General features: G+C 69.8%; 199 protein-coding genes, 4 tRNA genes and 1 pseudogene (1 of these 204 only partly in view). 46 read left to right on the top strand and 158 right to left on the bottom strand.

What is annotated here, in order from left to right; genetic code table 11:
- The 3 genes from KBX21_RS04100 to KBX21_RS04090 form a co-directional block, all read left to right on the top strand.
- A partial coding sequence (locus tag KBX21_RS04100; RefSeq protein ID WP_210841014.1) for a YwqJ-related putative deaminase occupies nucleotides 1–2714 on the top strand: 2714 nt, incomplete at its 5' end.
- Between the two features lie 9 nt (nucleotides 2715–2723).
- Nucleotides 2724–3131 (top strand): toxin-antitoxin system YwqK family antitoxin, encoded by a 408-nt coding sequence (locus KBX21_RS04095; protein ID WP_110049780.1) that lies wholly within the window; start codon nucleotides 2724–2726, stop codon nucleotides 3129–3131.
- 32 nt (nucleotides 3132–3163) lie between these two features.
- The gene (locus KBX21_RS04090) at nucleotides 3164–3577 is read left to right on the top strand and encodes a hypothetical protein (protein WP_210841013.1); all 414 of its coding nucleotides are present in this window, start codon (nucleotides 3164–3166) and stop codon (nucleotides 3575–3577) included.
- Between the two features lie 131 nt (nucleotides 3578–3708).
- Here the strand turns inward: KBX21_RS04090 and KBX21_RS04085 are convergent, their stop codons facing one another.
- Both KBX21_RS04085 and KBX21_RS04080 read right to left on the bottom strand, forming a co-directional pair.
- Nucleotides 3709–4362: a response regulator transcription factor gene (locus tag KBX21_RS04085; RefSeq protein ID WP_210841012.1), complete on the bottom strand. Its 654-nt coding sequence runs from the start codon at nucleotides 4360–4362 to the stop codon at nucleotides 3709–3711.
- Complete coding sequence (locus KBX21_RS04080; protein ID WP_247665138.1) at nucleotides 4359–5615, bottom strand: sensor histidine kinase; 1257 nt, start codon at nucleotides 5613–5615, stop codon at nucleotides 4359–4361. Before KBX21_RS04080 ends, KBX21_RS04085 begins: the two co-directional genes overlap by 4 nt.
- A 137-nt stretch (nucleotides 5616–5752) precedes the next feature.
- Between KBX21_RS04080 and KBX21_RS04075 the strand changes: the two genes are divergently transcribed.
- Nucleotides 5753–6937: a DUF418 domain-containing protein gene (locus tag KBX21_RS04075; protein WP_247665137.1), complete on the top strand. Its 1185-nt coding sequence runs from the start codon at nucleotides 5753–5755 to the stop codon at nucleotides 6935–6937.
- 383 nt (nucleotides 6938–7320) lie between these two features.
- On the opposite strand, the gene KBX21_RS04070 is transcribed toward KBX21_RS04075, so the two are convergent.
- Nucleotides 7321–8043, bottom strand: coding sequence for a response regulator transcription factor (locus KBX21_RS04070; RefSeq protein ID WP_049579944.1), 723 nt, complete (start codon nucleotides 8041–8043; stop codon nucleotides 7321–7323).
- Nucleotides 8044–8277: 234 nt separating this feature from the next.
- Nucleotides 8278–8766, bottom strand: coding sequence for a flavodoxin family protein (locus tag KBX21_RS04065; RefSeq protein ID WP_049579982.1), 489 nt, complete (start codon nucleotides 8764–8766; stop codon nucleotides 8278–8280).
- A 167-nt stretch (nucleotides 8767–8933) separates the two neighbouring features.
- Here KBX21_RS04065 and KBX21_RS04060 point away from each other — a divergent pair, with 167 nt between their 5' ends.
- The 7 genes from KBX21_RS04060 (at nucleotide 8934) to KBX21_RS04030 (ending at nucleotide 19473) form a co-directional block, all read left to right on the top strand.
- Nucleotides 8934–9839, top strand: coding sequence for a DUF4352 domain-containing protein (locus KBX21_RS04060; protein ID WP_247665136.1), 906 nt, complete (start codon nucleotides 8934–8936; stop codon nucleotides 9837–9839).
- 378 nt (nucleotides 9840–10217) lie between these two features.
- Nucleotides 10218–11060 carry a nitrilase-related carbon-nitrogen hydrolase gene (locus KBX21_RS04055; RefSeq protein ID WP_049569062.1) on the top strand — a complete coding sequence of 281 codons (843 nt, stop codon included), beginning with the start codon at nucleotides 10218–10220 and terminating at the stop codon, nucleotides 11058–11060.
- A gap of 4 nt (nucleotides 11061–11064) precedes the next feature.
- Nucleotides 11065–12471, top strand: a complete 1407-nt coding sequence (gene hydA / locus KBX21_RS04050; protein ID WP_210841011.1) for a dihydropyrimidinase — start codon at nucleotides 11065–11067, stop codon at nucleotides 12469–12471.
- A 10-nt stretch (nucleotides 12472–12481) separates the two neighbouring features.
- The gene (locus KBX21_RS04045) at nucleotides 12482–13507 is read left to right on the top strand and encodes a TIGR03842 family LLM class F420-dependent oxidoreductase (protein WP_210841010.1); all 1026 of its coding nucleotides are present in this window, start codon (nucleotides 12482–12484) and stop codon (nucleotides 13505–13507) included.
- 273 nt (nucleotides 13508–13780) lie between these two features.
- Nucleotides 13781–15280: an NCS1 family nucleobase:cation symporter-1 gene (locus KBX21_RS04040; RefSeq protein WP_234003858.1), complete on the top strand. Its 1500-nt coding sequence runs from the start codon at nucleotides 13781–13783 to the stop codon at nucleotides 15278–15280.
- A gap of 717 nt (nucleotides 15281–15997) precedes the next feature.
- On the top strand, nucleotides 15998–17461 hold the full coding sequence (locus KBX21_RS04035; RefSeq protein ID WP_210841009.1) for a bifunctional cytidylyltransferase/SDR family oxidoreductase: 1464 nt from the start codon (nucleotides 15998–16000) through the stop codon (nucleotides 17459–17461).
- On the top strand, nucleotides 17458–19473 hold the full coding sequence (locus KBX21_RS04030) for a glycerophosphotransferase (RefSeq protein WP_210841008.1): 2016 nt from the start codon (nucleotides 17458–17460) through the stop codon (nucleotides 19471–19473). The genes KBX21_RS04035 and KBX21_RS04030 overlap by 4 nt, the downstream gene beginning before the upstream one ends.
- Nucleotides 19474–19610: 137 nt before the next feature.
- On the opposite strand, the gene KBX21_RS04025 is transcribed toward KBX21_RS04030, so the two are convergent.
- Complete coding sequence (locus tag KBX21_RS04025) at nucleotides 19611–20078, bottom strand: helix-turn-helix transcriptional regulator (RefSeq protein ID WP_049569078.1); 468 nt, start codon at nucleotides 20076–20078, stop codon at nucleotides 19611–19613.
- 181 nt (nucleotides 20079–20259) lie between these two features.
- On the opposite strand from KBX21_RS04025, the gene KBX21_RS04020 reads away from it, so the two are divergent.
- Nucleotides 20260–21054, top strand: coding sequence for a hypothetical protein (locus KBX21_RS04020; protein WP_210841007.1), 795 nt, complete (start codon nucleotides 20260–20262; stop codon nucleotides 21052–21054).
- Here the strand turns inward: KBX21_RS04020 and KBX21_RS04015 are convergent.
- The 11 genes from KBX21_RS04015 to KBX21_RS26860 all read right to left on the bottom strand — a co-directional run bounded on the left by KBX21_RS04015 (nucleotide 21038) and on the right by KBX21_RS26860 (nucleotide 30828).
- A complete protein-coding gene (locus tag KBX21_RS04015) occupies nucleotides 21038–21250 on the bottom strand; it encodes a hypothetical protein (RefSeq protein WP_210841006.1) in 213 nt (70 codons plus the stop codon). The two genes, KBX21_RS04020 and KBX21_RS04015, sit on opposite strands and share 17 nt — an antisense overlap.
- A gap of 288 nt (nucleotides 21251–21538) precedes the next feature.
- Complete coding sequence (locus KBX21_RS04010) at nucleotides 21539–21853, bottom strand: hypothetical protein (protein ID WP_210841005.1); 315 nt, start codon at nucleotides 21851–21853, stop codon at nucleotides 21539–21541.
- A gap of 38 nt (nucleotides 21854–21891) precedes the next feature.
- The gene (locus tag KBX21_RS04005; protein WP_049569089.1) at nucleotides 21892–22236 is read right to left on the bottom strand and encodes a hypothetical protein; all 345 of its coding nucleotides are present in this window, start codon (nucleotides 22234–22236) and stop codon (nucleotides 21892–21894) included.
- 101 nt (nucleotides 22237–22337) lie between these two features.
- A complete protein-coding gene (locus tag KBX21_RS04000) occupies nucleotides 22338–22976 on the bottom strand; it encodes a hypothetical protein (RefSeq protein WP_210841004.1) in 639 nt (212 codons plus the stop codon).
- A 58-nt stretch (nucleotides 22977–23034) separates the two neighbouring features.
- Nucleotides 23035–23445 (bottom strand): hypothetical protein, encoded by a 411-nt coding sequence (locus tag KBX21_RS03995; RefSeq protein WP_210841003.1) that lies wholly within the window; start codon nucleotides 23443–23445, stop codon nucleotides 23035–23037.
- 38 nt (nucleotides 23446–23483) lie between these two features.
- Nucleotides 23484–25016, bottom strand: coding sequence for a right-handed parallel beta-helix repeat-containing protein (locus tag KBX21_RS03990; protein ID WP_210841002.1), 1533 nt, complete (start codon nucleotides 25014–25016; stop codon nucleotides 23484–23486).
- On the bottom strand, nucleotides 25016–26227 hold the full coding sequence (locus KBX21_RS03985) for a hypothetical protein (protein ID WP_210841001.1): 1212 nt from the start codon (nucleotides 26225–26227) through the stop codon (nucleotides 25016–25018). Before KBX21_RS03985 ends, KBX21_RS03990 begins: the two co-directional genes overlap by 1 nt.
- Before the next feature lies 1 nt (nucleotide 26228).
- Entirely contained in the window at nucleotides 26229–27230 is a 1002-nt protein-coding gene (locus KBX21_RS03980) for a hypothetical protein (RefSeq protein WP_210841000.1), read from the bottom strand.
- A gap of 37 nt (nucleotides 27231–27267) precedes the next feature.
- Entirely contained in the window at nucleotides 27268–28131 is an 864-nt protein-coding gene (locus tag KBX21_RS03975; RefSeq protein WP_210840999.1) for a phage tail domain-containing protein, read from the bottom strand.
- The gene (locus tag KBX21_RS03970) at nucleotides 28131–30197 is read right to left on the bottom strand and encodes a hypothetical protein (RefSeq protein ID WP_210840998.1); all 2067 of its coding nucleotides are present in this window, start codon (nucleotides 30195–30197) and stop codon (nucleotides 28131–28133) included. Before KBX21_RS03970 ends, KBX21_RS03975 begins: the two co-directional genes overlap by 1 nt.
- Nucleotides 30198–30705: 508 nt before the next feature.
- Complete coding sequence (locus KBX21_RS26860) at nucleotides 30706–30828, bottom strand: hypothetical protein (RefSeq protein ID WP_282104498.1); 123 nt, start codon at nucleotides 30826–30828, stop codon at nucleotides 30706–30708.
- A 591-nt stretch (nucleotides 30829–31419) separates the two neighbouring features.
- Here KBX21_RS26860 and KBX21_RS03965 point away from each other — a divergent pair.
- Entirely contained in the window at nucleotides 31420–33555 is a 2136-nt protein-coding gene (locus KBX21_RS03965) for an acyltransferase family protein (RefSeq protein WP_210840997.1), read from the top strand.
- Nucleotides 33556–33558: 3 nt separating this feature from the next.
- On the opposite strand, the gene KBX21_RS03960 is transcribed toward KBX21_RS03965, so the two are convergent.
- The 3 genes from KBX21_RS03960 to KBX21_RS03950 all read right to left on the bottom strand — a co-directional run bounded on the left by KBX21_RS03960 (nucleotide 33559) and on the right by KBX21_RS03950 (nucleotide 36344).
- On the bottom strand, nucleotides 33559–34659 hold the full coding sequence (locus KBX21_RS03960; RefSeq protein ID WP_210840996.1) for a DUF6716 putative glycosyltransferase: 1101 nt from the start codon (nucleotides 34657–34659) through the stop codon (nucleotides 33559–33561).
- A 137-nt stretch (nucleotides 34660–34796) separates the two neighbouring features.
- Nucleotides 34797–35561 carry a crotonase/enoyl-CoA hydratase family protein gene (locus tag KBX21_RS03955; protein WP_049569113.1) on the bottom strand — a complete coding sequence of 255 codons (765 nt, stop codon included), beginning with the start codon at nucleotides 35559–35561 and terminating at the stop codon, nucleotides 34797–34799.
- 9 nt (nucleotides 35562–35570) lie between these two features.
- A complete protein-coding gene (locus KBX21_RS03950; protein WP_210840995.1) occupies nucleotides 35571–36344 on the bottom strand; it encodes an SDR family NAD(P)-dependent oxidoreductase in 774 nt (257 codons plus the stop codon).
- A 262-nt stretch (nucleotides 36345–36606) separates the two neighbouring features.
- On the opposite strand from KBX21_RS03950, the pseudogene KBX21_RS03945 reads away from it, so the two are divergent.
- Nucleotides 36607–37143 (top strand): annotated as a pseudogene (locus tag KBX21_RS03945) (Uma2 family endonuclease).
- Nucleotide 37144: 1 nt separating this feature from the next.
- Here KBX21_RS03945 and KBX21_RS03940 read toward each other — a convergent pair.
- The 4 genes from KBX21_RS03940 to rplM form a co-directional block, all read right to left on the bottom strand.
- Complete coding sequence (locus KBX21_RS03940; protein ID WP_049569119.1) at nucleotides 37145–38173, bottom strand: ROK family glucokinase; 1029 nt, start codon at nucleotides 38171–38173, stop codon at nucleotides 37145–37147.
- Between the two features lie 157 nt (nucleotides 38174–38330).
- On the bottom strand, nucleotides 38331–39668 hold the full coding sequence (glmM, locus tag KBX21_RS03935) for a phosphoglucosamine mutase (RefSeq protein WP_049569122.1): 1338 nt from the start codon (nucleotides 39666–39668) through the stop codon (nucleotides 38331–38333).
- 164 nt (nucleotides 39669–39832) lie between these two features.
- On the bottom strand, nucleotides 39833–40342 hold the full coding sequence (gene rpsI / locus KBX21_RS03930) for a 30S ribosomal protein S9 (protein WP_017542976.1): 510 nt from the start codon (nucleotides 40340–40342) through the stop codon (nucleotides 39833–39835).
- Nucleotides 40343–40379: 37 nt separating this feature from the next.
- Entirely contained in the window at nucleotides 40380–40829 is a 450-nt protein-coding gene (gene rplM / locus KBX21_RS03925) for a 50S ribosomal protein L13 (RefSeq protein WP_210840994.1), read from the bottom strand.
- A 1334-nt stretch (nucleotides 40830–42163) separates the two neighbouring features.
- On the opposite strand from rplM, the gene KBX21_RS03920 reads away from it, so the two are divergent.
- Nucleotides 42164–43180, top strand: coding sequence for a hypothetical protein (locus KBX21_RS03920; protein ID WP_307869144.1), 1017 nt, complete (start codon nucleotides 42164–42166; stop codon nucleotides 43178–43180).
- Between the two features lie 712 nt (nucleotides 43181–43892).
- On the opposite strand, the gene truA is transcribed toward KBX21_RS03920, so the two are convergent.
- The 41 genes from truA to rplJ all read right to left on the bottom strand — a co-directional run bounded on the left by truA (nucleotide 43893) and on the right by rplJ (nucleotide 79637).
- Nucleotides 43893–44738, bottom strand: coding sequence for a tRNA pseudouridine(38-40) synthase TruA (gene truA / locus KBX21_RS03915; protein ID WP_049569129.1), 846 nt, complete (start codon nucleotides 44736–44738; stop codon nucleotides 43893–43895).
- A 162-nt stretch (nucleotides 44739–44900) separates the two neighbouring features.
- Complete coding sequence (rplQ, locus tag KBX21_RS03910; RefSeq protein WP_049569132.1) at nucleotides 44901–45365, bottom strand: 50S ribosomal protein L17; 465 nt, start codon at nucleotides 45363–45365, stop codon at nucleotides 44901–44903.
- A gap of 65 nt (nucleotides 45366–45430) precedes the next feature.
- Nucleotides 45431–46453 carry a DNA-directed RNA polymerase subunit alpha gene (locus tag KBX21_RS03905; protein WP_017542981.1) on the bottom strand — a complete coding sequence of 341 codons (1023 nt, stop codon included), beginning with the start codon at nucleotides 46451–46453 and terminating at the stop codon, nucleotides 45431–45433.
- A 181-nt stretch (nucleotides 46454–46634) separates the two neighbouring features.
- Nucleotides 46635–47039: a 30S ribosomal protein S11 gene (gene rpsK, locus KBX21_RS03900; RefSeq protein WP_017542982.1), complete on the bottom strand. Its 405-nt coding sequence runs from the start codon at nucleotides 47037–47039 to the stop codon at nucleotides 46635–46637.
- A 69-nt stretch (nucleotides 47040–47108) separates the two neighbouring features.
- Nucleotides 47109–47489: a 30S ribosomal protein S13 gene (rpsM, locus tag KBX21_RS03895; RefSeq protein ID WP_017542983.1), complete on the bottom strand. Its 381-nt coding sequence runs from the start codon at nucleotides 47487–47489 to the stop codon at nucleotides 47109–47111.
- A 216-nt stretch (nucleotides 47490–47705) separates the two neighbouring features.
- Nucleotides 47706–47819: a 50S ribosomal protein L36 gene (gene rpmJ, locus KBX21_RS03890; RefSeq protein ID WP_082206327.1), complete on the bottom strand. Its 114-nt coding sequence runs from the start codon at nucleotides 47817–47819 to the stop codon at nucleotides 47706–47708.
- Nucleotides 47820–47873: 54 nt separating this feature from the next.
- Entirely contained in the window at nucleotides 47874–48095 is a 222-nt protein-coding gene (gene infA / locus KBX21_RS03885) for a translation initiation factor IF-1 (protein WP_017578623.1), read from the bottom strand.
- A gap of 285 nt (nucleotides 48096–48380) precedes the next feature.
- The gene (locus tag KBX21_RS03880) at nucleotides 48381–48824 is read right to left on the bottom strand and encodes a DUF1707 domain-containing protein (protein ID WP_049569134.1); all 444 of its coding nucleotides are present in this window, start codon (nucleotides 48822–48824) and stop codon (nucleotides 48381–48383) included.
- A 90-nt stretch (nucleotides 48825–48914) separates the two neighbouring features.
- Nucleotides 48915–49739, bottom strand: a complete 825-nt coding sequence (map, locus tag KBX21_RS03875) for a type I methionyl aminopeptidase (RefSeq protein ID WP_210840993.1) — start codon at nucleotides 49737–49739, stop codon at nucleotides 48915–48917.
- Nucleotides 49739–50398 (bottom strand): adenylate kinase, encoded by a 660-nt coding sequence (locus KBX21_RS03870; protein ID WP_199776493.1) that lies wholly within the window; start codon nucleotides 50396–50398, stop codon nucleotides 49739–49741. The genes map and KBX21_RS03870 overlap by 1 nt, the downstream gene beginning before the upstream one ends.
- The gene (gene secY, locus KBX21_RS03865; RefSeq protein ID WP_049569143.1) at nucleotides 50399–51712 is read right to left on the bottom strand and encodes a preprotein translocase subunit SecY; all 1314 of its coding nucleotides are present in this window, start codon (nucleotides 51710–51712) and stop codon (nucleotides 50399–50401) included. It lies immediately after the preceding gene.
- 281 nt (nucleotides 51713–51993) lie between these two features.
- A complete protein-coding gene (rplO, locus tag KBX21_RS03860) occupies nucleotides 51994–52458 on the bottom strand; it encodes a 50S ribosomal protein L15 (RefSeq protein ID WP_049569146.1) in 465 nt (154 codons plus the stop codon).
- Entirely contained in the window at nucleotides 52455–52640 is a 186-nt protein-coding gene (rpmD, locus tag KBX21_RS03855) for a 50S ribosomal protein L30 (protein ID WP_017542991.1), read from the bottom strand. Before rpmD ends, rplO begins: the two co-directional genes overlap by 4 nt.
- A 2-nt stretch (nucleotides 52641–52642) precedes the next feature.
- Entirely contained in the window at nucleotides 52643–53245 is a 603-nt protein-coding gene (gene rpsE, locus KBX21_RS03850) for a 30S ribosomal protein S5 (RefSeq protein ID WP_017578630.1), read from the bottom strand.
- Nucleotides 53246–53296: 51 nt separating this feature from the next.
- Nucleotides 53297–53677 (bottom strand): 50S ribosomal protein L18, encoded by a 381-nt coding sequence (rplR, locus tag KBX21_RS03845; RefSeq protein WP_017542993.1) that lies wholly within the window; start codon nucleotides 53675–53677, stop codon nucleotides 53297–53299.
- 2 nt (nucleotides 53678–53679) lie between these two features.
- Complete coding sequence (gene rplF, locus KBX21_RS03840) at nucleotides 53680–54216, bottom strand: 50S ribosomal protein L6 (RefSeq protein ID WP_017542994.1); 537 nt, start codon at nucleotides 54214–54216, stop codon at nucleotides 53680–53682.
- A gap of 17 nt (nucleotides 54217–54233) precedes the next feature.
- Nucleotides 54234–54632 (bottom strand): 30S ribosomal protein S8, encoded by a 399-nt coding sequence (gene rpsH, locus KBX21_RS03835; RefSeq protein ID WP_026119486.1) that lies wholly within the window; start codon nucleotides 54630–54632, stop codon nucleotides 54234–54236.
- Between the two features lie 270 nt (nucleotides 54633–54902).
- Nucleotides 54903–55088 (bottom strand): type Z 30S ribosomal protein S14, encoded by a 186-nt coding sequence (locus KBX21_RS03830; protein WP_013156124.1) that lies wholly within the window; start codon nucleotides 55086–55088, stop codon nucleotides 54903–54905.
- Between the two features lie 13 nt (nucleotides 55089–55101).
- Nucleotides 55102–55677 (bottom strand): 50S ribosomal protein L5, encoded by a 576-nt coding sequence (gene rplE, locus KBX21_RS03825; protein ID WP_049569149.1) that lies wholly within the window; start codon nucleotides 55675–55677, stop codon nucleotides 55102–55104.
- A complete protein-coding gene (gene rplX, locus KBX21_RS03820) occupies nucleotides 55677–55982 on the bottom strand; it encodes a 50S ribosomal protein L24 (protein WP_017542997.1) in 306 nt (101 codons plus the stop codon). Before rplX ends, rplE begins: the two co-directional genes overlap by 1 nt.
- Nucleotides 55983–55985: 3 nt before the next feature.
- Complete coding sequence (gene rplN / locus KBX21_RS03815) at nucleotides 55986–56354, bottom strand: 50S ribosomal protein L14 (protein WP_013156121.1); 369 nt, start codon at nucleotides 56352–56354, stop codon at nucleotides 55986–55988.
- A gap of 104 nt (nucleotides 56355–56458) precedes the next feature.
- Nucleotides 56459–56731 carry a 30S ribosomal protein S17 gene (rpsQ, locus tag KBX21_RS03810; protein ID WP_017542998.1) on the bottom strand — a complete coding sequence of 91 codons (273 nt, stop codon included), beginning with the start codon at nucleotides 56729–56731 and terminating at the stop codon, nucleotides 56459–56461.
- On the bottom strand, nucleotides 56728–56982 hold the full coding sequence (gene rpmC / locus KBX21_RS03805; protein ID WP_017542999.1) for a 50S ribosomal protein L29: 255 nt from the start codon (nucleotides 56980–56982) through the stop codon (nucleotides 56728–56730). Before rpmC ends, rpsQ begins: the two co-directional genes overlap by 4 nt.
- The gene (gene rplP / locus KBX21_RS03800; RefSeq protein WP_026128979.1) at nucleotides 56982–57398 is read right to left on the bottom strand and encodes a 50S ribosomal protein L16; all 417 of its coding nucleotides are present in this window, start codon (nucleotides 57396–57398) and stop codon (nucleotides 56982–56984) included. The genes rpmC and rplP overlap by 1 nt, the downstream gene beginning before the upstream one ends.
- Before the next feature lie 3 nt (nucleotides 57399–57401).
- A complete protein-coding gene (gene rpsC, locus KBX21_RS03795; protein WP_049569156.1) occupies nucleotides 57402–58190 on the bottom strand; it encodes a 30S ribosomal protein S3 in 789 nt (262 codons plus the stop codon).
- On the bottom strand, nucleotides 58190–58558 hold the full coding sequence (gene rplV / locus KBX21_RS03790) for a 50S ribosomal protein L22 (RefSeq protein WP_017543002.1): 369 nt from the start codon (nucleotides 58556–58558) through the stop codon (nucleotides 58190–58192). The genes rpsC and rplV overlap by 1 nt, the downstream gene beginning before the upstream one ends.
- A 74-nt stretch (nucleotides 58559–58632) precedes the next feature.
- On the bottom strand, nucleotides 58633–58911 hold the full coding sequence (gene rpsS, locus KBX21_RS03785) for a 30S ribosomal protein S19 (protein ID WP_017543003.1): 279 nt from the start codon (nucleotides 58909–58911) through the stop codon (nucleotides 58633–58635).
- A gap of 12 nt (nucleotides 58912–58923) precedes the next feature.
- Complete coding sequence (rplB, locus tag KBX21_RS03780; protein WP_017543004.1) at nucleotides 58924–59763, bottom strand: 50S ribosomal protein L2; 840 nt, start codon at nucleotides 59761–59763, stop codon at nucleotides 58924–58926.
- Between the two features lie 58 nt (nucleotides 59764–59821).
- The gene (rplW, locus tag KBX21_RS03775; RefSeq protein WP_017543005.1) at nucleotides 59822–60112 is read right to left on the bottom strand and encodes a 50S ribosomal protein L23; all 291 of its coding nucleotides are present in this window, start codon (nucleotides 60110–60112) and stop codon (nucleotides 59822–59824) included.
- Entirely contained in the window at nucleotides 60109–60780 is a 672-nt protein-coding gene (gene rplD / locus KBX21_RS03770) for a 50S ribosomal protein L4 (RefSeq protein WP_049569159.1), read from the bottom strand. Before rplD ends, rplW begins: the two co-directional genes overlap by 4 nt.
- Before the next feature lie 3 nt (nucleotides 60781–60783).
- Nucleotides 60784–61434, bottom strand: a complete 651-nt coding sequence (gene rplC, locus KBX21_RS03765) for a 50S ribosomal protein L3 (RefSeq protein ID WP_017543007.1) — start codon at nucleotides 61432–61434, stop codon at nucleotides 60784–60786.
- Between the two features lie 12 nt (nucleotides 61435–61446).
- A complete protein-coding gene (gene rpsJ, locus KBX21_RS03760) occupies nucleotides 61447–61755 on the bottom strand; it encodes a 30S ribosomal protein S10 (RefSeq protein ID WP_013156110.1) in 309 nt (102 codons plus the stop codon).
- Nucleotides 61756–62012: 257 nt separating this feature from the next.
- The gene (gene tuf, locus KBX21_RS03755) at nucleotides 62013–63206 is read right to left on the bottom strand and encodes an elongation factor Tu (RefSeq protein WP_049569164.1); all 1194 of its coding nucleotides are present in this window, start codon (nucleotides 63204–63206) and stop codon (nucleotides 62013–62015) included.
- 82 nt (nucleotides 63207–63288) lie between these two features.
- A complete protein-coding gene (gene fusA, locus KBX21_RS03750; RefSeq protein ID WP_210840992.1) occupies nucleotides 63289–65400 on the bottom strand; it encodes an elongation factor G in 2112 nt (703 codons plus the stop codon).
- A 45-nt stretch (nucleotides 65401–65445) separates the two neighbouring features.
- Complete coding sequence (gene rpsG / locus KBX21_RS03745) at nucleotides 65446–65916, bottom strand: 30S ribosomal protein S7 (protein ID WP_017543010.1); 471 nt, start codon at nucleotides 65914–65916, stop codon at nucleotides 65446–65448.
- Nucleotides 65917–65918: 2 nt separating this feature from the next.
- The gene (rpsL, locus tag KBX21_RS03740) at nucleotides 65919–66290 is read right to left on the bottom strand and encodes a 30S ribosomal protein S12 (RefSeq protein ID WP_014912437.1); all 372 of its coding nucleotides are present in this window, start codon (nucleotides 66288–66290) and stop codon (nucleotides 65919–65921) included.
- A gap of 462 nt (nucleotides 66291–66752) precedes the next feature.
- Entirely contained in the window at nucleotides 66753–68387 is a 1635-nt protein-coding gene (locus KBX21_RS03735) for a hypothetical protein (protein WP_210840991.1), read from the bottom strand.
- A gap of 2035 nt (nucleotides 68388–70422) precedes the next feature.
- Nucleotides 70423–74301, bottom strand: coding sequence for a DNA-directed RNA polymerase subunit beta' (locus tag KBX21_RS03730; protein ID WP_210840990.1), 3879 nt, complete (start codon nucleotides 74299–74301; stop codon nucleotides 70423–70425).
- Nucleotides 74302–74335: 34 nt separating this feature from the next.
- The gene (rpoB, locus tag KBX21_RS03725) at nucleotides 74336–77803 is read right to left on the bottom strand and encodes a DNA-directed RNA polymerase subunit beta (protein WP_049569180.1); all 3468 of its coding nucleotides are present in this window, start codon (nucleotides 77801–77803) and stop codon (nucleotides 74336–74338) included.
- Nucleotides 77804–78628: 825 nt separating this feature from the next.
- Entirely contained in the window at nucleotides 78629–79012 is a 384-nt protein-coding gene (gene rplL, locus KBX21_RS03720) for a 50S ribosomal protein L7/L12 (protein ID WP_110049738.1), read from the bottom strand.
- Between the two features lie 97 nt (nucleotides 79013–79109).
- Nucleotides 79110–79637, bottom strand: coding sequence for a 50S ribosomal protein L10 (rplJ, locus tag KBX21_RS03715; protein ID WP_049569186.1), 528 nt, complete (start codon nucleotides 79635–79637; stop codon nucleotides 79110–79112).
- A gap of 375 nt (nucleotides 79638–80012) precedes the next feature.
- Between rplJ and KBX21_RS03710 the strand changes: the two genes are divergently transcribed.
- Both KBX21_RS03710 and KBX21_RS03705 read left to right on the top strand, forming a co-directional pair.
- The gene (locus tag KBX21_RS03710) at nucleotides 80013–80771 is read left to right on the top strand and encodes a hypothetical protein (RefSeq protein ID WP_210840989.1); all 759 of its coding nucleotides are present in this window, start codon (nucleotides 80013–80015) and stop codon (nucleotides 80769–80771) included.
- 112 nt (nucleotides 80772–80883) lie between these two features.
- The gene (locus tag KBX21_RS03705; protein ID WP_210840988.1) at nucleotides 80884–81732 is read left to right on the top strand and encodes a hypothetical protein; all 849 of its coding nucleotides are present in this window, start codon (nucleotides 80884–80886) and stop codon (nucleotides 81730–81732) included.
- 107 nt (nucleotides 81733–81839) lie between these two features.
- On the opposite strand, the gene rplA is transcribed toward KBX21_RS03705, so the two are convergent.
- The 5 genes from rplA to KBX21_RS03680 form a co-directional block, all read right to left on the bottom strand.
- Nucleotides 81840–82517: a 50S ribosomal protein L1 gene (rplA, locus tag KBX21_RS03700; protein ID WP_210840987.1), complete on the bottom strand. Its 678-nt coding sequence runs from the start codon at nucleotides 82515–82517 to the stop codon at nucleotides 81840–81842.
- 86 nt (nucleotides 82518–82603) lie between these two features.
- Nucleotides 82604–83032, bottom strand: coding sequence for a 50S ribosomal protein L11 (rplK, locus tag KBX21_RS03695; protein ID WP_049569197.1), 429 nt, complete (start codon nucleotides 83030–83032; stop codon nucleotides 82604–82606).
- A 281-nt stretch (nucleotides 83033–83313) separates the two neighbouring features.
- Entirely contained in the window at nucleotides 83314–84141 is an 828-nt protein-coding gene (nusG, locus tag KBX21_RS03690) for a transcription termination/antitermination protein NusG (protein ID WP_210840986.1), read from the bottom strand.
- A gap of 227 nt (nucleotides 84142–84368) precedes the next feature.
- On the bottom strand, nucleotides 84369–84623 hold the full coding sequence (secE, locus tag KBX21_RS03685) for a preprotein translocase subunit SecE (RefSeq protein ID WP_049569206.1): 255 nt from the start codon (nucleotides 84621–84623) through the stop codon (nucleotides 84369–84371).
- A 102-nt stretch (nucleotides 84624–84725) separates the two neighbouring features.
- Nucleotides 84726–84798: transfer RNA gene (locus tag KBX21_RS03680), tRNA-Trp, on the bottom strand.
- Nucleotides 84799–84977: 179 nt separating this feature from the next.
- Here KBX21_RS03680 and KBX21_RS03675 point away from each other — a divergent pair.
- Together KBX21_RS03675 and KBX21_RS03670 are read left to right on the top strand one after the other, a co-directional pair.
- Complete coding sequence (locus KBX21_RS03675) at nucleotides 84978–86186, top strand: pyridoxal phosphate-dependent aminotransferase (RefSeq protein WP_210840985.1); 1209 nt, start codon at nucleotides 84978–84980, stop codon at nucleotides 86184–86186.
- A gap of 119 nt (nucleotides 86187–86305) precedes the next feature.
- Entirely contained in the window at nucleotides 86306–87355 is a 1050-nt protein-coding gene (locus KBX21_RS03670; RefSeq protein WP_049569215.1) for an adenosine deaminase, read from the top strand.
- 29 nt (nucleotides 87356–87384) lie between these two features.
- On the opposite strand, the gene KBX21_RS03665 is transcribed toward KBX21_RS03670, so the two are convergent.
- The 17 genes from KBX21_RS03665 to KBX21_RS03585 all read right to left on the bottom strand — a co-directional run bounded on the left by KBX21_RS03665 (nucleotide 87385) and on the right by KBX21_RS03585 (nucleotide 103108).
- The gene (locus KBX21_RS03665) at nucleotides 87385–87978 is read right to left on the bottom strand and encodes a TMEM165/GDT1 family protein (RefSeq protein ID WP_049569219.1); all 594 of its coding nucleotides are present in this window, start codon (nucleotides 87976–87978) and stop codon (nucleotides 87385–87387) included.
- 402 nt (nucleotides 87979–88380) lie between these two features.
- Nucleotides 88381–89457, bottom strand: coding sequence for a UDP-N-acetylmuramate dehydrogenase (locus KBX21_RS03660; RefSeq protein ID WP_210840984.1), 1077 nt, complete (start codon nucleotides 89455–89457; stop codon nucleotides 88381–88383).
- A gap of 57 nt (nucleotides 89458–89514) precedes the next feature.
- Entirely contained in the window at nucleotides 89515–89943 is a 429-nt protein-coding gene (locus tag KBX21_RS03655) for a MaoC family dehydratase (RefSeq protein ID WP_017543028.1), read from the bottom strand.
- A 15-nt stretch (nucleotides 89944–89958) separates the two neighbouring features.
- The gene (locus KBX21_RS03650) at nucleotides 89959–90402 is read right to left on the bottom strand and encodes a MaoC family dehydratase N-terminal domain-containing protein (RefSeq protein ID WP_017543029.1); all 444 of its coding nucleotides are present in this window, start codon (nucleotides 90400–90402) and stop codon (nucleotides 89959–89961) included.
- Between the two features lie 158 nt (nucleotides 90403–90560).
- A complete protein-coding gene (gene rpmG / locus KBX21_RS03645) occupies nucleotides 90561–90725 on the bottom strand; it encodes a 50S ribosomal protein L33 (protein ID WP_026117477.1) in 165 nt (54 codons plus the stop codon).
- 101 nt (nucleotides 90726–90826) lie between these two features.
- Nucleotides 90827–90902 (bottom strand) — tRNA-Met (locus KBX21_RS03640).
- A gap of 102 nt (nucleotides 90903–91004) precedes the next feature.
- A tRNA-Thr gene (locus tag KBX21_RS03635) sits at nucleotides 91005–91080 on the bottom strand.
- Nucleotides 91081–91376: 296 nt separating this feature from the next.
- The gene (locus KBX21_RS03630) at nucleotides 91377–93482 is read right to left on the bottom strand and encodes an AAA family ATPase (protein ID WP_210840983.1); all 2106 of its coding nucleotides are present in this window, start codon (nucleotides 93480–93482) and stop codon (nucleotides 91377–91379) included.
- 228 nt (nucleotides 93483–93710) lie between these two features.
- Nucleotides 93711–98405 carry an SbcC/MukB-like Walker B domain-containing protein gene (locus tag KBX21_RS03625; RefSeq protein ID WP_210840982.1) on the bottom strand — a complete coding sequence of 1565 codons (4695 nt, stop codon included), beginning with the start codon at nucleotides 98403–98405 and terminating at the stop codon, nucleotides 93711–93713.
- Complete coding sequence (locus tag KBX21_RS03620) at nucleotides 98359–99735, bottom strand: TIGR02678 family protein (RefSeq protein ID WP_210840981.1); 1377 nt, start codon at nucleotides 99733–99735, stop codon at nucleotides 98359–98361. Before KBX21_RS03620 ends, KBX21_RS03625 begins: the two co-directional genes overlap by 47 nt.
- Nucleotides 99735–100607: a DUF2397 family protein gene (locus KBX21_RS26855; RefSeq protein ID WP_210840980.1), complete on the bottom strand. Its 873-nt coding sequence runs from the start codon at nucleotides 100605–100607 to the stop codon at nucleotides 99735–99737. The genes KBX21_RS03620 and KBX21_RS26855 overlap by 1 nt, the downstream gene beginning before the upstream one ends.
- 175 nt (nucleotides 100608–100782) lie before the next feature.
- The gene (locus tag KBX21_RS03610) at nucleotides 100783–101328 is read right to left on the bottom strand and encodes a hypothetical protein (protein WP_082206588.1); all 546 of its coding nucleotides are present in this window, start codon (nucleotides 101326–101328) and stop codon (nucleotides 100783–100785) included.
- A 139-nt stretch (nucleotides 101329–101467) separates the two neighbouring features.
- Nucleotides 101468–101776, bottom strand: coding sequence for a hypothetical protein (locus KBX21_RS03605; protein WP_049576321.1), 309 nt, complete (start codon nucleotides 101774–101776; stop codon nucleotides 101468–101470).
- A gap of 11 nt (nucleotides 101777–101787) precedes the next feature.
- Complete coding sequence (locus KBX21_RS03600) at nucleotides 101788–102042, bottom strand: hypothetical protein (RefSeq protein ID WP_017543036.1); 255 nt, start codon at nucleotides 102040–102042, stop codon at nucleotides 101788–101790.
- A 12-nt stretch (nucleotides 102043–102054) separates the two neighbouring features.
- Nucleotides 102055–102303 (bottom strand): hypothetical protein, encoded by a 249-nt coding sequence (locus KBX21_RS03595; protein WP_017543037.1) that lies wholly within the window; start codon nucleotides 102301–102303, stop codon nucleotides 102055–102057.
- 56 nt (nucleotides 102304–102359) lie between these two features.
- Nucleotides 102360–102605, bottom strand: coding sequence for a hypothetical protein (locus tag KBX21_RS03590; protein ID WP_017543038.1), 246 nt, complete (start codon nucleotides 102603–102605; stop codon nucleotides 102360–102362).
- Between the two features lie 421 nt (nucleotides 102606–103026).
- Nucleotides 103027–103108: transfer RNA gene (locus tag KBX21_RS03585), tRNA-Tyr, on the bottom strand.
- A gap of 222 nt (nucleotides 103109–103330) precedes the next feature.
- Between KBX21_RS03585 and KBX21_RS03580 the strand changes: the two genes are divergently transcribed.
- Complete coding sequence (locus KBX21_RS03580; protein ID WP_049576317.1) at nucleotides 103331–103828, top strand: YajQ family cyclic di-GMP-binding protein; 498 nt, start codon at nucleotides 103331–103333, stop codon at nucleotides 103826–103828.
- A gap of 59 nt (nucleotides 103829–103887) precedes the next feature.
- On the opposite strand, the gene KBX21_RS03575 is transcribed toward KBX21_RS03580, so the two are convergent.
- Nucleotides 103888–104748, bottom strand: a complete 861-nt coding sequence (locus KBX21_RS03575; RefSeq protein WP_210840979.1) for a M48 family metalloprotease — start codon at nucleotides 104746–104748, stop codon at nucleotides 103888–103890.
- A gap of 494 nt (nucleotides 104749–105242) precedes the next feature.
- Between KBX21_RS03575 and KBX21_RS03570 the strand changes: the two genes are divergently transcribed.
- The 6 genes from KBX21_RS03570 to KBX21_RS03545 all read left to right on the top strand — a co-directional run bounded on the left by KBX21_RS03570 (nucleotide 105243) and on the right by KBX21_RS03545 (nucleotide 110504).
- Nucleotides 105243–107093 carry a 2-oxoacid:acceptor oxidoreductase subunit alpha gene (locus KBX21_RS03570; protein WP_210840978.1) on the top strand — a complete coding sequence of 617 codons (1851 nt, stop codon included), beginning with the start codon at nucleotides 105243–105245 and terminating at the stop codon, nucleotides 107091–107093.
- Entirely contained in the window at nucleotides 107086–108144 is a 1059-nt protein-coding gene (locus tag KBX21_RS03565; protein WP_374225695.1) for a 2-oxoacid:ferredoxin oxidoreductase subunit beta, read from the top strand. The genes KBX21_RS03570 and KBX21_RS03565 overlap by 8 nt, the downstream gene beginning before the upstream one ends.
- A gap of 108 nt (nucleotides 108145–108252) precedes the next feature.
- On the top strand, nucleotides 108253–108915 hold the full coding sequence (locus tag KBX21_RS03560; protein WP_210840976.1) for an NAD(P)-binding oxidoreductase: 663 nt from the start codon (nucleotides 108253–108255) through the stop codon (nucleotides 108913–108915).
- Between the two features lie 226 nt (nucleotides 108916–109141).
- Nucleotides 109142–109669: a hypothetical protein gene (locus tag KBX21_RS26465; protein WP_049576297.1), complete on the top strand. Its 528-nt coding sequence runs from the start codon at nucleotides 109142–109144 to the stop codon at nucleotides 109667–109669.
- 329 nt (nucleotides 109670–109998) lie between these two features.
- A complete protein-coding gene (locus tag KBX21_RS03550; protein ID WP_017543045.1) occupies nucleotides 109999–110211 on the top strand; it encodes a hypothetical protein in 213 nt (70 codons plus the stop codon).
- Between the two features lie 77 nt (nucleotides 110212–110288).
- A complete protein-coding gene (locus KBX21_RS03545) occupies nucleotides 110289–110504 on the top strand; it encodes a hypothetical protein (RefSeq protein ID WP_049576293.1) in 216 nt (71 codons plus the stop codon).
- Nucleotides 110505–110572: 68 nt separating this feature from the next.
- Here the strand turns inward: KBX21_RS03545 and KBX21_RS03540 are convergent, their stop codons facing one another.
- Nucleotides 110573–111109, bottom strand: a complete 537-nt coding sequence (locus tag KBX21_RS03540; RefSeq protein ID WP_049576290.1) for a GNAT family N-acetyltransferase — start codon at nucleotides 111107–111109, stop codon at nucleotides 110573–110575.
- 130 nt (nucleotides 111110–111239) lie between these two features.
- On the opposite strand from KBX21_RS03540, the gene sigJ reads away from it, so the two are divergent.
- Nucleotides 111240–112148, top strand: a complete 909-nt coding sequence (gene sigJ, locus KBX21_RS03535) for an RNA polymerase sigma factor SigJ (RefSeq protein ID WP_210840974.1) — start codon at nucleotides 111240–111242, stop codon at nucleotides 112146–112148.
- Between the two features lie 4 nt (nucleotides 112149–112152).
- Entirely contained in the window at nucleotides 112153–113316 is a 1164-nt protein-coding gene (locus KBX21_RS03530) for an NAD(P)-binding protein (RefSeq protein ID WP_210840973.1), read from the top strand.
- Here KBX21_RS03530 and KBX21_RS03525 read toward each other — a convergent pair.
- The 3 genes from KBX21_RS03525 to KBX21_RS03515 all read right to left on the bottom strand — a co-directional run bounded on the left by KBX21_RS03525 (nucleotide 113297) and on the right by KBX21_RS03515 (nucleotide 116167).
- A complete protein-coding gene (locus KBX21_RS03525) occupies nucleotides 113297–113665 on the bottom strand; it encodes a VOC family protein (RefSeq protein ID WP_049576280.1) in 369 nt (122 codons plus the stop codon). The two genes, KBX21_RS03530 and KBX21_RS03525, sit on opposite strands and share 20 nt — an antisense overlap.
- Before the next feature lie 160 nt (nucleotides 113666–113825).
- A complete protein-coding gene (locus KBX21_RS03520; protein ID WP_049576276.1) occupies nucleotides 113826–114509 on the bottom strand; it encodes a response regulator in 684 nt (227 codons plus the stop codon).
- The gene (locus KBX21_RS03515; protein ID WP_210840972.1) at nucleotides 114506–116167 is read right to left on the bottom strand and encodes a sensor histidine kinase; all 1662 of its coding nucleotides are present in this window, start codon (nucleotides 116165–116167) and stop codon (nucleotides 114506–114508) included. Before KBX21_RS03515 ends, KBX21_RS03520 begins: the two co-directional genes overlap by 4 nt.
- 220 nt (nucleotides 116168–116387) lie before the next feature.
- Between KBX21_RS03515 and KBX21_RS03510 the strand changes: the two genes are divergently transcribed.
- From KBX21_RS03510 to KBX21_RS03495, 4 genes are all read left to right on the top strand, one after another.
- Entirely contained in the window at nucleotides 116388–117380 is a 993-nt protein-coding gene (locus KBX21_RS03510) for a tripartite tricarboxylate transporter substrate binding protein (protein WP_210840971.1), read from the top strand.
- A complete protein-coding gene (locus KBX21_RS03505) occupies nucleotides 117377–118009 on the top strand; it encodes a tripartite tricarboxylate transporter TctB family protein (RefSeq protein ID WP_210840970.1) in 633 nt (210 codons plus the stop codon). Before KBX21_RS03510 ends, KBX21_RS03505 begins: the two co-directional genes overlap by 4 nt.
- On the top strand, nucleotides 118009–119556 hold the full coding sequence (locus KBX21_RS03500) for a tripartite tricarboxylate transporter permease (protein WP_049576266.1): 1548 nt from the start codon (nucleotides 118009–118011) through the stop codon (nucleotides 119554–119556). The genes KBX21_RS03505 and KBX21_RS03500 overlap by 1 nt, the downstream gene beginning before the upstream one ends.
- Nucleotides 119557–119784: 228 nt before the next feature.
- Nucleotides 119785–120333 (top strand): hypothetical protein, encoded by a 549-nt coding sequence (locus KBX21_RS03495; protein WP_049576263.1) that lies wholly within the window; start codon nucleotides 119785–119787, stop codon nucleotides 120331–120333.
- A gap of 37 nt (nucleotides 120334–120370) precedes the next feature.
- On the opposite strand, the gene hppD is transcribed toward KBX21_RS03495, so the two are convergent.
- Nucleotides 120371–121414 carry a 4-hydroxyphenylpyruvate dioxygenase gene (hppD, locus tag KBX21_RS03490; protein WP_210840969.1) on the bottom strand — a complete coding sequence of 348 codons (1044 nt, stop codon included), beginning with the start codon at nucleotides 121412–121414 and terminating at the stop codon, nucleotides 120371–120373.
- 348 nt (nucleotides 121415–121762) lie between these two features.
- Here hppD and lanKC point away from each other — a divergent pair, with 348 nt between their 5' ends.
- Both lanKC and KBX21_RS03480 read left to right on the top strand, forming a co-directional pair.
- The gene (gene lanKC / locus KBX21_RS03485) at nucleotides 121763–124504 is read left to right on the top strand and encodes a class III lanthionine synthetase LanKC (protein ID WP_247665134.1); all 2742 of its coding nucleotides are present in this window, start codon (nucleotides 121763–121765) and stop codon (nucleotides 124502–124504) included.
- A 260-nt stretch (nucleotides 124505–124764) separates the two neighbouring features.
- Nucleotides 124765–126516 (top strand): ABC transporter ATP-binding protein, encoded by a 1752-nt coding sequence (locus tag KBX21_RS03480; RefSeq protein WP_210840967.1) that lies wholly within the window; start codon nucleotides 124765–124767, stop codon nucleotides 126514–126516.
- On the opposite strand, the gene KBX21_RS03475 is transcribed toward KBX21_RS03480, so the two are convergent.
- Nucleotides 126461–127309, bottom strand: a complete 849-nt coding sequence (locus KBX21_RS03475) for a BTAD domain-containing putative transcriptional regulator (protein WP_210840966.1) — start codon at nucleotides 127307–127309, stop codon at nucleotides 126461–126463. The genes KBX21_RS03480 and KBX21_RS03475 overlap by 56 nt on opposite strands.
- A 462-nt stretch (nucleotides 127310–127771) precedes the next feature.
- On the opposite strand from KBX21_RS03475, the gene KBX21_RS27060 reads away from it, so the two are divergent.
- A complete protein-coding gene (locus tag KBX21_RS27060; RefSeq protein WP_374225694.1) occupies nucleotides 127772–130555 on the top strand; it encodes a BREX system ATP-binding domain-containing protein in 2784 nt (927 codons plus the stop codon).
- Between the two features lie 71 nt (nucleotides 130556–130626).
- Here KBX21_RS27060 and KBX21_RS03465 read toward each other — a convergent pair whose 3' ends face one another.
- The 3 genes from KBX21_RS03465 to msrA form a co-directional block, all read right to left on the bottom strand.
- Nucleotides 130627–131646 (bottom strand): acyltransferase, encoded by a 1020-nt coding sequence (locus KBX21_RS03465; RefSeq protein WP_210840964.1) that lies wholly within the window; start codon nucleotides 131644–131646, stop codon nucleotides 130627–130629.
- A 207-nt stretch (nucleotides 131647–131853) separates the two neighbouring features.
- The gene (locus KBX21_RS03460; protein WP_210840963.1) at nucleotides 131854–132639 is read right to left on the bottom strand and encodes a DUF6518 family protein; all 786 of its coding nucleotides are present in this window, start codon (nucleotides 132637–132639) and stop codon (nucleotides 131854–131856) included.
- Between the two features lie 383 nt (nucleotides 132640–133022).
- Nucleotides 133023–133688 carry a peptide-methionine (S)-S-oxide reductase MsrA gene (msrA, locus tag KBX21_RS03455; protein WP_156208108.1) on the bottom strand — a complete coding sequence of 222 codons (666 nt, stop codon included), beginning with the start codon at nucleotides 133686–133688 and terminating at the stop codon, nucleotides 133023–133025.
- Between the two features lie 109 nt (nucleotides 133689–133797).
- On the opposite strand from msrA, the gene rarD reads away from it, so the two are divergent.
- From rarD to KBX21_RS03440, 3 genes are all read left to right on the top strand, one after another.
- Complete coding sequence (gene rarD, locus KBX21_RS03450; protein WP_049574937.1) at nucleotides 133798–134721, top strand: EamA family transporter RarD; 924 nt, start codon at nucleotides 133798–133800, stop codon at nucleotides 134719–134721.
- Nucleotides 134722–134839: 118 nt separating this feature from the next.
- The gene (locus tag KBX21_RS03445; protein WP_210840962.1) at nucleotides 134840–135697 is read left to right on the top strand and encodes a hypothetical protein; all 858 of its coding nucleotides are present in this window, start codon (nucleotides 134840–134842) and stop codon (nucleotides 135695–135697) included.
- A 195-nt stretch (nucleotides 135698–135892) separates the two neighbouring features.
- Nucleotides 135893–137194: a hypothetical protein gene (locus KBX21_RS03440; protein WP_210840961.1), complete on the top strand. Its 1302-nt coding sequence runs from the start codon at nucleotides 135893–135895 to the stop codon at nucleotides 137192–137194.
- A gap of 495 nt (nucleotides 137195–137689) precedes the next feature.
- On the opposite strand, the gene KBX21_RS03435 is transcribed toward KBX21_RS03440, so the two are convergent.
- From KBX21_RS03435 to KBX21_RS03355, 17 genes are all read right to left on the bottom strand, one after another.
- Nucleotides 137690–138694, bottom strand: a complete 1005-nt coding sequence (locus tag KBX21_RS03435) for a polyprenyl synthetase family protein (protein WP_049574949.1) — start codon at nucleotides 138692–138694, stop codon at nucleotides 137690–137692.
- Between the two features lie 140 nt (nucleotides 138695–138834).
- Complete coding sequence (nuoN, locus tag KBX21_RS03430; protein ID WP_049574954.1) at nucleotides 138835–140496, bottom strand: NADH-quinone oxidoreductase subunit NuoN; 1662 nt, start codon at nucleotides 140494–140496, stop codon at nucleotides 138835–138837.
- A complete protein-coding gene (locus KBX21_RS03425) occupies nucleotides 140493–142136 on the bottom strand; it encodes an NADH-quinone oxidoreductase subunit M (protein WP_210840960.1) in 1644 nt (547 codons plus the stop codon). The genes nuoN and KBX21_RS03425 overlap by 4 nt, the downstream gene beginning before the upstream one ends.
- Entirely contained in the window at nucleotides 142137–144083 is a 1947-nt protein-coding gene (gene nuoL / locus KBX21_RS03420) for an NADH-quinone oxidoreductase subunit L (RefSeq protein WP_049574961.1), read from the bottom strand.
- Nucleotides 144084–144097: 14 nt separating this feature from the next.
- Nucleotides 144098–144397 (bottom strand): NADH-quinone oxidoreductase subunit NuoK, encoded by a 300-nt coding sequence (gene nuoK, locus KBX21_RS03415; RefSeq protein ID WP_017543069.1) that lies wholly within the window; start codon nucleotides 144395–144397, stop codon nucleotides 144098–144100.
- The gene (locus KBX21_RS03410; RefSeq protein WP_049574964.1) at nucleotides 144385–145347 is read right to left on the bottom strand and encodes an NADH-quinone oxidoreductase subunit J; all 963 of its coding nucleotides are present in this window, start codon (nucleotides 145345–145347) and stop codon (nucleotides 144385–144387) included. The genes nuoK and KBX21_RS03410 overlap by 13 nt, the downstream gene beginning before the upstream one ends.
- Nucleotides 145344–145892 carry an NADH-quinone oxidoreductase subunit NuoI gene (gene nuoI, locus KBX21_RS03405; RefSeq protein ID WP_049574967.1) on the bottom strand — a complete coding sequence of 183 codons (549 nt, stop codon included), beginning with the start codon at nucleotides 145890–145892 and terminating at the stop codon, nucleotides 145344–145346. Before nuoI ends, KBX21_RS03410 begins: the two co-directional genes overlap by 4 nt.
- A complete protein-coding gene (gene nuoH / locus KBX21_RS03400; RefSeq protein ID WP_049574979.1) occupies nucleotides 145885–147258 on the bottom strand; it encodes an NADH-quinone oxidoreductase subunit NuoH in 1374 nt (457 codons plus the stop codon). Before nuoH ends, nuoI begins: the two co-directional genes overlap by 8 nt.
- Complete coding sequence (locus KBX21_RS03395) at nucleotides 147255–149714, bottom strand: NADH-quinone oxidoreductase subunit G (RefSeq protein WP_210840959.1); 2460 nt, start codon at nucleotides 149712–149714, stop codon at nucleotides 147255–147257. Before KBX21_RS03395 ends, nuoH begins: the two co-directional genes overlap by 4 nt.
- Nucleotides 149711–151033: an NADH-quinone oxidoreductase subunit NuoF gene (gene nuoF, locus KBX21_RS03390; RefSeq protein ID WP_017543074.1), complete on the bottom strand. Its 1323-nt coding sequence runs from the start codon at nucleotides 151031–151033 to the stop codon at nucleotides 149711–149713. Before nuoF ends, KBX21_RS03395 begins: the two co-directional genes overlap by 4 nt.
- Entirely contained in the window at nucleotides 151030–151770 is a 741-nt protein-coding gene (nuoE, locus tag KBX21_RS03385) for an NADH-quinone oxidoreductase subunit NuoE (RefSeq protein WP_017543075.1), read from the bottom strand. Before nuoE ends, nuoF begins: the two co-directional genes overlap by 4 nt.
- Nucleotides 151767–153062 (bottom strand): NADH-quinone oxidoreductase subunit D, encoded by a 1296-nt coding sequence (locus KBX21_RS03380; RefSeq protein WP_049574988.1) that lies wholly within the window; start codon nucleotides 153060–153062, stop codon nucleotides 151767–151769. Before KBX21_RS03380 ends, nuoE begins: the two co-directional genes overlap by 4 nt.
- A 55-nt stretch (nucleotides 153063–153117) precedes the next feature.
- A complete protein-coding gene (locus tag KBX21_RS03375) occupies nucleotides 153118–153858 on the bottom strand; it encodes an NADH-quinone oxidoreductase subunit C (protein WP_049574991.1) in 741 nt (246 codons plus the stop codon).
- 1 nt (nucleotide 153859) lies between these two features.
- A complete protein-coding gene (locus KBX21_RS03370; protein WP_017543078.1) occupies nucleotides 153860–154405 on the bottom strand; it encodes an NADH-quinone oxidoreductase subunit B family protein in 546 nt (181 codons plus the stop codon).
- 64 nt (nucleotides 154406–154469) lie between these two features.
- Nucleotides 154470–154829, bottom strand: a complete 360-nt coding sequence (locus KBX21_RS03365; RefSeq protein ID WP_017543079.1) for an NADH-quinone oxidoreductase subunit A — start codon at nucleotides 154827–154829, stop codon at nucleotides 154470–154472.
- A 158-nt stretch (nucleotides 154830–154987) separates the two neighbouring features.
- A complete protein-coding gene (locus KBX21_RS03360) occupies nucleotides 154988–156292 on the bottom strand; it encodes a geranylgeranyl reductase family protein (RefSeq protein WP_017543080.1) in 1305 nt (434 codons plus the stop codon).
- A 419-nt stretch (nucleotides 156293–156711) separates the two neighbouring features.
- Complete coding sequence (locus KBX21_RS03355) at nucleotides 156712–157422, bottom strand: demethylmenaquinone methyltransferase (protein ID WP_049574996.1); 711 nt, start codon at nucleotides 157420–157422, stop codon at nucleotides 156712–156714.
- Nucleotides 157423–157583: 161 nt separating this feature from the next.
- Between KBX21_RS03355 and KBX21_RS03350 the strand changes: the two genes are divergently transcribed.
- On the top strand, nucleotides 157584–158852 hold the full coding sequence (locus KBX21_RS03350; RefSeq protein WP_049575000.1) for a delta-60 repeat domain-containing protein: 1269 nt from the start codon (nucleotides 157584–157586) through the stop codon (nucleotides 158850–158852).
- A 78-nt stretch (nucleotides 158853–158930) separates the two neighbouring features.
- On the opposite strand, the gene KBX21_RS03345 is transcribed toward KBX21_RS03350, so the two are convergent.
- On the bottom strand, nucleotides 158931–159239 hold the full coding sequence (locus KBX21_RS03345) for a DUF4229 domain-containing protein (protein WP_049575005.1): 309 nt from the start codon (nucleotides 159237–159239) through the stop codon (nucleotides 158931–158933).
- A 406-nt stretch (nucleotides 159240–159645) separates the two neighbouring features.
- On the opposite strand from KBX21_RS03345, the gene KBX21_RS03340 reads away from it, so the two are divergent.
- Nucleotides 159646–159846 (top strand): BldC family transcriptional regulator, encoded by a 201-nt coding sequence (locus KBX21_RS03340; protein WP_026116196.1) that lies wholly within the window; start codon nucleotides 159646–159648, stop codon nucleotides 159844–159846.
- A 115-nt stretch (nucleotides 159847–159961) separates the two neighbouring features.
- A complete protein-coding gene (locus tag KBX21_RS03335) occupies nucleotides 159962–160318 on the top strand; it encodes a PLD nuclease N-terminal domain-containing protein (protein WP_049575009.1) in 357 nt (118 codons plus the stop codon).
- A gap of 120 nt (nucleotides 160319–160438) precedes the next feature.
- Here the strand turns inward: KBX21_RS03335 and ccsB are convergent, their stop codons facing one another.
- From ccsB to KBX21_RS03275, 12 genes are all read right to left on the bottom strand, one after another.
- Nucleotides 160439–161434 (bottom strand): c-type cytochrome biogenesis protein CcsB, encoded by a 996-nt coding sequence (gene ccsB / locus KBX21_RS03330; RefSeq protein ID WP_210840958.1) that lies wholly within the window; start codon nucleotides 161432–161434, stop codon nucleotides 160439–160441.
- Entirely contained in the window at nucleotides 161431–163065 is a 1635-nt protein-coding gene (locus tag KBX21_RS03325) for a cytochrome c biogenesis protein ResB (protein ID WP_210840957.1), read from the bottom strand. Before KBX21_RS03325 ends, ccsB begins: the two co-directional genes overlap by 4 nt.
- A gap of 1 nt (nucleotide 163066) precedes the next feature.
- The gene (locus tag KBX21_RS03320; RefSeq protein WP_210840956.1) at nucleotides 163067–163897 is read right to left on the bottom strand and encodes a cytochrome c biogenesis CcdA family protein; all 831 of its coding nucleotides are present in this window, start codon (nucleotides 163895–163897) and stop codon (nucleotides 163067–163069) included.
- Nucleotides 163897–164649: a TlpA disulfide reductase family protein gene (locus KBX21_RS03315; protein WP_247665133.1), complete on the bottom strand. Its 753-nt coding sequence runs from the start codon at nucleotides 164647–164649 to the stop codon at nucleotides 163897–163899. The genes KBX21_RS03320 and KBX21_RS03315 overlap by 1 nt, the downstream gene beginning before the upstream one ends.
- 280 nt (nucleotides 164650–164929) lie before the next feature.
- Nucleotides 164930–165133, bottom strand: coding sequence for a helix-turn-helix domain-containing protein (locus tag KBX21_RS03310; RefSeq protein ID WP_013155995.1), 204 nt, complete (start codon nucleotides 165131–165133; stop codon nucleotides 164930–164932).
- Nucleotides 165134–165391: 258 nt separating this feature from the next.
- A complete protein-coding gene (locus tag KBX21_RS03305; protein ID WP_049575031.1) occupies nucleotides 165392–166189 on the bottom strand; it encodes a phosphatase in 798 nt (265 codons plus the stop codon).
- 187 nt (nucleotides 166190–166376) lie between these two features.
- Complete coding sequence (locus tag KBX21_RS03300; protein WP_049575035.1) at nucleotides 166377–167537, bottom strand: acetoin utilization protein AcuC; 1161 nt, start codon at nucleotides 167535–167537, stop codon at nucleotides 166377–166379.
- Nucleotides 167538–167763: 226 nt separating this feature from the next.
- Entirely contained in the window at nucleotides 167764–169299 is a 1536-nt protein-coding gene (locus KBX21_RS03295; protein WP_210841030.1) for a DUF1109 domain-containing protein, read from the bottom strand.
- 655 nt (nucleotides 169300–169954) lie between these two features.
- Nucleotides 169955–170749, bottom strand: coding sequence for a pyrroline-5-carboxylate reductase (gene proC / locus KBX21_RS03290; protein WP_210840955.1), 795 nt, complete (start codon nucleotides 170747–170749; stop codon nucleotides 169955–169957).
- 108 nt (nucleotides 170750–170857) lie between these two features.
- Nucleotides 170858–171793 (bottom strand): sugar phosphate isomerase/epimerase, encoded by a 936-nt coding sequence (locus KBX21_RS03285; protein ID WP_049570804.1) that lies wholly within the window; start codon nucleotides 171791–171793, stop codon nucleotides 170858–170860.
- A 184-nt stretch (nucleotides 171794–171977) separates the two neighbouring features.
- Nucleotides 171978–172577, bottom strand: coding sequence for a C40 family peptidase (locus KBX21_RS03280; RefSeq protein ID WP_049570807.1), 600 nt, complete (start codon nucleotides 172575–172577; stop codon nucleotides 171978–171980).
- Nucleotides 172578–172810: 233 nt separating this feature from the next.
- Nucleotides 172811–173749 (bottom strand): SGNH/GDSL hydrolase family protein, encoded by a 939-nt coding sequence (locus tag KBX21_RS03275; RefSeq protein WP_234003896.1) that lies wholly within the window; start codon nucleotides 173747–173749, stop codon nucleotides 172811–172813.
- A 190-nt stretch (nucleotides 173750–173939) separates the two neighbouring features.
- On the opposite strand from KBX21_RS03275, the gene radA reads away from it, so the two are divergent.
- Nucleotides 173940–175328 (top strand): DNA repair protein RadA, encoded by a 1389-nt coding sequence (gene radA / locus KBX21_RS03270; protein WP_082206371.1) that lies wholly within the window; start codon nucleotides 173940–173942, stop codon nucleotides 175326–175328.
- Between the two features lie 9 nt (nucleotides 175329–175337).
- Here radA and KBX21_RS03265 read toward each other — a convergent pair whose 3' ends face one another.
- Together KBX21_RS03265 and KBX21_RS03260 are read right to left on the bottom strand one after the other, a co-directional pair.
- Complete coding sequence (locus tag KBX21_RS03265) at nucleotides 175338–175721, bottom strand: SSI family serine proteinase inhibitor (RefSeq protein ID WP_210841029.1); 384 nt, start codon at nucleotides 175719–175721, stop codon at nucleotides 175338–175340.
- 114 nt (nucleotides 175722–175835) lie between these two features.
- Nucleotides 175836–176525: a hypothetical protein gene (locus tag KBX21_RS03260; RefSeq protein WP_199776540.1), complete on the bottom strand. Its 690-nt coding sequence runs from the start codon at nucleotides 176523–176525 to the stop codon at nucleotides 175836–175838.
- A 144-nt stretch (nucleotides 176526–176669) separates the two neighbouring features.
- Between KBX21_RS03260 and KBX21_RS03255 the strand changes: the two genes are divergently transcribed.
- A complete protein-coding gene (locus KBX21_RS03255; protein ID WP_049570815.1) occupies nucleotides 176670–177545 on the top strand; it encodes an A/G-specific adenine glycosylase in 876 nt (291 codons plus the stop codon).
- Between the two features lie 71 nt (nucleotides 177546–177616).
- On the opposite strand, the gene KBX21_RS27055 is transcribed toward KBX21_RS03255, so the two are convergent.
- The gene (locus tag KBX21_RS27055; protein WP_307869141.1) at nucleotides 177617–178651 is read right to left on the bottom strand and encodes a DUF3105 domain-containing protein; all 1035 of its coding nucleotides are present in this window, start codon (nucleotides 178649–178651) and stop codon (nucleotides 177617–177619) included.
- A 117-nt stretch (nucleotides 178652–178768) separates the two neighbouring features.
- The gene (locus KBX21_RS03245; protein WP_082206372.1) at nucleotides 178769–181273 is read right to left on the bottom strand and encodes an ATP-dependent Clp protease ATP-binding subunit; all 2505 of its coding nucleotides are present in this window, start codon (nucleotides 181271–181273) and stop codon (nucleotides 178769–178771) included.
- Nucleotides 181274–181664: 391 nt separating this feature from the next.
- On the opposite strand from KBX21_RS03245, the gene KBX21_RS26850 reads away from it, so the two are divergent.
- Nucleotides 181665–181799 carry a hypothetical protein gene (locus tag KBX21_RS26850; RefSeq protein ID WP_282104497.1) on the top strand — a complete coding sequence of 45 codons (135 nt, stop codon included), beginning with the start codon at nucleotides 181665–181667 and terminating at the stop codon, nucleotides 181797–181799.
- A 271-nt stretch (nucleotides 181800–182070) separates the two neighbouring features.
- On the opposite strand, the gene KBX21_RS03240 is transcribed toward KBX21_RS26850, so the two are convergent.
- From KBX21_RS03240 to dacB, 24 genes are all read right to left on the bottom strand, one after another.
- Nucleotides 182071–182409: an Lsr2 family protein gene (locus tag KBX21_RS03240; protein WP_017542917.1), complete on the bottom strand. Its 339-nt coding sequence runs from the start codon at nucleotides 182407–182409 to the stop codon at nucleotides 182071–182073.
- Nucleotides 182410–182624: 215 nt separating this feature from the next.
- On the bottom strand, nucleotides 182625–182906 hold the full coding sequence (locus KBX21_RS03235; protein ID WP_049570821.1) for a hypothetical protein: 282 nt from the start codon (nucleotides 182904–182906) through the stop codon (nucleotides 182625–182627).
- Nucleotides 182907–183356: 450 nt separating this feature from the next.
- Complete coding sequence (locus KBX21_RS03230; protein ID WP_049570824.1) at nucleotides 183357–183938, bottom strand: amino-acid N-acetyltransferase; 582 nt, start codon at nucleotides 183936–183938, stop codon at nucleotides 183357–183359.
- Nucleotides 183939–184061: 123 nt separating this feature from the next.
- Nucleotides 184062–184385, bottom strand: coding sequence for a LuxR C-terminal-related transcriptional regulator (locus tag KBX21_RS03225; protein WP_110049656.1), 324 nt, complete (start codon nucleotides 184383–184385; stop codon nucleotides 184062–184064).
- Between the two features lie 728 nt (nucleotides 184386–185113).
- Nucleotides 185114–186613, bottom strand: coding sequence for a bifunctional lysylphosphatidylglycerol synthetase/lysine--tRNA ligase LysX (lysX, locus tag KBX21_RS03220; RefSeq protein WP_049570827.1), 1500 nt, complete (start codon nucleotides 186611–186613; stop codon nucleotides 185114–185116).
- A 107-nt stretch (nucleotides 186614–186720) separates the two neighbouring features.
- Nucleotides 186721–187503: a type III pantothenate kinase gene (locus KBX21_RS03215; RefSeq protein ID WP_049570830.1), complete on the bottom strand. Its 783-nt coding sequence runs from the start codon at nucleotides 187501–187503 to the stop codon at nucleotides 186721–186723.
- A 61-nt stretch (nucleotides 187504–187564) separates the two neighbouring features.
- On the bottom strand, nucleotides 187565–190156 hold the full coding sequence (locus tag KBX21_RS03210; RefSeq protein ID WP_210840954.1) for an L-aspartate oxidase: 2592 nt from the start codon (nucleotides 190154–190156) through the stop codon (nucleotides 187565–187567).
- A 49-nt stretch (nucleotides 190157–190205) separates the two neighbouring features.
- Nucleotides 190206–191087 (bottom strand): pantoate--beta-alanine ligase, encoded by an 882-nt coding sequence (panC, locus tag KBX21_RS03205; RefSeq protein ID WP_210840953.1) that lies wholly within the window; start codon nucleotides 191085–191087, stop codon nucleotides 190206–190208.
- A 172-nt stretch (nucleotides 191088–191259) separates the two neighbouring features.
- Entirely contained in the window at nucleotides 191260–192144 is an 885-nt protein-coding gene (locus KBX21_RS03200) for a Rossmann-like and DUF2520 domain-containing protein (protein WP_049570838.1), read from the bottom strand.
- Between the two features lie 165 nt (nucleotides 192145–192309).
- The gene (locus tag KBX21_RS03195; RefSeq protein WP_049570840.1) at nucleotides 192310–192549 is read right to left on the bottom strand and encodes a hypothetical protein; all 240 of its coding nucleotides are present in this window, start codon (nucleotides 192547–192549) and stop codon (nucleotides 192310–192312) included.
- 460 nt (nucleotides 192550–193009) lie between these two features.
- Nucleotides 193010–193252: a chaplin family protein gene (locus tag KBX21_RS03190; RefSeq protein ID WP_049570847.1), complete on the bottom strand. Its 243-nt coding sequence runs from the start codon at nucleotides 193250–193252 to the stop codon at nucleotides 193010–193012.
- A gap of 243 nt (nucleotides 193253–193495) precedes the next feature.
- Nucleotides 193496–194905, bottom strand: a complete 1410-nt coding sequence (locus KBX21_RS03185) for a PH domain-containing protein (RefSeq protein ID WP_210840952.1) — start codon at nucleotides 194903–194905, stop codon at nucleotides 193496–193498.
- Nucleotides 194906–194986: 81 nt separating this feature from the next.
- Nucleotides 194987–195478 (bottom strand): PH domain-containing protein, encoded by a 492-nt coding sequence (locus tag KBX21_RS03180; protein WP_210841028.1) that lies wholly within the window; start codon nucleotides 195476–195478, stop codon nucleotides 194987–194989.
- A gap of 171 nt (nucleotides 195479–195649) precedes the next feature.
- The gene (locus tag KBX21_RS03175) at nucleotides 195650–196141 is read right to left on the bottom strand and encodes a DUF3180 domain-containing protein (protein WP_049570854.1); all 492 of its coding nucleotides are present in this window, start codon (nucleotides 196139–196141) and stop codon (nucleotides 195650–195652) included.
- Nucleotides 196131–196670, bottom strand: a complete 540-nt coding sequence (folK, locus tag KBX21_RS03170) for a 2-amino-4-hydroxy-6-hydroxymethyldihydropteridine diphosphokinase (protein WP_210841027.1) — start codon at nucleotides 196668–196670, stop codon at nucleotides 196131–196133. The genes KBX21_RS03175 and folK overlap by 11 nt, the downstream gene beginning before the upstream one ends.
- A gap of 8 nt (nucleotides 196671–196678) precedes the next feature.
- On the bottom strand, nucleotides 196679–197050 hold the full coding sequence (gene folB / locus KBX21_RS03165) for a dihydroneopterin aldolase (RefSeq protein ID WP_049570856.1): 372 nt from the start codon (nucleotides 197048–197050) through the stop codon (nucleotides 196679–196681).
- Nucleotides 197050–197496 carry a nuclear transport factor 2 family protein gene (locus KBX21_RS03160; protein WP_049570858.1) on the bottom strand — a complete coding sequence of 149 codons (447 nt, stop codon included), beginning with the start codon at nucleotides 197494–197496 and terminating at the stop codon, nucleotides 197050–197052. The genes folB and KBX21_RS03160 overlap by 1 nt, the downstream gene beginning before the upstream one ends.
- The gene (gene folP / locus KBX21_RS03155) at nucleotides 197493–198398 is read right to left on the bottom strand and encodes a dihydropteroate synthase (RefSeq protein WP_234003898.1); all 906 of its coding nucleotides are present in this window, start codon (nucleotides 198396–198398) and stop codon (nucleotides 197493–197495) included. Before folP ends, KBX21_RS03160 begins: the two co-directional genes overlap by 4 nt.
- 101 nt (nucleotides 198399–198499) lie before the next feature.
- On the bottom strand, nucleotides 198500–199093 hold the full coding sequence (gene folE, locus KBX21_RS03150) for a GTP cyclohydrolase I FolE (protein WP_017542899.1): 594 nt from the start codon (nucleotides 199091–199093) through the stop codon (nucleotides 198500–198502).
- On the bottom strand, nucleotides 199090–201093 hold the full coding sequence (gene ftsH, locus KBX21_RS03145; RefSeq protein WP_049570865.1) for an ATP-dependent zinc metalloprotease FtsH: 2004 nt from the start codon (nucleotides 201091–201093) through the stop codon (nucleotides 199090–199092). Before ftsH ends, folE begins: the two co-directional genes overlap by 4 nt.
- Before the next feature lie 245 nt (nucleotides 201094–201338).
- Complete coding sequence (gene hpt, locus KBX21_RS03140; RefSeq protein WP_199560655.1) at nucleotides 201339–201893, bottom strand: hypoxanthine phosphoribosyltransferase; 555 nt, start codon at nucleotides 201891–201893, stop codon at nucleotides 201339–201341.
- A gap of 109 nt (nucleotides 201894–202002) precedes the next feature.
- Nucleotides 202003–202977 (bottom strand): tRNA lysidine(34) synthetase TilS, encoded by a 975-nt coding sequence (gene tilS, locus KBX21_RS03135; RefSeq protein ID WP_210840951.1) that lies wholly within the window; start codon nucleotides 202975–202977, stop codon nucleotides 202003–202005.
- The gene (locus KBX21_RS03130; RefSeq protein ID WP_049570873.1) at nucleotides 202974–204053 is read right to left on the bottom strand and encodes a zinc-dependent metalloprotease; all 1080 of its coding nucleotides are present in this window, start codon (nucleotides 204051–204053) and stop codon (nucleotides 202974–202976) included. The genes tilS and KBX21_RS03130 overlap by 4 nt, the downstream gene beginning before the upstream one ends.
- A 370-nt stretch (nucleotides 204054–204423) precedes the next feature.
- On the bottom strand, nucleotides 204424–205770 hold the full coding sequence (gene dacB, locus KBX21_RS03125) for a D-alanyl-D-alanine carboxypeptidase/D-alanyl-D-alanine-endopeptidase (protein ID WP_307869140.1): 1347 nt from the start codon (nucleotides 205768–205770) through the stop codon (nucleotides 204424–204426).
- An 83-nt stretch (nucleotides 205771–205853) separates the two neighbouring features.
- On the opposite strand from dacB, the gene KBX21_RS03120 reads away from it, so the two are divergent.
- Nucleotides 205854–206378: an inorganic diphosphatase gene (locus KBX21_RS03120; RefSeq protein WP_017542894.1), complete on the top strand. Its 525-nt coding sequence runs from the start codon at nucleotides 205854–205856 to the stop codon at nucleotides 206376–206378.
- 67 nt (nucleotides 206379–206445) lie between these two features.
- On the opposite strand, the gene KBX21_RS03115 is transcribed toward KBX21_RS03120, so the two are convergent.
- Nucleotides 206446–207039: an RNA polymerase sigma factor gene (locus KBX21_RS03115; protein ID WP_210840949.1), complete on the bottom strand. Its 594-nt coding sequence runs from the start codon at nucleotides 207037–207039 to the stop codon at nucleotides 206446–206448.
- Between the two features lie 125 nt (nucleotides 207040–207164).
- Nucleotides 207165–207416: a hypothetical protein gene (locus KBX21_RS03110; RefSeq protein WP_049570882.1), complete on the bottom strand. Its 252-nt coding sequence runs from the start codon at nucleotides 207414–207416 to the stop codon at nucleotides 207165–207167.
- 551 nt (nucleotides 207417–207967) lie between these two features.
- Here KBX21_RS03110 and KBX21_RS03105 point away from each other — a divergent pair.
- Nucleotides 207968–208528, top strand: a complete 561-nt coding sequence (locus KBX21_RS03105; RefSeq protein ID WP_049570886.1) for a hypothetical protein — start codon at nucleotides 207968–207970, stop codon at nucleotides 208526–208528.
- A gap of 247 nt (nucleotides 208529–208775) precedes the next feature.
- Here the strand turns inward: KBX21_RS03105 and KBX21_RS03100 are convergent, their stop codons facing one another.
- On the bottom strand, nucleotides 208776–209165 hold the full coding sequence (locus KBX21_RS03100) for a hypothetical protein (protein ID WP_199776539.1): 390 nt from the start codon (nucleotides 209163–209165) through the stop codon (nucleotides 208776–208778).
- A gap of 58 nt (nucleotides 209166–209223) precedes the next feature.
- Nucleotides 209224–209301, bottom strand: the 3' portion of a protein-coding gene (locus KBX21_RS03095) for a hypothetical protein (protein ID WP_049570891.1). Its footprint extends 138 nt past the window's final position; the window shows 78 of its 216 coding nt (coding positions 139–216); its start codon lies beyond the right edge, outside the window; the stop codon is at nucleotides 209224–209226.

Here is a 209301-nt window from a genome sequence, read left to right as displayed (position 1 = left end):
CCATCGGCGAGTCCATCAGCCAGACCGGCAACAGCATCACCTCGGCCTGGTCCGGACTGACCACCTGCTATTCCGCGCCCGAAGCCGAAACCCTGCACGCGGTCCTGGACCCCATCGCCCCCGACGGCGAAGAGGTCTCCGGTGGCCTGGCCGACGCCGCCACCGCGCTGGAGACCTTCGCCAGCGAGGTGGAGGGCATCAAGGAACGCTGGTCCACCCTGCGCTCAGAGGCCTACGACCTACGGGCCCGCATCGCCGCCGAAGGCGAGGACTGGCGCAAAGCCGACGGGCGCTGGGACCGCATCGTGGGCAACGACAGTCCCCTGGTGGCCGAGAACCAGGAACTGATCGCCAAGGGCGGGCGGATCATCGATGACTACACCGAGATCGAGAACGCCTGCGCCAACGCCATCAACAAGGAAATCCCCCACCGCACCGGCTTCGAGAAGTATCCCGAGGGTGAGGCCGACCTTGATCCGAACGTGTTCTACCACGGCTTCGAGCAGGACCTGTCCGAGCTGGCCACCGAATGGGGCGTCACCGGGGCCGGGACCGACCACGGGTGGTGGATCGACGCTGGCGCGGCCACATGGGACTTTGGTGTGGGCGCGGTCGAGGGTGTGGGGGCGATGGTGGGGGCCCACTCCTCCCAGGGGTGGTTCCAGCAGTCGTGGGGGGACTCGCTCAAGGAGTATCACTGGGACAACCTGACCTCGGCCGCGTCCTTGGTGGGGTTGTATGACACCGAGACGGGTGAGTTCGGGCGTGCCAGCGCGGACAGTGTCAAGGGTGCGTGGAAGGACCTGGCGCACTCGGTGGTGCCCTGGGAGGAATGGGGCGAGCGGCCCGGGTACGTGATCGGGACCGCGCTGCTCAACATCGGCGCGACCGTGGGCGGTGCGGTGTTGACCGCCACGGGTGTGGGCGCGGTGGTGGGTGTGCCGTTGATGGCCTGGCGCGGCATGGCGATCCTGGACGGCATGGGCGGCTCCAACCGCGGCGGCGGGGTGGATCTGCCGAACCTGCCCGAGGTGCCCACCTACGGCGGTAACGGGGCACCGGTCGTCAATATCGACACCAGCAACATGACCCCGACCCAGGTCGCTCAGGTCACCGCGTCCCTGGACCGGTTGAACACCACCAGCAGCAGCGGTTCCAGCTCCAGCGGTGAGTCCGGTTCCGGTGGTGGTCGGCCTGTCAACGCCCGGCAGCACACCGAGCCCACTGGTGGGGATCTGAACCGGGCTGACCGGGTCTCTCAGAACACCAGCACGCGTGAGGGCGCCTCCGGGGACGGTTCGAGAAAGAACGACACGGAGAAGCCCCCCAACTGGACGAGCGACTCCGGTGACTCGGTCGACATCAAACCGAACCGTTCCGGGTCCGAGCCCGAACCGGCCCTGGTTCCGAGCAGGAACGACGGCGACGTCCTCACCGAGTCGAAGAAGACCCCCACACCTGTCCCGGTCCGAGCCAACGCCACCGACATCGACACCCCCGGCTCCGGTAACCGCTCAGGCAACGAGATCGCCGACAACACCAGAGGCGACCGCAGTGCCGATGTCCAGGACAACAAGAACAGCGTCCAGAACCAGTCCGAAGAGGGTCCTTCTCCCTCTAAGGGCGGCTCAGAGGACAGCAATGACTCCAGATTCCAACGCGACGGAGACGGGGACTCGGCCACAGACAGGAACAGTGATCAGCGAGACCACGATAGGAACGAAGGAGATCACAACGAGTCCACCGGCCACAATGACGATCAAGAACGAGTCACTTACACCACCAAACCCGAAGAAGGAGCATGGTCCAAGGATCTAAAGGAATCCTATTCACTTGACGATGAACGTGTTCGTAGGCTTCCTGAACCTACAACAATCCCCCCGGGGGACCCAAGGCAGATCCCAACCAACCTTTCCCGAGGCGGTATCCTCGAAAGAATCAGCGAAGACAATGGATATAAGATCGAAAGGAGAAACGGACTCATTGAGACCGTAAACGGGAAACCCCTGGAGGATTTCGTTCACCAAAGAACACTGGAGCGCGAAAAAGAGATCAAGCTGTTCACTGACGGGGAGGTCGCAGACAACGACAAGAGGCAGGATAGGAACAAGAAGAAGCGAAGCGAGCTTCTTATTGAAAGGAGCAATCTCAAGGATGGCAGCAAGGCCCCGGGCGACGGGACCGTATCAGTCCAGATCAGCAGGGCAGACTTGGGAGGAGCAAAGGGAGGAGTCTACTCTCTTGTAATGGACCGAAGAACTGGCTTGCTGGCCGAGGGCATGAACGGAAAGGACAAAACTGTTCGACTAGATCCTGAAAACGACCTCCACCCGCATTTGCAGGACAGGCTCGAAAAGATGACTCGAGAGGGAGGCCAGGATTCCGACGGAAATCCAACGGACATGCCACACTGGGACGATCCACTTCGACATGCCGAAGTCAAGGCGCTGAACGAGCTACTTCTAGCTAGAAAGGATGCGAAAATGAGCGACTTTATGCTAGAAAACAGATTCTTCCTGAAGGATGGCCCCAAGCCGGACAAGTCGACCATCGAAAATGAGAGTATCGACGAAAAAAGAACGCGAGAAGAAAACATCGAGAGGAAAAAGAACTCTCCCTGCTGCGCGAACTGCAGCAGGATGACCGACGGGGCGACCAGCCCCAAGTCTGGTAAGCTCTGGTTTATGCCTGGCGACCCGAGGAACAACACTTAGGAGATTTTGTTGCGCCGCGTCAGAGAAGAAGAAGTGGAATATCCTGACGACACTTACACTCTACTGGATGGAGATTTGTTCACCGGCGAGGTAGTCGAATACGAAGACGGGGTAGCCGTCGAGCTCACCACATACCATGAGGGCATAGCAGAAGGCCCCAGGCTCAGCTGGAACGAAGACGGTCAACTGATCTCTCAGGGCTACATGGGAAGGCTCATTGGCGCAGTCGGCCCATGGCACGAGTGGGACCGGGACGGGAACCTGATTCGCGAGATAGTTTTCGACGAAGCAGGAAACATCCGACTCATCCGAGAGTGGGATGCACACGGTAATTTCTCCGGAGAGGAAAAGCGAAAGCCCTACCGAATTCCCCGATCGGTTCGGACGGGCGACCGAGGCCCCCTCCGCTGGAGATAGTTACTCGAATAAACTCACCACGAAGGATAGAAGTGCAGAGAATCGAATCCGGACACCTTCAGTTTTCAGAGGAGAATCCCGGATGCGGCTATCATGACGGAGAGCCGTACAGTGGGCAGGTAGTCAGGGAACTGGAAGACCGACAAGTTGAGCTGACTACCTACGAGGAAGGCTTTGAGAACGGCCAGGTTCTCATTTGGGAGCCGGGAGGAAAACTCGTTTGCCAGGGAATTAGGAGGCACAAGCACGGGCGAGTGGGGTCTTGGCAAGGGTGGGATGAGGAGGGTCGACTACTCTGGGAAAAAATCTACGATGCTCTCGGAAACTTGATCCTCCACCGCGAGCTGGACGGTAGCCTCAACATCGTCAAGCAGGAACGCTTCGAGCCGGTCACTTTTATGGCTGATCCGGAGACTGGCGAGCAACGTCCCGCACCCTGGCTCTGAGACTGCGTAGAGCAGCGACTGGTGCGCGCCTATGATCGGGTGACTGCCACCTGAGGGGATCACCGCGATAAGTGAATCTCTTGGACCCGGATCAGCGGTCGTGGAGTCATGCTCCCCCCACGAAACTGTTCCTAGTCGTCCGCCCAGGTGGTCAGGCCGTGGCGGTACGCGTAGACGGCCGCCTGCACCCGGCTCTCCACCCCCAGTTTGGTGAGGATCCGGGCCACGTGGACCTTGGCCGTGCCGAGGGTGATCCCCAGCTCCCCGGCGATCCGGGCGTTGCTGTGCCCCCTGGCCACCAGCACCAACACCTCCCGCTCACGGGAGGTCAGGTCATCGACCAACCGAGGCGGCGTGCGGGGCGAGGTCCTCGCGAACCGGTCCACCAGCCGCGGCGTGACCTTCGGGTCGATCACCCCCTGCCCGGAGGCCGCGGCTCGCACCGCCTCCACGTACAGCTCCGGGTCACTCTCCTTGAGCAGGAACCCCACCGCCCCCGCCTGGAGCGCCCCGAACAGGTACTCGTCGGTGTCGAAGGTGGTCAGCATGACCGTCGGCGGCGCGGGCGAGAGCCCGGACAGCTCCCGGGCCGCCGAGACACCGTCCGTTCCGGGCATCCGGATGTCGGTGAGCACCACGTCCGGGCCCAGGCGTCGCGCCATGGACACCAGCTCCCGGCCGTTCGCCGCCGCTCCCACCACCTCCACGTCCCTCACCGGACGGAACAGCAGCCGCAGCCCCTCACGTGCGGCTGGCTGGTCGTCGGCGACCAACAGCCGGATCATCCCGTCCCCTCCCCGACCCGGGTCTCCTCCACTGCTCCGGCACCGCCCGACGCGTCCGGCCGCGAACCCCCCACGGGAAGCACGGCCCGCACCCGCCAGCCCCGGCCCGGCCGCCGCCCCGCTTCCAGGACGCCGCCCAGCTCCTCGGCGCGCTGCCGCATCCCCGCCAGGCCGATCCCGCCGTCACCTTCCGCTTCCACCGGCACGCGCCGACCGTCGTCCTCCACCGTGACCGTGAGCGCGTCCGCCGAGCGCGTCAGCCGCACCCGGACCCGTCGCGCCGAAGCATGCCGAAGCACGTTGCCCAAGGACTCCTGGACGATCCGGTACACGTCCGCTCCCACCCTTTCGCTCAGACCGTCCCCGACCCCCACCGGCATCACCAACTCCACCAGCACCCCCGTGCCCTCCAACGCAGCCGTCAGGGACGGAAGGTCCGCGAACCCGGTACCCGGCACCGCCTCGGACAGCCGGTCCTCACGCAACGCGTCCAACAGTTCGCGCACCTCCCGCACCGCGCGTCCGGACAGCTCCGCGACCGACCCGAGCACGGCCTCGGCCTCCGGGTCCCGCCCCTCCAGGGCCTGCCGACCACCGACCGCCAGCAACCGGATGGCACTCAGGTGGTGCCCGGCGATGTCGTGCACCTCGCGGACCAGCCGGTCCCGCTCCCGCAGTCGTTCGCGCTCGAAGGAGTCGCGCACCGCGCGCCGCAACCCCTCGGCGCGGTCGGCCCGCAGCCACCACACGTACCCGGCCAGGACGGGCATGAGGGCGGGCAGCGCCCACAGGGTGAAGTCCAGGCCGTCCCCGATCACGGACGCGGCCGGTGCGGACGGATCCCCCGACCACTCCACCAGGGAGTTGGCGGAGGGGAAGAGAATCACCTGGTAGGCGTACCACCACGCCACCGACACCACGGCGAGCGGTAGCGCCGCGCCCGGGCGCCGATGGGCCGCCGTCACCACGGCGACCACGGCGGCGAGCAGGGAACCGTCGTGGCCCACGGCCGCGTACGAGACGAACACGAGGACCCCGGTGACCACCGCGACGGACACCGGGAACCGTCGTCGCAGCACCAGCGGGGCGCAGGCGAGCAGCACGACCGTGTGGGGGATCCACCCTGTGTCGGCCTCCGGAGGGAGCGGAGGAATCTGGAGCGCCAGCAGCCCCACCAGCAACGCCACCACGGAGTCGCGCACCGGGACGGAAAGCCATCGCCACCGCTGCTGGCGCCCGACTGCTTCGCCCATCCTCGCCGCACTCATCCGTCCATGGTGCGGCACGGCGCGTGGGCCCCGCGTCCGCCGAAAGGCGTACGGGGAAGGGGGACCGGGCCTGTGCCCTTCGGCAGATGCCGTGGCGGTCCCCTCCTCGGCACCATGCGTTCATGGACACCACCAGAACCCCCGGAACCGAGCGAATACCGCTCCTGGACGTGCTGCGCGGGATCGCCATCCTCGGCACACTCAGCATGAACATCTGGCTCTTCGGCCACCCCGGATCGGTTGGCTACGGACCCGTCGCCGAGAGCCTGCGGTCCCTGTTCCTCAGCGGCAAGTTCTTCGCCATGCTCACCCTGCTGTTCGGCGTGGGCCTGGCCATCCAGCACCGGGCAGCGATGGCCCGTGGCCGCACCTGGCCCGGCAAGCAGCCCTGGCGGGCACTCCTCCTGCTGGTGGAGGGAGCCCTGCACGTCGTCCTCCTCTTTGCCTGGGACGTGCTCATGGGCTACGCGGTGACGGCGCTGTTGGTCGTCTACCTTCTGGGCCTGTCCGAGCGGACGCGCACGGTGGTGATGTGGACCGCCCTGGGGGTCCACCTCACCTTCATCGGAGGCGTGACGGTGATCATGAGCCTGGTCTTCTCCATCGAAAGCCATACCCGACTGACCCCGGCACAGGTCGAGTGGGACCAGCTGTACCGGGAGGGCAGCTACTCCGACCAGGTCCTGGATCGCGCGACGAGCTTCCTGTCCACCCGGTTGGAGATGGTCATCGCCTTCCCCATGATGGTGTTTCTCTTTCTGTTGGGGGTGCGCCTGTACCGTGCCGGAGCGTTCGGGGACGACCCGCTCGGCCGGGCCCTGCGGTGGCGGATGGCGGTCTGGGGCCTGGGGCTGGGCCTGCCGCTCAACGCACTGGCCGCCGCCTTCCCCGACGACCTGGGCATGGCCGGGCGCAACGCCTTCGCCTTGGTGCTGATGCTGGGGTACGTGGGCCTGGTGGGAATTCTGATGGACCGGGTGCGGCGCCCCGGGCAGGTGACGGCCTCCCTGACCGCCGTGGGAAGGACGGCGCTCAGCTGCTACATCCTCCAGAACCTGCTGGCCTCGCTGATCTTCTACTCATGGGGGCTCGGCATGGGCCATCTGGCGGACCACGCGGGCTGGATGGTGGCCGCCTGGGCGGTGATCAGCCTGGTGCTGGTGGCGGGTTCGCGCCTGTGGCTGTCCCGGTTCCCACGGGGGCCCATGGAGATGTTCCAGGCCCGGGTCCTGGCCCTGGTCCCCGAGAGGGATCGCGTTCCCGACCCGCCCGAGGTCGAGGAGAGGCACCCGGACCCGCGCGGCTGACATCCGACGAAGCCGCGTCGGAGGCCCGCTCCCCCCGAGGACGGCGCGCCCCAGCCACCGCGCTCTCGCCAGCAGGTCCGTCCGGGCTTCCCTGCCACGTTGGGGGTGGAAGGAGCCGACCCCGCACACCAAGGTCGGCCCACGAACCGCCCGCGCATGGGAGGACGGTCGGAGCAGTCCGGACCGCCGCCACTCACACTCGCCGGTGCTGCCCTTCGGCCCGGGGCGACGCGGCCAGGGGCGGGGCTCGCGAGGCGTCGACCGCGCGGAAGCGCCGTCGCGACCCACCACGGGCGCGGCCGGGCACCACCACAGGACGGCGCGGATAGCCCCGAATCCGAGCCAGGGCCGCGACCGCACCGCACCGAGGCCGTAGGTCGCAACTAGCCCAGGTACTCCGCTCGCACGGCGTAGATGGCGGCCTCCGTGCGGGAGTGCACCTGGAGCTTCTCCAGGATGTTGCGCACGTGGTTCTTCACGGTGTTCTCGGTGATGAACAGGCGCTCACCGATCTCCCGGTTGTTCAGGGAGCGCGCCAGCAGCTTGAGCACCTCGGTCTCACGGGGGGTGAGCTCGGGGAGGGCGGGCGCGGCCTTGGGCGTGCGCTCCTGCTTGGCCAGCCCCGCGAACTCCCCGATGAGCTTGATCGCCATGGCCGGGTTGATGAACGACCGCCCCTCCGCGATGGCGCGGACGGCGCGCGCGATGTCGGTGACGGCGATCTCCTTGAGCAGGTAGCCGGTGGCCCCCGCCTTGAGCGCCTCGAACAGGTCCGCCTCGTCCTCGCTCATGGTGAGCATGACGAACTTGACCTCGGGCACCGCCGCACGGATCCTCGGGCAGGCCTCGATGCCCGTGGAGTTGGGCATCATCACGTCCATCAGCACCACGTCGGGCCGGAGCTCGGTGGCGAGCACGACCGCCTCGTCGCCGTCGGCGGCCTCACTGACCACGTCGATATCGACCTCGTCGTTGAGGACCGAAACCAGGCCCCTCCGGAAGAGCGCGTGGTCGTCCACCACGAGCACCCGGATGGGGGCCGCAGGTGCCGTCACCTCCTCCGAGGCATAGTTGAGCCGAGCGGGTGACAGGGAGTGGGGACTCACCAGAACTCCTATTACGCATAACCGAAATACCGGGTTTCCGGATCGGCTCGCTGACGGCGGTTCCGAGAATCCGGACAAAGGGGGAGTTCACCAGCGAATCCTCCCTCAGCGAGGCTCTCTCCACTGTCCCATAAGTGCTCAGAGAACGGTATGTGCTTGGAATTCTCCGCCGCCTTCCGGCATCAGTGAAGATCGACGACCATCGGTGACGTACGCCCCCTCCCCCCGGTCCCTCTACCCGGCCTCCTCCGCCTCCGCTCCCTCCCCCGCGTGCTCCAGGGCGGCCAGCGCGGTGACCGCCCCCAACTCCCAGCACGCCTCGCGGGCCTCGGAGTCCGGACGCCCCGTGACGGTCACCGGGGGCCGGTGTCGGTGCCATCCCATACCCTTGGCCACCGACTCCACCGAGCGGACCGCTCCGGAGGTGTCGTTGTCACCGTGGACGTACAGTGCGTACGGAAGCCCCTGTGTGTCGACCTGCACGGGGTAGTAGACGGTGTCGAAGAAGTGCTTGAGGGCACCGGACATGTAGCCGATGTTGGCGGGGGTACCGAGTACGACCGCGTCGGCTTCGAGCAGGTCCGCGGCATTCGCGGAGAGTGCCGCCTTGACCTGCACTCGTACGCCTTCGATATCGTCTGTTCGGGCGCCGTCGAGCACCGCGTCCAGCAGTTCCCTCGTGGCGGGTGAGACCGTGTGGTGAACGATGAGCAGTCGTGCCATGCCCCCCACAGTAGGCAGATCCCCCTCGCGTGGCCCGGTCACACGCTCCCGCTCACCGTGAGCTCCGCGCAAGGAAAGCCAAGGACCCCATGAATCAGCCTCCTCCCCACGGGCAGGACCCGAACCAGGTTCCGCCCTACGGAACACCCAGCGGTGGACAGCCGCCCATGGATCCGCACAGTGGCGGCCAGCCCCCGATGGGCCCGCCGCCCGGTGGCATGCCCCACGGCGGAATGCCCCCTGGCGGGATGCCCCACGGCGGGATGCCTCCCGGTGGCGGCCCGCCGCCGATGGGTCCGCCTCCCGGCGGGATGCCCCCCGGTGGTCCGGGCGGCCCCTACGGCGCAGGCCCCTACGGAGGCGACCCCTACGGTGGGGCCCCCGGCCCCGGCTACGGCGGCGACCCGTACGGGGGCCAGTACGCGGGCGGCCAGTACGGCCCGCCCACCCCTCCCCCGTCCAAGGGCGGCGGCCCGTGGCTGTGGATCAGCCTCGGCTGCGGCGGCCTCTTCGTCATCGGCGTGGCCCTGGTCGTGCTCCTCGTCTTCTTCCTCTCCGATGGCGGCGACAGCGGCTCGGGCGAAACCTCGGGCGAGACCAGCGGCAGCTCGGAGTCCGAGGGCTCCAGCGGGTCCGCCGGCAGCACCAGCACCGGCCTCGGCAGCGAGGAGCGCTCCAACCCGGACATGCCGGGGGTCGGTGAGGAGGTCAGCCACAACGGCATGGTCTTCAGCATCGTGGAGATCGAGGTCGGCGCCGAGGTCCCGGGGGACACGCCCTACGGCGAGTACGTCGTGGTGTACGTGCAGGTGAGTCCGGACGGCAACGACGACATCGAGTTCTGGCGCGACGAGCAGCACCTGTACGACTCCAGCGGCACGGCCATCCCGGAGGACTACGTCGCCACGGAGGACTTCGACGACGACTTCCGGATGAACGTCGCCGTCTCCCCGGGTGACTCCGAGACCGTGCCGATCGTCTTCGACGTCGAGGACCCCTCGGACATCTCGCACATGGGCCTGAGCGCCGAGTTCCTGGGCGGCGACGAGGTCGAGGTGGACGTCACCGGCTGACCCGCCCCCGCCGACCGAGGGCGGCCGGGCATCGCGCCCGGTCGCCCTCAGTCATGTGTGCGAAGACATGAAATCACCCGCCGCAGCGCGGTGAAACCTGTCGCTTCCTCTGAATTGATTTCGCCACACAAAGGACATAGGTGAACTGTGGCCACGGGGGTGAATAAGGTTCACCCGTTTCTTTCCAAGTACCTCGGATGTCGGACGTTGACCGGCCATTCTCCTCTTACCTAAGGTGCGACCTCTACAACGCGCCGTCCCACTCGCAGACGGTCTCCCCCGAAAAGCGGGAACCGGTGTGAAAGGGCCGTACGCGGTTGTACCAGGCGTTCTGAGCCGCCCGTGTTCCGGGCGGCGCTCGAAGAGGAGCGAGGGACCATGCCGAACACCGTCCGGGCCGCACTCGTACAGACCGAGTGGACCGGTGACGCCGAATCGATGATGGCCGCCCACGAGAAGTACGCACGGGACGCCGCCGCCCAGGGAGCCGGGGTCATCGGCTTCCAGGAGGTCTTCAACGCCCCCTACTTCTGCCAGGTGCAGGAACCCGAACACCACCGCTGGGCCGAGCCCGTCCCCGACGGGCCCACCGTCACCCGGTTCAGCGCCCTGGCCAGGGAACTGAACATGGTCATGGTGCTGCCGGTCTTCGAGGTCGAGAAGCCCGGCTTCTACTACAACACCGCCGCCGTCATCGACGCGGACGGCACGTACCTCGGCAAGTACCGCAAGCACCACATCCCGCAGGTCAAGGGCTTCTGGGAGAAGTACTACTTCCGCCCCGGCAACCTCGGCTGGCCCGTGTTCGACACGGCGGTCGGCAGGATCGGCGTGTACATCTGCTATGACCGGCACTTCCCCGAGGGGTGGCGCGCGCTCGGCCTGGCCGGGGCCCAGCTGGTCTACAACCCCTCCGCCACCAGCCGGGGCCTGTCCGCCTACCTGTGGAAACTGGAGCAGCCCGCCGCGGCCGTGGCCAACGAGTACTTCGTGGCGGCCATCAACCGGGTCGGGGTCGAGGAGTACGGCGACAACGACTTCTACGGGAGCAGCTACTTCGTGGACCCCCGCGGGCAGTTCGTCGGCGACGTCGCCTCCGACACCGACGCCGAGCTGGTCGTGCGCGACCTCGACCTCGACCTGGTCGACGAGGTACGCCAGCAGTGGGCGTTCTACCGCGACCGCAGGCCCGACGCCTACGGGCCGCTGGTGGAGGGGTAAGGCCATGACCCGAACCCTCATCAGCGGCGGCCTCGTGGTCACCGCCTCCGAGGAAGTGGAGGCGGACGTCCTCGTCGAGGACGGCAAGGTGGCCGCGCTCGCCCTGCGCGGCAGCGACCCGGCCCGCGCCTGGGCGGAGAGCGGCGCCCGGACCATCGACGCCACCGGCCACTACGTCGTCCCGGGCGGCGTGGACGGCCACACCCACATGGAGATGCCCTTCGGCGGCACCCAGTCCGCCGACACCTTCGAGACCGGCACCCGCGCCGCCGCCTGGGGCGGCACCACCACCATCGTCGACTTCGCCATCCAGCGGCCCGGCGAGTCCGTGCGCTCCGGGGTGGACGCGTGGATGGCCAAGGCCGACGGCGCCTGTGCGATCGACTACGCCTTCCACGCGATCCTGTCCGACGTCAACGAGTCCTCCCTCAAGGAGATGGACGTACTCGTCGACGAGGGCATCACCTCGTTCAAGCTGTTCATGGCCTACCCGGGCGTGTTCTACAGCGACGACGGGCAGATCCTGCGGGCCATGCAGCGCGGCGCCGCCAACGGCGCGCTCACCATGATGCACGCGGAGAACGGCATCGCCATCGACGTGCTGGTGGAGCAGGCCCTGGCCGAGGGCAGGACCGACCCCCGGTACCACGGGGAGGTGCGCAGAGCGCTGCTGGAGTCGGAGGCCACCCACCGCGCCATCCAGCTGGCCCGGGTGGCGGGGGCGCCGCTGTACGTCGTGCACGTGTCCGCCACCGAGGCCGTGGCCGAGCTGGCCCGCGCCCGCGACCTCGGCCTCAACGTGTTCGGCGAGACCTGCCCGCAGTACCTGTTCCTGTCCACGGACAACCTCGCCGAGCCCGGGTTCGAGGGCGCCAAGTACGTGTGCTCCACGCCGCTGCGCCCCAGTGAGCACCAGGAGCACCTGTGGCGGGCGCTGCGCACCAACGACCTGTCCGTGGTCTCCACCGACCACTGCCCGTTCTGCTTCGTCGGGCAGAAGGACCTGGGCATGGGCGACTTCTCGAAGATCCCCAACGGCATGCCGGGGGTGGAGCACCGGATGGACCTGCTGCACCAGGCCGTGGTGGAGGGGCACATCAGCCGCCGCCGGTGGATCGAGCTGGCCTGCGCCACCCCGGCGCGCATGTTCGGGATGTACCCGAAGAAGGGCACGGTGGCGCCGGGCGCCGACGCCGACCTGGTGGTCTACGACCCGAACGCGGAGCAGACCCTCTCGGCCGACACCCACCACATGAACGTGGACTACTCCGCCTACGAGGGCAGGCGCGTGACGGGCCGGGCCCGCACCGTGCTCTCACGCGACCGCGTGATCGTGGACGAGGGTTCCTACCTGGGCTCGGCCGGTGACGGCTCCTACGTGCCCCGGTCCACCTGCCAGTACCTGGTCTGAGGAGGCACACATGGACTTCGGAATCGTTCTCCAGACGGACCCGCCCGCCGACCTCCTGGTCGAGCGGATGGTCCGCGCCGAACAACACGGCTTCTCCCACGGGTGGACGTTCGACTCGGTGGTGCTCTGGCAGGAGCCCTTCGTCATCCACAGCCGCGTGCTGGACCGGACGGAGAAGATGGTCCTCGGCCCGATGGTCACCAACCCGAGCACCCGCTCGTGGGAGGTGACGGCCTCGCTGTTCGCCACCCTGAACGACATGTACGGCAACCGGACCGTCTGCGGGATCGGCCGGGGGGACTCGGCGATGCGCGTGGCGGGGCGCAAGCCCGCCACGCTGGCCCTGCTCTCCGACGCGATGCGGGCGATCCGGGACCTCGCCGAGGGCCGGGAGGTACGGGTGGACGGCACGGGGATGCGCATCCCGTGGGTGCGCGAGGGCTCCCTGCCCGTCTGGATGGGCGCCTACGGTCCCAAGGCGCTCGAACTGGCGGGCCGCGAGGCGGACGGCTTCATCCTCCAGCTCGCCGATCCCTACCTCACCGAGTGGATGGTGCGCGCCGTCCGTACCGCCGCCGAGGCCGCGGGACGGGACCCCGGCGACGTGAAGGTGTGCGTGGCCGCGCCCGCCTACGTCACCGACGGCACGACCGAGGGGCTGGCGCACGCCCGCGAACAGTGCCGCTGGTTCGGAGGGATGGTCGGCAACCACGTGGCCGACCTCGTGGCCCGCTACGGCGAGCAGTCCGACATGGTGCCGCAGGAGCTCACCGACTACGTGAAGACCCGGCAGGGCTACGACTACAGCCATCACGGTCGGGTGGACAACCCGGACACCGACTTCGTGCCCGACACCATCGTGGACCGGTTCTGCCTGGTGGGACCGGTGTCCGAGCACGTGGAGAAGCTGGAGCGGCTGCGTGCCCTGGGCGTGGACCAGTTCGCGGTCTACGCCATGCACGACGACGTGGACGGGGTGATCGACACCTACGGCCGGGAGGTCATCCCGGCACTGTCCGGGGAAGTCGTGGCCTGACACCGATCCCCGCCCGCGCGGGCCGTTCCCCCACGGTCCGCGCGGCGTCAGCAAGACACGGATGACGTGCGAAGATATTCGATGGCCTGGATCAGATCCGGATATTTCGGGTGTGCCCCGGGGTCCCGCCACAGGCCGCACACGCTCGGGCCCAGCGCCGCGCCCGCGCACCCGCTCCCCGTCAGCACCACGAAACACAGGTGTCCCGTGTCCCACCCACCGTCCACGCCAGAGTCAACGTCCCAGGTCGTCCACCCCGACGGCCGCGTGTCGATGCCCGAGGGCACCACGCTCCCCGACGGCCCGTTCGTCAACGACGACCTCCAGCCCGTCCCCATGTCCAAGCGGACCTGGGGCACCGGGAGCTTCACCGCCCTGTGGGTGAGCATGTCCGTGAGCATCCCGGCGTGGACGCTGGCCAGCGGGCTGATCGCCGCGGGGATGGACTGGCGCCAGGCCATGGTCACGATCGTCCTGGGCAACCTCGTGGTGCTGCTGCCGATGGTGCTGACCGGCCACGCGGGCGCGAAGTACGGCATCCCCTTCCCGGTGTTCGCGCGGTCCTCCTTCGGGCTGCGCGGCGCGAACCTGCCCGCCCTCCTGCGCGGCGCGGTGGCCTGCGGGTGGTTCGGCATCCAGACGTGGGTCGGCGGTCAGGGCGTGTACGTCCTGGCCGGTCGCCTGTTCGGTGACTCCTGGACCGACGCCGCCGGGTTCGGCGGCTACCCGTGGACGCTGTGGCTGTCCTTCGGCCTGTTCTGGCTGGTGCAGGTCGCCATCATCCTGTGGGGCATGGAGGGCGTGCGCAAGCTCCAGGTGTGGGCGGCGCCGCTGATGGCCGTCGGCGGTGCGGCGCTGCTCGTGTGGATGGCCGTGGAGGCCGGCGGTTTCGGCCCGATGCTGAGCACGGAGACCAGCCTCGGCTGGGGCCCGTCGTTCTGGGCGCTGTTCTTCCCCTCGCTCATGGGCGTGATCGGCTACTGGGCGACCCTGACCCTGAACATCAGCGACTTCACCCGGTTCTCCTCCTCGCAGCGCTCGCAGGTCGTGGGCCAGTCCCTGGGGCTGCCCACCACGATGACGCTGTTCTCGCTCATCGCCGTGATGGTGACCGCGGGGACCTCCGTCGTGTACGGCGCGGCGCTGTGGAACCCGATCGACGTCGTGAACCAGATGGACAGCGGGATCGGCCTGCTGTTCGCGATCTTCGTCGTGCTGCTGGCGACCGTGTCCACCAACATCGCCGCGAACCTGGTCGGCCCGGCCTACGACCTGGCCAACCTGAAGCCCAACTGGTTCAGCTTCCGGGTGGGCGCGATCACCACGTCCTTCCTGGGGGTCATGATCTTCCCGTGGAAGCTCATGGAGGACGAGAACGTCTACATCTTCGCGTGGCTGGGCACCGTCGGCAGCCTGCTCGGCGCCGTCGCGGGCATCCTGCTCGCCGACTACTGGCTGCTGCGCCGGACCCGGGTGAACCTGCCCGCGCTCTACACGCGCGGCTCCGAGTACTGGTACTCGCGCGGCTGGAACTGGCGCGCTCTGGTGGCCTTCGGTGTGGGCGCCCTGCTGGCCGTGGGCGGCGCCGACCTCCCGGTGGGCTCCGGCGGCCCGTTCATCGGCTTCCTGGCCCCGCTCGCCGACTACGGCTGGGTGGTGGCCCTGGTCAGCGCACTGCTGCTGCACTGGGGGCTGGGCCGGTTCCTCCCGGACCGCCGCCAGCGGGAGGCCGACCTCACCGCCGCGGGCCGGGCCACCGAACCCGCCGCCTGACGCCCCGCCCCTGTGGGGGCGACCACCGCACTGAGCGTGTCCTCGATGAGGGCACGCTCAGTCGTTTCCACCGGAACCCGGAGACCCCGCCGCCGCGGGCCCTCTTCCCGCTCCCCGCACGACCCCGCCGCCGCGGGCCCTCTTCCCACTCCCCGCACGACCCCGCCGCCGCAGGCCGTCCTCCCACTCTCCGCACGAGCTCGAAGGAACGAACCGGAGTCCCGCGACGGCCTCCTCATGTTCGGCTGACGCCGCTCCGCGACCGCCCGGCGCCGGAATCGTGTGTCTCGCGACACACCGGGAACGGGCCCGGGCCAAGGGCCGACCAACGGGACACAGCGTGCCGAACAGCACGGCAAGTTTCGTTGTTTTCCGTGGTCAGAGGGGGGTAACGTCGAAATCTGCGCACATCCTCCGGACATCACGGGATGTGGGGACGACGGCCAGCAGACCTCTCCAGGCACTCACGCCACCGTGTCGTCGCGGGCAACACGTCGTACTGGCGCGTAAACCCCGCTCTGCCCCCTGCCGTCATCAATGTGGAGTTCCCGCACGAACCGTGCGTGAACACCTGAAGAACGTCAGTACACCATCCGCGAAACCCTTCACCCCATCGGGGCGTCACGGTCATCCGCGACTCGGCCTGACGTGCCAGCACCGCACGTTGTTCCCCCAAGGTCGGGCACAGAGTTTCCACGAGTTCCATGGGAGACGAACTTGCCTGATATCACCACCCCGCGTCCCATCCCCGCCCCGGCCACCCGCACGGTGGCGGTCGTCCTGGCTGGCGGAAGCGGCCAACGCATCGGCCTCGCCACGCCCAAGCAGCTCCTCAAGATCGCAGGGAAGACGATCCTGGAGCACACGCTCACCATCTTCGAGAGAGCCGAGCGGGTGGACGAGGTCATCGTCATGATGAACCCCGGCTTCGTCACCGACGCCCAGAACATCGTCGACCGGGCCGGACTGACCAAGGTCACGCAGGTGATCCCCGGCGGGACCTCGCGCAACGCCACCACGCAGCTGGCCCTGGACGCGCTGTCCCACCTGCCCGCGAGCACCACCAACGTCCTGTTCCACGACGCGGTGCGGCCGATGCTCTCGCAGCGCGTCATCCAGGACTGCGTCACCGCGCTGGAGACCTTTGAGGCCGTGGACGTGGCCATCCCGTCCTCGGACACCATCATCGAGGTCGACGACGAGCTCATCACCGACGTCCCCACGAGGTCCCGGCTGCGCCGCGGGCAGACCCCGCAGGCCTTCCGGCTCGCCACCATCCGCGACGCCTACACGCGCGCCTGGGAGGACCCCGGTTTCGAGGCCACCGACGACTGCTCCGTGGTGCTGCGCTACTCGCCCGACGTGCCGATCCACGTGGTCGCGGGCGAGGAGCAGAACATGAAGGTCACCCAGCCGGTGGACATCTTCATCGCCGACAAGCTCTTCCAGCTCGCCACCTCCTCCACCCCCGAGCACACCGAGGACGACTACGCCCGCGAGCTGTCCGGCAGGACCGTGGTGGTCTTCGGCGGCAGCTACGGCATCGGCGCCGGTGTGGCGGACCTGGCCGAGAAGCACGGCGCCCGCGTCTTCCGCTACTCCCGCAGCGCCACCCGCACCAACGTCGCCAACCCCGACGACGTCGCCGGAGCCCTGGAGCAGGCCCACACGGCCACCGGTCGGGTCGACTTCGTGGTCAACACCGCCGGCGTCCTGCGCATCGGCCGCCTGGACCAGACAGATCCGGCCGAGATCGAGGACACCCTCCGCGTCAACTACCTGGCGCCGGTGAACATCGCCCGCGCCTCCTTCCCGTATCTGGCGCAGACCGGCGGACAGCTGCTGCTGTACACGTCCAGCTCCTACACCCGGGGCCGCGCCGAGTACAGCCTCTACTCCTCCACCAAGGCCGCCACGGTCAACCTCACCCAGGCCCTGGCCGACGAGTGGTCCGCCGACGGCGTGCGCATCAACTGCATCAACCCCGAGCGCACCCAGACGCCCATGCGCACCAAGGCCTTCGGCGACGAGCCCGCCGGAAGCCTCCTCAGCTCCGACCAGGTCGCCCGCACCTCCGTCGACGTCCTCCTCTCGGACCTGACCGGCCACGTCATCGACGTGCGCCGCGAGAACCCCGCCCCGGCCGGCGCCCGTGAGAAGGAACGGGAAGGCGTCAAGTGAAGAACTACCTCGCCAGGCTCGGCCTGGACCGCACCGCCCTGGCGGTGCTCGGGATCATGGGTCTGACCTTCCTCCTCCAGGCGGTCGAGGTCGCCATGGCCCAGGTGTGGCTCTTCGGGGCCATGGCGCTGGTCCTGTACGTCACCGAGTGGCTGGTCTCCCAACGCGTCACCGTGCTCAGCAAGGTCCTGAGCCGCATCCGGGTCGGCCTCACCGTGCGCACACTGGCCCGCCAGGCGCTGGTTCTGGCGCTCTACGTCTCGTTGGACGCGGTCGGCACCGCCGCCTACTGGTGGACCGCCGGGGCCGTGGCCGCGTTCTTCGTCCTCACCCTCGCCTACGACCTGCTGCGCCACCAGGTGTTGCGCCGGGCCAAGCTGCCGGTGAGGACCCGCAACCTTGACCTGTCGGGGCTCAGCCTGCCCGAGGTCCCCGGCCTGCTGCGCGCGGTGCCCATGAGCAGGCTGCTGTTGGCCGACCTCCCCCTGGTCCTGGGTTCGGTCGGCTACCTGGCGGGCGGCCCCGCCGTCCTGGCCCAGACCGGCGCCGCCCTCACGGTCCTGCTGGCGCTGGGCGCGGTCCTGTTCGCCGCCCCCGCGTTCCTGGCCCACATGAGGATGCCCTCCAACGAGGAGGTCATCGAGGGGCTCAACCAGGCGCTGCGCGAGGTGCAGCCCGAGGTGGTCCTGTACTTCACCTTCGGCGTGGGTGAGCAGAACGCCGTCTACCAGGCCAACATGTGGCTGGACGCCCTGGAGAAGGGCGACCGGCGCGCACTGGTGATCTTCCGCGAGCGCGGCAACCTGCCGCACCTGGAGCCCACCTCGCTGCCGGTGGTGTGCGTGCCGCGCGCCGACGACCTGGCCGCGCTGGACCTCTCGGCGGTGCGGGTCGCGCTCTACCCGGGCAACACCGGCAAGAACATCCACCTGATCCAGCGCGCCGAGATCAAGCACGTGTTCGTCGGCCACGGCGACAGCGACAAGCTGCCCAGCAGCAACCGGGTGAGCCGGATCTTCGACGAGATCTGGGTCGCCGGGCGCGGCGGCCGGGACCGCTATGAGCGGGTCCGGCACGCCATCGACGACCGTGACGTGGTCGAGGTGGGCCGCCCCCAGCTGGTGGCGGTGGAGGGTCACCGGCCGCCCGAGCAGCGCGCGGTGCCGACCGTCATCTACGCGCCCACCTGGGAGGGCGTGGACGACAACAACTACCTCACCTCGGCGGACACCGCCGGACTGGAACTGGTGGAGCGGCTCGTCCGGGGGCCGGAACCGGTCCGGGTGATCTACAAACCGCACCCGCTGCTGGGACGGCGCTCTCCCGCCGCCGCGGCCGCGCACCGCCGGATCATCGAGCTGATCGGGGAGGCCAACGGCCGACTGGAGCCGGTGATGCCCGAGGCCGTGCGGGAGCTCGCCGAGCTGCGGGAGCGGATCGACGCCTTCCGGGAGAACGCCTCGGAGCAGCACCTGTCCCCCGAGGACCTGGTCGGTTACCGGGATCTACTGGACCGCTGGCACTCCGTGTACTGGACCTCGTCCGGTCCGCTGCGCCACCACGTGGTCACGGACACGCTGCCGTCGCTGTTCTCGTGCTTCAACGAGTCGGACGTGATGGTCAGCGACATCTCCAGCGTGGTCGCGGACTTCGTGGCCAGCGGGAAGCCGTACGCGATCGTGGACATGCAGGGAACCGACGACGACGAGTTCCGCCGCCAGTTCCCGTCCGCGGGCGCGGGCTACGTGCTGCGCCCGGGGCTGGCCGGGCTGGAGACCGTCCTGGCCGCCGCCCGCGAGCCGGAGGGCGACGCGCTGGCCGATCGCCGGGCGGTGCTCAAGCACTACCTGCTGGGCCCGGACGAGCCGGACTCGCTGACCCGGTTCACCATGGCGGTGAACGACCTGTACGAGCGCGCGCTGCTGGACTTCCCGGTCGGCGCGATCGCCGAACCGATCCCGGCCGACCCGTTCCGCGGCCAGGCCGGTACCCCGGTTCCCGTGGGCGACTGACCGGCCCGGACAGACTGCTCGCCCCAGACAGCACGAAAGGGCCCGCGCGATGCCGCGCGGGCCCTTCGTCGCTCCTGTGTGCGGACGTCAGGCTTCCCCCTCGGTTCGGTTGAGGGGGTCCGGCGGCCGGGGCCGGGTCAGCCGCCCAACTGGATCCGGGCCATCCGCATGATCTTGCCCAGTTCACGCTCGACCTGCTCACGAGGGCGTCCGTCGCGGACGACGAGCCGGGCGGTGAAGGGGTTGCCGTCGATCATGCGGGTGAGCTCGTAGCACACGGCCTCGCCCTCGAGGCTCCAGGAGAGCCCGTCGTCGTCGGGAGCCGTCTCCACGGAGTCGGGCCCCTCGGTGTCCGCGACGGTGGGTCCGCCGCCGGAGAGGGCCGCGCGGACCGAACCGTGCGTCCAGCCCAACGCGGACTCCAACCGGTGGACGGTGAGTTCGCGCGGAGCACTCCGGCCGCTCCGGATGTCGCGCAGCGCCTGCTCGGAAAGACCGGCGCGCGCGGCCAGCTCACCCCATCCCAGCCCCAGCGCGAGGCGGCGTTCGGACATGGCCCGGTCGAGGGCGTCGGGCGAACCACCGGGAGATCTGTCCTTGGGCATGGCCCCAACCTTAGGTCAGCGTCGTAGGGATCCGGGAGGGTCCGGTGTCACCTCCCGAGGCGGCACCGGCTGGGACCCGCCGCGAACAGGCCCTGCCTTGTCGCGGGGGAACCAGCCCCTCCTTGTAACTTGGCAATACTTTGCATAAATTGGGTCTACTTTCCCCCACGACGGAGAACCCATGCATCGCTTCTGCACTACCGTCACCTGCGCCCTCCCCCTCGACGGCGACGACTCCGTCTGCCCCCAGTGCGTGCGACGACTGACACGGGCACTGGACAAGGTCGTCGGGGGCCTGCCCCGGGACCTGGACCTGGCGCTGGCCCGACAGCGGCGCACCGGGCCGGGAAACCTCGGCCGTAGGAGCACCGAGACCCCACTGGCCTTCGACCCCGCGATCACCGAGGCCTCCGCCGTGCTGCAGGGCACCCTGTCGGCCTGGTGTCGGACCATCCAGGAACCGGGGGTACCGGGACCCACGGGAAACGATTCGTCGGCCCTGGCGTCCTGGCTCTCCCGCCACACTGGTGCACTGCGCCGGAACGCACTCGGAACGGAGTGCGTCGACGAGGTCTGCGAGGCGGTGGAACAGGCGGAGCGCGCCGTCGACCTGCCCTCGGACAGGGTCATAGCCGGTCTGTGCCCCGGCTGCGCGACCCCCTGCTACGCCAGGTCCGGGGCGACGAGCACCCGCTGCCCCGAATGCGAGACACGGGTGTCGGTCGGCGAGGGGCGACGGCGCATGCTGCTGGGGGCCGGGGAGCACCTGGTGACCGCGGCCGACGCCGCACGGGCCCTCCAGGTCCTGGGGCACCGGGTCACTCCGGCCTCCGTACGCGGCCACGCCCGGCGCGGCCGGTTGCGGCCCCGGGGCACGGGCAGTGCCGGACGCCCCCTGTACTGCCTGGGCGATGTCGTGGACGTCTACCTGTCGAGGACGTGTCCCGGCGACCGGCCGCTCAGGCGCCATCCCTGAGCCAGGACTCCAACAGGCGCAGCTCAGCGGGCTCCAGGAGCAGGGCCGCGTCCCGGAGCACCTCCCTCACGGGCAGGTCCGCCCGGACCAGGGCCACGCTGTGCGCACCGGAGCGCACCACCGCGATCGGACTGGCCGTCATGTGCGCGTAGCAGGCTCGCAGGCCCACCGAAGCACCGATTTCCGCTCCCGCCATCAGACGTTCCCCTGCCTCACGAAGACCGTGCACCTCAGCCGAACACCCCGTATCGGAAAGCACAAGAGAGGCACCCAGGTTCCTCCCACGTGCCACCACCAGGAGTCCCCGGGAAAGGCGACGGCCTGTACGTTTGCCTTCCGCACCCACTTGGCCACTTTCGGTCGCGAGAACCCGGACCGCGCTCCCTTTCGCAACAGCCCCGGAACGGGAGGAAGGGGCGGGGCACCCGTTGGCGCCCCGCCCCGAACCACACCGCGTGCACCGGGGCCAGCGCGTTGCCCGGTGTCACCGGTGGCGTCGGCGCTCCAGCTCCGCCCTCCGTTTCTCGGCCCGCCGCTGCGCCTCGGCCAGCCGGGCGAGCTTCTCCTCCTGCGCCCTGCGCACACGGGGGTCGGCCGGGTGCGGTTGGCCTGTGGTGGCGTGCACCAGGTCGGCCTGGAGGTAGTGGGAGAGCGTCCACCCGTCACCGCCCACGGAGGTCACCGTGGCCGAGTCCGCTGGCAGGTGCCGCACCAGGACGGCCAGGCGGCGCGGGGTGAGTCCCCCGCGCCAGAGGTCGCCGAGGTCGATCCCGTAGTACCGGGCCAGATCCGCCTCCACCGCGTCAGGGGCCTCCCTGAGCAGGCGGAGGAGGCGGGCTATTCCCCCGGGCTCTGGAACCCGTAGGCGGCAGCGATCTGTTCGGCGAGCACGTTGAGGTCGGCCAGGGTCGCCCCCGTGTCCTTGAGCCTCTGCCACTGTTCCGCTCCCAGCAGGCTGCGGACGGCGGCGACGATCTTCCCCTCCTCGAACCCCTCCAGGGCTGCCAGCGGCCACTGGTCGGAGGTGGCGGGCAGCAGGTACTCGACCCCGCCCAGCGTCAGCCGCTTGGGCTCGGGTGCGGCCGTGGCCTCGTCCCTCACGGCGCGGGCCGCCGGGGAGGTGGCCGGTGTCCGTGACTGGGCCGGGGCGGCCGGGGCCTGTACGACGGTGTTCTCGGTCATGGCGCGGTTCCCTCTCGACTGATGGTGTTCGGACTACCCGCGCGGTTGTGGGTGGGGCCGGGCCGGTGAACCGCGCGAACCCCGACCCGGCCGGTCTGGTGTCAGAGAGCGCCCAGGCCCTCCCCGCCGCCTCCCCCGTCGTCGCCGCCGCCGTCGTCGCCGCCACCGCCGTTGTCGTCCTCGGGGCGGGACGGGCCCTTGTAGGTGTAGAAGAGGGTGGCCTTGTCGTTCACCGGGTCGGTGGGGTAGATCGCCACGGTGATCTCGCGCTTGGCGATCTCGGTGGCGTTCTCGGTGGACTCCCCTCGCTCGGCCACCTGCGCGTAGTTGGCCGAGACCGTGCGCTTGAGGATGTCGCCGGTGCGGGTCTCGAAGGCGATCATGAACCTCGCCTGGAGGTCGGGGACGTTGATGTCGCCCTCGAAGGTCCCCCGCTCGCCGAACTCGACGTCGTGGCCGGGGAACATGACGTCGTAGACGGCCTTGTTGTCCTCGAAGGGCAGGAACTTGCGGGTCACCTTGAAGTTGTTGTGGGTGGAGGCGACCAGGATCCCGCCCCAGGCGTAGAGGTCCTCACTCTCGACCTCGAACGTCTCGGTGAAGCCCTCCTCCCCGTCGAGCAGGCCGACCTGCTCCCAGGAGGCGTTGAACGGGCGGCCCTCACGCGGGATCTCGCTGCCCAGCGGGGCGATGTAGACGTCCGCGTACGCCCAGACGCTGGCGTTGTCGGTACTTGCCATCGGGGATGGCTCCCTTCTGCCGGTGATCGTGTGTGTCGGATCCCGCCGGGGCGGGTCGTCAGGGCCGTGTGGCCCGGCGCTGGGTGACCAGCACCGTGAAGGAGGCTCGGTGGTCGGCCAGGTCGCCCTCGTCGTCCACGACGACGCCGTCGACCGGGCGCACGGAGACCACGTCGGCGTCCCCGGGGTGTCCCAGCAGGGCCGCGTGGGCCAGGCGGGCCAGTTCCTTGACGTCGTCGCGGGCGTCGGCCCAGGAGGTCACGCGGACGGCCGCCCGCTGGGTGAGGGACGGTTCGGACTCCGCCGACTCGCAGTGCACCGTCAGTGCGGGGTCCTCGCCGGGCTCCCAGCCTGGTGCGGAGAGCGCCGTGACCGGTGTCCCGGACCACCGGTCCGGGAAGTCGGGCAGCCGTGCGCGCAGGTGCTCCACGACCAGGTCCTCAGCGTCCGCGAAGAGCGGGACGATCATGTTCGTCGTCTCCTGTCCGGTGGGGTTGCGGTGGCGGGTCAGACGAGGTCGCCCGGGTCGGTGACCGGGTCGGGGGAGGCGTCGTCGAGGCCGCCCGACCCGCGCAGGTCGTTGCCGTGTCGCACCAGGTTCCGGCAGGTACCGGTGACGGACAGCCCGGAGTCGCGGCTGTCCACCCCGTTCCCGGTGACGGACAGGCCGTTGGTCCGGTCGCTGGCCCGAATCCCGTACGCGGCGGCCCCTGAGATCCGGTTTCCGGAGACCCTGAGTCCCCCGCCGCCCCGGACGTGCACGCCGGTGCCGCCGACCCCGCTCAGGACGTTGGCGTCCACCACCGCGTCCTCGGTGGACTCCAGGAGGAACCCGGTACCTACGGTTCCGCTCACGGTGTTGCCGGTGACGGTGACGTTGCGGACCGGGCCGCCGGGGTGCCCGGCGCAGCGGACCGCCGGGAGCCCTCCGGTCCCTGTGAGGACGTTGCCGGTGACCACCACGTCCGACAGGGGTCGGGGATGCCCGGTCGGATCGCCCCCGCCCAGGCGTGCGGTGTCGTCCTCCTCGGCGTCGGCCACCGAGACCACGCTCACCCCGCCCGCGCAGTCGAGGAAGGTGTTTCCCTGCACCGTGAGCCGGTCCCACGCACAGGCGTGTACGGCCTCGGCGGAGCAGGACTCGAAGTGGCAGCCCAGGATCCGGATGTCCCCGTGGGAACGGCCGGGTGTGGCGCCGCGGGACCCGATCCCCCGGGGCCAGGGCCCGCTGCCCGGGGTCTGCGAAGCCCCGAAGGAGCAGCCCGACAACACCACGTCGGAGCAGGGGGTGTCGTCGTGGGGGCCGGACTCGTCGAACCCGGAACCCGGCCCGGACGTGCCCAGCCGGACGGCCTCGGACAGGGAGCGGGCGCCCCCGGCGTCGGTGAACCCCTCGAAGCGGACGTCCAGGATCCGGGCACACCGCACCGCGTCGAGTTCCACCGCGTGGTGACCGGGGACGTCGCGGATGACCGTGTCGCGCACGGTGATCCCGAGCGCGTGACCGAACGACAGGACACTGTCGTGGGCGGGGATCCGCAGACCGTTGCCGTCCCAGACACCACCCTCCAACAGGATCCGGCCGTGGCCCGCGTGGCCGGGCGACTCCTGGCCGGGGTCACCGTTGGTGAGCAGGGTCCCCTCTCCGTCCCGCCGCACCACGGCGTCCGGGGCCAGGACGATCCGCGTGTTGGCGTGGACGCGAAGCGGCGGGGCCTGGACGGAGTAGGTGCCGCCGGGGACCCAGACCACTCCGCCGCCGTCCTCCCGGGCACGGTCGAGGGCCGTCTGGAGCGCCCCGGTGTCGTCGGCCCGGCCGTCACCGACCGCTCCGAGTGCCCGTACGTCCCGCACCCCAGCGGGGGCGCCCTCCTCGGGGAGGGCCATGGTCCGGCGTGCTCCCCCGCCGTCGGGACCTGCGGCGGCGGACGCCCCCGGGACCGGTCCCCGGCGCTGGGAGGAGGTGAAGGTGGAACGGACCCTGCGGTGCAGGAGGGACCATTCCCCGGCCAGATCGGGCGGATAGCTGGGCAGGGGCATCAGGGTTCCTCCGCTCCGGGTTCGGTGTCGGGTGGTTCCTCGAAGATGAGCGTGGCGGTGTCCTCCCCCTGGCCCCGGGTGGCCGGGGTGACCTCGATTCCGATCACCCGCCAGGACCGGGAGAAGGAGGGGCTCCCCCTGACGAGGGGGAACCAGTCGTTGACCAGGGTCAGTCGCGCCCTGTCCCCCAGCCGGTCGGGGGTGAGGGTGGTGCGATCGGCCAGACGCACGGTGACCTGGGGGAATCGCACCGAACCCGAGGAGCGGGCGGCCCACCAGCGGGCGTGCTCGTCCAGGGCGGCGGGACTGGTGACCCCGGGGACGTCCACGGTGCGGTCCATCAGGGGCCAACCCGCGCCCTCGAACCGGGGGTCGGACCAGGTCCGGGAGAGAACGGGCTCGGCCTCCTCCTCGGGGGCGGCGTCCGGTGCGTCGCCCCGCGCCCGCCACGAGGTGGCGGCTCCCGAGGCGTCCGCCGGATAGCTCCAGGCCACGACGTTGCCCGGTTGGGTGAAGACGTGCTCGGTCCGGTCCTGGCCCATCTGGTCCTGGACCACGAACTCCCGGACGCGCTCGCCCGCGCGCACCACGGTGCGCACCATCCACTCGGGACCGTCGACGCGAGAGGAGAGATCCTCCAGCGCCTCCCCGAAGGACACGGCGTCGGAGGCCCGGTAGGTGATGGACCGGGGTTCGGCGGCGGCCCCGTCCACGTGGCCGGACTCCTCCGGAATCTCCGGGTCCGGTGGCTCGCCCGGAGTGACCGGCACGAGTCCGATCGGCCGGGGCTCCTCCATGCGCCGCACGAGCTCGCGGGCCAGCCACCGCTGGTCGGCGCCCGCCAGGGTGAGGTCGGTGCGGATCTGACGGTGGTAGAGGTAGCTCTCCAGGGAGGCCCCGGACAGGTCGACGGTGACCCGGCCCCGGTTGTCGCTCTTGGGCTCGGCCGACCAGATCAGATAGGTGCCCCAGATCTGGTCGCCGCGCCACACGTGGACGACGGTGCGGCCGGGGCCCCGCCCGAGGTCGACTTCGCTGCGACCCACCACCCGGGCGACGCGTTCGGCGGTCTCGGGGCCGGTGACCGCGACCGAGCCGCTGAACGTCCCCGGCTGGCAGATCCGCCGGTCGAAGCTCACGCCGGTCAGGTCGAGGTCGGCGATGGGTCTGTCGGTGACCAGGTCGCAGAACTGGTAGCGGTAGAAGGCCATGTCACTCCGCCGCGGCCGCTTCGGGAGGTCCCATGTCGATCGTCTCCTCGGTCCGCTCGACCGCCATCCAGCTCACGGTGAAGGAGGTTCGGGTGTTGCGCGCGAAACGGATCGTGAAGCCGTCCTTGCTCCGGAGGATGGAGGTCATCTCCCTGAGGTTGCCGGGAACACTGCTCACTCCGGTGATGAGGACCGCCGGCGTCTCCTCGAAGGTGCCCGGTTTGAAGGTGACCGCGGCGCTGCCCCGGTAGTAGTCGCCCCCGTTCGGGTCCTCGACCAGCTCATCCGCGGAGACGTTCAGGACCAGACCGGACACGATCCTGGGCCTGCGGATCTCGTGTTCGGGGCCTGCGACCGTGACCCAGGCGTCGCCCTCCCTGACGTAGAGGTCCCTGCTGGAGGTGACGTAGGCCAACGTCCCGTCCGTCACCTCCTCCATCCGGTTCCGGGAGGCGGTGTCGGGAACCCGCACCACACCGCCTGCCACCGAGGTGTAGTCGCGCCGGTCCGCGATGTTCTGGGCCAGTGCGGCCCCCGGTTCCCGCGGCCAGTCGATCCCGCCCTCGCCCGCCGTGGCCCCCTGGGGCACGGTGATCTCGAACAGCGGCAGGTAGGTCTCGTCCGAGTCCGGGTCGACCACCCGGACCTCGGCCTCGGTCTCCCCGGAGTCGTCGTAGGTGTCGTCGCGGATCACCACGCCCACGAGGTCCACGCGATCGCCCTCGGCCGGGCCATCCTCCAGCTCGACCTCGACCGCCTCGGTACTGGCGACGAGATAGGTGCCCTGGTGGGTCGCGGACGCTCCCCGGACCGCGACCACGAACGGAGCGATGGTCGCGGTCATGTCGGAGCCGCTCAGGTCGGCGGTGCCCCTGTCGTGGAAGAGCCCGCTGCGCCGGTCCAGGGCCTCCCCCTCCGCGCTGCCCAGGAGTGCCCCCAGAATGACCCTGTGGTCCTCGGCGGAGGTCGCCCCGGAGCGCAGGGCCAGGGATCGGATGGTCATGTGTTCCTCCAGTCGGTGGACGGCGATGGTCCCGGTGTCACAGGTAGGCGTCGCGCCAGCGGAAGCGGGCCCAGGCCTCGGGTTCCGAGGTCTGGGGCCGGAAGTGGACCGGGTTGCTCCCGGGGGTCAGCGTCCAGTGCTCAGGGGGAACGGACGCGGGCGCGATGTGGTGGAAGCCGTCGAGGCCGTTGAGGAGCACCGTCCCCTGGTCGCAGTCGACGACTAGTCGGTCCGAACCCGCCAGGGTGAGCCCGAACTCCAGGTTGGTTCCGGTCGTGCGGTTGATCAGACGCGGCCGGGAACACGGCCCCGCGACCTCCACCACGGGGTGGGTGGGGCTGTCCCCGTCGTTGAGCAGGTTCGCCCCGCCGCCGTGAGCTGGTCGCCCGTGGTCGAGGGGGTACTCCAACGGGTACTCAAGGCCGTCCTCGCTGGGCTGGGGAGGGTTCACCGTGTTCTGGCGCGCGCTCCCGTACCGGCGCGGATCAGCGCAGGTCCACTGCACCGTGACGATCGGCCGTGCGCTCCGGAAGGCCGGTCCGCCCGGGATCACCCGGGCGGTGACCTGCGCGTGGGCGGTCAGGCTCTCCCCTCCCACACAGATCTCCAGCGGGTGTTGCCGGGCTCCGTCCGTGAGGGTCAGCGCTCGGCGCAGCGGTCGCAGCACCGTGTGCACGTCCGGCAGGGACCCGGCACCGGTCAGCACTCCGACGGCCGTGACCAGACGCTGTCCCGCCAGGGCCGCACCCGGCCAGGCCCCGTGCCGGGCGGCGCGCTCGACGTTGCCGGTCTCGATCTCGGGCAGGTCGTCCCAGCCCTCCAACTCGGTCAGGGCCAGATCGCGTCCGTCGAACAGCAGCTGTCCACGCCAGCGGATCTGTCCCTCCCTGAGTCCGCTCATCACATGCCTCTCGATCGCATCAGGAACATCAGGCGGTCCCCGACCTCGTGCGGCGACATCTCCTCCGTGGCCTCGAACCGCTCGATGTTGACGACCGGTCCGCCCTGGGCCAGCGGGGAGCCGGACAGGCCCGCGGCGTGGTCCCTTACCTCCAGGGAGGCGGGGACCACCCGTTTGGTGATCTCACCGCTGACGTCGCCGAGTTGACCGCGCAGATCGGGGAGACGGTCGTCGATCCCGTCCATGAGGCCGTCCATGATCATCCGGCCGGCCGGGGTGAGCAGCTTCTTGTCGACCCGGGCGGGGCCCTTCCAGCTGGGGATGAAGTCGGTGAGGTCGGAGAGCTTGTCCTTGACCTTCTGCCAGACCTCGTCGATACCGTCGAGGAGGCCCTGAATGATGTTCTTGCCCGCTTTGACCAGGAAGTTCTTCGCGTTGGAGAAGTAGCCCTTGATCGTCTCGGGCAGGTCCCCGACGAACTCCAGGACCGCCTCGATCTTTTCCTCGACCCCCGTGCGCAGGGCCTCGAACTTCTCGACCGCCCACTTGCGGGCGTTCTCGAACGCGTCGCTGATGGCGGTGGCGATGCCGCTGACGATCCCGCCCAGCCGTTCCCGGATCGCTGAGAAGACCGCCCCGATCCGTTCGCGCAGCCCCTCGACCAGCTCCACGACCCAGGTGACGGCGCCCCTGATCGTGTCCAGCACCGTCTGCCAGGCCGAGTCGATCAGCTCGACCACCCAGTCCCAGGCCGCCTGCACGGCACCGGTGACCCGTTCCCAGATGCCGGTGAGGAAGTCGACGATGCTCTGGCCCACCCCCGTGATCTTCTCGACCAGCCAGTCCCAGACCTCGCCGGTCTTCTCCACCAGCCAGTCCCAGGCCTCACCGATGAACGCGGTGATCTCGTCCCAGTAGGTGAACAGGAGGGCGAACGGGTGGTGGGCGAGGATCGTCTTGATCCATTCCCAGGCGGTCTCGATGAGACCGACCAACGTGTCCCAGAAGTCCTCGGCGGCCTCCATCAGCGCCGTCCACATGCCCGGTAACGTCTCCGTGAAGAAGGCCATGACCCCTTCGGCGATCTCCTGCACGAAGGAGAAGATCCCGTCGACGATCTCCCGGAAGGTCTCGGAGTTCTGGTAGGCGTACACGAGTCCGGCGACCAGCGCGCCCAGGGCCGTGACGATCAGGCCGATCGGGTTGGCCCTCATGACCGTGTTGAGCGCCTTCTGCGCCCCGGCCATCAGGTTGCTGCCGATGGCCCCCGCCTTGGCCGCCACCCCGCCCTTGGTCGCGTTCTTGCCGAAGCTGTCGGCCCCGGCACCCGCCGTCCGGTACCCGGTGGCCAGGTCGCGCAGCGCCTGTGTGCCGGTGGAGAACCCCTGGGCGACCACCGGGGCCGCCGCGTCGACGAGCTTGCTGGCCAGCGCTCGGCCGATCTGTTCGCCCGCGGCGGGAAGCGTGGCGCTGAGCGTCTCACCGACCTGTCCGCCGAACGCCTGGACCGCGGGCGGCATGTTCGCCAGACCACTCTCGATCATCTCGTTGGCCCTGTCCGCGAGCAGGGTCCCGCCCTTGCCGCCAGCCTCCCCCGCGCCGTCCGTGACCTTGTCGGTCAGCAGACGCCCGGCCTCGGCCCCCAGGTTCTCGACCACCCCGGGCAGGGCGTCGAGTCCCTGTCCGATGAGGTCGGCCGCCTGGGAGGCGGCCCCCGAGGCGCTGGCCGGGAGCCCGGAGAACATCTCGCTCACCCGCGGGGACACCCCGGAGGTCATGGCCGCGCCGAGCTGGGCCCCGATACTCTGCCCGGCGCTCACCAGGGTGCTGGTCAGGGTGTCCGAGATCTGCTGCCCATAGGCCTGGACGGCCGGGGGCGCGCCGGACAACCCGGAGGAGAGGCGTTCGTTGATGGCACCCGCGAGCTGCTCACTGATCTGGCCCCCCGCATCCCTGCCGACCTGCGGCAGCGACGCGAAGTCCTGTTCCAGCTGCTTCCTGACCTGGTCGCCGATGCTGCTCAGCTCGGGGATCATCTGGACACGCACGGACACGGCGCCGGACATGGCTCACCTCTGCTCGGCCGTCGAGGGGAAACGGCCCTGTGGGCCGGGGACGCATGGGGCGGACGGAAACGACGCGGCCCCGGCGCGGCTGGGCGCGGGCGGGGCGGGGAGCGCGGCCGGAGCGGCTGAACGGCTCTGGGCGACGGTAGGCGCGTCGGACCGTGGAAGGGCCCTGGAAACACGAAAACCCGGCTCCTGGCCGGGTCGGGCACACCTGTGGTGCTCCCCAAAAGCGTGCCACAGCGCACCGGTCCCCCACAAGGGTCCGGACGGATCGGCTCGGAGCGGGCGGGGCGCGAGAGGGCGTGAGCCGAGGTCGACCCCGGTCCTGCCTGGTTCCCGAGCGCCCTTGGGCGACTGACCGTCTGGTCGGGCCGGTCACCTGGCGGCGGCGACCGTCCGACACTTCTCACCTCACCTGCGTGAGTGCGTACTCCATGTGGTGGACGTGTTCCGGACACAGGTGCTCGGCCATGATCCCTTCGAGCCGGAGAAGGTTCTCGTCCCCTTACTGGATTCCGTGTTCCACGACGCTCTCGATCATGAACTCGTTCTCGCACTCGGTCTCGTAGGCACCGAACACGTCCTCCGACTGTTCGTCGGTGAAGGCCCCTCTCCTTTGTTTCTCCACCTCCGCTCTGGGAGCACTTTCGTCGTATCCACCACACCCCGCAATCAACAAGACACCAAGAGACAGAACAATGCGTTTTCTCGCGCCAGAGGCAGAAATCCTCGCAGCCGACCACAATCCCCCAGGAGGACGCCGGAAAGAAGGGTCGTCACCATCGGCCGGAAGGAGAATCCGGGGAACTCCACCGGACAGAAAAGCCAGAACCAGCCGTCCCGTGGCGCCGGACGAAGTTCGTCAGAATGCCATCAGCCGGGGCAGTCCCGCGAAGGGATCCGTGGAGGAGGAGACCGCCCTCCCGCTTCACCGGCGTGCGAACACCCGAACGTTGACAACGGGACCACTCAGGCCCCGACATACACCCCGGATGTGACCCGCCGCACACGTTCTTCCTGTTCGCGGATACGCATTCACACAGATTTCATCTCGACTCGACAACAGGGCCCGTCCCTCACACGGGACACACCCCGGTGCTGCTGATACTGGACAGGCAGGGCTTCTCCCTCAGCCCCCACCGCACACCTGGTGCCCGTCGTACGAACCGAACGGCCCGGCTGACCCCTGCCCTCACCTTTTCGAGCCCGAGGCAGGCCCGTGTCCGTTTCCGCCCTGAACCGCGCCCCCGACCCCGTCACGCCCCACGTGACGCCCCGGCACCGCCGCCGACCCGACATCGAGGGGCTGCGCGCCGTCGCCGCCCTGCTCATCGCCGTTTACCACATCTGGTTCGGCACGGTCTCCGGCGGTGTCGACGTCTTCCTGCTGCTCACCGGCTTCCTCATCACGGGGTCGCTGGTCCGGGCGATGGAGCGCGACGGACGCGTCGACCTCGCCGCCTTCTGGACCAAGCTGGTCAAGCGGCTCTTCCCCGCGGGGGCGGTGGTACTCGGCGCGGTCCTGCTGATGGCCCACGCGTACTTCCCGCGCTCCCAGTGGACCGCCGTCATCGACGACGTGTGGGCGGCGGCGCTCTACTACGGGAACTGGCACCTGGCCCTGGGGTCGGTCGACTACATGGCGGAGAACTCCGCCGCCAGCCCCGTCCAGCACTTCTGGTCCCTGGCCGTGCAGGGGCAGTTCTACCTGCTGTGGCCGGTGCTGATCGGTGTCGCCGCGCTGCTCGCCGTCCGGCTGGGCCGGTCGGTCCGCCGGGGCGCCGCCGTGGCTGTGGGCACGGTGTTCGCGCTCTCGTTCTCCTACTCGCTGTGGATCACCTCGACCGAACCGGTGTGGGCCTACTTCGACACCGGTGCCCGCCTGTGGGAGCTGGCCCTGGGCGGCCTGCTCGCGCTGTTCGTCCACCGGGTGGACCTGCCGGGCTGGGCGCGCGCCGCCGCCGGGTGGATCGGGCTGGTCGCGCTGGTCCTGTGCGGGTTCGTGATCGGCGACTCCCTGCCCTATCCGGGCTACGCCTCCCTGTGGCCCACGCTGGCGGCGCTGCTGATCATCCTCGCGGGCGCGGGCCGAGCGGACAACGGACGCCTGTCCGCGAACCGCCTCCTGTGCGCGCGCCCGCTGACCTGGCTGGGCGGACACGCCTACACCCTCTTCCTGTGGCACTGGCCGGTGCTCGTCCTGCACCTGGAGCTGACCGGGCAGGACCGTCCCACCCTCGGCGGCGGCTTCCTCGTCCTGGGTGTGTCCTTCGCGGCGGCGCTGGCCACCAGCTGGCTGGTGGACGGCGGCGTGGTCCGGGCCACCCGGCGCCTGGGAACCCCGGTGTGGTCGCTCGCGGCGGGCATCCTGTTCGTGGTGCCCGTCCTGGTGGCGGGCTCCCTGTGGGGGCAGTCGATCGAACGCGACCGGCAGTTGCGCACGGAGCTGAGCTCCAACCCGCTCGCCTACCCGGGCGCCGCCGTCCACCTCGACCAGGACCTGGCGCGGAACCTGCCCGCTCTGCCGATCTACCCGGACACGACCACGGTCGCCCGCGACACCATCGACCAGACCCGGGAGTGCAACGCGCTGATCAACCAGCCCGAGGTGGTCTCCTGCGAGTTCGGCGACGTGCGCTCCGACTACACGATCGCCCTGGTGGGCAGTTCCCACGTGCGGCACTGGTTCCAGGCCCTGGAGACCCTCGCCGACCAGCACGGATGGCGGCTGGTGACGATGACCAAGAACGCCTGCCAGTTCAGCGCGCACGAGCAGCAGTACCGCGGGGCGGAGTTCCCCGAGTGCACGCGGTGGAACGACAACGTCATGGCCGCCCTGGAGGTCCTGGAACCGGACACGGTCTTCACACTGGGCTCACTGACCAGCGTGCGCACCGGCCCCGACGAGCACGTCCCCGAGGGCTTCGTGGAGCGCTGGCGCCAGCTCGACGACCGGGGCGTGGACGTCGTCGCGGTCCGCGACACCCCCCGGTTCTCCTTCCGGGTCCCCGACTGCACCGACCGCAACCACCGTTCGGAGTGCTCGGAGCCCAGATCCAACTCCATGGCGGCGCAGGCCCCCTACGAGGAGCTCACCGACGTTCCGCCCAACACCCGGTTCCTGGACATGACCAACTACCTGTGCCAGGACGAGGTCTGCCACGGGGTGATCGGGAACCAGCTGGTGTACTACGACACCAACCACTTCTCCTACTCCTTCTCCCAGTCGCTGGCCATGGTCATGGAGCCCTACTTCCTGGCCGCGGCGGGCCGGGCGCCCGAGGCGGAGCTCACCCTCGCCGAAGCCGCCCTGCCGCTCCAGGAGGCGACGCAGGAGCAGGGCAACCAGTCCTGAGGCTCAGCCGAGCTCGCCCCTCAGCGAGCGCCCGTGCAGGACGCGCAGCCGGTCCACCCAGTCATCGTGCTCGGGCGGGTGGAAGTGGTTCTGTTCGCCCCACTCACGGCTGGGCCGCCGGAAGCGGGTGGCCCGCAGGTCGGCCAGGGTGCCGAACAGTCCGCTGTCCTCGAACACCGCGTTGCCCTGCCCCGGACCCACCCCGAAGTCGGTGAGGACCAGGGTGGGCACCCGGTGCGCGAGGGCCTCGACAACGGCGGGCGAACCCATCGCCACCAGGCCGCGCGCCCGGTCCAGCTGGTCGGACAGCCGTCCGGAGCGGAAAACCAGCACGTGGTCCTCGGCCAGGTCGGCCCGGACCATCGAGCGCCAGCACTCCACGAACGGGTGGCGGTTCCCCGGCTCGTGGCCCAGGTGGACCACGACCTCCAGGTCGGGGCGACTCTCGGCCAGCTCCGTCAGGGCGAGCAGGACGCCCCGGCGCCCCCGCTCGGTGTCCGGAGCCCCGGGATGGGCCGCGTACACCACACGGTCGCGCCGGGTCCCCCGGTCCGCGTTCCCTCGGCTCAGAGGCAGACTGCCCAACCCCACCTCGCCACGGACGCCGAGACGCTCGCCCAAGGCGGAGTACTCGGCGACCTCGCGGCGGCTGTGCGCCACGAGCAGGTCGACCCTGGAGCGGTGCAGCCACTCGCCCTCGGTGGCGGGCAGTGAGAGCGCGGGCAGCGCGGACACCACCACCGGCCGGTACCGGCGCAGCACGGACCTCAGCGAGCAGGACAGTGTCTCCACGAGCGGACCGGAACAGTTGAGCAGCACGACGCCGGGGCGGTGGCGCCGGACCAACGAGCGGATCTGGCGCGCCGTGAGCACCGGCACGCGCAGACCGGCCTGGCGGCTGCCCTCGGTCTCGTCACGGATACGGGCCGGGGAGGGGGTCCGGTCGGTACGGGCCACCGCGAGCCCGACGGTGGTCCCGGCCCCGGAGAGCCGGTCGAGCATGGCCACGGTGAGTCCGACCCGCTCCGAGGTGTCGGCCACCGCCAGGATCGTGGGCGCCCCGACCCGGGTAGCGGGGCGGCTCCCAGTGGGAATGAGGGTCACGAAGCCGTCTCCTTGGCGTTCGGGATGGAGATCCCAGGCTACACACGGAGAGTGACCACTCCGGAACCCATGGTTCGGGAACACGAACGGCGGCCGCACCCTCAGGGGACGGCCGCCGCACGGTGCCGGTGGGCGCGCTACTCGCCCTTCCAGACGGGGTCACGCTTCTCGGCGAAGGCGATCGCCCCCTCCATGGCGTCCTGGCTCACGAACACGGGGCCTGCCAGCTCGTTCTGCCGCTCCCACATCTGGTCCGTGGACCAGTCGTCCGAGGCCTGGATGATCTCCTTGGAGACCTTCAGGGCCAGCGGACCGTTCGGGGTGATCCGGGCGGCCAGGGCGCGAGCGCCCTCCAGAGCGCCGCCGCTCTCGGTGACCTGGTTGACCAGGCCCAGCTCCGCCAGACGCCCAGCGCCGACGAAGTCACCGGTCAGGGCGAACTCCATCGCGATGTTGCGCGGGATGCGGTGCTGGAGGCGCAGCAGGCCGCCAGCTCCCGCGACCAGACCGCGCTTCACCTCGGGGATGCCGAACCTGGCGTCGTCCGCCGCAACGACCAGGTCGCAGGCGAGCACCGCCTCGAACCCGCCCGCCAGGGCGTACCCCTCGACCGCGGCGATCAGCGGCTTCCTCGGGCCGCGCTCGGCGAAACCGCCGAACCCGCGCCCCTCGACCACGGGGACCTCGCCCTTCATGAAGGCCTTGAGGTCCATTCCGGCGCAGAAGGTGCCACCGGCGCCGGTGATGATCGCGACGTTGACGTCCTTGCGGGCGTCCACGTCGTCGAGGGCCTCGGCGATGCGCGCCGCGACCGCCGCGTTCACGGCGTTCTTCGCCTTGGGACGGTTGATGGTGATGACGGCGACGCCGTCCTCAGCCGTGTAGAGAACCTCGTCGGACACGGTGTCCTCCTACTTCGGGGGCATGCGCAGGGCGCCGTCGATCCGGACGACCTCGCCGTTGACGTAGCTGACCTCAAGCAGGGTCCGGGCGAGCTTGCCGAACTCCCTGGCGGTGCCCAGGCGCTTGGGGAAGGGAACCGGGGCGGCCAGGCGCTGCTTGAACTCCTCCGAGCCGGGGCCGTCGCCGTAGATGGGGGTCTCCAGGATGCCGGGGGCGATGGTGTTGACCGTGACGCCGATGGCAGCGAGGTCGCGCGCGGCCGGGAGGGTCATGCCGATCACGCCGCCCTTGGAGGAGGAGTAGGCGATCTGGCCGATCTGGCCCTCAATGCCCGCGAGGGAGGCGGTGTTGAGGATGGAGCCGCGCTCGCCGTCCTCGTTGACCGGCTCGGTCCTGGCGATCTCGGCGGCCGACAGGCGGAGCACGTTGAACGTGCCGATGAGGTTGACCTGGATGACCTTCTGGTAGCTGTCCAGATCGTGGGGGTTGCCGCTGCGGTCCACCGTGCGGGTGGCCCAGCCGATCCCGGCGCAGGAGACCGCGACCCGGAAGGGCTTGCCGGTGTCGACCGCGGCCTGGACGGCGGCCTTGACCTGGTCCTCCTGGGAGACGTCGGTGGAGACGAAGACGCCACCGATCTCCTTGGCGACCGCCTCGCCGCGCTCGGCGTTGAGGTCGGCGACGACGACGGTGGCACCGGCGGAGGCGAGTTCCCTGGCGGTGGCCTCACCGAGGCCACTGGCGCCGCCCGAGACGAGGGCGGAGATTCCGTTGAGATCCATGGCCGCACTCTACAGAGAATGTGACCCGCACACTAGAACCGGGTTCGGTTAATCGCGGGTAACGCTGTGACCTGGACCGTTGGAACCTGCAAGAGCGGGTATCAGCAAGGCGTGTTCTTCTGCCGTCACTCAGCGCTACCTTCCTGTCATGCGAAGAACAGCGACACTGGAGTGGCCCCAGGAATCGACCCAGGAGGATTCGACGGCCGAGCCACTCCCCGACTGGTTCCTCACCCCGCCCGGGGGCTGGACCGCTGATGACATGGACAAACTTCCTCCGGGGGTACCCCGGATGGAACCCATCGACGGAGCGCTCGTCCTGCTTTCCCCCAGACCCGCTTTCACTCGCACGTCATGCGCCACCTGGCCAACGCTCTGGAGGAAGCGGCACCGAAGAACGTCGACATCCTTTTGAGGATGACCATGAAGCTGGGCAAGTACCAGCGCCCCGAGCCCGACATCCTCGTCTACGAGTTCGAGGAGGGGAAGGACGACCACCTCGACTGGTACCGGGCCACCCACGTCCCACCCGAGGACGTGCTCATCGCGATCGAGATCGTCTCCCCGGAGTCCCGGGAGCGGGACCGCACCACCAAACCGATGAAGTACGCGGCGGCCCGGAATCCCGCACTTCTGGCGGATCGAGCAGGAGGACGAAGGGCCCGCCATCCACGTGTACGAGCTCGATGGAACCGCCGCGCCCCGCTACGTCCCGACCACCATCGCCCGGGAACGGCTCAAGCTGGACGTGCCCTTCCCGATCGACGTCGACGTGCGGGCGCTGACCCCTCGGCGCTGAGTCACCACCGGGCCCTGCCCAGGCGCGGCTGTCGGCGACGCCTCCTCCCCCTCGGCAGGGCTTCGCGCGCGAGATCGGCGGCGCCCACCAGCCCCGCCTCGTTGCCCAGGGCTGCGGCCACCACCCGCGCCTCCGGCCGGTAGCCGCGACCGGTCAGACTCTTCGCGAACGCGCCGCGCGCCGGGTCCAGCAGCAGCTCCCCCACCTCGGACACGCCTCCGCCGATCACGAACAGCTCCGGGTCGAAGGCGGCCGCGAGGTTGGCCAACCCCACGCCGAGCCACCCGCCCGCCTCCTCCATCAGCTCACGGCAGGCGCGGTCCCCCTTCCGGGCCAACTCGCTCACCAGCGGCCCGGTGATCAGCGCCGGGTCCCCGCCCACGGCCTGCCGCAGCCCCTGCGCCACCGGAGACTCCGACCTCACCAGCTCACGGGCCTCACGAGTGAGCGCGTTACCGCTGGCGTACTGCTCCCAGCAGCCCCGGTTCCCGCACTCACAGCGGTGTCCGCCAGGCACCACCGTCATGTGACCGAACTCGCCCGCCAACCCGAAGCGCCCACGTCTGAGCTCACCACCCAGGACGATCGCGCCGCCGATCCCGGTCCCCAGGTTCACCACCACGACGTCGTCCACACCCCGCGCCGCTCCGGCCCGCACCTCGGCCCACGCCGAGGCGTTGGCGTCGTTCTCCACCACCACCGGCAGCCCCAGGCGCACCGACAGCGCGTCCCTGAGCGGCTCCTCACGCCATGACAGGTGGGGAGCGAACAGCACCCGGGAACGACGCTCGTCGACGAACCCGGCGGCGCCCACGCCCACGGCCCGCACCCGGTACTCCCTGCGCAGCTCGGACACGACGGACACGATCGTCTCCTCCACCACCGAGGGGCTCTTGCTCCGCTCCGGGGTCTCCGTCCGCAGCCGTGCCAGCACCCTGCCGCCCGGCGTGACCACCCCGGCGGCGACCTTGGTACCGCCGATGTCCACACCGACGGTCAGGGAGTGCCCGTACCGCGCGTCCGTCATCATGCCCGCTCCACTCCACCGGCCGGGGACCGCACGGCCCCGGTCATCCGACCCTAGGGAGCGCCCCCTCCGGGGCCGCCCCACCACACCGCACACACACGAAAACGCGCACCCGGGCCGTTGTCTGCCCGGATGCGCGCAGGGATCGTGGGAGGAGCCCCTACTTGAGGGCGGTGCGCACCACCCCGGCCAGGCGCTCGGCCACGGCCGCCGCCTGCTCCTGTTCGGGGGCCTCCACCATCACGCGGACCTTCGGCTCGGTCCCGCTCGGCCGGATGAGAACCCGGCCGGTCTCGCCCAGCTCGGCCTCGGCCTCGCGGACGGCCGCGGCCAGTTCCTCGGACTCGGCGGCCTTGGACCTGTCCACGTCCGGGACGTTGATGAGGATCTGCGGCAGACGCGTCATGACCTTGGCCAGCTCGGCCAGGCCCTGCCCGCGGTGCGCCATGGCGGCCAGCAGGTGCAGACCGGTCAGCAGGCCGTCGCCGGTGCTGGCGTGGTCCAGCAGGATCACGTGGCCGGACTGCTCACCGCCCAGCCCGAACCCGCCGCGCTTCATCTCCTCCAGCACGTAACGGTCACCGACCGCGGTCTCCACCACGGCGACGCCCTCGCGGGCCATCGCCAGTTTCAGACCGAGGTTGGACATGACCGTCACCACGAGGGTGTCCTTCTCCAGGCGCCCGGCCTCCTTGGCCTCCGTGGCCAGGATCGCCAGGATCTGGTCGCCGTCCACCACGTTGCCCTCGGAGTCCACGGCCAGGCAGCGGTCGGCGTCGCCGTCGTTGGCAATGCCCGCGTCGGCGCCGTGCAGCCGTACCGCTTCCTGGAGAGCTCCCAGGCTGGTGGAACCGCACCCCTGGTTGATGTTGTGGCCGTCCGGCTGGTCACCGATCGCGATGACCTCCGCGCCCGCCCGGCGCAGCGCCTCGGGGGCGACCGTGCTGGCCGCGCCGTGGGCGCAGTCCATGACGACCTTGAGCCCCTCCAGACGGTGCGGCAGGGAGTCCAGGACGTGCTGCGTGTAGCGCTCCGCGCCGTCGTGGGACTCGGTGACGCGGCCGACCGCGTCACCCACGGCGGGGGTCGAGGGCACGCCGAGCATGCCCTCGATCTCCTCCTCCAGGGAGTCCTCAAGCTTCTGCCCGCCCCGGGCGAAGAACTTGATCCCGTTGTCCGGGGCCGGGTTGTGGCTCGCCGAGAGCATCACGCCGAAGTCGGCGCCCAGGGAACCGGTGAGGTACGCCACAGCCGGGGTGGGCAGCACACCGACCTTGACGACGTCCACGCCGGTGCTCGCCAGACCCGCGACGACCGCGGCCTCCAGGAACTCCCCGGACGCACGTGGGTCGCGTCCGACCACGGCCAGCGGTCGACGGTCGCCGTCGGTCGCGGCCAGGACCCGCGCAGCCGCGATGGACAGTTCCAGGGTGAGCGAAGCGGTCAGGTCTCGTCCCGCGAGACCGCGTACGCCATCGGTTCCGAACAGCCGAGCCACAGGCGACAGCCCCTTTCGAAAGCGGCACCGGAGAGAGCCGGCGCCGGTGAAGTTCAGCGTGGCGGAGAAAGCCACCGGAAAAACCAAAAGCCCGTACGCCGTCCCCGACAGAGGGAACGACGTACGGGCGAAAGCTCAGCCGCGCAGGAGTCGGCGCATGAGCATTAGCGCTTGGAGAACTGCGGAGCCTTGCGCGCCTTCTTGAGACCGGCCTTCTTCCGCTCGACCTCACGGTCGTCACGGGTGAGGAAGCCGGCCTTCTTCAGGGTCGGACGGTTGTTCTCGGCGTCCAGGGTCGCCAGCGCACGGGCGATGCCGTGACGCAGGGCGCCGGCCTGGCCACTGGTGCCGCCGCCGTCAAGACGGGCGAAGACGTCGTAGGCGCCGTCGAACCCGAGCGAGACGAACGGGTCCTTGACCGTCTGCTGGTGGACCTTGTCCGGGAAGTAGACATCAAGCGGCTTGCCGTTGATCTTCCACTCGCCCGATCCGGGGGCGATGCGAACGCGGGCGACGGCCTGCTTACGACGACCGGTACCGGCGCTGGGGCCGGACGCGGTGGGAACGTAGGCGGCGGTCGTCTCGTCCGACTCGCTCGTGTACTCGGAGGGGAACTCCTCCGGGTTCTCGGCGATTTCCTGCTCGACGTCTTCGATGCCGGTGGGCTCGACCACGGTTATCCTCGTGCTTCCTGTAAAAGTCTGCGAACGCCTAGGCGGGCTGCTCGATCTTCTTCATTTCGAACGGAACCGGCTGCTGGGCCTGGTGCGGGTGCTCCGCACCGGCGTACACCTTGAGCTTCTTGCCCATCTGACGGCCGAGGGAGCCCTTGGGGAGCATGCCCTTGACGGCCTTCTCGATGGCCCGCTCGGGGTTCTTCTCCAGCAGGTCGGCGTACGCGATCGAACGCAGACCGCCGGGGTAACCGGAGTGCCGGTAGGCCCGCTTCTGCTCCAGCTTCTTGCCGGTCAGGGCGACCTTCTCGGCGTTCACGACAATGACGAAGTCGCCGGTGTCGATGTGGGGCGCGTAGTAGGGCTTGTGCTTGCCCCGAAGCAGCGTGGCGACCTGGCTCGCCATACGCCCGAGCACGAGATCGGTAGCGTCGACAACGTGCCACTGACGCTGGACATCGTTTGGTTTGGGGCTGTATGTGCGCACGATCGTTCGCCTTCGCTCTTCCAGTCGGCTGCCCCATCCCGAACGGGATGGTGGACTCGTATTACGGAACACCCCTACGGGTGCGGGGCCGAACAGCCGCCGCGGGTGCGGGGCTGTTACTTGGCCGGATGTCCCATGTCCAATCAGGACGACCCGGTCGTGAGTGCGCAGACGATGGTGCGTGGATCGGCACCCAGCTTCGGGAGTTTGGGGCCCACGGCAACTCAACGCACAACGACGAAATACCCTACCTGTCCACCCTAACGCAGGTCAAAGCGTGCGTAGGGCCGACCGATGGGATACGTCTGGCGGGAAAGCGCCGGGACGGGTTCACATCCGTGACCTCTCCGCCTTTTATTATGCCTGTCGCCGCGAGTGCTTCGTCCTGCCCTCGCCCGCGCGTTGGTTACCCTTGCACCGAAAGGCCGGTATCCGCCCGGTACCACGGGCGGTGACCCGCACCTTGGAGACGCCCGTCACGATCGCCGTGCGTCCGCCGAACCGGTGAGAAAGCCACGAGGCGGACACAGGCCACGGGCCCGGCGAGCCGCGACCCAGTCCCACTCCCAGAGCCTTCGGAGACTCCCATCAGCACCCATCCGAACCCGCCTCAGTACGGCCCAGACGGACGACCTCTCCAGCCGGAGGCAGGCGACGGTCGGGACCTGCTCGGGGCGCCCTCCCAGTCTGACGGCCAGCATTCCACATCCGGACCGCAGTGGCCGCACGCTTCCCCCGCCGCGGGCCCCTCCGGCCCGCAGTACCCGCCGTACGCCGGTCCGAGTGGCCCGCAGGCGCCGCAGCCCGCTCCGGGTTCTCCCCCGCACGGTCAGTTCCCCCAGCCCCCGCAGGGCGGCACCGGTCCGCAGGGCGTTCCCGGAGTACACAGCGGCCCCCAACCCCCGCAGCACACCGGACCCAGCGGTCCGCAGGGGCCGCCGCACCACGGTGGCCCGCAGCAGGGCGGGGCCCCGTACGGAGCCCCGGCCGGACCCACCGGCGGCCACCCCGGAATGGGACATCTCACTCAGAGCGGCCCCAATGTGCCCCCGGGCGGCCCTCAGGGCCCCGGGCGCCCGGTCACCGGACCCCAGGCGCCGGGCCAGCCCTACCCCGGCCAGCCCCTGCCTCCCGGCGCTCCGCACCCCGGCCAGGGCGCCCCGGTGCCCCCGCACGCGCAGGGCCGTCCGCCGCAGCCCCCGCCCGGACAGCATCCGGGCCAGCACCCCGGCCAGTACCAGGGCCCTCCCGGTCCGCACCCGGGACACCCCGGCACGGGACCCCAGGTTCCGCCCGGCGCGCCCCAGGCGATGCCCACGGGCGGACAGCCGTCCATGCGCGGGCCGATCCCGCCCCCGCCCAACTCCCTTCCGCCCGGCACCCACGGCGCTCCCGGAGGCCCGGGTGCGCCCGGCATGCCCCCGCACGGCGCTCCCTCGGGCGGCAACCGTCCGCCCGCCTACCCCGCGCAGCAGCCCGAGCCGCCCCGGCCCGCCGAGGATCCGGTCTTCCCGACCGACTCCATGGGCGCCACCCAGAACCTGCGCGCGGTCCCGGCCAGCAGCCCCTCCGGCGCCAACCGCCCGCTCTACCGGGACGAGGTGCCCGAGGACGCCGGAGCCGACACCGCCCAGTTCGACGTCCAGAGCGTGCGGGACGCCTACGACGAGTACGACGATTACGACGACTACGACGACCAGCCCGCGCGGAAGCGGCCCCGGAGCCAGATCGTCCTCATGGGCGCGGGTTTCGTGGCCCTGCTGGCGATCGCTGGCGGCGGCGCCTTCTACTTCGGCTCCGGCGGCTCCGGCGCCACGCCGGTCTCCGACGAGGGAGCCGACTCCGGGGCCCTGGCCGCGGACGGCCTCTTCCCCGAGGAGATCGAGGTCGAGGGCCAGGGCACGTTCAGCCGGGTCGCCGTCGACGACAGCGACGACTGCGCCACGGGCACCCATGGCGACTACGGCCAGGTGCTCGCCGACAACGACTGCCGCCAGCTGGTGCGCGCCTCGTACCTGAGCGAGGACCAGAACCACGCGGTCACCGTCGGGATCGCCGCCATGCCGAGCGACTCCGAGGCCGAGACCGCTCTGGGAGCCCAGGACCTGGTCGGCGCGGAGTGGTTCGCGGGCCTGCCCGGCGACGAGGGCACGCCCGCCGAACGCCTCGGCTACTCGGGCGGCCACGGCAGCAGCGGCCAGTGGGGCCGCTACCTCCTCTTCTCCCTGTCCGCCAACAGCGACGGCAGCGACGAGGGCTCCGAGGACGGCGGCGACGCCACCGAACTGCGCGACATCGGTGAGGGGTTCATCGAGAGTGTCCACGGGGCGCTCGCCGACGACCGGGCCTGAGGGGCACCGGCCCCGCACACGAAGACGGCGCCACCCTGGTTGTCCACAGTTCGTGGACCAGGGTGGCGCCGTTCGGTGTTTCCGGCTCTACTTGACCTATCAGGGGGTCTTCGCTCTCCGCCCGCACTCGCATGCCCCGAGACAGCCCCGGGACGCACACTGGCCCCAGCCCGGGGACCTACTAGCTCCGCCCGCACGGGCGTGCCCGGAGACAGCCCCGGAAGGCACACCGCGACCCGGCCCGGGGCCTTCGCCCTCCGCGCGCACAGGCAGGCCCTCGGACGCACGCACGCCCTGAGACTCCGGAAGCCACACCGGGACCCCGCCCCGGGGCTTCCTGCTCCGCCCACACCAGCGTGCCCGCAGACGAGCCCCGGACCCTCCGGCCCCGGGCACAGGCATGCCCGGAGACAGCCCCCAACGGCAACCTGGCCCCAGCCCGGGGAGCCCCTCGGTCCGCCTTCGTCCTCCGCTCCCGCACCGGGGTCCGGGGACTGGTTCGGAAGCCACACCGGGACCGGGCTCGGGACCTTCTCGCTCCGCCCACACCGGCACGCCCGGAGACAACCCCTGACGGCACACCGGGACCCGGCCCGGGGGCCTTCGCCCTCCGCGCGCACAGGCAGGCCCTCGGACGTCACGCACGCCCGAACCCTCCGGTCCCGCACACGCACGCCCTGAGACTCCGGCCCGGGCACACCCAGCCCGCCCTCTACTCCGCGTGCCCCTTGCAGGGGAGCTCGCGCACGCGACGGGTGAGGCTCGCCCTGCCCGCCAGCTCCTCGTCGGCGGGGTAGCGCACCTCCTCCAGGCTCAGCCCCTGCGGACCCACCACGTGCACCGAGGAATCGCGTACGGCGGCGCCCAGGACCCTGCCCGGCCACTCCACCCCCTTGCGTCCGTCCCCCACCGCCAGGAGCGCCCCCACGAGGGCACGCACCATGTTGTGGCAGAAGGCGTCGGCCTGGATCGTCCCGGCGATCAGGTGCGGTTCCTCCCGCACCCACTCCAGGCGCAACAACTCACGGATGGTCGTGGCCCCCTCCCGCTTCTTGCAGAAGGCCGCGAAGTCGTGCTCGCCGACCAACAGGGCGGCGGCCTCGTTCATCCGGTCCACGTCCACCGGGTGCCGGTGCCACAGCACGTCGCGACGCCGCAGCGGCTCCACGCCGTAGGGGGCGTCGCTGATCCGGTACACGTAGCGGCGGAACAGGGGCGAGAAGCGCGCGTCGAACCCCGGCGGCGCCACCCGGACGGCGCTGACCCGCACGTCCCGGGGCAGCACACCGGCGAGCCTGCGCAGCACCCGCTCCCCCTCGTCCTCCCACGTCGCGAGCGGCACGTCCACCTGCGCCACCTGGCCGCGCGCGTGCACACCGGCGTCCGTGCGGCCGGCACACGTCACCGAGGCCGACGGAAGCCGGAGCACCTTCGCCAGCGCGGACTCCAGCTCACCCTGAACGGTGCGCCGGGTCGGCTGGGTCGCCCACCCGGAGAAGTCGGTCCCGTCGTAGGCGATGTCCAGTCGCAGCCGGACGGTCGTTTCGTTCTCGTCCATCCCCACCCCGCATCCCTGGCGCGCCCACCGGACGCGCCAGGGCCACCGGCACCGCCGAGACGGTCCTGCCGGTGACCCGTGAAAAGAAGAAGTGCCCGACCCCCGCGAGGGTCGGGCACTCCACGAGCCTGGCGCGGGCCCTGGGCCCTGCGCACGTCGGCCCTACTTGCTCTCGGAGCTCTCCTCGGTGGCCTCGGGGGCCTCCGTGGTGGTGTCCTCGGCCGTGGCGGTCTCCTCGGCGGGAGCGGCGGCCGGAGCGGCGGGCGCGTTCAGCGCCTCGACCAGCTCGATGATGGCCATCGGGGCGTTGTCGCCCTTACGCGGACCGATCTTGGTGATACGGGTGTAACCACCGGGACGGTTCTCGAAGCGCGGGCCGATCTCGGTGAAGAGCTCGTGCACCACGGACTTGTCCGTGATCTTGGTCAGCACCTGACGACGGGCGTGCAGGTCGCCGCGCTTGCCGAGCGTGATGAGCTTCTCGGCGTACGGACGCAGGCGCTTGGCCTTGGCCTCCGTGGTGCGGATGCGGCCGTGCTGGAACAGCGAGGTGGCGAGGTTCGCCAGGATGTGCCGCTCGTGAGCGGGCCCGGATCCCAGACGGGCGCCCTTGGTAGGCGTGGGCATGGTGTCGTTCTCCTAGTGATGCGGTCCACGGCCGCACTCGGCCGGGGACCTTTGGGCGACGAAGGTTAGTACTGCTCCGTCTCGACGAAGGACTCACCCTCGTCGTCCTCGGAGCCGTAGGAGTCGGCCGCGGTGCTGGGGTCGAATCCGGGCGGGGAGTCCTTCAGGGACAGGCCCATGTCGATGAGCTTCTGCTTGACCTCATCGATGGACTTGGCACCGAAGTTACGGATGTCCAACAGGTCCTGCTCGGAGCGGGCAACCAGCTCACCAACGCTGTGGATGCCCTCACGCTTGAGGCAGTTGTAGGACCGGACCGTGAGGTTGAGGTCCTCGATCGGCAGCGCCAGGTCCGCCGCGAGCGCGGCGTCCGTCGGCGACGGGCCCATGTCGATGCCTTCGGCGTCGACGTTGAGCTCACGCGCCAGACCGAACAGCTCGACCAGGGTCTTGCCCGCGCTGGCCACGGCGTCACGGGGACGGATGGCCGGCTTGGTCTCGATGTCGACGATCAGGCGGTCGAAGTCGGTGCGCTGCTCGACACGGGTGGCCTCGACCTTGTAGGTCACACGCAGCACCGGCGAGTAGATGGAGTCGATCGGGATCCGACCGATCTCCTGGCCCTGCTGCTTGTTCTGCGTCGCAGAGACGTAACCGCGGCCGCGCTCGACCGTCAGCTCCATCTCCAGCTTGCCCTTGCCGTTCAGCGTGGCGATGTGCAGGTCGGGGTTGTGCACCTCGACACCGGCCGGCGGAGCGATGTCCGCGGCGGTCACCACACCGGGGCCCTGCTTGCGCAGGTACATCAGCACCGGCTCGTCGTGCTCGGAGCTGACGACCAGACCCTTGAGGTTGAGGATCATCTCGGTGACGTCCTCCTTGACCCCGGGCACGGTGGTGAACTCGTGCTCGACGCCCTCGATGCGGATGCTGGTGACAGCCGCACCGGGGATGGAGGACAGCAGCGTACGACGGAGAGAGTTACCGATCGTGTAGCCGAAACCCGGCTCCAGCGGCTCGATGACAAACCTCGAACGCAGGTCCGAGACGACTTCCTCGGTGAGCGTGGGACGCTGTGCGATCAACATGGTCCGTGACTTCCCTTCCACATGGCCGCCCGCTATTTGACGGCCACCGGACGGACACCACCGGAGCGGTGGCGTCCCCTGTTCGGATTCCTACCCGGTCCGCCCCGCTTACCCACAGGGGGCGGTGGCGGACCGCACCACGGGGTGCCCGCGCGGTAGGAGGCGCGGGCACCGGTGCCAATCAGACGCGGCGGCGCTTCGGCGGGCGGCAGCCGTTGTGCGGAACCGGGGTGACGTCCTGGATGGAGCCCACCTCGAGACCGGTCGCCTGAAGCGAACGGATGGCGGTCTCCCGGCCGGAACCCGGGCCCTTCACGAAGACGTCGACCTTGCGGACACCGTGCTCCTGGGCGCGGCGGGCAGCGGCCTCGGCGGCCATCTGCGCGGCGTAGGGGGTGGACTTACGCGACCCCTTGAAGCCGACCTGGCCCGAGCTGGCCCAGGCGATCACCGCACCGGTGGGGTCGGTGATGCTCACGATCGTGTTGTTGAACGTGCTCTTGATGTGAGCGTGCCCGTGGGCAATGTTCTTCTTTTCCTTGCGGCGCACCTTGCGCGCGGCACCCTGACGGCCCTTAGGCGGCATGAGCGAAACTCCCAGAGATCATCGGTCCGTGTGCATCTTCTCGGACGCGGTTGACAGGTCCGAGGCGGACTACTTCTTGCCGGCCTTCTTCTTGCCGGCCACGGTCTTCTTCTTGCCCTTGCGGGTACGGGCGTTGGTCTGCGTGCGCTGACCGCGGACCGGAAGGCCACGACGGTGGCGAATGCCCTGGTAGCTACCGATCTCCATCTTGCGACGGATGTCGGCCTGGACCTCGCGACGCAGGTCACCCTCGACCTGGTAGTTGGCGTCGATCCACTCGCGCAGCTTGACCAGGTCCTCTTCGGACAGCTGGTAGACGCGGGTGTTCCCGTCGACACCGGTGTTCTTCAGGGTTTCGAGGGCGCGGGTACGGCCAACCCCGAAAACGTAAGTGAGAGCGATCTCCACCCGCTTGTCGCGGGGGAGGTCAACGCCGGCAATACGTGCCATGTGGGCGAGACTCCATCCATGCATATGCGGAGGTCTGACCCGTTCCATCCTCTCGTCGCCCAATCGACGAGGCCCCGGCCTCCGACCGGGGGTTCTCCCCCGCGCGTCCTTGACGGCGGGAGATCGGAACAGGTTTTCGTTGTTTCACGTGCCCGGCTGGGGTGGTACCCCACCGGGTCCTCGCTGTGCGGAAGCCGCGACGAGCGAACCGGGGAGCTAGCCCTGGCGCTGCTTGTGGCGCGGGTCCGAGCAAATGACCATGATCCGACGGTTACGACGGATCACGCGGCACTTCGCGCAGATCTTCTTCACGCTCGGCTTGACCTTCATGGTGACTCCGAACTCATCACATCACCAGTCTTGGGCCGTGCGGCCCCTGACGGGCTACTTGTAGCGGTAAACGATGCGCCCGCGCGTGAGGTCGTACGGGCTCAGCTCCACGACGACGCGGTCGTCGGGGAGAATACGGATGTAGTTCATCCGCATCTTGCCGCTGATGTGGGCAAGGACCGTGTGCTTGTTGTCGAGCTCTACCTTGAACATAGCGTTGGGTAGCGACTCGACAACGGAACCCTCGATCTCGATGGCGCCGTCTTTCTTCGCCATGTCCTCCACGCCTCGCTCATCAATTGGTTGATCATGACAACCCGACGCGACCCCAGTGGCCTCGCATGACACGAGAGCCCGGACGACCGGAGAAGTCCTGGTCGTCAGAGCCTGAACACACTGGAAGCTCGGGCCAACTGCGAGAGAGCGTACGTCGAGTGGAATGACGTGGCACAAAGAAGGCAGACTGACCCAACAGCCCGCGTATGGGCAGTGACAGTCTATCCCCTTCGGACAAGTACTCCTAACCGGAGGGCACAGAACCCTACACGGTCGGCGGGCGTCCTAGTCCTCGCCCTGGCCGCGCTGGGCGGCGAGCACCCCGAAGGTCACGACGGACATCATGATCCCCCACGGGCCGAGGACCCACAGGAACCAAGGGTAGCTGGCCCCGGTCGTGAAGTAGAGGATCAGCCAGATGAAGAAGCACAGGACGTTGACGCCGCCGTAGAGGACCCACGGCACCATCAGCGCGGGGTCGCGCAACCGCAGGGGCGGGGCCGCGGCGTCGGCCAGCGGGGCCCGGCCGACGTCGGCGAGGTCACGCTCGGGCAGGTCCCGCGTCACCACGGCCAGCTCCTCCACGGTCCTGGACCGGTAGGCCTGACTGAGGCGCTCGGTGAACTCCTCGTGGTCCAACCGGCCCTGCGCGAAGTGCTCCTGGAGGAGCCCCGCCACGCGGTCCCGCTCGGAGTCGGACGTTCGTATCGACGGCACCGGTTCGGACACTGCGCGTACCTCGCCTCTTCACCCGTGGGTGGTCGCCACCCCCGCCGCCTCCGGCCGTTGGCCGGAGGTAACCGGGTGGTGGGTCCGCCGTCACCAGGTCGGCTGGACGAACCCCATCTGGGTGATTTTATCGCGATTCGACTCGCGTGCGGTCAGCACCATCGGGCCGTCCGCCGTGATCGCCACGGTGTGCTCGAAGTGGGCGGCGCGACCGCCGTCCCGCGTGACGACCGTCCAGCCGTCTTCCAGCTCCACCACGTCGTGCTTGCCGAGCGTGGTCATGGGCTCGATCGCCAGGCACATGCCCTCGACCAGCTTCTGGCCACGGCCCTTCTTGCCGTAGTTGAGCACGTGCGGGTCCATGTGCATCTCGGTGCCGATGCCGTGGCCGCCGTACTCGCGCACGTTGCCGTAGCCGCCGTTGGCCGAGATGTGGCCATCGATCGCGAACCCGATGTCACCCAGGCGCCTGCCCGGGTGCATCTGCGCGATCCCCTGCCACATGGACTCCTCGCACACCTCCATCATCGCGAGGTCCTCGGGCCGGGCCTCCCCGACCGCGATGGTCACCGCGGAGTCGCCGTGCCAGCCGTCGAGGATGGCACCGCAGTCGATGGAGATGATGTCGCCGTCGGCCAGGACGCGCTCGGTGCTCGGGATGCCGTGCACGACCTCCTCGTTGACCGAGGCGCAGATCGATCCGGGGAAGCCGTGGTAGCCCTTGAAGGAAGGGATGGCCCCGGCGTCCCGGATGACCTTCTCGGCCACCGCGTCCAGTTCGAGGGTGGACACCCCGGGCCGCACCGCGGACCGGAGGGTGTCCAGGGCGCGGGCCACGACCTGGCCCGCCGCCCTCATCTTGGCGATCTGTTCCGGCGTCTTGATCTGCACGCCCGAGTCGGCTCTACGGGACATCAGCGGGCCGACCGCTTCTCCTCGATGGCGGCCTTGGCTCGGGCCGTCACCTCCGCCACGGGGCCCGTGGCGGCGATGGTGGCCAGCAGGCCCTCACCGGAGTAGAACTCGACCAGCGGGGAGGTCTGCTCGCGGTAGACCTTCAGGCGGTGCCGGATGGTCTCCTCGCGGTCGTCCTCACGCTGGTAGAGCGCGGCGCCCTCGTTGTCGCACCTGCCCTCTTCCTTCGGGGCGTCGTACTCGACGTGGTACACGCGGCCGCACTCGGGGCAGGAACGACGACCCGAGAGGCGCTTGACGACCTCCTCCTCGTCGACCCGCAGCTCCAGGACGACGTCGAGGTCGGTGCCGAGGTCGCCGAGCATCCCCTTGAGGGTCTCGGCCTGGGGGACGTTGCGGGGGAACCCGTCCAGCAGGAAACCACCCGCAGCGTCGTCCTGGGCCAGCCGGTCCTTGACCATGGCGTTCGTGACCTCGTCGGGGACGAGGTCGCCACGGTCCATGAACTCCTTGGCCTTCTTGCCGAGTTCGGTACCACCGCTGACGTTGGCCCGGAAGATGTCACCGGTGGACACCTTCGGGATCGACAGCTCTTCCGCGAGGATCTGGGCCTGGGTGCCCTTACCGGCCCCAGGCGGCCCCACCAATACTGCACGCATTTATCGCAGAAAACCTTCGTAGTTCCTCTGCTGGAGGTGACTCTCGATCTGCTTCACCGTGTCCAGCCCGACACCCACCATGATCAGGATGCTCGTCCCGCCGAAGGGGAAGTTCATGTCGGCACCGGTGGCGCCGAGAGCGACCATGGGCAGGAGAGCGATCACACCCAGGTACAGCGAACCGGGGGTCGTCAGACGAGTCAGGACGTAGTCCAGGTACTCGGCGGTCGGACGCCCCGGACGGATACCCGGGATGAACCCACCGTACTTCTTCATGTTGTCGGCGACTTCAGTGGGGTTGAACGTAATCGCCACGTAGAAGAACGCGAAGCCGACGATCATGACGAAGAAGGTCGCCATGTAGACGGGGTGAGTGCCCGTGAGGAAGTAGGTCTGGAAGAACTGGGCCACCGGATGGGTGGAGTCCTGCCCGATCAGACCGACGACCAGCTGCGGGAGGTACAGGAGGGAGGAGGCGAAGATCACGGGGATGATGCCCGCCTGGTTGACCTTCAGGGGGATGTAGGTCGAGCTGCCGCCGTACATGCGACGACCCACCATGCGCTTCGCGTACTGCACCGGGATACGGCGCTGCGCCTGCTCCATGAACACCACGGCGGTGATCAGGGCCAGACCGGCGAGGCAGATGATGATGAAGATCCAGACCGACCGCTCCTCGTACAGACCCATGATCGAGGAGGGGAACATCGCGATGACCTGGGTGAAGATCAGCAGCGACATACCGTTGCCGACACCGCGCTCGGTGATCAGCTCACCCATCCACATGATGATCGCGGTACCGCCGGTCATCACGAAGACGATCGTCACCATGGTGAGGATGTCCTGGTTGGGCATGTAGACCGACGGGTCGATCGAGTTCTGGAAGAGGGCGCCGGTGCGGGCCATGGCCACGATGGAGGTGGCCTGGAGCACGGCGAGCATGAGGGTGAGATAACGGGTGTACTGCGTGATCTTGCTCTGTCCGGCCTGGCCCTCCTTCTTGAGGGCCTCCAGACGCGGGATCACGACAGTGAGCAGGTTGATGATGATGCTCGCGGTGATGTACGGCATGACCCCGAGCGCGAACACCGCCAGTTGCAGCAGGGCGCCGCCGCTGAAGAGGTTCACCATCGCGTAGACACCGGACTGGTCCTGCGCGGTGATGAAGTCCATCTGGTCCCTGATCGCCGCCGAGTCGATGCCCGGTGCGGGAATCACCGAACCCAGCCGGAAGATCGTCAGGATGAACAGTGTGAACAGCAGCTTATTGCGCAGGTCGGGCGTGCGGAATGCACGAACGAACGCACCTAGCACGTCTCCTCCTGCGCGGCTTCGGCGGCGGAACGGGTTCCAGACATCGCGGCCGATCCTGAATCGTCGTAGAACGTCAGCGCCGGGCCTGTCGCCCGGTGCTCGGAAGTACTCACATTACGTCAAGCGGGGAACTCAAACAGATGGCACTGTAACAGTCATCACCCGACGCGAGGGGTCGGAGCGGGATAACGAACCCGCTCCAACACGTGAGGGCGCCCGCCAACAGGACCTTTCCAGGACCTGCTGGGCGGACGCCCCCAGTACGCATCGTAGGGAGACCCCTACAGCTCGGTGACAGTGCCACCGGCGGCGGTGATCTTCTCCTTCGCGGAGCCGGAGAACGCGTTGGCGCTCACCTGCACGGCGACGGTGATCTCACCCGTACCCAGCACCTTGACGAGCTGGTTCTTGCGAACCGCACCCTTGGCGACCAGGCCCTCGACGGTGACCTCGCCACCCTCGGGGTAGAGCTCGCTCAGCTTGTCCAGGTTGACGATCTGGTAGGTCGTCTTGAACCGGGCGTTGCTGAAGCCCTTGAGCTTCGGGATCCGGCGGATGAGGGGCATCTGCCCACCCTCGAAGCCGGGACGAACGGTGTTACGAGCCTTGGTGCCCTTGGTACCGCGACCAGCGGTCTTACCCTTGGAAGCCTCGCCACGACCCTTGCGGATCTTGGCCTTGTTGCTACCCGGGGCGGGACGCAGGTGGTGCAGCTTGAGCAGCTCGTCGGGGTTGTAGTCGCTCATTCTGCGACCTCCTCGACAGTGACGAGGTGCGAGACGATCGTGATCTGCCCGCGAACCTCAGGGCGGTCCTCACGGACGGTGGACTTGCCGATCCGGCCCAGGCCCAGCGACTGGAGAGCAGCGTGCTGCTTCACCTTGCCGCCGATCTTGGAGCGGGTCTGCGTGATCTTGATCTTGGCCATGATCAGGCTCCTGCCTTCGCCTCAGAGCGAGCGCGCAGCATGGCAGCCGGGGCCACATCCTCGATCGGCAGACCACGGCGGGCCGCGATCTCCTCGGGCTGGTTGAGACCCTTGAGCGCCGCCACCGTGGCGTGCACGATGTTCAGCGGGTTGGACGAACCGAGCGACTTGCTCAGGATGTCGTGAATGCCGGCGCACTCCAGGACGGCGCGCACGGGACCACCGGCGATAACACCGGTACCCGGGGCGGCCGGACGGAGCAGGACGACGCCAGCGGCTTCCTCGCCCTGGACCCGGTGCACGATGGTGCCCTGGATGCGGGGGACGCGGAAGAAGTTCCTCTTCGCGGCCTCCACGCCCTTGGCGATCGCGGCCGGAACTTCCTTGGCCTTGCCGTAACCGACACCCACCATGCCGTTGCCGTCACCGACGACGACGAGAGCGGTGAAGGAGAAGCGACGGCCGCCCTTGACGACCTTCGCGACCCGGTTGATGGTCACGACCTTCTCGATGTAGGAGACACCCTTGTCTGCGGCGCCGCCGCGGCGATCGTCACGGCGATCACGCCGTTCGCCACCGGCGCCGCGCCGCGGTGCTGCAGCCATCAGTGATTCCTCTTCTCGTGCTTGTTCTTGGCCAGTACAGAGGTCATGGAACTAGAACTCCAGCCCGCCCTCGCGCGCCGCGTCGGCGAGCTTGGCGATACGACCGGCGTACCGGTTACCACCGCGGTCGAAGACGACCTGGGTGATACCGGCGTCCTTCGCGCGCTGCGCGACGAGCTCACCGACCTTGACGGACTTGTCGGACTTCGTGCCCTCGGCACCCCGCACATCGGTCTCGACGCTGGAGGCGGCGACCAGGGTGTGACCCTTGGAGTCGTCGATCACCTGCGCGACGATGTGCTTGGAGGAACGGAACACGGCCAGACGCGGACGCTCACTGGTGCCCACGACCTTCTTGCGGACCCGGAACTGCCGGCGCTTGCGCGAGGTAGTGGCCTTCGCGGTGCGCTTACGGCTCACGGTGATGCCCATGCCTACTTACCAGCCTTTCCGGCCTTGCGGCGGATGTGCTCACCCTTGTACCGCACGCCCTTGGCCTTGTACGGGTCAGGCTTGCGCAGACCGCGGATGTTCGCGGCGACCTGGCCCACCAGCTGCTTGTCGATGCCCTCGACGTGGAGGATGGTCGGCTTCTCCACGCGGAAGGTGATGCCCTCCGGGGGCTCGATGACCACCGGGTGGCTGAAGCCCAGCGAGAACTCCAGGTTGGAGCCGCGGGCCTGGACGCGGTAACCCACACCGTGGATCTCCAGCGTCTTGGCGTAGCCCTTGGACACACCCTCGACGAGGTTGGCGACCAGTGCACGGGTCAGACCGTGCAGCGACCGGTTCTCCGGCTTGTCGTCAGGACGAGCGACCGTGACGATACCGTCCTCGAAGGAAACGGTGATCGGCTCGGCGATCGTGTGCTTGAGTTCGCCCTTCGGCCCCTTGACAGTGACGTCTTGCCCGTTAATCGTGACTTCGACGCCCTTGGGGACCGAGAGCGGCAGTCGACCGATTCGCGACATGCTTCAGTCTCTCCCTATTACCAGACGTAAGCGAGGACTTCGCCGCCCACGCCACGCTTCTTGGCCTGCTTGTCAGTCATCAGGCCACCGGACGTCGAAATGATCGCCACACCGAGGCCACCCAGCACGCGCGGAAGGTTCTCCTTCTTCGCGTACACCCGGAGACCGGGCTTGGACACCCGGCGGATTCCCGCGATGGAACGCTCACGGGTGGGGCCGTACTTCAGGTCGAGGACGAGGCTCTGGCCCACGGGGGCCTCCTCGGTCCGCCAGCCCTGAATGAAGCCCTCCTGCTGGAGGATCTCGGCGATGTGCGCCTTGATCTTGGAATACGGCATCGTCACGGTGTCGTGGTACGCCGAGTTCGCGTTACGCAGACGCGTCAGCATGTCTGCGATCGGGTCGGTCATCGTCATGGCCGACTGGCCCTTCCTCACCGCGGTTTCCGAGTGCGGGCTTTCCCAGAGCCTGCCTCCCGTCGGGGTTACCCCCGGAGAGTGCACAAACGGACCTTCGGCGTGGTCGTGGGCACCGCGGTCCCTCCCGGGACTGCCGTGCCCTGTTGAATGGATGTTGCTGCACCGACGACCGCCTGGAGGCGGTCACGGTCACTGCTTCGAGCCACCAGTGAGGCGGCGTTTCGGGGGGCCGACCGCGCTAGTGCGCAGGGTCGGCCCCACCGGAAACTACCAGCTCGACTTGGTGATACCGGGCAGCTCGCCCCGGTGGGCCATCTCGCGGAAGCAGATACGGCACAGGCCGAACTTCCGGAAGACGGCGCGGGGGCGGCCGCACCGAGAGCATCGAGTATACGCACGAACGCCGAACTTCGGCTTCCGCTGCGACTTCGCGATCAGCGACTTCTTAGCCATCTGTGGTAACCCCTCAGGCTTCCTTGAACGGGAAACCGAGCCGCTTGAGCAGGCTGCGGCCTTGTTCGTCGGTGGTCGCCGTCGTGACAACCGTGATGTCCATCCCACGCTGGCGGTCGACCCTGTCCGGGTCGACCTCGTGGAACATGACCTGCTCGGTCAGACCGAACGTGTAGTTGCCGTTCCCGTCGAACTGCTTCGGGGAAAGGCCACGGAAGTCCCTGATCCGGGGCAGGGCCAGCGAGAGCAGCCGGTCAAGGAACTCCCACATCCGGTCGCCGCGCAGCGTGACGCTGGCGCCGATCGGCTGACCCTCGCGCAGCTTGAACTGCGCGATGGAGTTCTTGGCCCGGTTGATCTTCGGCTTCTGCCCGGTGATCGCCGTGATGTCGGCGATCGCGCCCTGGATCAGCTTCGCGTCCCGAGCCGCCTCGCCCACGCCCATGTTGACCACGATCTTCGTGAGACCGGGGATCTGCATGACGTTGGCGATGTCGAACTCGTCCTTGAGGCCCGCAGCGATCTCGTTGCGGTACTTCTCCTTGAGTCGCGGCATCGGAGGTGCGGTGATGTCGTTGGTAACCGTCATCAGATGTCCTTACCGGTGCGACGGGAGACCCGAACCTTGGTTCCGTCTTCCTCGAAGCGGTAGCCGACCCGAGTGGCCTTGCCGTCCACGGCGAGCGCAACATTGCTCACGTGGATGGGGGCCTCCTTGGTGACGACCTCGCCCTGCTGGCCGCCCGCCGGGTTGGCCTTCCTGTGCTTCTTGACCAGGTTGACGCCCTCGACGATGACACGGTCTTCCTTCGGCAGGGCCTTGACGACCTTGCCGGTGGCACCCTTGTCCTTGCCGGCGAGAACGATGACCTCGTCGCCAGATTTGATCTTCATCGCTTAGAGCACCTCCGGCGCCAGCGAAATGATGCGCATGTACTTCTTGTCACGCAGCTCACGGCCGACCGGGCCGAAGATGCGGGTGCCTCGCGGGTCCCCACCGTCCTTGATGAGCACGGCAGCGTTCTCATCGAAGCGGATGTAGGAGCCGTCGGGCCGGCGGCGCTCCTTGACGGTGCGCACGACAACGGCCTTGACGACGTCGCCCTTCTTGACTCCAGCGCCAGGCAGGGCGTCCTTCACCGTGGCGACGATCGTGTCGCCGATCCCGGCGTAGCGCCGACCCGAGCCACCGAGAACACGGATGGTAAGGATCTCCTTGGCACCCGTGTTGTCGGCGACCTTGAGTCGCGACTCCTGCTGAATCACGTCTGCTCCTGATGTGATGCGTGCGGTCCACTGCCGCACGGCTAGGTGGTCTCACCCCTCGCGTCGGCGGCCGACAACGCGTGCCGGCCGCCAACAGGCTGGGGTTACTTAGCCTTCTCCAGGATCTCCACGACGCGCCAACGCTTCGTCGCGGAGAGCGGCCGGGTCTCCATCATGCGGACCCGGTCGCCGACGCCAGCGGAGTTCGCCTCGTCGTGCGCCTTGTACTTGGTCGTCCGTCGGATGACCTTGCCGTACAGGGCGTGCTTGACGCGGTCCTCGACCTCGACAACGACGGTCTTGTCCATCTTGTCGCTGACGACGTAGCCCTCGCGCACCTTGCGGTAGTTGCGCGTCGCGGTCTGGTTCTCACTCATTCGGCTGCTTCCTTCGTCTCCTCAGCCGACTCACCAGACAGCGGGACGATGCCCAGCTCGTGCTCGCGCAGGACCGTGTAGATCCTGGCGATCTCGCGCTTGACAGTGCGCAGACGGCTGTGGTTGTCGAGCTGGCCGGTGGCGGCCTGGAAGCGGAGGTTGAAGAGCTCTTCCTTGGCTTCCTTGAGCTTCGTGACCAGGTCCTCGACGGACTGGTCGCGCAGCTCGTGGGCAGTCACGGACTTCGCCACTACTCCCACACCTCCCGCTTAACAAACTTGCACTTCATCGGGAGCTTGTGCATCGCACGGCGCAGGGCCTCCTTGGCCACGGCCTCGGGCACGCCCGACAGCTCGAACATCACGCGACCCGGCTTGACCGGCGCGACCCACCACTCGGGCGAACCCTTACCGGAGCCCATGCGGACCTCGGCAGGCTTCTTCGTCAGCGGACGGTCCGGGAAGATGTTGATCCACACCTTGCCGCCACGCTTGATGTGACGCGTCATGGCGATACGAGCGGACTCGATCTGACGGTTCGTCACGTAAGCCGACTCCAGGGCCTGGATGCCGAACTCACCGAAGGTGATCGTCGTTCCGCCCTTGGCCTTGCCGCGAAGGTCCGGGTGGTGCTGCTTCCGGTACTTCACCTTGCGAGGAATAAGCATCGGTCAGCTCCCCTCGGTCTTCGGGGCCTCGGCCGAAGCACCAGCCTTGGCGTCAGTGCCCGGGGCGCCAGCGGCACCGCCACGACGGCGACGCTGCGGACGCTCGCGGCGCTGACCGCCACCGGCGGTGCGCTGCGCGGCCTGAGCGGCCTCGCGCTCGGCGCGGGTCACAGGGGCGTCGCCCTTGTAGATCCACACCTTGACACCGATGCGACCGAACGTCGTACGGGCCTCGAAGAAGCCGTAGTCGATGTCGGCGCGCAGCGTGTGCAGCGGGACGCGACCCTCGCGGTAGAACTCCGAGCGGGACATCTCAGCCCCACCCAGGCGGCCACCGCACTGGATACGAATGCCCTTGGCGCCACTCTTCATGGCGCTCTGCATGGCCTTGCGCATCGCGCGGCGGAAAGCCACGCGGCTGCTCAGCTGCTCAGCGACGCCCTGGGCGACGAGCTGCGCGTCGATCTCGGGGTTCTTGACCTCGAAGACGTTCAGCTGCACCTGCTTGCCGGTGAGCTTCTCAAGGTCCGTACGGATCCGGTCGGCCTCGACGCCGCGGCGGCCGATGACGATGCCCGGCCGGGCGGTGTAGACGTCCACGCGGACACGGTCACGGGTGCGCTCGATCTCCACCTTGGAGATGCCCGCGCGCTCCATGCCACGGGTCAACATCCGACGGATCGCGACGTCTTCCTTGACGTAGTCCTTGTAGGACTTGTCGGCGTACCAGCGGCTCTTGAAGTCGGTGGTGATGCCGAGGCGGAACCCGTGCGGGTTTACCTTCTGCCCCACTATCGGGTCCTTTCCTTGGTCTTGGACGAGGCGCCCGCGCCCTCAGCGACGACCACGGTGATGTGGCTCGTGCGCTTGGTGACTCGGAAAGCCCGGCCGAAGCCTCGGGGACGAATGCGCTTCAGGGTCGGACCCTCGTCCACCCAGACGCGCTCGACCACCAGGGACTCGCGGTCCAGCTTGTCGTTGTGCTCAGCGTTGGCGATGGCGCTTGCCAGCACCTTGCCAACGGGCTCGCTCGCCGACTGGGGCGCGAACCGGAGCACCGCCTGTGCCTCGTCAGCGGGCAACCCGCGAATAAGGTCCGCCACCCGGCGAGCCTTTCGGGGCGTAACGCGGACGAACCGCGCCTGTGCCCTCGTTCCCATCGCTTTTCCCTCGCTCACGGAAATTCCTTCCCCACTCACCGTGGAGAAAATGGTTCTTACAACTGCTGCAACCGCTAGCGGCGGCTGCGGCGGTCGTCCTTGACGTGGCTACGGAAAGTACGCGTGGGAGCGAACTCACCGAGCTTGTGGCCGACCATCGACTCCGACACGAACACCGGAACGTGCTTGCGGCCGTCGTGGACGGCGATCGTGTGACCGATCATCTCCGGGACGATCATGGATCGCCGGGACCACGTCTTGATGACGTTCTTGGTCCCCTTCTCGTTCTGAACTTCCACCTTCTTGATGAGGTGGTCGTCGACGAAGGGACCCTTCTTAAGGCTACGTGGCATCAGACGTGCTCCTTACCGCTTCTTCTTACCGCTACGCCGACGCCGCACGATCAGCTTGTCGCTGGCCTTGTTCTTGGCCCTGGTCCGGCCTTCCTTCTTGCCCCAGGGGCTGACCGGGTGACGACCACCGGAGGTCTTGCCCTCACCACCACCGTGCGGGTGGTCGACCGGGTTCATGACCACACCACGGACGGTCGGGCGCTTGCCCTTCCACCGCGAGCGGCCGGCCTTGCCCCAGTTGATGTTGGACTGCTCGGCGTTGCCGACCTGACCAACCGTGGCGCGGCAGGAGATCTCGACCATGCGCATCTCACCGGAGGGCATACGCAGCGTGGCGTAACGGCCCTCCTTGGCGAGGAGCTGGATCTGCGACCCCGCGGAACGACCCAGCTTGGCACCGCCACCGGGCTTCAGCTCGACCGCGTGCACGAACGTACCCGTGGGGATGTTGCGCAGCGGGAGGCAGTTGCCCGGCTTGATGTCGGACTGGGGGCCGTTCTCGATCTTGTCGCCCTGCTTGAGGCCGGCGGGCGCCAGAATGTAGCGCTTCTCACCGTCCACGTAGTGGAGCAGAGCGATCCGAGCGGTGCGGTTGGGGTCGTACTCGATGTGAGCGACCTTGGCCGGCACGCCGTCCTTGTCGTGACGACGGAAGTCGATCACGCGGTAGGCGCGCTTGTGGCCACCACCCTGGTGACGAGCGGTGATCCGGCCGTGGCCGTTACGACCGCCCTTGGAGTGAAGCGGACGGACCAGGGACTTCTCCGGCTCCGAACGCGTGATCTCGACGAAGTCGCTCACGCTGGAGCCGCGACGACCCGGCGTCGTCGGCTTGTACTTCCGAATGCCCATCTTCTTCGCGCATTCCTTTACGTGTTGCTTGACATGTAGCGGTCAGACCCGGGAAAGGTCAGACACCGAAGATGTCGATCCGCTGGCCGTCGGCCACGCTGACGATCGCGCGCTTGGTGTCGGGACGCTTCCCGAAACCGAAACGGGTCCGCTTGCGCTTACCCTTCCGGTTGATCGTGTTCACGTTCGTGACCTTCACTTCGAAGATCTTCTCGATCGCGATCTTGATCTGGGTCTTGTTGGCGTCCGGGCGAACGATGAACGTGTACTTGTTCTCGTCCATGAGCCCGTAGCTCTTCTCGGAGATCACCGGCTCGACGATGATGTCCCGGTGGTCGGCGATCCTCACTGGTCGTCCTCCTCGGACTCAGCGGCCTTCGAGGCACCGGCCGCGTGGGCCAGGAACTCGGCGTAGCCCGCCTCAGTGAAGACCACGTCGTCCGCGTAGAGGACGTCGTAGGTGTTCACCTGGTCCGCGTCGAGGATGTGGACCTCTTCGAGGTTGCGCAGGGCGCGCCGGTTGTGCTCGTCCTCGCGGGCCAGGACGACGAGAACCTTGTCGGACTCGGTGACCTGACGCAGCGCCTTCAGAGCGGTCTGCGTGAACTTGCTCTCCGCGCCCTCACCGACGAACTCGGTGACGACGTGGATGCGGCCGTGGTTGGCCCGGTCCGAGAGGGCACCGCGCAGGGCGGCGGCCTTCATCTTCTTCGGGGTCCGCTGGCTGTAGTCACGCGGCTGGGGACCGTGAACGGTGCCACCACCGGTGTACTGCGGGGCGCGGATCGAGCCCTGACGGGCGCGACCGGTTCCCTTCTGGCGGTAGGGCTTCTTGCCACCGCCGCGGACCTCGCCGCGGGTCTTGGTGGCGTGGGTGCCCTGCCGACCGGCAGCCAGCTGGCCGTTCACGACCTGGTGGATCAGCGGAATGCTGACCTGCTGGGCGAAGACGGACTCGGGGAGCTCAACGCTGCCCTTGGAGCCGCCCTCAGGGTTCTTGACCTCGATCTGGGTCATGGCTTACTTGTCCCCCTTCACAGCGGTGCGGACGAGCACCAGACCGCCGTTGGGACCCGGGACAGCACCCTTGACCAGGATGAGGCCCTTCTCCGCGTCCACTGAGTGAACGGTCAGGTTCTGGACGGTCTTGCGCACGTTACCCATGCGCCCGGCCATCCGCATGCCCTTGAAAACGCGGCCGGGAGTGGCGCAGCCGCCGATGGAGCCGGGAGAGCGGTGCTTACGCTGGGTGCCGTGCGAGGCGGAGAGACCACGGAAACCGTGGCGCTTCATCACACCGGCGAAACCCTTGCCCTTGCTCTTGCCCGTGACGTCGACCTTCTGGCCGATCTCGAACGCCGCGGCGTCGACCTCCTGGCCGAGCGTGTACTCGGAGGCGTCGGTCGTACGCACCTCGACGTAGTGACGGCGCGGGGTCAGGTCGTTCGCACGCAGGTAGTCGCCCAGGGGCTTGTTGACCTTGCGCGGGTTGATCTGCCCGTAGCCGAGCTGGATGGCGGAGTAGCCATCGGTGTCGGGGGTCCGGATGCGGCTCACGACGCACGGACCGGCCTTCAGGACGGTCACGGGCACCATCTTGCCCGCGTCGTCGAAGACCTGGGTCATGCCGAGCTTTTCGCCCAGAACTCCCTTGATCTGCTTGGTGGCCATGTCTGTGCGTCCTTAAAGCTTGATCTCGATGTCAACGCCAGCCGGGAGGTCGAGTCGCATGAGCGAGTCGACCGTCTTCGGCGTGGGGTCGATGATGTCGATCAGCCGCTTGTGGGTGCGCATCTCGAAGTGCTCGCGCGAGTCCTTGTACTTGTGCGGCGATCGGATGACGCAGTAAACGTTCTTCTCCGTCGGCAGCGGCACCGGGCCCGCGACCTGTGCGCCAGTTCGCGTCACAGTCTCAACGATCTTGCGCGCCGAGCTGTCGATGACCTCGTGGTCATAGGCCTTTAGCCGAATGCGGATCTTCTGTCCCGCCATGTGGCCTGTTCGTCCTTCGCTTCAGTGTCCGTAACGGTGAGCTGTCCGGTCACAGACGCCCAGGCCCGTCGGCGAATCCGCCGGCGTGTTGGCCGTGAGCCCCTATTCCCTTGAGAAACCGCAACAGGGCTTGCCCCTGCGGTGCGTCACCGTCACAGAGCCCGATGACGTCTTGTCAGTGTGGCGGGCGGGCCGCCGTGAAGCGGCCCACCCACCACGTTGGGGCGGCTCCGGAAGGGGCCACCCCAACGTGTGTGCTACTTGAGGATCTTCGTGACGCGACCCGCGCCCACGGTCCGGCCACCCTCACGGATGGCGAACTTGAGGCCCTCTTCCATCGCGACCGGCTGGATCAGGTTGACGGTCATCTCGGTGTTGTCACCGGGCATGACCATCTCCGTGCCCTCCGGCAGCGTCACGACGCCGGTGACGTCAGTGGTGCGGAAGTAGAACTGCGGGCGGTAGTTGTTGAAGAACGGCGTGTGGCGGCCACCCTCGTCCTTGGACAGGATGACGACCTGGCCCTCGAACTCGGTGTGCGGGGTGGTCGTGCCGGGCTTGATCACGACCTGGCCGCGCTCGACGTCCTCGCGCTTGATGCCGCGCAGGAGCAGACCGACGTTGTCGCCAGCCTGACCGTTGTCGAGCAGCTTGCGGAACATCTCAACACCGGTGACGGTGGTGGTCTGCTTGTCTTCCTTGATGCCGACGATGTCAACGGTCTCGTTGACATTGACGACGCCGCGCTCGATACGACCGGTGACGACGGTGCCGCGACCGGTGATCGAGAAGACGTCCTCGATCGGCATGAGGAAGGGCTTCTCGGTGTCACGCTCGGGCTCGGGAATGAAGCTGTCCACGGTGCCCATGAGCTCCAGGACGGCCTTGCCCCACTCCGCGTCGCCCTCGAGGGCCTTGAGAGCCGAGACCTTGGTGACGGGGATGTCGTCGCCGGGGAACTCGTACTCGCTGAGGAGCTCACGGACCTCGAGCTCGACGAGCTCGAAGATCTCCTCGTCGTCCACCATGTCGGCCTTGTTCAGGGCGACGACGATGGCGGGGACGCCGACCTGGCGGGCCAGGAGGACGTGCTCCTTGGTCTGCGGCATCGGACCGTCGGTGGCGGCCACGACCAGGATCGCGCCGTCCATCTGCGCGGCACCCGTGATCATGTTCTTCACGTAGTCAGCGTGACCGGGGCAGTCGACGTGGGCGTAGTGACGCGCCTCGGTCTGGTACTCGACGTGAGCGACGGAGATGGTGATACCGCGCTCGCGCTCCTCAGGAGCGTTGTCGATGTCCTCGAACGGGGTGAACGGGTTCAGCGCCGGGTACGCGTCGTGCAGCACCTTGGTGATGGCCGCGGTCAGCGTGGTCTTGCCGTGGTCAATGTGACCGATGGTGCCGATGTTGACGTGCGGCTTAGTCCGCTCGAACTTTTCCTTCGCCACTGGAAGTCTCCTAGACGTACAGATCTATCGACTGTGGTCCAACCCCGCGGTCGCGGGGTACAGCCTGGTTGCTTGCTCGCGACTACTCGCCGCGAACCTTCGCCACAATTTCTTGGGCGACAGCGGACGGAACCTCCGCGTAGGAGTCGAACACCATCGAGTAGTTGGCTCGACCCTGGGTACGGCTGCGCAGGTCACCCACGTAGCCGAACATTTCCGAAAGGGGCACCTGGGCCTTGACGATCCGGACACCGGAACGCTCGTCCATGGACTGAATCTGTCCACGGCGGGAGTTCAGGTCGCCGATGACGTCACCCATGTACTCCTCAGGAGTGGTGACCTCGACGGCCATGACCGGCTCGAGCAGCGTCGGCTTCGCGAGCTTGACGGCCTCCTTGAAGGCCATCGAACCAGCGGTCTTGAACGCCATCTCGGAGGAGTCGACGTCGTGGTACTGGCCGTCCTGCAGCGTCACCTTGATGCCGACGAGCGGGTAGTGCGCGAGCACACCCAGCTCAGCGGCCTCCTGGCAACCAGCGTCAACCGACGGGATGTACTCCCGCGGGATGCGGCCACCGGTGACGGAGTTGACGAACTCGTACCCGGACGCGTCGCCCTCTTCGGCCACGAGCGGCTCGAGGTCGATCTTGACCTTGGCGAACTGGCCCGACCCACCGGTCTGCTTCTTGTGGGTGTAGACGTGGCCTTCGACCTTCTTGCGAATGGTCTCTCGGTAGGCCACCTGGGGCTTACCGATGTTCGCCTCGACCTTGAACTCGTCGCGCATGCGGTTGACCAGCACCTCAAGGTGCAGCTCGCCCATGCCGGAGATCACGGTCTGACCGGTCTGCTCGTCCGAGGCCACCTGGAAGGAGGGGTCCTCGTCCGCCAGACGCTGGATCGCGATGCCCAGCTTCTCCTGGTCGCTCTTGGTCTTCGGCTCGATGGCCACCTCGATGACCGGAGCCGGGAACGTCATGGACTCCAGCACGATCGGAGCGGCCTGGTCGCAGAGCGTCTCGCCGGTCGTGGTGTCCTTCAGACCCATGACCGCGACGATGTCGCCCGCGCCAGCGGCCGGGATCTCCTCGCGCTTGTTGGAGTGCATGCGGTAGATCTTGCCGATGCGCTCCTTCCGGCCCTTCAGGCTGTTGAGAACCTGGGTACCGGTGGTGAGGACACCCGAGTAGATGCGCAGGTAGGTAAGCCGACCCAGGTGGGGGTCACTCATGATCTTGAAGACCAGAGCGGACATCGGCTCGTCGACGCTCGGCTTGCGCTGGAGCTTCGTCTCCTCGGTCTCGTCCTTGGGGTCGTGGCCCTCGATGGCGTCCACGTCCAGGGGCGAGGGGAGGTAGGCGGTGACCGCGTCGAGCAGGGGCTGGACGCCCTTGTTCTTGAAAGCGGTACCGCAGACGATCGGGATCGCGGTGCCGGCGATGGTGGCACGACGGATCGCGGGAACCAGCTGCTCCTCGGTGGGCTCCTTGCCCTCGAGGTACAGCTCCATGATCTCGTCGTCGGCCTCGGCCAGCGTCTCGATGAACTGGTCGCGAGCCTCGCGGGCGGCGTCCACGTGAGTGTCGGGGATGTCGACGGTGTCGTACATCTCGCCGAGCGCGGCCTCGTCGTTCCAGACGTAGGCCTTCATCTTCACGAGGTCGATGACGCCCTTGAAGTCGCTCTCGGCACCGATGTTCAGCTGGATCGGCATGGCGTTCGCGCCGAGGCGCTCACGGAACATGTCGACACAGCGCTGGAACTCGGCGCCGATCTTGTCCATCTTGTTGACGAAACAGATCCGGGGGACCTTGTAACGGTCGGCCTGACGCCAGACCTGCTCCGACTGGGGCTCCACGCCTTCCTTGGCGTCGAACACCGCGACGGCACCGTCGAGCACACGCAGCGACCGCTCGACCTCGACCGTGAAGTCGACGTGGCCGGGCGTGTCGATGATGTTGATGGTGTGGTCGTCCCAGTGGGTGGTGGTAGCAGCCGAGGTAATGGTGATACCCCGCTCCTGCTCCTCCTTCATCCAGTCCATCGTGGCGGCGCCATCGTGGACCTCGCCCACCTTGTGGGTCACACCGGTGTAGTAGAGGATCCGCTCGGTGGTCGTCGTCTTGCCCGCGTCGATGTGGGCCATGATGCCAATGTTGCGGACCTTGGCCAGGTCAAGCAAAGTCTTAGCCATGAGGCTCGTCTTCCCTAGGTCTCAAGGAATCGATTCGCCGCGGGGTTACCAGCGGTAGTGGGCGAAGGCCTTGTTCGACTCGGCCATCTTGTGCGTGTCCTCACGCTTCTTGACAGCCGCGCCCAGACCGTTGCTGGCGTCAACCAGCTCGTTCATCAGACGCTCGGTCATGGTCTTCTCACGACGCTGACGCGAGTAGGAGACCAGCCAGCGCAGGGCCAGCGTGGTGGACCGGGAGGCGCGAACCTCGACCGGCACCTGGTAGGTCGCGCCACCAACGCGGCGGCTGCGGACCTCCAGCGCGGGCTTGACGTTGTCCAGGGCTCGCTTGAGAACGACGAGCGGGTCCTGACCGGACTTCTCCCGGGCACCCTCGAGGGCGTCGTACACGACCGCCTGAGCGATGGAGCGCTTGCCGTCGAGGAGCACCTTGTTGATCAGTGCGGTGACGAGCGGCGAGCCGTAGACCGGGTCGGTGATGAGCTGGCGCTTCGGCGCCGGGCCCTTGCGCGGCATGCTTACTTCTCCTTCTTGGCGCCGTAGTGGCTACGGGCCTGCTTGCGGCCTCGGACACCCTGGGTGTCGAGCGAACCGCGGACAATTCGGTAGCGAACGCCCGGCAGGTCCTTCACACGACCGCCACGAACCAGCACGATGCTGTGCTCCTGGAGGTTGTGACCAATGCCGGGGATGTAGGCCGTGACCTCGATGCCGCTGCTCAGCTTGACGCGAGCGACCTTACGCAGAGCGGAGTTCGGCTTCTTCGGCGTAGTGGTGTAGACACGCGTGCACACACCACGACGCTGCGGACTCCCCTTCAGCGCCGGGGTCTTGTTCTTTGCGACCTTGTCCTGTCGGCCCTTGCGGACCAGCTGCTGGATGGTGGGCACCGCGTCTCCGTCTTCCTCGTGACCTACGCCGGTTCTCGTAGCCGATATCGCTATTGACCTGCTGAATTCCCCGAACCTCCCCGACCCCCGTGGTCGGGCGTGTCGCCCTCGTTCCCACGCATGGCGAACGGATGCACACCCGGTCGGAGACCGATTCACAGGAGGGGGTTCACCTGCGCCGCGCGCCCCGTGTCCATCCTGAGGAGAACTGGGGCGCCGCACACGCACGTGTGACCCGTCGACTCACGGGCACAATCACACAGGCTACCGCTAACCGAACATGCGGTCAAAACGGTGTGCGACATGGCGAGACAAGCGGAACCGGATCTCGCGTAGCCGTGGGTCTCAAACAGTCTACGTGCTCCCCGGCGCGCTTCGCCCAGGGTTTCCCATCAAAGGGCCGACAACGAGGACGGCCGCTTCCCGGAGGACCCGATTGTCCCCCGAAAAGCGGCCGGGTTTCTACAGAACGAACCAGATCGCGACGGAGATCACCGTCACGAGGATGCCGATGACCGCGAAGACGGTGCCCGTGGTGATCAGGCCCAGCCCGTCGAGGGTCCCTCGCGACTCCCGGATCGCCCGCTTGGCCTTGGGGCCGGTGACGAACAACGCCAGGATCGCGGTGATCACACCGAGGCCCGGGATCACCGAGGCCAGACCCAGCCACAGGGTGACGTTCGCTCCGGGTTCGGTGTCGGCCAGGAAGTCGATGCTGTCGTAGCCGGGGTAGTCGCCGTCGTCCCGGGCCTCGTCGAAGCCCGGGAAGTCCTCGGCGATCTTGTCCCGGCGCCGCTTGGCGGGCTTGGGCCGCTCCGGCATCCCGTAGTCGGCCGGGGTGAAGTCGTCCTCGTAGTCCGTCTCCACCTCCCCGCGGTCCCGGTCGTCCTCGTCCGATGGATCGTCCTCGTAACGGTCCTCGGAATCGTCGCGACCGAGGGACGGGTCCTCGTCGAAGGACGGCGCGCTGAACATCTGGGTGGCGCCCTCACCGCCGCGCCAGGAGTCGTCGCCCTCCTCGTCGCGGTCGGACTCGGGGTCGTCCTCGTGGTCCTTCGTCCTGGCGCGCGACTGCATGTCCGCGATGGCGGCCAGGGGGTCCTCGGAACTGGGGACGGCGGCGGACAGTGTGCCGGTGTCCGGCTCGTCGTCCTCCCCCCAGTCCCCGTACTCGTCCCGGGGCGTCTCCCGACGGCGTCGCTCCGCGTCCCGGACCACGTCCGGAAGACGCGGATCGTTGCGGTCGAAGGCCCAGGTGTTGCCCGTGCCGCCATCGGGCGCAGAGAGCTCGTCGTCGTAGCGGTCGGTGGACCGAGCTCCCTCGACGGGACGCGGGGACAGCTCGTCGTCGTACCGGTCACCGCTGTAGGAGGAGGTGCGGGTCTGGTCGGACCACGGCCGCTCGGCCTGTTCCGCCCACGGCTCGGTGGTACCCGAGGCCTTCCACGTGTCCCCGGTGTCCTCGCTCGGGCTCCAGCTGTCCAGCCCGCCCGTGCCGGACCACTCGCTCGACTGTTCCCGGTCCGACTTCCAGAGTTCCTCGCCGGGGCCCGTGGGGCGCCAGCTGTCCTGGAGGGGATCGGAGTCCTGGGAGGCCCACGAGTCCGAAACCGAGCCGGGGCCCGAGACCGTCGGGTACGGCGTGTCCGCGTCCAGCGAGGAATCCGGGTTCCGCGAGGACCACGAGTCCGACGCGGAGCCGGGACCCGAAACGGTCGGGAACGGCGCATCCGCGTCCAGCGAGGAATCCGAGCCCCACGACCCCTCACCGGGGCCGGAGGGCCGGGGGGTCCAGGAGGACGAACCGGAAGCCGGAGCCTCGGGGTCCCCCGAACCCCACGCGTCCCCGGAGTCCGACGGAGACCACGGGGCCACATCAGCCTCAGGCGACTCGGAGCCACGCGAGGCAGCGGAGTCCCGCGAACTCCACGCGTCACCCGAGGAACCAGAGTCCAGCGGGGACCACGAGTCCGCGCCGGAGTCCGACCCCCGCGAACCCCACGAGTCCGAACCGGAGTCGAGAGGGGCATCCGGGGTGTACCCGGCGGCGGAGGAGTCCGCGTCCCAGGACCCCAGGGGCGACCGCGCACCGCTCACGGCATCCGACCCCGGCGAGGCGGCGTCCCACGCGTCATCGGAGGGCCCGGAGTCCGGGGAGTGCCACGGGGCAGCGTCGGTGTCGTACGGATCGGAACCACGCGGGGCAGCGGAGTCCTGCGAGGACCAGGAGTCCCCGACGGACCCAGAGCCCTCAGGAGCACCCGAGGGCTCGGAGCCCGAGGACGCAAGCGGATCAGTGTCCCCGGAACCCCACGAATCACCGGACGAACCGGAGTCCTGCGCAGACCACGGGGTCACATCGGCCTCAGGCGACTCGGACCCACGCGAGGCCCACGAGTCACCGGACGAACCGGAGTCGAAAGAGGCACCGGTGGCCGAAGACACCGGAGTCCAGGAACCCTGGGACGACAGGGCGTCGGGATCCGAACCCCGCGAGGCAGCGGACTCCCCCGAACCCCACAGTTCACCGGCGGAACCGGAGTCCTGAGCAGGACCGGGGACGGACTCCTGCGGCGACCACGCGTCCTGCCCGAGGGCCGCACCGAGTGAGTCATCGGAGAGACCGGAGTCCGGCGAGCGCCACGGGGCAGCGTCGGCGTCATAGGCATCGGAACCACGCGGGGCAGCGGAGTCCTGCAAAGACCAGGAGTCGCCAACAGACCCAGCGCCCCCAGGAGCACCCGAGGGCTCGAAGCCCGAGGACGCCAGCGGATCAGAGTCCCCGGAACCCCACGAATCACCGGACGAACCGGAGCCCGGCGAGGACCACGGCGCCACGTCAGCGTCAAGCGACTCGGACCCACGCGAGGCCCACGAGTCACCGGACGAACCGGAGTCGAGAGCAGCATCCGCGGTGTACCCGGCAGCCGAGGACTCGGATCCCCAGGAGGCCTGGGACGTCCGCGCGTCGGGATCCGAAGCCCACAGGTCACCGGCGGAACCGGAGTCCGGGGCGGAGCCGGGGACGGACTCCTGCGGCGACCACGCATCCTGCCCGAGGGCCGCACCACGTGAGTCACCGGAGAGACCGGAGTCCGGGAAGGACCACGCGGCAGCGTCGGCGTCATAGGCATCGGAACCACGCGGGGCAGCGGAGTCCCGCGAAGACCAGGAGTCACCAACAGACCCAGCGCCCCCAGGAGCGCCAGAGGCGTCCCCGAAGGGAGCCCCGGAATCCCTGGAGCCAGGCGTCGGGGCCAGGGGCATCCAGGCGTCCCGCGCGGAATCGGATCCCAGCGAAGAGTCGGCGTCCCGCGAACCCCACGCGTCGCCGGAGGTGCCGTAGAGGCCGGAGTCGCCAGGAGCACCCGGGGTGTACCCGGCGGTCGGAGACTCCGAGCCCCGGGAGCCCGGCGCGGAAGCCGAACCCTGCGAATCCCCGGAGTCCCGGCCGGGGCCCGAGAGGGACTCCTGCGGGTTCCACGGGTCCTGGGCAGGGGTGGGCTCCCCCGTCGCGGGAGCGGTGCGCTCACCGGCGGGAGAGGCCTCCTCCCACGAGCGGCGGGAGTTGGCCCAACTGTCGTCCTCGGGGGGCAGCGGCACCTCGGCGCTGGCCGCGATGCCCGGGTACCCGGGCTCGCGGACGGCGAGGGGGTCCTCCCCCGGGAAACGGGTCACCGGCTCGTAGGCGGACGTGCCCGCGCCCGGGTACGAGATACCCGGCGTCGAGGGCGGACCACCCAGTGCGTCCGGGTACGGCTCCACCATCGCCGGACGCGAGGCGCTCAGCCCCGCGTAGCCGCCGCTGTCGGGGAAGACCGCGCCCTCCGCGCTCCCCTCCCCAGGGTTGGCCGCCGCGTCCTCCTCGAGGGGGTCCTGGTACTCCGACTGTGTGCGGTAGCGGTTCTCGCTGGGCTTGAACCAGGAGTCCCCGTCCGCATCGGACGCACGGTTGCCCGGCGTCCCGCCCCCGTTATCAGTCACTTGCCTGCTCTCCCGACAGCGCCGTAGCGCCCTCTCCCCGTCCGCACCGCAGTGTACGAACCGACAACGACGAAACGGCGGCGGGGCCACCCCCGGTGATGGGGGTGGCTGACCACCGCCGTCAGCTCAACCAACGTTCAGGTTGGACCTACCGGTTGTACGGACCGAAGTCGTACTCCTCCAGCGGAACGGCCTCGCCCGAACCCTGACCGAAGGTGTACTCGCTGGGCTCCTCGTAACCGGAGACCGAGTACATCGAGGCCTTGGCCTCCTCGGTCGGCTCCACCCGGATGTTGCGGTACTGCGGAATACCGGTACCGGCCGGGATGAGCTTACCGATGATGACGTTCTCCTTGAGGCCCAGCAGCGGGTCGCTCTTACCGTGGATCGCGTTCTCGGTCAGCACGCGGGTGGTCTCCTGGAAGGAGGCCGCCGACAGCCAGGACTCCGTGGCCAGAGAGGCCTTGGTGATACCCAGCAGCACCGGACGTCCGGCGGCGGGCTGGCCGCCCTCGGATACGACGCGTCGGTTGATCCGCTCGAACTTCGGCCGCTCGACCATCTCACCGGGCAGGAGCTCGGTGTCACCGGACTCCAGGATGTTCACCCGCTTGAGCATCTGGCGGACGATGATCTCGATGTGCTTGTCGTGGATGGACACACCCTGCGACTTGTACACCTCCTGGACCTCCGACACGAGGTGCTGCTGCACCGCGCGCGGGCCCTGGATGCGAAGAACCTCGTGCGGGTTGATCGCACCCTGGATGAGCTGCTGGCCGACCTTGACGTGGTCGCCGTCGCTCACCAGGAGCTGCGCACGCATCGGGACCGGGTAGGCGATCTCGTCCGTGCCGTCGTCGGGGATGACGACGATCTTGCGGCTCTTCTCGGTGTCGTCGACCCTGATCCGGCCCTCCATCTCGGAGATCGGGGCCACACCCTTGGGGACGCGGGCCTCGAAGAGCTCCTGGACACGGGGCAGACCGTGGGTGATGTCCTGACCGGCCGAACCACCCATGTGGAAGGTACGCATGGTCAGCTGGGTACCGGGCTCACCGATGGACTGGGCCGCGATGATACCGATCGCCTCACCGACGTCCACCGGCTTGCCGGTCGCCATGGAGCGCCCGTAGCAGGTGGTGCAGACACCGATCTTCGCCTCACAGGTCAGCGACGAGCGGATGCGCACGCGGGTGACCCCGGAGGCGACCAGCTTGTCGATGTTCTGCTCGGAGGTGTCGGACAGCGCCGGAAGGACGAGGTTGCCCTCGGGGTCCAGCGTGTCCTCGGCGATGGTCCGACCGAAGCCGGTGTTCTCGACGTTGTGCTTGCGCACGACGACGCCGGCGGCGTTCTTCTCACCGATCTCGTGCCACAGCGAACGGTCCGTGCCGCAGTCGATCTCGCGGACGATGACGTCCTGCGCGACGTCCACCAGACGACGGGTCAGGTAACCCGAGTCGGCGGTACGCAGGGCGGTGTCGGCCAGACCCTTGCGCTGACCGTGCGTGGAGATGAAGTACTCCAGCACGGACAGGCCCTCACGGTAGGAGGACTTGATCGGACGCGGGATGGTCTCACCCTTGGTGTTGGAGACCAGACCACGGATACCGGCGATCTGGCGCACCTGCATCGGGTTACCACGCGCACCGGACTGGACCATCATCCACACCGGGTTGTCGGCGGGGAAGTTGTCCTCCATGTCCTTGGCGACCTCGGCCGTGGCCTGGGTCCACACCTCGGTGAGCTCCTGACGGCGCTCGTCGTCGGTGATCAGACCGCGGTCGTACTCGCGCTGGATCTTGTCGGCCTTGCGCTCGTACCCGCCGAGGATCTCGGCCTTGTGCGGAGGCGCGACGACGTCCTCGATGCCGATGGTCAGACCGGACCGGGTGGCCCAGCGGTAACCGGCGTCCTTCAGGGCGTCCAGGGTCGTGGCGACCTGGACCTTGGGGTAGTTCTCGGCGAGGTCGTTGACCAGCACCGAGACCTGCTTCTTGCCCACCTGGAAGTTGACGTACGGGTAGTCCACCGGGGTGGCCTCGTTGAAGAGGTACCGGCCCAGCGTGGTCTCCAGGACGTAGACGTCGCCCTGCTCCCAGCCCTCCGGCGGCGTCCAGTCCTTGGGCGCGGGAGCGCCGTCGGCGATACGCAGCCGGATCTTGGCCTGGAGGTCCAGGTCGCCCAGGTCGTAGGCCATGATGGCCTCGGCCGGGGAACGGAAGGCACGACCCTCGCCCGCGGCACCCACGCGCTCGGTCGTCAGGTAGAACAGGCCGATGATCATGTCCTGGGTGGGCATGGTCACGGGCTTGCCGTCGGACGGCTTGAGGATGTTGTTGGTGGCGAGCATCAGCAGCCGCGCCTCGGCCTGGGCCTCGGCGGACAGCGGCAGGTGCACGGCCATCTGGTCACCGTCGAAGTCCGCGTTGAACGCGGTGCACACGAGCGGGTGGATCTGGATGGCCTTGCCCTCGACCAGCTGCGGCTCGAAGGCCTGGATGCCCAGGCGGTGCAGCGTCGGAGCACGGTTCAGCAGCACCGGGTGCTCGGTGATGACCTCTTCGAGGACGTCCCACACGACGGGGCGGGACCGCTCCACCATGCGCTTGGCGCTCTTGATGTTCTGCGCGTGGTTCAGGTCCACCAGGCGCTTCATCACGAACGGCTTGAAGAGCTCCAGGGCCATCTGCTTGGGCAGACCACACTGGTGCAGCTTCAGCTGCGGGCCGACGACGATGACCGAACGGCCGGAGTAGTCGACGCGCTTACCGAGCAGGTTCTGACGGAAACGACCCTGCTTGCCCTTGAGCATGTCGGACAGCGACTTGAGCGGACGGTTACCGGGACCGGTGACCGGGCGACCACGGCGGCCGTTGTCGAACAGCGCGTCGACGGCCTCCTGGAGCATCCGCTTCTCGTTGTTGACGATGATCTCGGGCGCGCCCAGGTCCAGCAGCCGCTTGAGGCGGTTGTTCCGGTTGATGACGCGGCGGTACAGGTCGTTGAGGTCGGAGGTCGCGAAGCGGCCACCGTCCAGCTGCACCATGGGACGCAGGTCCGGCGGGATCACCGGGATGCAGTCCAGCACCATGCCCATGGGGCTGTTGGTGGTGTTGAGGAACGCCGAGACGACCTTGAGCCGCTTCAGGGCGCGGGCCTTCTTCTGGCCCTTGCCGGTGCGGATGGTCTCCCGGAGCTTCTCCGCCTCCTCGTCCAGCTCGAAGTTGGACAGGCGGTCCTGGATGGCCTGGGCTCCCATGCCGCCACGGAAGTACTTCCCGAAGCGGTCGCGCATCTCGCGGTAGAGCATCTCGTCGCCCTCGAGGTCCTGGACCTTGAGGTTCTTGAAACGGCTCCACACCTCGTCGAGGCGGTCGATCTCGCGCTGGGCGCGGTCGCGCAGCTGGCGCATCTCACGCTCGGCGCCCTCGCGCACCTTGCGGCGCGCGTCGCCCTTGGCACCCTGCTCCTCGAGCTCGGCCAGGTCGGCCTCGAGCTTGCGGTGGCGCTCCTCGATGGTGGAGTCGCGACGCTGCTCCAGGTGCTGCTTCTCGACCGAGATCCGGGCTTCCAGCGACTGGAGGTCGCGCTCACGGGCCTCGGTGTCCACCCACGTGACCATGTAGGCGGCGAAGTAGATGATCTTCTCGAGATCCTTCGGCGCCAGGTCCAGCAGGTAGCCCAGGCGGGAGGGCACGCCCTTGAAGTACCAGATGTGCGTGACGGGAGCGGCCAGCTCAATGTGGCCCATCCGCTCACGGCGCACCTTGGCACGGGTCACCTCGACGCCGCAGCGCTCACAGATGATGCCCTTGAAGCGGACGCGCTTGTACTTGCCGCAGTAGCACTCCCAGTCCCGGGTCGGACCGAAGATCTTCTCGCAGAAGAGTCCGTCCTTCTCGGGCTTGAGGGTGCGGTAGTTGATGGTTTCGGGCTTCTTGACCTCGCCGTGCGACCACTGGCGAATGTCATCAGCGGTGGCGAGGCCAATCCGCAGCTCGTCGAAGAAGTTGACGTCGAGCACTTAATTCGTCCCCTGCTCTCGAATCCCGCGGAAGTTAGACCTCTTCGACACTGCTCGGCTCTCGCCTGCCCAGGTCGATTCCCAGTTCTTCCGCGGCGCGGAAGACGTCCTCGTCACTGTCCCGCATCTCGATGGACATACCGTCACTGGACAGCACCTCCACGTTCAGACAGAGCGACTGCATCTCCTTGATGAGCACCTTGAAGGACTCAGGGATGCCCGGCTCGGGGATGTTCTCGCCCTTGACGATGGCCTCGTAGACCTTGACGCGACCCACCACGTCGTCGGACTTGATGGTGAGCAGCTCCTGGAGCGCGTAGGCGGCGCCGTAGGCCTCCAGCGCCCAGACCTCCATCTCACCGAACCGCTGACCGCCGAACTGCGCCTTACCACCCAGCGGCTGCTGCGTGATCATGGAGTACGGGCCGGTGGAACGGGCGTGGATCTTGTCGTCCACGAGGTGGTGGAGCTTCAGGATGTACTTGTAGCCGACGGAGATCGGCTCGGCGAAGGGCTCACCGGTGCGGCCGTCGAACAGGCGGGCCTTGCCGTCCTCGTTGATGAGGCGGTTGCCGTCCTTGTTCGGGCGGACCGACTGGATGAGGCCGCTGAGCTCGTCACCGTGCAGGCCGTCGAAGACCGGCGTGGCCACGCGCGAGTTCGGGTCGACCTCGGCCGCTCCGATCGCGTGCAGCGACTTCTGCCACTCCTCCTCGACACCCTCGACCAACCAGCCGTTCTTGGCCAGCCAGCCCAGGTGGACCTCCAGTACCTGACCGACGTTCATTCGGCCGGGGACGCCCAGCGGGTTGAGGATGATGTCGACGGGGGTGCCGTCCTCCAGGAAGGGCATGTCCTCCTGGGGCAGGATCTTCGAGATGACGCCCTTGTTGCCGTGACGGCCGGCGAGCTTGTCACCATCGGTGATCTTGCGCTTCTGGGCCACGTAGACGCGGACCATCTCGTTGACGCCGGGGGCGAGCTCGTCGCCCTCGTCGCGGCTGAACACGCGAACGCCGATGACCTTGCCGGTCTCGCCGTGCGGCACCTTCAGGGAGGTGTCGCGGACCTCGCGGGCCTTCTCGCCGAAGATGGCGCGCAGCAGGCGCTCCTCCGGGGTCAGCTCGGTCTCACCCTTGGGCGTGACCTTGCCGACGAGGATGTCGCCGTCGACGACCTCGGCGCCGATACGGATGATGCCCCGGTCGTCGAGGTCGGCCAGGACCTCCTCGCTGACGTTGGGGATCTCGCGGGTGATCTCCTCCGGGCCGAGCTTGGTGTCACGGGCGTCGACCTCGTGCTCCTCGATGTGGATCGAGGAGAGGACGTCGTCCTGCACCAGACGCTGGCTGAGGATGATCGCGTCCTCGTAGTTGTGGCCCTCCCAGGACATGTAGGCCACGAGGAGGTTCTTGCCCAGCGACATCTCGCCCTGGTCCGTGGACGGACCGTCGGCGAGGACCTGCTTGACCTCGATGCGCTGACCCTCGTGCACGATGGGGCGCTGGTTGAAGCAGGTGCCCTGGTTGGAGCGCTGGAACTTGCCCATGCGGTACGTCTTGCGCGTGCCGTCGTCGGCCATCACGGTGACGTAGTCGGCGGTGACGTCCTCGACCACACCGGCCTTCTCGGCGATGATGACCTCGCCGGCGTCGGTGGCGGCGCGGTACTCCATGCCGGTGCCGACGAAGGGCGACTCGGCGCGCAGCAGCGGCACGGCCTGGCGCTGCATGTTGGAGCCCATGAGCGCGCGGTTGGCGTCGTCGTGCTCCAGGAACGGGATCATGGCGGTGGCGACCGACACCATCTGGCGCGGCGACACGTCCATGTAGTCGACCTCGTCGGTGCTGACCTGCTCGAACTCCCCGCCCTTACGACGGACGAGCACGCCGGCCTCGGCGAAGCTCCCGTCCGGGTTCATCGGGGTGTTCGCCTGCGCGATGACGTAGCGGTCCTCTTCGTCAGCGGTCAGGTAGTCGACCTGCTCGGAGACCTTGCCCTCGATGATCTTGCGGTACGGGGTCTCGACGAACCCGAAGGAGTTCACCCGGCCGTAGGCGGCGAGCGAGCCGATCAGACCGATGTTCGGGCCCTCAGGCGTCTCGATCGGGCACATGCGGCCGTAGTGCGAGGGGTGCACGTCACGGACCTCGAAGCCCGCGCGCTCACGGGACAGACCGCCCGGACCCAGCGCCGAGAGGCGGCGCTTGTGGGTCAGACCCGCGAGCGGGTTGGTCTGGTCCATGAACTGGGACAGCTGCGAGGTGCCGAAGAACTCCTTGATGGAGGCGACGACGGGACGGATGTTGATCAGGGTCTGCGGCGTGATCGCCTCGACGTCCTGGGTGGTCATCCGCTCGCGGACGACGCGCTCCATACGGGCCAGGCCCAGGCGGACCTGGTTCTGGATGAGCTCGCCGACGGTGCGCAGGCGACGGTTGCCGAAGTGGTCGATGTCGTCGGTCTCGACCGGACGGAGGCCGAGGACGGTCTCCTTCTCGATCTCACCCGCGTGCAGGCGCACGAGGTAGTCGATGGTCGCGACGATGTCCTCTTCGGTGAGGGTGCCCTGCGTGAAGTCGGTGTCGAGGCCGAGCTTCTTGTTGATCTTGTACCGGCCGACCTTGGCGAGGTCGTAGCGCTTGGGGTTGAAGTACAGGTTCTCCAGCAGCGCCTGGGCCGACTCCTTCGTGGGCGGCTCTCCCGGACGCAGCTTGCGGTAGATGTCCAGCAGCGCGTCGTCGGTACCGGCGGTGGGGTCCTTCTCCAGGGTGTTGCGGATCGACTCGTACTGGCCGAAACGCTCCAGGATCTGGTCAGTGGTCCAGCCCAGCGCCTTGAGCAGGACGGTGACGCCCTGCTTGCGCTTGCGGTCGATGCGGACTCCGACGAAGTCGCGCTTGTCGACCTCGAACTCGAGCCAGGCGCCGCGGGACGGGATGACCTTGCAGCCGAAGAGGTCCTTGTCCGAGGTCTTGTCGACGGACTTGTCGAAGTACACGCCCGGGGAGCGGACCAGCTGGGACACGACAACGCGCTCGGTGCCGTTGATGATGAAGGTGCCCTTGACGGTCATGAGCGGGAAGTCGCCCATGAACACCGTCTGGCTCTTGATCTCACCGGTGTCGTTGTTGATGAACTCCGCCGTGACGAACATCGGGGCGGAGTACGTCATGTCCTTGTCCTTGCACTCCTCCTCGGAGTACTTGGGCGGCTCGAACCGATGGTCACGGAACGAAAGAGACATCGTGCCCGAGAAGTCCTCGATCGGGCTGATCTCCTCGAAGATCTCTTCGAGACCGGACTGCTCCGGAACGTCCTTGCGGCCGGCGTTGCGGGCCGTCTCGACCCGGGTCTTCCACGTGTCGTTGCCCAGCAGCCAGTCGAACGACTCGGTCTGCAGGGCCAGAAGGTTCGGAACCTCAAGGGGTTCCTGGATACGGGCGAAAGAAACGCGGTGCGGACCAAGGGCGTTAGCGGAGGCGTTGCGCGAGGCTGCCAACAGGGGTCCTTCCGAAGGCTTGTGGCGGTTGAAGCGCGCACGCCAGACGATCCGTCACGAGAGGGACCGCCGCAACGCGGTTGAGACGGTCACATCGAGCGGGGACGGGCCTTCCGGATTCCAGGAAATGGGATGGCGGAAGCCGTACACCGACACAGGGATCACCAAAGGGCAGCGCAAAAGAGCAGTGTAGCCGAACACCACACCGCTGTCCACTCACGGTCCACAGCGCCACTCACGACACCGGCAGGATCACCCCTGGAGGGCGATCCGTCAAGCCCGGCGTGCGGCCACCAGTGCCCCCGTGAGGGACCGGTGGTCCCGGGACGGACCCGGTCGACGACACCCGACGCCACCGCGCACATCCCCGGGGGAAGGCCCTGGACCATCAGGGTGAAACAGCGCGCCTGCCCTGGCCCCACGGGGGATGTGAGCCAACGGACACCCGGAAGGATTCCCCCGCCCCAGGCGGGTAAACACTCTCTCCGGAGCCCGTCAGGATTCCCGGGACGGGAGATTATCGCGTCCCGGGGACAGTTCGCACACGGGAACTCGGGGTACACGTCCGCGAACCGCCCCAGCTTCGCACATCACCCAGCTCACGACGGTTCAGACACGGCGTCGTTCACGACATACGGGACGTCGGTCCCCCGGCCCCTGGGGACCTTCGGCCCCCGAAGCTGTCCGGAACCTCCCGGTTCCTGGAGGACCGAATCCTGGCGGATCGCCGGAGGCGCCCCCGGACACGAGAAAGCGGCCGCCCCTCCCCGTAGGGAGGAACGGCCGCTTCACGCAGACCAGCGGGCGACTGGCGCCCGCGGAGGACTACTTGAGGGTGACGGTGGCGCCAGCGCCCTCAAGGGCGGCCTTGGCCTTCTCCGCGGCCTCCTTGTTCACGCCCTCGAGGAGCGCCTTCGGGGCGTTGTCGACGAGGTCCTTGGCCTCCTTGAGACCCAGGCTCGTGAGGCCGCGGACCTCCTTGATGACCTGGATCTTCTTGTCGCCAGCACCCTCGAGGATGACGTCGAACTCGTCCTTCTCCTCCTCGGCGGCCGGGGCGGCACCGGCGGGGCCGGCGGCGACGACGGCGGCCGGGGCGGCGGCGGTGACGTCGAACTTCTCCTCGAACAGCTTCACGAACTCGGAGACCTCGAGGAGGGTCATGCCCTCGAACGCGGCAAGCAGTTCCTCGTTGCTGAGCTTCGCCATGATGCGATCTCTCTTTCTCTAACGACACGGGCGCACATCGGCGCATCGTGCAAGCCAGTGGCCGGGCCCGGTGGGCACCCGCCGTGGTTCATGGGAATTAAGCGGCTTCCTCGGCACGCTTGTCCGCCAGGGCCTGCGCGAGACGCGCGGTCTTGAGCGGAAGCGCCTGGAAGACGGCGGCGGCCTGGCCCTGCTTGGCCTTGAGCGCGCCGGCCAGCTTCGAGAGGAGAACCTCTCGGGACTCCAGATCGGCCAGCTTGGTGACGTCCTCGGCGCTCATCGACTTACCGTCGATGATGCCGCCCTTGATCACCAGAGGCGTGTTCGTCTTCGCGAAGTCACGCAGACCCTTCGCGGCCTCGACGACGTCCCCGTGGACGAAGGCGATGGCGGACGGGCCCTCGAGCAGATCGCTGATCTGCTCGTCGACGCCGGCCTCCTTGACCGCGATCTTGGTCAGCGTGTTCTTGACGATGCGAAAACGCGCTGTCTGACCGAGGCTGCGGCGCAGTTCAGTGATCTGCGCGACAGTGAGCCCCCGGTATTCGGTCAGCACGGCGCCGTTTGACTCACGGAACTCGTCCGTGAGTTCGGCGACCGCGGCTGCCTTGTCCGGCCTCGCCATGGGACTCCTTCCAACAGTGAACGCTGGTTGACTCCCAAGGGCTCCATGATCGGCGTCAGCACGAGAAAAAGCCCCGAGCGCGAGGCGCACGGGGCACGACCGCGTTCTCAGTACGTGGCTGGCACGTTCCGGAACGGGAAAGCTCTGGTGACACCTGCGCGGGCGCCCATCAATGGGTCCTTGGGTCACCCGAGCGGGTGACGACCAGCGGTCTTCGGCAAGTACCAACTCTAGCCGAAGACCGGAGTGCTCGGGTAGTCGAGCGGGCCCGGATCGGGTGATCACCGACACGTGCCGCGCTCCCCTCCTCCACCGGAGGCCGGGATGACACCATGGGACGCCCGAGCCCCCCGCTCCGAAGGAGTCCCCTCCGCCGTGGAATCCCCCCGTTCCGCCCTGGCACTGGCCTGCGCCCTCTCCCTCTCCCTGTCCGGATGCGCGCTCTTCCCCTCCGCCGACCGGCCCTGGTACGAGGAGGCCGACACCGAGGCCCTGCTCGGCGCCCTGGCCGACGCGGCCTCGGGCGCCGACAACTACACCCTCGAACTCGGCTTCGGCCCCGGACCCGCGGGCGGGACGGGGACGCTGCTGACCTACGAGGTGTCGGACTCCCCGTCCGCCGTACGGGCCACGCTGAGTGCTCCCGAGGGCGGCCCCGACCTGGTGGTGGTCTACCCCGAGGAGGGGCAGGCCCTGCTGCACGACTCCGAGGACCTGCTCGGCGCGCCCACCGAGTGGGTCCAGGGCGACGCACTCCTGCCCTCACCCTCCCCGGCCGAGGTCCTCGACCTCAACTCTCTGGGCGAGCTGGTCGGCCTGCTGTCCGCGATGCAGGGGGCCGACCCCGGCGCCTCGGAGAACATCGGGGAGACCGGCACGCTCCCCCTCCACGGGTTCCTGCCCGCGTTGGCGGAAGGGACCGGGCCCGAGGAGCGGGCCACCTTCGGCCCCCTGCTCGGCGAGGACGTGTCGGGGCGCCTGGAGGTCTCCGTATGGGTGGACGCCGAGGGCTTCCCCGTCCGCATGGAGTCCGCCGGGCCCACCTCCTCGCTGTGGCTGGAGTTCTCCGAGCGGGGCGACACGGCCTTCCACGTCCCCAACGGCGACGAGGTGAGCGAGCCCGTGCGGAACTGACCCGCCCCTTGGGAACCAGAACGGGTGGAATGTCCGTCTGAGGTGCGAACATGGAACTCACTTGGGCGCACCCCCTCTCTGACGCGCCCTCTCAGAGAAAGCACACGTACGCGTGAACACCCGCATCCCGGCCTCGATCGCCGCTGGTTCCCTCTCCCTCCTCCTCGCACTCACCGCCTGCGGTAACGAGGAGCCCGCCGCCGAAGGCACCGCCGACGCCAACGAGGCCTCCTCCGGCTCCGCCCTGGAGGAGCTGCTGGGCAACATGGGCTCCAGCGCCCAGGAGCTCACCAACTACACCCTCGACATGGAGGTGCAGACCCTCGACCCCACGGCCGAGGGCGACGTCACCGTCACCTTCAACTACCAGGTGACCGACGACCCCGCGGCGATCCTCGCCACCGTGGACATGCCCTTCCTCGGCGAGACGATGTTCGAGCTGATGTCCATGGCCGGAGGGGTCCCCGACGGCGTCACGGCGGAGGACCTGGGCGCCTCCACCGTCCTGCTCACGGAGGACGGCGACACCCTCATCGCCGACCCCCACGGCGTCTACGGTGCCGGGACCCCGTGGTTCCGCGGGGAGGTCGACGAGAACGCCGACCCGACCGCGAGCTTCGACGTCGAGGCGCTCCCCGACCTGGCCGGGGCCTTCTCCGACCTGGAGGACGTCACCGAGGTCGGCACGGAGGAGATCAACGGCGTCGAGACCACCGTGGTCGAGGGCACGATGTCCACGGGCGACATCTCCGAGCTGAGCGCGGAGGAGCGCGGCGCCATGGAGAACCTGTTCAGCGGCGGCCTGGAGAGCGCCATGGACGCCAAGCTCTGGCTGGACGCCGACGGCTTCCCGATGCGCATCGAGTTCTCCGACGACGAGTCCGACGTCTGGATGGAGTTCTCCGCCATCGGCTCGACCTCCTTCGACATGCCCTCCGAGGACGAGATCGGCACCGTGTAGCACCCCGCACACGCGAAACGGCCCCCCGCACTCCCTGAGGAGGCGGGGGCCGTTCGTGTGTCACACGGGGCCGGGGCGGACGCGAGCGCGCGCCCCGAAAGAAGGCCCTAGGCGTCGAGCGGGATGCTCGGGCCCATCGTGGTGGTGACCACGGCCTTCTTGATGTAGCGGCCCTTGGCGGCGGACGGCTTGAGGCGGTTGACCTCGTCGATCGCGGCCTGGTAGTTCTCCAGCAGCTTGGGCTCGTCGAACGAGACCTTGCCGATGATGAAGTGCAGGTTCCCGTGGCGGTCCACGCGGAACTCGATCTTGCCGCCCTTGATCTCGGTCACGGCCTTGGCCACGTCCGGGGTGACGGTACCCGTCTTCGGGTTGGGCATGAGGCCACGCGGACCGAGCACGCGGCCCAGGCGGCCGACCTTGCCCATGAGGTCCGGGGTGGCCACGACGGAGTCGAAGTCGAGGAAGCCGTTCTGGACCTTCTCGACCAGCTCGTCGTCGCCGACGATGTCGGCGCCAGCGGCACGAGCCTGCTCGGCACGCTCACCGGTCGCGAAGACCAGGACCCGAGCGGTCTTGCCGGTGCCGTTCGGCAGGTTCACGGTGCCGCGGACCATCTGGTCGGCCTTGCGCGGGTCGACGCCCAGGCGCAGGGCGACCTCGACGGTCGCGTCGAACTTGACGTTGGTGGTCTCCCTGGCCAGCTTCAGAGCCTCGGCGGGGCTGTAGAGCCGGTCCCGGTCCACCAGGTTCGTGGCTTTGCGGTGGTTCTTGCTGCGCTTCACGCTGTTCTCCTACGGGAACGTGTGGTCCTAGGGCCAGCGCTGGCCCTGCCACGGTGGTTCTTGCCGTCGAGCTACCCCGAGGGGAGCTACTTGACCTCGATGCCCATGGAGCGGGCGGTGCCGGCGACGATCTTGGACGCGGCCTCGATGTCGTCGGTGTTGAGGTCGGGCAGCTTGGTCTGCGCGATCTCACGGACCTGGTCGGCGGTGATCGAACCGGCGGTGCTGCGACCCGGGTCGGTGGCGGCCTTGTCCAGCCCGGCGGCCTTCAGGATCAGCCGAGGCGCCGGGGGCGTCTTGGTGATGAAGGTGAAGGAGCGGTCCTCGTAGATGGAGATCTCGACGGGGATGACGCTGCCGCGCTGGGCTTCCGTAGCAGCGTTGTACTGCTTGCAGAAGTCCATGATGTTGACGCCGTGCGGACCGAGTGCGGTACCGACGGGCGGCGCCGGGGTCGCCTGACCGGCGGGGAGCTGCACCTTGACGAGTGCGGCAAGTTTCTTCTTCGGAGGCATATCGGGTCCTTTGCCTGATCTGCGTTGTGTGCCGATCCCTGCCTCCCCCACGGCGCCACTGGCCACGGGGACCGCGGTGGAACCGCTGCCGAAGGAGGCTGTCCGTGCCAGGGGCACGGGGTCACGGCCCGTCGGGACCGGACGGACCGGAGCGCGTTCCGCCCGGGTTCGCACCCGGGTGGGACAGCGCGACAGTGGGTCCGTCCCGCGAGGGACGGACCCACCAAGTCTACGTCGCCCGGACAGTGGTCCGGGCGGGTTGTGGGAATGGCCCCACGAGGTCAGATCTTGGCGACCTGGTTGAAGGAGAGCTCGACCGGGGTCTCGCGACCGAAGATCGACACGAGCACCTTGAGCTTCTGGGTGTCGGCGTTGATCTCGCTGACGGTGGCGGGCAGGGTCGCGAACGGACCCTCCATGACGGTGACGGACTCGCCGACCTCGTACGCCACGTCCGAGCGGGAGTCGGAGCCACCGCCGCCGGACCTGGCCTGCTGGGCCTGCTCCGGCTCCGCCTCCGGCTCGGGAGCCAGGAGCTTGGCCACCTCGGTGAGGCTGAGCGGGGCGGGCTTGTTGGACAGGCCCACGAAGCCGGTGACGCCGGGGGTGTTGCGGATGGCGGACCAGGACTCGTCGGTCAGGTCCAGGCGGACGAGGACGTAACCGGGCAGGACCTTCTCGGTGACCTGCTGGCGCTTGCCGCTCTTGACCTCGGTGACCTCGTGCTCGGGCACCTCGACCTGGAAGATGTACTCCTCCATGTTGAGGGACTGGGTACGACTCTCGACGTTGGCCTTGACCCGCTTCTCGTAACCCGCGTAGGTGTGCACGACGTACCAGTCGCCGGGCAGGAGGACGAGTTCGTTGCGGAACTCCTCGACGGGGTCGAGACGGGGCAGCTCGGGCTCCGCGTCGGCCTCTTCAGCCTCTTCGGCCTCTTCGGCGTCCGCGGTGCTCTCGTCGGCCTCTTCGGTCAGCTCGGGGCTGTCGGCGTCGGCCGGCTCGGCCGCTTCCTCGGACAGCTCGCCCGCCAGGCCGGTCTCTTCCGCCGACGACTGATCCGGCTCCTCTTCGGGGAAGTCGTCAGAGGTCAGTGGGGACTCGGACACGGCTGCTCTTTCTCTCGTCGGATTCGCTAGTGCGCACGACGCACGCCGAAAACCGGCCGTGCGTCGAACCCAGTCCTGCCAGCTTACGGTCTCTCCGGGCGAAGCGGGACCAACGCGCGGACGAGCGCGGCCGGACCAGGTCCGGCCGGGAGGAACGGGGCGAGGGTGGACACGGCCACCGTCGAGGGCGCCCGAGAAGGGGCGCCGAGCGGGACTGAACGTCGGAGCTAGGCTCCGGCGGGACGGCCGAAGGTGCCGTAGAGCCAGGTCACGGCCTCACCGAAGGCGAAGTCCAGGAGGGAGACGTAGGCGAGGACGATCACGACGAAGACCATCACGACGATGGTGTAGGTGACCAGTTCCTTGCGCGTGGGCCAACGGACCTTGCGGAGTTCTCCGACGACCTGCTTGGTGAACGTCACCGGACCGGTACGACGCTTCGGCTCCTTGTCGGGCTTCGCGTCGGCGTCAGTCTGAGTCACCTGGGGTCCTTAGGGTCGCGGGTTGCTTCGTATCCCCGTAGTTCCGTCGCCCTCGCGATCGGGGCGGCGACGGATGCGCCACCCCGACCACGCGCGGACTTGCAGGGCAGGAGGGACTCGAACCCCCAACCGCCGGTTTTGGAGACCGGTGCTCTGCCAATTGAGCCACTGCCCTTAGCGGAAACTGCGTTCCCCACCATAGCCGGTCCGGAGTGCTGTCGCACACCCCTTGTGGATGTTGCGCCCGCACGGCGACCGGCCGACGCCGACGATTGTATGCCCTCACCGCGGCTCCGGACAAACCGGTTCGGTGCCCGCCCGGCTCGGCGAAGGGGCACGTGACACGATGGGGACATGACTGAGCGACCCCGTGTCTCCGCACGTATCAGCGCCATCTCCGAGTCCGCCACCCTCGCCGTGGACGCCAGGGCCAAGGCCATGAAGGCGGAGGGACGCCCCGTCATCGGCTTCGGCGCGGGCGAGCCGGACTTCCCGACCCCGGACTACGTCGTGGAGGCGGCCGTGTCCGCCGCGCGCGATCCCCGCTTCCACCGCTACACCCCCGCCGCCGGGCTGCCCGAGCTGCGCGCGGCGATCGCGGAGAAGACCCGGCGCGACTCCGGCTACGAGGTGGAGCCCGCGCAGGTCCTGGTGACCAACGGCGGCAAGCAGGCCATCTACGAGGCCTTCGCCGCCATGCTGGACCCGGGCGACGAGGTCATCGTCATCGCCCCGTACTGGACCACCTACCCGGAGTCGGTCCGGCTCGCCGGGGGCGTGCCGGTCTTCGTCGTCACCGACGAGAGCACCGGGTACATGGCCGGTGTCGAGCAGCTGGAGGCCGCGCGCACCGAGCGCACCAAGGTGCTGGTCTTCGTCTCCCCGTCGAACCCGACCGGGGCCGTCTACCCGCGCGATCAGGTGCGCGCCGTCGGCCGCTGGGCGCACGAGCACGGCCTGTGGGTGCTGACCGACGAGATCTACGAGCACCTCGTGTACGGCGACGCCGAGTTCTCCTCGCTGCCCGTCGAGGTACCCGAGATCGCCGACCGCACGGTCGTCGTCAACGGTGTCGCCAAGACGTACGCGATGACCGGCTGGCGCGTGGGGTGGATCATCGGCCCGAAGGACCTCGTGAAGGCCGCGAGCAACCTGCAGTCACACGCCACCTCGAACGTCGCGAACGTCTCCCAGGCCGCAGCACTGGCCGCCGTCTCCGGTGACCTGACCGCCGTCGGGGAGATGCGCGAGGCCTTCGACCGACGCCGTCGGACCATCGTGCGCATGCTCAACGAGATCGACGGCGTGGTGTGTCCCGTGCCCGAGGGCGCGTTCTACGTCTACCCGTCGGTCCAGGGGGTCCTCGGGAGGAGGATCCGGGGCCGGACGCCGAACACCTCCGCCGAGCTGGCCGAGATCATCCTGGAGGAGTCCGAGGTCGCCGTGGTGCCCGGTGAGGCCTTCGGCACGCCGGGCTACCTGCGCCTGTCGTACGCGCTGGGCGACGAGGACCTGGTGGAGGGCGTCAGCCGCGTGCAGAAGCTGCTGGGCGAGGCCGAGTAGCCCTCACCGGCACCGACGACGGACGACGCGCCCCGGGTTCCGGCCCGGGGCGCGTTCACGTCGTGTGGTGTTGGCCATTCCTGGCACGCCTGGTGCCCTTCATACGGCAGGCTTGGTTCATGGAGACACCGACCGCCGCTCGCCGACTGGATCGGCTGCCCAAGGCCCACCTGCACCTGCACTTCACCGGCTCGATGCGCCACGACACGTTGGTGGAACTGGCCGAGGAACGCGGGGTGCACCTGCCCCAGGCCCTGGTGAAGGAGTGGCCGCCCAAGCTCAGGGCCACGGACGAACGCGGCTGGTTCCGCTTCCAACGCCTCTACGACGTCGCCCGCTCCGTGCTGCGCAGGCCCGAGGACATCCACCGCCTGCTCCTGGAGGCCGCGGAGGACGAGCGGGAGGCCGGTTCGGGGTGGCTGGAGATCCAGGTCGACCCCAGCGGGTACTCCTCGCTCTTCGACGGGCTGACCGCGACCCTGGAGCTGATCCTGGACGCCGCCCGCGTGGCCGAGCGCGAGACCGGAGTGGCGATCGGCCTGATGGTGGCCGCCAACCGGACCCGGCACCCCCTGGACGCCCGGGCTCTGGCCCGCCTCGCCGCCCAGTACTCGGGCCGTGGCGTGGTGTCGTTCGGGCTGAACAACGACGAGCGCCGAGGCCGGGCACGGGAGTTCGAGGCGGCCTTCCGGATCGCCAAGCGCGCCGGACTGCTCTCCACACCCCACGGCGGGGAGCTCAACGGCCCGCGCAGCGTCCGGGAGTGCCTGGACGAGCTGAACGCGGACCGGATCGGTCACGGGGTGCGCGCGGTGGAGGACCCCTACCTGCTGGAGCGCATCGCCACCCAGGAGGTGACCCTGGAGGTCTGCCCGACCTCCAACGTGGGTCTCGGGGTGTTCGACCAGCTGGACCGCGTCCCGCTGCGCAGGCTCTACCAGGCCGGCGCGCCCATCGCCCTGGGTACCGACGACCCCCTGCTGTTCGGTCCGCGCCTGGTGGAGCAGTACCGGATCGCCCGCGAGGTGTTCGGGTTCACCGACGCCGAGCTGGCCGACCTCGCGCGGATGTCGATCCGGGGCGCCGGGGCCCCCGACTCCCTGAAGAAGCAGCTGCTCTCCGGGGTGGACGACTGGCTGGCCGGCGAACCGGAGCCGTTGGAGGTCTGAGCGGCGGGGCGGGCTCCCGCTCCGTGTGCTCAGGCCAGGAGCATCCAGGCGCCCTGGCCGAGCATGGCCGCCCCCGCGACGAAGAACAGCACCGAGGCGCCGATCTGGATGGCCCTCTCGGGGAGCTTCTTGCCGAGGACGGCGCCGATCGCGATGGCGATGGCGTCGGCGGCGACCATGCCGACGGTGGAGCCGATCCACACGGGGAGCCAGTGGTACTGCGTGCCCACGGTGATGGTGGCGAGCATGGTCTTGTCACCGAGCTCCGCCACGAGGAAGACCACGAACACGGTCACGAACCCGGAGCGGATGCGGCGGGAGGCGGCCCGTTCCTCGTCCTTGTCGGACATCTCGTCGCCGCGCAGGGTCCACAGTCCGAAGACCAGGAAGGCGGCCCCGGCCGCGAGGGTGAGCCAGTCGGTGGGGATGGCGGTGCCGAGGACCTCCGCGATGAACACGCTTCCCAGGTGCACCAGTGCGGTGGCGACGGTGATGCCGAGGATGACGGTGAGGGCGCGGTAACGGGTCGCCAGGGACATCGCGACCAACTGGGTCTTGTCGCCCATTTCGGCGATGAAGATGGCACCCGTGCTCACGCCGAGGCCGACCAGAAAAGCTGACATGGTTCTCCTGCTGTCCGTGGTGGGCAGAAGGAGGCGGAGAACGCCCCTTCAACCCGGTCGTTTCCTACCGGGTCAAAGGTCTCGTCCGCCCGCTGTACTGGGCTCACGCGGCCGGGACCGTGACGTCCAGTGTGTCGACCGCGCGCATTGGGGACTACTCCCCTTCGACACTCAAGACATTACCAGAACCATTTTTGATCGCAATTTATTGATCTGGCGAATTGAATTATCAGGTTGGCCTGATAAAGGAGTTAGAGGCGCCTAACTTATTTCTTGGGCGTCTTGTCGCCGCCGGTGCCGCCCCGCCGGGGCGGCAGGAGGGCGGCGGCCGGTGCCCCGCGCCACGCGCCCGCGCGGGGGGCCGGGAGGGCCCCGGGGCCCGTACGGCTGGTGCCGCCCGGATCAGAGGCTGACCCCGAGAAGGACCGGCTCGTTGACCAGGCGCACCCCGAAGGCCGCCTCGACCCCGGCCCGCACCTCGCGGGCCAGGTCCAGGAGGTCGGCCGTGGTCGCGCCGCCGGGGTTGGTGAGCGCCAGGGTGTGCTTGCCGGAGATCCGCGCGGGACCGTCACCGTGGCCCTTGGTGAACCCGGCGCGGTCGATCAGCCAGGCGGCGGAGAGCTTCACGTTGCCGACGTCGTCGGGGTGCCCCGGGATCTCGGTGTCGGCCCCCAGGCGGGCGGCGGCCCGCTCGCGGAAGGCCGCGTACTCCTCGGCCGACAGGACCGGGTTGGTGAAGAACGAACCCGCGCTTCGGGTGTCGGGGTCGGCGGGGTCCAGGACCATGCCCTTGCCCGCGCGCAGCCCGAGGACCACCTCGCGCGCCCGGCCCAGGGGCACCCGCTCCCCCGCGTCCACACCCATGGCGCGGGCCACCTCGGCGTACCGGACGGGGCGGCTCAGCGGACCCCTGCGCAGCTCGAAGACGACCTCGCACACCACGTACCGGTCGTGGCCCTTGAAGGCGCTGTCGCGGTAGGTGAAGCCGCAGTCGGCGTTGGACAGCGTGACCAGCTCACCGGTGGTGCGGTCCAGGACCAGCACCTCGCGGATGGTCTGGCTGACGTCCTGGCCGTAGGCGCCCACGTTCTGGATGGGGGTGGATCCCACCCGGCCGGGGATGCCGGAGAGGAACTCGACGCCGTTGAGGCCCTCGGCGACGGTCCGCTCCACCAGCGGGTCCCACTCCACACCCGCGTCCGCCCTCAGCAGGACGATCTCCTCGCCGGTCTCCGGGTCGGTACCGGCCTCGGTCGTGGTGACGCCCTGGGAGGCGACCAGGACCACGGTTCCGGGGAACCCGTCGTCGGCGACGACCAGGTTGCTGCCGCCACCGAGCACGAGCACGCGCTCACCCGTGCGGTCGGCCTCGGTGACGAGACCGACGAGCTCGTCGGTGGAGCTGGCGGTCCGGAAGGCCTTGGCGGGGCCGCCCAGGCCGAGGGTGGTGTGGTCGGCGAGCATCGTGGACACGGGCATACCTCTTGCGGAGAGAACGAACGCGGGTGCGGTTGGGATCGGTCGTGGCCCTGCGGGCTACGGGGCCAGGCGGACCACGGCGGTGGCCTTGGCCAGGACCTTGGCGCCGCCGGAGCGGGCGGTGAGCAGAACGGTGACGGTGCCGTCGTCGTTCTTGGCCTTCACCTTGCCGCCGACGGTGATCTCGGCGCCCTGGTCGTCGTCGGGGACCACCACGGGCGCGGAGAAGCGCACAGCGTAGTCGACGACGCTGCCGGGGTCCCCGGTCCAGTCGGTGACGACCCGGCCCGCCTCGGCCATGGTGAACATGCCGTGCGCGATCACGTCGGGCAGCCCGACCGACTTCGCGAACCGCTCGTTCCAGTGGATCGGGTTGAAGTCACCCGAGGCGCCCGCGTAGCGGACCAGGTCCAGACGGCGGACCGGGAAGGCCCGCTCGGGGATCTCGGTCCCGACCTCGACGTCGGCGTGCTTGATCCTGTTCACTGTCTTCCCCGCTTCCTAGGAACCCCGGACGACGAGCATCATGCCCGCCGTCACCACGTGCTCACCGTCGGCCGCCTCGGCCACCGTCTCCATGGTGATGAGCTCGTTACCGCCCAGCGCCTTGATGTCGGTGATGCGGGTGACCGTGCTCAGGACGTCGCCCGCCTGGAGCGGACGGCTGTAGCGGAAGCTCTGGTCGCCGTGGACGACCCGGGAGAAGTCCACTCCGAGGTCCGGGTCGGCCAGGGCCAGGGCGGACCCGGCCATGCCCAGGATGACGGGGAAGGTGGGCGGGGCGATGACGTCGGCGTACCCGAGGGCCTTGGCGGAGGCCCTGTCGAGGTAGACGGGGTTGAGGTCGTTGATCGCCTCGGCGAACTCGCGGATCTTGCCGCGCGTCACCTCGTAGGCCTCGGGGGCGGGGTACTCCCGGCCGAGGTAGTCAGGGTTGATCGCCACGCTCTGTCTCTCCTGTGCGCTGTGCGGTCACGGTGCGGGGGCACTGCGCCCGCCGACCCGTGTCGGCCATAACAAAAGCCCGGTGAGCGAAGTGCTCACCGGGCTGGAGTCTACGAGAAGCCGACCGCTCCCTGCCGGGGACGACGGACCTGGAGAACCTAGCGGGTCTCGCGGTGGTCGTTGTGCTTGCGGCAGTTCGGGCAGAACTTCTTGATCGTCAGACGGTCGGGGGTGTTCCGACGGTTCTTGCGCGTGATGTAGTTCCGGTGATTGCACTCCTGGCAGGCCAGGGTGATCTTCGGCCTCACGTCTGTGGCAGCCACTTCGGAGTGCCTTTCTCGCTGGAGACATTACCTGGGCGCAGTTGAACACTGCTGGAGACCCACGACGACCCCTGAGTACTGCGCCTCAGGGGTCAGCGGGTTGGTAGCGGGGGCCGGACTTGAACCGACGACACAGCGATTATGAGCCGCTTGCTCTACCGACTGAGCTACCCCGCCCCGATCAGAACGGAAGGACATCCTATCGTGGATGTCCCTCTGTCAAGGCCGGTGAAGTTCCACCGGCCACCCACCTGAGTGGACCGGAACCTCGTCAAGTGGTGGAGCCCCTTTACGGAATCGAACCGTAGACCTTCTCCTTACCATGGAGACGCTCTGCCGACTGAGCTAAAGGGGCGCGCTGTGGGACTTTCTCTCGTCCGCCCCGGGGGCGTACCCCCTTGCGCTGAACATGACTATACAGGGATCCGGGGGTGGTCTGCCAAATCGAGCACCGGGCGCCCCCGCGGAGGTCCCCCACGGGAGACCCGCCCACCCCCTCCCCCGCACTGCTGAGGGAACACGGGAACCCCTGTTCAACAGGGGTCCGGGTGCTTCGAAAGCGCCCTGCGCACCGCACCCCGAGGAACCCGGGAAAGGGCCCCGGTGTGACGCCGTGCACCCCGGCCCGGGGGCCGCGGGGCGAACCGGCCCTCACGCGCTTCCCTCGGCCAGCCAGACGTTGGACATCGCGTCGCGGTTGATCGTGCGGATGTCGGCGGGCAGCCCCAGCCTGCGCAGGGCGTCGGAGAGCCGGGTGTCGTGCGTGAACACGATGAGCTGCCGGTGCCGCCCCACCTCGGCCAGGACCGCCGCGAGCCCCTCAACGGTCTCGGTGTCCATCGCCTGGACCGGGTCGTCCAGCAGGAGGAAGCCGAAGGGGTTGCCGTCCACCAGCGCGCGCGGCAGGCAGATGGACAGCGCCAGCGCCTGGAACTCGCCCTGGCTGAGCAGCCCGGGCGCGCTGGTCTGGTCGTCCACGCCGTCCACGGAGACGTCCACCTCGACCCTCCTGCGGGCGCCCCGGCCGATCAGCCGCATGCCCTGGAGGTCGATGTGGCGTTCCTGGCGCAGCCGGAACCAGACCTGTTCGGCCTGGGAGGCGACCGGCCCCAGCCGCTCCGCGCGCACACCGCGCGCGTGTTCGGCCAACCAGTTCAGGGCCGTCTCCGCCACCGCCAGGGTCTCGCTCGCCGCCACGGCGTCCTGGGCGTCGTCCAGCCAGCCGGAGAGGCGCTCGGCGAGGTCGGCCCATCCGTTGGTGGGGTCCTCCAGCCGCTCGGAGGCGTCCCGGCGGGCGCTGACCGCCGCCGCGCGGAGTCTGCGGCCCACGGACTCGATGTGCTCGGCCAGCTCCCCGAGGTCCTCGATGTCGGAGCCGGACTCCCAGAGCGCCCACACCTGGCCGAGCTCGCTCTCCGGCGGCAGCCAGGTCGGCACCGGGGAGAGCAGGAACCGGGCCTGGTCGCGCGCGGCGGAGGCGCGGTCGTAGGCGGCCGAGGCCGTGGCGGCCTGGGGCCGGAGAGCCCGGAGCTGGGCGTTGGCGCGACGCACCCAGTCGGCGCCGAGCGCCCCGGTGGTCGCGCAGGTGGGGCAGGTGGTCTCGGTGGGGTGGCGCTTGTGGTGTTCCAGCGCCTGTTCGAGGAGTTGGACCACCCCGTGCGCGTGGTCGCCCTTGCTGCCCGCCGCCATGGCGAGTTCCATGGCGGCCCCGCGCAGTTCGTTGACGACGTCGGCGATGAGCGTGCGCTCGGGAACGGCCAGGCGGCGCAGTCGGCGCAGGACCACGTGCCGGGCGGGGTCGCTGGGACCGTCGTCGGAGGCGACCCGGCGCAGGGTCTCCAGGTCCATGGAGGGGGCTGAGAGCACGCCCGCCGCCTGGACGGCGCGGGGGTCGTTGGAGGCGCCCAGCACCTCCAGGAGGGGCCGCAGCTCTCGGGAGGGGCGGTCGCGGCGCCGGACCAGGCCGTCGCAGACCTTGGCCAGGCGGCGCTCGGCCTCGGCGAGCCCGGTCAGCCCGAGCAGGGCGGTGAGGGTGTCGTACAGTTCCGCCGCCCGGCCGGTGACCGTGCGGCCGAGTTCGTCGTAGGACAGGAAGGGGCGGTAGCGGACGAGGTTCTCGCCCCAGTCGAGGGTGCGCAGCGGGGAGACCTCGCCGTTGGGGTGCACGACCTCGCCGCGAGCGGAGCGGACGCTCTCCCCGGTCCAGCGGCGGCTGATCCGGGTGGGCCCGGGGTCCCCGGCGATGTGGATGTCCACCGTCGCCTCGGTGCGCTCGTCGTAGTGGAGGTTGCGCCAGCCGTCGCGCCAACCGGTGGGCATGGCGTCCCAGCGCGGGTTGCGTCCGGTCAGGGCGGCCTCGGCGGCCTCCGCGAAGCTCGACTTCCCGGACCCGTTGCGGCCGACGATGACGGTGAGGCCGGGGCTCGGGGAGAAGGTGAGGTCGGCCGGGCGGCCGATGCCGCGGAACCCCTGGACGCGGATGCCGGTCAGGTAGGCCCGTCGCACCCGTCCGGGCGGGGCCTCGGAGGACACCGCGGGGACGATCCCCGGGATGTGCTCGCCCCTGAGGAGCGCCTCAAGCGCCTCCTCACCCCACAGGGCGGCGCCGACCCAGGTGCGGACCTCCTCGGACAGCCCCGAGCGCGCCAGGGCGTCGAGGAGTGCCTTGGTGGTGGGGTCCTCGGTCTGGGGTGCGGCCGCGTGGCCGTCCCGTCCTGTGCGTGTGTCCGCCTCGGGTCCCCGAGTCACCTTCGCCACCCCGCTCCGTTCTCGAACCTGCACCAGCAGAGTAGGACAGGACGGGAGGAAGCGCGCTGGTGATACGCGCGCCGGTCAGCACCCGAGACCCGTTCCACCCACGCCGGACCTCGGGTTTCCCGAGGACCGGAGGTGACCCAGGCCACTGTGGCACGGCCGGCGGGCGCGCGTGCGGGTGTTCGCCGAACCCGGTCCCGGCCGAGGACGGCGCCCACCGGGACCACGGCGTCACACACCGACGAGCCGCCGCCTGCTGCCGTCCCAGGTGAAGTGCAGCGTGGCGATCCCCGGGACGTTCGGGTCCCGCAGGCACTCGTAGATGTTGAGGCTCGGCACGCTCGCGAAGCAGCCCCAGACGCGTTCGGACGTGAGCACGAAGTCGAGGTCGAGTTCGACCAGCAGGCCGAGCAGGCGTCCGTGCGTGGGTTCGTCGACCTTGGCGAAGGCGTCGTCCAGCAGGATCAGGCGCGGCGCCCACGGTGCGCGGGCGGCCAGGGCGTCGAACTGGGCGGCGGCCGCGGCGAACAGCACGAGATAGGCGACCACGCGCTGTTCGCCCTGGCTGAGGGCGGTGCGGTGGCCCAGGCGGCGCTCGTCCCCGGCGGAGTCGGTGACGAAGACGGTGAAGGTGAACCAGGACCGGTAGTCGAGCGCGGCGCGCAACTGGGCGCCACCGGTGGCGGTGGGGTCGAGACGGCGGATGGCCTCGATGCAGCGGCGCAGGGCGTCGCGCAGGCGGGTCGTCTGGACCCGGGTGCGCTCGTTCGCGGGGGTCGCCAGGAGCGGGACGACCGCCTCGACGTCGGCACCGGCGTCGGGCGCCAGGCTCCAGTCCAGGCGCACGCCGAGCCCTGCGGACGTGGTGACGTCCTTGAGGACGTCGTTCATGGTCGCGATGAGGGCGCGGGCCTCGTCGATCTGGCGGGAGAGGTGCCCGGCGAGCTCGCCCAGCAGGTGGCGTTCGAAGGCCTCCTCCTCGGCGACGGCCACGGTCTCCTCGGCCCTCACCACCGCCTCGGCGACGCGTTCGGCGTAGGAGGTGACGTCGTGGGCGCCGTCCTCGTCGTGGACCGTGAGGCGTTTCACCCCGCGAGGCTCGCTGAGCTCAGTGCGGGTCTGGGCCCAGCCCACCGAGGTGAGGAGGCGGTGCAACTCCTCACGGCTGCCGAGGATGGCGCTGTCGTCGACCTCGGCGACGTCGTCCTGGGCGGCCAGGCCGTCCTCCAGCTGCGCGGTGAAGGAGGCCAGGAGGGCCAGGCGCTCGTCCGGTCCGGTGGTCTCGGCCTCGGCCTCGGGGTCGCCGATGACCGCCGAGAGGTAGCGGGCCAGCGGCGCGTCGTCCCCGGCGCAGTCCTCGAGCCCGGCCGCGCGGAGCAGCACGGAGTCGGGGACGGTGTCCTCGGTACCGGTGACGGAGCGGCTGTCGGGGTCGCCGACGGTGGTGACGGAGGAGACCAGGGCCTCCCCCACAGCCAGGGCGCGGCGGACCTGTTCGGCGCGTTCGGTGGTGGCCACCTCGAGGCGCGCCTCGGCGCTCACGCGTTCGTCGCGGGCGCGCTGGGCGTCGCGTTCGAGTTCGGGGAGGCGTTCGGCTGCCTCCTTGGCGCGTTCCTGGACCTGGGCCCGGGCGGCGTCGATCTGCTCCGAGGCCACGCCCCTGGCGCGGTCGCCGAGCTCGAACTGGCGGCGCACGGTGATCATGTCGTCGATCGCGGCGGCGCGGGCGTCCTCGGCGAGGACGCGTGCGGCCCGGGTGCGGGACCACGCGGCGACGTGGCGTTCGTGGTCGGCCAACTCCCAGGCGAGGACGTCGAGGTCGCGCAGGGCCGAGGCGATCAGGACCCGCAGGTGGTCCAGGGCGCGCAGGGCGCTGTCGAGTTCGGCCCGGACGGTGGGCAGGTACTGGTCGCGGGCCGCCTCGGTCAGTCGGGTGCGGATGCCGAGGAGTTCGGCCCGGGCGGACTCCTCGGCCGTACGCGCGGTGTCGTGGGCGCGGCGGGCCGCGGCCACGTCGGCCCGGGCGACGTCGAGGGTGGTCCAGGCGCGGATGAGCGGGGCCGCCTCGGGGAGGTCGCGGGAGACCCCGAGCAGTTCGGTGTAGGAGTGCTCGACCGCCCAGCGGCGCTCCCCGGCCTCGGCGAGGAGGGCCTCGGCGATGGCCATGCGCCGGTCGGTGTTGGCGGACTGGCGGTCGCGGGCGCGCTTGCGTGCGGCCTCGCCGATGAACTCCGGTTCGCCCTTGTAGTGGGCTCCGGAGGCCACGCCGAGCCGCCAGCCGCCGGAGAGCGACATGGAGCTGACCGTGGTCACGGCGCTGTCGCGGCGGTGTTTGGGCTCGGTGTCCTCGGCGCTGCCGGGGGTCTCGGAGTGCAGGGCGATGGAGGAGAGCAGGGCGCGGAGGTTGTCGGTGTTCATACCCCGGTCGGGGAAGGCGACGGGGACAAGCACGTCCAGGAGGGTGCGGCCCTTGGCGGGGCGGGCCGGGGTGACCATGAGGTCGCGCGTGGTGGGGTCGTAGAGGGTGCCGTCCGCGCGGATCCACCCGGAGAGCAGTCCGCTGGCCTCCAGGGCGGCCTCCAGTCCGGCCTGTTCGCGCTGGGTGAGGCCGTCCGCGAAGTCCACGGCCAGGTGGAAGGGGACACCGTCGCCGTTCGGGCGCGGGTAGGTGGCCCAGGCGGGTCGCTCAGGGGCGCTCTCGGTGTTGCGGGCGCGGCGGGCGGCGAGTTCGGCGAGTTCGTCGGAGAGCTGGCCCTCCTCGTTGACGGCGACGTCGCGTCGGGCGCGCAGCTCCTCGAGGAGGGGGTCGACGGCGGTGTGGGCGAGGCGGGCGACCGTGGCCGGGACCTGGGGGTCCAGCACGCGCAGGGAGTCGGTGATGGGCAGTTCGACGCTGCCCTCCAGCTCGTGGATGGCCTCGCCGAGGGCGTGGGCGTGGCTGGAGTCGCGCAGCCGGGCGGCCCAGGCGCGCACGCCGTCGGCGTAGGAGGTGCTCTCCGCGCGCAGCGCGGTGATGGCCTCCTGCTCGCGGGTGTGGGTGTGCTCCAGGACGGCCTCGGCGCTCTCGGCCTCGCTGGTCAGGGCGACCAGGCGGCGGTCGGCGGCGGCCTCGGCGGTGGTGAGTCCGGTCAGCCGGGCGGCGAGGTCGGTGCGGTCGGCGGCGGCGTCGGCGCAGGTGGTCAGGCGGTCGTGCAGGCGGCCGAGGTGGTCACGCAGGTCGGCGAGGTCGACGCCCTCGACGGGGGCGCGCTCCACGGCCTGTTCGAGGCCCTGGAGGTCGACCCGGGTGGTGCTCTCCCGGGGGGCGTGCACCGAGGTGTGGGCGTCGGGGACCTGGCCGAGCGCCTGGGTGTCGAGCCCGGCCGCGGTGGCCGCGCGCGCGGCCTCCAGGTGGGTCTGGCGCAGGACCTCCAGGGCCCGCTCGATGGTGCTGGTGTCCTCGCCGAGGCGCTCCACCGCGTGGGTCTCGGTGGTCGCGGCGTGTTCGGCGGCGGCCCAGGCGGCCTCGGCCGCGCGGATGTAGGCGCCGACAGCCGCGTCGTAGGCGCGGCGCTCGTTGGTGGTGGCGGTGGCGGCGCCGTTCTGGGCGGCGGCGAGGGTGCCGTCGTCGGCGTCGGCGGTGTCGCGGGTGCGGCGGGCCTGGTCGCGTGCCTCGGCGATCTGGCTCTCCGCGGTGATGAGCTCGTCCAGCTCGGCGCGAAGGCGGTCGGTCTCCTCGGTGCGGCGGGTGCAGGCGTCGAGCTGTTCGCGGACCTCCGAGGAGCGGGCGCGCAGGGTGTGCAGGAGGTAGCCGTGGTAGTCGGTGAGGAAGGAGGCCACCCCGGCCCCGGCCTCGGTGAGCCCGTTCTTGTCGCTCCGGGCCTGTTCGAGGTCGGCGATGTTGCGGGCGACCTCGTCCAGGACGGACTCGTCCATGGGCGGAAGGGCCTCGGAGAGCACGCCGACCAGCTCCCCGGCCTCCAGGCGGTCCCCGATGGTGGGGCGGCGCAGGCGGTAGAGCAGGTGGATCAGGTTGCGGTAGCGGACCGAGTCGTCGATCCCGAACAGGTCGCGCATCACGCGGGCGCGGTAGGGGACGGCGCTGGTGAAGCAGTTGTCCGCGCCGATCTCCGAGCGCAGCCGGTCCACGGGCTTGGGGCGGCCGTCGGTGACCAGGTCGAGGTCGTGGCCCACCCGGCGGTCGGTCACGAAGAACACGCAGCGCGGGTCGGCGTCGCCGACGGCCATGACGGCCGCGCCGAGGGTGATGTGCCGGGGCGGCGCTCCGGGGGCGTGAGCGTCACCGGTGTCCGCCTGGGACTCGGGGTCGGCGGCCGGGGCGTCGTCCGGGTCCGCCAGGGGGTCGGCGGGCGGGGCGAGGGCCGCGAGCAGCGCGGAGGCGGTGGTGGGTCCGGCCGGGGAGTGCGCGGCGGGACCGCGCGAGGAGGTGGCGGCGTCCAGGCCCCGGTCGCCTCGCGCGGTGGTGAACTCGACCCACAGGTAGCCCAGGCGGGTGGCGGGCCCGGAGCTGGCGTCGGTGCCGTCGCCGGAGGAGTCGGAGCCGTCAGGGGACGCGGTCCCCCCGGCCCCGGACGCGGGTTCGGCGGGGCCGCCGAGCAGGTCGGGGCCGGTGCCCTCCTCGACCGGTCCGCGCGCCGCGCGGGGGTCGTCGGCCATCAGCCAGCGCAGGCTGGTGCGGTTGGTGCCGGTGGTGTCCAGGCGCCGGACGTCTCCGTCCAGCAGGAACGGCAGCAACATCTCCAGGGCCTTGGACTTGCCCGCGCCGTTGCGGCCGCGCAGCAGGAGCCGCCCCTCGGCGAAGTCCAGGACGTGGTCGTCGTACTGCCACACGTTCCTGATGCCCGCGCGTTCCAGACGGTAACGGGGGGTGTCGGCAGGATCAGCCGGAGCCGTCCCGGGGGCCTGGATCGTCTCCTGTGTCACCACTGGTCGCGCTCACCTTCTCGTTCGCCACCGCTTGCAGCACGGACGTCACCCGGTCGAGGTCGTCTCGGGGGTCGGTCTGGGGATCGGGTTCGTCCTGACCGGAACCACGCGCATGCGCGGGGGGTGTCCGGCTGTCTTCGTCATTGTCCTGGATCATCGGGACGCGCTCGTCCACGTCGGCGCCGAACCGGGCCGCCGCGGCGGTGAGCGCCCACTGTCCGGGGCCTCCCGTGAGCAGGCCGAGGGCGGCGAGGAGCTCCAGCACGAGGGCGGACAGCCGTTCCGGATCGGGGATCTCGGGGCCCGCGGTGCGCGCCCACTCGGCGCGGACGGGGGCGTCCGCGCCGCCGAGGGCGTCCAGCGCGGTACGTAGTTCCAGGTCGGGAACGGCGACGGAGGTGGCGGGGCGGCCGGGGTGCAGGCGGCCGGAGAGGTGACGGACCAGGGCCAGGGCCGTGCGGCCCACCGGGTCGTCGGAGGGGAAGCGCTGGGCGGCGTCGGTCTCGTCCGGCATGACGAGCGCCACACCCTCGGCGCGGATCTCGGTGTCGCAGCCGAGGAGGTTGCCCAGGGCGGCGGCGGCCCGCCACTGGTGGGCGGCGAGGCGGTCGCGCTGGCGGTCGGGCAGGTGTTCGCGGTAGACCACGGCGGTCTCGGCGAGCAGACGGCGCAGGGCGATCTCGCCCGCCTGGTCGCCCTCCGGGTCCGGATCCGCCGCGTCGGTGAGGAAGGAGTCCGGGTCGTCCCCCGCCCGGGGCAGGTGGGCGGTGACCGCGCGCAGGGCGCCGGTGTCCGGGGTGAGTTCGACGTCGACTGCGGGGTCCGCCTGGTGGGCGCGCACGGTTCCGGCGGTCTCGGTGAGCGCTCCGAAGCCGACCAGGTGGTGCAGGGCCGCGCAGAAGGCGCGGCGTTCGCCGAGGCCGCGGCCGGGGTCGGCGTCGATCCCGGCCTCTCGGGCGGCGGCGCGGACCCCTGCGGTGAGGGACCGCGCGGTGGTGGGTCCGGTCTGTTCGACCAGGACCGCGAGCGCCAGCGCCAGGTAGGTGTGGGTTCGCGGGGTGAAACGGGCTCCCGTGGCGCGTTCGGCGGGGCGGACGACCTCGTCGACGAGCCCCCGCTTGACCAGGCGGGCGTGTTCGTCGGCCACGGTCAGGCGGTAGCCGAGGACCCTCTGGAAACGCTGGACGAGCCACTCGGCGTGGGAGCGCACGAGGGAGAACTCGGCCGGGTGGGTACGCCGGGTGAGCAGGGGCCGGGCCATGAGGGCGCGGGCGGCGGCCTGCCGCTCACCGATGAGGGCGGCGTCCTCGGTGTGCGCGCTGGTCTCCATCACTCCCACCTTCCGGTCCGGGGCGTGTCCGTGACGATGGCGATGGGTCCGGTGGTCTCGACGTCGGGGTCCGAGGGGTCGTCGGCGGCGTGGGGCCCGGGGTCGGTGTCCGGGGGTTCCGGGTCGACGTCGGCCGGGGGTTCGGGATCGGCGCCGGCACGGGGTTCGGGATCGGCGCCGGGCGCGGGCACCTCAGCAGGGGCGTGCGGGCGTTCCCCGAGCGGCGGGATCACGGCGTGCTGTTCGTAGGAGGTGACGCACAGGCTCAGGCCCTCCAGCGTCAGGTCGCCGCCCTCGCCGCGGATGGTGAGTTCCGCCCCGGGCGAGGCGTGGACGTGCAGGCGCAGTCCGAACTCCAGATCCCCGGCGGAGGTGGGGCGGCGGGAGGCGTCGCCGGAGCCGAGCGCGGCCGTGAGGAGCTCCATGAGGACCTCCATGCCGGCACCGGACAGGTCCAGCCGGGCGCGGTCCGCGGTGGGCTCGGTGAGCAGGGAGCGGATCTGTTCCGCACCGGCACGGCGCCAGTGCGCGGAGGACTCGGCCGCGTCGCGCAGGCGGGCCTGCTGGGCGCGGTGGTCACGCACGGGCTCCGGCGGGCGGGTTCCGGGGTGTTCGGTGACGGTGCTGCGGTCGGCTTCGGCGTGCCACCAACTGGTGGTGGCCGCGACGGTGTCGTCGACCCGCCCCTCCAGGTGACACGCGGGGTGCAGGGCGAAGGCCGCCGTGGCCAGCGCCTCGGCGCGATCCGGTTCGGCGCCCTCGAACCAGGTGGCCAGGCGCAGCAGTGCGGCGCGGCCGTGCCGTGGCACCGGTCGGTCACCGGTGCCCTGTCCTTCGTCCGCGCGGTCGTCCGCCCACTGGTTGAGTCCCACAACTCAGCAGACTAGAGACCTCCGGAGCTCGCCACGCCCGGTTCGGCCACCCCGGACCCCGGTAAACACCACCTCGCGCCCGATCTGACCAGCGAGTTCGAGAGTTTTCTCGACTTTGGGAGGATTCGGGGAAGCTGGGGCGGAGTCGAAGCTCACGTTCGCTCCGCCCGGGTGCCTAGTCCTCAGCGGAGCCGGGAAGGGTGAGCCGCCCGCCGTCGGCCTCGTCCAGTGCGTCCCGCTGCGCCTGTGGCATGTCGTCGTCGTACTCGGTGATCGTGTAGGTGGAGAAGTACCAGATCCCGTCCACCTCCACGGGGTCGCCGAGTTCCAGCTCGACGTCGTAGGGGTCGTCCTGGCAGCCCCGGTCCATGCACCAGGTGCCCAGGATCTCGCCCTCACCGCGTGCGCGGGTGTGGTCCCACTCGTCCCACTCCATGTCGGAGAAGGTCGTGGACCCCGTGGCGACGTAGGTCTGCGGACGCTGGTCGTCGAAGCCCTCCTCGTCGCCGTGCAGGTTGAGGACCTGGACCTCCCCCTCGGCGGCCGGACCGTCCCCTGACTCCGGGGAGCCACCCGTTCCCGGGGCGTCGTCCTGCGCGGTGGGGTCGTCCTGTGCGGTGGGGCGGTCGTCCTCGGGTTCCTCCGACTGGCCGCAGGCCGGGACCGTCAGAACCAGGGCGGTCCCGAACAGCAGGGCGCGGGCCAAGAGTGTGGGCTTCAACCGGCCTCCTAGGTTCGATGGGATCGCGACCATCCTCGTCGCGGGAAGCGGCAAGGCCCCCCGGCACACGCCGGGGGGCCTCGAACCCGCTCAGTTCCGTCACCGGAGCCCTGGGGCTCCGTCGACCACGCTCAGGTGGTCAGTAGCCGTAGCCGTGGTCGCCCTCTTCGGCACGGTCGTGGTCACCCTTGTCAGCACTGTCGTGACTGATGTTGGTGCTCGCCGGGCCGTTGATGCAGTCGCCAGCGGTCTGCGGCGACAGGATCGGCACGTTGGCGCCGACCAGGCCGACAGCCAGCTCGGTGTTGCACAGCTGAATCGGAACCAACTGGAGGTTCTGATTGAACTGCTGGTCGCCACCGTGCGAGGCGGAGGCCGGGGCGGCCGCGAGCATCGCGCCGAGCGCGACACCGGCGATCGCCGTGGCGGCGGTGAACCTGCGCAGCATGTGCGGTTCCCCTAGTCGATGTTGGTGCTGATCGGGCCGTTGACGCAGTCGCCCGTGGTCTGCGGCGACAGGATCGGCACGTTGACGCCAGCCAGGAGACCGACAGCCAGCTCGGTGTTGCACAGCTGGACCGGGATGGCCTGGAGGTTCTGGTTGTACTGCTGGTCGCCACCGTGGGAACCGTGGGAGGCGGACACGGGAGCGGCCGCGAGGATGGCGCCGAGAGCGACACCGGCGATGGCGGTGGCAGCGGTGAACTTACGCATTGTGGGGTTCTCCTAGTCGATGTTGGTGCTGATCGGGCCGTTGACGCAGTCGCCGGTGGTCTGCGGCGACAGGATCGGCACGTTGACGCCGACCAGGCCGACGGCGGCGCTGGTGTTGCACAGCTGAACCGGAACCAGCTGGAGGTTCTGGTTGTACTGCTGGTCGCCACCGTGCGAGCCAGCGGAGGCCGGGGTGGCGGCCAGGACGGCGGAGAAAGCAGCACCAGCGACGAGGCCGGCAATGCCGAGCTTACGCAGCATTGAATTACCCTTCGGAGAAGTTTGAGATATGGTCTCGGTCGAACCGATTGCCGGAACTAGCTGATGTTGGTGCCGATGGGGCCGTTCACGCAGTCGCCCGTGGTCTGCGGCGACAGGATCGGCACGGTGACGGCAACCAGGCCAACGCTGCCCGTCAGGTTGCAGGACTGGATCGGGACGAGCTGCAGGTTCTGGTTGAACTGCTGGTCACCACCGTGCGAGGCGTGAGCGGGAGCGCCCATGAGGAGCGCGCCCATCGCGGCACCAGCGACCAGGCCAGCAGCGGTCAGCTTCTTGATCATGTTTCCCCCGAGAATTCAAGCGAGGCATTGACAGAAAAAGACGCAGGCGCTTTTGCACCTGTGTCGCGGTGGACTGATGCAATCATCATCCGGCCCCCGATTTTTGTCAACGCCGAAACTCCGCCAGTCAATTGTCCAGATTGCCGGTTGAATTCCTTTTGCCCTTGAAAACAAAAGGGACGATGCGGTGATTTATCGGCGCGACTCGACCCCGCCGAAACGATCAAAGATCACACAGAGTGACCGAAGCGAACTCTGAGCGTGACCATCTCGCAACCGCCCGAATCATCTGACCACCCGTGAACACGCGAACACGCCACGTAACGGGCACGTAGAGACCACCCCGGTCCGCCGCGGGGTCGGCCCCGGACACGACGAAGCCCCCGGCACCTGTCGGTGCCGGGGGCTTCGGTACTCCCTGTGGCGGGTGAAGGATTCGAACCTTCGAAGGCTAAGCCGACGGATTTACAGTCCGCTCCCATTGGCCGCTCGGGCAACCCGCCTGGGCTGCTGCGACGCTTGGCGTCGCCGCGCAGGAACGACAATAGCGGATGATGGGCCCGAACCTGAAATCGATTCCCGAGCGCGTCCCCGCCGGACTCGTCAGACGGGGGCGGGCGCGGCGCGGCTAAGCTCTGAACCGGCCCGGACCGGGCCGGACGAGACGCACACGGGCGCCCCACGGCGCACCGTGACCCATGAGACGTAGCGGGGTGTGAGAGTACGTGGCCGCCGAATCCAGTTTCGACGTGGTGTCCAAGCTCGACCGTCAGGAGGTCGACAACGCGCTGAACCAGGCGGGCAAGGAACTGTCCCAGAGGTTCGACTTCAAGGGCACGGGGACCACCATCGCCTGGCAGGGCGAGGACGGCATCGAGATCAGGAGCGGCTCCGAGGAGCGCGCCCTGGCCGCCCTGGACGTCTTCAAGGAGAAGCTGGTCAAGCGCAAGCTCTCCCTGAAGATCCTGGACTCGGCCGAGGAGGCCAAGCCCTCCGGCAAGGAGTACCGCCTGCCGATCAGCCTCAAGGAGGGCATCTCCTCCGAGGACGCCAAGAAGATCTCCAAGCTCATCCGGGACGAGGGCCCCAAGGGCGTCAAGGCCCAGATCCAGGGCGAGGAGCTGCGAGTGAGCTCCAAGAAGAAGGACGACCTCCAGAACGTCATGAACCTCATCAAGGACAAGGACTTCGACCTGGCGCTCCAGTTCGTGAACTACCGCTAGGCATCCGACGAACGGCCGCCCGCCCCGACAGGGGAGGGCGGCCGTTCGTCGCGTGGACCTCAGCGCATGTCCCACTTGCGGCGCAGCTCGCGGAGACGGCGCACCCGCTCCTCCACCGGCGGGTGCGCGGCGAACAGGCGGCCCACCCCTCCGGGGAAGGGGTTGGTGGTCATCAGGTGCGAGGCGGCCAGCAGGGCGCGCTCCTTGGGCAGCGGGTAGGCGCGGTTCCCGGACTCCAGCTTGGTCAGCGCGTCGGCCAGCCCCAGGGGGTCGCCGGTGATCTCCGCCGCCCGCTCGTCGGCCCGGAACTCCCGGGCCCGGCCCACCCCGAAGTAGACGACCATCGCCGCCAGCGGGGCCAGGACCACCATCATCAGGCCGCCCAGCAGGTTGGGCAGGTCCGTCTCCTCGGAGTCCCCCAGCGGAATGAGGAACGAGACCGCGGTCAGGGCGGTGATGAGCGCGGTGAGGGTGGCCGCCACGGAGCTGATCAGGGTGTCGTGCGCCCGGATGTGCGCCAGTTCGTGGGCGAGCACGCCGCGCAGTTCGCGTTCGTTGAGGGCGCGCAGCAGGCCCGTCGTGCAGCACAGGGCGGCGCGTCGGGGGCTGCTGCCGGTGGCGAAGGCGTTGGGCGAGCGCACCGGGGAGAGGTAGAGGCGGGGCATCGGCTGCCTGGCGGCCGTCGCCAGTTCCCGCACCAACCGGTAGAGCTCGGGGCGCTCGATCTCGCTGACCGGGCGGGCCCGCATCGCGCGGAGAGCGAGGGAGTTGCCGAAGAGGTAGACCAGGATCCCCGCGCAGGCCACCAGCGCCACCGAGACCTGGATCCCCTTCTCCGCTCCGCACAGCCAGCCGACCACGACGGCGAGCACCGAGACGCCGACGAACAGGCCCACCGCGCGGATCGCGTTGACGTGCACGCGCCCTCCTTCCGCTGTTCGCCGCTGCCCGGCTGTGGATGCGTACATGGTGACAAACGTGCGGGTCCGCGTTCTGCGTTCCCCATGTGACCAGCTGTCGGTCACATCCCCCTTCCAGCCCGGATTCGGAGGGGTTGTGACAATGGCCACCCGCCCCGCCCCAGGGTCGGGACGACGACCTATAGTGCGAACGTGGCCCTTGTCACTCCGAACACCACGGGGACGGGACGGCGCTCCACCGGGGCGGGCGTCCCCTTCGAGGTGAGCGGGGGGCCGTGCCGTCCGAGGCGGGAAGCCGAGGTCGGCCCGGCCGCGGTCCGAGACCGCCGAAACACCACCCGGGGTTGGCGCACCCAGGGCGTGTGGGGGCCACGCCGTCCTCCTGCCCCCGATCCAGGCACCCGGCCCGTGACGGTGAGGTTCGGCCGGGGGTAGACACCACAGCGCCGCCGCCCGTCACGACCGGCGGCTGACCAAGGAGGTCTTCGATCTCAGTGGCCAAACAGATCGAGCAGCTCGACCGGGTCATCATCCGGTTCGCCGGGGACTCCGGCGACGGGATGCAGTTGACCGGTGACCGTTTCACCCAGGAGACAGCGTCGTTCGGCAACGACCTCTCGACCCTGCCGAACTTCCCCGCCGAGATCCGCGCCCCCGCCGGGACCCTCCCCGGGGTGTCCAGCTTCCAGCTCCACTTCGCCGACCACGACATCATGACGCCGGGCGACGCCCCGGACGTGCTGGTGGCGATGAACCCCGCCGCGTTGAAGGCCAACCTCGGGGACCTGCCCCGGGGCGCGACCGTCATCGTCAACACCGACGAGTTCAACAAGCGCAGCCTGGCCAAGGTCGGCTACGCGGTCGACCCCCTCACGGACGGGAGCCTGGACGGGTTCCATGTGAGCGCCGTGGGCCTCACCTCGATGACAGTGGCCGCCCTGGAGGGGTCCGGGCTGTCCAAGAAGGACGCCCAGCGCGCGAAGAACATGTTCGCGCTGGGGCTGCTGTCGTGGATGTACAACCGCCCGACGGAGGGCACGACCTCGTTCCTGAAGTCGAAGTTCGCCAGCAAGCCGGACATCCTCGCCGCCAACCTCACGGCGTTCCAGGCCGGGTGGAACTTCGGGGAGACGACGGAGGACTTCGCGGTCTCCTACGAGGTCAAGCCAGCGAAGCTCCCCCCGGGCACCTACCGCAACATCACGGGGAACCTGGCCACCGCCTACGGGCTGATCGCCGGGTCGCGCCGGTCCGGTCTGCCCCTGTTCCTGGGGTCGTACCCGATCACCCCCGCCTCCGACATCCTGCACGAGCTCTCCCGGCACAAGCGGTTCGGCGTGCGCACGTTCCAGGCGGAGGACGAGATCGCGGGGGTCGGCGCGGCGATCGGCGCGTCGTTCGGCGGCTCGCTCGGGGTCACGACCACCTCCGGCCCCGGCATGGTGCTGAAGCAGGAGGCCGTGGGGCTGGCCGTGATGACCGAGCTCCCGCTGGTGGTCGTGGACGTGCAGCGGGCCGGCCCCAGCACCGGCATGCCCACCAAGACCGAGCAGACCGACCTGCTCATGGCGCTGTACGGCCGCAACGGGGAGTCCCCCGTGCCGGTGGTGGCGCCCTCCTCCCCCGCCGACTGCTTCGACGCGGCGCTGGAGGCGGTCCGCCTGGCGGTGCGGTACCGGACCCCGGTGGTGATGCTCTCCGACGGCTACCTGGCCAACGGGTCGGAGCCCTGGCGCCTGCCCGAGGTGTCGGAACTGCCGGTGATCGAGCCGGACTTCGCCACGCGGCCCAACGGGCCGGACGGCGAGTTCCTGCCGTACCTGCGCGACGAGGAGACGCTGGCCCGCCCGTGGGCGGTGCCGGGCACGGCGGGTCTGGAACACCGGATCGGCGGGATCGAGAAGCACGCCCGGACCGGCGACATCTCGTACACGCCCGACAACCACGACCTCATGGTCCGCACCCGCCAGGCGAAGGTGGACGCCATCGCCCGGGACATCCCGGAGCTGGAGGTCTCCGACCCCACGGGCGACGCGAACGTGCTCGTGCTGGGCTGGGGCGGCACCTACGGGTCGATCACCGCCGCCGTGCGCCGGATCCGGCGTTCGGGGGGCCGGGTCGCGCAGGCTCACCTGCGCCACCTCAACCCCTTCCCGGCCAACCTCGGCGACGTGCTGCGCAGCTACGACCGGGTCGTGGTCCCGGAGATCAACCTGGGCCAGCTGTCGCTGCTGCTGCGCGGCCGGTTCCTGGTGGACGTCATCGGTTACAACAAGGTCCGCGGGCTGCCCTTCAAGGCGGAGGAGCTCGCGGATGTGCTGCGGGAGGTCATCGACCGTGACTGAGAACACGAACGGGACGCCCCCGGCCGGGCTGCGGCTGGTGCCCAGGACCGACACCGAGTACCGGATGAAGGACTTCAAGTCCGACCAGGAGGTGCGCTGGTGTCCGGGGTGCGGCGACTACGCGGTCCTCGCCGCCTTCCAGTCGTTCCTGCCGCAGCTGGGCGTACCCCGCGAGAACATCGTGATGGTCTCCGGGATCGGCTGCTCCTCGCGCTTCCCGTACTACCTGAGCACCTACGGGGTGCACTCGATCCACGGGCGCGCCCCGGCGATCGCGACGGGGCTGGCGGCCAGCCGCCCGGACCTGTCGGTGTGGGTGGTCACGGGTGACGGCGACGGGCTGTCCATCGGCGGCAACCACCTGATCCACGCGCTGCGCCGCAACGTGAACATCAACATCCTGCTGTTCAACAACCGCATCTACGGCCTGACCAAGGGCCAGTACTCCCCCACCTCCGAGGCCGGGAAGATCACGAAGTCCTCGCCGGTGGGATCGCTGGACCAGCCGTTCAACCCGGTGTCACTGGCACTGGGCGCCGAGGCGAGCTTCGTCGCCCGGACCGTCGACTCCGACCGCAAGCACCTGACCTCGGTGCTGCGCGCGGCGGCGGACCACCCCGGTGCGTCGTTCGTGGAGATCTACCAGAACTGCCCGATCTTCAACGACGACGCCTTCGAGCCGCTGAAGGACCCGGCCGCCCGGGACCTGCGGCTGCTGCGCATGGAGCACGGTGAGCCGCTGCGGCTGGGACCGGACCGCGGCGTGGTCGCGGACGGGTTCGGCGGCCTGGAGGTCGTGGACGTGGACTCGGTCGGAGAGGACCGGCTGATCCGGCACGACGCGCACCGCCCGGACCCGGGGTACGCGTTCGCGCTGTCCAGACTGGACCAGCCCGCCTTCGAGCACGTGCCGGTCGGGGTGTTCCGGGACGTGCGGCGACCGGTCTACGACGAGCTGCTCAACGAGCAGGTGGAGGACGCGCGGGCCGAGCACGGCGACGGCGAGCTCGGCGCACTGCTGGCCAGCGGGGACACCTGGACGGTGGACTGATCCCGTCCGGGCGGGGACGTATTCCCCCCGGGCGGCGTCGGGAAGTTCACCGCCGCCGCCCGGGGTCTCCTCCCGGTGTGCCCGTGGCCCAGGCAATACGCTTCCCCCATGCGTATCGTCATCGCCGGTGGACACGGGAAGATCGCACTGCGGCTGGCCAGGCTTCTGGCCGCCCGCGGTGACCAGCCCGTGGCCCTCATCCGCAACCCCGACCACACCCAGGACATCGTCGACGCCGGGGCCGAGCCGGTCCTCGTCGACCTGGAGGAAGCCAGCGTCACCGAGCTGGCCGAGAAGATCATGGACGCCGACGGCGTGGTGTTCGCCGCCGGCGCCGGACCGGGCAGCGGCGCCGACCGCAAGTCCACGGTGGACCACAAGGCGGCCTCGCTGACCGCGAACGCCGCGGCTCTTGCGGGGGTGCGCCGTCTGGTGCAGGTCTCCGCGATCAACGTGGACGAGCCGGTCCCGGAGGGCACCGACGAGGTCTGGGCCGCGTACGTGGCTGCCAAGAAGGCGGCCGACGACGACCTGCGTGAACACGACCTCGACCTGGACTGGACCATCCTGCGTCCGGGTCGGCTGACCGACGAGGCCGGAACAGGTCAGGTGGACCTGGGCGAGGCCGTGGAGCGCGACTCCGTGACCCGCGACGACGTGGCCGCCGTGATCGTGGCCCTCCTGGACGAACCGGGGACCGCCAAGAGGGTCCTCAACCTGGTGAACGGTCGCACGCCGGTCGTCGAGGCGGTCCGCTCCGTCGCCGGTTAGCCGCGCTGCTCCGGGCCCCGTCGACCGGGGCCCGGAGCCGTCGGTTTCCGCTGCACCTCGGCGGTTCCCGTCGTCAGCGGCGGTTCCGGCTCTCTGTGGCCAGATGCCCTCATAGAAGGCATGATGGAAGCGGAGCCCGGCGGATTCCGTCACGGTGGACGCGGACGACCGGGAACGACCCCCGACGGGTGAAGCAGCTCCGCAGAGCAGATGGGTACGGTTATTCATGAGCGTCACGCAGGTCGTGAGGGACAGCACTGTCGTCGAGCACGCCAAGGTCGCCGCGCAGCAGAAGCGGCGGATGTTCATCATCCAGCTCGAGGTCAACGCCTACGACGAGGCGTCCAGCAAGCTGCGGCCGGGGCTGACCCGCATCCTCGAGGGCATCGAGGAGGCCGGGTGGCGGCTGGAGCTGATCACCCCCAGCGAGACCGGTGAGTCCGCCGCCGCGCGTCTGTTCATCTTCCGTCCCGACACCGACGCCAAGGGCTCCGGCCAGGCCGAGACGGCGCAGCCCCAGCAGCAGACGCCGCAGGACCCGTCCGGTCAGCAGCAGCCCTACCAGCACCACCACACGGGCGCCCAGCAGCCGGACCCGTACGCGGGTTACGGCCAGGGCTACGGTCAGCAGCACCAGCAGTACCCCGGTTACGACCCCCAGCAGTACCCGGGTTACGGGCAGCAGCCCGGATACGGCCAGCAGCCCGGCTATGGGCAGCAGTACCCGGGTTACGGACAGCAGCAGGGCTGGTAGCCGACCCCACTCCCGAACAGCAGGGCCCGCACGGTGTGAACCGTGCGGGCCCTTCTTCGTGTCCGCGTTCGCACCCCCACGGCGGGTCATGTCGGACAGGGGTGGTTCCGATGCATTTGCCAGAAGTCTGATCCAGCCACGCTTTCGGTTGTGTAACGCGCCCGGCCCGCAAGGCGTGACATGTCCGCCATGTCAGGTGCGAAGCCGAAGAAAGTCCTGAGAAACTCTGGGTTCCCGGCGAAAATCACTTCGAGCATGCGTCCAGCTACGCTAAGTTAATTACGGCGGCCGCAGCCAACCCGTTTTTGTACTTCCGAAAGGTATCCACCATGTCCCGTATTGCCAAGGTTTCCGGATTCGTCCTCGCCACCGGCCTCGCCTTCGGAGCCCTGACCGGGACCGCCGCGGCCGACAACAACGCCCAGATCCAGAACATCACGATCCCGATCTGCCTCGACGTCATCAAGGCCTCCGGCTTCAGCGCCAGCGGCTGCAACGTCGTCGACTGGAACTCCACCTCGGGCATCTCCGTCCACGACTAGGCCCCCAGCCGTCGCGCGACACCCCTGCCAGACCTGCCAGATCCACCTGAGAAACACCAACCGAAAGGGATTCAACAATGCAGCGCATCACCGCCGTCTCCGGTCTCATCCTCGCCACCGGCCTCGCCCTGGGCGCCATGACCGGTACCGCCGCCGCGGACAACAACGCCCACATCCAGAACATCACCGTGCCGATCTGCGCCGACGTCATCTCCTTCGCGGGCTTCAGCTCCGAGGGCTGCAACGTCGTCAACAGCAACAGCACCTCGGGCATCTCCGTCTTCGACTGGTAGTCCAGGCTCCGGGCACAGGAACGACGCGGGGCACGGTGATCACTCACCGTGCCCCGCGTTTCGCGTGTTCAGCCCCCGCAGACGCCCTCGGCCACACCCTCGACGGGGTCCGTGACCAGTCGGGCGTGGGACCCGGTGTCGTAGCGCGAGGTCCCGTAGCGGAGCTTGGCCCGCTCGATCCCCTCCGGCCGGAACCCCGCCCGGCGCGCCGCCACGCACGAGCCCGGGTTGTTCACACGGTGACCCGTCTCGACGCGGAACAGGCCCAGCTCCGCGAAGGCGAACCCGGCCGCCAGCCGGGCCCCGGCCGAGGCCACGCCCCGGCCCTGCTCGGCCGGGTGCGTCCAGTACGACAACCAGCCGAGCCCGTGCGTGCGGCTGGTGACCGAGACCTGCGCGTGCCCCAGCACCCGGTCGGTCCCGTCGACCACCGCGAACCCGTGGACCTCCTGTTCCGAGGCCAGGACGGCCCTGCGCGCGATCCACTCCAGGGCCTGCTCTCGCGTGCGCGGCACCTCCCTCTCCTGACGGGACAGTTCGTCCCAGCGGAAGGCCTCCAGCAGCCGGTCGGCGTCGCCCCGGTTCCACTCACGTAGGCGGTACAACCGCAACCCCTCTCACCAACGGTTCGGATCGCGCCAACCTAGAACCACCGTCCGCCCGAGGCAAGCGCTTTTGCACCCCGTCTCGACGGAGGGTGTCACGCGGGGACCGTGGTGGTACGTCTTCCCTGACATGACGACGACAGAGGTCTTCGAAGCCCACCGACCACTCCTGACCGGGGTCGCCTACCGCATCCTCGGCACCGCCGCCGATGCCGAGGACGTGGTCCAGGAGGCGTGGCTGCGCTGGTCCGGGGTGCCCGGGGACGAGGTGGACAACCCCCGCGCCTACCTGGTCACGGTGGTCTCCCGGCTCTCCATCGACCGGCTGCGCAGGGCCAGTGCCCAGCGCGAGTCGTACGTGGGAGAGTGGCTGCCCGAGCCGGTCAGCGACCTGCCCGACGCCGCCGAACGCGCCGAGATCGCGGACTCGGTGGAGTTCGCGCTCATGGTGGTGCTGGAGACCCTCAGCCCCCTGGAACGGGCCGTGTTCGTCCTGCACGAAGCGTTCCAGCTGCCCTACGCGCAGATCGCCGAGGTCATCGGCCGGAGCGAGGAGGCCGCCCGCCAGCTGGCCCGGCGTGCCCGGGACCACGTGCGGGAGCGCCGCCCCCGGTTCGAGGCCGACCGGGCCAAGCGCAGGCGCATGACCGAACGCTTCCTTCGGGCGTGTCTGGAGGGCGACCTGGACGGACTCAAGGGGATGCTCGCCGACGACGCCACGATGGTCAGCGACAGCGGTGGCAAGGCCCGCGCCCCGCTTCGGGTGCTGCACGGCTCCCGGAAGGTGGGCCGGTTCCTCACCGCGGTCTCCGAGGAGCGCAACGTCGCGCGCTTCCTGAGGTCGGTGGGCGCGGACACCATGGCGGAGCTGGGCACGGAGGTCACCGAGGTGAACGGCGGGCCGGCCGCGATGGTGACCGCGCAGGGCAGTCCGGTGCTCCTGCTGGCCCTGGACGTCTTCGAGGACCGGGTCCAGCACGTGTACCTGATGGCCAACCCGGACAAGATGTCACGTCTGCGGGTGACCGATCCGTCCTAGGTGCATGGACATCACCGTTGTGGGCGGTGGCCTCGCCGGTCTGACCGCGGCCATCGCCAGCGCCGAACTCGGCGCGAACGTCACCCTGCTGGAATCCCACCGGACCCTGGGCGGGCGGGCCCGGTCCACCGAACCGCCGTACGTGGCCAACGACGGCCCGCACGTGCTGTACTCCGACTCCGCTCCCTACGCGTGGCTGCGCCGACGCGGTCTGATCCCACCCGCCAGGCCCCTGCCCGCTCGGGCCGCCCTGGGGGTGCGCTGGCGCTACCGGGGCGAGCTCGGCGGACCTCCCGCGGCCGTCATCCGGGCCGCCGCGCACAGGAGGCTGCGTGCCCCGCACGACCGGGACTTCGGATCGTGGGCCGAGGAGAGGCTGGGCGCCGAGTCCGCGCGGGCGGCGGGCAACATGACGGGGGTGGCCCTCTTCGACGCGGAACCCGCCCGGTTGTCGGCGTCCTTCGTCTGGGAGCGGTTCCTGCGGGTGACCCGCCCGACATGGCCCTCGCCCCGGTACGTGGTGGGCGGCTGGACCGCACTGGTGGACCACCTGGCGCGGCGGGCCCGGGAGGCCGGGGTCCGGATCGAGCTGGGGACCAGGGCCGAGGGCCGACCCGAGGGGACCGCCATCGTGGCCACATCCCTCGACTCGGCGCGGGCCCTGCTCGGTGACGCCTCCCTGACCTGGGAGAGCGGCCACACGCTCATGGTGGATCTGGGCGTGGAGCGCCGCGCCGGGGACCCGTTCCTGGTGTTCGACTCCGACGAGTGCGGGTTCCTGGAGCGCTACAGCGTCGTCGACCCCACCCTCGCCCCGGCCGGGGAGGACCTCGTCCAGGCCCAGCTGCCCATCCGTCCCGGCGAGTCGCGCGCGGAGGCCACCGAACGCCTGGAGGGGCTGCTCGACACCGGCGTGAAGGGCTGGCGGGGCCGACTGACCTGGCGCCGCGACCAGGTGGCCCGCGGCCGCACCGGCGCGCTGGACCTGCCGGGCACCACGTGGCGGGACCGGCCCGCCATCGACCGCGGCGAGGGCCTCCATCTGGCCGGGGACGCGGTGGCCGCGCCGGGGCTGCTGGGCGAGGTGGCACTCACCAGCGCCGTCCGCGCCGCCGAGCTGGCCACCGGCCGGAGCACGTCCCGCCGGATCAGATCGGGACGTGGCTGACGGCCTCCACGTTGTTGCCGTCCGGGTCGCGGACGAAGGCGCCGTAGTAGTGCTCGTGGTACTCGGGCCACAGCCTGGGTTCGTGCAGCACCTCGGCACCGGTCTCGACCGCCGCCGCGAAGAAGGAGTCGACCGTCGCCCGGCCCGGCGCGAGGAAGGCGATGTGCGACTCCCTCGCCGGGCCCTCGGTCTCGCTGGGGGCGATCCAGAACTGGGGGTGCTCGGTGCCGTAGCCGATCACCGGCCCGTACTGGAGCATGCGCCCGTGGCCCAGAGTGGCGAGGACGGCGTCGTAGAAGGCGGCGCTGGCTTCGGGATCAGCAACCTGGATACCGAGGTGATCGAGCATGCCCCGAGTGTGACACGGACCACCGACATCTCCGGGGAGGCCGGGGCCCGGGTCACCGAGCTCCCATTCCCCCATCAAGCTCGCTCCGTACTGGTTCACCGCGAACGGGCCCTGGCTGAGAACAACGGCGATCCGGCCGGGAGGCCCGACGTGCCGGGGATCAGGCGACCCAGCGGTAGAGGTGCTCGGGGCGGCCCGCCGATCCGTAGCGCATGCGGAGTTCGGCGCGGCCGTCGGCGCACAGGTGCTCCAGGTACCTGCGCGCCGTCACCCGGGAGACCCCGGAGCGTTCGGCGACGTCCGAGGCGGAGACCTCGCCCTCCGCCTCGCGCAGCACGCCCGCGACCAGGTCGACGGTGGCGGCGGTCAGGCCCTTGGGCAGGGAGCGGGCGGCGGGTGGGCGGAGCAGCCCGAACAACCGGTCCACGTCGTGCTGCGTGGCCTGCCGCTCCCCCTCCATCTGACGGCGCGCCACCGCGTAGCGTTCGAGCTGGTCGCGCAGGGCGCTGAGCGGGAACGGCTTGAGCAGGTAGTGCACCGCCCCGCCGTGCAGGGCGGCGCGGACCTGGGCGATGTCGCGGACGGCGGTGATCATCAGGAAGTCCGGCTGCGGGGCGTCCTGGGCGGCGGCCGAACGCAGGGTGTGCATCACCGATATGCCCGAGGCGTCCGGAAGGTGGAGGTCGAGCAGGACGAGGTCGGGCCGGTGACCGCGCACCTGGGCCAGCGCCGCGGCCGCCGTGTGCGCCACCCCGACCACGGTGAACTCGGGCACCGACTCCACCAGCTCCTGGTGGTTGCGGGCCACCCGGACGTCGTCGTCGACGACCAGCACGCGGATCACCGGGCCACCGCCGCCGTGACCACCGGTAGGCAGGCGGTGAACACCGCGCCCTCCTCGGCGTCGGGTGCCTCCATCTCGATGCTTCCCCCTCTGCTCTCACACACCTGTTTGACCAGCGCCAACCCCAGGCCGCGGGTGCCTCCGTCGCGGGAGGCCTTGGTGGTGAACCCGTACCGGAAGATCTCCTCCGCCAGCTCGTCGGACACCCCCTGCCCGGAGTCGGTCACCCGGATCTCCAGGAGGTCGTGCGGCAGCCCGGTGTCGGCCACCGTGTGCAGGCGCACCATCAGCTCCACCCACCCGTTCGGGGTGACCGCGTCCAGGGCATTGTCCACCAGGTTGCCCAGGGTCAGGAGCGCGTCCGAGCGCAGGTCCCCCTTGAGGGAGACGGGGACGCTGGTCATCGGGGAGAGCCGCAGGTCCACGCCGAGCTCCGAGGCCTGCGCGGACTTGGCCAGCGTGAGCGCCGCGAGCGCGGGGTCGCGGACGTGTTCGGCCACGCCGCTGGAGGTGCGGGTGTGGGTCGCGGCGAGGTCGGCCAGGTAGGCCCTGGCCTCGTCGTGGGCGCCCAGCTCCAGCATCCCGGCCACGGTGTGCACCCGGTTGGCGAACTCGTGGGTCTGGGCGCGCAGCCCCCTGGTGACGGTCCTCGCTCCGTCCAGCTCGCCGGTGAGCCGGTCCACCTCGGTGCGGTCCCGGAGGGTGACCACGGCCCCGGCCTCCTCGCCCCGGATGCGCACCGGCATCCGGTTGGCGACCAGCACGCGGTCACCGGAGAGCAGGATGAGGTCGTCCCCGGGGTCGGCTCCGGAGACGATGTCGCGGGCCCGTCCGGACAGGCCGAGCTCGTCGAGGCGGCGCCCCTCCACCCCCCTGGGCAGCCCGAGCATGGTGCGGGCGGGCGGGTTGACCAGGAGGATCCGATCGTCGCGGTCCACCGCGAGCACCCCCTCGCGCACGGCGTACAACAGGGCCTCCCGGCTCTCCAGCAGCGCCGTGATGTCGGCCGGTTCCAGGCCGTGGGTCTTGGCGCGGACCTGCCGGGACAGCACCCACGAACCGCCCACGCCCAGGACCAGCACGAGCGCGGTGGCGGCGAGGATGACCGGGATCGAGGCGCGCGCGTCGGTGGTGGCGCTGGAGTCCAGGATGCCCAGGGACACGTATCCGACGATCTCCCCCTGCGCGTCGCCGCCGTTCACCGAGCCCCCGCCGGAGAACACGGGGATCTTCGCGCGCACCGTGCGGCCCTGGGTTCCGTCCTGCACGCCCGTCCACTCGGTGCCGCGTACGACGGGGCCGGGCGGGGTGGAGACGGTCTCACCTATCCGACTCTTGTCCGGGTGGGTGTGCCGGGTCCCGTCGGGTGAGGCGATGACCAGGTAGTCCGCCCCGGTGGCGGAGGAGATGCGGTCGGCCAGGGGGTCGAGGTCCTCGGCCGGGTCGGCCGTTTGGAGCCCCTCGACGACCTCGGGCAGGACCGCGACGGAGCGGGCCACGGTGAGCACCCGTTCGGCGTACTGGCGGTCGGTCTCGCGGTCGAGGTGGATCGCCCAGAGGGAGCCGAGGACCGCGAGGGCCACCGCCAGAAGACAGACATATCCGATGAAAAGGGACCCGGTGAGCGTGAGTCGACCGGGTGCGGGATGTGGGTTCATGAGCACTCCAGTGGCCGGGGTGGGCTCTCCCAGCCGGTGAACGCGCAGGTCGGCGTCGCGCGGTCAGCTTCTCAGACACGCTTCACGAACAATACGACCAATATGACTCCAGTTTTAACAAAGACCTCACATGGGCGTGCCCACGGTCACACTGTGGTCTGGATCTCCCCTGCGTCCGCGCACAGGGAGACGTGCACGGACACTCAGGAAGGAGAGGACGATGCGCGATCGTGGCGTGCCGCTCCGCGTGGCAGGAGGGCTCTGTGCCCTCCTCCTCGTCGGGACGGCACTGTACGACGTACGTCAGAGCGCCGCGTCCGGCGACGGGGCCCAGGAGAAGGTGCTGCTCATCGCACCGGCCGGCCCCGGCGGCGGCTGGGACACGCTGGCCCGTGAGATGCAGAACGGCCTGCGCGAGGAGGACCTGCGGTTCAACGTCGAGGTCCGCAACGCCGAGGGCGCGGGTGGCACCATCGGGCTGGCCCAGACCGTGGGCCGAGACGGCCAGGACAACGTGCTGACCATGACCGGACTGGGCATGGTGGGCGCGGTGGAGACGACCGGGTCGCTCTACACGATGGAGGACGCGACCCCCATCGCCCAGCTGGCGTCGGAGTACCTCGCGATCGTCGTTCCGCAGGACTCCCCCTACGAGACCATCGACGACCTCGCCGAGGACTGGAACGAGAAGTCCGGGACCCTGCCCGTGGCGGGCGGTTCCATGGGCGGCGTCGACCAGATCTTCGCCGCGCAGGTCGCTCAGTCCATGGGGATCTCGCCCGGCGAGATCAACTACCTCCCCTACTCCGGCGGCGGCGAGACCCTGACTTCGCTGCTCTCCGGCACGTCGAAGGTCGGCTTCGGCACCCTGGGCGACTTCAGCGACCAGATCGAGGACGACGGCCCGCTGCGCGCGCTCGCCGTCTCCTCCCCCGAACGCCTGGACGGCGTGGACATCCCGACCATGATCGAGCTCGGCTACGACCTCGAGATGTCGAACTGGCGCGGGGTGATCGCTCCTCCCGGCCTCTCCGAGGAGGAGGCCGACGAGCTGGAGGCGCTGGTGCGTGAGCTGCTGGCCACCGAGTCGTGGGCGGACACGCTGGAGCGCAACCGGTGGACCGACACCTACCAGGGCCGCGCCGAGTTCGAGGAGTTCCTCGACGAGGAGGTCGCCCTGACCCAGGAGACCGTGAAGGAGCTGGGACTGTGACGTCCGACGACACCCGCGTCAGCGCCGGGTCGGCCGAGACCGCCGGTACGGGCGGGACCGACGAGGCCCCGACGGTCGAGGCCGCCGAGGACCCCCGGGCCGACGTGGACCAGACGACCGGGACCGACGGGGCCGAGTCGCCCGACCCGGAGACCTCCGTCTGGCGCGGCCCGACCGCTTGGGTGATCCCCGCCCTGGTCGCGCTCCTGGGCGCCGTCGCACTGTGGGGCGGCCTCACCATCGAGGCACCGCCCAACGCCACGCGGCCCGGCCCGGGTGCCTTCCCCGGCACCGTGGGCGTGCTGCTGCTGGTCACCGCCGTGTGCATGACCGTGATCAACCTCCGGAACCGGAACACGGGCGACGGCACCGCCACCCTGGGATGGTTCGAGAGCCGCCCGGTCCTGCTGGTGTTGGCGGGTCTGGTGGTGCACGTGGCACTGCTGGAGTTCGTGGGCTGGCTGCTCGCCGGTGCCCTGCTGTTCTGGATCGTGGCCTACGCCTTCGGCGCCCGCGCCTACCTGCGTGACGCGATCGTGGCGCTGTCGATGTCCGCGGCGGTCCAGGTCGGCTTCTCGCTCGGCCTCGGGCTCAGCCTGCCGGGCGGCTTCCTGGAGATGGTGCTCTGATGGACACTCTGATCAACCTCGCGGACGGGTTGGCCGCGGCGCTGACCCCCCAGAACCTCATGTGGGCCTTCCTCGGCGTGCTGCTCGGCACCGCCGTGGGCGTCCTGCCGGGCATGGGTTCGGCCATGGCCGTGGCCCTGCTGCTTCCCGTCACCTTCCGCCTCGACCCCACCAGCGCGTTCATCCTGTTCGCCGGTGTGTACTACGGCGGCATGTTCGGCGGTGCCACCACCTCGATCCTGCTCAACACCCCGGGTCAGGCGTCGTCGATCGCCACCACCTACGAGGGCCACAAGATGGCGCTCAAGGGGCGGGCCGCCCAGGCACTGGGCACGGCCGTGATCGGCTCGTTCGTGGCGAGCGTCATCGGCACGCTGGTCGTGGCGCTGTTCGCCCCGGTGATGGTGGCGTTCGCGCTCAACTTCGGCCCCGGCGAGTACTTCGCGCTGACGGTCTTCTCGTTCGTCGCGGTGGCCGCGGTCGTGTCGGGCTCGGTGGTGCGCGGCATCGCCTCGCTGCTCATCGGTCTGGCCATCGGCTTCGTGGGGATCGACGGGCAGAGCGGAGCCGCCCGGTTCGACTTCGGTTCCTCCAGCATGCTGGACGGGATCGACATCGTGATCGTCACCGTGGGCCTGCTCGCCCTCGGTGAGGTGCTCTACATCGCGGCGCGCGGGAAGTCCGCGCCGAACTTCGCGGCGATCCGCACCGGCCGTCCGTGGCTGGGCCGCAAGGACCTGCGCCGCTCCTGGAAGCCGTGGCTGCGCGGCACCGCGATGGGCAGCGCCTTCGGGCCGATCCCCGGCAGCGGCGCCGAGATCCCGACCTTCCTGTCCCTGGGCCTGGAGCGCAAGCTCGCCGAGCGCCGTGAGCGCCGGACCGGGGAGAAGAGCGAGTTCGGCCAGGGCGCGATCGAGGGTGTGGCCGGCCCGGAGTCGGCCAACAACTCCAGCGCGGCGGGCACGATGGTTCCGCTGCTGGGGCTGGGCCTGCCGACGTCGGCGACGGCCGCGATCATGCTGGCCGCCTTCCAGCAGTACGGGCTCCAGCCGGGCCCGGTGCTGTTCGAGCGCAACGCCGACCTGGTGTGGACCCTGCTGGCCTCGCTGCTGATCGGCAGCGTGCTGCTGCTGGTGATCAACCTGCCGTTCGCGCCGCTGTGGGCGAAGCTGCTGAAGCTGCCCAAGCCGTACCTGTACGCGGGCATCACGCTGTTCTCGGTGCTGGCGGTGTACGCCATCAACACCTCGGTGACACACCTGGTGATGCTGCTGGCCATCGCCCTGCTCGGACTGGGGATGCGGACCTTCGGGGTCCCCGTCGCCCCCGCGCTGATCGGCGTGGTGCTGGGCCCGATCGCGGAGACCGAGTTCCGCCGCGCCTTGGCCGCCTCCTCGGGCGACCCGGCGATCCTGGTCAGCAGCGGCATCTCGATCGGGCTGTACGTCATGGTCCTGATCGCCGCCCTGGTGCCGCTGATCTCCCTGGTGCGCCGCCGCGCCGCGGCCCGCAGGGTCGAGGTCAAGGAGACCGCGGACCAGGCCTGACCTCCTCTCGGGCCTGAGCCCCCCGTTTCCCAGCGGCCCCCGGACATCCGCTCCGGGGGCCGCTCCCGTGTCCGGGAGGGGTCGGCCGGAGAGGGGACGGGCCGCCGGAAGTGGCCACTCGCGGACACCCGGAGCAGGAGCGCCCTCACGGAGCGCTGTCCCCGGCTATCCTCGGGGGGCTCCGAAGCCATCGCCCCCTGGCCCGGGCCCGAGAGGAAGACTCCCCCCTTGCCCCCATCCCGCCGACGCGGCCGGAGCCTGCTCAGCCCGAGCGGCTTCGCGTTCGTCGTCCTGTGCTTCTTCCTTCCCTTCGTCACCCTGTCCTGCGAGAGCGGCATGGGGGACCTGTACGTCACCTACACCGGCCTCGACCTGGCTCTGGACCGCGCCCCGACCGTCGAGGGCAGTGCCGCCTCCCTGGCGTCGCCGGAGGCGTTCCGAGCCGGGGCGATGACGCTGCTCCTGGTCTCGCTCGTGCTGTCCGGGGTCGGGTTCCTGGTCACCCTGCTGGTGGGTCACCGCCCCACCCAGATGCTGCTGGGCCTGGTCCTCGCCGTCCTCGCGCTCGGCGCCCTGACCACCGACCTCTCACTGCTCTACCAGGAGCACAACGGCGGCCCCCGGTCCGACGCCCTGGGTTTGGCCACCACACAGAGCTCCATCGGTGTCGGGCTCTGGGCCACTTTCGGGTTGCTGGCCTTCCTCGTGCTGTTCCACCTGTTCGGTTTCGTCGGATCCCTGCGTGAGCGCGGCGTCCGACCCCCGCCGGGGTCATAGGTGACGGAGCCCCGGCCGCAGCCGGGGCTCCGTCACCTCAGCCCTCGCGGCACTGCTCCACCGCCTCGTACAGGGCGCGGATGTTGCCACTGCCGAAGGTGGTGGCTCCCAGACGTTCGATCACCTCGAAGAACACCGTGTTCCGGGGGTGGGTGGACCGGGCGAAGATCTGGAAGAGCTGGCCGTCGTGGTCCTCGTCCACGAGGATGTCCAGCTCGCGGAGCTCCTCCACGGAGTGCCTGCGCAGGTCGAGCCGCTCGCCCAACAGCCGGTAGTAGGCGTCGGGAGTGGCCAGGAACGCCACCCCGCGTTCCTGGAGCCCTCCCACCGTGGTCACCGCGTCGGCGGTGCTCAGCGCGATGTGCTGGACCCCGGGGCCGCCGTGGTCGCGCACGAAGTCGTCGATGTGGCCCGGGTCGAGGTCCTGGTCGGGTTCGATCAGGGTGAGGGTGGCGTCTCCCCCTGCGGAGCGGACGATGCGGGAGACCATCGCCTGCGAACCGACGACGATGCGCTCCTCGAAGATCAGCTCGAAGCCCAGGACGCTCCGGTAGTAATCGACCGTCGGGTCGAGCCGCCCGGGTTCCAGACACACCGCCAGGTGGTCGATGGTGAGCAGCCCGAGGTCGGCCGCGCCCCCGGTCACCGGGGACAGACCGGGCAGGCGGCGAACGTCGGTGCCGGGCGGGCGTTCGACGAAGGTGTGTGTGACGTCCCCGAACCCCCCGACGGTGGCCGTGACCACTCCGTCCCGTTCGGTGGGGGCGGCCACCGACTCCGCGCCCCGGGAGACCGCGAGGTCGTGGGCGGCCCGGGCGTCCTCGGCGGTGAGGGCGATGTCGGCGACCCCGTCCCCGTGCGCGCGGACGTAGTCGGCCACGGGGTGGTCGTCGGTGAGGGCCTGGGTGAACACCATTCTGATGTCACCGGTGCCCACCATGGTGGACCGCTCGGTGCCGTTCTGGACGCTCTCGGCCAGGGTCCCCATCCCGTACCCGTCGCGCATACGCAGGGCGGCCTTCTCGGCGTCCGCCGTGTGGATTCTGAGGTGGTCGACCGTCAACCCGTGCAGGGCCGTCATGGACTCTCCCCTGGAAGTCGGTGATCCGCGCGCTGAAGGCGCCACGGGATCCCGAGACTATGCAGCGCCCCTCCACCGGAGAAGGCACCCTGAGTATCCGGAGTACTACCCAAGGCAACGGCTCGCAGGTCACTCGCTCACGCCTGTTGTCGAAGTGACACAGGGGGTTACCGGAGACGTTGCGCGAACCGGGTGTCCCGGTGGCCCGGTCTCCGCGGCCCGGAGCGTTCCCGGCGGTCCCGACCCTCCTACCGCTCCTGCTGTCCCGTGGCGGTGGGGCCGCTCAGCGCCGCTCCCGATGCACACACCCGGACCGGCCCACGAACAGTTGGCAGCAAGACGTCAACAATGCGAAGCACATCCACGCCCCATGCTCGTGGAACGGGAACAGAAGGATGTGCGAGCGATCGGTGGGGAACGTTGGACATCAGGTACCTGGCTTACTGCGTCGCGAACCCTCGGTACTACGACTCTCCCCAGCAGGCAGCGGAGGATTCGTCCCAAGAGGGGTACGCCACCGTGGTCGAACCGGCGCCCGGGTGGCGAAGCCGGACTCGGGGGCAGTGGACCTATCTGCGCCCCCCTCAGGAGGAACTCCCGGAACAGGGCTGGAAGATCCACGTCTCGGCCACACTGGGCAACGCCCGTGAGGTGCTTCGCGTGACCTCGGCCTACTGCACCGCTCGCTCCCTCCCACACAAGTACCTCTCCACACCCGCCGTCCTCCTCACAAGCAACACGAAGTACGCGCCGAGGGCGTCAAGCGGAAAGTTCATCACCATCTACCCCGGGGATGCCGACCAGCTCCACCGCACCCTGGGCGACCTCGACGCGGAGCTCGGAGGGCTTGAGGGGCCCTACATCCTCAGCGACCTGCGCTGGAACGAGGGCCCTCTCTACGTGCGGTACGGGGGCTTCACTCCCATGTTCACGCACACCGCCGAGGGCACGAGGGCCCCCGCGATCAGGCATCCCGAGGGCCACCTCGTGCCCGACCACCGTGAACCGCGCTTCCTGGTACCGGAATGGGTCGACGTCCCGGACTTCCTCTCCGTGTCGGCCGAACGCCGTGTCAGCGGTGAGGGTGCCGAGCGGTTCCCCTACGAAGTCGAGAACCCGATCCACTTCTCCAATGGCGGGGGCGTGTACAGGGTTCGCCGACGCACGGACGGGCGCCCCCTCATCCTGAAGGAGGGGCGGCCGCACGCAGGGCTGGACCGAGCCGGCAGGGACGCCCCCACACGGCTGTCGGCCGAGGCCAGGGCGCTGGACGCTCTGGAGGGGATCAGCGGCGTGCCGCAGGTGGAGGGGCAGCACGAGTTCGGTGGCCACTCCTTCCTCGCAATGGAGCAGATGCCGGGGATCCCGTTGAACTCCTGGCTCGCCCTCCACTACCCGTTCACCACGGCCGACCCGCGGGGCCCGGAGTCCGTCGACTACTTGGATTCGGTCCAGCGCATCATGACGCAGGTCAGACGCATCCTCGGGGACATACACGAACGCGGATACCTGTTCCGGGACCTGCACGCGGGCAACATCCTCGTGGACGACGACCTGCGCGTCTCCGTCATCGATTTCGAACTGTCCCTCCCCGTGGCCGAGGACGTCCCACGCACTCTCGGCGCTCCGGGGTTCACACCGCCCCGGGACACACTCGGAGTGGCCGGGGACCTGTTCTCGCTCGCGGCCGTACAGCTCTTCCTCCTCTTTCCCATGAACAGCGTCCTCTCCCTGTGCCCGGAGAAGGCCGCTGCCTACATGGACGAGGCCGTCCGACGCTTCGGTGTGTCACGGGACGACTTCCGGCGCATGGAGCCCCTCGTCGACACCGGGGTCGCCCCATCGGGACTACGTGCGCCCGACGGCGCGGACCTCCCCAGGGGCGCACGGGACGACTGGAGCAGGTTCACCCAGGCGTTGGTGCGCTCCATCCGGGCCTCGTCCTCACCCGAGCGCTCCGATCGGTTGTTCCCCGGTGACATCTCCCAGTTCGACCACGGCGGTCACGGGTTCGCCTTCGGGGCCGCAGGAGTGCTGGACACTCTTCGGACGGCTGGGGAGAAGGCGCTCCCGGAACACACCGACTGGCTCGTCGAACGTACTCGCCTGGACCACCGTGACTCGGTCGGTCTGTACGACGGCCGCGCGGGAATCGCCCACGTTCTCCACCGTGGCGGGGACACCGAGGCCGCGCGGAACGTCTTCTCCACCTGTCTGGACACGTCGGTCAGCGGCATCAAACTGTTCGACGGCCTGTCGGGGGTCGGGCTCACCGCGCTGGATCTGTACCGGCACACGAGCGACGCCGAGTACGCGGCCTACGCCGAACGCGCGGCGCACGCCGTGGCACGTGCGGTGAGCTCCCGCGTCTTCACCACCGACACCGGGACGAGGGCCGTTCCCGGGACCGGGTCGCCCGCACCGAACAACTCGGCCGCGAGCTTCTACGGAGGCCTGCTCTACGGATGGTCCGGTCCGGCCCTGTTCCTGACCCGGGTGTACGAGGTCACCGGGGAGGAGGCGTGCCTGGACGCCGCGGTCGAGGCGCTGCATCTGGACCTCGACATGTGCGTCGGGGCCCCCGGGGAGCCGTTGCGGCTCCGTAACGGTGGAAGGCTCCTGCCGTACCTGGCGACCGGCAGCGCGGGCATAGCCCTGGTCTGCGACGCGGTCCTGAGGCATCGCCCGGACGACCGACTGTCGGACGCGCTGCCGCGGCTCACCACGGCGATCGCCACGGAGTTCTGCGTCGGTTCGGGCCTGTTCAACGGCCGGGCCGGACTCGTGTACACCCTCCACCACCTGGCCCACAGACGGGAGCGGTTCGGCTCCGGCACTCAGTTGGACGAGGGCGTCGCCGCCCTGGGCCTGCACGCCATGGCCGACGAGCACGGCATCACGTTTCCGGGCGAGCAGAACCTTCGTGCCTCCCATGACGTGGCCACGGGGTCAGCGGGAGTCCTGCGTCTGGCCAACCTCCTGGCCGGGCGCACGGACGAGGTGCTTCCGTTCCTCTCCCCCAGTTCCTGGGGGAGAGGAACGGTCACAGACTTGGCGACCGCCAAGGAACACACGATTACAAAGAGGTGAAAGATGTCGGAATTCGTTCTCAACCTTCAGGGCATGGGTGGCGAGCAGGCCTCTGACGGCACTATGGCCAGCGATTACACCACGGTTCTGTGTGGCAGCAGCTGGGCCAGCATCACCTGCTGAGACCAGGAGGCCACGTGACGCTCGGGACGCGGTGAGGATCCACTGATCCCTCGCCTCGCGAACGCCTCCCCGTCTCCCGCGCCCTGAGGGCGCGGGAGACGGTTTCGCGCGCACCAGTGAGAAGGCGGGAACCTGCAATGACTCGATCGACCAGGGTGAACCTACGGACCATGGGTCGCCACCTACGGCATCACAGAGTCGCACTGCTCGGTGTCGCCGCTCTCTCACTGCTGGTCTCGGGGGCGACCCTCGCCCAGCCGGTGCTGGTTCGGAACGTGCTCGACACCGTCAGCGGAGAGGGACCGGTGGGGGCGTCCGTCGTCGCGCTGGTCGTCATGGTGGCGCTCGTGGCCGCACTCACGGCGGTCCGCGGGTACTTTCTGGAACGCCTCTCCGAGCACTTCGTCCTACGGCTGCGCCAGCGGCTGACCAACCACATGCTGCGACTGCCGGTACGCGACTACGACCAGCGCAGTTCGGCGGACATGCTCTCCCGGGTCACGACCGACACCATCGTGGTGCGCTCGATCATCGGTGCGGGCTTCGTGGAACTCCTGTCCGCTTCGGTCATCATCGTCGGCGCCGGGGTCGCGATGAGCATGACCGACGGGTTCCTGTTCACCGTCACGTTCGCCTGTCTCGGAACCGGGCTCACCGTGACCGTCCTGGGGGCGAGGCGGCTCCGCCCCCTCACCGAAAGGACACAGCAGCGCCTGGGCCGACTCGCGACCGCCGTCGAGCGTGCGCTGACCGGGGTGCGGACGGTGCGGGCCCTCCGTGCGGAAGCCGACGAGACACGCAGGATCGGACATCGGGCCGAAGAGGTCTACAGGGCGGGGCTGCGCGTGGCGTTCTGGCGTGCGATCGTGGCCCCGGCGTCCAACGTCACCGTCCAGGGAACTTTCCTGTTGATCCTGGCCGTGGGGGGCACTCGGGTGGCCGAGGGCGCGATGACCGTGGGAGAACTGATCTCCTTCACGCTCTTCCTCTTCTTCATGATGATGCCGCTGGGTCAGGTGTTCAACGCCTACGTTCAGTTGCAGGCGGGCATGGGGGCGCTCCAGCGTGTCGAGGACGTGCTGGGGCTCCCGTTGGAGGAGACGGACGACGCCCACCGCGCCACGCCCCCTCCCCAGCCCCGCAGCCGCCTCGATTCCCCGCCTCCCTCGATCGCCTTCGACCGCGTCACGTTCGGTTACGACCGCGACCCCGTTCTACGCGATGTGAGCTTCGTCGTGGCACCGGGCTCCCGCACGGCCGTGGTCGGCCCCTCCGGCGCGGGCAAGTCCACCCTTCTGGCACTGATCGAACGCTTCTACGACCCCACTTCCGGATCGGTGCGCGTCGACGGCACCGACGTACGAGCGCGAGCGCGCGACGACCTGCGCTCGGGGCTCGGCTACGTCCAGCAGGAGGCACCCGTGCTTTCCGGGTCCATCAGGGACAACCTCCTCCTCGCCGCTCCGGAGGCGGGGGACGAGAGGCTGTTGGAGGTGCTGGATCGGGTTGACCTGACCGGGGTCGTGCACCGGTCACCCCAGGGATTGGACACCCCTGTCGGACAGGACGGTGTCCTGTTGTCCGGCGGGGAGCGTCAGCGGCTCGCGATCGCCCGTACCCTGCTCGACGCCCCGCCGGTCCTGCTGTTGGACGAGCCCACCAGCAACCTGGACGCCCGCAGCGAAGCGGCCCTGCGCGAGGTCATGGACGACGTGGCACGTCGGCGGACCCTCCTGGTCGTGGCACACCGATTGTCCACCGTGACGGATGCGGACCAGATCGTGGTGCTCGACAGGGGAGCCGTCGTGGCTGTGGGAAGCCACGAGGAGCTTCTCACGTCCAGTCCGCTCTATCGAGAACTCGCGACACACCAGTTGCTGGCAGGTTGAGACATGTCGGCGAACTCTCTCCGTGACGCTGGCCAGGGTCCGAGACCTGCCGGAGATCACCCGCGAGAATGGCGGTGTGCAGATCCTGGATCTCGTGGCCCGGATCAGTACCCAGCTCGTCGACCAGGTCCTCGCGCAGCCGGTGAAACCTCGCCAGGGCGTCCGCCGTGTACCCGGACGCATACAGGGAGTGCATGAGGGCCGCTACGACGGGTTCCGCCAAGGGGTTCTGCTCGGCCAGACCGGTGAGCGTGTCGACGGCCGCGTGCGGCCGCCCGGACTGGACCAGGCTCTTCGCCCAGGAGACGCTGGCGTCCACGTACATGCGTTGGTAGCGTTCGCGCCGGTGCTCGACCCAGTCTCCTTCCAGGCCAGCCAGGGGCTCACCCTGCCAGAGACCGAGTGCGTCCTCCAGCAGATCGGCGCGCTGTTCGGCAGCGCAGCGGGAGGACCTCCTGACCATGTGCTGGAAGCAGTGCGCGTCGACGCTCGCCCTGTCCGCTTGCAGGAGGTAGCCCCCGTCGTGTCGCCGCAGGAGGGCGTTGCCCCCATCGTTCGAAGCCGACGTGCGGACGATCCTCCGAATCCGGCTGATGTGACTGTGCAGGGTCCTTCTCGCATTCTCGGGAGGGTCGCTCCCCCACACACGCCAGATGAGCGCCTGCACCGTCACCAGGCGCCCGGCGTCCACGAGCAGGGCCGCAAGGACCTTTCGCAGCTGCGGTCTGCTCCGGGCGAGGATGTTCCGCCCGTCCGACCGGACGGAGACCGGTCCCAGTAAACTGAACTCCAACTCTGATCCCATCCTTGGTCGGCCACGAGGGCCCGTATCGTTCCGGGAAAAGGACTCAGTGGGCAGCACGGTGCGCGTATCCGCCGCCGGTCCCCGTATCGTCCGCCGACGCCTATCGGCATTCCCCGCCGGACGATAAGCAGTGCCCCGAGGCTTTTCCCGATCCCGGCAACGATGAACCCGTGGTTCGTCGAACAACCCCCGTTGCGGACGCCTGGATCGAGTATCCAACGCGCAACACGCGACGACTTGAGTAGAAGTGACTGAGTCTCTCCGCGTCACCGCACGAGCACGGAAGGCAATCAGGCGATCCACCTCGGGAACCGCCGGGGCACGGGGAGTCCAGGCAGCCCACGGGCCAGCACCTGCCCTGGTGACATCCCTGGCCGTTTCCGGCCAGAGCCGCCACTCGCCCCGGTCCGGCAATCGGGTTTACGTGAACGGGTGCTCGGGGAAGCTCGGATGAGGCGAGAGCCAAACAACATAAGACCGAGACGGAATGCCCTACACGTGAATATCGGTCGATTTTCAGAGGAAGCACATGTCACGCGAGTCCTCGAAGACGCCCAGCGCGGCCACGGCGGTGCGATGGCGATTACCGGCGACATCGGCACGGGAAAGAGCGGACTTCTTGAATTCGCGAGAGAATCAGCGAGAAGGAAACGCGGGCCAACGACACTCCACGTGAAGGCCCGAGGCTCCTCCTTCGTGATCGAATCGGACCTCCCCGGAAGAGTGAACCCCTCCGTTCACGACTGCTTCCACGAAGTGCTTTCGTCCGGGGCTCTCGGTCTGGCGGAGACCCTCGGAGCTGATCGCGTCCGGGAGGAGGCCCGCCTCGTCGAACTCCTGCTCTCCCATCTGCTCGCCTGGGCACCGATCGTCCTGTGCGTGGACGACGTCGACCTCCTGCTCCCCGAAGCGGCCGGACTCGTCTCCCTCCTCTCGCACAGGGTGTCCGGACATCCCGTCTCCGTGCTTCTCACGTACCGGGACGCCGCGGCCCATCCGGACGTGCCGGGGCTGCACCCTGAGCTCCGGTTGGGCGGACTGTCCCGCGGCGCCACACAGGACCTGCTGTACGCACGAGGGCTGGCACTGCCGGACACGCTGAACGAGGTGGCACACCGAGCCACGGGGGGCAACCCGCTCGCCCTGACCGAGTTGGCCGAGACGCCCAGGGCGCGCGAGAGCCTGGCCGAGACCTCTCTGAGCGATCGGATCCCGGTGGGGCCCAGGACCCGCCGCTCCTTCGGAGCCGTGATCGAGGAGATTCCGGCGCCCGAACGCGCGTGGCTCCTCCTGGCGGCGGCGGAGGCACGAGGAAGGCTCGGAGTCGTCATGGGCGCCGGGGCCCGTCTGGGCCTCGACCACCAGGGAATCCGCGAAGCGGAGAACTCCGGATGGCTGAGCCTGTCCTCGGGGGCCCTTCGCTTCCAGAACCCGGTGATCCGATCAGTGGTCTACGACATGGCTTCGTTCGAGGAGCGTCGGCGCGCGCACCACGCGATCTCGGACGAGTTGGCGGGGTCGGACGGCGAACGCTCCGCATGGCACCGGGCCCTGGTGGCCACCTCGCCTGACGGCGTCCTGGCCCAGAGCGTGGAACAGGCCGTGGAGACGGCCCGTCGCAACGGTGGTGAACCAGGGGTGGCCGCGCTGTTCCAACTCTCCTCCCGCCTGACCCCGGACCCCGGGAACACCCACCGAAGGCTCTTGGCGGCCGCCACCGCGGCGACCAACGCGGGCCTGCCCGAGTGGTCCTCAGCGCTCCTGCGGCGCACCTTCGCCATCAACGGCGCACCGGTGAACCCGGTACCCGCCGCCACCGACTGTGACCCGGGTGAGCCGGAGACTCCGAGAGCGGCCTACTCCCGACTCACCAGCGAAGGCACGGCCCGTCGTCTCACCGACCCCGACGAAGCCGCCTGGTCGTTCAGAAGCGCCGCCCACGCCGCCCATCGCATGAACGACCACGAGGGTTCCCGCTCCGCTCTGAGGAGGATCCTCACGCTGGAGTGCGCGCCACCCGTGCGGGAGGCGGCCAGGGCGCTCTCACACGACCGCGCACCAGGCGCTGACCAGGTCTCCGATCTCCTGGACGGGTTGACACAGGGTGGGGCCTCGGCCGACCCACAGCGGTGGATGTGGGCTTCGGACGTCGCCTGCAAGGCGCGGGACCAGCGTCTGGCACAGCGGATCACCGAGAACGCCCACCAACGTCTGCGAAGCATCAGGGCCGCCGGAATGCTGCCCGAGGTATGCCTGCGCCAGGCCCACATCGCGCTGCTGGACGGACGGTGGTCCTCTGGCATCGCGCACAGCCGCTCGGGACTGCGTCTGGCGAGACTCACCGGTCAGGAACGGTGGGCCCCGCGCCATCACGCGGCGGCTGCCCTGCTCTCCGCGCTCCACGGAACGGCCAAGGAATGCCACCACCACGTCGGGCACGCTCTGAACCGCGCCCTCCTGGAGCATGACCGGGTGACCGCGGCAGAGTGCACAGCCGCCTTGGGCCTTCTCGAACTGGGGAGAGGGCGACGAGTACAAGCGTGGAACCACTTCTCCTCACTGGTGCGATCCGACTCCCCCCTGTCACACCAGGACGTGGCACTGCGCATGATCAGCGCGACAGTCGAGGCCGCGATCGCGGCGGGAGAGGTCGACGACGCCAGGGACGTCCTGGAGAGTCACATCGCTCTCGCCGGGCCGACCCCGGACTGTTGGATGGAAGCGGACATCCACCACGCCCAGGGACTGTTGGCTGCGGCCTCCGGGGACCCTCGCGTCGAGCAGCACTACAAGAGGGCGATCGCGCTGTACGAGGAGCTGGAGTGTCCGTTCCAGCTGGCTCGGGTGAACCTGTACTACGGGACCTGGCTCAGGCGACAGCGCAGTCGCACGCTCGCCCGCGCACCGTTGAGGTCCGCGACGCAGCTGTTCACGGCGCTGAAGGCCACCCCGTGGTGTGACCGGTCCCGGTCCGAAGAACGGGCCTGCGGATCGATCACCGTCGCCGTCGGCCCGGTCAAGGAGCTCAGCCCGCAGGAGTCCCAGGTGGCACGACTCGCGGCACAGGGTCTGAGCAACCGTGAGATCGGTGAGTTCCTCAGCCTGAGTCCCCGCACGGTCGCGTCACACCTGTACCGCATCTTCCCGAAGCTGAACATCACGTCCAGGCGCCAACTCCGGGATATCGACATGTCCGAGAGTTCGTCCCCTTCGAGGGGCCGAAGGAGCCGCTGAGGTGACGGGGCCGGACCGACGTCGTGCCCGCCCCGGCCCCCGCTCGGATCTCCCACCTCCGTGTGCACCGCCTAGACCGTGGCGCGCAGGAGGGGGATCCTCTGGGCGACGGCCACCAGTACCAGGCTGATCAGCGTGGTGGCGACGGCGTACCCAGCGGCGATGGTCAGTCCCACCAGCCCGTCGGGGGTCCCCCCGAGGTCCCTCAGCGTGTACAGGACCATGACGTGCACGAGGTAGACGCCGAAGCTCAGGGCGGAGAGCACGGCGATCGCCCGGTTCACCCGGTGCTCGGTGCCCAACTCCGCCAGCCGGGTGCCCCAGGCGCGCAGCAGCAGGAAGGCGCCGACCGACGCGACGATCATGGTCGGGGAAAGGAAGTCGTAGACGTACTCGGCGCCGATCCCCCACTCACCGACGGACGCCGCGGCGGCCCAGGCGCCCAGGACGGTCCCGGTGGTGCCCAGCACGAAGGCCACCGAACCGTGGAGCGCGTCGCGCGGCCCGGGCCCCCGGTCCGTCAGCAGCCAACCCAGCAGGTAGTAGCCGAGGAACGGCAGGAACCTGGTCGCGGCGGTGACCCCGCCGACCCCGTCGACCAGGGCGGACACCTGGTCGACGACACCGATGGAAAGGGCCGCGCCGGCGAACCACCACAGGCCCGTGCGCGAGGTGTGCGCCACCACCGTGCGCAGGAACGGCGTGAACACGTAGAGCCCGGCGATGACGTACAGGAAGTACAGGTGGATCGAGGGCGACCCCGAGGCCGCCTGGGCCAGGGAGTCGGGGAACCCGAGGCCGTCACGCCAGAACTGCCACAGCAGGTAGGCGCCGGTCCACACGAGCAGCGGCACACCGATGCGGGCCCACCGTTTGCGGTAGAAGCCCCGGACGTCCTCATCGCGCGGACGCAGCAGCAGCGCGCCGCTCATCATGACGAACACCGGCACGCACCAGCGCAGCGCGGCGTCCACCACGTGCGCCGCCCACCAGGTGGGGCCCCCGAGGTCGGTGTAGGTCGTGCTCACGAACGGCGAATAGGCGTGCACCAGCACGACGGCCGCCATGGCGGCCACACGCGCGAAACCCATCCACGCGGTCTTGGAGACCGCCGGTGCGGCGGGTCCCTGCGGAGACGGGGCTACGGCGTTCTGGGGGGCTTCATCGACTCGCACACCTTCACCGATATCTGTTCGTTACCTGAAACGCAAGTCAGGATTCCGTTACCCGGGGTAAGTGATCGGGCCTTTTCCGTGGTCAGCGGCCCCGTGCGGGCGCCCACAGGAAGACGGAGAAGTTCACCGACCACACGCCGCGAAGGGCGCACGGGTGGATCGGAGCATCCTGACAGACACACGCGGGAGCGGCAACAGGGAGAGGATCACCGCCGTCCGCTCCTCGATCAGGGGTTGCCGCTCGCGGCCCACAGGAGCACGAACAGGACAGTGGCGCCGAAGTTGACGATCGGAACGAGTGTGACGGCACACAACAGGGCCACACCCCGAGACGCCTCCACGGCAGAGCACCAGCACGAGCACGGCCAGGGACACGTCCAGCAGACCCGACAGCGGGTGGACGGCGATCCTCCCGGCCGACTCGGAGGCCTGGACGGCGTCCCACAGGAAGGTCGCCACCAGCCCAAGGGGAACACCTGCCGCCAACGCCCGGACGGGCGCCGACGGGGATCGGAGCCGACTCCCCAGGAACCCCAACAGGGCGCCCAGGAGGAGCCCGACCACCACCCACACCCGGTACTCCGGCACGTTGGGGTCGTTCGCGGCCGCCAGGTGGCCCAGGACGGCCGCCAGACAGGTCAGCGAACCGGAGAGGGCCGCCAGCCAGGGCCGGACCGCCGTCCAGCCGAGGAGGACCGGAGGCACGACGTGCGGGCCTACGGAGAGCTCCAGGAACCCGATGTCCTCCGGGTTGAGCCCGTTGACCAACGCCGCGAGCACCCCCGAGGCGAGCCCGGTTCCCACAGCGAGCCCCAGGAGGAGCCATCGCCTCCGGTCCAGGAGAACCCGGGCCGCTCCGAGTGGGGTGTCGGGTCGGGTGTCGGAGGGATCCTGCCTCCGGTCGGGCATGGGGACTCCAGGGGGCGAGGAGGCTCGGGGCCCGCCGAGAGCAGGGGACGGGCCCCCTGCCTACCAGGGACGAGGGGACCCGACCAGTCCCCCTCGCCCTCTTCCCTGCCGGTCGTGACCAGGGAGCGCGCTCGGTCGTGCTTGGTGGATCGTTCCTCCCACCCGTCGCCCGCAGCCACCCTCAACGGACGCCCGCGGCGCGGTGTCCCCGCGTTACCGCCAGGCAGCCTTCCGCCGCGCCGACGAAGCTCGGGCAGCCGACCCGGGCGGGCCCCGCTGGGGACGCTGCGGAGCTCGCGTGGCGGCGCACAGTAGGGAAGACGGGTGCTCATCGCCGGTGGCGGCTCCGCCGCGACCGGCGATGAGCACCCGGAAAGCACGCCCTAGTCGTCGCTGGAGGCCACGCCGATCGGGCAGCTGGCACCGGTTCCGCCGATACCGCAGTAGCCGTTGGGGTTCTTCGCGTCGGACAGGTACTGCTGGTGGTAGTCCTCGGCGAAGTAGAAGGCCCTCAGCGGAGCGATCTCCGTGGTGATCGGGCCGTAGCCCGAGCGCGTCAGGACCGGCTGGAAGGCGTCGCGGGTGGCCTCGGCCGCCTCGCGTTGGGCCTCCGAGTGGTAGTAGACCGCCGACCGGTACTGCGAGCCGACGTCGTTGCCCTGGCGCATGCCCTGGGTGGGGTCGTGGCCCTCCCAGAACACCTTGAGGAGCTCCGTGTAGGTGATCCGCGACGGGTCGAAGACCACCCGGACCATCTCGGTGTGGCCGGTCAGGCCGGAGCACACCTCCTCGTACGTGGGGTTGGGCGTGTAGCCGCCCGCGTAGCCCACGGCGGTGGTGATGATCCCGTGCTCCGCACCCAGCCTCCAGAAGATGCGTTCCGCACCCCAGAAGCAGCCCATCGCCACGTCGGCGACCTCACTGCCCTCCGGGTAGGGCGGGGTGAGCCGGGTGCCCAGCACCGTGTGGCCGAAGGGCACCGACATCGCGGTGTCCCGGCCGGGAAGGGCCTGGGCGGGGTCGACCATGGTCGTCTGTCTGCCGAACATGTCTCCAGGCTATCCGGCCTGTCCAGGGGTTCCCGGGGCGCGCGCGAGGTTGTCCACAGGCTGGGACGGACAGGAGACAGTTGGGCGGATTCGTCCTACCATTGCGGTTGTGTCGGAAACCAACCGCGGTGTCGCCCTCGGGGCGACCGCCTTCCTCCTGTGGGGCTTCGCGGCCCTCTACTGGCCCTTTCTCACCGATTCCGAACCCGCCGAGGTCCTCGCCCACCGCATGGTGTGGGCGCTCCTCGCGATGTGCGTCTTCCTGCTGCTGGCCCGGCGTGGCTGGTCCTGGCTTCCCCAGGTGCTGCGCAACCCCAGGCAGCTCCTGCTGGTCGGGGCGGCCGCGGTGCTCATCTCCGTGAACTGGTGGGGGTTCATCTACTCGGTCTCCACCGCCCAGACCCTCCAGGCCTCGCTGGCGTACTTCATCAACCCGCTGATGACGGTCTGCCTCGGCGTGGTCCTCTTCGCCGAACGCCTGCGTACCGCCCAGTGGGTCGCGGTGGGCCTCGGTGTGGTCGCGGTCGTGGTGATGACCGTCGCCTACGGCTCCACCCCCTGGCTCTCACTGCTGATGGCCGCGACGTTCGCCGCCTACGGGGCGGTGAAGAAGTACGTGAGCCTGGACGGGATGCAGAGCCTGACCGTCGAGACCCTCGTGATGTTCCTGCCCGCGCTGGGGTTCGTGGTCTATCTGGAGGCCACCGGGGCGGGCACCAGCCTGTCTGTCTCGCCCGGGCACACCGCGCTGCTGGTGGGCGGCGGGTTCGTGACCGCGCTGCCCCTGTTGTTGTTCGGGGTGGCGGCGCGCAAGGTGCCGCTGAGCGTGATCGGCATGCTCCAGTTCATCGCCCCGACCATGATGTTCGTGATCGGCTGGCTGGTCCAGGGCGAGGAGATGCCGCTGAGCCGGTGGGGCGGCTTCGTGTTCGTCTGGCTGGCGGTGTGCGTGTTCGCCTTCGACCAGGTACGCAGCTCACGTGCCCGGTCCGCGGCGCGTCGCGAGGCGGCCCTCACCGAATCGAGACCCTGACCTGGAGTTCCCGGTTTCGGTCATTCAAAACTACCCTCGGTGACACTGTGCTAACGTCAGGTCGTGGGCGTCGGGCTCTGCCCCGCCCCGACCTGGTCACACGTCTCGGAGGGTCCCCTTGATTCCTCGCACCAGCCGAACCGGCACGCTCCGTGCCGTCTCGGCCGTGTGCGCGGCGGCGCCCTCCGCGATCGGCCTCCCGCTCCTGTTGGGCGCCCTCCTCACCGTCCTGTGGCTGCTCAGCGCCGCACCGGCCCAGGCGGACACCGCCTCGTTGGGCTCCGGCGCCCTGAGGGCCCCGGTCTCCGCCACCGCCACCGGCGAGGCCCTCGGACTGGGCGAGGCCCCGGCACTGGGCTCGGTCGTGCCCGAGAAGGTCACCGAACCGGTGACCAGCACGCTCGGTACCGTGCACCAGCGTCTGGAGAAGCGCACGGTCGAAACCGCCGAGGCCGCCGTCAGCCTGCCCGAGCCCGCCGTGGCCGAGGTGCGCGGGTTCGTCGCGGAGATCGACCGCACCCGCGAGGAGACCGTCGAGCGTGGCCTGAGCCAGGGTCCCTCGATCCCCGAGCCCCGGGCGACCCGCTCCTCCGACACGGACGAGGACGAGGAGACCGGCGCGGACCGGGCCTCCGAGGAGGACGAGGGCTCCGAACCCGCCGAGCGGTCGGAGGGACACGGCGTGCCCGTGCTCCCCTCGCTGACCGCGCACCACGCCTCCACCGCCCCGAGCACCGCGACGCCCGACTCCGAGCAGGAGGACGGCGACCGCGCCACGGAACACCAGCGCGTACAGCCCGCCACCGGGTCGCCCGCTCCCTCCGCCAACGGACCGGCGCCCGCGCCCTCCGTCGCCGGATACCTCACGGCCGCGCCGCTTCCCGCGCCCGCCGCCGACGCCGTGCGCCTGGCCGCGCACCGGCTGCACACCGTGCCCGCCGACCCGGCCGACGACCTCACGGTCTCGCCGGACTAGCGAACGGTCCCGCCCCGGGCGCACGACGCGCCCCCGGACCGTTCCCAGCACGTACTTCCTGGGAGCTGACCTGAGTCCCGTGCCCTCGTTCACGTGATTCACGTCAGCCGGTGGTCCGCCCCGGCTCCCCACGACCGCCGTCCACGGCGTCGCGGTCGTCCCGTTCATCCAGAGCTTCACCAGGGAAGGAAAACCATGACGCACACCAAGCGCTTCTCCGCCCGAGCAGTACTCCTCGTCACGGGCACCGCGGGCTTCGTGGCCCTCGGCGCCGGTGTCGCCGGAGCCGAGGCCCTGGCCACCCCGATGCAGGAGCTCTCGCCCGTCGTCGAGCGCGCCCTCGTCGAGGGCGTGGCCCCGACCATGCACGTGCTGGCCCCCGAGGGCGTCACCCCGATCGCGGACCGCGCGCTGAGCGAGCTCCAGGAGACCGCGAACGCTGAGAAGCCCGCCCCCGACCTGGGCGCCATCCTGCCCGACTCCCCGCTGTCCGAGACCGTCACCAAGGCGCAGGACGCCACCGGCCTGGACGGCAACCCGCACGACACCGTCGGGCACACGGTGGGCCGGAACGTGGAGTCCGCCGCCCAGGAAGCCGGGACCGTCGTGGAGGACACCGCCCGCGGGGCGGGCGCTTCCGCGGAGTCCACCGCCTCCGAGGTGCTGCCCCACACGGTCCAGGCCGCCGCCGACCTACGCGACGAGATGCTGGTCCTGCCCGAGCTGGACACCACCGGACTGCCGAACCTGGAGGACCGCCGCCTGCCCGAGCTGAGCGAGGCGCCCTCCCTGAGCGAGGTCACCGACCTGGGCAGCGTCACCGACCTCACCGGCGACAACGCCCTGGTGTTGAACGACCTCAACCCGGTCAGTGCCCTGTCCGAGCCCAAGCCCACGCCCGTCCACACGAGCGCCGCCGTCCCGTCCGAGGGCGCCGACCTCACCGCGCCCAACATGTGGGACCTGGCGGCCGCCTTCGGTCTGGAGACCCCGAACCAGATCCAGGACGTCGTCGAGGCCACCGAGCTGACCGCCGACAACTACGTGAACCTCGGTGAGGAGGAGGTCCTGGGCATGGTGGGCAACCGCGCCTGGGAGGGCCGCGACCTCACCACGGTTCCGCAGAGCTCCCCCGTGACCCCCGGCGTCGAGGCCCCGGCCTTCGAGACCCCCAGGGTCACGGACCTGACCGACGCCCTGCTGACCGGTGCGTCCGACCTCGGCTCCGCGGACCTGCGCTCCGCCGAGCCGGTCTCGCTCCAGGGCCCGCTGGCCGACGCCCAGCTGCCCCAGATCGCCGAGGGCATCGACACCACCACCGCCGAGGACCTGGTCAACGGCCTGAGCCGGGGCACGGACCTGCTCAACGACCTGGACACCAGCGACCTCATCTCCATCGAGGGCGGCACCGCCGAGCAGGAGACCCCCGAGGGCATGGTCCAGCACCCCACCTTCATGGACCTGCCGGGTTCCGAGGCCCTCCCCCTCGTGCGCTGACCCCTTCCGGTCCCACTTCGCGGCGCCGCCCCACGCACCGGGGCGGCGCCGCCGTCGTTTCCGGCCTGGAGGAGAGCCCGGGACGGGCCGCACAGGTTCCAGGGGCGTGCTCGCAGGTGCCCCCCTGGCCAGGTTGGCGTCGAGGAAGGAGCGCTTCCCTCCGATGGGCGGGGAAGACCGAGCGGTGGCCGCCGTCCGCCCAGGCGATCCCACCGCCAGGACGCTCGCTGCCACCAGTGCGAGGGTGCCGCTGGCCGGTCCTCGGGTCCGGGCAGTGGCCGTGTGTCCGCATTCCTCGCGAGGGTGGCGCCTTCGGCCAAGGCGACCTGGGGGGCGTGTGGGCGCGGACCCGAGGCCGAGCACGCGAAGCACCAGGAAGCGCCCGAGCGCCCCGCTGCCGTCCTCTGACGGCTACCGAAGGGCCACACACGGACGCGGGCCCCGCCTGGAACCGGGGTTCCGGACGGGGCCCGCGCGTGAGTCGGGGCGGGTGGGTCAGCCGGAGCGCTCCACCACGTAGTCGCACAGCGCCAGGAAGGCGTCCCGCGCCGGGATGTCGGGCAGGGTCGTCAGTTCGTCGCGGGCCCTTCCGGCCCACCCGCGCAGCGTGGCGTCGGCCTCGGCCATCGCCGGGTGCGGACGCAGCAGCCCGAGGGCCTCCTCGGCCTCCGTGTCGTCCAGCGGACGGCCCAGCAGCGACTTCAGCCGCTCGTCGGCCGGGTCCACCGAGCGCATCGCGTAGAACATCGGCAGCGTCAGCACGCCCTCGCGCAGGTCCGTGCCGGGGACCTTGCCCGAGTCGGCGCTCTCGCTGGCCACGTCCAGGATGTCGTCGGCCAGCTGGAAGGCCATGCCCAGCGCGTCGCAGGCGCGGGTGAGGGTGCTCACCGTCTCCGGGTCGACCTTGCCGAACATGCCGCCGAACTCCGCTGAGGAGGCGATCAGCGACGCCGTCTTGTCGTCGATGACGTTGAGGTAGTGGTCGAGCGGGTCGATTCCGTCGCGCGGCCCGGAGGTCTCCAGGATCTGCCCCTGGACCAGTCGCGCGAAGGTCTCGGCCTGGAGCCGGACCGCCTCGGTGCCGAGGTCGGCGAGCATCGTCGAGGCCTTGGCGAACACGTAGTCGCCGGTGAGGATGGCGATGGTGTTGCCCCAGCGCTGGTTGGCGCTGGGCTCGCCGCGGCGCAGCTCCGCCTCGTCCATGACGTCGTCGTGGTAGAGGGTGGCCACGTGGGTCAGCTCGACCACCGCGGCCGCCGGGATGAGGTCCGGGACCCGCGGGTCACCGAAGTGCGACGCGAGCAGCACCAGCATGGCGCGGAAGCGCTTGCCTCCGGCCGCCAGCAGGTGGGAGGCGGCCTCGGTCAGCATGGGGTCGCTGGACCGCACCGACTCCCTCAGCAGCTCCTCGACCTTCTCCAGGTCGTCCTGGATCTCCCGGGCGAGGGTCGGGTCGACTCTCGGCAGAGCGAGAAAACCGCTCGGGACAGCACCGCTCACCGTAAGGCTCCACCTGTTGAACGGGCGTGCTGGCGGCCCCCTCGGAAGGGGACCGCCACACGCTCAGCACATGAACATGATCCGACTTGCCACGGTATCCGACCCGGAATGAAGGTCCAAAGCCACACCCGGGTCGACGGTCACTCGCCGGCGGGTGCCTCCGTGACCTGGTCGACCATGACCGCGGCCGGTTCCTGACCCGGCTCACCGGACGGCAGAAGGGTGTCCAGGAAGGCCCCCGGGAGGATCCCGAGCGCCAGGGTGGCCGCCACACCCACCGTGATCACGCTGCCGGTGAGCATCCCGGCACGGGCCACCGTCGGGCCCTCGCCCTCCGAATCCCGGAAGAACATCACAACGATGATCCGCACGTAGAAGTACGCGGTGACGGCGCTGCTGAGCACGCCGACGACGACCAGCGGGGTCGCACCGGCCGCCACGGCCGCCTCGAACACCGCGAACTTGCCGATGAACCCGCTGGTGAGCGGGATACCGGCGAAGGCCAGCAGGAACAGCGACAGCGCCAGGGCCAGACCCGGGGACCGTCGCCCCAGTCCCGCCCACTTGTCGAGGTCACCGAGCTCCTGCCCGCCGTCCCTGGTGCGCACCAGGGTGACGACGGCGAAGGCGCCCAGCGTGGTGAACCCGTAGGCCGCCAGGTAGAACATGGCGCCCGCGAGGCCCTCGACGCTGCCCGCGACCACGGCGGTGAGGATGAACCCGGCGTGCACCACCGAGGAGTAGGCCAGCAGCCGCTTGACGTCGCGCTGGGTGACCGCCACGACCGCGGCGACGACCATCGTCAGGATGGCCACCGTCCACAGCATCGGCTCCCAGATCGCCACCGAGGTGCCGAACGGCACGAAGAACACCCGCAGCAGGGCGCCGAAGGCGGCGACCAGCGTGCAGGAGGCCATCAGCGCGGTGATCGGGGTCGGGGCGCCCTGGTAGACGTCGGGCTTCCAGTTGTGGAAGGGCACGGCGCCGACCTTGAACAGCAGGCCGATCGCGACCATCCCGACGCCCATGAGCAGCAGCGGCTCGCCGTTGCCGTCCTGGAAGATCTCCGCCCCGCCGGACTCCACGGCCTGGCGGATCACGCCGAAGTTCACCGAACCAGCGTAGCCGTAGACCATGGCGATCCCGAACAGGAAGAACGCCGAGGAGAACGCGCCGAGCAGGAAGTACTTGACCGCGGCCTCCTGCGAGAACAGGCGGCGCCTGCGGGCCAGCCCGCACAGCAGGTACAGCGGGAGGCTCATGACCTCCAGGGCGATGAACATGACCAGGAAGTCGTTCGAGGCCGGGAACATCAGCATGCCCAGCACCGCGAACAGCACCAGCGGGTAGACCTCGGTGTGCTGCGAGCCCGCGAGGATGTGCGTGCGCTCCTCCTCGCTGCCCGGAACCGTGGCGGCCTGGGCGGAGAACGCGTCCCTGCCGTCCCGCCGTTCGGCGATCAGCATCAGGCTGATCAGGGCCAGCACCGTGATGGTGCCCTGGAAGAACAGCACCGTGCGGTCCACGGCCAGCACGCCGTTGGCGATGGTCGTGCCCTCGCCGACCGCCTCCACCTGGAGGACCAGCAGGAGGAACGCGCCCAGCAGCGCGACCGCCGTCAGGACGATCTGCGCGGTGCGGCGGGAGCCCTTGGGCCAGAAGGCCTCCAGGAGCACCCCCAGCACACCGGCGCCGAAGAGCACCAGGAACGGTGCCAGCAGCCACCAGTCCAGAACCGGCGGAGCCTCGGTGACTCCGTGGAGCGCCGGGGGCGCCCCGTCCGCGAGATTGAGGGGGATCACTCCTCGTCTCCTTCCGCGTCGCCGTCCGCGACCGCCACCTCGGTGTCGGCCTCGGCCTCCACGGTGCGTTCGACGGCGGGGTTGATCACGTTGAGCAGGGGCTGCGGGTAGACGCCGAACGCGATGATCAGGGCGATCAGCGGGGCGACCGCCCAGGTCTCACGCCCGGACAGGTCCGGCAGCTTGGCCAGCTTCTCCGGGGTGGGACCGGTCATCGTGCGCTGGTACATCCAGAGGATGTAGAGGGCGGCGAGGACCACGCCGAGCGCGGCGACGATCGCCGGGACCGGGCTGAAGGCGTAGACGCCGACGAACACCAGGAACTCGCTGACGAAGGGGGCCAGGCCCGGCAGTGCCAGACCGGCCAGACCCGCGATCAGGAAGACCCCGGCGAGTTTGGGGGCGACCTTCTGGACGCCCCCGAAGTCCTCGATGCGGGCGCTGCCCCGTCGGGCGATGAGGAAGCCCACGATCAGGAAGAGCGCGCCGGTGGCGAACCCGTGGTTGACCATGTAGAGGGCGGCCCCGGCCTGGGCCTGCTGGGTCAGGGCGAAGATGCCCAGGGTGATGAAGCCGAAGTGGGACACCGAGGTGTAGGCGACCAGGCGCATCATGTCGCTCTGGCCGATCGCGAGGATCGCACCGTAGAAGATGCTCACCAGGCTCAGCGCCACCACGGGCCACACGAACCACGACACCGCGGCGGGGAACAGCTCCAGGCAGTACCGGAGCATCCCGTAGGTGCCGACCTTGTCCAGCACGCCCACCAGCAGGACGGCCGTACCGGGGCTGGACGACCCGGCCGCGCTGGGCAGCCAGGTGTGCACGGGCCACATCGGGGCCTTGATCGCGAAGGCGATGAAGAACCCGAGGAAGAGCCAGCGCGCGGTGGCCGGGTCGACGGCCGCGAGGGCGCCGCCCGGATCGGTCAGCTCGGTCCACAGGAAGGTGCCGCCGATGACGTACACGCCGATCACCGCGACCAGCATGATGAGGCCGCCGGCGAGGCTGTACAGCAGGAACTTCATCGCGGCCTTGGCGCGGTCCGCGCCGCGCCCGTAGCGCCCGATCATGAAGTAGACCGGGATGAGCATGGCCTCGAAGAACACGTAGAACAGGAAGACGTCGGTGGCGGCGAAGACACCGATCATCATCGCCTCGAGCGCGAGGATGAGCGCGAAGTAGCCGCGCCCGCCGTCGTCACGGTCGTCGTGTTCCCGCCAGGCGGCCAGCACCACGAGCGGCACGAGCACCACGGACATCAGGATCAGCACGAGGGCGATGCCGTCGACGCCGACCGCGAAGTGGACCCCGAAGTAGGGGATCCACGGGTAGACCTCCTCGAACTGGAGGCCACCCGCCCCCGATGTGTCGAAGTTCAGGGCCATGACCACGACCAGCAGAAGGGTCGCGACGGAGAAGCCCAGGGCCAGGCGCTTGGCGAGCTCGGCCGAGGCCGTCCCGCCGGTGGCGGGACGGGCCTTGGTGGCCGTGGCCGTGCCGGAGCCGGACTCGGCGCTGGCCGAGACCGAGGCCGAGGCACCGCCCGAGGCCGCCGGGGCCTTGACGCGCGGCAGCGCCCAGATGACGGCCGCGCCGATCGCGGGGAGCGCGATCGCGAGAGTGAGCCAGGGGATCATTTAGAACCTCACAACCAGCGTCGCGGCGACGATCACGGCGCCGATGAGCATGGTGAGCGCGTAGGTGCGGGCGAACCCCGTCTGTGTCCTGCCGAGTCCGGTGGAGGAGTCGCCGACCCCGGCACCGAGCCCGTTGACCGCGCCGTCGATGACCTTGTCCTCGATGACGACCAGCGCCTTGGTGAGCACCTGGCCGGGACGCATGAACAGGCCCTCGTTGATCTCGTTGCCGTACAGCTCGTTGCGGGCCGTGTTGGTGACGAGGTTGCCCTTGGGCGCGGTGCGCGCCACGGGCTTGCGCAGGTACATGAACCAGGCCAGGGCGACGCCCAGGACCAGCACGACCAGGGCGGCGATGCCGTAGGGCGCGGTGAAGGCGTGGCCCACGGTGAAGTGGTGCGGCTCGGCGCCGATGGCCGGGGCGAGGAAGCCCGCGAACCGGTCGCCGAAGACCAGGAAGGCGCCGAGGGCGACCGACCCGATCGACAGCACCACCATGGGGGCGGTCATGCTCACCGGCGACTCGTGCGGGTGCACGCCGTCGTCCCAGCGCTTCTTGCCGAGGAAGGTCATGAAGACCATCCGCGACATGTAGAAGGCGGTGAGCGCGGCGCCCACGATGATCGCGGTGCCGAAGACCGCCCCGGCGGTCCCGCCGAGGCCGAAGGCGGCGGAGATGATGCTCTCCTTGGTCCACCAGCCGGACAGGAACGGGACACCGATGATGGCGAGGTAGCCGAGGCCGAAGGTGGCGAAGGTGATCGGCATCTTCGACGCCAGGCCGCCGTACCTGCGCATGTCGACGTCGTCGTTCATGCCGTGCATGACCGAACCGGCGCCCAGGAACAGCCCGGCCTTGAAGAAGCCGTGCGTGATCAGGTGGGCGATGGCGGCGACGTAGCCGACCGGGCCGAGCCCGGCGGCCAGCACCATCATGCCGATCTGGCTCATGGTGGAACCGGCCAGGGACTTCTTGATGTCGTCCTTGGCCGAGGCGATCAGGCCGCCCGCGAGCATGGTGGCGGCGCCGACCGTCATGACGACCGTCTGCGCCACCGGGGCGCCCTCGAAGATCGGTCCGGCGCGCACGATCAGGTACACACCGGCGGTGACCATGGTGGCGGCGTGGATGAGCGCCGACACCGGGGTCGGGCCCTCCATGGCGTCCAGCAACCACGCCTGGAGCGGGAGCTGCGCGGACTTGCCGCAGGCGCCCAGGAGCAGCAGGAGGCCGATGGCCAGGAGGATGCCGTCGCTGGCACCGGGGACGGCCGCGAAGACGTCGCTGAAGCTCACCGCGCCGAGCACGGTGAACATGATCATGATCGCCACGAGCAGGCCGATGTCGCCGACCCGGTTGATCAGGAACGCCTTCTTGGCGGCGGTGGCCGCCGTGGGCTTGTACTGCCAGAACCCGATGAGCAGGTAGGACGCGAGGCCCACACCCTCCCAGCCGAGGAAGAGCAGCACGAAGTTGTCCGCGAGGACCAGCACGAGCATGGCCGCGACGAACAGGTTGAGGTAGGCGAAGAACCGCCGCCTGCCCGGGTCCTCGGCCATGTAGCCGAGGGAGTAGACGTGGATGAGCGAGCCCACGAAAGTGATCAGCAGAACGAAGCTGATCGAGAGCGGGTCCACCAGGAGGTTGATCCGGGCGGAGAAGTCACCCGACGCGAACCACTCGTAGACGGGGACGGAGACGCTCCGCTCGGCCGCGCCCCGGCCGAGGAGGTCGAACAGGGCGAGGACCGCCCAGACGAAGGAGCCGATCGGCAGGGCGGTGGCCAGCAGCGGCCCCCACCCGTTGGTGCGCCGCCCGCCCAGCAGCAGGATCGCCGCGCCCACGAGTGGCAGGGCGATCAGGAGCCAGGCGTTCGACAGCACCGCGCTGTCGGCCGTGGTCGCCACCACGGGTTCGGCGGCGAGGTACGCGTGATGTTGTGTCACTGCCACGTCGCCTTCTAGTGCTTGAGCAGGTTCGCGTCATCGAGCGACGCGGACCTGCGGGTTCGGAAGATCTGCATGATGATCGCGAGGCCCACGACCACCTCGGCGGCGGCCACGACCATCACGAAGAAGGCGACGACCTGCCCCTCGATGTCACCGTGCATCCGGGCGAACGCGACGAACGCCAGGTTGCAGGCGTTGAGCATGAGCTCCACGCACATGAAGACGATGATCGCGTTGCGCCGGACGAGGACGCCGACCGCGCCGATGGTGAACAGAAGCGCCGCGAGGACGATGTAGTTCATCGGGTCCACGAGGACTCGACCTCCTGTCCGTTTCCGTTGCCGTTCTCTTCGCCGTCGGTGGTGGCGGACGAGCCGCTGTCACCATCGTCGGCGGGGCCGTCCTCCTGGTCGGCGGTGAGCCCGCCCTCCTTGGAGTCGGTCGAGTCCGACGCCCCTCCGGGGAGTGCGGACCGCCCAGTCTGGACCTCCATCGGCACCCCCGACTGGTACTCGGGGTCGCGGGCGGCCAGGACGGGGTTGAGCGAGAGCTTCGAGACCGAGCCGTCGGGCAGCAGCGCGGGCATGTCGATCGCGTTGTGCCGGGCGTAGGTGCCGGGTCCGGGCAGCGGGGTCGGGTGGTCGCCCCTGATGCGGTCCTCGGAGATCTCCCGCTGGGTGCGGCGCCTGCCCGTGCGGGCGGTGTGCGCGAGCACCATGGCGCCGAGCACCGAGGTCACGAGCAGCGCGGCGGTGGCCTCGAAGGCCACCACGTAGCGCAGCAGGAGTTCGCTGGCGATCCACGGGATGGTGCCGCCGACCGGTGTGGCCGCGGCGGCGATCCCGGCCGGGTCGCCCACGGCGATCCGGGTGATCCCCGTGGTCAGGGCGCCGACGAAGCAGATCGCCACGATCGCGGTCATGAGCCGCTGTCCGCGCAGGGTCTCCACGAGGGAGTCCGCGGAGCTGACGCCCACGAGCATCAGGACGAACAGGAACAGCATCAGGACGGCGCCGGTGTAGACGACGATCTGGACGACCATCAGGAACGGCGCCTCGTTGATGCCGTAGAAGATCGCCAGTCCGACCATGGCCAGCGCCATCGACATGGCCGAGTGCACGGCCTTGCGGGAGAAGACCACGCCCAGGGCGCCGAGCACGACGATCGTGCCCAGGACCCAGAAGACCGTGGCCTCACCGGAGCCGATGGGCGCCGCCGCGGCGAGGTGCTGCGCGGGGGAGGCGGGGGTGAGCGGGATCAACTGACCGCCCCCGTGTTCTCCGGCCGGTCCTGGGTTCCGTGCTCACCGCGCCCGGTGGCGTAGTAGTCGAGGTCGCTGTCCCCGAGGCGCATCGGGTGGGGCGGCTGCTCCATGCCCTCGCGCAGCGGGGCGAGCAGCTGCTCCTTGGTCCAGATCAGGCTCTGCCTGCTGTCGTCGGCCAGCTCGTACTCGTTGGTCATGGTGAGCGCCCGGGTGGGGCAGGCCTCCACGCACAGACCGCACAGGATGCACCGCAGGTAGTTGATCTGGTAGACGCGTCCGTACCGCTCACCGGGCGAGTACCGGTCGTCGTCGGTGTTGTCTCCCGCCTCCACGTAGATGGCGTCGGCCGGGCAGGCCCAGGCGCAGAGTTCGCACCCGATGCACTTCTCCAGGCCGTCGGCCCACCGGTTCAGCTGGTGCCTACCGTGGAAGCGCGGCGCCGTGGGGCGCTTGACCTCCGGGTACTCGACGGTGGGCACCTTCTTGAACATCGTGTGGAAGGTGACACCGAAACCCTTGACGGGGTTGAGCCACTCAAGCACCGGTAACCTCCCCCTTCTTCTCGTTGCGTTCGGCGGTGGCGGCCGAGGCCGTCCGCGACGGTTCGGCGAGCACGCTGCTGCCGTAGTGGGCGGCGGTGCTCGGGGGCACCGGGAACCCGCCGAAGGAGGGTTCCTTGTGGGCGCGGCGCGCGTTCTCGGCGCGCTGGCGGGCCTCCTCCGCGCGCTCGCGGCGCACGAAGCGGACCCAGGCGGCGATGGCCGCGACGGTGGCGATGGTGAAGGCCGCGACCACACCGGCGATGACCAGCGGGTGCGCCTCGTCGAGGACGAGCATGCGGACGACGGCCACACCGGTGATCCACACGAGCTGGATCGGGATGAGCACCTTCCAGCCGAGCTTCATGAGCTGGTCGTACCGGACGCGCGGGAGGCTGCCCCGGGCCCAGATGAACAGGAACATGACGGCGACGAACTTGAGCAGCCACCACAGGGCGGGCCACCAGCCCTCGTTGGCGCCCGGGAGGATCGCGGTGACCCCGGGCGGGGCGTACCAGCCGCCGAGGAAGAGCGTCACGGACACGGCCGCGACGGTGCACATGTTCACGTACTCCGCGAGGAAGAACATCGTGAACTTCATCGACCCGTACTCGGTCATGAAGCCGCCGACGATCTCGCCCTCCCCCTCCGCCAGGTCGAACGGGAGCCGGTTGGTCTCGCCGACCATCGTGACGATGTAGATGAGGAAGGAGGGCAGGAGCAGCACCGCGAACCACAGGTTCTCCTGGGCCGCGACGATGCCGGAGGTGGTGAGCGTGCCCGCCATGATGAAGACCGCGACGAAGGACAGGCCCATCGCGATCTCGTAACTGATCACCTGCGCGGAGGCGCGCAGGCCGCCGAGCAGGGCGTACGGCGACTGGGAGGCCCAGCCGCCGAGCACGAACCCGTAGACGCCGAGCGCCGCGGTGGCCAGGACCAGCAGCGCCGCGATCGGCAGGTCGGTGAGCTGGAGCGGGGTCATGACCCCGAACATGTTCACCTCGGGCCCGATCGGGATGACCGAGAAGGCGAGGAACGCGGGGATCGCCGCGATCATCGGCGCCGCGATGTAGACGAACCGGTCCACCCCGCGCGGGATCAGGTCCTCCTTGAGGGAGAGCTTGATGCCGTCGAACAGGGACTGGAGGAGGCCGAAGGGGCCCATCCGGTTGGGTCCGTGGCGCTGCTGCATCCGGCCCATGACCTTGCGGTCGGCCATGATCATCATGAGCACGCAGATCATCAGGAAGACGAAGATCGCGAGCGCCTTGATGGTGGTGATCCACCACGGGTCGTTCCCGAAGGCGCTCAGGGTGCTCTCCGAGGCCAGTACGGCCGCGCGCGGATCGAGAGCGGCGGGGGTCACTGCTGCCTCCCGTTGGTGGTGGGCGCGGCCAGGATGACCGTCTGCCCGGCGGTGCCGCCCAGGTCACGGCGGATGTCGCAGCCGTGGGCGTTGGCCGGGAGCCAGACGACCCGGTCGGCGATGTCGGTGACGACCACGGGGACGGTCACCGAACCCCGCTCCCCCGTGACGCGGAGCGAACCGCCGTCGGGGACCCCGACCTCGTCGGCCGTGGCCTTGGACAGGTAGGCGCGCGGCTGGCGGGCGGTCCCGGCGAGGTAGGGCTCGCCGTCCTCCATCCGGCCGGTGCCCAGGAGCTGCCGCCACGTGGACAGCAGGGCCTGGCCCGGGGCGGGCGCGGGCAGCTCGGCCGGACGCACGGAGGGTCCGGCGGGCCGGTCACCCACCCACATGCCCAGCTCCAGGAGTTCGTCGTAGGCGCTGGCGGCGTCCGGCAGGCCCAGGTGGACGTCCATCTCGTTGGCGATCGCGGACAGTACCCGCAGGTCGGAGAGGGCACCGGGCACCTTGAGCGCGTCACCGAAGGGCCGGTGGCGGCCCTCCCAGTTGACGAAGGTCCCGGACTTCTCCGCGACGGCGGCCACCGGCAGCACCACGTCGGCGCGGTCGGTGACGTCGCTGGCGCGCAGTTCGAGGCTGACCACGAACGGCACCCTCGCCAGGGCCTCGCGGGCGGCGTCCGGGTCGGGCAGGTCGTCCAGCTCGACCCCGGCGATGACCAGGGCGTCCAGCTCACCGGACGCGGCCGCCGCGATGATCGCGTCGGTGTCGCGGCCGGGGGTCCCGGGCAGCGCGCCGACGTTCCACACGCGGGCCACCTCGGCGCGGGCCGAGTCGTCGGCGACCGGACGGCCCCCGGGCAGCAGCCCCGGAAGCGCGCCGGCGTCGATCGCGCCCCGCTCACCGGCGCGACGCGGAACCCAGGCGAGCCGGGCTCCGGTGCGTTCGGCCAGCGCGGAGACGGCGGTCAGGGCGCCGGGGACGGCGGCGAGCCGCTCACCGACCAGGATGACGGAGCCCTCCTGGCCGATCGCCTCGACCACCTCGGGGTGGTCGGCGTCCAGGGCGTTGAGGACGCGGGCCTCGTCGCCGGGGACGCTCCGGACCAGGGTGCCGGAGGTCTTGGTGAGACCGAGGCTGGCGTGGGAGGCGATCGAGTAGACCTTCAGCCCCCGCTTGCGCGACCCCTTGCGCAGGCGCAGGAAGGTGGAGGGCGACTCGTCCTCCGGCTCGAACCCGGCCAGCAGGACGGCGGGCGCCTTCTCCAGGGCGGTGAAGTCCACGCCCACCGGGGTCCCCGCCACGTGGGCGGCGAGGAAGGCGGACTCCTCGGCGGAGTGCTCGCGGGCGCGGGCGTCCACGTCGTTGGTGCCCAGGGCCACGCGCGCGAACTTGGCGTAGGCGTAGGCGTCCTCGTAGGTCAGGCGGCCGCCGACCAGGACCCCCACGTTGCCGCGCGCGGCGCCCAGCCCCTGCGCGGCGAGGCTGATCGCCTCGGGCCAGGAGGCGAACTCCAGGGCCCGGGAGTCCTCGTCTCGGACCAGGGGGCGGGAGAGGCGGTCGGACCGGGTGGCGTAGGTGAACGCCCACCGGCCCTTGTCGCAGTTCCACTCCTCGTTGACCTGCGGGTCGTCCCCGGCCAGCCGCCGGGTGACCTTGCCCCGCCGGTGGTCGGTGCGCTGGGCGCAACCGCCCGCGCAGTGCTCGCACACGCTCGGTGTGGAGACCAGGTCGAATGGGCGGGACCGGAACCGGTAGGCCGATCCGGTGAGCGCGCCCACCGGGCAGATCTGCACGGTGTTGCCGGAGAAGTAGGAGTCGAAGGCCTCCCCCTCGGCGATGCCGACCTGCTCCTTGGCGCCGCGCTCCATCAGCTCGATGAGCGGGTCGCCCGCGATCTGCGCCGCAAAGCGGGTGCAGCGGGCGCACTGGATGCAGCGTTCGCGGTCCAGCAGCACCCCGGTGGAGAGCGCGATCGGCTTGGGGAAGGTCCGCTTGACGTCGACGAACTCGCTCTCCCCCTGGCCCGTGGACATGGCCTGGTTCTGGAGGGGGCACTCGCCGCCCTTGTCACAGACCGGGCAGTCCAGCGGGTGGTTGATCAGGAGGAACTCCATGATCCCGCGCTGGGCCCGCTCCGCCACCTCGGAGGTGAGGTGGGTGTTGATCACCATCCCCTCCATGACGGTGATGGTGCAGGAGGCCTGCGGCTTGGGCATCCCGCGCCCGTTGCCCATGTCGGGGATCTCCACCAGGCACTGGCGGCAGGCCCCGACCGGGTCGAGCAGCGGGTGGTCGCAGAACCGGGGGATCTGGATGCCGAGCAGCTCGGCGGCCCGGATCAGCAGGGTGCCCTTGGGAACCCTGATCTGGAAACCGTCGATGGTGACGGTGATCAGGTCCTCCGGGGGCGGGGCGGGCGAGGACCCGCCTGAGGTGTTGGAGGTGACGGTCACCGGTTCCCTCCCTCTTCCGTGGTCGGCCGGTCCGCCCAGAGGGTGGACCTGGAGTGGTCGAAGGGGCAGCCGCCCTTCTCGAAGTGGTCGACGTACTCCTGGCGGAAGTGCTTGATCGACGACATGACGGGGCTGGTGGCTCCGTCGCCCAGCGCGCAGAAGGAGCGGCCGAGCAGGTTGTCGCAGATCTGGAGCAGCTTGTCGATGTCGGCCTCGGTGCCCTCGCCCCGCTCCAGGCGGTCCAGGACCTGGACCATCCAGAAGTTGCCCTCGCGGCAGGGCGTGCACTTGCCGCAGGACTCGTGGGCGTAGAAGGCGATCCAGCGGCCGACGGCGCGGACCACGCAGGTGGTCTCGTCGAAGATCTGGAGGGCACGGGTGCCGAGCATGGACCCGGCGGCGCCCACCGACTCGAAGTCGAGCGGGGTGTCCAGGTGCTCCTCGGTGAAGATCGGCGTGGAGGAGCCGCCCGGCGTCCAGAACTTGAGCCGGTGTCCCTCGCGGACACCGCCCGCCATGTCCAGGAGCTCGCGCAGGGTGATCCCGAGCGGGGCCTCGTACTGGCCGGGGTTGGTGACGTGCCCGGACAGGGAGAAGAAGCCGAACCCGGCGGACTTCTCGGTGCCCATGGACGTGAACCACTCGGCGCCGTTGGCGACGATCCCGGGGACGCTGGCGATGGACTCGACGTTGTTCACCACGGTGGGCGAGGCGTAGAGCCCGGCCACCGCGGGGAACGGCGGCTTGAGGCGGGGCTGGCCCCGGTAGCCCTCCAGGGAGTCCAGGAGGGCGGTCTCCTCACCGCAGATGTAGGCGCCCGCCCCGGCGTGCACGACGACGTCGAGGTCGAAGCCGCTACCGAGGATGTCCTTGCCGAGCAGCCCGGCGGCGTAGGCGTCGGCCACCGCCTGGCGCAGGCGGCGGATGACGTGGACGACCTCGCCGCGCACGTAGATGAAGGCCTGGTTGGACTTGATCGCGTACGAGGCGATCGCCACCCCCTCCACCAGCACGTGGGGGTTGGCGAGCATGAGCGGGATGTCCTTGCAGGTGCCCGGCTCGGACTCGTCGGCGTTGACGACGAGGTAGCGCGGGTTGGGGTTGTCCTTGGGCAGGAACCCCCACTTCATCCCGGTGGGGAAGCCCGCGCCGCCGCGGCCGCGCAGACCGGACTGCTTGACCAGGTCCACGATGGAGTCGGGCTCCATGGTCAGCGACTTCCGCAGTGCCTCGTAGCCGCCGGTGGCCCGGTAGCCGTCGATCGTGAAGGAGTCGGGCCGGTCCCAGTTCTGGGACAGGATCGGGGTCAGGGTGGTCACTTGGCGCCCTCCTCACCCTGGTCGGGGCGGGTGGGGAGGTTGTTCGGGTCGGGCGCGGTCCAGCCGTTGCGCTCCGCGATCCGGAGTCCGGCCAGTGACGGGCCGGCCGCCTGCACGCCCTCGCCCGCGCGGCCGTCGTCGAACCCGGCGAGCACGCGCGAGGCCTGCTTCCAGGTGCACAGGCTGGCGGGGCCACGCGTGGGGGCCACGTCCTTGCCCAGACGCAGGTCGTCCACCAGCTGCTTGGCGGTGGCCGGGGTCTGGTTGTCGAAGAACTCCCAGTTGACCATCACGACCGGCGCGAAGTCGCAGGCGGCGTTGCACTCGACGTGCTCCAGGGTGACCTTCCCGTCCCCGGTGGTCTCCGCGTTGGCCACGTCCAGGTGCTCCTTGAGGGCGGAGAAGATCTCGTCGCCGCCCATCACCGCGCACAGGGTGTTGGTGCACACGCCCACCTGGTAGTCGCCGCCGGGTTCGCGGCGGTACATGGTGTAGAACGTGGCGACCGCCCTGACCTCGGCGAGCGTGATGTCCAGCTGGTCGGCGCAGAACCGCATGCCCTCCGCGCTGACGTGCCCCTCCTCGGCCTGCACCAGGTGCAGGAGCGGGAGCAGCGACGAACGCGGCTTCGGGTAACGGCTGATGATCTCCTTGGCGTCCTGCTCCAGACGCGCCACGACCTCGTCGGTGAAGACCCCGGGGGTCTCCACGGGTGTGTTCTCGTTGGTCTCGCTCACCGGTCCACGCCTCCCATCACCGGGTCGATACTGGCCACGGCCGCGATGACGTCCGCCACCGTCCCGCCCTCGCACATGGCGGCGACGGCCTGGAGGTGGGTGAAGGACGGGTCGCGGAAGTGCACGCGGTAGGGGCGGGTGCCCCCGTCGCTGACCGCGTGGCAGCCGAGCTCGCCCTTGGCGCTCTCCACCGCCACGTAGGCCTGGCCCGCGGGGACCCGGAAGCCCTCGGTGACCAGCTTGAAGTGGTGGATCAGCGCCTCCATCGAGCCGCTCATGATGTGCGCGATGTGGTCCGGCGAGTTGCCCATGCCGTCCGGGCCGAGCGCCAGCTTGGCGGGCCAGCCGATCTTGGCGTCCTCGATCATCACCGGGCCGGGCTGGAGCTTGTCCAGGCACTGCTCGACGATCTTGAGGCTCTCCTCCATCTCGGCGATGCGCACCCGGTAGCGGGCGTACACGTCACCGCCGTCGGAGACCGGGACGTCGAACTCGTAGTCCTCGTAGCCGCAGTAGGGCTTGGCCTTGCGCAGGTCCCAGGCCAGGCCCGAGGCGCGCACGAGCGGCCCGGTGATGCCGAGCGCCATGCAACCGGGCAGGTTGAGGTACGCGACGTCCTTGGTGCGGGCCAGGTAGACGGGGTTCTCGTCCAGGAGCTTGCGCATGGTCCCGATGCGCTCGGGCATCTCCTTGAGCAGCTCACGGATCTTGCCCACGGCGCCGGGCGGCAGGTCCTGCGCCACCCCGCCGGGCCGGATGTAGGCGTGGTTCATCCTCAGGCCCGTGACGAGCTCGAAGATGTCCAGGATCATCTCGCGCTCACGGAAGCCGTTGGTCATCACCGTGGTGGCGCCCAGCTCCATGCCGAACGTCGCCATGGCCACGAAGTGCGAGGCCATCCGGTTGAGCTCCATGAGCATCACGCGGATGACGCTGGCGCGCTCGGGCACGCGGTCGGTGATGTCGAGCAGCTTCTCGACCGCCAGGCAGTACGCCGTCTCGTTGAAGAGCGGCGTGAGGTAGTCCATGCGGGTCACGAACGTGGTGCCCTGCGTCCACGTCCGGTACTCCATGTTCTTCTCGATGCCGGTGTGCAGGTAGCCGATGCCCACGCGGGCCTCGGTACAGGTCTCGCCGTCGAGCGTGAGGATCAGGCGGAGCACGCCGTGGGTGGAGGGGTGCTGGGGGCCCATGTTGACGACAAGGCGTTCGGCGCTGGTGCCCTGGGCCTTCTCGATGACGTCGTCCCAGTCCCCACCGGAGGCGTCGATGTAGTCCTCGGTGACGGTCATGCCGTGCCTCCCTTCTGGAGGGGCCTTCGTGTGGCTGGTGTGGTGGCCGCGCGGATCACGTGTAGGACCGCCGCTCGTCCGGCGGGGGCACCGTGGCGCCCCGGTACTCGACCGGGATGCCGCCCAGCGGGTAGTCCTTGCGCTGGGGGTGGCCGTGCCAGTCGTCGGGCATCTGGATGCGGGTCAGCGACGGGTGGCCGTCGAAGACGATCCCGAAGAAGTCCCAGGCTTCGCGCTCGTGCCAGTCGTTGGTCGGGTAGGCCGACACGATCGAGGGGATGTGCGGGTCCGCGTCGGGGCAGGTGGTCTCGACCCGGATCACGCTGTTGTGGGTGATCGACCGGAAGTGGTACACCGCGTGCAGCTCGCGTCCGGCGTCCTCCAGGTAGTGGACGCCGACCACGCCCGTGCACAGCTCGTACCGGAGCGCGGGGTCGTCGCGCAGGACGCGGACCAGCTCCAGCAGGGCCTCGCGGCGCACGTGGAAGGTGATCTCACCACGGTCGACCTCCACCCGTTCGACCTCGGCCTCGCGGCCGATCGCGGTGAGAGCCGCCTCGAGGTCGTCGGCGACCCTGTCGAAGTCGGCGGTGCGCGGGTCGTCGGGGTCCGTGAAGGGGCGCTGGCTCTGGGCGGGAGCGCTCCCCCGCACCTGGAGGCCACCGAATCCGGAGGTGTCGCCCGAGGTCTGGGCGCCGAACATGCCGGTGCGCCTGACCGGTGCGGCCAAGCGCTCGCGACCGAGCTGGTCGGGGAGGTTCTCCGCCGCCTCGTCGCGCTCGTTCTCGTTGCTCATGTCAGTCCTTGGTCACCAGGGGCAGCGAACGGCGGAGCAGGCGCTCCTCGGTCTCGGTGATCTCCTGCTCGCGGTGGGCACCGAGCTTGGTGTTCTGCACCTTGTCGTGGAGCTTGAGCACGGCGTCCAGGAACATCTCCGGCCTGGGCGGACAGCCCGGCAGGTAGATGTCGACCGGGACGATGTGGTCCACGCCCTGGACGATCGCGTAGTTGTTGAACATGCCGCCGCTGGAGGCGCAGACGCCCATCGCGATGACCCACTTGGGTTCGGGCATCTGGTCGTAGATCTGGCGCAGGACCGGGGCCATCTTCTGGCTGACCCGTCCGGCCACGACCATGAGGTCGGCCTGGCGCGGGGTGGCGCCGAACTTCTCCATGCCGAACCGGGCGAGGTCGTAGTGGGGGCCGCCGACCGCCATCATCTCGATGGCGCAGCAGGCCAGCCCGAACGTGGCGGGCCACATGGACGACTTGCGGGCCAGGCCGACGACCTGTTCGACCGTGGTGAGCGCGACTCCGGCTGGCAGCTTCTCTTCGATACCCATCAGCTGCGGACCTCCTCGGGGGTGGGCGGCTGGGTGTGTTCGGGGGCTTGGGGGGTCAGCTGGATCAGTCCCATTCGAGGCCTCCGCGGCGCCACTCGTAGGCGTAGGCGATGGAGACGTTCACGAGGAAGAGGATGATCGCGATGACGCCGAACCAGCCGAGGGCGTCGAAGTGCACGGCCCACGGGATGAGGAAGATGATCTCGATGTCGAAGACGATGAACATCATCGCCGTCATGTAGTACTTGACGGTGAAGCGGCCACCGCCCGCGGGCTGCGGGGTCGGTTCGATTCCGCACTCGTACGCCTGCATCTTGGCCCGGTTGTACCGCTTGGGTCCCATGACCGCACCGGCGACCATCGACAGGACGACGAAAGCGGCGCCGATCCCACCGAGCACGAATATCGGTGTGTACAGCTCCACGGCTCACCCTCCTCCACTGAATGGCTGGTCGGAGCGCGCGACCGGCTGACTTGTGAACGTTTTCACGTGCTTCTCTCGGCTCTTCCCGAAATGTCTTGTGGTGTGGCCGGACCGCGGAGAAACGGCGGTCCGGCCGTGCGTGTGCGCGCCCTCGCCCGCTAGGCGGCGGGCGCCATCCTGGACAGGCCATTGATGACCCGGTCCATGGCGTCGCCCTTGCTCGGCTCCGTGAGGTTGGCGAGCATCTTCAGCACGAACTTCATGAGCGTGCGCTGACGCAGTCCGTACTTGGTCGCGTACTTCATGAACTCGGGCTGGCCGATGACCTTCACGAAGTAGCGGCCCAGCGTGTAGTAGCCGCCGTAGGTGTCGGCGAGGACCTCCGGGTACCGCAGCAGGGCGCGTTCGCGCGTCTGCTGGGTCGGACGGCCGTGCGCCTGCACGATCACGTCGGCGGCGATCTGCCCGGCCTCCATGGCGTAGGCGATGCCCTCACCGTTGAAGGGGTTGACCATGCCGCCCGCGTCGCCGACCAGCAGCAGGCCGCGCGCGTAGTGCGGGACCCGGTTGAAGCCCATCGGCAGCGCGGCGCCGAGGATCTTGCCCTTCTGGTTCTCCTCGGTGAAGCCCCACTCCTCGGGCATGGACTCGGTCCACCGGCGCAGGAGCTTGCGGTAGTCCACGTCCTGGAAGGCGGACGTGGAGTTGAGGATGCCGAGGCCGACGTTGCTGGTGCCGTCGCCGACACCGAACACCCACCCGTAGCCGGGCAGGAGGACGTCCTTGTCCCCGCTGCGGTCCCACAGCTCCAGCCAGGACTCCAGGTAGTCGTCCTCGTGGCGGGGGCTCTCGAAGTAGGTGCGCACGGCCACGCCCAGGGGCCGGTCGTCGCGCTTGCGGATGCCCATGGCGACGGAGAGCCGGGAGGAGTTGCCGTCGGCGGCCACGACCAGCGGCGCCCGGAAGGTCACGGGTTCGCGGTCGGCGTTCTTGGCGTGCACTCCGACGATCCGGTTGCTGCGCTCGTCCATGAGCGGCCCGGTGACGTTGGTGCGTTCCAGGAGCTTGGCACCGGCGGACACGGCCCGGTTGACCAGGATCTGGTCGAAGTCGAGGCGCGTGCGCACGAGGCCGAAGCCCGGATAGGAACCGAGGTCGGGCCAGGGCAGTTCGAGACGCACGCCGGCCCCGACGATGCGCAGGCCGTGGTTCTTGATCCACCCCTCGTCCTCGAAGGTGATCCCCATGGAGGTGAGCTGTTTCACCGCCCTCGGGGTGAGGCCGTCGCCGCAGACCTTCTCCCTGGGGAAGGAGGTCTTCTCCAGGAGCAGGACGTCAAGCCCGGCCTGGGCCAGGTAGTAGGCGGTGGTGGAGCCAGAAGGGCCAGCGCCGACGACGATGACGTCGGCGTCGTACTCGATCCGTTCCCGGCCTCTGGGAGAGGAGGTGGCTGTCTCGCTCACGGATGTGTCCTCGACTACTCGCGCAGTACACCGTGGCGGGTCAGTGCGGGTTCGACCCGCTCACGGGGGGTGCAATGGGTTGTTTGGGGACTTCCGACATATCCGACATGGGTCTTGTGTCATAAGCCTCGTGGCCTTGTGAAGCACTTCACAAGCCACTTTTCCGCAGTCTAGACCCTCACGAGCCAGGAGGCGACCCCCGGGGGGCATTCTTCAGAAAATCGGATATTGAGCCCACAAGCCTCCACACACCCACCAAAGCCGTCACAAACAGTCAAAAGCGCAGCTAGCGCCACCTGCTGAACACCTGGTGACCCATGGGTAACAGAAAAACCCCAAGGAACAGATCATTCCTTGGGGTTTGCGTACTTTTTAAGTTAGAAGAGAAGACTTTCGCCTTGTGAGTGCTATGTCTGTTTTTACTTCTCGCGGAAGCCGCGGTGCAGCGCCACTGTGCCCAGCGTCAGGTTGCGCCACGCGACCCGCGACCACCCGGCGCCCTGGAGGTACTTCGACAGCTCCGCCTGGTCGGGCCAGGCCATGATCGACTCCGAAAGGTAGTCGTAGGCCTCGGAGCGCCCGGAGAACGCGCCGGCGATCTTCGGCAGCGCCGCCATCAGGTAGGTCGAGTACAGCTTGTCCACGAACTCCACCGGGATGTGGCTGAACTCGCAGATGACCAACCGGCCGCCGACCCTGGTCACCCGGCGCAGCTCCCGCAGCGCCTGGTCGACGTCGGCGACGTTGCGCAGACCGAAGGAGATCGTCACCGCGTCGAAGGTCTCGTCGGCGAAGGGCAGCGAGAGCGCGTCCCCGGCCACGAAGGTCACCCCTGCGCGCGAGGCGCCGCCCCGGCGCCGGGCCCCGTTCTGGAGCATCCCCAGAGAGAAGTCACAGGCGATCACGCGGGCGCCCTTCTTGATGAAGGACTCCGAGGAGGTTCCGGTACCCGCGGCCAGGTCCAGCACCAGTTCGCCGCTGTGGGCGTCGACCGCGTCGACCACCGCGCGTCGCCAGACGCGGTCCTGGCCGAGCGAGATGACGTCGTTGACGAGGTCGTAGTTCTCTGCGATGCCGTCGAACATCGCGGCGACGTCCTGGGGCTTCTTGTCGAGCTTCGCGCGGGTCATGGCACCAGCCTAAGGGTGGCCGGACAGCGCGGAGGACCGGGCCGCACAGGAGCCCGGAAGGGCACTGACCAGGCAGACGGTCGATTACTTGACGTAGTCAAAGGCATACTCCGTGCAATGATGTGGTAACCGAAACCACCACCGCGCGCCCGAGGAGTCCCGTGAAACCGGCCCGATCGTTCGTCGCCCTGACGATGAGCTCGCTACTGCTGTTCCCGCTGGGGGTCGCGACCGCCGCGCCCGCCCTCGCCGCACCCCACCAAGGCGTGGTCAGCGAACAGCCGGTCCAGTGGACCCCGCACGTCCTGGACGGGACGGTCAAGGACATCCTCCGGATCGGCGACACCGTCGTGGTGGGCGGGGAGTTCCAGAGCGTGTCCGACGCCGACGGCGCCCGGACCCACAACCGGCGCAACCTGTTCGCCTTCCGGCACGGCACCGGCGAACTCCTGCCCGGCTTCGCCCCGCAGGTGGACGGCACCGTCAACACCCTGGCCGAGGGCCCGAACGGGTCGCTGATCATCGGCGGCCAGTTCCAGCGGGTCAACGGTTCGGCCAGCCGTGGGATCGCGCGCGTCGACGCCAGGACCGGCCGGAACGTCTCCGGCTTCGGCGCCAAGCTGGACGACGGGAGCGTGTACCGGCTCGCCAGCGACGGACGCCAGGTCTACGTCGGCGGCAACTTCACCGGAGTGAGCGGACAGGAGCGCACCGGGCTGGCCCGGATCGACCCCGCGACCGGCCGGGTGGACGCGGGCTTCACCCCGACCATCTCCGAACAGCGCCGGGGCGTCCTGCGCGTGCAGGAGCTGGCCCTGAGCCCGGACGGCCGCAGGCTCGCCATCAACGGGACGTTCACGAAGGTCGACGGCCTGGACCGGTACCAGATCGCCATGATCGACACCGCGAAGGGGGCGCCCACCACCTGGTCGACCTCGGCCTACGAGGCGGAGTGCGACTACTCGGCCATCCACACCTACATGCGGCAGATGGACTTCGCCCCGGACGGCTCCTACTTCGCCGTGGTGACGGGGGGCGGGCCGGAGGTGAAGCCCGGCCTCTGCAAGTCCACGGCCCGGTTCGAGAACACCGACGCCGCGAACTCCGACCCCACCTGGTCCAACCTGACCGGCGGGGACACCCTGTACTCGGTCGAGGTCACCTCGTCCGCCGTCTACGTGGGCGGCCACCAGCGCTGGATGGACAACGAGAAGGGCGCCCTGAACCCCGGTCCGGGCTCGGTCGCCCGCGAGGGCATCGCCGCGGTGAACCCCGACACGGGCCGGGCGCTGCCCTGGAACCCGGGGCGCTCGCGGGGCCACGGCGTGGAGGCGCTGCACGCGACCTCCGACGGCCTCTACGTCGGCAGTGACACCGATCGGCTGGCGGGCGAGTACCACGCGCGTCTGGGGATGTTCCCGGCCCTGTGAGGGGCCGGCGTCAGGTGAGCGCCTGACGAGGAGTGGCCACGGGGTGGTGTCCGAGCGGTCGGACCACCGCCCCGTCGGTCACTTCTGGGTGTTCTCGGACTCCTGGGCGCGCAGGATCTCGTCCTGGATCTCGTCCTCCCGGGCCGCGCCGCCCTCCAGGCGGTCCCCCACGGCCTTGTCCTGTTCCTGACGCTTCTTCGACCAGTCGTCGACCGAGGCCGACATCTGGTCGCGCCACTTGGAAAGGAGAACGTAGGAAGCGAGGCCACTGATCAGCCACGCGAGAACCAACGCGATCCACGAGCGCGCGCCGAAGAGGTAGACGACGCCGAAGGCGCCCGCGAACAGCGCCACGCGGGCGGCGGTATAGGTCAGCCAGCTACGCATCAAAAAGCCTCACAACAGACGTTTACCTGCACTAGATTGGGCAGCGAACCCATCCACGCAGATCAGGTGCGTGGACGGCCGAGTCATGCGACCGCGGTCGAAGGGGTGGTGTCCCGGATCAGGCAGCCTTACCTCCAGGTTAAGGGCGTGTCTTCGCCGGTCCGCACCAGGGCGGGGTGTGTCCCGTCGCAGGCCGCGCGCGGTCAGCACTGGATTCAGATAGTCATGGGATGTTTGCAATCCCGACAGCCGGGTCTGAACATCACGTTCCGATCACATATCCCCCGCTTCTCCCCCGAACGCCGCAATTTCTCCGAAAACTAGGGAGGAAACGGACCAACTCGTGCACACTAGGGGATCAAACGCCCGCCGCCCCCTCAGTCCAGGCGGGCACGATTGGGGGAATGTGAAGGTGGAACGAGCAAGCGAACGCCTGTTGACCCCCGGGGAAGTGGCCTCACTCTTCCGGGTTGATCCCAAGACCGTGACTCGCTGGGCCGCCTCCGGGCGCATCAGCAGTATTCGGACCCCCGGCGGGCACCGCCGATTCCGGGAGTCCGAGGTACGCGCCCTCCTGCTCGGGGAACCGAGCGAGAGCACCACCTGAAGGACGTTCGGCACGCCCCCGACGGTCCCGGACCCGACGACCCCCGGTGGTCTGCCCCGTACCCGGGCCGGTGTCCCCGGCCGGGAGGGGTCGACAGCGAGAGTAGGCTGGAACCATGGTGTGGCTCGGTGGCCTGATCACGCTCGTGTCGATCGTTCTATGGGTGTACGCGTTCTTCGACGCGTTGACCACCCCTGCCCAGGAGGTCCGTAACCTCCCGAAGGTCCTGTGGCTGGTCGTCATCGCCCTGTTCATGCCCGTGGGTTCGATCCTGTGGCTCTTCCTCGGTCGTCCGCCCAAGCCCGTCTCCGTCCTGGGCAACGCGTCCTCCCCCGCCGAGGCCGCCAGGTCCGTGGACGACCTCGACCCGTCAGACTTCGCCAAGCCCTCGGACAGCCCGCACCCGCTCGGTCCCGACGACGATCCGGAGTTCCTCAAGGACCTCAACCGTCGGATCGATCCGGAGGACTGAGTCTCCGCAGGAGCTGGCACACGCCACACCGCGCGCGACAGTCGCGGAACCCGGAACACACAGGTGGGGCCGTACCCGAACGGGTACGGCCCCACCTTCGTCCCACTGCCCGGACCGGGGTCAGGCGTAGGAGTGCAGCCCGCTGAACACGTAGTTCACGGCGAAGAAGTTGAACATGACGGTGAGGAAGCCGATCACGTTGATCCAGGTCGCCTTCGGACCGCGCCAGCCGCCGGTCGCCCGGGCGTGCAGGTAGGCCGCGTAGATCACCCAGGAGATGAAGGACCACACCTCCTTGGGGTCCCACCCCCAGAACCGGCCCCAGGCCTCGTCCGCCCACACGGAACCGGCGATCACACCGAAGGTCCACAGCGGGAACGCGAAGAGGATGAACCGGTGCGAGATGCGGTCGAGCAGGTCGGAGCTGGGCAGGCGTCCGGAGATGCCCGCCACCTTCTCACCCAGGGCCCGCTTCGCCTCGGCCCGGTGCGCCACCAGGTAGGTGATGCCCGCCGCGCCGGAGACCATGAAGGCGCCACCCGCGACGATCACCGCGGAGACGTGGATCGGCACCCAGTAGGACTGCAGCGCCGGGATCAGCGGGCCCGGGTCCACGTACAGCCACCGCACACCGATGCCCAGCAGGATCAGCACCGGGACCAGCACGAACGCGCCGAGGAAGCGCGCCTGGTAGCGCCAGGAGGCGTAGAGCAGCGCGCCGACGGCCACCAGGCACATCGCCACCACGAACTCGAACATGTTGCCCCAGGGCCAACGTCCCGCGGCCAGCCCCCGGGTGATGATCTGGGCGAGGCCCAGCACGAAGCCCAGAGCCGTCACGCCCAGCGCGATCAGTCCGAGGACGCTCTGGGAGGCCTGCGCCTCCCCCTCGTCCGTACGGACGTTGACCTCGATGTCATCGTCGTCGGCGCCCTCGACGGAGCCCGCGCCCACGGGCATGAGGCGTCCGGCCCTGAGCTTGGTGCGCTGTCCGTAGGCGGCCTCGATGGCGAAGAGGAACAGCGCGGCCGCGTACGTCACGATCATCGCGATGATCAACGTGTCACTGGCCGACGCCATCGTCTCGTCCACCGGTCCGGCGAGTGTGTACGTCACCGGTCACTCCCTCTTGTCGTCGACCCTCGCGGGTCGGATGTGGTGTGGGGGCCGTCGTCGGGCTCGCTCCTGAGCCGTCCGGCGAGCCGTTTGGTGATCTCGTGGAACTCGGCGTTGTCACCGGCGACCTCGGTCTTGCCGAGCCCGGCCAGCTCCACGCGGGTGGTGCCGTCCTCCCCCTTGCTCGCGCGCACCCACACACGGCGGGGACGGACGAACAAGGTCAGGAGCAGCCCGGCCACTGCGGCCGTGGCCGCGCCCAGCGCGGGCAGGCGGGCACCGTCCCGGTTGCTCTGGAGCGTGGCGTACTCCTTGTAGCCGGTGAAGGTGATCGAACCGGCCTCGTCGGGCAGCTCCCAGGTGTCGCCCACCGCCATGACGGGGGACTCCCCCAGCGGTTCCATCCCGGCGGTCTGGAGCTGGTAGACCGACTGCGGATCCACCATTCCCATGTCGCCCTGGTAGGCCTCCAGCGTCACCCTCGGGTTCTGTGCCCCGGGGAAGGACGAGACCAGCTCACCGTCGGGGTCCTCGGCCGCGGTGGGCAGGAAGACCCCGACGAAGCCCAGCTCCTCGCCTCCGGTGTCGGGCACCTTCACCACACCGTCGGAGGTGTAGCTCATGGTCTCGCGGTGCAGGAACGGGACCGCCTGGTCGAAGACCAGGTCCCCGTCGCCGTTGCGGACCTCGAACTGGGGCGCGTACCCGTGCCCCAGGAGGTACACCTGGACCCCGTCCACGCTCAGCGGGTGGTTGACCTCCAGGGTGTGCTGCCGCTCCTCGGCGCCGGGCGACTCCGTGTAGCTCAGCTCCGCCACGTAGGACTCGGCCTGTCCCCGCAGGTCCCCGTCGTCGATGAAGGAGGCCTCGAAGCTGTCCAGGTGGATCGTGAACGGCTCGAAGGCGTCGGTGTCGGTCCAGTGCCCCGGATAGATGGCGTCGTAGGAGGGCAGCGTGTTCGCGAACCCGTCCCCCTCGACCAGCAGCATGTTGCCCCGGTAGCCGAAGAAGGACCCCGCGGCCAGGGCCAGCAGCAGGGCCAGCAGCGAGAAGTGGAACAGGACGTTGCCCGCCTCGCGCAGGTACCCCGTCTCGGCCGAGACTGAGTCACCGTAGCGCTCGACCCGGTACCCCTTGAGCACCTTGCGGGCCTGTTCCAGGGCGCTCTCCGGCGAGGCCGCGGTGCCGAACCGGGCCACGTACGGCATCCGCCCCAGGTTGCGCGGGGTCGCCACCGGACGCGCCCGTACCGCCTTGGCGTGCACCAGCGCCCGCGGGATCACACACCCGGCCAGCGACACGAACAACAGCAGGTAGATCGCCGCGTACCAGGGCGAGGAGAACACGTCGAACAGGTGGAACCGGTCCAGCCACGGAGCCAGCTCCGGGTTCTCACGGAAGTAGGTGGCGACCTCGTCGACGCTCACCACGTTCTGCGGCAGGATCGACCCCGGGATCGCCCCCACGGCCAGCATGAACAAGAGGATCAGCGCGGTGCGCATCGAGGTGAGCGTGCGCCACACCCACCGGATCCAGCCCACGGGGCCCAGCCCCTTCGGACCCGGTTTCCCGGCCTCGGGCGCCCCCGCCTGGTCGGCGTTCTCGGAGTTCTCGGACGTACGCGTACTCAAGTCAGATCACCGTCTGGAAGTTGGCGGCCCAGCCCTGCATGGCGATGGTCATCTGGGTCCACAGACCCGTCACCATCGCCAGGCCGACCAGGACGAGCATGACACCGCCGACCACGGTGACGGTCCGGGTGTGGCGCTTGAGCCAGCCGAACGCGTTCAGCGCGCGCCGGTAGAGCAGCGACGCCACGATGAACGGCAGGCCCAGCCCGACGCAGTAGACCAGGGACAGGAGCATGCCGCGCCCGGCCCCGCCCTCGATGAAGGCCAGCGTCTGGACGGCAGCCAGGGTCGGGCCGATGCACGGCGTCCAGCCCAGGCCGAAGAGCACACCGAGCAGCGGGGCGCCCGCGAGACCGGCGCGGGGCAGGCGGTGGAAGCGGAACTCCCGCCCCAGCCCGGGCAGCACGCCCATGAAGGCCAGTCCGAGGAGGATCGTGAGCGCGCCGAGCACGCGGGTGATCGGATCGGTGTGGTCCATGAGGAGGTCACCGAGCCAGCCGATGAACCCGCCCACGGCGACGAACACCAGGCTGAACCCGGCGATGAACAGGACGCTGCCGGTGACCATGGTCCAGCGGCGCCCGGCCAGCTCGGCGTCGACGTCGGAGAGCGTGCTCGTGGCGGTCGTGCCCTCGGCGCCCGAGGCGGGGTCGGGGGCCTTCGCCTGACGTTCCCGCACATGGGAGCCGCTCATCCCGGACACGTACGACAGATAGCCGGGGACCAGGGGCAGCACGCACGGGGAGAGGAAGGAGACCAGTCCGGCGGCCAGGGCCAGGGGTGCGGCCAGGAGGAGGGAGCCGGACATCACGGTGGTACCGATCGCGTCCATCAGTCGCCGTTCCCGTCCTGGGCGTCCTCGTCGGAGCCAGGGGCGCTCGCGTCCTCGGAGGGCTCCGCGCCCTCGGTGGGCTCGGCTCCCTCTCCGTAGCCCTCCAGCTCCGAGACCCGGGTCCGCTCCTCTGGATCACCCAGGTCGAACTCCACCACCAACGGGTCGAGCAACCCCGTCAACTGGCCGTACGTCGTCGGACCGATCACCCGCGCCGCGATGTTCCCCTCGGGGTCGATCAGCAGCGTGCTCGGGATCGCCCGCGGCGGCACCGTCTCACGGAACGCCTGCGGGATCTCCCCCGGCTGGTCGTACAGGCTCGGATACTCCACACCCTTGTTCTCGGTGTAGGCGATGGCCGCGGTCTCGTTGTCCTTGATGTTCACGCCCAGGAAGTCCACGCCCAGGTCCCCGTACTCGGCGTGCACCTCGTCCAGCACCGGCTGCTCGGCGCGGCAGGGACCGCACCAGCTCGCCCACACGTTCACCACCAGGATCCGGCCCTCGTACTCCGACAACGACAACGCGTCGCCCTCGAAGGTCGTCCCCGTCACCTCCGGCGCCGCCGCGCGTTCTCCGTCCTCGAAGACCGTGGCGCTGCCGTCACCCGAGATGAACCGGTCCTCCTCGCCCCCGGTCTCGATCTCCGTCCCCCCGGCGCATCCGGACAGGACGAGGACGGCCGCCACCGCGGCGGCCGACAGGGACGGCACGGCACGACGGCGTCGCGTACCTGGGCTGCTACTGGGCATCGAGGGGACCTCGCGAACCGGGTGTGATCAGGGCGGACTACAACAACGACAAAGTGTAGTAGATGCCCTGGGGCCGGCTCGGCCGCCCCGACACATGGGAGGTCCTCCGGTACGGCGCCCGAGGTGACCGTGTCCGGCGGGAGGTGGGGCGCGGACTCGGGGGAGGCGTCGGGCGCGGGACGGCACACGTCAGGGGCGATGCTGGGGAACATCGCCCCTGAGTGGTCGGCGGATCGGGCGCTGGGTCAGTGGGCCCCGCCCCCGGGTCCGGCCTGGCCTGTCAACCAGCCTCGACGAATGCCTCGCGGAGGTAGTCGTGTACGGCCCGTTCGGGGACCCGGTAGGAACGCCCCACACGAATCGCGGGGAGAACTCCCGAGTGCACCATTCGGTAAACGGTCATCTTGGACACACGCATGATCGTGGCGACCTCCGCCACGGTCAGGAACCTGACCTCTTCGAGAGGCGGTTTGCTCCCGTTCATCTTCCGACGCCCTCATTCCCGGACGTGAGCATTGTCTACCGTTCAGCCCTGGCGTGCCTCACGGTGCTCGGGGGACCCCGGCGAAACAGTCCCCGTCCCACCGACACGCCAGCGTGTCATGCTGTCACTACTGACACGTCCGTTTTCAGAGTAGAGCCGAGTTCCCCTCTACGGAAGGTCGTTCGTGCTGTCTTCGTGGCCGCGCGTTGACCAAGGGTCAGATGAGGTTTAACGCTGGGTATAAATGGCCGACCACACTCAAAGAAGGCCCGCTCTGGCGAGCACGTAGTCGCGCAGCGGAGCGTAGTCCTCGGGTAGGTATCCGTCGTCGAGAGGCACGGTGACCAGCAGTTTTCCCTCATGTTCGGCGAGGAAAAGAGCGGGGTCGTTGCAGTCGGCGAAGCCCACCGTCGGCACCCCCGCCTCCCCCGCGGCACCCGCGAAACCGTGGTCGGCGATGACCAACTGCGGCCATGGCTCACCCCGGTCCGTGAGTTCCGCCAGGATCGCCCGCATCGCGAAGGGGTGGTGGCTGTGCCGGGGCAGGTGTCCGTCCGTCACCAGGGCCACGTCCTCCCGCCAGACCACGATCCGCCGGTTCGGCGGCCGTTCCGTGGTCACCTCGTAGGAGTAGCCCCCCGCCGCCGTGAGGACCTTGCACCCGCGTGCGGAGAGCGCGTCCTTCCACGACTGGTAGGTGTCCCGGAGGTTGCGCGGGTGCCCGGTGGCGAACATGACGCTCTCCTGGCGCCGGGCCGCCAGCGCCAGCCGGTCGCCGAGGGCCTCCAGGGCGTCGATGGTGAGGTCGGGGTCGATGGTGTCGATCCCCCACACGTACTCCTCGTCCCCCACCACGCCGCAGCGCTTGTTCATCAGGGCGAGGACCTCGGCGTACGTCCAGTCGTGCGCGAAGGTCAACCCGAACTGGTGGTACGGGTCCTTCTGTACGAGCCTCCGGTAGTGGCGCAGGTTGTTCTGCCGTGGGGTGTCGACGTGCCCCGCGATCCCCGTGCGAACCAGATAGGTGATGAGTTCGGCGCGTGTCGGCGGCGTCACCTGCGTTCCCCTTCCTCGTCTGCGCGGCGAGCCGGTGACACGCCGCGCGACCACCACGGCTTCGGCTCCTGTTCGCCCGGTAATAATCCCCTTCCTACCCGCTGAACGCGCGCCACGCGGCAATCGCGGAGATTTCGCGTGGTGTGATCGGCGGCGGCGCCGGGTGGGCGGGGCGGAGGGGTCCGGCTCAGAGGGTGGGGTCGATCCCGTGGCTGGGGAACACCGCGGTGCGGGTGGCGTGGATGGCCCGGTCGACGGGGTCCCCGGGGTCGTAGCCCTGCTCGAAGGGGGTGAAGGAGACACCTCGGCCGTCGGTCATGTAGAGCGGGGCGAGCTCGCCGGTGCGCTGGCGCACGAAGTCGCGCCACCCCTGCGGAGTCTCCCGGTCCGGGTCGATGGGCGCGCCCGCCGCCTCGGCCAGAAGGTGGGTCCAGGCCCGGGGCACGACGTGGACGAGACCGTAGCCGCCGCCACCGAACAGCAGCCAGCGGCCGCCCGCCGTCTTGCGCGCGAGCTTGTGCAGCTCCTCGTAGGCCCGGCGCTGCCCGTCCACGCTGAGCGTGAGGTTGGCCAGGGGGTCGAGGGCGTGGGTGTCGCAGCCCTGCTGGGTCACCAGGATCTCCGGCTGGAACTCGTGCAGCAGCGGCGGGACCACGGCGTCGAAGGCACGGTGCCAGCCGGTGTCGCCGGTCCCGGCGGGCAGGGGGACGTTGACGGCGTACCCCTCGGCGTTGGGGCCGCCGACCTCCGAGGCGTGTCCGGTACCCGGGAACAGGGTCGCGGGCGACTCGTGGAGGCTGATGGTGAGGACCCGGGGGTCGTCGTAGAAGGCGTTCTGGACGCCGTCCCCGTGGTGCACGTCCACGTCGACGTAGGCGACGCGCTTGGCGCCCTGTTCCAGGAGCCAGGCGATGGCCAGCGCGGGGTCGTTGTAGACGCAGAACCCCCACGCGTTGCCGTGCATGGCGTGGTGGAGTCCGCCCGCGATGTTGGCGGCGTGCGCGCTCTGTCCCGTCCACACGGCCCGGGCCGCCGCCACGGAGGCGCCCGCGATCAGCGCCGAGGCCTCGTGCATGTGCGGGAACACGGGGTTGTCGGTGGTGCCGAGCATGTGGGCGTCGTCGGGCTCCAGGGTCCGACCGGCCCGCTTGACCGCCTCGACGTAGGCGGGGTCGTGCACCAGGGAGAGGAGTTCGTCGGAGGCCGGTTCGACGTCCAGGAGGTCGACCCCCGCACCCTCGAAGACGCCCAGCTCGCGGCTGAGCGCCATGGTCAGCTCGACCCGGATCGGCGCCATCGGGTGCTGCGGCCCGAAGTCGTAGGCGGTGAGTCCGTCGTCCCATGCCACCCGAAGTGAGCAGGACGTGCGCCCTCCCATGTGGTGACCCCCGTTTCAGGTGTGCGTGCTCCGAAGCACACAGTACGCAAGGCCGGGCCCGGGCAGAACCCCGGGTCCGGTTCGTTCTCCGGCGCCCTCGGGCGGGAACCCGGCCCCGGAATACGGGAACGGCCCCGGAGGGGGGTTCCCTCCAGGGCCGCGGGGCCCATGACGGCGGTCCCGCCGCCGCGCGTGTCTAGCCGTTCTCCATCTTGTAGTAGCAGGACTTGTAGGTCTCGCCCGCCTTGAGCTTCTTGGTGCCGTGGAGGGGCTTGCCGAAGCCGGACTCGGTGGAGGTGATCATCAGCCGGTACTCGCCCGGGTCCAGCTCGATCCGCATGACCTCGCCGTCGTCGAAGCAGGAGTTGCCGGTGGGCGGCGAGGTGTAGACCTTGCAGCCCTCACAGGGGTCGGTGAACTCCTCGCCGTGGACCGCTTCCGGTCCCACGTACATGAAGTGCATCTCCTCCGGCGAGTTGTTGGTGAACTCGATGACGACCTTGTCGCCGCCTCCGGTCTCGTACGGGCTCATGTCCTCGATCGAGGACTCGCCGAAGATGGTCTGGAGGTCCATCTTCTGCTCGATGCGACCGGCTCCGATGTGCTTGGTGAGCTTCTCGACGTCGTCGGTCTCGTAGTCCGGGTGGCTGGCCTCCAGGTACTCGACCGTCTCGTCCGCGTCGTCGAGGTCGCCGGAGTCCACCTGCGCCCAACCGCAGTTGAGCGCGGCGTCGGGGCGCTCGTCCTCGATGCGCTCGGCGATGTCTGGGGCCGCGTCCCAGGAGAGGTCGTCGAACATCCCGATCTGGTCGAAGGCCGAGCACCAGTTCTCCGACTGGTAGTCGCCGGTGGCCACGTCGTACAGCTCGACGAGGGCGTCGGGCACCTGAGCGGCGGACGGGGTGTCGGAGAAGTCCTCGGCGATGAACGCGTAGGTCTCCTGCGCCTGTCGGAAGGCCTCGCTGACCTCGTCGGTCACGGTTCCCGTGTACATCTGGTCCGCGTCGGCGGCGAGCTGGGCGGCGTAGTCGAAGTGGATCTCCGCGATGCTGCCGTCGGTGTCCTCCCAACGGGAGCCCGCGTGCGCGAAGTAGTCGGTGTAGGACTCCAGCGCGTGGTCGTAGGCCTCGTTGGCCACGTCGGACTGGGCGCGGCGCAGGATCTCGCAGGCCTCGCCACCCTCGCGGGCCCTGTTCATCAGGGACGGCGACATGGAGAGCTGGAATCCGCCCTCCACCTGGCCGTAGCCGTCGATGGCGGTGTCGCAGTCGCCGTTGGCGTGGGCGGTGTCGGCGACGCGGAGCCGCCACTCACCGGTCTGCCAGACGCCGACCAGCGACAGCGCCATGACCACGACGAGGCAGGCGGCCAGGACGACCGGTTTGGATCCGGCCGTGGGCTGCTCGCCCCGGGCCATGAGGCGCCGGTCGTGCTTGCGCCCGGCGAAGAGGCCGTGCACCACGGTGACCAGGACCCACGCGAGCAGGGCCGGAGCCCAGGTGAGCAGGTTGTCGGCGGCGCCCATGACGGCGGCCGTGACCAGCAGGCCGATGGTGACGGCCAGGTTGATCCCGAAGAACACCCAGCTGCGCAGGTAGAAGTAGCCGGCGCCGACACCGGACAGGTTGAGCAGCGCGGCGCGCAGCCCGGCCTTGGACTTGAAGAGGCCGAGCGGGGGCAGGGGCGGCGGCGGGGGTCCACCGAACTGACCGGAGGGCGGGCCGGGGGGCATGCCGCCGGGGGGCGGACCACCCGGGGGCATGCCGCCGGGGGGCGGTCCTCCCTGGGGCGGACCGAAGGGCGGGTTGCCGCCGGAGGGGGTCCCCATGGGCGGGGGTCCACCGAACTGGCCGGGCGGGGGCCCACCGGGACCGCCGGGACCCATGGGAGCACCGGGCCCGGAGGGGGCACCGGGGCCACCCGGGCCCACCGGACCGCCGGGACCGCCGGGGGGCGGGCCACCGGGAGCGCCGGGGGGCGGGCCACCAGGCCCCTGGCCCATGGGTGGCGGACCGCCGAGCGGTGGGCCGCCCGGGGGTGGACCGCTGGGAGGCTGGCCGCCGGGGGGAGGCTGGCCGCCGGACGGGTGACCGACGGCGGGGTTGCCTCCCGAGGGCGGACCCCCGACGGGGTTCTGGGGACCGCTCGGAGCGGGGGGCGGGGTCGCGGCCCCGGGCTGGCCCGGGACGTTGGACGGGTCCGAAGGGGGTTGAGGATGTGTCATGGGGCCCCGGAATCAGTGAGGGGAAGACGTACAGAGTCGGAGGTAAGAGGGGGCGAGCCCCTCTTATCCCGACTTTATTCGTCAGGTAGGACGCAATGTCCGACACTTCACGACCAGAGGAACCAGGAAATCCATGTGTGAGTTAGGTCACACACACCCGTGGCTAGCTCTCCGACAGCGCCCTGCTCCGGTCCCTCGCCGCCTCGATCGCGTCCGTGAAGGCCGTGCGCACTCCGTGTCGTTCCAGTTCACGCAGCGCCGCCGCCGTGGTGCCCCCCGGCGACGTCACGGCCTCGCGCAGGACCACCGGGTGCTCCCCGGAACCGTCGAGCATGGCCGCGGCCCCGGTGATCGTCTGCCCCACGAGGCGCTGCGCGGTGGCCCGCGGCATGCCCATGGCCACTCCGGCCTCGATCATGGTCTCCGCGATGAAGTAGAAGTAGGCCGGTCCGCTCCCGGAGATCGCCGTGACCGTGTCCATGTGCTGCTCACCGACCCGGAGCACCTCACCGACCGCGCCCAGCAGCTCCTCGGCCCGGTCCAGGTGCTCGGCCTGCGCGAACGCCCCACCGGAGACGGCCGTCATCCCCCGGCCCATGAGCGCCGGGGTGTTGGGCATCGCGCGCACGACCGGCACGCCGGAGGACAGGTGGTTCTCCATCACCGCGGTGGTCAGCCCGGCTGCAACCGAGATGACCAGGTGGTCCCGGGTCAGGTGCGGGGCGAGGTCGTCCAGCAGGGCCAGCATGTCCTGGGGCTTGAGGGCCAGCAGCAGGGTGCCCGCCCGCTTGGCGGCGTCCCCCGCCGGAACCGTCTCGACCCCGTGACGGGCGCGCAGCTCCGCCGCGTGCTCCTCGCGCGGCTCCGTGACGAGCACGTCCTCCGGTGCGTGGCCCTGGGCCAGCAGCCCGGCGAGCAACGCCTCGCCCATCTTTCCTGCGCCGATGATCGCGATCATTAGGGGTCCTCTCTGCGCGTTCACTCCACGCTAGCCGCACGGAGGCTCCCGCGCCGACCACGCGTCCCACGGAGTGGACGTCCGAGGAGGCGGACCCGTCCCCGCCGGTCAGTCCTGGGCCGTGCCCTCGTCGTCGACCGACCCGCCGGGGTCGACCGAGAAGCGCCGGGGCGGGGACTGTCCGCGCCCGCGCAGCAGCGCGATGCGCTCACGGCGGCCCAGCGTGGGTTCGGGCTCGGGCGGCCCCTGCGCGAAGTGCAGCCGGGTGAAGGCCAGCGCCTCGGCCAGCTCGCGCATGCGCGCCTCGCGGTCCACGGACTTGCGGGTGCTCACCTCCAGGACCAGCTGTCCCTCGTAACCGCTGCCCGCGAGGTGTTCGAGCAGTTCGGCCACGGGCTGGGTACCGCGTCCCGGGATCAGGTGCTCGTCCAGGTTCTGGCCGCCGAGGCCGTCCGTCACGTGCACGTGGGACAGCCGGTCGCCCAGCCGTCTGGCCATGTCCATCGCGTCGGAGCCGGACATGGCGGTGTGCGAGAGGTCGAGGGTGACGTCCGGGTAGTCACGGTCGAGCGGGTTCCAGCTCGGGGCGTAGGGGACGACCTCGCGGTCGCGCACGCGCACCGGGTACATGTTCTCGACCGCGAAGACCACGTCGGTCTCGTCCTGCATGCGCGCCACGCCGTTCTCGAAGTCGCGGGCGTACTCGCGCTGCCAGCGGAAGGCGGGGTGCACCACGACCGTCCTGGCGCCCAGCGCCTCGGCCATCTCCTTGGACCGCTGGAGCTTCCCCCAGGGCTCACGCCCCCACACGCGCTGGGTGAGCACGAGGCAGGGGGAGTGGACCGCGGTCACGGGCATCTGGTGGTAGTCCGAGAGGCGCCGGAGGAGTTCGGTGTCCTGGCTGGCCGGGTCGGAGGAGACGAGGACCTCCACGCCGTCGTACCCCAGCTTCGCGGCGATCTCGAACGCGGCCGGGGTCTTCTCCGGGTAGACCGACGCCGACGAGAGGACCACGGGCGCGTCTGGGACCTGGATAGGGCTCACGTGTTCCAGAGTATGCGCTCCTCGGCGATCTGGCGCGGGCGCCCGCGTGAACACGGCGTGGCGGGGGTGCTCGGCGAGGACCGTACGGGCCTGTGAACTGGAGGGACGGCCGTTCCCCGGCACTCGGGGAACGGCCGTCGGAGATCAGTGGCGCGCCGGTGGCGCGGCCCCGCGGATGACGGGGTCAGAGTCGCACGGCACCGGCGAGGTCGTGACGGGTCACGTCCCGCTCGGAGATCTTCCCGCCGGAGTTCGGGGCGTCGATCATGCGGTCATCGCCGAGGTAGATCGCGACGTGGTAGGCGTGTCCGCCCGAGTCCGTCCAGTACAGGACGTCGCCGCGCCGGGCGTCGGAGTAGCTCACCCGGGTCCCCGACCGAACCTGGTCCTGGGCCACCCGGGGCAGGCTCACACCGGCCTGCTTGAAGGAGTGCTGCACCAGTCCGGAGCAGTCGAAGGAGTTGGGTCCCGTCCCGCCCCACGCGTAGGGCTTGCCCTTGTGGGACTCGGCCTCGTCGATGGCCTTCTCCACGTTGTCGGTGGACAGGGACTGGTGGACCCGCTCGCGGTTCTCGGCGTTCGCGGGGCCCTCCTGCGGGGCCGCGGCGGAGACGGGCTGGGCCTGAGCCGGGGCTCCCCCGGCGACTACGGTCGCGGCCGCGAGAGCCGCGACGAGGAGTGCGCTCGACCTACGGCGACGCGCCTGGGCGGATGCGGCCTGTCGCCCCGAGTGGGTGGTGGAACGGCAGGCCCGCGTTTGCTCATGGTGTCGTGGTGTTCGCATGACGTGGTGCTCCCTCGGTGCTCCCGTCGGGGCAGCCCGCACCACTGTGACGCGGGTCTCCCTGCCGCCAACACACCACCATTGGTCACACAGAGATCACGGAAAATCACTCTGCGTAGCCTAAGCAGCACCCAAGGACGGTAAAGACCACTTGACCTCGGCGGGCAAATCGGTCGTCGAATCATCAAACGACCACTCGCCCGCCGAGGTCAGTCACCACCGGCTACAGCCAGCTACGGCTGCGGGACGTTCAGGGCGGAACGCACGAAGTCGGTCGTCGCCGCCATGCCGAGGTTGTTCGGGTGGATCGGCGCGCCGTCCTCCGGGATCAGGCCCTCGACCCAGCGGGTGCTCGAACCCTGGCAGACGTCATGGCCGCGCTCGAAGGTGTCAACGAAGACCGCGCCCTGGGCTTCGGCCTCCTCCTTGAGCATCGCGTTCAGCGCGGTCTGGGCGGAGTCCAGCCACGGGACGTCCCCGCGGGAGATCGGCGTGCTCGGCCAGCAACCGCCGCTCTCCGGCAGGATCTGGAGGTAGCCGACGCTGAGGACCGTGGCGTTGGGGCTGCGCTCGGCGATGTCCGCGTACACGCCGGAGACCTCACCCCGCAGTCCCTCGATCCGCTGGTCGAGCTCGTCACCGTAGTAGTCGGCGCAGGGGCTGCCCAGCGGGTTGCCCAGGCTGCGCTTCGCGCACTCCAGGAGGACCTCGGAGAAACCGAAGTCGTTCCCCGCGATCCCCACCGTGACCAGGTCGGTCTCGGGACGCAGCGCCTCCAGCTGCGGCGGGGTGTCGTCGAACTGCGCCTCGTAGAGGTGGCTCATGACCGCACCGGAGCAGCTGACGTCGGTGAGGTCGGCGATTCCCAGCTCGTCCGCGAGGCGCTTGGGGTAGTTGACCGAGGACTGCATGCAACCGAGGAGCGGCATGTTGGCCTGGGCCTGGACCAGCGGACCGGCGACGAAGGAGTCGCCGATGGCCACGTAGTGCTCGAAGGCGGCGGCCTCGGCCGCCTGGGCCTCCTCGGCGGCGACGGGTGCGGTGGCCAGCGAGATCCCCATGGCGGCGAGCGCCAGGGGGGCCGTGAACCGGGCGAGGCGGCGCAGAGCGCCGGGGCGCTCACCGCCTCGGGAGGCACGGGGGATGGCGGGGGTTCGGTTCGTACGGAACACGAGGGATTTCCTCTCTCCAAGGAGCGGGGGCACAGGAGTGTTCTGACCATGGGGCGAGAGTGACTCTCCCCACATACTCTCTAACATGACTTACGAAACCCTTGACCTAACCGGTAGGTAACTTTCTTGTGTTTCATGGGGCTCCCGATTCCATTCGGGTCTGTCCCCCGCAGCCGTTAGCGTGTCGCCCATGGCAAAAGCTGCGAAGACGACGTTCCGGTGCGCCGAGTGCGGATGGACCACCCTCAAGTGGGTGGGGCGCTGCGGTGAGTGCCAGGCCTGGGGCACCGTCGAGGAGGCCGGGGCCCCCGCGCCCATGGCCGTCGCGGCCGCCCCGGTGACCTCCCGGGCACGCCCCATCACCGAGATCAGCGTGGAGAGCGCCGAGGCGGTGCCCACCGGAGTGGACGAACTCGACCGCGTCCTGGGCGGCGGAGCGGTCCCCGGCGGCGTCGTCCTGCTGGCGGGCGAGCCCGGCGTGGGCAAGTCGACGCTCCTCCTGGAGGTCGCCGCCATGCGCGCCGCCAAGGCGCCCGTCCTCTACATCACGGGCGAGGAGTCGGCCGGTCAGGTCCGGCTGCGCGCCGAGCGCCTCGGAGCCCTGTCCGACCAGCTCTTCCTCGCCGCCGAGACCTCCGTGGCCACCCTGGCGAGCCACGTCGACGCCGTCGCGCCGCAGCTGCTGATCGTCGACTCGGTGCAGACCATGGTCTCCCCCGAGGCCGCGGGCGTCCCGGGCGGAGTCACCCAGATCCGGCAGGTCACCGGTGCGCTGATCCAGATCGCCAAGGAGCGCGGCATCGCCACCGTGCTGGTCGGCCACGTCACCAAGGACGGCTCCATCGCCGGTCCCCGCCTGCTGGAGCACCTGGTGGACGTCGTCCTCCACTTCGAGGGCGAACGCCACTCCCAGCTGCGCCTGCTGCGCGCGGTCAAGAACCGCTACGGGCCCACCGACGAGATCGGCGTCTTCGAGCTCACCGAGAAGGGCATCTACGGCCTGCCCGACCCCAGCGGGCTCTTCCTCACCGAAAGGACCGACCCGGTCCCGGGCACGTGCGTCACCGTGACCCTGGAGGGTCGGCGCCCCCTCATCACCGAGGTGCAGGCACTGGTCGCTCCGACGCCGCTGCCCGCGCCCCGCCGCGCGACCTCGGGCCTGGACACCTCGCGGGTGAACATGATCCTCGCCGTGCTGGAGAAGCGCACCGGGATGAAGCTGGCCAACATGGACGTGTACGCCTCGACCGTGGGCGGGGTGAAGCTGGGCGAGCCCTCCGTGGACCTGGCCCTGGCCCTGGCCGCCGCCAGCTCCAACAACGACGTCCCCCTGCCGAGCGGGTTCATCGCGATCGGCGAGGTGGGGCTGGCGGGCGACGTGCGCAGTGTGAACGGAGTGCGGCGCCGGGTCGCCGAGGCGCAGCGCCTGGGCTTCACGCAGGCGGTGGTGCCCAAGCACTTCGGCGACCCGGTCAACGGCATCCGCGTGCACGAGGTGGAGGAGCTGAGCGAGGCCCTGTCCTGGGTGGAGCGACGGGGCCGGCGCCGGGGTTCCCAGCGCGCGGCCGCCGAGGACTAGCGGACCGCCCTAGAAGTCGAAGATCATGCCCTTGGCGTTGGCCAGCTGGCAGGCGTTGCCGAAGGTCTCCTCGTAGTCCTCGGCACCGGTGACCCGGACGGTGACCGGGCGGTACTCCATCGTGCAGACGCCGTCCGTGTTGGCCGTCACGCTGGCGATGTCGCCGTGCTCGGCGATGAGGTCGCAGGCCTGGGCGGCCCGGGGGTGGTCGCCCCCGGCCGGGTCGCACTCCAGGGTGGCCCCACGGGCCCAGCTCGTGGCGGTGTCACCGTGCTTCTCGACGCCTCCGAAGACCTCGAGCATGTACGCGGCGCCCCGTTCGTCGGCGGTCGCGGGCGCGGCCGCGCTCACGGCGAGGGCGACGGCGGCGGCACAGGACAGGGCGGTGGCCATGAGCTTCACAGGAACTCCCGGGACGAGAACGACGAGAACAACTTTCGCCACGAATAGTAGTCACTCAGTGACGATCAGTTGTGTGTTTTGCGTGAACTCGTCCCGCGACCGCGGTCAGGCCTTGAGCTGGAACACGAGCTGGTCGACGCTGCCGACGTGGTCGCCGCGCAGGTTCGCCTTGTACCACCCGGGCTGCGCCTTGGCGCCGCCGTCACGGCAGTCGGTGAAGGAGCGCTCCAGGTCCCAGGAGACCGTGTACTCGTGCGGTCGGCCCTGGGTGAGCTGACGCTCCTCCTTGCTGTTGCCCTTGACGCAGTCGGCTGAGGAGTAGATCCGGTCGTCGCCGGAGTCCAGCCTGAGCTCGAACGCCTCGGGACCCACGTCCACGGTGCAGGTCTGCTCGGCGACGTTGACCACGGTCACCTTGAACTCGGGGTTGGCGCCACCGCCGTACACCTCCCGCTCCTTCTCCGCGAAGTCGAAGGTGACCACGACGTCCTGCGGACGGCAGTGGTCCTCGGGGCGCTCGGGAGCCGCGGCGTCGGCCGATCCCCCACCGGAACCGCCGCCGGAACCCTCGTCCCCCTCGCCCTCGGAGGGCGAAGCGGACGGCGACGGGGACTCCGACGGAGAGGGCGAGGCGGACGGGTCCGCGTCCTCTTCGTCGGTTTCGGCCTCGGAGGGATCCTCGGCTGGGATACTGGAGGAGGCCTCGGGTTCCTCGATGGACGCCTGGGAGCCCGCTGGCTCGCCGTCGTCGGAGGAGTTCCGGAAGGCGAGCGCGACCAAAGCGAACACCAGCATCACGCCAGCCAGGACGAAGGCGCGTCGCTTCCAGTAGGTCTCACGGCTGACGGGTGCAGGTTGTCCGGTACTTGACGCCATGGGCCGTAGTATTGCGGTTTTGCGTGCCACCCACCTACTCAACCCGCCGATTTCCCGTTAAAGATGAGCGATAACCCTTACAGCACCGCCGTTCTGGCGTGGTACGAGTCCAACGCCAGGGACCTGCCCTGGCGCCGCCCCGAGGCCTCGGCCTGGTCCATCCTGGTCAGCGAGATCATGCTCCAGCAGACCCCCGTCGTGCGGGTGCTCCCCGCGTGGGAGGCCTGGATGGAGCGCTGGCCCACCCCCGCCCACCTGGCCAAGGAGCCCTCCGGCGAGGCGGTTCGCATGTGGAACCGGCTCGGCTACCCGCGCCGGGCGCTGCGCCTGCACGCCTGCGCCGTGGCCATCACGGAGGAGCACGGCGGCGAGGTCCCCGACGACCACGCGACCCTTCTGTCCCTTCCGGGGATCGGCGCGTACACGGCGGCGGCGGTCGCGAGCTTCGCCTACGGACAGCGGCACGCCATTCTGGACACCAACGTGCGCCGGGTCCTGGCCAGGACCGAAACGGGGATCGAGTACCCGCCGAAAACCCAGACCAAGGCGGAGACCTCCCTCGCCGAGACGCTCCTGCCGCCGACACCCTCGGTCGCGGCCCGCTGGGGCGTGGCCGTGATGGAGCTGGGCGCCCTGGTCTGCACGGCCCGGTCGCCGCGCTGCGCGGACTGCCCCGTCGCGGGACAGTGCGCCTGGAAGCTCGCCGGGAAGCCCGCCCACGACGGCCCTCCCCGGCGCGGGCAGACCTACGCGGGAACGGACCGCCAGGTGCGCGGCAAGCTCCTGGCCGTGCTGCGGGCCTCACGCGAACCCGTGGTCAAGGACGCCCTGGACGCCGTGTGGGACGACGGCGTCCAGCGCGAGCGGGCCCTGGACGCCCTGGTCTCCGACGGTCTGGTGGACCCCCTGGACGACGGCCGCTACGCCCTGCCCGGGTAACCGGGTAACCGGGTAACCGGGTCCCCGGTCACCCGGGGGCCGGTCCGGTCGTGTCGGGTCCGGACGGGACCTCAGTTCATCCGGGCCCCGACCTCCCCGGCGCCCTCCGCGTCGAACTCCGCCTGGGTGCCGTCGAAGGCGCCGCTGCACGGAGCACCGGGCTCGGGGGCGTGGGGGCTCTGCTCGTACTCCAGCAGGAAGTCCGCCAGCCGCGGGTCGGCGGGGTCGTCCAGCTTGAGCTGGGCTCCCCAGGCCGAGGCCACCACGGGGGACGGCAGGTCCTCCATCGGGCTGACCAGCACGTAGGAGCCCTGGGTGTGATGCGCGGTCAGCGTCTCCACCTCGTCGTCGGACAGTGCCGGGTCGTGCGTGATCCACACCGCCCCGTGCTCCAGCGAGTGGACGGCCGCCTCGGTCAGGACCGGTTCGTCGTACACCCCGCAGTTCTGCCAGAAGCCGTAGTGCTCCCCGCCGACCGGCGGGTACTGCTCGTAGTCGACGCTCACGCCGGTCTCCACGTGGTCCTTGGAAAGGTCCTCGAAGGTCTCGACCCCTTCGGTCCCCCCGCCACCGGCCCCACCGGAGCCGCTCGCCTCGTCCGACACCGCGGTGCCCCCGTAGAACAGGAAGCCGCCGAGGACCGCGCCACCCACCAGGAGCAGCGCCAGGGCGACGCCACCGACGATGAGCCACGGCGCCGCCGAACGGCCGCCGGGACCGGGCGCCCCCGGGTGCCCGTAGGGCGGATGTCCGGGCGGCGGACCCTGGGGCGGCTGTCCGGGGTGCGGGAAGCCGGGCGGCGGGCCCTGGTACGGGTAACCGGGCGGGGGTGCCTGCGGCGGGGGTGCCTGCGGCGGGTGTCCCGGGCCGGGCGGAGGCCCGTGGGGGTACTGCCCCTGAGGGGGCGGACCCTGCGGGTACTGGCCCTGAGGGGGGTAGGGGGGCCACGGCCCCTGCGGCACGGGACCGGGAGGCGGACCCTGGCCCACCGGAGGCCCCTGGGAGGCGTCGTGCGGCCCTGAGGGGCCGTGCGGGAACGGGGAACCGAGGGGCCCCGGCTGCGGCGGCTGGGAGCCGTCTGGGCGGGGTTCGTTTGGATTGGCCACGGACGGCACCCTAGCGTCCGACTGCCTTCCCTCGCTTCGGGAAACGACGAAGGGGGCACCCCCGAAGGGATGCCCCCGTTCCTCAGACCACCGCCGGTACGGGACCGGCCGGGTCCACTACTCGCCCTTGGCGGCGGACTCCACCTCGGGGGTGTCCGGCACCGCGGCGGGCTTCGGCACGCCCTTGAAGGTGAACTTCGCGTCCGTGCCCTCGCCCTCGGCGTCGATCACGACGATCTGACCCGCCTTGAGGTCGCCGAAGAGGATCTTCTCGGAGAGCTGGTCCTCGATCTCCCGCTGGATCGTGCGACGCAGCGGCCGCGCGCCCAGGACCGGGTCGAACCCGCGCTCGGACAGGATCTGCTTCGCCTTGGGGCGCAGCTCGATGCCCATGTCCTTCTCCTTGAGCCGGTTGTCCAGGCTCGTGATCATCAGGTCGACGATCTGGAAGATCTCCTTCTCGGTCAGCTGGTGGAAGACGATGACGTCGTCCACACGGTTGAGGAACTCAGGCCGGAAGTTGGTCTTGAGCTCATCGCTGACCTTCGCCTTCATCCGCTCGTAGTTGGTGTTGGCGTCGTCCTCCTTGGCGAAGCCCATGGCCTGGCCCTTGGAGATGTCCCGCGTACCCAGGTTGGTCGTCATGATGATGACCGTGTTCTTGAAGTCGACGTTGCGACCCTGGGCGTCGGTGAGACGACCCTCCTCCAGCACCTGGAGCAGAGAGTTGAAGATGTCGTTGTGGGCCTTCTCGATCTCGTCGAACAGGACCACGGAGAACGGCTTGCGGCGCACCTTCTCGGTGAGCTGGCCGCCCTCCTCGTAACCGACGTAGCCGGGCGGGGAACCGAACAGCCGCGAGACCGTGTGCTTCTCCATGAACTCGGACATGTCCAGCTGGATCAGCGAGTCCTCGTCCCCGAACAGGAACTCGGCCAGGGTCTTGGACAGCTCGGTCTTACCCACACCGGACGGACCGGCGAAGATGAACGAACCACCGGGGCGCTTGGGGTCCTTCAGACCGGCGCGGGTACGGCGGATCGCCTGGGAGAGCGCCTTGATGGCGTCCTCCTGGCCGATGACCCGGCGGTGCAGCTCGTCCTCCATGCGCAGCAGGCGCGAGCTCTCCTCCTCGGTCAGCTTGAAGACCGGGATGCCGGTGGACGCGGCCAGGACCTCGGCGATGAGCTCCTCGTCGACCTCGGCCACGACGTCCATGTCGCCGGCCTTCCACTCCTTCTCCCGCTGCGCCTTCTTGTTGAGAAGCTGCTTCTCGTCGTCGCGCAGGGACGCGGCCTTCTCGAAGTCCTGCTCGTCGATGGCCGATTCCTTGTCGCGGCGCACGCCGGCGATCTTCTCGTCGAACTCGCGCAGGTCCGGCGGAGCGGTCATCCGGCGGATGCGCATCCGGGAACCGGCCTCGTCGATGAGGTCGATCGCCTTGTCCGGCAGGAACCGGTCGCTGATGTAGCGGTCGGCCAGCTGCGCGGCGGCCACGAGGGCGCTGTCGGTGATGGAGACCCGGTGGTGGGCCTCGTAACGGTCGCGCAGGCCCTTGAGGATCTCGATGGCGTGCGTGATCGTCGGCTCGTCCACCTGGATCGGCTGGAAGCGGCGCTCCAGCGCGGCGTCCTTCTCCAGGTACTTGCGGTACTCGTCGAGCGTGGTCGCACCGATGGTCTGGAGCTCACCCCGGGCCAGCATGGGCTTCAGGATGGAGGCGGCGTCTATGGCACCCTCCGCCGCGCCCGCGCCGACCAGCGTGTGCAGCTCGTCGATGAAGAGGATGATGTCACCGCGGGTGCGGATCTCCTTGAGCACCTTCTTGAGGCGCTCCTCGAAGTCACCGCGGTAGCGGCTGCCCGCGACCAGTGCGCCCAGGTCGAGCGTGTACAGCTGCTTGTCCTTGAGCGTCTCGGGGATCTCACCCTTGACGATCTTCTGTGCGAGCCCCTCGACCACGGCGGTCTTACCGACACCGGGCTCACCGATGAGCACCGGGTTGTTCTTGGTGCGCCGTGAGAGCACCTGCATGACGCGCTCGATTTCCTTGTCCCGGCCGATGACCGGGTCGAGCTTGGACTCACGCGCGGCCTGCGTCAGGTTGCGGCCGAACTGGTCCAGCACCAGCGAGGTGGAGGGGGTGGACTCGGAGGAGGCTCCGGTGGCCTGCGGCTCCTTGCCCTGGTAGCCGTGCAGCAGCTGGATGACCTGCTGGCGGACACGGTTGAGGTCCGCACCGAGCTTCACGAGGACCTGGGCGGCGACGCCCTCGCCCTCGCGGATCAGGCCCAGCAGTATGTGCTCGGTACCGATGTAGTTGTGGCCGAGCTGAAGCGCCTCGCGCAACGACAGCTCAAGGACCTTCTTGGCGCGCGGGGTGAAGGGAATGTGTCCCGACGGCGCCTGCTGGCCCTGACCGATGATCTCCTCGACCTGCTGCCGAACCGCTTCGAGGCTGATACCAAGGCTCTCGAGAGCCTTGGCGGCGACACCCTCACCCTCGTGGATGAGGCCGAGCAGGATGTGCTCCGTACCGATGTAGTTGTGGTTGAGCATCCTGGCTTCTTCCTGAGCCAGAACCACCACTCGCCGCGCGCGGTCGGTAAACCTCTCGAACATGTCTCGTCGCTCCTCTACAGAGCGGTCAGGCAGGGACGGCGATGACCGACCCGACTCTTCCGCATATAGGCCCCACAGGGATTAACCGCCCCGGGGAGCACTGTCGCACCCGCCCACCCTTCCGGCGGCTGCCGACAGGGTGGACATCTCCGTACGGCCGACCGCAGCCGTCCGTGCCAGAGACTTTCCCCGACGATAGGGCGTTCACCCAACATCCAACTACCAATTGGCGCGTCAGATTTCCCTGTACGCCGAAGGCGAACGGCCCGGGACTCCCATCCATCACGAGAGTGCCCGGGCCGCACGTGCGTAAGCCGGATTGTCGGCTCTAAGCGAACAAGCGGAAGCCGTGTTGTTCTTCAAGCGGAAATGGACCGAACCATCTCCCGGAGTGAGCCCGGTGACCCGGGCCGACCCGCGCGCGAGCCACCCGGCGGCGGGCCGGGGGCAGAGCCCCTCGGGGCTCCTCAACGTCGGCGCGAACCGCGACCGAGCCGACACGCCGGTGTACCGGGCCGCCTCGTGAGCGGGGGTACCGCGCGTGTCACGTCACCCGCACCGCTCTCCGCCTTCGGTGAACGCCGGGGACCACGGGTCCATTCCGAAGCCTCCCCGGCCTCGGGTCGGGATCCGTGCCCACAGGGCCTCACGTTCATCGGCGCGCCCTCTCGTCCCGGTGTCACAGGCCTCGGGAACCGGGCCTCGGGACGAACGGGTTCGGGACACCGCGTCGGTGACGCATGGGGCGAAATGTCGACCAGGACCCACCCCTATTCCGCCGCGTAGCGGCGGCAAACCTAACCCTTGACGGCCTCGTATTCGGCGACGATGGCCGCGGGGATACGGCCGCGCTCATTGACGGGCTTCCCGGCGGCCTTCGCCCAGGCGCGAATCTCGGCGCTGCGCTCACGGCTGGGAGCATTCCGGGTACCGCGACGAGCGGTACCGCGTGCCTGCTTCGCGGGGGCCTTGCGGGAGGCCTCAATGAACGGAGTAAGAGCCTCACGGAGCTTGGCGGCATTACCCGCGCTGAGGTCGATTTCGTACGTCGATCCATCGAGACCGAACGTCACCGTCTCCTCGGCCTCGCCGCCGTCGAGGTCGTCGACCAGGAAAACCTGGACCTTCTGTGCCATGGAATCAAACCTTTCAGCAGAGCGGTGTCTCCACACCTGAATATAAAGCTATCTCGCGAGAACGCGAAAGACAATTCCCGGCGTGCCAGAAATCACCTGGACCCGGAGCGACGAGATTCGGGGTCGCCGGAGCAGCGCGGGGCCGGCGAGTTGGCCCGCACACGCTGACCCCCGGCGCCGCGGCGCTGGGGACCGGGTTCAGCGAGGCACGGTATCTAACGAGCCTCGGATTCGGTACGTTCCCCGTCCTGGGCAATCGGCGTCTCGTTCGTCGCCTTGGTCTCGTCGACCCGGGCCGCGTCGTTGTCGACCGCGGCCTCCTCATCCTTGGCCTCATCGCTGACCAGGCTTCCGTCCATCCTGCGCGGCGCCATCTCCTTGCGCAGCAGCTTGATGACGAAGGCACAGAACACGGTCGCGACAACCACGGGCGGGATGAGCGCGGACAATACGTCGATCAGTCCAGGGGGAAGCACCGATGACAAAAAGTCACCCATCGAAGCGGCCTACCCTTCCTGGTTGTTACTTATTGCAGCAAATACCCGACTCAGTGTCGGTCCTGCCGTGGGGGATGGCGCTCCGGCACCGCCGGGCAAACGCATACCAGACATCATAGACATCGTTTGCCCCCGACTTGACACCGGACGTACCGAAGATGGTCCTTCAAAGCCTGATGGTGGCCAATGTCCGGTCGACTGTTCCACCTCCGCGCGGGAAGACCTCCATCACGGAGTCGGCCGATCGCGGACGGTGTCCCACAAATCCGGGATGCCGAACGTCCCGTCGTCACTTCACCGGGGAACCGGCGATCCTGACGGACGCAGGTACACATTACCTGCCTTGTTCCACACCCATACCACCCGGTGCGGTTAAGGACCTAGGGCCATCGGGGGATCCGGTGAACCGTTCCGAAGACGAAGCCGGTCCCTATCCGGGACCCAAAAGCTTTAGCCGGACACGCTTGCCGGACTCCCGTCGAGGTGCACAAGCATCCTGGTGTTCCCCAGGGTGTTGGGTTTGACCCGCTCCAGGTCGAGGAATTCCGCCACGCCCTCGTCATAGGAACGCAGGAGTTCCTCGTAGACACGGAACGAGACCGGAGTGCCCTGGATCGGGGCAAAGCCGTGTTTGGCGAAGAAACCGGTCTCGAATGTCAGACAGAACACACGGCGTACGCCCAACTCGCGCGCGGTGTCCAGTAGTTCGGTCACGATTCGGTGTCCGACGCCGAAACCGCGCAGGGAGGGGTCCACGGCGACGGTGCGCACCTCGGCCAGGTCCTCCCAGAGCACGTGGAGGGCGCCGCAGCCGACCACGCGGAGCTCACCCTCCGGCTCGGCGTGTTCGCCGGGTGTCGGCTCGGGAACGCTCTCCGCCTCGGCCACCCAGAACTCCTGGATGTCCTCGTAGAGGTTGACGGTGCTCTTGGAGAGCACGCGGCGGTCGACGGAGTAGGTGTCGACGAGGCGGCGGATGTGGGTCACGTCACGCGTCCTGGCGCGACGGATCCGGACATGACGAACGGGCATAGCCGGACCAGACTACGCCCAAGCGACCTCCCACCGGAACGCTCCTCGTCCGGTGGTCGAAAGCTCGGCCTGCTGGGCCGGTATGCCCGCGGTGTCTCCCGGCGGTCGCCGGGTGGCGTCAGATCAGATGAGCTGACGCCGCGCGGCCCACACGACCGCCTCGATGGGTGTGTTCACGCCCAGCACGTCGCAGATGTTGCGAATGCGACGTCGCAGGGTCCGGGCGCTGAGCTCGAGGTGCCGAGCGGCCACTTCGGTGGTGACACCGGTGGCGATCTCGGCGAGCAGTTCGAGTTCCTCGTGACTCAGCTCGACCGGCGTGTAGGGGCCGTTGAACGCGTTCTCGCGCGACCGGGCCTGCAGGGGAACCACGTTCTCCCTGTGTTCCCGTGGCGAGAGGGTGTTCTGGTCCTCAACGGTACGTCGTACGAGTGTGGCCTGTTCCACTCCGTCCTCCCTCATCCATGTGAGTGCGGAACATCAACTCGTCACCGAGGAGTCAAGCGCGTCGACTGGCTGTCGGCGCGGGTGAGTCCCGACCACCCCGACCGCCCCCGGAACCCCTCTGGCACAGGGGTGGGAGCAGGAGGGGAGCACGAGACACACGGACCCCGGGCGTCGCGGTCTGGGACGGACAGACCTCGTCGTGGGTACGCGTGCGGCGGGTTGTCCGGATCGTGTCTCGACCCGGGCCCCGGCTCACCGTTGTTCTCGACCACTTCGGCAAACTCGCGGACCGAAGTCCGCCCTCAGCACGCTAAGCGGAGCGGATGATACCGTCAAGGCCCAATAAATCACCATGCGTGATGGCGTAAAGCCCGTGCGTCACAAGTTCACGCGTCGGGAAATATCCTCCCCAGCCTGACCTGCGTAAACAATCTCCAACTTTGTCGGGGCTCCGATAACTCAACTTTCAAGGGAAAAACCGGGCTCTTCCCCACAGGACATCCTGTTCTGGCGGGTGGTTTGTTCCGCCTGCCCGGAAAGTGAGGCGAGTCTCGTGGTGTCGGACACATTTGCGCTCTCAGAGGCGCCCACGACTCGGGGCCGCCGCACCTGAGGGTGCGACGGCCCCGAGTCCAACTTTCGGTCATCCCGCTACAAGCGTTTCGCCTTTCCCCTTTCCCTCCTCGGGATCGGGGAACCGGCTAGGACGTACGTCCGTCGGACACGACCTAGTCCCCGGAGGGCTTGACGATCGGGAAGAGGACGGTCTCCCGGATGTTCTTCCCGGTGAAGGCCATGAGCAGACGGTCGATCCCGATCCCCACACCGCCGGTGGGCGGCATGCCGTACTCCAGCGCGCGCAGGAAGTCCTCGTCGAGCTGCATCGCCTCGGGGTCGCCGTCGGCGGCCATCAGCGACTGCTCGGTCAGGCGGCGGCGCTGCTCGACCGGGTCCACCAGCTCGGAGAAGCCCGTACCGAGCTCCATGCCGAACCCGATCAGGTCCCACTTCTCGGTGAGCAGCGGGTCCTCGCGGTGCTGACGGGTCAGCGGGCTCGTCTCCAGCGGGAAGTCGCACACGAACGTGGGCTGGATGAGCGTGTGCTCCACCAGCTCCTCGAAGACGTGCTCCACCAGCTTGCCCTGACCCCATTCGTGGCTGTACTCGACGCCCTTGGCCTCGGCCAGGCGTCGGACCTCCTCGATCGGCGTCCTCGGGGTGACCTCGGCCCCCAGGGCCTCCGAGACCGAGCCGTACAGCGTGACGCGCGGCCACTCCCCGCCCAGGTCGAAGGTCTCGCCGTCACGCTCGATCGTGGTGGAGCCGAAGACCGCGCGGGCGGCCTCCTGGATCAGCTCGCGGGTCACCTCGGCCACGTCGTCGTAGTCGGCGTAGGCCTGGTAGAACTCCAGCATCGTGAACTCGGGGTTGTGCGTGGAGTCCGCGCCCTCGTTCCGGAAGTTCCGGTTGACCTCGAAGACCTTCTCCAGGCCGCCCACGACGAGCCGCTTCAGCGACAGCTCGGGGGCGATGCGCAGGTACAGGTCCATGTCGTAGGCGTTGATGTGCGTGACGAACGGACGCGCGGTGGCGCCGCCGTGCACGCGCATGAGCATCGGGGTCTCGACCTCGATGTAGTCGCGGGAGCTCAGCCCCTCCCGGATCGCCCGGATGGCGGCCGAACGGCTGCGCACCATCTGCTGCGACTCGGGGTTGACGATGAGGTCCACGTAGCGCTGGCGCACCCGGGCCTCGGGGTCGGTCAGACCCTTGTGCTTCTCCGGGAGCGGGCGCAGGCACTTGGCCGTCAGCGTCCAGTCGCTCACCATGATGGAGAGCTCGCCGCGGCGGGAGGTGATGACCTCGCCCTCCACACCCACGTGGTCACCGAGGTCGACGTCGGCCTTCCAGGCGTCCAGGCCCTCCTTGCCGACCTGGTCCAGGGACAGCATGATCTGCACGTCCCCGGTCTCGTCGCGCAGGGTCGCGAAGCACAGCTTGCCGCCGGAACGGTAGAGCATGACGCGACCGGCGATGGCGACCCTCGCCCCGGTGTGGGTGTCGGGCTCCAGGCCCTGGTGTTTCTCACGCACGGGACCGATCGACGTCGTCCGCGGGTAGTTCACGGGGAAGGGGTCGGTGCCCTCCTCCCGGAGACGGTCCAGCTTCTGCCGCCGGACCCGCATCTGTTCGGGCAGGTCGTCATAGTCGTCGTGCGTGTCATTCACGGGCCCGATCCTACCGGCGCCAGCACCCCGGGGGCACCGTACGAGTGGTGCGCGGTGGTGGGCCCGGGCGCGGACGGGCGGGTGGGCGCGGGGCCGCCCACCCGGGGTCAGCCGGTGTTGCGCTCGAAGACCAGGCGCAGCCCGGTGAGGGTGAGCCAGGGTTCGTGGACGTCGACGGTCTCGCACTCGCCGACCACCGTTCCGGCCAGGCCGCCGGTGGCGACCACCGTCACGTCGTCCGGGTTGTCCGTCAGCTCCGCGACCATGCGGTCCACGATGCCGTCGACCTGCCCGGCGAACCCGAAGACGATCCCCGAGCGCAGCGCCTCCGTGGTGTTCTTGGCGATGGCGGAGCGCGGCCTCACGATCTCGACCATGTGGAGCTGCGCCCCGCGCCGGGAGAGGGCGTCCACCGAGATGTCGATGCCCGGCGCGATGGCGCCACCCACGTACTCGCCCTTGGCGCTCACCGCGTCGAAGGTGGTCGCGGTCCCGAAGTCCACCACCACGCTGGGCCCCCCGTAGAGGTGGCTGGCGGCCAGCGCGTTGATGATCCGGTCGCTGCCCACCTCCTTGGGGTTGTCCATGCGGATGGGCACGCCCGTCTTCACCCCCGGCTCGACGATCACCGCGGGCCGGTCGCCGAAGTGGCGGCGGAACATGTCCCGCATCTCGTGCTGGACCGAGGGGACCGAGCAGCACATCGCGATGCCCTCGATCTCGCTCTGGTCGTTCAGGGAGCTGCCGTCGATGAGCCCGCGCAGGACCACCGCCCACTCGTCGGCGGTGCGTCTGGTGTCGGTTCCCACTCTCCAGTGTTCGAGAAGGTCGTCGGAGTCGAAGAGACCGAAGACCGTCTCGGAGTTGCCGACGTCGATCGCGAGCAGCATTCTGGGGGCCTCACTGGTCGAATTGGTGTGTACCCAAGGAATCTTCCACCAAGTGGCCCCCTCACAACAGGTCGAGCGCGATATCCAGTGCCGGGCTGGAGTGGGTGAGCGCCCCGACCGCCAGGTAGTCGACCCCGGTGCGGGCGACCTCGGCGGCCACGTCCAGGGTGAGTCCGCCGCTGGACTCCAGACGGGCGCGGCCGTCCACGAGGGCCACGGCCTCGGTCAGCCGCTCCACGGAGAAGTTGTCCAGCAGGATCTCCTCGGCCCCGGCGGACAGCGCGTCCTCGATCTGGTCGATCCGGTCCACCTCCACCTCCAGGGGCAGGTCCGGGAAGCGCGCGCGGATGGCGCGGACCGCCTCGGCCACTCCCCCGGCGGCGACCACGTGGTTGTCCTTGAGCAGCCCGGCGTCGCTCAGGCAGTACCGGTGGTTGACCCCGCCGCCGCAGCGGACCGCGTACTTGTCGAGGGCGCGCAGCCCCGGGGTGGTCTTGCGGCTGTCCCGGATCCGCGCTCCGGTACCGGCCACGGCGTCCACCCAGGTGCGGGTGGCCGTGGCGATCCCGGACATGTGGGTGAGCAGGTTGAGCGCCGTGCGCTCGGCCGTGAGCAGGTCGCGGGTGCGGGCGGTGACCGTCATGAGGACGTCGCCGCGCTTGACGGGATCGCCGTCCCGCACCGCCCGGGAGACCTCGACGGCGCCCTCGGCCACCGTCCAGAAGACGAGTTCGGCGAGGGGCAGACCGCTGACGGTGCCGTCGGCCCTGGCGACCACGTGGGCGGTGCGGACCTGGTCGGCGGGGATGGTGGCCACCGTGGTGACGTCGATCCGCGGACCCGCGGTGAGGTCCTCGGCGAGGGCGCGGCGGACGGTGTCCACGTGGGACTGGTGGGGGGCGGTCCACGGAAGCGTGAACTCGGCGCGCGCCTCGGGCGCGGGGCCGGGCTGGGCCAGGGGGAGGGCGATGGCGTCGAGTTCGGCCACGAGGGCGGGCGGCAGCGACGCCTCCCGGATCTCGTCGGTGGTCACGATCGTGTCCCCTTCCAGTCGGACGACCACGGGCCGCACGCGCAGCTCGGGTCGGGGTTCGGGTGTGTCGGCGCGCTGGTGCGCGCCCCGGCTCTCGGTCCGGTGGAGCGCGGCGGCGGCCACGAGGCGCGCCACCGTGAGCAGGTTGGTGGCCTCCCAGGCGGCGACGCCGGGTGCGACGTGCGCGGCGGGAGTCGCCAGGGAGCCGAGCCGGTCGACCAGCGCGGCCAGCCCCTCACCGGTACGCAGGACCCCGGCGTCGCGGGACATCAGGGCGCGGACCGTGGCGGAGGTGGCCGGGTCGACCAGCGGTGCGGTGGTCCCGGTGGTCCGCGCGGTGCTCGGTTCCCGTTCCGGGTTCCGGGCCAGGCGGTCGGCGATCCGGTCGGCGTAGACCAGTCCCTCCAGGAGGGAGTTGGAGGCCAGTCGGTTGGCCCCGTGCACGCCGGTGCGGGCCACCTCGCCCACCGCCCACAGGCCGGGGACCCCGGTGCGGCCGTCGATGTCGACCTCCACCCCGCCGGACGCGTAGTGCGCCGCCGGGGCCACCGGGATCACCTGGGTCAGCGGGTCGATGCCGTGGGAGCGGCAGGAGGCCAGGATGGTCGGGAAGCGGCGCTCCCAGGTGGCACGGCCGAAGTGCCGGGTCTCCAGGAACACGTGGTCGGTGTCCTGTTCGGCCATGGTCCGGGCGATGGTGCGGGCCACGACGTCGCGGGGGGCGAGGTCGCCGAGCTCGTGCACCCCCTCCATGATCCGGCGGCCCTCGGCGTCGACGAGGTAGGCGCCCTCGCCGCGCAGTGCCTCCGAGACCAGGGGTTGGCGGCCGCGCGCGTCCGGGCCGAGCCAGAGCACGGTCGGATGAAACTGGATGAACTCCAGGTCGCGCAGGCGGGCCCCGGCCCGGGCGGCGAGCGCGAGGCCGTCGCCGGTGGACACGGTCGGGTTGGTGGTGGCGGCGAAGATCTGCCCCATCCCCCCGGTGGCCAGCACCAGGGCGGGGGCCAGGACGGCACCGACGCCGTCGCGCTCCCCCTCCCCCATGACGTGCAGGGTGGCGCCGAGCACCGCCCCGCCGTCCGGGTCGCGCAGGGCGTCCAGGGCCACGGCGTGTTCGACGACCTCGATGCGCTCCTCGGACAGGACCGCCTGGACCAGGGCCCGCTGAATCTCGGCACCGGTGGCGTCGCCGCCCGCATGGGCGACCCGGTCGGCACGGTGCCCGCCCTCCCGGGTCAGGGACAGCTCCCCGTCGTCGTCCCGGTCGAACTCGGCGCCGAGGGAGATGAGCCAGCGCAGCGCGTCGGGGCCCTCGGTGGCCAGGACGTGCACCGCGTGGGGGTCGCACATTCCCGCTCCGGCCAGGAGGGTGTCGACCATGTGGGCGACCGGCCCGTCCTCGGGGGCCATGGCCGCGGCGATACCGCCCTGGGCGTAGGCGGTGGAGCCCGTCGAGAGCCGGTCCTTGGTGACCAGGACGACCCGGCCCGTCCCGGTGCGGCGGACGTAGCGCAGGGCGGTACTCAGGCCCGCGATGCCCGAGCCGACGACGGCGACGTCGGCGTGGACGGTCCAACCCGGCTCCGGGGCCTCGATCCGGGTCTGTCTGGCAGGTGTCATCTTGGATCTCTTTTGGGGGCTGTGGCGGATGGCGGCTGGGGGGTGACGGTCACGTCCGGAGGGGCACGGTCACGTTGTCGATGAGCCGGGTGCGGCCCACCCGGGCGGCCACGGCCAGGACGGCGTCGCCCCGGTGGTCGTCGGCCGCGTCGGCGAAGGTGGCCGGGTCGACCAGGGCGAGGTAGTCGAGTTCGACCGGCGGGGTGGCCCGGGCGGCCTCGTCCAGGACGGCGCGGGCCGCCTCGCGGACGGCCACGGTGCCTCCGGTCGCGGCGTCGGCGCCCGCGCGCAGGGCCCGGGACAGGAAGAGGGCGCTCGCGCGGTCCGCCTCGGAGAGGTAGACGTTGCGGCTGGAGGAGGCCAGGCCGTCGGGCTCGCGGAGGGTGGGGGCGCCGACGATCTCCACCGGGAGGTCGAGGTCGTCGACCATGCGGCGGACCAGGGCGATCTGCTGGGCGTCCTTGGCCCCGAAGACGGCCAGGTCCGGGCGGACCAGCTGGAACAGCTTGGTGACCACGGTGAGGACTCCGGTGAAGTGGCCGGGGCGCGAGGCGCCCTCAAGGCGTTCGCCCATGGCGCCGGCGTCGACGGTGACCATCTGCGGGCGCGGGTACATGGTGGCGGTCTCAGGGGCGAAGACCACGTCCACGCCCTCCTCGCCGCACAGCCGGGTGTCGCCGGGCAGGTCGCGCGGGTACTGGTCCAGGTCCTCTTCCGGGCCGAACTGGAGCGGGTTGACGAAGACGCTGACCACGACGGTGTCGGCCCGTTCGCGGGCCAGCCGCATGAGGCTGCGGTGGCCGCCGTGGAGGGCTCCCATGGTGGGGACCAGTCCCACGCGGCCCGCGTCGGCCAGGGCGCGGCGCAGTTCCTCGGGGGTGCGGACGACGAGCGGACCGTCGGCGCCGTCGCGCCTGGCGGGATCGGTCATGGTTCTCCTTGGTGGTCTGCCGGGTCCGCGTCGAGTCCGGGTCGTGGCCCGGTACCCGTGCGTGTGCCGGTGGACGTCGTGTTCGCGGTGGCGCTCCGCCGTGGGCGGGCGCGCCCTCGCGGTCGGAGGGCGGTGCCCCGGGGTCGGGATCGGTCTCCGAGGCGCCGTGGGGTCAGCGACGCAGGACGTCCAGCAGACGGGCGGCGTCCTCGGGTTTGAGCATCCCGGCGTTGATGGCGCGGTCCGCGGTGAGCCGGGCCAGCTCGACGTAGCTGGCCACGCTCTCGGGCGCGTGTTCCCGAAGCTGCTCGACGTGTCCTGCCACCGTCCCGGCGTCGCCGCGCAGGACCGGCCCGCTCAGGCCGTGGATGCCCAGTCGCAGGGCGTTGTCCAGGGCCGCGCTGAGCATGGGGGCGAGCATGCGCGCGGGTTCGGACACCCCGGCGGCCGTGAGCAGGGAGGCGCTGTCGGCGACGAGGGTGACCAGGTGGTTCGCCCCGCCCGCGAGGGCCGCGTGGTAGAGGGTGCGCTTGTCCTCGGCGACCCACACCGGTTCGGCGCCCATCTCGACCACGAGGGCCTCGGCGATGGGGCGGAGCTGCTCGGGCGCGGTCACGCCGAAGGCGCAGTTGGCGAGCCGTTCGACGTCCTCGTCGCGGCCGGTGAAGGTCATGGCCGGGTGCAGGGCCAGGGGAAGCGCGCCCGCGACGGTAGCGGGGGCCAGGATCCCGTAGCCGTGGGCGCCGCTCGCGTGGACGAGGATCTTGCCGCGCAGGTCGGTGCCGGTCGCGGCCAGGCCCTCGACGAGGTCGGGGAGGGCGTCGTCGGGGACGGTCAGCAGGACGAGGTCGCTGGCCTCCGCCACCCGGGCGGGTTCGAGGACGCGGGCGCCGGGGAGCCGCTCCTCGATCCTGGTCCGCGAGGCGTCGGAGACCGCAGAGGCGGCCACGACCCGGTGCCCGGCCCGTGACAGGGCGACGCCCAGGACGGAGCCGACCCGGCCCGCCCCGATGACGCCGACTCGCAGGCGGGCGGGACGCCCTTCGGTCGTCTCCATGAATCGTGTCCCCTCGTGGTCCGGTGCGTCCGCTTCACCTCGCACCGTGCTCTGAGCACACGATAGCCCGCCCGTACCGCTGACCAGCCGCCCCGCCCCCGCGGAAGGGGACGGGGCGGCCGGGTGACACGGAGAGGGGCGGGTGAGGGCACCCGCCCCTCGTCGTCAGTTCTGGATGATGACCCCGGAGTTGAAGCAGGAGCCCAGCGACTGGCCGAGGACGGCGTTCGAGTTGCCGCAGCCCTCGTTCTCGGCCTCCAGGTCCTTGATGTGGGTGAAGTTCCCACTGGCGTGGGTGTGGTGCGGGGTCCAGTGGCCCGCGTGCGCCGCGGCGGGGGCGGCGGAAAGGAGGACTCCGGCGGAGGCGAGGAGCACGGCACCGGTGGCGAGCGTCTTCTTCAGCACTACTTGTCTCCTTCAGTGTCCGGACGGGGGGACCGACCGAACTCGCAGTGACCCTTCGTGGCGCCCGGGGGCGTCGAGACGAAACTATCGACGCACGACCCCCATGAACATGCCCTGAACTGCATTGATCACAGAACATTGGCCTTTGCTCACACTGGGTACCCGAACGTCCCGGTGCCGATCGGGACAAAGGCGGGGACTTCGACCCCCGCCGCGTGCGCGCAGCGTGACCGGGCCACGGGGTTCCAGCCAGGCACCAATCACGGTTCCGGATGGGCAACCACCGCCGGACACCGATTCCCCGGAGGCGGTCCGCATCCGGACACGCGAAAGGGCGCCACACCGTCGTCACGGAGTGGCGCCCCTGCGCGGAAAGCTCGCTGGCCCTGGACCGGGTCGGATCAGCCGGGACGTCTCCGGCCGGACACCCCCGCCCGGGCGGGCCGGGAAGTCAGTCCTACTACCAGTTCTTGACGCTGGCGCCGGAGTCGGTGCAGCTCGCGCCGGAGACACCCAGGATGGAGATCGCGTTGCCGCAGACGTTGATCGGCGCGTCGACGTCCACAACGGCCTGGTTGCCGCTCAGGATGCCGCCGTTGCCGGAGGTGAAGACGTTGCTGTTGGCCATGGCAGGAGTGCCGGCGAACAGGACGCTGCCGGCGGCAGCGGCGATGGCCGTGGCGGCGAAAGCCTTCTTCAGCATGTGTTTTCTCCCGTCAGCCGGTCAGCGGGGGCGCCAACCGGTCGATAACGTTGACGATGTGTATGACAGTGAACACTCAACGTGTTCACCACTATTTAGCCATAGGCCATCGCCGTCCGTGGCCGAAACACGAAAGAGTTTTCCAGTCCTGACCTGGAGGTATCACCACGAGTGAGAAGACATGTCGGACATGAAACGCCGAATCGGAACCCCCGAGGCCCCACAATGTGACACACGACACAGTTACGTCTCGGGGGTGTCACCGCTCGAACCCTCCGTTTTCTCACCCTCGTCCCGGCTGTTCAACGACTCTCCGTGCATGGTCGCCCGGGTCGCCCACCGTTCCGTTCCCGCGGAGGGCACCCTCGCCCGCCTTCCGTGCTCCACCAGAGCGTCCAGGAAACGGCGTCCCTCACTCGCGTTACGGTCGGTCGCACGCGCCGAGACGGGCCCCGGAGGGGTGTCCACGTCGACGGTCACCCTGCCCCTCAGCTGCGCGACCGGGCCCGCCGACAGCCGCAGCGCCTGCATCCGCTCCACCGGCACGATCTCCGTCACCCGGCACAGGATCCCGCGCACACTGACGAACAACCGTTCGTCCACCCCCACCGCGTGCGGCAGCGGGCCGCGGTTGTCCACCAACGGCACCAGGGCCGCCTCGCTCTCCGGGAACACCTCGTTCACCAGGGCGAAGGCCCTCCCACGCGGCGCCACCGGCAACAGCGCCGTCGAGTCGGCCTGGCGCGCGCCCGCGTATCCCGCCATCGTCGCCTCGACCCTCGCCACACCCAGGGCCCGCCACAACAGCGGCTCCACGACGCGAACCGCCTGCACCCGGCCGGGCGGGACCGTCTGCATGCGCCGCTGGAACATCCCGTAGCGCAGCCGCAGCCCGTCCGAGGACGAGGAGGCGTAGAAGTCCGTGTAGCGCGCCAGCGGCCCCCAGTAGTAGCGCAGCAGCCCGAGGACGAGCGGGACCGCCCCGGCCAGCGCACCCGGTTCGAGGAAGACCACGAACGCGGTGAGGAGCAGGAGCAGCAGGACGAACGACAGCAGCACCGGCACGCGGAACGTCAGGGCGCCCAGGAGCAGCAGGAAGGGGAGCCGGTAGAAGGGCCACTCGGGTGCCTCGGGCGCCCGCCCCGGCAGACCGGCGGCGTGCGCCAGCACCGCCGCCCGGAGCCGTTCGGCCACCCTCCACCGCAGGCAGCGCAGCCGGATGGCGCTCCCGTCGCCCCCGGCCAGCTCGACCCGCAGCTCCGCCAGCCCGAACACCTGCATCAGCAGCGGGCGCACCACGTCCACCGCCTGGAGGCGGCTCAGCGGGATCTCCCGCGAACTGCGCAGGAACAGCCCGCTGTGCACCACCAGATGGTCCTCGCGCAGCCCGAACGAGCCGTACCACCACGCGGGCAGCGCGTAGGCGAGGGAGCCGAACACCACCGCGAACGCCAGCACGAACACCCAGGCCAGGCCGAACTGGCTCAGGATCGGCCCGACCAGCGCCGCGAAGACGAGGGTGACCCCGAGGACCTGGAGCGGGATGATCAGCCAGTGTGAGCGGAAGATCCCCGTGGTGACGTCGGCCGCCGGGTCCGGCCGCCGGGGCGGCGGGGGCGGCGGGGCGCCCCAGGCGCCACCCGGCGGCAGCATCGACGGCCCCCAGGCGGGCGGCGGAGGCCCCGGGCGGTGCGGTCCCTGCGGCCATGGTCCCCGCTGCGGCGGTCCGTGCACTTACAACCCCGTAGAGAAGGTCTCGCTGCGCGCCGCGAGCCGGTCGCGCAGCTGGACGGCGTCGGCCAGTGGAAGCCCCACCACCCGCGTGTCCGCCGTGCTCGCGGCGGTGCGCACGCGCACTGTCGCGATCCCCAGCGCCTGTTCGAGCAGATCAGCGGTGACGTCCACGACCTGCATCCGGCCGTAGGGGATGACCACCAGCTGCCGCACCAGCACCCCGTAGGTGAGGTACAGCTCGGCGGACTCCTCGGCGTATCCCCAGGAGCGCTGGAAGCGCCCGGCCAGGAGCCACAGAACGACGGCGGCCACCAGGACCGCCACCACCCAGGCCACGGCCGTTCCCGGCCGACCCGACAGGAACAGGAACAGGGCCCCGGCCGCCCCGACGACCAGGCAGCCCGCGCCCGTCACCAGACGGCGGTACCAGGCGAGTGCGACCGGAACCCGGGTCCATGCGGTGTCCCCGGGTGCGGCGAAGGCGGCGTCCACGGGGCGCGGCGGCGGGTCGGAGCCCTCCGGCGCCGGTGATGTCGGTTCACTGGTGTCCACGGGCTCAGTCAACCATCAGCGGGCAAGCCCCGCCCGAAACGGCTCGGCCGGAACCCGGAGTCATCCGCGTTCCGCCCCCGTCCCGGGCGGGCCCCACCCCTCAGCTCGCTCCTAGGCGAGCCCCGGTGTGTCGTCGCGGTCCTCGTCCTCGTCGTCGGGCACCCGGCAGGCGTGCTCGAGGTAGAGGGCGGCGGCCAGCAGCAGACCGGCGGCGAGCGCCGTGCCCAGCGCGGTCGCGAACACCTCACGGTGGCTGGGCAGCTCCAGCCGGTCGGAGACGGCCAGCGCGGTCCCCGCGAAGTACCCCGCGGCCAGCGAGGCGAACAGCGCGCTCGCCTTGGCCAGGGCCAGCAGGCGGGCCGCGCTGAGCGGCTCCATCGGCTCCGTCCCGGGCGCCCGGCGGACACGGCGCGCGGTGCGCCCGGCGGTGAACCCCTCCGCGAGGGCCAGCAGGAGCAGGGTCGGGATCGCCGACCACGGCATCAGCGGCAGGCCGCTCACCGTGTTGGCGACCAACAGCCCCAGCAGCGCCCCGAGGAGCGCCAGCAGGGTCGGGACGCGCCACCCGGTCGGGGTGAGCGTGCCCCCGCCCTCACCCGACACGTGCGTCCTCCTCCGGCAGCGTGAGCTCCAGGTCCTCCCGGAGGGTCAGCTCCTGCTCGCCCCCGGTGTCCGCCTCCTCAACACCGGCCAGCAGGGCGGCGACCGGCGCCCGGCCGGGCAGGACCGCTCCGGGGTCCGTGTCCAGCCAGGGACGCAGCACGAACGCGCGCAGGTGCGCGCGCGGATGCGGCAGGGTCAGCTCCGGATCGTCGTCGGTCGTGTCGCCGAAGGTGATCACGTCCACGTCCAGGGTGCGCGGCCCCCACCGGACCTCGCGGACCCGCTCGAAGGCGCGCTCGGCGGACCGTGCCAGCTCCAGCAGCTCCTTCGGAGCACCGACGGTGTCCACGACCAGGACCGCGTTGAGGAACGCGCCCTGGTCCGGCCCGCCCACCGGGGCGGTCTCGTAGACCGGAGAGACCGTCACCGGGGTGACGCCCTCCCCGGCGGACAGCAGGTCCACCGCCCCCTGGAGGGCGGCCATCCGGTCCCCGAGGTTGGAGCCCAGGGAGAGCACGGCACGCGCCACCGCCGGGCTCACCGCTGCCCCCGCTCACCCCGGGTGACGGTGACCGCCACGTCCGCGAACTCGTGCTCGATGGGCGCCGACGGCTTGTGCACCGTCAGCTCCACCCCTCGCACCAGGGACTCGGCCAGGCACACCTCGGCCAGGCGCTCGGCCAGGGTCTCGATCAGGTTCACCGGCTCGCCGGTCACGACCTCGACCAGCCGGTCGGCCAGCTCGCCGTAGTGGACGGTGTCGGCGACGTCGTCGCTCTTCGCGGCGGTCGTCGTGTCCAGGTACAGCACGGCGTCCACGAAGAAGTCCTGCCCCTCGCGGCGCTCGAAGTCGAACACCCCGTGGTGGCCCCGGGCCCGCAGGCCGCGGAGCTCGACGCGGTCCCGCATCAGTCCTCGGCCTCCGTCTCGTCGTCGTCCTCCATCAGCACCGGGGAGGCGTGGTGCGACCACAGCCGCCACCCCTGGTCGGTGTCGACGAACAGGTTGGTGGTGACCACCTGCCCGCCCGCCACGAACCCGGGGCTGCCGTCCTCCGCCGTCAGCACGTTCTCCTCACAGGTCACCATGGCGATGTCGCCACCCACCCCGATGTGGGTCTCGGTGAGCACGTACTGGATGTAGGTGACGTTGGCCATGATCAGCGACCAGGCGCGCATGATCTCGGTGCGGCCGCGCAGGAGCGGCCAGCCGGGGTTGACGCAGACGAGGTCGGGGGCCTCGTGCTCCTCCGCCCACACGGTGCGCATCAGGTCGATGTCACCGTTCTCGATGGCGCTGTAGAACTGCGCGTTGGCCTCGGCGACGCGCTCCATGACCTCCTGGCGGGACTTCACACGTCACCCCGCTCAAGGTTCCGGTCCCGGCCCTCGGCGAGGCTGGCCCCGCCGTCGGCCCAGGCCGCCGCCACGCGAACCGCGTCGGCGTTCGGACGAACATCGTGCACCCGCACCGCCCAGGCGCCGCGATCGGCGGACAGGGTGGTCACGGCCGCGGTCGCGGCGTCGCACTCGACGAACGGGCGGTCCTCGCCCTTGGCGTCGCCGAGCAGTCGGCTGAGGAAGCGTTTGCGTGATCCCGCCACCAGGACGGGTCGGCCCAGTTCGTGGAACCGGTCGAGATGCCGGAGCAGCGCCCAGTTGTGCGCCTGTTCGGGGCGCTTGGAGAATCCCAGGCCCGGGTCCAGAACGATCTGGCCGGGGTCGACACCTGCGCTGATCATGGCCTCCATACGGTCGCGGAGTTCATCGAGGACCTCCTGGACGACATCCGTGTACACAGCACGGCTCTGCATGTCATGACTATGCCCACGCCAGTGCATCAACACGTAGGCCACACCGGAAGAAGCGACGAGTCGGCCCATCTCGGGGTCGGCCAGGCCGCCGCTGACGTCGTTGACCAGCACCGCGCCGGCCTCGACCGCGCTCGCGGCGACCTCGGACCGCATCGTGTCCACGCTGACCGCGACGCCGCGCGCGGCGAGTTCGCGCACCACCGGTTCGACACGGCGCAGCTCCTCGGGGGCCGAGACCCGTTGGGAACCGGGGCGGGTGGACTCACCACCCACGTCGACGATGTCCGCGCCCTCCTCGACGAGGCGCAGACCGTGTTCGATCGCGCGCTCGGGGTCGAACCAGGACCCGCCGTCGGAAAAGGAGTCGGGGGTGACGTTCACGACCCCCATGACCAGGCACCGCCCTCGGTCGGGCAGCCCCGGAAGTGTGTGTTTCGGCGCCATGCGCATCACCCTACGCGTACGCCGAGGGGCCGGGGGCACACGGCCCCCGGCCCCTCGGGCGGTGGTGTCGGAGTTCGGACCGGCACGGCCCCGAAGCGGGGTCAGCGCTGGTCGAGGATGAGGCTCATGACCTCGGAGCGGGTGCGGTCGCTGCTGCGGAAGATGCCCCGCACCGCGGAGGTGACCGTCTTGGCCCCGGGCTTGCGCACCCCGCGCATGGTCATGCACAGGTGCTCGGCCTCGACGACCACTATCACCCCGCGCGGGTCGAGGTGCTCCATGATGGCGTCCGCGACCTGGCCGGTGAGGCGCTCCTGCACCTGCGGGCGGCGGGCGTAGACGTCCACGAGGCGGGCGAACTTGCTCAGCCCGGTGATCCGGCCGTGCGGTCCCGGGATGTAGCCGACGTGCGCCACCCCGAAGAACGGCACCAGGTGGTGCTCGCAGGTCGAGTAGAGCTCGATGTCCTTGACCAGGACCATTTCCTCGTGGTCGGCCTCGAAGACCGTGGTGAGGACGTCACCGGGCTTCTGACCGAGCCCGGAGAACTGCTCCTCGTAGGCCCGGGCGACCCGCTCGGGGGTCTTGGTCAGACCGTCGCGGTCGGGGTCCTCCCCGATCGCGATGAGGATCTCCCGAACCGCGTGCTCGATGCGCTCGCGGTCGACGGGTCTGGCGGGAAGGTCCGAGCTCACGCCTGGTCTCCTTCGGTGGTGGTGGTCGACTCCGGGTGCTGACCGTTGCTGGACGGACCCTGGACGTCGGCACCGTTCAGCGCGGCCGTCTCCTTCTTGGAGCGGACCGGGGGCCGGTTGGAGGGCTGGCGCTTGCCGTAGCCGGTGTAGGAACCGCGGGTGGGCCGCTTGCGGACCGGCTCGAAGACCTCCAGCACCTGGGTCTTGGTGAGCGTCTCCTTCTCCAGGAGCTGCAGGACCAGCTCGTCGAGCACGTCGCGGTACTCGACGAGGACCTCGTAGGCCTCGTCGTGCGCGGACTCGATGAGGCGCCGCACCTCCTCGTCGATGAGGGAGGCGATCTCCTCGGAGTACTCGCGGGCGTGGGACATCTCCCGGCCCAGGAACGGCTCGGTGTTGCCGGAGCCGAACTTGCGGGCGCCCAGGCGCTCGCTCATGCCGTACTCGGTGACCATGTTGCGGGCCAGGCTGGTGGCCTTGTCGATGTCGTTGCCCGCGCCCGTGGTGGGCTCGTGGAAGACGAGCTCCTCGGCGGCGCGGCCGCCGAGCATCATGGCGAGCTGGTCCATCATCTGCGAGCGCGAGGTGAGGAACTTGTCCTCGGTCGGCACAGACATCGTGTAGCCGAGCGCGCGGCCGCGCGGCAGGATCGTGATCTTGTGGACCGGGTCGGCGTTGGGCAGCGCGTGACCGACCAGGGCGTGACCGCCCTCGTGGTAGGCGATGACCTTCTTCTCGCGGTCCGACATCACGCGGGTCTTGCGCTCGGGACCGGCCATCACGCGCTCGATGGCCTCCTCGAGGACGGCGTGGGTGATGACCTTGCTGTCCGCGCGGGCCGACAGCAGGGCGCCCTCGTTGATGACGTTGGCCAGGTCGGCGCCGGTCATCCCGGAGGTCTGTCGGGCGATGACGGCGAAGTCGACGTCCTCGGCCATGGGCTTGCCCTTGGCGTGCACGCCGAGGATCTCCTTGCGGCCGTCCATGTCGGGACGGTCCACGACGACCTGGCGGTCGAAGCGGCCCGGGCGCAGCAGCGCGGGGTCGAGGATGTCGGGGCGGTTGGTGGCGGCGATCAGGATGACGCCGCCCTTGACGTCGAAGCCGTCCATCTCGACCAGCATCTGGTTGAGGGTCTGCTCGCGCTCGTCGTGCCCGCCGCCCATGCCGGCGCCGCGGTGGCGGCCGACGGCGTCGATCTCGTCGATGAAGATGATCGCGGGGGCGTTGGCCTTGGCCTGCTCGAACAGGTCGCGCACACGTGAGGCGCCCACGCCGACGAACATCTCGACGAAGTCCGAACCGGAGATGGAGTAGAACGGCACCCCGGCCTCACCGGCGACGGCGCGGGCCAGCAGGGTCTTGCCGGTTCCGGGCGGGCCCATGAGCAGGACGCCCTTGGGGATCTTCGCCCCCATCGACTGGAACTTCTCCGGGTTCTGGAGGAACTCCTTGATCTCGTGGAGCTCCTCGATGGCCTCGTCCGCACCGGCCACGTCCTCGAAGGTGTTCTTCGGGGTGTCCTTGGTGATGAGCTTGGCCTTGGACTTGCCGAACTGCATGACCCGCGAGCCGCCGCCCTGCATCTGGCTGAAGATGAACCAGAAGATGACGATGATGATGATCAGCGGCAGGAGGCTGAACAGGGCCGTGGTCCAGATCGGTGTGGTCGCCACCGAGACCTCGTAGGCCTTCAGGTTCCCGTCGGGGTTCTCGCTGGACTCCTGGAGCATGTCGGCCAGCTGGAGGCCCTGCCCCTCCACCCAGTAGGCCTCGAGGATGTCCTCATCGACGGTGGTCAGTCGGATGCGCTGGTCGCGGTCGACGATCTCGGCGTTGTCCACCTCGTCCTGCTCGATGAGCTGGTAGACCGTCGAGATGTCGGCTTCCTCGGGCTGGGGACCGGAGCCCACGTCGAACACGCGGAAGCCGATGACGAGCATGAGGGCGACAGCCAGGATCCAGATCCAAGGGCCGCGGAAAAAACGCTTCAGATTCATGTGAGCGGAACCCTGTCGGGTCCGTCCCTCCTGACCAGGCCGCCCGCCCCAGAGGAGATTCCGAAGCAGGACCTATCGGACACGTGCTCCCTGCGATGACGCCGGGATATTCGACGGTACACCTCGCCGCGCGGAGCGGTCACACCGCTCGGACCGGTGGCGGGCCGTCATGAACGCAACGACCGTGACCCGCTCCGTTGTTCCCGTGGTCGCCGCCGCGCGGGCACCGCGCGGCGGCGGTAACGCTACTTCTCGTAGACGTGCGGGGCGAGGGTGCCGATGAACGGCAGGTTGCGGTACCTCTCGGCGTAGTCGAGCCCGTAGCCGATGATGAACTCGTTGGGCAGGTCGAACCCGATGTACCTGACGTCGAGGTCGACGTCGAAGGCCAGGGGCTTGCGGACCATGGTGCAGATCTCCACGGACCGGGGCCCGCGCGACTTCAGGTTGCCGACCAGCCAGGAGAGGGTCAGGCCGGAGTCGATGACGTCCTCGACGATCAGGACGTCGCGGTCCTTGATGTCGGTCTCCAGGTCCTTGAGGATGCGCACGACACCCGAGGAGGTGGTCCCGGCCCCGTAGGAGGACACCGCCATCCAGTCCATGGAGACGGGGTTGTGCAGCGCCCGCGCCAGGTCGGCCATGACCATGACCGCGCCCTTGAGCACGCCGACGATCAGCAGGTCCCTGCCCTCGTAGTCGGCGTCGATCCGCGCCCCCAGCTCGGCCAGGCGCGTCTTGATCTCTTCCTCGGTGACAAGGACCTTCTCCAGGTCCTCGCCCATGTCCTTAGCGTCCACGCTCACGTCCTCGCTGCTGAGTTCCCCGTTTGCGGCAACCAGGATAAACGTGCCGAACGAGGCCACGGTGCCCGACCGCCCGCCCGGGGCCCGGGGTTCGGCCTCCGACTCAGGGCCCGAAGACGATCCGACCAGCGGTCCGACGCCCGCGAACCCCTCCTGGAAGGTCGATGTGGGCCTGCCCCCGCCACTCGGTGACAAGGCGATCCAGCTCACGTACGTGACGTGCGTTCAACGCGCTCGCCGGGCACCCCGATTCGAGGGCGGCACGGCGCAGCACGCGGGTGCGCAGTGAGGGTTCGGCCCGCTCCAGCGGTTCGACCGCCAGCCCGGGCCCCCCGCCCTCCCGGGCCCGTTCGTGCAGGGCCCCGGCGAGCGCGTCCAGTGTGTCGGCGTCCGAGCGCAGCAGGGCGGCGGTCCTGGCCAGAGCGGAGGCCACCCCCGGGCCCAGGGCTGTCTCCAGGGCGGGCAGGGCCTCGTGGCGCACTCGGGAGCGGGCGAAGCGCGGGTCGTGGTTGTGCGGGTCCTCCCAGGGGCTCAGCCCCTCCAGGGAGCAGGCCTCGCGGACGGTGGCGCGGTCCAGGTCCAGCAGGGGACGCAGGTAGGCGCCGGTGCGCCGGGCCATCCCGGCCAGGGACCGCGCCCCCGATCCACGGGCCAGCCCGAGCAGGACCGTCTCCGCCTGGTCGTCAAGGGTGTGGCCGAGCAGGACCACCGCCGGACGGAGTTCGTCGACCACCGCGTCCAGGGCGTCGTAGCGGGCCCGCCGGGCCGCGGCCTCCGGGCCGCCGGACCCGCCGACCCGGACGGGGACCGCCCGCACGGGGTCGAGGCCGAGCCCGTCCAGGACCTTGGCCACGGTTTCGGCCCGTTCCCCCGAGCCCTCCTGGAGGCCGTGGTCGACGGTGACACCGCCCGCCCGCACACCCGCCCGGGGCGCCTCGAAGGCCAGTGCGCCGGCCAGGGCCAGGGAGTCGGCGCCGCCGCTGCACGCCACGAGGACGGTGGTCCCCTCGGGCAGCTCGGACAGCGCCCGCCGGACCGCCGAGCGGACGGCGGCCACGGCGGCGGGCGGCCCGCTCACTCGGTGATGGCGGCGGGGCGCACGACCCGTTCGATCCACTGCGACGGGGCTCGGATCTCCTCCAGGGTGGGCAGCGTCTCCGGCGAGGTCCACACCCGGTTGAAGTCGGCCATTCCGACCTGCGCGACGACCTGCCGCACGAAGGCCGCCCCCTCCTCGTACTGCTTCATCTTGAGGTCCATGCCCAGCAGCTGGCGCATGATCCGGTCGAGGGGGTTGAGCGACTCACGCCGCTTCTGGAAGCGGGACCGGATGGTCGCCACCGAGGGGACGACGTCCGGCCCCACGGCGTCCATCACGTAGTCGCCGTGGCCCTCGGCCAGGCTCATGACGGCGGTGACCCGGTCCATCAGAGCACTCTGCTCCGGGGTCTGGAAAGCGGTGAGGAGGTTGCCCTCGCCACCACGCACCGCGTCCGCCACGGCCTCACCCGCCTGTCGCAGGCGGTCGATGAGGTCGGAGGCGTCCATCTCCGTGGACAGCAGGAGTTCCCGCATGAGGTCCTGGACGTGGCCGCGCAGCCACGGCGTGGCCGTGAACTGCATGCGGTGGGTCTCCTCGTGCAGGCAGACCCACAGGCGGAAGTCGCGCGGGTCAACGCCCAGCTCGCGTTCGGTGTTGACGATGTTGGGTGCCACGAGGGTCAGGCGCCCGGTCGGCGAGTGGCCGTCGGGGTCCGGTGGCAGGAAGAGTTCGTACTGGCCGAGGACCCGCCCGGCCAGGTAGGACAGGACCGCCCCGAGCTGCACCCCGGTGATCCGGGAACCGACCGCGCTGGTCAGGTTCCCGGCCGGGCTGTTGTTCAGCCGGTCGGCTCCCATCTGTTCGAGTACGGGTTCGAGTACGACCCGAAACCCGTCGACGTTGGCTCGAATCCAGCCCGGGCGGTCGACGATGACCGCGGGCCCCGAGGGTTCGAGGGGGTTCATTCCGGTGAAGTCGCGCACGTGCCCGGCGGCCACGGTGGACAGCTCGCGCAACTGCACCACGGCCTGCCGTGCGTCGGACAGGTCCACCTGCGGCCCAGGGCGCACGAGGCGAACACCGGTGTTGACGGCTACGTCCCAGTCGATCACAGTCACACGGTCAGCCTACCCACGCGAGGGCTGTGAGCACGGGGATCAGGGCGCGATTTCAGGGCAGACCCCGGGATACCCCTGAGACGGCCCGAAAGCCCCACCCGTACACCTCGGCCATGGATCCGGCCCTTCCCCGCCCAGGTGGGGAGTCGAACGCTCGCCCCGGCCACGGCTGGCGGACCACCGTGCCCCTGAGCCACAGGCGTGAACCCCGCCCGTACGCCCCAGCCGCAAGGGGGGTAGAGGGTTCTGGAGGTGGTGGAGGTGGGATCGCGAGGAACGAGCCATCACACCGCAGACGCCGAAGGTTCCTCTGCAAAGGCGCCGAACCCGGGCCAAAGCGAAGCGGAGGCCCCAAGAAGACCCGTCAACCGCACCCGCACTGGCTGAGCGCCGTCGCCAGCGTGTCCAGCTGGGGCCCGGAGGCTCCGGGCCTGTTGGCCATCAGGGCGAACACGAAGACGTTGCCCTCCTGGTCGTGGATGGTGCCCGCCAGCGTGCTGACGCCGTCGAGGGTTCCGGTCTTGCCCCGGACGAGGCCCGCGGCCGCGTGGGAGCTGGAGTTCTCCGAGTAGCGCCCGGCCAGGGTCCCCGTGGAGTGGGCGGTGGGCAGACCGGTGATGGTGGCGTTGAGGCGCGGCTCGTCGGCGGCGGCCTTGACCAGCTGGACCAGGGCGCGCGGCGTGATGCGGTTCTCGGTGCTCAGACCGCTGTTGTCGGAGAGCCGGACCCCCTCGATGCCCAGTCCGTCCATGACCCGGTGCGTGGCGACCGCGGCTCCGGCGTGGTCGGGCTCCTCGCCCATCTCCAGTGCGGTGATCCGGCCCAGGGACTCGGCCATGTTGTTGTCGCTGGCGAGCATCATGAACTCGACCAGGGCGCTCATCGGCATGGAGTCCACGGTGGCGACCGGTTCACCGGAGGCTTCGGCCTCGTCGGGCGAGCCCTCGACGGTCAGCCCGGCCTTCTCCAACTGGTCGGCGAAGGCCTCGGCGGCGGCCAGCGGCGGGTTCGCGGACCGGGTGAGCACGTCGGTGTCCACCCGCCCGCTGTCGACCATCAGCGCGTGGATCGTGGCCGTGCTGCCCTCGGTGACGTAGGTGGGCTTCCACCCGGGGGCGGTGTCCGGTCCGGTGAAGAGCGAGTCGTCGTAGCCGACGGTCACGGTGTCCAGGCCCCGCTCGGCGAGGGCGGCGGCGGTGTCCTCGGCCAGCTCCTCCAGTGTGGCTACCTGCGGGTAGGCTGCGGAGTCGGCGGTCGCGGTCAGTGTCACGTCGCCCCCACCACGCAGCACCACCCGGTTCTCCTCGGCGTCGAGGTGGGCCCCGGTCCGCAGCACGTGGTCGGGGCCGACGGTGTCCAGGACGGCGACGGCCGTGGCGATCTTCGTCGTCGACGCCGGGGTCACCGGGGTGTCCGCGTCGCGTTCGAAGAGCGTCTCTCCCGTCACGCCGTCCACGACGTAACCGGAGAGGCCCTCCTCGAGCCCGGACGATGACATGGGATCATCAAGAATGTCCGCGATCCGAACCGGGTCCGCCGGGGTCGGGGTCGCGGGTGCAACCGCCGCCACGCCGTCGGCGCGCGTGACGGGGTTGGGCACCGCCGACAGCGGTCGTGCCTCGATCACGTCCAGGGCGACCAACCCGGTGATCAGCACGAATATGTTGAGCAGGGCCAGCGCGAGGAACGCCTCGCCTCGTACCCGTCGCACCCGGGGACCTGCCTTCCGTCGGTGTCGCGGCCTGACGTTGTAGTTATACGGCGACATTAGTCGCATTGGGAGCCGAGATCAGCATGGAATTCGACGTTACGATCGAGATCCCCAAGGGGGAGCGCAACAAGTACGAGGTGGACCACGAGACCGGTCGTATCCGTCTCGACCGCATGCTGTTCACCTCCACCACCTACCCCGCCGACTACGGCTTCGTCGAGGGGACGCTCGGCGAGGACGGCGACCCCCTGGACGCCCTTGTCCTGCTCAAGGCCCCGACGTTCCCGGGCTGCCTGATCCGTGCGCGCGCGATCGGCATGTTCCGGATGCGCGACGAGGCGGGCGGCGACGACAAGCTGCTGTGCGTTCCGGCGACGGACCCGCGCCAGGAGCACCTGCGTGACATTCACCACGTGAACGAGTTCGAGCGCCTCGAGATCGAGCACTTCTTCACCGTTTACAAGGACCTGGAGCCCGGCAAGTCCGTCGAGGGCGCCAGCTGGGTCGGCCGCCACGAGGCCGAGCAGGAGATCATCGCTTCGGTGAAGCGCGCGGAGGAAGCCGGTGCGCACGGCGACTCCTCGCACATCACCAACGAGGACCAGTAACCGGGGTTGCCGGTGTCGGCGCCAGGCCCGGTCGGGGTTTCCCGCCGGGCCTTCGCCGTGCCCGGGGTCAGGAGGCCCCGGCGATCTGGGGTTCGCCCGTGCCCAGTTCACGGCCGGGGTCGCGGGTCAGCGCGTACCCGGCCAGGACGAGCACCAGCAGCGCGCACAGCAGGGCGATGACGAAGGACAACTGGGGCAGCGGCCCGTCCGCGAGGGGCCCGTGGCCGGGAGGCAACGGGAAGCCGTCGCGGTCGAAGCGGTCGGCCCGGGCGGCGACGTGTGTGCGGTACCCGGCCAGTTCCGGTCTGCCGATGCCGTTGAGGACCCGCGCCCGGACCAGGTCCGCCCTCGCGGGCAGGGCCAGGGGGTGGGCGTCCCAGGCCCGGTGCGCCTGGTGGCTTCCCAGGTAGCGGGAGCACTCGGCCTCCGTCAGGGCGTGCAGCCACTCCCTGAACCGCTCGACGTTCGGCAGGCGTCCGATGTGTGCGCGGGCGACGATCAGGGTGTCCCTGAGGACGACGTGCGCGGCGTCCCGGTCGCGAAGGACCAGGATGCAACGCCGGTACAGCTCGTCTCCGTAGGCGTCGAGGAGTCTCGCGTAGGCGTCCGCCGTGTCGCCCCGGTCGAAGCGCAGGGCGTGCAGAAGATCCCGGTCCGTCATAGACCTAGAATCTACGCCGCGCGCGGCGCGGTGACCCACGGCTCGCCGGTGTCGCGACCGTACCGTCGCACACCCGGACCGGCTCCGACCTGCTCGGCGGGCCTTCCCGAGGGGCGAGTGTGACCTCAGTCCGAGGTCCCCCGGGGCGGTTCCGGGGGGTCGTCCCGATCACCGGGAGGTTCCTCCCCCGGATCGACGAACAGGAAGCCCGCGTAACGGGAACGGGCCCACAGCAGCACGTGGGTGAGGGCGGTCAGGAAGGCGACCAGCAGTGCCGCTCCGGGGCCCAGGAAGCCGAGCGCCATCACACCGGCGGCGACCACCACGAGGGCGCGCACCAGTACACGCGCCCACAGGCCCGGTGCCTCCGGGGTCAAGGCTGCCCTCTGGGGACGGACGGCTGCACGGCCACTCCTGTCGCTACGGCTGTACTGGGGGATGGTCTCCGGTTCGACGGACGCGCCGTGTTCTCGGGTTCCACATGTCACCACCACGGGACGCCGCCCGCAACACGTTCCGGGCAGACCGGTAAGTGGTCCGACACGCACGATTCCCGGCGTTCGCTTGACGCGCCACCGACTTTGCTGGTCTCCTTACCTTCATGTATCCGCGCACCCGCACCGACGCCACGGCTCGTACGACCCCCTGGGTCTCCTGCCACCTGGCCCGTGCGGCGTGTCCGTGTTGTCGTCGCTGAGTCGTTGCCGAGGGGTCTGAGTCGACCGACCCCGCCCGACCAGTCCGCGAGCGGCCTCCACCATCCGGTGTGACTGGCCCGCGAGCGAACTCCACCAGGGTGATTGTCCTCTCCGAACGTGCGTTCGGTGTGGCCGCCCCTGCCGCCCCGCACCGTCCGGGGCCCATTGACGACACCCTCGCGGCTCCGGTCACCGAACCCGGCCGCGTACACGTGAAGGATCTTCCCACGATGTCCCAGCAGGCCCTGGCCACGAGCGCCGCCCGTCCCGGAACCACCGAGCCCGCTCCCCGTCCGCGCGCCGCGTCGGTCTCCCTCGACGGGATCGGCGACGTGGTCGACGCCGGACGCGCCTCCGGCTACTCGCACCTGGCGGAACGCCGTCTGCCCACCGTGGGCCAGTTGGTCGCCGCCGCGCGTGGCGCCGCCGAGTCGCTGCGCCGCCCGACCCTGTGGCCGACCCGCAGGGGCCACTGGCAGCCCGCGCCGCGCAGCGCCCGCCGCCACGTGGGCGGCCGGTTCCGGGTGACCACCGTGGCCCTGGAACCGAACAGCTTCGTGCCCGGTCCGGCCCGGCGCCCGGACCGCTCGCACGGCATGGAGGTTCTGCACCTGGTCAGCGGGAGGGCGCACCTGATCACGTCCGGCGCCGACGGCCAGATGCGTTCGGCCGCGGAGTTGGCCACCGGCCGCACCCGCGTGGTGGGCGGCGCCGGGAGCTCCTCCCAGGGCCACCACCACCTGGTGAACACCGGCGACGAGGTCGCCGTCCTGGTCCGGGTGAGCGTCTGACCCTCCCGATCGGCGCACCGGGACGGTGGCGTGTGGTGGGTCCTCCCCCTCCCCCGATGTCGGCGGGAGTGCCCGTCCCGGCCTCGGTGACACCGGCTTCGGGATCGACCGGACGTCCGGGGTTGGTCCGGATGGCGCGGGGGCGCAGACCGCCGCCTCCGGCGGCGACGGGGACCCTGGGCCCGAGGTGGTCCGCGTGTCCGCGGGACGCGCTCCGGACCGTCCGGGGGTGCCGTGCCTCGGAGGTTCACTCATCGCGGCCCCGACCCGGGGCCGCGGCGCGCAGGGCGCCATCCACGGCCTCGACCGCGCGCAGGACCTCGGCGGTGCGCCGCCCCTCGGCGAGGTAGGCGTTCATCACCTGGTCGAGCGCGTGCGGAGGGAGTTGGCCGCGTAGGTCCACGCGGGCCGTGCGGTACCCCTCCCGGGCCGCGTCCAGCGTCGCGGAGACGTACTGGCGCGCCAACCGGGAGAGGGCCACGGGATGACGTCGCAGAACCCCGTGCAGCCGGTAGTCGGCGGGCACGTGGTCGAACAGCCACTCCAGGGCCGTCTGCTCGAAGGAGTCCGACCCGGGTGGGTGCACACTCGCGGGCCAGTCCGATGTCAGGGACTGATCGGGCATACCACACAGCATACCCGCTGTTCGAAAGTATGTTCGATGTCCACGGCCCCGGGATCGCGGAGCCCTCCGATCATTCGGGGGTGTCGGCCTCTTCCTTTTCCTTCTTCTCGGCCGTGCGCCTCTCCAGTTCCACCCGGATGGCCTGCTC

The sequence above is a fragment of the Nocardiopsis sp. B62 genome, from assembly GCF_018070675.1.
In the GTDB taxonomy this organism is placed as follows: Bacteria; Actinomycetota; Actinomycetes; order Streptosporangiales; family Streptosporangiaceae; genus Nocardiopsis; species Nocardiopsis prasina.
Note: the sequence above shows the minus strand (reverse complement) of the source record. Positions and strands in the feature narration are given on the sequence as shown.

What these genes read in the sequence shown, in the direction of transcription:
- rplC (WP_017543007.1), bottom strand. Translation starts at nt 61,434, where the DNA reads ATGGCCACCAAGCAGATCAAGGGAGTTCTGGGCGAAAAGCTCGGCATG.
- rpmD (WP_017542991.1), bottom strand. Translation starts at nt 52,640, where the DNA reads ATGGCCAAGATCAAGATCACGCAGACCCGCTCCAAGATCGGCGGCAAG.
- KBX21_RS03500 (WP_049576266.1), top strand. Translation starts at nt 118,009, where the DNA reads ATGGACACTCTGATCAACCTCGCGGACGGGTTGGCCGCGGCGCTGACC.
- KBX21_RS03995 (WP_210841003.1), bottom strand. Translation starts at nt 23,445, where the DNA reads ATGATCGTCCCGCTCTTCGCGGACGCTGAGGACCTGGTCGTGGAGCAC.
- KBX21_RS03985 (WP_210841001.1), bottom strand. Translation starts at nt 26,227, where the DNA reads ATGGCCTTCTACCGCTACCAGTTCTGCGACCTGGTCACCGACAGACCC.
- rplR (WP_017542993.1), bottom strand. Translation starts at nt 53,677, where the DNA reads ATGGGCATCACCGTGAGCCGTAAGCGCACCGCGAAGGCCACTACCTCG.
- KBX21_RS03515 (WP_210840972.1), bottom strand. Translation starts at nt 116,167, where the DNA reads ATGAACCCACATCCCGCACCCGGTCGACTCACGCTCACCGGGTCCCTT.
- KBX21_RS03920 (WP_307869144.1), top strand. Translation starts at nt 42,164, where the DNA reads ATGCGCGGGCCGATCCCGCCCCCGCCCAACTCCCTTCCGCCCGGCACC.
- KBX21_RS03235 (WP_049570821.1), bottom strand. Translation starts at nt 182,906, where the DNA reads ATGGGTGACTTTTTGTCATCGGTGCTTCCCCCTGGACTGATCGACGTA.
- rpsK (WP_017542982.1), bottom strand. Translation starts at nt 47,039, where the DNA reads ATGCCGCCTAAGGGCCGTCAGGGTGCCGCGCGCAAGGTGCGCCGCAAG.
- KBX21_RS03320 (WP_210840956.1), bottom strand. Translation starts at nt 163,897, where the DNA reads ATGGACGCGATCGGTACCACCGTGATGTCCGGCTCCCTCCTCCTGGCC.
- KBX21_RS03280 (WP_049570807.1), bottom strand. Translation starts at nt 172,577, where the DNA reads ATGCGAACACCACGACACCATGAGCAAACGCGGGCCTGCCGTTCCACC.
- sigJ (WP_210840974.1), top strand. Translation starts at nt 111,240, where the DNA reads ATGACGACGACAGAGGTCTTCGAAGCCCACCGACCACTCCTGACCGGG.
- rplO (WP_049569146.1), bottom strand. Translation starts at nt 52,458, where the DNA reads ATGAGCGACTACAACCCCGACGAGCTGCTCAAGCTGCACCACCTGCGT.
- lanKC (WP_247665134.1), top strand. Translation starts at nt 121,763, where the DNA reads ATGCGAAGCACATCCACGCCCCATGCTCGTGGAACGGGAACAGAAGGA.
- KBX21_RS03595 (WP_017543037.1), bottom strand. Translation starts at nt 102,303, where the DNA reads ATGCTGCGTAAGCTCGGCATTGCCGGCCTCGTCGCTGGTGCTGCTTTC.
- KBX21_RS03675 (WP_210840985.1), top strand. Translation starts at nt 84,978, where the DNA reads ATGACTGAGCGACCCCGTGTCTCCGCACGTATCAGCGCCATCTCCGAG.
- KBX21_RS26465 (WP_049576297.1), top strand. Translation starts at nt 109,142, where the DNA reads ATGAGCGTCACGCAGGTCGTGAGGGACAGCACTGTCGTCGAGCACGCC.
- KBX21_RS04060 (WP_247665136.1), top strand. Translation starts at nt 8,934, where the DNA reads ATGGATCCGCACAGTGGCGGCCAGCCCCCGATGGGCCCGCCGCCCGGT.
- KBX21_RS03560 (WP_210840976.1), top strand. Translation starts at nt 108,253, where the DNA reads ATGCGTATCGTCATCGCCGGTGGACACGGGAAGATCGCACTGCGGCTG.
- rpsS (WP_017543003.1), bottom strand. Translation starts at nt 58,911, where the DNA reads ATGCCACGTAGCCTTAAGAAGGGTCCCTTCGTCGACGACCACCTCATC.
- panC (WP_210840953.1), bottom strand. Translation starts at nt 191,087, where the DNA reads ATGACCGATCCCGCCAGGCGCGACGGCGCCGACGGTCCGCTCGTCGTC.
- KBX21_RS03600 (WP_017543036.1), bottom strand. Translation starts at nt 102,042, where the DNA reads ATGCGTAAGTTCACCGCTGCCACCGCCATCGCCGGTGTCGCTCTCGGC.
- KBX21_RS03605 (WP_049576321.1), bottom strand. Translation starts at nt 101,776, where the DNA reads ATGCTGCGCAGGTTCACCGCCGCCACGGCGATCGCCGGTGTCGCGCTC.
- KBX21_RS03550 (WP_017543045.1), top strand. Translation starts at nt 109,999, where the DNA reads ATGTCCCGTATTGCCAAGGTTTCCGGATTCGTCCTCGCCACCGGCCTC.
- folP (WP_234003898.1), bottom strand. Translation starts at nt 198,398, where the DNA reads ATGGCGCCGAAACACACACTTCCGGGGCTGCCCGACCGAGGGCGGTGC.
- KBX21_RS03870 (WP_199776493.1), bottom strand. Translation starts at nt 50,398, where the DNA reads ATGCGTGCAGTATTGGTGGGGCCGCCTGGGGCCGGTAAGGGCACCCAG.
- KBX21_RS03100 (WP_199776539.1), bottom strand. Translation starts at nt 209,165, where the DNA reads ATGCTGTGTGGTATGCCCGATCAGTCCCTGACATCGGACTGGCCCGCG.
- KBX21_RS03660 (WP_210840984.1), bottom strand. Translation starts at nt 89,457, where the DNA reads ATGCCCGTGTCCACGATGCTCGCCGACCACACCACCCTCGGCCTGGGC.
- KBX21_RS03105 (WP_049570886.1), top strand. Translation starts at nt 207,968, where the DNA reads ATGTCCCAGCAGGCCCTGGCCACGAGCGCCGCCCGTCCCGGAACCACC.
- KBX21_RS03620 (WP_210840981.1), bottom strand. Translation starts at nt 99,735, where the DNA reads ATGGAGACCAGCGCGCACACCGAGGACGCCGCCCTCATCGGTGAGCGG.
- msrA (WP_156208108.1), bottom strand. Translation starts at nt 133,688, where the DNA reads ATGTTCGGCAGACAGACGACCATGGTCGACCCCGCCCAGGCCCTTCCC.
- rpmJ (WP_082206327.1), bottom strand. Translation starts at nt 47,819, where the DNA reads ATGAAGGTCAAGCCGAGCGTGAAGAAGATCTGCGCGAAGTGCCGCGTG.
- KBX21_RS03230 (WP_049570824.1), bottom strand. Translation starts at nt 183,938, where the DNA reads ATGCCCGTTCGTCATGTCCGGATCCGTCGCGCCAGGACGCGTGACGTG.
- rplJ (WP_049569186.1), bottom strand. Translation starts at nt 79,637, where the DNA reads ATGGCGAGGCCGGACAAGGCAGCCGCGGTCGCCGAACTCACGGACGAG.
- KBX21_RS04015 (WP_210841006.1), bottom strand. Translation starts at nt 21,250, where the DNA reads ATGGCGGGAGCGGAAATCGGTGCTTCGGTGGGCCTGCGAGCCTGCTAC.
- KBX21_RS03345 (WP_049575005.1), bottom strand. Translation starts at nt 159,239, where the DNA reads ATGCGTAGCTGGCTGACCTATACCGCCGCCCGCGTGGCGCTGTTCGCG.
- KBX21_RS04000 (WP_210841004.1), bottom strand. Translation starts at nt 22,976, where the DNA reads ATGGCAAGTACCGACAACGCCAGCGTCTGGGCGTACGCGGACGTCTAC.
- KBX21_RS04005 (WP_049569089.1), bottom strand. Translation starts at nt 22,236, where the DNA reads ATGACCGAGAACACCGTCGTACAGGCCCCGGCCGCCCCGGCCCAGTCA.
- rpsQ (WP_017542998.1), bottom strand. Translation starts at nt 56,731, where the DNA reads ATGAGTGAGAACCAGACCGCGACGCGCAACTACCGCAAGGTGCGCGAG.
- KBX21_RS04025 (WP_049569078.1), bottom strand. Translation starts at nt 20,078, where the DNA reads ATGCCCAAGGACAGATCTCCCGGTGGTTCGCCCGACGCCCTCGACCGG.
- KBX21_RS04065 (WP_049579982.1), bottom strand. Translation starts at nt 8,766, where the DNA reads ATGGCACGACTGCTCATCGTTCACCACACGGTCTCACCCGCCACGAGG.
- rplV (WP_017543002.1), bottom strand. Translation starts at nt 58,558, where the DNA reads ATGGGAACGAGGGCACAGGCGCGGTTCGTCCGCGTTACGCCCCGAAAG.
- KBX21_RS03590 (WP_017543038.1), bottom strand. Translation starts at nt 102,605, where the DNA reads ATGATCAAGAAGCTGACCGCTGCTGGCCTGGTCGCTGGTGCCGCGATG.
- rplL (WP_110049738.1), bottom strand. Translation starts at nt 79,012, where the DNA reads ATGGCGAAGCTCAGCAACGAGGAACTGCTTGCCGCGTTCGAGGGCATG.
- KBX21_RS04055 (WP_049569062.1), top strand. Translation starts at nt 10,218, where the DNA reads ATGCCGAACACCGTCCGGGCCGCACTCGTACAGACCGAGTGGACCGGT.
- KBX21_RS03670 (WP_049569215.1), top strand. Translation starts at nt 86,306, where the DNA reads ATGGAGACACCGACCGCCGCTCGCCGACTGGATCGGCTGCCCAAGGCC.
- KBX21_RS03240 (WP_017542917.1), bottom strand. Translation starts at nt 182,409, where the DNA reads ATGGCACAGAAGGTCCAGGTTTTCCTGGTCGACGACCTCGACGGCGGC.
- KBX21_RS03295 (WP_210841030.1), bottom strand. Translation starts at nt 169,299, where the DNA reads ATGCCCCCCGGCCCGCCCTCCGGTCAGTTCGGTGGACCCCCGCCGCCG.
- KBX21_RS03510 (WP_210840971.1), top strand. Translation starts at nt 116,388, where the DNA reads ATGCGCGATCGTGGCGTGCCGCTCCGCGTGGCAGGAGGGCTCTGTGCC.
- hydA (WP_210841011.1), top strand. Translation starts at nt 11,065, where the DNA reads ATGACCCGAACCCTCATCAGCGGCGGCCTCGTGGTCACCGCCTCCGAG.
- KBX21_RS03480 (WP_210840967.1), top strand. Translation starts at nt 124,765, where the DNA reads ATGACTCGATCGACCAGGGTGAACCTACGGACCATGGGTCGCCACCTA.
- KBX21_RS03465 (WP_210840964.1), bottom strand. Translation starts at nt 131,646, where the DNA reads ATGGGTTTCGCGCGTGTGGCCGCCATGGCGGCCGTCGTGCTGGTGCAC.
- KBX21_RS03525 (WP_049576280.1), bottom strand. Translation starts at nt 113,665, where the DNA reads ATGCTCGATCACCTCGGTATCCAGGTTGCTGATCCCGAAGCCAGCGCC.
- KBX21_RS03315 (WP_247665133.1), bottom strand. Translation starts at nt 164,649, where the DNA reads ATGCCCAGTAGCAGCCCAGGTACGCGACGCCGTCGTGCCGTGCCGTCC.
- KBX21_RS03440 (WP_210840961.1), top strand. Translation starts at nt 135,893, where the DNA reads ATGACGCACACCAAGCGCTTCTCCGCCCGAGCAGTACTCCTCGTCACG.
- KBX21_RS03530 (WP_210840973.1), top strand. Translation starts at nt 112,153, where the DNA reads ATGGACATCACCGTTGTGGGCGGTGGCCTCGCCGGTCTGACCGCGGCC.
- KBX21_RS03120 (WP_017542894.1), top strand. Translation starts at nt 205,854, where the DNA reads ATGGAATTCGACGTTACGATCGAGATCCCCAAGGGGGAGCGCAACAAG.
- KBX21_RS03370 (WP_017543078.1), bottom strand. Translation starts at nt 154,405, where the DNA reads ATGGGTATCGAAGAGAAGCTGCCAGCCGGAGTCGCGCTCACCACGGTC.
- KBX21_RS03830 (WP_013156124.1), bottom strand. Translation starts at nt 55,088, where the DNA reads ATGGCTAAGAAGTCGCTGATCGCGAAGTCGCAGCGGAAGCCGAAGTTC.
- KBX21_RS03460 (WP_210840963.1), bottom strand. Translation starts at nt 132,639, where the DNA reads ATGCCCGACCGGAGGCAGGATCCCTCCGACACCCGACCCGACACCCCA.
- rplQ (WP_049569132.1), bottom strand. Translation starts at nt 45,365, where the DNA reads ATGCCCACGCCTACCAAGGGCGCCCGTCTGGGATCCGGGCCCGCTCAC.
- radA (WP_082206371.1), top strand. Translation starts at nt 173,940, where the DNA reads ATGGCAAAAGCTGCGAAGACGACGTTCCGGTGCGCCGAGTGCGGATGG.
- KBX21_RS03970 (WP_210840998.1), bottom strand. Translation starts at nt 30,197, where the DNA reads ATGTCCGGCGCCGTGTCCGTGCGTGTCCAGATGATCCCCGAGCTGAGC.
- rpsH (WP_026119486.1), bottom strand. Translation starts at nt 54,632, where the DNA reads ATGACGATGACCGACCCGATCGCAGACATGCTGACGCGTCTGCGTAAC.
- KBX21_RS03425 (WP_210840960.1), bottom strand. Translation starts at nt 142,136, where the DNA reads ATGATCCCCTGGCTCACTCTCGCGATCGCGCTCCCCGCGATCGGCGCG.
- KBX21_RS03210 (WP_210840954.1), bottom strand. Translation starts at nt 190,156, where the DNA reads ATGACACCTGCCAGACAGACCCGGATCGAGGCCCCGGAGCCGGGTTGG.
- folB (WP_049570856.1), bottom strand. Translation starts at nt 197,050, where the DNA reads ATGCGGGACCGCGTCGAGCTCCGCGGCCTGCGGGCCCGGGGCCACCAC.
- KBX21_RS03200 (WP_049570838.1), bottom strand. Translation starts at nt 192,144, where the DNA reads ATGGAGACGACCGAAGGGCGTCCCGCCCGCCTGCGAGTCGGCGTCATC.
- KBX21_RS03335 (WP_049575009.1), top strand. Translation starts at nt 159,962, where the DNA reads ATGGTGTGGCTCGGTGGCCTGATCACGCTCGTGTCGATCGTTCTATGG.
- KBX21_RS04020 (WP_210841007.1), top strand. Translation starts at nt 20,260, where the DNA reads ATGCATCGCTTCTGCACTACCGTCACCTGCGCCCTCCCCCTCGACGGC.
- ftsH (WP_049570865.1), bottom strand. Translation starts at nt 201,093, where the DNA reads ATGAATCTGAAGCGTTTTTTCCGCGGCCCTTGGATCTGGATCCTGGCT.
- rpsG (WP_017543010.1), bottom strand. Translation starts at nt 65,916, where the DNA reads ATGCCGCGCAAGGGCCCGGCGCCGAAGCGCCAGCTCATCACCGACCCG.
- rplX (WP_017542997.1), bottom strand. Translation starts at nt 55,982, where the DNA reads ATGAAGATCAAATCTGGCGACGAGGTCATCGTTCTCGCCGGCAAGGAC.
- rplB (WP_017543004.1), bottom strand. Translation starts at nt 59,763, where the DNA reads ATGGGCATTCGGAAGTACAAGCCGACGACGCCGGGTCGTCGCGGCTCC.
- rpsM (WP_017542983.1), bottom strand. Translation starts at nt 47,489, where the DNA reads ATGGCACGTATTGCCGGCGTTGACCTCCCCCGCGACAAGCGGGTGGAG.
- KBX21_RS03115 (WP_210840949.1), bottom strand. Translation starts at nt 207,039, where the DNA reads ATGACGGACCGGGATCTTCTGCACGCCCTGCGCTTCGACCGGGGCGAC.
- map (WP_210840993.1), bottom strand. Translation starts at nt 49,739, where the DNA reads ATGTCCCGTAGAGCCGACTCGGGCGTGCAGATCAAGACGCCGGAACAG.
- truA (WP_049569129.1), bottom strand. Translation starts at nt 44,738, where the DNA reads ATGGACGAGAACGAAACGACCGTCCGGCTGCGACTGGACATCGCCTAC.
- KBX21_RS03905 (WP_017542981.1), bottom strand. Translation starts at nt 46,453, where the DNA reads ATGTTGATCGCACAGCGTCCCACGCTCACCGAGGAAGTCGTCTCGGAC.
- KBX21_RS04075 (WP_247665137.1), top strand. Translation starts at nt 5,753, where the DNA reads ATGGACACCACCAGAACCCCCGGAACCGAGCGAATACCGCTCCTGGAC.
- KBX21_RS03245 (WP_082206372.1), bottom strand. Translation starts at nt 181,273, where the DNA reads ATGTTCGAGAGGTTTACCGACCGCGCGCGGCGAGTGGTGGTTCTGGCT.
- KBX21_RS03355 (WP_049574996.1), bottom strand. Translation starts at nt 157,422, where the DNA reads ATGACCCGCGCGAAGCTCGACAAGAAGCCCCAGGACGTCGCCGCGATG.
- KBX21_RS03310 (WP_013155995.1), bottom strand. Translation starts at nt 165,133, where the DNA reads ATGAACGGGAGCAAACCGCCTCTCGAAGAGGTCAGGTTCCTGACCGTG.
- KBX21_RS03190 (WP_049570847.1), bottom strand. Translation starts at nt 193,252, where the DNA reads ATGCTGAAGAAGGCTTTCGCCGCCACGGCCATCGCCGCTGCCGCCGGC.
- hppD (WP_210840969.1), bottom strand. Translation starts at nt 121,414, where the DNA reads ATGACGGCCCTGCACGGGTTGACGGTCGACCACCTCAGAATCCACACG.
- rplD (WP_049569159.1), bottom strand. Translation starts at nt 60,780, where the DNA reads ATGACCCAGATCGAGGTCAAGAACCCTGAGGGCGGCTCCAAGGGCAGC.
- rplP (WP_026128979.1), bottom strand. Translation starts at nt 57,398, where the DNA reads ATGCTTATTCCTCGCAAGGTGAAGTACCGGAAGCAGCACCACCCGGAC.
- KBX21_RS03975 (WP_210840999.1), bottom strand. Translation starts at nt 28,131, where the DNA reads ATGAGCGGACTCAGGGAGGGACAGATCCGCTGGCGTGGACAGCTGCTG.
- KBX21_RS27060 (WP_374225694.1), top strand. Translation starts at nt 127,772, where the DNA reads ATGAGGCGAGAGCCAAACAACATAAGACCGAGACGGAATGCCCTACAC.
- KBX21_RS03950 (WP_210840995.1), bottom strand. Translation starts at nt 36,344, where the DNA reads ATGGATCTCAACGGAATCTCCGCCCTCGTCTCGGGCGGCGCCAGTGGC.
- KBX21_RS03980 (WP_210841000.1), bottom strand. Translation starts at nt 27,230, where the DNA reads ATGACCATCCGATCCCTGGCCCTGCGCTCCGGGGCGACCTCCGCCGAG.
- rpsJ (WP_013156110.1), bottom strand. Translation starts at nt 61,755, where the DNA reads ATGGCGGGACAGAAGATCCGCATTCGGCTAAAGGCCTATGACCACGAG.
- KBX21_RS03260 (WP_199776540.1), bottom strand. Translation starts at nt 176,525, where the DNA reads ATGCTGGTGTTCGCTTTGGTCGCGCTCGCCTTCCGGAACTCCTCCGAC.
- KBX21_RS03185 (WP_210840952.1), bottom strand. Translation starts at nt 194,905, where the DNA reads ATGCTGCCGCCGGGTGGCGCCTGGGGCGCCCCGCCGCCCCCGCCGCCC.
- KBX21_RS04085 (WP_210841012.1), bottom strand. Translation starts at nt 4,362, where the DNA reads ATGATCCGGCTGTTGGTCGCCGACGACCAGCCAGCCGCACGTGAGGGG.
- KBX21_RS03990 (WP_210841002.1), bottom strand. Translation starts at nt 25,016, where the DNA reads ATGCCCCTGCCCAGCTATCCGCCCGATCTGGCCGGGGAATGGTCCCTC.
- proC (WP_210840955.1), bottom strand. Translation starts at nt 170,749, where the DNA reads ATGATCGCGATCATCGGCGCAGGAAAGATGGGCGAGGCGTTGCTCGCC.
- KBX21_RS03265 (WP_210841029.1), bottom strand. Translation starts at nt 175,721, where the DNA reads ATGGCCACCGCCCTGTCCTGTGCCGCCGCCGTCGCCCTCGCCGTGAGC.
- KBX21_RS03375 (WP_049574991.1), bottom strand. Translation starts at nt 153,858, where the DNA reads ATGAGCAACGAGAACGAGCGCGACGAGGCGGCGGAGAACCTCCCCGAC.
- KBX21_RS04040 (WP_234003858.1), top strand. Translation starts at nt 13,781, where the DNA reads ATGCCCGAGGGCACCACGCTCCCCGACGGCCCGTTCGTCAACGACGAC.
- KBX21_RS03255 (WP_049570815.1), top strand. Translation starts at nt 176,670, where the DNA reads ATGAGCGATAACCCTTACAGCACCGCCGTTCTGGCGTGGTACGAGTCC.
- KBX21_RS03940 (WP_049569119.1), bottom strand. Translation starts at nt 38,173, where the DNA reads ATGATGACGGACGCGCGGTACGGGCACTCCCTGACCGTCGGTGTGGAC.
- KBX21_RS04045 (WP_210841010.1), top strand. Translation starts at nt 12,482, where the DNA reads ATGGACTTCGGAATCGTTCTCCAGACGGACCCGCCCGCCGACCTCCTG.
- KBX21_RS03545 (WP_049576293.1), top strand. Translation starts at nt 110,289, where the DNA reads ATGCAGCGCATCACCGCCGTCTCCGGTCTCATCCTCGCCACCGGCCTC.
- infA (WP_017578623.1), bottom strand. Translation starts at nt 48,095, where the DNA reads ATGGCGAAGAAAGACGGCGCCATCGAGATCGAGGGTTCCGTTGTCGAG.
- KBX21_RS03215 (WP_049570830.1), bottom strand. Translation starts at nt 187,503, where the DNA reads ATGCTGCTCGCGATCGACGTCGGCAACTCCGAGACGGTCTTCGGTCTC.
- rplK (WP_049569197.1), bottom strand. Translation starts at nt 83,032, where the DNA reads ATGCCTCCGAAGAAGAAACTTGCCGCACTCGTCAAGGTGCAGCTCCCC.
- rplF (WP_017542994.1), bottom strand. Translation starts at nt 54,216, where the DNA reads ATGTCGCGAATCGGTCGACTGCCGCTCTCGGTCCCCAAGGGCGTCGAA.
- rplE (WP_049569149.1), bottom strand. Translation starts at nt 55,677, where the DNA reads ATGACGGTTACCAACGACATCACCGCACCTCCGATGCCGCGACTCAAG.
- KBX21_RS03380 (WP_049574988.1), bottom strand. Translation starts at nt 153,062, where the DNA reads ATGACCGTCACCGAGGACTACATCGACGCCTCCGGTGGGGACTGGGAC.
- KBX21_RS04080 (WP_247665138.1), bottom strand. Translation starts at nt 5,615, where the DNA reads ATGGGCGAAGCAGTCGGGCGCCAGCAGCGGTGGCGATGGCTTTCCGTC.
- rpsE (WP_017578630.1), bottom strand. Translation starts at nt 53,245, where the DNA reads ATGGCTGCAGCACCGCGGCGCGGCGCCGGTGGCGAACGGCGTGATCGC.
- KBX21_RS03665 (WP_049569219.1), bottom strand. Translation starts at nt 87,978, where the DNA reads ATGTCAGCTTTTCTGGTCGGCCTCGGCGTGAGCACGGGTGCCATCTTC.
- fusA (WP_210840992.1), bottom strand. Translation starts at nt 65,400, where the DNA reads ATGGCTAAGACTTTGCTTGACCTGGCCAAGGTCCGCAACATTGGCATC.